This is a genomic window from Pseudomonas sp. AC247 (assembly GCF_979258015.1).
In genome coordinates this window covers 2,501-227,716 of the sequence record NZ_OZ409829.1, presented here as the reverse complement: position 1 = coordinate 227,716, position 225,216 = coordinate 2,501, and the positions used below count along the sequence as shown (strand labels likewise).

The 225,216-nt window shown below is 59.3% G+C and carries 216 protein-coding genes, 4 tRNA genes, 2 rRNA genes and 2 pseudogenes (1 of these 224 running past the window's edge); 86 read left to right on the top strand and 138 right to left on the bottom strand.

The features are described 5' to 3' along the window. The 4 genes from glyA to ACZZ0B_RS01120 form a co-directional block, all read left to right on the top strand. On the top strand, positions 1-398 hold the end of the coding sequence (glyA, locus tag ACZZ0B_RS01135; protein ID WP_129395595.1) for a serine hydroxymethyltransferase. It extends 856 nt beyond the left edge of the window; the window shows 398 of its 1,254 coding nt (coding positions 857-1,254); the start codon falls outside the window, past its left edge; it ends in the stop codon at positions 396-398. 335 nt (positions 399-733) lie between these two features. Continuing rightward, a complete protein-coding gene (locus tag ACZZ0B_RS01130; protein ID WP_008078580.1) occupies positions 734-2,047 on the top strand; it encodes a C4-dicarboxylate transporter DctA in 1,314 nt (437 codons plus the stop codon). A gap of 83 nt (positions 2,048-2,130) precedes the next feature. Beyond that, positions 2,131-2,835 carry a FadR/GntR family transcriptional regulator gene (locus ACZZ0B_RS01125; RefSeq protein WP_008078581.1) on the top strand — a complete coding sequence of 235 codons (705 nt, stop codon included), beginning with the start codon at positions 2,131-2,133 and terminating at the stop codon, positions 2,833-2,835. A gap of 19 nt (positions 2,836-2,854) precedes the next feature. Continuing rightward, on the top strand, positions 2,855-3,565 hold the full coding sequence (locus ACZZ0B_RS01120) for a GntR family transcriptional regulator (protein ID WP_463544200.1): 711 nt from the start codon (positions 2,855-2,857) through the stop codon (positions 3,563-3,565). Between the two features lie 123 nt (positions 3,566-3,688). Here the strand turns inward: ACZZ0B_RS01120 and yjiA are convergent. The 3 genes and pseudogenes from yjiA to ACZZ0B_RS01105 all read right to left on the bottom strand — a co-directional run bounded on the left by yjiA (position 3,689) and on the right by ACZZ0B_RS01105 (position 7,063). After that, positions 3,689-4,659, bottom strand: a pseudogene (gene yjiA / locus ACZZ0B_RS01115) (GTPase). A gap of 124 nt (positions 4,660-4,783) precedes the next feature. Further along, a complete protein-coding gene (locus ACZZ0B_RS01110) occupies positions 4,784-4,981 on the bottom strand; it encodes a YbdD/YjiX family protein (protein ID WP_003228401.1) in 198 nt (65 codons plus the stop codon). 15 nt (positions 4,982-4,996) lie between these two features. Beyond that, positions 4,997-7,063, bottom strand: coding sequence for a carbon starvation CstA family protein (locus ACZZ0B_RS01105; RefSeq protein ID WP_008078589.1), 2,067 nt, complete (start codon positions 7,061-7,063; stop codon positions 4,997-4,999). A gap of 159 nt (positions 7,064-7,222) precedes the next feature. Between ACZZ0B_RS01105 and ACZZ0B_RS01100 the strand changes: the two genes are divergently transcribed. Further along, positions 7,223-7,591 (top strand): PilZ domain-containing protein, encoded by a 369-nt coding sequence (locus ACZZ0B_RS01100; protein ID WP_236428353.1) that lies wholly within the window; start codon positions 7,223-7,225, stop codon positions 7,589-7,591. Between the two features lie 101 nt (positions 7,592-7,692). Here the strand turns inward: ACZZ0B_RS01100 and radA are convergent, their stop codons facing one another. Genes radA through katB form a run of 3 tightly spaced genes read right to left on the bottom strand, consistent with a single transcriptional unit; the run spans position 7,693 to position 11,257 of the window. Further along, a complete protein-coding gene (gene radA / locus ACZZ0B_RS01095; protein WP_008084632.1) occupies positions 7,693-9,060 on the bottom strand; it encodes a DNA repair protein RadA in 1,368 nt (455 codons plus the stop codon). Positions 9,061-9,106: 46 nt separating this feature from the next. Continuing rightward, positions 9,107-9,655: an ankyrin repeat domain-containing protein gene (locus tag ACZZ0B_RS01090; protein WP_463544199.1), complete on the bottom strand. Its 549-nt coding sequence runs from the start codon at positions 9,653-9,655 to the stop codon at positions 9,107-9,109. Positions 9,656-9,715: 60 nt separating this feature from the next. Further along, on the bottom strand, positions 9,716-11,257 hold the full coding sequence (gene katB / locus ACZZ0B_RS01085) for a catalase KatB (protein ID WP_463544198.1): 1,542 nt from the start codon (positions 11,255-11,257) through the stop codon (positions 9,716-9,718). A gap of 286 nt (positions 11,258-11,543) precedes the next feature. On the opposite strand from katB, the gene mscL reads away from it, so the two are divergent. Further along, a complete protein-coding gene (gene mscL / locus ACZZ0B_RS01080) occupies positions 11,544-11,960 on the top strand; it encodes a large-conductance mechanosensitive channel protein MscL (RefSeq protein ID WP_008084629.1) in 417 nt (138 codons plus the stop codon). A 42-nt stretch (positions 11,961-12,002) separates the two neighbouring features. Here mscL and ACZZ0B_RS01075 read toward each other — a convergent pair whose 3' ends face one another. Then, the gene (locus ACZZ0B_RS01075; RefSeq protein WP_008084620.1) at positions 12,003-12,779 is read right to left on the bottom strand and encodes a ferredoxin--NADP reductase; all 777 of its coding nucleotides are present in this window, start codon (positions 12,777-12,779) and stop codon (positions 12,003-12,005) included. A 318-nt stretch (positions 12,780-13,097) separates the two neighbouring features. Here ACZZ0B_RS01075 and ACZZ0B_RS01070 point away from each other — a divergent pair, with 318 nt between their 5' ends. After that, positions 13,098-13,811, top strand: a complete 714-nt coding sequence (locus tag ACZZ0B_RS01070; RefSeq protein WP_463544197.1) for an autoinducer binding domain-containing protein — start codon at positions 13,098-13,100, stop codon at positions 13,809-13,811. Between the two features lie 173 nt (positions 13,812-13,984). Continuing rightward, complete coding sequence (locus ACZZ0B_RS01065; RefSeq protein WP_008084617.1) at positions 13,985-15,109, top strand: methyltransferase; 1,125 nt, start codon at positions 13,985-13,987, stop codon at positions 15,107-15,109. A 73-nt stretch (positions 15,110-15,182) separates the two neighbouring features. Here ACZZ0B_RS01065 and ACZZ0B_RS01060 read toward each other — a convergent pair whose 3' ends face one another. From ACZZ0B_RS01060 to ACZZ0B_RS01050, 3 genes are all read right to left on the bottom strand, one after another. Continuing rightward, positions 15,183-15,350 carry a DUF2474 domain-containing protein gene (locus ACZZ0B_RS01060; protein ID WP_008084615.1) on the bottom strand — a complete coding sequence of 56 codons (168 nt, stop codon included), beginning with the start codon at positions 15,348-15,350 and terminating at the stop codon, positions 15,183-15,185. A gap of 70 nt (positions 15,351-15,420) precedes the next feature. Beyond that, positions 15,421-16,428, bottom strand: coding sequence for a cytochrome d ubiquinol oxidase subunit II (cydB, locus tag ACZZ0B_RS01055; protein WP_008084613.1), 1,008 nt, complete (start codon positions 16,426-16,428; stop codon positions 15,421-15,423). Between the two features lie 3 nt (positions 16,429-16,431). Next, a complete protein-coding gene (locus tag ACZZ0B_RS01050; RefSeq protein WP_008084612.1) occupies positions 16,432-17,877 on the bottom strand; it encodes a cytochrome ubiquinol oxidase subunit I in 1,446 nt (481 codons plus the stop codon). Positions 17,878-18,441: 564 nt separating this feature from the next. Between ACZZ0B_RS01050 and ACZZ0B_RS01045 the strand changes: the two genes are divergently transcribed. Then, a complete protein-coding gene (locus ACZZ0B_RS01045; protein WP_008084610.1) occupies positions 18,442-19,698 on the top strand; it encodes an MFS transporter in 1,257 nt (418 codons plus the stop codon). Further along, a complete protein-coding gene (locus tag ACZZ0B_RS01040; RefSeq protein ID WP_463544196.1) occupies positions 19,698-19,943 on the top strand; it encodes a HigA family addiction module antitoxin in 246 nt (81 codons plus the stop codon). The genes ACZZ0B_RS01045 and ACZZ0B_RS01040 overlap by 1 nt, the downstream gene beginning before the upstream one ends. 8 nt (positions 19,944-19,951) lie before the next feature. Here the strand turns inward: ACZZ0B_RS01040 and ACZZ0B_RS01035 are convergent, their stop codons facing one another. Together ACZZ0B_RS01035 and ACZZ0B_RS01030 are read right to left on the bottom strand one after the other, a co-directional pair. Further along, positions 19,952-20,497 carry a DJ-1 family glyoxalase III gene (locus ACZZ0B_RS01035; RefSeq protein ID WP_463544195.1) on the bottom strand — a complete coding sequence of 182 codons (546 nt, stop codon included), beginning with the start codon at positions 20,495-20,497 and terminating at the stop codon, positions 19,952-19,954. 67 nt (positions 20,498-20,564) lie between these two features. Next, complete coding sequence (locus tag ACZZ0B_RS01030; protein WP_463544194.1) at positions 20,565-21,011, bottom strand: DUF4879 domain-containing protein; 447 nt, start codon at positions 21,009-21,011, stop codon at positions 20,565-20,567. Between the two features lie 223 nt (positions 21,012-21,234). Here ACZZ0B_RS01030 and ACZZ0B_RS01025 point away from each other — a divergent pair, with 223 nt between their 5' ends. The 4 genes from ACZZ0B_RS01025 to ACZZ0B_RS01010 all read left to right on the top strand — a co-directional run bounded on the left by ACZZ0B_RS01025 (position 21,235) and on the right by ACZZ0B_RS01010 (position 25,176). After that, on the top strand, positions 21,235-22,530 hold the full coding sequence (locus ACZZ0B_RS01025) for an NCS2 family permease (protein WP_397482750.1): 1,296 nt from the start codon (positions 21,235-21,237) through the stop codon (positions 22,528-22,530). Further along, positions 22,527-23,606, top strand: a complete 1,080-nt coding sequence (gene trmA / locus ACZZ0B_RS01020) for a tRNA (uridine(54)-C5)-methyltransferase TrmA (RefSeq protein ID WP_463544193.1) — start codon at positions 22,527-22,529, stop codon at positions 23,604-23,606. The genes ACZZ0B_RS01025 and trmA overlap by 4 nt, the downstream gene beginning before the upstream one ends. A 269-nt stretch (positions 23,607-23,875) precedes the next feature. Further along, on the top strand, positions 23,876-24,316 hold the full coding sequence (gene aroQ, locus ACZZ0B_RS01015) for a type II 3-dehydroquinate dehydratase (RefSeq protein WP_008084592.1): 441 nt from the start codon (positions 23,876-23,878) through the stop codon (positions 24,314-24,316). A gap of 5 nt (positions 24,317-24,321) precedes the next feature. Beyond that, on the top strand, positions 24,322-25,176 hold the full coding sequence (locus ACZZ0B_RS01010) for a shikimate dehydrogenase (RefSeq protein WP_008084590.1): 855 nt from the start codon (positions 24,322-24,324) through the stop codon (positions 25,174-25,176). Between the two features lie 78 nt (positions 25,177-25,254). Here the strand turns inward: ACZZ0B_RS01010 and ACZZ0B_RS01005 are convergent, their stop codons facing one another. Both ACZZ0B_RS01005 and quiC read right to left on the bottom strand, forming a co-directional pair. Beyond that, positions 25,255-25,932, bottom strand: a complete 678-nt coding sequence (locus ACZZ0B_RS01005) for a TetR/AcrR family transcriptional regulator (protein WP_008084587.1) — start codon at positions 25,930-25,932, stop codon at positions 25,255-25,257. 101 nt (positions 25,933-26,033) lie between these two features. Beyond that, positions 26,034-27,935 carry a 3-dehydroshikimate dehydratase QuiC gene (quiC, locus tag ACZZ0B_RS01000; RefSeq protein WP_463544192.1) on the bottom strand — a complete coding sequence of 634 codons (1,902 nt, stop codon included), beginning with the start codon at positions 27,933-27,935 and terminating at the stop codon, positions 26,034-26,036. Between the two features lie 351 nt (positions 27,936-28,286). Here quiC and ACZZ0B_RS00995 point away from each other — a divergent pair, with 351 nt between their 5' ends. Further along, entirely contained in the window at positions 28,287-29,624 is a 1,338-nt protein-coding gene (locus ACZZ0B_RS00995) for an MFS transporter (RefSeq protein ID WP_008084584.1), read from the top strand. An 81-nt stretch (positions 29,625-29,705) separates the two neighbouring features. On the opposite strand, the pseudogene ACZZ0B_RS00990 reads toward ACZZ0B_RS00995, so the two are convergent. The 4 genes and pseudogenes from ACZZ0B_RS00990 to ACZZ0B_RS00975 form a co-directional block, all read right to left on the bottom strand. Then, positions 29,706-30,596, bottom strand: a pseudogene (locus tag ACZZ0B_RS00990) (DMT family transporter). A gap of 117 nt (positions 30,597-30,713) precedes the next feature. After that, positions 30,714-31,529: a sugar phosphate isomerase/epimerase family protein gene (locus tag ACZZ0B_RS00985; RefSeq protein ID WP_463544191.1), complete on the bottom strand. Its 816-nt coding sequence runs from the start codon at positions 31,527-31,529 to the stop codon at positions 30,714-30,716. Positions 31,530-31,531: 2 nt separating this feature from the next. Then, entirely contained in the window at positions 31,532-32,593 is a 1,062-nt protein-coding gene (locus tag ACZZ0B_RS00980) for a Gfo/Idh/MocA family protein (RefSeq protein WP_463544190.1), read from the bottom strand. 216 nt (positions 32,594-32,809) lie between these two features. Beyond that, positions 32,810-33,586, bottom strand: coding sequence for an IclR family transcriptional regulator (locus ACZZ0B_RS00975; RefSeq protein ID WP_008082993.1), 777 nt, complete (start codon positions 33,584-33,586; stop codon positions 32,810-32,812). A 177-nt stretch (positions 33,587-33,763) separates the two neighbouring features. On the opposite strand from ACZZ0B_RS00975, the gene ACZZ0B_RS00970 reads away from it, so the two are divergent. The 4 genes from ACZZ0B_RS00970 to ACZZ0B_RS00955 all read left to right on the top strand — a co-directional run bounded on the left by ACZZ0B_RS00970 (position 33,764) and on the right by ACZZ0B_RS00955 (position 38,362). Next, positions 33,764-35,503, top strand: a complete 1,740-nt coding sequence (locus ACZZ0B_RS00970) for an FAD-dependent oxidoreductase (protein ID WP_463544189.1) — start codon at positions 33,764-33,766, stop codon at positions 35,501-35,503. Continuing rightward, complete coding sequence (locus tag ACZZ0B_RS00965) at positions 35,487-36,320, top strand: aldo/keto reductase (RefSeq protein ID WP_463544188.1); 834 nt, start codon at positions 35,487-35,489, stop codon at positions 36,318-36,320. The genes ACZZ0B_RS00970 and ACZZ0B_RS00965 overlap by 17 nt, the downstream gene beginning before the upstream one ends. 203 nt (positions 36,321-36,523) lie before the next feature. Further along, positions 36,524-37,411: a KPN_02809 family neutral zinc metallopeptidase gene (ypfJ, locus tag ACZZ0B_RS00960; RefSeq protein WP_463394816.1), complete on the top strand. Its 888-nt coding sequence runs from the start codon at positions 36,524-36,526 to the stop codon at positions 37,409-37,411. After that, entirely contained in the window at positions 37,412-38,362 is a 951-nt protein-coding gene (locus ACZZ0B_RS00955; protein ID WP_463544187.1) for an alpha/beta hydrolase family protein, read from the top strand. It abuts the gene before it with no gap. A 139-nt stretch (positions 38,363-38,501) separates the two neighbouring features. On the opposite strand, the gene ACZZ0B_RS00950 is transcribed toward ACZZ0B_RS00955, so the two are convergent. The 3 genes from ACZZ0B_RS00950 to ACZZ0B_RS00940 form a co-directional block, all read right to left on the bottom strand. Continuing rightward, entirely contained in the window at positions 38,502-39,095 is a 594-nt protein-coding gene (locus ACZZ0B_RS00950) for an HAD family hydrolase (RefSeq protein WP_440096871.1), read from the bottom strand. Next, positions 39,092-39,961, bottom strand: coding sequence for an acyl-CoA thioesterase II (gene tesB / locus ACZZ0B_RS00945; protein ID WP_008082985.1), 870 nt, complete (start codon positions 39,959-39,961; stop codon positions 39,092-39,094). Before tesB ends, ACZZ0B_RS00950 begins: the two co-directional genes overlap by 4 nt. Before the next feature lie 109 nt (positions 39,962-40,070). Continuing rightward, positions 40,071-40,640, bottom strand: coding sequence for a GNAT family N-acetyltransferase (locus tag ACZZ0B_RS00940; protein ID WP_008082983.1), 570 nt, complete (start codon positions 40,638-40,640; stop codon positions 40,071-40,073). An 82-nt stretch (positions 40,641-40,722) separates the two neighbouring features. On the opposite strand from ACZZ0B_RS00940, the gene ACZZ0B_RS00935 reads away from it, so the two are divergent. Further along, entirely contained in the window at positions 40,723-41,643 is a 921-nt protein-coding gene (locus ACZZ0B_RS00935) for a histone deacetylase family protein (protein ID WP_463544186.1), read from the top strand. A gap of 278 nt (positions 41,644-41,921) precedes the next feature. After that, positions 41,922-43,160 carry a TIGR03862 family flavoprotein gene (locus tag ACZZ0B_RS00930; RefSeq protein ID WP_008082981.1) on the top strand — a complete coding sequence of 413 codons (1,239 nt, stop codon included), beginning with the start codon at positions 41,922-41,924 and terminating at the stop codon, positions 43,158-43,160. A gap of 95 nt (positions 43,161-43,255) precedes the next feature. Here the strand turns inward: ACZZ0B_RS00930 and ACZZ0B_RS00925 are convergent, their stop codons facing one another. Together ACZZ0B_RS00925 and yedA are read right to left on the bottom strand one after the other, a co-directional pair. Next, entirely contained in the window at positions 43,256-44,593 is a 1,338-nt protein-coding gene (locus ACZZ0B_RS00925; RefSeq protein ID WP_463544185.1) for a DEAD/DEAH box helicase, read from the bottom strand. Between the two features lie 52 nt (positions 44,594-44,645). Next, on the bottom strand, positions 44,646-45,581 hold the full coding sequence (gene yedA, locus ACZZ0B_RS00920) for a drug/metabolite exporter YedA (protein ID WP_463544184.1): 936 nt from the start codon (positions 45,579-45,581) through the stop codon (positions 44,646-44,648). A gap of 163 nt (positions 45,582-45,744) precedes the next feature. Here yedA and ACZZ0B_RS00915 point away from each other — a divergent pair, with 163 nt between their 5' ends. Beyond that, positions 45,745-46,197 carry an Lrp/AsnC family transcriptional regulator gene (locus tag ACZZ0B_RS00915; RefSeq protein WP_463544183.1) on the top strand — a complete coding sequence of 151 codons (453 nt, stop codon included), beginning with the start codon at positions 45,745-45,747 and terminating at the stop codon, positions 46,195-46,197. Between the two features lie 330 nt (positions 46,198-46,527). Here ACZZ0B_RS00915 and ACZZ0B_RS00910 read toward each other — a convergent pair whose 3' ends face one another. The 3 genes from ACZZ0B_RS00910 to ACZZ0B_RS00900 form a co-directional block, all read right to left on the bottom strand. After that, positions 46,528-47,133, bottom strand: coding sequence for a 3'-5' exonuclease (locus ACZZ0B_RS00910; protein ID WP_008087369.1), 606 nt, complete (start codon positions 47,131-47,133; stop codon positions 46,528-46,530). Between the two features lie 24 nt (positions 47,134-47,157). Continuing rightward, positions 47,158-47,637 (bottom strand): LabA-like NYN domain-containing protein, encoded by a 480-nt coding sequence (locus tag ACZZ0B_RS00905; protein ID WP_007949802.1) that lies wholly within the window; start codon positions 47,635-47,637, stop codon positions 47,158-47,160. A gap of 274 nt (positions 47,638-47,911) precedes the next feature. Then, positions 47,912-48,658, bottom strand: a complete 747-nt coding sequence (locus ACZZ0B_RS00900) for a DUF2076 domain-containing protein (protein ID WP_463544182.1) — start codon at positions 48,656-48,658, stop codon at positions 47,912-47,914. Positions 48,659-48,836: 178 nt separating this feature from the next. On the opposite strand from ACZZ0B_RS00900, the gene ACZZ0B_RS00895 reads away from it, so the two are divergent. Both ACZZ0B_RS00895 and ACZZ0B_RS00890 read left to right on the top strand, forming a co-directional pair. Beyond that, positions 48,837-49,511 (top strand): YciC family protein, encoded by a 675-nt coding sequence (locus ACZZ0B_RS00895; protein ID WP_440096940.1) that lies wholly within the window; start codon positions 48,837-48,839, stop codon positions 49,509-49,511. A gap of 75 nt (positions 49,512-49,586) precedes the next feature. Beyond that, a complete protein-coding gene (locus ACZZ0B_RS00890; protein WP_463544181.1) occupies positions 49,587-50,666 on the top strand; it encodes an endonuclease/exonuclease/phosphatase family protein in 1,080 nt (359 codons plus the stop codon). A 271-nt stretch (positions 50,667-50,937) separates the two neighbouring features. Here ACZZ0B_RS00890 and ACZZ0B_RS00885 read toward each other — a convergent pair whose 3' ends face one another. From ACZZ0B_RS00885 to ACZZ0B_RS00870, 4 genes are all read right to left on the bottom strand, one after another. Next, positions 50,938-51,774 (bottom strand): ABC transporter ATP-binding protein, encoded by an 837-nt coding sequence (locus tag ACZZ0B_RS00885; protein ID WP_401391814.1) that lies wholly within the window; start codon positions 51,772-51,774, stop codon positions 50,938-50,940. After that, a complete protein-coding gene (locus tag ACZZ0B_RS00880) occupies positions 51,762-52,565 on the bottom strand; it encodes an ABC transporter permease (RefSeq protein WP_008081110.1) in 804 nt (267 codons plus the stop codon). Before ACZZ0B_RS00880 ends, ACZZ0B_RS00885 begins: the two co-directional genes overlap by 13 nt. 10 nt (positions 52,566-52,575) lie before the next feature. Next, on the bottom strand, positions 52,576-53,562 hold the full coding sequence (locus tag ACZZ0B_RS00875) for an ABC transporter substrate-binding protein (protein WP_440096941.1): 987 nt from the start codon (positions 53,560-53,562) through the stop codon (positions 52,576-52,578). A 515-nt stretch (positions 53,563-54,077) separates the two neighbouring features. After that, the gene (locus ACZZ0B_RS00870) at positions 54,078-55,568 is read right to left on the bottom strand and encodes an aldehyde dehydrogenase (protein ID WP_440096942.1); all 1,491 of its coding nucleotides are present in this window, start codon (positions 55,566-55,568) and stop codon (positions 54,078-54,080) included. Between the two features lie 221 nt (positions 55,569-55,789). Here ACZZ0B_RS00870 and ACZZ0B_RS00865 point away from each other — a divergent pair, with 221 nt between their 5' ends. Further along, positions 55,790-56,704 carry a LysR family transcriptional regulator gene (locus tag ACZZ0B_RS00865; RefSeq protein WP_008081103.1) on the top strand — a complete coding sequence of 305 codons (915 nt, stop codon included), beginning with the start codon at positions 55,790-55,792 and terminating at the stop codon, positions 56,702-56,704. A gap of 112 nt (positions 56,705-56,816) precedes the next feature. On the opposite strand, the gene hrpB is transcribed toward ACZZ0B_RS00865, so the two are convergent. Further along, positions 56,817-59,336: an ATP-dependent helicase HrpB gene (gene hrpB, locus ACZZ0B_RS00860; RefSeq protein WP_463544180.1), complete on the bottom strand. Its 2,520-nt coding sequence runs from the start codon at positions 59,334-59,336 to the stop codon at positions 56,817-56,819. A gap of 109 nt (positions 59,337-59,445) precedes the next feature. On the opposite strand from hrpB, the gene ACZZ0B_RS00855 reads away from it, so the two are divergent. Continuing rightward, positions 59,446-59,865: a hypothetical protein gene (locus tag ACZZ0B_RS00855; protein ID WP_008081098.1), complete on the top strand. Its 420-nt coding sequence runs from the start codon at positions 59,446-59,448 to the stop codon at positions 59,863-59,865. A 12-nt stretch (positions 59,866-59,877) separates the two neighbouring features. Then, positions 59,878-60,786: a cation diffusion facilitator family transporter gene (locus ACZZ0B_RS00850; RefSeq protein ID WP_463544179.1), complete on the top strand. Its 909-nt coding sequence runs from the start codon at positions 59,878-59,880 to the stop codon at positions 60,784-60,786. Between the two features lie 27 nt (positions 60,787-60,813). On the opposite strand, the gene ACZZ0B_RS00845 is transcribed toward ACZZ0B_RS00850, so the two are convergent. Then, entirely contained in the window at positions 60,814-61,887 is a 1,074-nt protein-coding gene (locus ACZZ0B_RS00845; RefSeq protein WP_463544178.1) for a DUF6515 family protein, read from the bottom strand. A gap of 451 nt (positions 61,888-62,338) precedes the next feature. Here ACZZ0B_RS00845 and ACZZ0B_RS00840 point away from each other — a divergent pair, with 451 nt between their 5' ends. Both ACZZ0B_RS00840 and ACZZ0B_RS00835 read left to right on the top strand, forming a co-directional pair. Further along, positions 62,339-62,818, top strand: a complete 480-nt coding sequence (locus ACZZ0B_RS00840) for an Lrp/AsnC family transcriptional regulator (protein WP_008081091.1) — start codon at positions 62,339-62,341, stop codon at positions 62,816-62,818. A gap of 263 nt (positions 62,819-63,081) precedes the next feature. Further along, positions 63,082-63,291, top strand: a complete 210-nt coding sequence (locus ACZZ0B_RS00835; RefSeq protein ID WP_007909655.1) for a DUF2788 domain-containing protein — start codon at positions 63,082-63,084, stop codon at positions 63,289-63,291. On the opposite strand, the gene ACZZ0B_RS00830 is transcribed toward ACZZ0B_RS00835, so the two are convergent. From ACZZ0B_RS00830 to ACZZ0B_RS00815, 4 genes are all read right to left on the bottom strand, one after another. After that, a complete protein-coding gene (locus tag ACZZ0B_RS00830; RefSeq protein ID WP_008081087.1) occupies positions 63,286-63,921 on the bottom strand; it encodes a pseudouridine synthase in 636 nt (211 codons plus the stop codon). The genes ACZZ0B_RS00835 and ACZZ0B_RS00830 overlap by 6 nt on opposite strands. Positions 63,922-63,994: 73 nt before the next feature. Further along, positions 63,995-65,494, bottom strand: a complete 1,500-nt coding sequence (amn, locus tag ACZZ0B_RS00825; protein ID WP_162130776.1) for an AMP nucleosidase — start codon at positions 65,492-65,494, stop codon at positions 63,995-63,997. A 149-nt stretch (positions 65,495-65,643) separates the two neighbouring features. Further along, a complete protein-coding gene (locus ACZZ0B_RS00820) occupies positions 65,644-67,314 on the bottom strand; it encodes an acyl-CoA dehydrogenase family protein (protein ID WP_463544177.1) in 1,671 nt (556 codons plus the stop codon). 97 nt (positions 67,315-67,411) lie between these two features. After that, the gene (locus ACZZ0B_RS00815) at positions 67,412-69,766 is read right to left on the bottom strand and encodes a 7TM diverse intracellular signaling domain-containing protein (protein ID WP_463544176.1); all 2,355 of its coding nucleotides are present in this window, start codon (positions 69,764-69,766) and stop codon (positions 67,412-67,414) included. A gap of 476 nt (positions 69,767-70,242) precedes the next feature. Here ACZZ0B_RS00815 and ACZZ0B_RS00810 point away from each other — a divergent pair, with 476 nt between their 5' ends. The 4 genes from ACZZ0B_RS00810 to ACZZ0B_RS00795 all read left to right on the top strand — a co-directional run bounded on the left by ACZZ0B_RS00810 (position 70,243) and on the right by ACZZ0B_RS00795 (position 73,762). Next, complete coding sequence (locus tag ACZZ0B_RS00810) at positions 70,243-71,040, top strand: hydroxymethylpyrimidine/phosphomethylpyrimidine kinase (protein WP_007909650.1); 798 nt, start codon at positions 70,243-70,245, stop codon at positions 71,038-71,040. Positions 71,041-71,058: 18 nt separating this feature from the next. After that, positions 71,059-71,682, top strand: coding sequence for a thiamine phosphate synthase (gene thiE, locus ACZZ0B_RS00805; RefSeq protein WP_008081079.1), 624 nt, complete (start codon positions 71,059-71,061; stop codon positions 71,680-71,682). A 17-nt stretch (positions 71,683-71,699) separates the two neighbouring features. Beyond that, positions 71,700-72,983: a glutamate-1-semialdehyde 2,1-aminomutase gene (gene hemL, locus ACZZ0B_RS00800; protein ID WP_463544175.1), complete on the top strand. Its 1,284-nt coding sequence runs from the start codon at positions 71,700-71,702 to the stop codon at positions 72,981-72,983. A gap of 224 nt (positions 72,984-73,207) precedes the next feature. Then, on the top strand, positions 73,208-73,762 hold the full coding sequence (locus tag ACZZ0B_RS00795) for a tetratricopeptide repeat protein (RefSeq protein ID WP_003228518.1): 555 nt from the start codon (positions 73,208-73,210) through the stop codon (positions 73,760-73,762). 178 nt (positions 73,763-73,940) lie between these two features. Here ACZZ0B_RS00795 and ACZZ0B_RS00790 read toward each other — a convergent pair whose 3' ends face one another. After that, complete coding sequence (locus ACZZ0B_RS00790) at positions 73,941-74,270, bottom strand: DUF1820 family protein (protein WP_003185742.1); 330 nt, start codon at positions 74,268-74,270, stop codon at positions 73,941-73,943. A gap of 133 nt (positions 74,271-74,403) precedes the next feature. Between ACZZ0B_RS00790 and miaB the strand changes: the two genes are divergently transcribed. The 5 genes from miaB (at position 74,404) to lnt (ending at position 79,888) form a co-directional block, all read left to right on the top strand. Further along, a complete protein-coding gene (gene miaB / locus ACZZ0B_RS00785) occupies positions 74,404-75,732 on the top strand; it encodes a tRNA (N6-isopentenyl adenosine(37)-C2)-methylthiotransferase MiaB (protein ID WP_440096950.1) in 1,329 nt (442 codons plus the stop codon). A 284-nt stretch (positions 75,733-76,016) separates the two neighbouring features. Then, positions 76,017-77,015, top strand: a complete 999-nt coding sequence (locus ACZZ0B_RS00780; protein ID WP_008081076.1) for a PhoH family protein — start codon at positions 76,017-76,019, stop codon at positions 77,013-77,015. Next, a complete protein-coding gene (gene ybeY / locus ACZZ0B_RS00775) occupies positions 77,008-77,502 on the top strand; it encodes an rRNA maturation RNase YbeY (protein WP_463544174.1) in 495 nt (164 codons plus the stop codon). The genes ACZZ0B_RS00780 and ybeY overlap by 8 nt, the downstream gene beginning before the upstream one ends. Positions 77,503-77,507: 5 nt before the next feature. Continuing rightward, on the top strand, positions 77,508-78,347 hold the full coding sequence (locus tag ACZZ0B_RS00770; RefSeq protein ID WP_007909641.1) for an HlyC/CorC family transporter: 840 nt from the start codon (positions 77,508-77,510) through the stop codon (positions 78,345-78,347). A gap of 17 nt (positions 78,348-78,364) precedes the next feature. Next, a complete protein-coding gene (lnt, locus tag ACZZ0B_RS00765; RefSeq protein ID WP_463544173.1) occupies positions 78,365-79,888 on the top strand; it encodes an apolipoprotein N-acyltransferase in 1,524 nt (507 codons plus the stop codon). Positions 79,889-79,975: 87 nt separating this feature from the next. Here the strand turns inward: lnt and ACZZ0B_RS00760 are convergent, their stop codons facing one another. Then, positions 79,976-80,737, bottom strand: coding sequence for a YdcF family protein (locus ACZZ0B_RS00760; RefSeq protein ID WP_158834315.1), 762 nt, complete (start codon positions 80,735-80,737; stop codon positions 79,976-79,978). Positions 80,738-80,841: 104 nt separating this feature from the next. Then, positions 80,842-81,165, bottom strand: a complete 324-nt coding sequence (locus tag ACZZ0B_RS00755) for a hypothetical protein (protein WP_008081071.1) — start codon at positions 81,163-81,165, stop codon at positions 80,842-80,844. Between the two features lie 254 nt (positions 81,166-81,419). Between ACZZ0B_RS00755 and leuS the strand changes: the two genes are divergently transcribed. The 3 genes from leuS (at position 81,420) to holA (ending at position 85,797) form a co-directional block, all read left to right on the top strand. Then, on the top strand, positions 81,420-84,026 hold the full coding sequence (gene leuS, locus ACZZ0B_RS00750) for a leucine--tRNA ligase (protein WP_463544172.1): 2,607 nt from the start codon (positions 81,420-81,422) through the stop codon (positions 84,024-84,026). Positions 84,027-84,114: 88 nt separating this feature from the next. Continuing rightward, positions 84,115-84,720, top strand: coding sequence for an LPS-assembly lipoprotein LptE (locus ACZZ0B_RS00745; protein ID WP_008081069.1), 606 nt, complete (start codon positions 84,115-84,117; stop codon positions 84,718-84,720). Between the two features lie 39 nt (positions 84,721-84,759). Beyond that, positions 84,760-85,797: a DNA polymerase III subunit delta gene (gene holA, locus ACZZ0B_RS00740; protein WP_008081068.1), complete on the top strand. Its 1,038-nt coding sequence runs from the start codon at positions 84,760-84,762 to the stop codon at positions 85,795-85,797. A gap of 58 nt (positions 85,798-85,855) precedes the next feature. Here the strand turns inward: holA and ACZZ0B_RS00735 are convergent, their stop codons facing one another. Next, positions 85,856-86,818 (bottom strand): YdgH/BhsA/McbA family protein, encoded by a 963-nt coding sequence (locus ACZZ0B_RS00735; RefSeq protein WP_440096958.1) that lies wholly within the window; start codon positions 86,816-86,818, stop codon positions 85,856-85,858. Positions 86,819-86,986: 168 nt separating this feature from the next. Between ACZZ0B_RS00735 and arfA the strand changes: the two genes are divergently transcribed. Both arfA and ACZZ0B_RS00725 read left to right on the top strand, forming a co-directional pair. Then, on the top strand, positions 86,987-87,139 hold the full coding sequence (gene arfA / locus ACZZ0B_RS00730) for an alternative ribosome rescue factor ArfA (RefSeq protein ID WP_008081065.1): 153 nt from the start codon (positions 86,987-86,989) through the stop codon (positions 87,137-87,139). Between the two features lie 243 nt (positions 87,140-87,382). After that, positions 87,383-88,705, top strand: coding sequence for a lytic murein transglycosylase (locus ACZZ0B_RS00725; protein WP_008081064.1), 1,323 nt, complete (start codon positions 87,383-87,385; stop codon positions 88,703-88,705). A gap of 86 nt (positions 88,706-88,791) precedes the next feature. On the opposite strand, the gene ACZZ0B_RS00720 is transcribed toward ACZZ0B_RS00725, so the two are convergent. The 13 genes from ACZZ0B_RS00720 to ACZZ0B_RS00660 all read right to left on the bottom strand — a co-directional run bounded on the left by ACZZ0B_RS00720 (position 88,792) and on the right by ACZZ0B_RS00660 (position 101,311). Then, complete coding sequence (locus tag ACZZ0B_RS00720; RefSeq protein WP_440096961.1) at positions 88,792-89,739, bottom strand: S66 peptidase family protein; 948 nt, start codon at positions 89,737-89,739, stop codon at positions 88,792-88,794. 107 nt (positions 89,740-89,846) lie between these two features. After that, on the bottom strand, positions 89,847-90,845 hold the full coding sequence (gene lipA, locus ACZZ0B_RS00715) for a lipoyl synthase (protein ID WP_161806657.1): 999 nt from the start codon (positions 90,843-90,845) through the stop codon (positions 89,847-89,849). A gap of 25 nt (positions 90,846-90,870) precedes the next feature. Beyond that, positions 90,871-91,518: a lipoyl(octanoyl) transferase LipB gene (lipB, locus tag ACZZ0B_RS00710; RefSeq protein WP_463544171.1), complete on the bottom strand. Its 648-nt coding sequence runs from the start codon at positions 91,516-91,518 to the stop codon at positions 90,871-90,873. Beyond that, positions 91,518-91,793: a DUF493 domain-containing protein gene (locus ACZZ0B_RS00705; protein ID WP_008087908.1), complete on the bottom strand. Its 276-nt coding sequence runs from the start codon at positions 91,791-91,793 to the stop codon at positions 91,518-91,520. Before ACZZ0B_RS00705 ends, lipB begins: the two co-directional genes overlap by 1 nt. An 85-nt stretch (positions 91,794-91,878) precedes the next feature. Next, on the bottom strand, positions 91,879-93,036 hold the full coding sequence (locus ACZZ0B_RS00700; RefSeq protein ID WP_008087907.1) for a D-alanyl-D-alanine carboxypeptidase family protein: 1,158 nt from the start codon (positions 93,034-93,036) through the stop codon (positions 91,879-91,881). A gap of 189 nt (positions 93,037-93,225) precedes the next feature. Then, the gene (locus ACZZ0B_RS00695) at positions 93,226-94,236 is read right to left on the bottom strand and encodes a septal ring lytic transglycosylase RlpA family protein (RefSeq protein WP_007909599.1); all 1,011 of its coding nucleotides are present in this window, start codon (positions 94,234-94,236) and stop codon (positions 93,226-93,228) included. Then, the gene (mltB, locus tag ACZZ0B_RS00690; RefSeq protein WP_008087906.1) at positions 94,236-95,246 is read right to left on the bottom strand and encodes a lytic murein transglycosylase B; all 1,011 of its coding nucleotides are present in this window, start codon (positions 95,244-95,246) and stop codon (positions 94,236-94,238) included. The genes ACZZ0B_RS00695 and mltB overlap by 1 nt, the downstream gene beginning before the upstream one ends. Positions 95,247-95,263: 17 nt before the next feature. Continuing rightward, a complete protein-coding gene (gene rodA, locus ACZZ0B_RS00685) occupies positions 95,264-96,367 on the bottom strand; it encodes a rod shape-determining protein RodA (protein WP_042704880.1) in 1,104 nt (367 codons plus the stop codon). Positions 96,368-96,398: 31 nt separating this feature from the next. Further along, the gene (gene mrdA, locus ACZZ0B_RS00680; protein ID WP_463544170.1) at positions 96,399-98,294 is read right to left on the bottom strand and encodes a penicillin-binding protein 2; all 1,896 of its coding nucleotides are present in this window, start codon (positions 98,292-98,294) and stop codon (positions 96,399-96,401) included. A 10-nt stretch (positions 98,295-98,304) separates the two neighbouring features. After that, entirely contained in the window at positions 98,305-98,772 is a 468-nt protein-coding gene (rlmH, locus tag ACZZ0B_RS00675) for a 23S rRNA (pseudouridine(1915)-N(3))-methyltransferase RlmH (RefSeq protein WP_003185785.1), read from the bottom strand. A gap of 9 nt (positions 98,773-98,781) precedes the next feature. After that, positions 98,782-99,276, bottom strand: coding sequence for a ribosome silencing factor (rsfS, locus tag ACZZ0B_RS00670; RefSeq protein ID WP_008087903.1), 495 nt, complete (start codon positions 99,274-99,276; stop codon positions 98,782-98,784). Positions 99,277-99,348: 72 nt separating this feature from the next. Next, complete coding sequence (gene nadD, locus ACZZ0B_RS00665) at positions 99,349-100,071, bottom strand: nicotinate-nucleotide adenylyltransferase (protein WP_463544169.1); 723 nt, start codon at positions 100,069-100,071, stop codon at positions 99,349-99,351. Further along, entirely contained in the window at positions 100,040-101,311 is a 1,272-nt protein-coding gene (locus tag ACZZ0B_RS00660) for a glutamate-5-semialdehyde dehydrogenase (RefSeq protein WP_463544168.1), read from the bottom strand. The genes nadD and ACZZ0B_RS00660 overlap by 32 nt, the downstream gene beginning before the upstream one ends. Positions 101,312-101,488: 177 nt before the next feature. Between ACZZ0B_RS00660 and ACZZ0B_RS00655 the strand changes: the two genes are divergently transcribed. Beyond that, a complete protein-coding gene (locus ACZZ0B_RS00655; RefSeq protein WP_463546900.1) occupies positions 101,489-102,184 on the top strand; it encodes a DNA-3-methyladenine glycosylase in 696 nt (231 codons plus the stop codon). 117 nt (positions 102,185-102,301) lie between these two features. Next, positions 102,302-103,618: a bifunctional DedA family/phosphatase PAP2 family protein gene (locus tag ACZZ0B_RS00650; protein WP_008085115.1), complete on the top strand. Its 1,317-nt coding sequence runs from the start codon at positions 102,302-102,304 to the stop codon at positions 103,616-103,618. A gap of 91 nt (positions 103,619-103,709) precedes the next feature. On the opposite strand, the gene ACZZ0B_RS00645 is transcribed toward ACZZ0B_RS00650, so the two are convergent. Genes ACZZ0B_RS00645 through ACZZ0B_RS00635 form a run of 3 tightly spaced genes read right to left on the bottom strand, consistent with a single transcriptional unit; the run spans position 103,710 to position 105,389 of the window. Then, positions 103,710-104,300: an LON peptidase substrate-binding domain-containing protein gene (locus ACZZ0B_RS00645; protein WP_008085113.1), complete on the bottom strand. Its 591-nt coding sequence runs from the start codon at positions 104,298-104,300 to the stop codon at positions 103,710-103,712. Positions 104,301-104,310: 10 nt separating this feature from the next. Continuing rightward, complete coding sequence (locus tag ACZZ0B_RS00640) at positions 104,311-105,027, bottom strand: LrgB family protein (protein ID WP_008085111.1); 717 nt, start codon at positions 105,025-105,027, stop codon at positions 104,311-104,313. Then, entirely contained in the window at positions 105,027-105,389 is a 363-nt protein-coding gene (locus tag ACZZ0B_RS00635; RefSeq protein ID WP_463544167.1) for a CidA/LrgA family protein, read from the bottom strand. Before ACZZ0B_RS00635 ends, ACZZ0B_RS00640 begins: the two co-directional genes overlap by 1 nt. Positions 105,390-105,579: 190 nt before the next feature. On the opposite strand from ACZZ0B_RS00635, the gene ACZZ0B_RS00630 reads away from it, so the two are divergent. The 3 genes from ACZZ0B_RS00630 to ACZZ0B_RS00620 all read left to right on the top strand — a co-directional run bounded on the left by ACZZ0B_RS00630 (position 105,580) and on the right by ACZZ0B_RS00620 (position 108,534). Beyond that, positions 105,580-106,035: a MaoC family dehydratase gene (locus ACZZ0B_RS00630; protein ID WP_007909575.1), complete on the top strand. Its 456-nt coding sequence runs from the start codon at positions 105,580-105,582 to the stop codon at positions 106,033-106,035. Between the two features lie 102 nt (positions 106,036-106,137). Next, positions 106,138-107,865 carry a C13 family peptidase gene (locus tag ACZZ0B_RS00625; RefSeq protein ID WP_463544166.1) on the top strand — a complete coding sequence of 576 codons (1,728 nt, stop codon included), beginning with the start codon at positions 106,138-106,140 and terminating at the stop codon, positions 107,863-107,865. Positions 107,866-107,892: 27 nt separating this feature from the next. Continuing rightward, on the top strand, positions 107,893-108,534 hold the full coding sequence (locus ACZZ0B_RS00620; RefSeq protein WP_008083662.1) for an oxidoreductase: 642 nt from the start codon (positions 107,893-107,895) through the stop codon (positions 108,532-108,534). A 128-nt stretch (positions 108,535-108,662) separates the two neighbouring features. On the opposite strand, the gene ACZZ0B_RS00615 is transcribed toward ACZZ0B_RS00620, so the two are convergent. The 4 genes from ACZZ0B_RS00615 to ACZZ0B_RS00600 all read right to left on the bottom strand — a co-directional run bounded on the left by ACZZ0B_RS00615 (position 108,663) and on the right by ACZZ0B_RS00600 (position 113,029). Continuing rightward, positions 108,663-108,947 carry a YceK/YidQ family lipoprotein gene (locus ACZZ0B_RS00615; RefSeq protein WP_463544165.1) on the bottom strand — a complete coding sequence of 95 codons (285 nt, stop codon included), beginning with the start codon at positions 108,945-108,947 and terminating at the stop codon, positions 108,663-108,665. Further along, positions 108,940-109,587 (bottom strand): flavin prenyltransferase UbiX, encoded by a 648-nt coding sequence (gene ubiX, locus ACZZ0B_RS00610; protein ID WP_158956780.1) that lies wholly within the window; start codon positions 109,585-109,587, stop codon positions 108,940-108,942. Before ubiX ends, ACZZ0B_RS00615 begins: the two co-directional genes overlap by 8 nt. Beyond that, positions 109,584-110,933: a UDP-N-acetylmuramate:L-alanyl-gamma-D-glutamyl-meso-diaminopimelate ligase gene (mpl, locus tag ACZZ0B_RS00605; RefSeq protein WP_008083666.1), complete on the bottom strand. Its 1,350-nt coding sequence runs from the start codon at positions 110,931-110,933 to the stop codon at positions 109,584-109,586. The genes ubiX and mpl overlap by 4 nt, the downstream gene beginning before the upstream one ends. Before the next feature lie 185 nt (positions 110,934-111,118). Further along, entirely contained in the window at positions 111,119-113,029 is a 1,911-nt protein-coding gene (locus tag ACZZ0B_RS00600; RefSeq protein ID WP_463544164.1) for a sigma-54-dependent Fis family transcriptional regulator, read from the bottom strand. Between the two features lie 380 nt (positions 113,030-113,409). Between ACZZ0B_RS00600 and exaC the strand changes: the two genes are divergently transcribed. The 11 genes from exaC to ACZZ0B_RS00545 all read left to right on the top strand — a co-directional run bounded on the left by exaC (position 113,410) and on the right by ACZZ0B_RS00545 (position 125,037). Beyond that, positions 113,410-114,930 carry an acetaldehyde dehydrogenase ExaC gene (gene exaC, locus ACZZ0B_RS00595; RefSeq protein ID WP_463544163.1) on the top strand — a complete coding sequence of 507 codons (1,521 nt, stop codon included), beginning with the start codon at positions 113,410-113,412 and terminating at the stop codon, positions 114,928-114,930. Positions 114,931-115,212: 282 nt separating this feature from the next. Then, a complete protein-coding gene (gene eat, locus ACZZ0B_RS00590) occupies positions 115,213-116,583 on the top strand; it encodes an ethanolamine permease (protein WP_463544161.1) in 1,371 nt (456 codons plus the stop codon). Between the two features lie 164 nt (positions 116,584-116,747). Further along, positions 116,748-118,142 (top strand): ethanolamine ammonia-lyase subunit EutB, encoded by a 1,395-nt coding sequence (locus ACZZ0B_RS00585; protein ID WP_045123145.1) that lies wholly within the window; start codon positions 116,748-116,750, stop codon positions 118,140-118,142. Next, positions 118,139-118,972 carry an ethanolamine ammonia-lyase subunit EutC gene (gene eutC, locus ACZZ0B_RS00580; RefSeq protein ID WP_463544160.1) on the top strand — a complete coding sequence of 278 codons (834 nt, stop codon included), beginning with the start codon at positions 118,139-118,141 and terminating at the stop codon, positions 118,970-118,972. Before ACZZ0B_RS00585 ends, eutC begins: the two co-directional genes overlap by 4 nt. Positions 118,973-119,087: 115 nt before the next feature. Further along, complete coding sequence (locus ACZZ0B_RS00575) at positions 119,088-119,549, top strand: GNAT family N-acetyltransferase (RefSeq protein WP_003228592.1); 462 nt, start codon at positions 119,088-119,090, stop codon at positions 119,547-119,549. 246 nt (positions 119,550-119,795) lie between these two features. Beyond that, complete coding sequence (locus tag ACZZ0B_RS00570) at positions 119,796-120,446, top strand: DedA family protein (protein WP_008081798.1); 651 nt, start codon at positions 119,796-119,798, stop codon at positions 120,444-120,446. Positions 120,447-120,450: 4 nt separating this feature from the next. After that, positions 120,451-121,263 (top strand): M90 family metallopeptidase, encoded by an 813-nt coding sequence (locus tag ACZZ0B_RS00565; RefSeq protein ID WP_463544159.1) that lies wholly within the window; start codon positions 120,451-120,453, stop codon positions 121,261-121,263. Between the two features lie 112 nt (positions 121,264-121,375). Further along, entirely contained in the window at positions 121,376-121,903 is a 528-nt protein-coding gene (gene ppa / locus ACZZ0B_RS00560; RefSeq protein WP_008052339.1) for an inorganic diphosphatase, read from the top strand. 222 nt (positions 121,904-122,125) lie between these two features. Beyond that, positions 122,126-122,872 (top strand): S24 family peptidase, encoded by a 747-nt coding sequence (locus ACZZ0B_RS00555; protein WP_158834283.1) that lies wholly within the window; start codon positions 122,126-122,128, stop codon positions 122,870-122,872. A 486-nt stretch (positions 122,873-123,358) separates the two neighbouring features. After that, entirely contained in the window at positions 123,359-124,528 is a 1,170-nt protein-coding gene (locus ACZZ0B_RS00550) for a GGDEF domain-containing protein (protein ID WP_463544158.1), read from the top strand. Between the two features lie 77 nt (positions 124,529-124,605). Then, entirely contained in the window at positions 124,606-125,037 is a 432-nt protein-coding gene (locus tag ACZZ0B_RS00545) for a hypothetical protein (RefSeq protein ID WP_463544157.1), read from the top strand. A gap of 9 nt (positions 125,038-125,046) precedes the next feature. On the opposite strand, the gene ACZZ0B_RS00540 is transcribed toward ACZZ0B_RS00545, so the two are convergent. Genes ACZZ0B_RS00540 through ACZZ0B_RS00515 form a run of 6 tightly spaced genes read right to left on the bottom strand, consistent with a single transcriptional unit; the run spans position 125,047 to position 135,242 of the window. Next, positions 125,047-125,859, bottom strand: a complete 813-nt coding sequence (locus tag ACZZ0B_RS00540; protein ID WP_253481692.1) for a YfaP family protein — start codon at positions 125,857-125,859, stop codon at positions 125,047-125,049. 3 nt (positions 125,860-125,862) lie between these two features. Next, the gene (locus ACZZ0B_RS00535) at positions 125,863-127,482 is read right to left on the bottom strand and encodes a DUF2300 domain-containing protein (protein ID WP_463544156.1); all 1,620 of its coding nucleotides are present in this window, start codon (positions 127,480-127,482) and stop codon (positions 125,863-125,865) included. A gap of 1 nt (position 127,483) precedes the next feature. Beyond that, a complete protein-coding gene (locus tag ACZZ0B_RS00530; RefSeq protein ID WP_463544155.1) occupies positions 127,484-132,058 on the bottom strand; it encodes an alpha-2-macroglobulin family protein in 4,575 nt (1,524 codons plus the stop codon). Further along, a complete protein-coding gene (locus ACZZ0B_RS00525; RefSeq protein ID WP_008081825.1) occupies positions 132,055-132,705 on the bottom strand; it encodes a DUF1175 domain-containing protein in 651 nt (216 codons plus the stop codon). Before ACZZ0B_RS00525 ends, ACZZ0B_RS00530 begins: the two co-directional genes overlap by 4 nt. Then, complete coding sequence (locus tag ACZZ0B_RS00520) at positions 132,690-134,402, bottom strand: DUF2138 domain-containing protein (protein WP_463544154.1); 1,713 nt, start codon at positions 134,400-134,402, stop codon at positions 132,690-132,692. Before ACZZ0B_RS00520 ends, ACZZ0B_RS00525 begins: the two co-directional genes overlap by 16 nt. A gap of 48 nt (positions 134,403-134,450) precedes the next feature. Beyond that, on the bottom strand, positions 134,451-135,242 hold the full coding sequence (locus ACZZ0B_RS00515) for a YfaP family protein (RefSeq protein WP_463544153.1): 792 nt from the start codon (positions 135,240-135,242) through the stop codon (positions 134,451-134,453). Between the two features lie 565 nt (positions 135,243-135,807). Here ACZZ0B_RS00515 and ACZZ0B_RS00510 point away from each other — a divergent pair. The 4 genes from ACZZ0B_RS00510 (at position 135,808) to ACZZ0B_RS00495 (ending at position 140,952) form a co-directional block, all read left to right on the top strand. Then, positions 135,808-136,050 (top strand): exodeoxyribonuclease VII small subunit, encoded by a 243-nt coding sequence (locus ACZZ0B_RS00510; protein ID WP_003228627.1) that lies wholly within the window; start codon positions 135,808-135,810, stop codon positions 136,048-136,050. Next, complete coding sequence (gene ispA / locus ACZZ0B_RS00505; protein WP_008081830.1) at positions 136,047-136,934, top strand: (2E,6E)-farnesyl diphosphate synthase; 888 nt, start codon at positions 136,047-136,049, stop codon at positions 136,932-136,934. The genes ACZZ0B_RS00510 and ispA overlap by 4 nt, the downstream gene beginning before the upstream one ends. Positions 136,935-137,025: 91 nt before the next feature. After that, positions 137,026-138,924 carry a 1-deoxy-D-xylulose-5-phosphate synthase gene (gene dxs, locus ACZZ0B_RS00500; RefSeq protein WP_440096982.1) on the top strand — a complete coding sequence of 633 codons (1,899 nt, stop codon included), beginning with the start codon at positions 137,026-137,028 and terminating at the stop codon, positions 138,922-138,924. A 141-nt stretch (positions 138,925-139,065) separates the two neighbouring features. Next, positions 139,066-140,952 (top strand): TonB-dependent receptor domain-containing protein, encoded by a 1,887-nt coding sequence (locus tag ACZZ0B_RS00495; RefSeq protein ID WP_463544152.1) that lies wholly within the window; start codon positions 139,066-139,068, stop codon positions 140,950-140,952. Between the two features lie 132 nt (positions 140,953-141,084). Here the strand turns inward: ACZZ0B_RS00495 and ACZZ0B_RS00490 are convergent, their stop codons facing one another. From ACZZ0B_RS00490 to nrdR, 12 genes are all read right to left on the bottom strand, one after another. After that, positions 141,085-141,885: a cobalamin-binding protein gene (locus ACZZ0B_RS00490; RefSeq protein WP_463544151.1), complete on the bottom strand. Its 801-nt coding sequence runs from the start codon at positions 141,883-141,885 to the stop codon at positions 141,085-141,087. Beyond that, complete coding sequence (locus ACZZ0B_RS00485) at positions 141,885-142,304, bottom strand: hypothetical protein (protein WP_008081834.1); 420 nt, start codon at positions 142,302-142,304, stop codon at positions 141,885-141,887. Before ACZZ0B_RS00485 ends, ACZZ0B_RS00490 begins: the two co-directional genes overlap by 1 nt. Then, entirely contained in the window at positions 142,301-142,918 is a 618-nt protein-coding gene (ribA, locus tag ACZZ0B_RS00480; protein WP_008081835.1) for a GTP cyclohydrolase II, read from the bottom strand. The genes ACZZ0B_RS00485 and ribA overlap by 4 nt, the downstream gene beginning before the upstream one ends. A gap of 222 nt (positions 142,919-143,140) precedes the next feature. After that, on the bottom strand, positions 143,141-143,884 hold the full coding sequence (locus tag ACZZ0B_RS00475) for a substrate-binding periplasmic protein (RefSeq protein ID WP_463544150.1): 744 nt from the start codon (positions 143,882-143,884) through the stop codon (positions 143,141-143,143). Positions 143,885-143,921: 37 nt separating this feature from the next. Then, on the bottom strand, positions 143,922-144,425 hold the full coding sequence (locus ACZZ0B_RS00470; RefSeq protein WP_008081837.1) for a phosphatidylglycerophosphatase A family protein: 504 nt from the start codon (positions 144,423-144,425) through the stop codon (positions 143,922-143,924). Then, a complete protein-coding gene (thiL, locus tag ACZZ0B_RS00465) occupies positions 144,422-145,387 on the bottom strand; it encodes a thiamine-phosphate kinase (protein WP_463544149.1) in 966 nt (321 codons plus the stop codon). Before thiL ends, ACZZ0B_RS00470 begins: the two co-directional genes overlap by 4 nt. An 18-nt stretch (positions 145,388-145,405) precedes the next feature. Beyond that, complete coding sequence (nusB, locus tag ACZZ0B_RS00460) at positions 145,406-145,906, bottom strand: transcription antitermination factor NusB (RefSeq protein ID WP_034153728.1); 501 nt, start codon at positions 145,904-145,906, stop codon at positions 145,406-145,408. Beyond that, positions 145,903-146,379: a 6,7-dimethyl-8-ribityllumazine synthase gene (ribH, locus tag ACZZ0B_RS00455; RefSeq protein ID WP_003228649.1), complete on the bottom strand. Its 477-nt coding sequence runs from the start codon at positions 146,377-146,379 to the stop codon at positions 145,903-145,905. Before ribH ends, nusB begins: the two co-directional genes overlap by 4 nt. A 236-nt stretch (positions 146,380-146,615) precedes the next feature. After that, on the bottom strand, positions 146,616-147,707 hold the full coding sequence (gene ribBA / locus ACZZ0B_RS00450) for a bifunctional 3,4-dihydroxy-2-butanone-4-phosphate synthase/GTP cyclohydrolase II (RefSeq protein ID WP_158834239.1): 1,092 nt from the start codon (positions 147,705-147,707) through the stop codon (positions 146,616-146,618). Positions 147,708-147,723: 16 nt separating this feature from the next. Then, positions 147,724-148,401 carry a riboflavin synthase gene (locus ACZZ0B_RS00445; protein ID WP_397483570.1) on the bottom strand — a complete coding sequence of 226 codons (678 nt, stop codon included), beginning with the start codon at positions 148,399-148,401 and terminating at the stop codon, positions 147,724-147,726. Positions 148,402-148,448: 47 nt separating this feature from the next. Then, positions 148,449-149,582, bottom strand: coding sequence for a bifunctional diaminohydroxyphosphoribosylaminopyrimidine deaminase/5-amino-6-(5-phosphoribosylamino)uracil reductase RibD (gene ribD, locus ACZZ0B_RS00440; protein WP_463544148.1), 1,134 nt, complete (start codon positions 149,580-149,582; stop codon positions 148,449-148,451). Further along, positions 149,579-150,043 carry a transcriptional regulator NrdR gene (gene nrdR / locus ACZZ0B_RS00435; protein ID WP_007910946.1) on the bottom strand — a complete coding sequence of 155 codons (465 nt, stop codon included), beginning with the start codon at positions 150,041-150,043 and terminating at the stop codon, positions 149,579-149,581. Before nrdR ends, ribD begins: the two co-directional genes overlap by 4 nt. A gap of 128 nt (positions 150,044-150,171) precedes the next feature. Here nrdR and ACZZ0B_RS00430 point away from each other — a divergent pair, with 128 nt between their 5' ends. From ACZZ0B_RS00430 to trxA, 3 genes are all read left to right on the top strand, one after another. Then, positions 150,172-150,636, top strand: a complete 465-nt coding sequence (locus ACZZ0B_RS00430) for a hypothetical protein (RefSeq protein ID WP_463544147.1) — start codon at positions 150,172-150,174, stop codon at positions 150,634-150,636. Further along, on the top strand, positions 150,633-151,286 hold the full coding sequence (locus tag ACZZ0B_RS00425) for a class I SAM-dependent methyltransferase (protein ID WP_463544146.1): 654 nt from the start codon (positions 150,633-150,635) through the stop codon (positions 151,284-151,286). Before ACZZ0B_RS00430 ends, ACZZ0B_RS00425 begins: the two co-directional genes overlap by 4 nt. Positions 151,287-151,484: 198 nt before the next feature. Beyond that, the gene (trxA, locus tag ACZZ0B_RS00420; protein WP_463544145.1) at positions 151,485-152,357 is read left to right on the top strand and encodes a thioredoxin; all 873 of its coding nucleotides are present in this window, start codon (positions 151,485-151,487) and stop codon (positions 152,355-152,357) included. Between the two features lie 113 nt (positions 152,358-152,470). Here trxA and ACZZ0B_RS00415 read toward each other — a convergent pair whose 3' ends face one another. Next, positions 152,471-152,830, bottom strand: a complete 360-nt coding sequence (locus ACZZ0B_RS00415; RefSeq protein ID WP_440096992.1) for a hypothetical protein — start codon at positions 152,828-152,830, stop codon at positions 152,471-152,473. A gap of 134 nt (positions 152,831-152,964) precedes the next feature. Here ACZZ0B_RS00415 and ACZZ0B_RS00410 point away from each other — a divergent pair, with 134 nt between their 5' ends. The 7 genes from ACZZ0B_RS00410 to ACZZ0B_RS00380 all read left to right on the top strand — a co-directional run bounded on the left by ACZZ0B_RS00410 (position 152,965) and on the right by ACZZ0B_RS00380 (position 159,009). Then, entirely contained in the window at positions 152,965-154,032 is a 1,068-nt protein-coding gene (locus ACZZ0B_RS00410) for a PAAR domain-containing protein (protein ID WP_463544144.1), read from the top strand. Then, a complete protein-coding gene (locus ACZZ0B_RS00405) occupies positions 154,029-154,595 on the top strand; it encodes a hypothetical protein (RefSeq protein ID WP_463544143.1) in 567 nt (188 codons plus the stop codon). Before ACZZ0B_RS00410 ends, ACZZ0B_RS00405 begins: the two co-directional genes overlap by 4 nt. Positions 154,596-154,753: 158 nt before the next feature. Then, positions 154,754-155,353, top strand: coding sequence for a DUF2796 domain-containing protein (locus ACZZ0B_RS00400; protein ID WP_440096995.1), 600 nt, complete (start codon positions 154,754-154,756; stop codon positions 155,351-155,353). Positions 155,354-155,492: 139 nt separating this feature from the next. Further along, positions 155,493-156,203: an ABC transporter ATP-binding protein gene (locus tag ACZZ0B_RS00395; protein ID WP_440096996.1), complete on the top strand. Its 711-nt coding sequence runs from the start codon at positions 155,493-155,495 to the stop codon at positions 156,201-156,203. Between the two features lies 1 nt (position 156,204). Then, complete coding sequence (locus ACZZ0B_RS00390) at positions 156,205-157,470, top strand: ABC transporter permease (RefSeq protein WP_008081862.1); 1,266 nt, start codon at positions 156,205-156,207, stop codon at positions 157,468-157,470. An 11-nt stretch (positions 157,471-157,481) separates the two neighbouring features. Beyond that, positions 157,482-158,000, top strand: coding sequence for a DUF3299 domain-containing protein (locus tag ACZZ0B_RS00385; protein WP_463544142.1), 519 nt, complete (start codon positions 157,482-157,484; stop codon positions 157,998-158,000). A 310-nt stretch (positions 158,001-158,310) separates the two neighbouring features. After that, the gene (locus ACZZ0B_RS00380) at positions 158,311-159,009 is read left to right on the top strand and encodes an OmpW/AlkL family protein (RefSeq protein ID WP_008081866.1); all 699 of its coding nucleotides are present in this window, start codon (positions 158,311-158,313) and stop codon (positions 159,007-159,009) included. Between the two features lie 259 nt (positions 159,010-159,268). Here ACZZ0B_RS00380 and ACZZ0B_RS00375 read toward each other — a convergent pair whose 3' ends face one another. Together ACZZ0B_RS00375 and ACZZ0B_RS00370 are read right to left on the bottom strand one after the other, a co-directional pair. Beyond that, positions 159,269-160,198: an NAD-dependent epimerase/dehydratase family protein gene (locus ACZZ0B_RS00375; protein WP_463544141.1), complete on the bottom strand. Its 930-nt coding sequence runs from the start codon at positions 160,196-160,198 to the stop codon at positions 159,269-159,271. Next, complete coding sequence (locus tag ACZZ0B_RS00370; RefSeq protein ID WP_463544140.1) at positions 160,191-161,075, bottom strand: sugar nucleotide-binding protein; 885 nt, start codon at positions 161,073-161,075, stop codon at positions 160,191-160,193. The genes ACZZ0B_RS00375 and ACZZ0B_RS00370 overlap by 8 nt, the downstream gene beginning before the upstream one ends. Positions 161,076-161,373: 298 nt before the next feature. Between ACZZ0B_RS00370 and ACZZ0B_RS00365 the strand changes: the two genes are divergently transcribed. Next, a complete protein-coding gene (locus ACZZ0B_RS00365) occupies positions 161,374-165,660 on the top strand; it encodes an Lhr family helicase (RefSeq protein ID WP_463544139.1) in 4,287 nt (1,428 codons plus the stop codon). A 143-nt stretch (positions 165,661-165,803) separates the two neighbouring features. Here ACZZ0B_RS00365 and ACZZ0B_RS00360 read toward each other — a convergent pair whose 3' ends face one another. Beyond that, the gene (locus tag ACZZ0B_RS00360) at positions 165,804-167,900 is read right to left on the bottom strand and encodes a mechanosensitive ion channel family protein (protein ID WP_440096999.1); all 2,097 of its coding nucleotides are present in this window, start codon (positions 167,898-167,900) and stop codon (positions 165,804-165,806) included. A gap of 298 nt (positions 167,901-168,198) precedes the next feature. Here ACZZ0B_RS00360 and ACZZ0B_RS00355 point away from each other — a divergent pair, with 298 nt between their 5' ends. The 4 genes from ACZZ0B_RS00355 to ACZZ0B_RS00340 are packed head-to-tail and all read left to right on the top strand — an operon-like array spanning position 168,199 to position 172,176. Then, a complete protein-coding gene (locus ACZZ0B_RS00355) occupies positions 168,199-169,125 on the top strand; it encodes a DUF72 domain-containing protein (protein ID WP_463544138.1) in 927 nt (308 codons plus the stop codon). Beyond that, positions 169,122-169,919, top strand: coding sequence for an endonuclease/exonuclease/phosphatase family protein (locus ACZZ0B_RS00350; protein WP_008081885.1), 798 nt, complete (start codon positions 169,122-169,124; stop codon positions 169,917-169,919). The genes ACZZ0B_RS00355 and ACZZ0B_RS00350 overlap by 4 nt, the downstream gene beginning before the upstream one ends. Next, a complete protein-coding gene (gene clsB, locus ACZZ0B_RS00345; RefSeq protein WP_463544137.1) occupies positions 169,916-171,190 on the top strand; it encodes a cardiolipin synthase ClsB in 1,275 nt (424 codons plus the stop codon). Before ACZZ0B_RS00350 ends, clsB begins: the two co-directional genes overlap by 4 nt. Then, entirely contained in the window at positions 171,187-172,176 is a 990-nt protein-coding gene (locus ACZZ0B_RS00340; RefSeq protein WP_158834206.1) for a lysylphosphatidylglycerol synthase domain-containing protein, read from the top strand. The genes clsB and ACZZ0B_RS00340 overlap by 4 nt, the downstream gene beginning before the upstream one ends. A gap of 77 nt (positions 172,177-172,253) precedes the next feature. On the opposite strand, the gene ACZZ0B_RS00335 is transcribed toward ACZZ0B_RS00340, so the two are convergent. The 3 genes from ACZZ0B_RS00335 to ACZZ0B_RS00325 all read right to left on the bottom strand — a co-directional run bounded on the left by ACZZ0B_RS00335 (position 172,254) and on the right by ACZZ0B_RS00325 (position 175,389). After that, positions 172,254-173,009 carry an alpha/beta hydrolase family protein gene (locus ACZZ0B_RS00335; protein ID WP_158834198.1) on the bottom strand — a complete coding sequence of 252 codons (756 nt, stop codon included), beginning with the start codon at positions 173,007-173,009 and terminating at the stop codon, positions 172,254-172,256. Next, on the bottom strand, positions 172,999-174,108 hold the full coding sequence (locus ACZZ0B_RS00330; RefSeq protein ID WP_463544136.1) for a DUF3182 family protein: 1,110 nt from the start codon (positions 174,106-174,108) through the stop codon (positions 172,999-173,001). Before ACZZ0B_RS00330 ends, ACZZ0B_RS00335 begins: the two co-directional genes overlap by 11 nt. A 279-nt stretch (positions 174,109-174,387) precedes the next feature. Further along, the gene (locus ACZZ0B_RS00325; RefSeq protein WP_463544135.1) at positions 174,388-175,389 is read right to left on the bottom strand and encodes a GlxA family transcriptional regulator; all 1,002 of its coding nucleotides are present in this window, start codon (positions 175,387-175,389) and stop codon (positions 174,388-174,390) included. A gap of 101 nt (positions 175,390-175,490) precedes the next feature. Here ACZZ0B_RS00325 and ACZZ0B_RS00320 point away from each other — a divergent pair, with 101 nt between their 5' ends. The 7 genes from ACZZ0B_RS00320 to ACZZ0B_RS00290 all read left to right on the top strand — a co-directional run bounded on the left by ACZZ0B_RS00320 (position 175,491) and on the right by ACZZ0B_RS00290 (position 180,696). Further along, positions 175,491-176,045, top strand: a complete 555-nt coding sequence (locus ACZZ0B_RS00320; RefSeq protein ID WP_463544134.1) for a cysteine hydrolase family protein — start codon at positions 175,491-175,493, stop codon at positions 176,043-176,045. Between the two features lie 156 nt (positions 176,046-176,201). Then, positions 176,202-176,870 (top strand): YjfI family protein, encoded by a 669-nt coding sequence (locus tag ACZZ0B_RS00315; RefSeq protein WP_463544133.1) that lies wholly within the window; start codon positions 176,202-176,204, stop codon positions 176,868-176,870. A 17-nt stretch (positions 176,871-176,887) separates the two neighbouring features. Beyond that, positions 176,888-177,586: a PspA/IM30 family protein gene (locus tag ACZZ0B_RS00310; protein ID WP_463544132.1), complete on the top strand. Its 699-nt coding sequence runs from the start codon at positions 176,888-176,890 to the stop codon at positions 177,584-177,586. A 164-nt stretch (positions 177,587-177,750) separates the two neighbouring features. Further along, positions 177,751-178,389: a DUF2491 family protein gene (locus ACZZ0B_RS00305; protein ID WP_008081894.1), complete on the top strand. Its 639-nt coding sequence runs from the start codon at positions 177,751-177,753 to the stop codon at positions 178,387-178,389. 14 nt (positions 178,390-178,403) lie between these two features. Then, on the top strand, positions 178,404-178,829 hold the full coding sequence (locus ACZZ0B_RS00300; RefSeq protein WP_158834188.1) for a DUF350 domain-containing protein: 426 nt from the start codon (positions 178,404-178,406) through the stop codon (positions 178,827-178,829). 17 nt (positions 178,830-178,846) lie between these two features. Further along, positions 178,847-179,536: a DUF1190 domain-containing protein gene (locus ACZZ0B_RS00295; RefSeq protein WP_463544131.1), complete on the top strand. Its 690-nt coding sequence runs from the start codon at positions 178,847-178,849 to the stop codon at positions 179,534-179,536. Between the two features lie 2 nt (positions 179,537-179,538). After that, the gene (locus tag ACZZ0B_RS00290; protein WP_463544130.1) at positions 179,539-180,696 is read left to right on the top strand and encodes a glutathionylspermidine synthase family protein; all 1,158 of its coding nucleotides are present in this window, start codon (positions 179,539-179,541) and stop codon (positions 180,694-180,696) included. 171 nt (positions 180,697-180,867) lie between these two features. Here ACZZ0B_RS00290 and ACZZ0B_RS00285 read toward each other — a convergent pair whose 3' ends face one another. Beyond that, positions 180,868-181,392: a single-stranded DNA-binding protein gene (locus tag ACZZ0B_RS00285; protein ID WP_008081898.1), complete on the bottom strand. Its 525-nt coding sequence runs from the start codon at positions 181,390-181,392 to the stop codon at positions 180,868-180,870. A gap of 9 nt (positions 181,393-181,401) precedes the next feature. Beyond that, positions 181,402-182,799 carry an MFS transporter gene (locus ACZZ0B_RS00280; protein ID WP_008081902.1) on the bottom strand — a complete coding sequence of 466 codons (1,398 nt, stop codon included), beginning with the start codon at positions 182,797-182,799 and terminating at the stop codon, positions 181,402-181,404. Between the two features lie 191 nt (positions 182,800-182,990). Here ACZZ0B_RS00280 and uvrA point away from each other — a divergent pair, with 191 nt between their 5' ends. Next, a complete protein-coding gene (gene uvrA, locus ACZZ0B_RS00275; RefSeq protein ID WP_008081903.1) occupies positions 182,991-185,825 on the top strand; it encodes an excinuclease ABC subunit UvrA in 2,835 nt (944 codons plus the stop codon). A gap of 67 nt (positions 185,826-185,892) precedes the next feature. On the opposite strand, the gene bfr is transcribed toward uvrA, so the two are convergent. The 51 genes from bfr to ACZZ0B_RS00020 all read right to left on the bottom strand — a co-directional run bounded on the left by bfr (position 185,893) and on the right by ACZZ0B_RS00020 (position 225,205). Beyond that, complete coding sequence (bfr, locus tag ACZZ0B_RS00270; protein ID WP_007918444.1) at positions 185,893-186,360, bottom strand: bacterioferritin; 468 nt, start codon at positions 186,358-186,360, stop codon at positions 185,893-185,895. 149 nt (positions 186,361-186,509) lie between these two features. After that, positions 186,510-187,964: a catalase gene (locus ACZZ0B_RS00265; protein ID WP_463544129.1), complete on the bottom strand. Its 1,455-nt coding sequence runs from the start codon at positions 187,962-187,964 to the stop codon at positions 186,510-186,512. A 240-nt stretch (positions 187,965-188,204) separates the two neighbouring features. Then, positions 188,205-188,591: a 50S ribosomal protein L17 gene (gene rplQ, locus ACZZ0B_RS00260; RefSeq protein WP_003176402.1), complete on the bottom strand. Its 387-nt coding sequence runs from the start codon at positions 188,589-188,591 to the stop codon at positions 188,205-188,207. Positions 188,592-188,633: 42 nt separating this feature from the next. Then, on the bottom strand, positions 188,634-189,635 hold the full coding sequence (locus ACZZ0B_RS00255; protein ID WP_003186012.1) for a DNA-directed RNA polymerase subunit alpha: 1,002 nt from the start codon (positions 189,633-189,635) through the stop codon (positions 188,634-188,636). Between the two features lie 22 nt (positions 189,636-189,657). Next, positions 189,658-190,278, bottom strand: a complete 621-nt coding sequence (rpsD, locus tag ACZZ0B_RS00250; RefSeq protein ID WP_003176404.1) for a 30S ribosomal protein S4 — start codon at positions 190,276-190,278, stop codon at positions 189,658-189,660. 18 nt (positions 190,279-190,296) lie between these two features. After that, positions 190,297-190,686 (bottom strand): 30S ribosomal protein S11, encoded by a 390-nt coding sequence (gene rpsK / locus ACZZ0B_RS00245; protein ID WP_002555466.1) that lies wholly within the window; start codon positions 190,684-190,686, stop codon positions 190,297-190,299. A 30-nt stretch (positions 190,687-190,716) separates the two neighbouring features. Continuing rightward, positions 190,717-191,073: a 30S ribosomal protein S13 gene (gene rpsM / locus ACZZ0B_RS00240; protein WP_003186020.1), complete on the bottom strand. Its 357-nt coding sequence runs from the start codon at positions 191,071-191,073 to the stop codon at positions 190,717-190,719. A 129-nt stretch (positions 191,074-191,202) separates the two neighbouring features. Beyond that, the gene (gene rpmJ, locus ACZZ0B_RS00235) at positions 191,203-191,319 is read right to left on the bottom strand and encodes a 50S ribosomal protein L36 (RefSeq protein WP_002555468.1); all 117 of its coding nucleotides are present in this window, start codon (positions 191,317-191,319) and stop codon (positions 191,203-191,205) included. A 28-nt stretch (positions 191,320-191,347) separates the two neighbouring features. After that, positions 191,348-192,676: a preprotein translocase subunit SecY gene (gene secY, locus ACZZ0B_RS00230; RefSeq protein ID WP_003228718.1), complete on the bottom strand. Its 1,329-nt coding sequence runs from the start codon at positions 192,674-192,676 to the stop codon at positions 191,348-191,350. Then, a complete protein-coding gene (gene rplO / locus ACZZ0B_RS00225; RefSeq protein WP_003228720.1) occupies positions 192,677-193,114 on the bottom strand; it encodes a 50S ribosomal protein L15 in 438 nt (145 codons plus the stop codon). It abuts the gene before it with no gap. Between the two features lie 3 nt (positions 193,115-193,117). After that, a complete protein-coding gene (rpmD, locus tag ACZZ0B_RS00220) occupies positions 193,118-193,294 on the bottom strand; it encodes a 50S ribosomal protein L30 (protein WP_003176408.1) in 177 nt (58 codons plus the stop codon). Between the two features lie 2 nt (positions 193,295-193,296). Next, positions 193,297-193,797, bottom strand: coding sequence for a 30S ribosomal protein S5 (rpsE, locus tag ACZZ0B_RS00215; RefSeq protein WP_007943782.1), 501 nt, complete (start codon positions 193,795-193,797; stop codon positions 193,297-193,299). A gap of 3 nt (positions 193,798-193,800) precedes the next feature. Further along, the gene (gene rplR / locus ACZZ0B_RS00210; protein WP_003186037.1) at positions 193,801-194,151 is read right to left on the bottom strand and encodes a 50S ribosomal protein L18; all 351 of its coding nucleotides are present in this window, start codon (positions 194,149-194,151) and stop codon (positions 193,801-193,803) included. Between the two features lie 10 nt (positions 194,152-194,161). After that, the gene (gene rplF, locus ACZZ0B_RS00205) at positions 194,162-194,695 is read right to left on the bottom strand and encodes a 50S ribosomal protein L6 (protein ID WP_003176412.1); all 534 of its coding nucleotides are present in this window, start codon (positions 194,693-194,695) and stop codon (positions 194,162-194,164) included. 12 nt (positions 194,696-194,707) lie between these two features. Beyond that, a complete protein-coding gene (gene rpsH / locus ACZZ0B_RS00200) occupies positions 194,708-195,100 on the bottom strand; it encodes a 30S ribosomal protein S8 (protein ID WP_007918458.1) in 393 nt (130 codons plus the stop codon). 209 nt (positions 195,101-195,309) lie between these two features. Continuing rightward, positions 195,310-195,615, bottom strand: a complete 306-nt coding sequence (gene rpsN / locus ACZZ0B_RS00195; RefSeq protein WP_003228726.1) for a 30S ribosomal protein S14 — start codon at positions 195,613-195,615, stop codon at positions 195,310-195,312. Positions 195,616-195,628: 13 nt separating this feature from the next. Next, complete coding sequence (gene rplE, locus ACZZ0B_RS00190; RefSeq protein WP_003176415.1) at positions 195,629-196,168, bottom strand: 50S ribosomal protein L5; 540 nt, start codon at positions 196,166-196,168, stop codon at positions 195,629-195,631. 20 nt (positions 196,169-196,188) lie between these two features. Further along, positions 196,189-196,503: a 50S ribosomal protein L24 gene (rplX, locus tag ACZZ0B_RS00185; RefSeq protein WP_008081905.1), complete on the bottom strand. Its 315-nt coding sequence runs from the start codon at positions 196,501-196,503 to the stop codon at positions 196,189-196,191. Positions 196,504-196,514: 11 nt separating this feature from the next. Next, on the bottom strand, positions 196,515-196,883 hold the full coding sequence (rplN, locus tag ACZZ0B_RS00180) for a 50S ribosomal protein L14 (RefSeq protein WP_002555479.1): 369 nt from the start codon (positions 196,881-196,883) through the stop codon (positions 196,515-196,517). Between the two features lie 23 nt (positions 196,884-196,906). Further along, a complete protein-coding gene (gene rpsQ / locus ACZZ0B_RS00175; protein ID WP_003176419.1) occupies positions 196,907-197,173 on the bottom strand; it encodes a 30S ribosomal protein S17 in 267 nt (88 codons plus the stop codon). 2 nt (positions 197,174-197,175) lie between these two features. Continuing rightward, positions 197,176-197,367 carry a 50S ribosomal protein L29 gene (rpmC, locus tag ACZZ0B_RS00170; RefSeq protein WP_002555481.1) on the bottom strand — a complete coding sequence of 64 codons (192 nt, stop codon included), beginning with the start codon at positions 197,365-197,367 and terminating at the stop codon, positions 197,176-197,178. Then, complete coding sequence (gene rplP, locus ACZZ0B_RS00165) at positions 197,367-197,780, bottom strand: 50S ribosomal protein L16 (RefSeq protein ID WP_007896757.1); 414 nt, start codon at positions 197,778-197,780, stop codon at positions 197,367-197,369. The genes rpmC and rplP overlap by 1 nt, the downstream gene beginning before the upstream one ends. Positions 197,781-197,792: 12 nt before the next feature. Then, complete coding sequence (rpsC, locus tag ACZZ0B_RS00160) at positions 197,793-198,479, bottom strand: 30S ribosomal protein S3 (protein WP_003176422.1); 687 nt, start codon at positions 198,477-198,479, stop codon at positions 197,793-197,795. Between the two features lie 13 nt (positions 198,480-198,492). After that, a complete protein-coding gene (gene rplV / locus ACZZ0B_RS00155; protein WP_003103908.1) occupies positions 198,493-198,825 on the bottom strand; it encodes a 50S ribosomal protein L22 in 333 nt (110 codons plus the stop codon). 11 nt (positions 198,826-198,836) lie between these two features. Continuing rightward, positions 198,837-199,112 carry a 30S ribosomal protein S19 gene (gene rpsS / locus ACZZ0B_RS00150; RefSeq protein ID WP_003228731.1) on the bottom strand — a complete coding sequence of 92 codons (276 nt, stop codon included), beginning with the start codon at positions 199,110-199,112 and terminating at the stop codon, positions 198,837-198,839. Positions 199,113-199,128: 16 nt separating this feature from the next. Then, complete coding sequence (gene rplB, locus ACZZ0B_RS00145) at positions 199,129-199,953, bottom strand: 50S ribosomal protein L2 (RefSeq protein ID WP_003228734.1); 825 nt, start codon at positions 199,951-199,953, stop codon at positions 199,129-199,131. Between the two features lie 14 nt (positions 199,954-199,967). Beyond that, the gene (rplW, locus tag ACZZ0B_RS00140) at positions 199,968-200,267 is read right to left on the bottom strand and encodes a 50S ribosomal protein L23 (protein WP_002555488.1); all 300 of its coding nucleotides are present in this window, start codon (positions 200,265-200,267) and stop codon (positions 199,968-199,970) included. Beyond that, positions 200,264-200,866, bottom strand: a complete 603-nt coding sequence (rplD, locus tag ACZZ0B_RS00135) for a 50S ribosomal protein L4 (protein ID WP_007918468.1) — start codon at positions 200,864-200,866, stop codon at positions 200,264-200,266. The genes rplW and rplD overlap by 4 nt, the downstream gene beginning before the upstream one ends. Before the next feature lie 12 nt (positions 200,867-200,878). Next, entirely contained in the window at positions 200,879-201,514 is a 636-nt protein-coding gene (gene rplC, locus ACZZ0B_RS00130) for a 50S ribosomal protein L3 (protein WP_003228738.1), read from the bottom strand. An 80-nt stretch (positions 201,515-201,594) separates the two neighbouring features. Further along, the gene (gene rpsJ, locus ACZZ0B_RS00125; protein WP_003186070.1) at positions 201,595-201,906 is read right to left on the bottom strand and encodes a 30S ribosomal protein S10; all 312 of its coding nucleotides are present in this window, start codon (positions 201,904-201,906) and stop codon (positions 201,595-201,597) included. A 159-nt stretch (positions 201,907-202,065) separates the two neighbouring features. Beyond that, a complete protein-coding gene (tuf, locus tag ACZZ0B_RS00120; RefSeq protein ID WP_007918472.1) occupies positions 202,066-203,259 on the bottom strand; it encodes an elongation factor Tu in 1,194 nt (397 codons plus the stop codon). A 31-nt stretch (positions 203,260-203,290) separates the two neighbouring features. Then, positions 203,291-205,396: an elongation factor G gene (gene fusA / locus ACZZ0B_RS00115; protein WP_008081907.1), complete on the bottom strand. Its 2,106-nt coding sequence runs from the start codon at positions 205,394-205,396 to the stop codon at positions 203,291-203,293. Between the two features lie 30 nt (positions 205,397-205,426). After that, complete coding sequence (gene rpsG, locus ACZZ0B_RS00110; RefSeq protein ID WP_007916467.1) at positions 205,427-205,900, bottom strand: 30S ribosomal protein S7; 474 nt, start codon at positions 205,898-205,900, stop codon at positions 205,427-205,429. 107 nt (positions 205,901-206,007) lie between these two features. Next, entirely contained in the window at positions 206,008-206,379 is a 372-nt protein-coding gene (rpsL, locus tag ACZZ0B_RS00105) for a 30S ribosomal protein S12 (protein ID WP_003186084.1), read from the bottom strand. A gap of 216 nt (positions 206,380-206,595) precedes the next feature. After that, positions 206,596-210,795: a DNA-directed RNA polymerase subunit beta' gene (gene rpoC, locus ACZZ0B_RS00100; protein WP_007916472.1), complete on the bottom strand. Its 4,200-nt coding sequence runs from the start codon at positions 210,793-210,795 to the stop codon at positions 206,596-206,598. 64 nt (positions 210,796-210,859) lie between these two features. Beyond that, the gene (gene rpoB / locus ACZZ0B_RS00095; RefSeq protein ID WP_008081909.1) at positions 210,860-214,933 is read right to left on the bottom strand and encodes a DNA-directed RNA polymerase subunit beta; all 4,074 of its coding nucleotides are present in this window, start codon (positions 214,931-214,933) and stop codon (positions 210,860-210,862) included. 221 nt (positions 214,934-215,154) lie between these two features. Beyond that, on the bottom strand, positions 215,155-215,520 hold the full coding sequence (gene rplL / locus ACZZ0B_RS00090; protein WP_003228750.1) for a 50S ribosomal protein L7/L12: 366 nt from the start codon (positions 215,518-215,520) through the stop codon (positions 215,155-215,157). Between the two features lie 74 nt (positions 215,521-215,594). After that, the gene (gene rplJ, locus ACZZ0B_RS00085; protein ID WP_008081912.1) at positions 215,595-216,095 is read right to left on the bottom strand and encodes a 50S ribosomal protein L10; all 501 of its coding nucleotides are present in this window, start codon (positions 216,093-216,095) and stop codon (positions 215,595-215,597) included. A 198-nt stretch (positions 216,096-216,293) separates the two neighbouring features. Continuing rightward, positions 216,294-216,989, bottom strand: coding sequence for a 50S ribosomal protein L1 (rplA, locus tag ACZZ0B_RS00080; RefSeq protein ID WP_007916481.1), 696 nt, complete (start codon positions 216,987-216,989; stop codon positions 216,294-216,296). Next, a complete protein-coding gene (gene rplK / locus ACZZ0B_RS00075; RefSeq protein WP_003228756.1) occupies positions 216,989-217,420 on the bottom strand; it encodes a 50S ribosomal protein L11 in 432 nt (143 codons plus the stop codon). Before rplK ends, rplA begins: the two co-directional genes overlap by 1 nt. A 117-nt stretch (positions 217,421-217,537) precedes the next feature. Further along, entirely contained in the window at positions 217,538-218,071 is a 534-nt protein-coding gene (gene nusG, locus ACZZ0B_RS00070) for a transcription termination/antitermination protein NusG (protein WP_007916492.1), read from the bottom strand. 9 nt (positions 218,072-218,080) lie between these two features. Continuing rightward, positions 218,081-218,449 (bottom strand): preprotein translocase subunit SecE, encoded by a 369-nt coding sequence (gene secE / locus ACZZ0B_RS00065; protein WP_007916493.1) that lies wholly within the window; start codon positions 218,447-218,449, stop codon positions 218,081-218,083. A 45-nt stretch (positions 218,450-218,494) separates the two neighbouring features. Further along, a tRNA-Trp gene (locus ACZZ0B_RS00060) sits at positions 218,495-218,570 on the bottom strand. Positions 218,571-218,623: 53 nt separating this feature from the next. After that, positions 218,624-219,817, bottom strand: coding sequence for an elongation factor Tu (gene tuf, locus ACZZ0B_RS00055; RefSeq protein WP_064392265.1), 1,194 nt, complete (start codon positions 219,815-219,817; stop codon positions 218,624-218,626). Between the two features lie 84 nt (positions 219,818-219,901). Next, positions 219,902-219,977 (bottom strand) — tRNA-Thr (locus tag ACZZ0B_RS00050). A gap of 26 nt (positions 219,978-220,003) precedes the next feature. Beyond that, positions 220,004-220,077 (bottom strand) — tRNA-Gly (locus ACZZ0B_RS00045). 25 nt (positions 220,078-220,102) lie between these two features. After that, positions 220,103-220,187, bottom strand: a tRNA-Tyr gene (locus ACZZ0B_RS00040). A 143-nt stretch (positions 220,188-220,330) separates the two neighbouring features. Continuing rightward, positions 220,331-220,768 carry a hypothetical protein gene (locus tag ACZZ0B_RS00035; RefSeq protein ID WP_463544128.1) on the bottom strand — a complete coding sequence of 146 codons (438 nt, stop codon included), beginning with the start codon at positions 220,766-220,768 and terminating at the stop codon, positions 220,331-220,333. 191 nt (positions 220,769-220,959) lie between these two features. Continuing rightward, positions 220,960-221,913: a bifunctional biotin--[acetyl-CoA-carboxylase] ligase/biotin operon repressor BirA gene (gene birA, locus ACZZ0B_RS00030; RefSeq protein WP_463544127.1), complete on the bottom strand. Its 954-nt coding sequence runs from the start codon at positions 221,911-221,913 to the stop codon at positions 220,960-220,962. Positions 221,914-222,045: 132 nt separating this feature from the next. Next, positions 222,046-222,161: ribosomal RNA gene (rrf, locus tag ACZZ0B_RS00025) — 5S ribosomal RNA — on the bottom strand. Between the two features lie 150 nt (positions 222,162-222,311). After that, positions 222,312-225,205: ribosomal RNA gene (locus ACZZ0B_RS00020) — 23S ribosomal RNA — on the bottom strand. Between the last annotated feature and the right edge of the window lie 11 nt (positions 225,206-225,216).

Here is a 225,216-nt window from a genome sequence, read left to right as displayed (position 1 = left end):
ACCAGGAACAAGTGGTGTTGAATGCCCAGGCCATGGCCGAAGTGTTCATCGAGCGCGGTTTCGACGTGGTTTCGGGCGGTACAAAGAACCACCTGTTCCTGCTGTCGCTGATCAAGCAGGACATCTCCGGTAAAGATGCTGACGCCGCTCTGGGCAAAGCGTTCATCACCGTGAACAAGAACTCCGTGCCAAACGATCCACGCTCGCCGTTCGTCACTTCCGGCCTGCGCTTCGGTACCCCGGCTGTGACCACTCGCGGCTTCAAGCAAGCCGAGTGCAAAGAGCTGGCCGGCTGGATCTGCGACATCCTGGCTGACCTGAACAACGAAGCGGTGATCGACGCCGTTCGTGAGAAAGTCAAAGCCATCTGCAAGAAACTGCCGGTGTACGGCGCTTGATGCGACGTTAAACCCGCAGCATGAAAAACCGGCCAAGTGATTGGCCGGTTTTTTTTCGCCTGCGATTTCCCATGTAGGAGCTGCCGCAGGCTGCGATCTTTTGATCTGGATTATAAAAACAAGATCAAAAGATCGCAGCCTTCGGCAGCTCCTACATTTGGTTGGTGCCGCTGGTCAGACCGGTCATGCCAATTTTGTTGTTTTCACTTGTCATCCCGAAAAAACCGAGCGTAGACTGCGCCTGCACTGGACATACCGGTAAGACCACAATAATTAAGTCCTGAATCTGATGCGCCACGCGCACGGCAGCCAGGACACCGACCAGGATTCCTCCCATGCTCAGATGGTGCTCGCGTTCAATCTTCCTCCAAGTGGTTCTCGGACTGGTGCTCGGCATCGTCTGCGGGCTGACCCTTCCTGAATACTCGGCCCAGCTCAAACCGCTCGGCGACGGTTTCATCAAACTGATCAAGATGCTCATCGGCCTCATCGTGTTCTGCGTGGTGGTCAGCGGCATCAGCGGCGCCGGCGATCTGAAGAAGGTCGGGCGCATCGGCCTCAAATCAGTGATCTACTTTGAAGTGCTGACCACCATCGCCCTGGTGATCGGCCTGGTCTTCGCCTTCAGCACCGGCATCGGCAGCGGCGCGAATATTCATCTGGAGCAACTGTCGGCGGCCGACATGGGCGACATCGCCCAGCGTGGCCAGCACATGCACACCACCACGCAATTCTTGATGGACCTGATCCCGACCTCGGTGCTCGGCGCGTTCGCCGACAACAACATCCTGCAAGTGCTGCTGTTCTCGGTGCTGTTCGGCAGCGCGTTGAATCTGGTCGGCGAAGCGGCCTCCGGGATCTCCCGACTGATCAATGAACTGAGCCATGTGATCTTCCGCATCATGGGCATGATCGTGCGTCTGGCGCCGATCGGCGTATTCGGCGCCATCGCCTTCACCACCAGCAAATATGGCCTCGATTCGCTGCAACACCTGGGCAGTCTGGTCGGTTTGTTCTACCTGACCTGCATGGCCTTCGTCAGCGTGATACTCGGTCTGGTGATGCGCGCCTCCGGCCTGCGTATGTGGCCGCTGCTCAAGTACCTGCGTGAAGAACTGCTGATCGTCATGGGCACGGCATCTTCCGATGCGGTGTTGCCACAGATCATGCGCAAACTCGAACACCTCGGCATCGGCAGCTCGACCGTCGGCCTGGTGATCCCCACCGGTTATTCGTTCAACCTCGATGGTTTTTCGATCTACCTGACCCTGGCCATTGTCTTCATCGCCAACGCCACCGGCACGCCACTGGCCATGACCGATTTGCTGACGATTCTGCTGGTGTCACTGATCACCTCCAAAGGTGCCCACGGTATTCCCGGCTCGGCACTGGTGATCCTCGCGGCGACGCTGACCGCCATTCCGGCGATCCCGGTAGTGGGTCTGGTATTGGTGCTGGCCGTGGACTGGTTCATGGGCATCGGTCGGGCACTGACCAACCTCATCGGCAACTGCGTCGCCACCGTCGCCATCGCCCGTTGGGAAAAAGACATCGACGTACAACGCGCCAACAAAGTACTCAGCGGTCAGCAGGGCTACACCTTTCAGCCGCGTAAACCAGCAACTCCCGCGCACCAGCAGGAGTTCTGATTTCAACCCCGTAGGAGCTGCCGCAGGCTGCGATCTTTTGATCTTGCTTGCGGCGCACCCAATGGGCTCACGGAGCAAGACCAGTGATCACCACATCAACCGTCGTCAACTCAGTCGTAGAAAAACTCCGCGCCGCCCTCGCCCGTGGCCAATGGCGCTCCGGCGACATGCTGCCGGGCCAGCGCGAACTGGCCGAACAACTGGGCATCAGCCGGCCGAGCCTGCGCGAGGCGGTGATCGTCCTGGAAACCCTTGGCCTGGTGCGTTCGATGCCGGGCAAGGGCGTGGTCGTGCTCGACGCGCAATTGAGCGACAGCCAAAGCCACGACAGCGCAGTCGCCGGGGCCAGTCTCGAAGATGTCCTGCAACTGCGCTACACCCTGGAACCGTTCATCGTCGGTCTGGTGGCGCAGTCGATCAGCAGCAAGGAAGTCGGGCAGTTGCGCCTGACCCTGATGGACATGCGCGAAGCCCTTGAAGCCGGCGACAGCGAAGCCGGGGTCAGCGCCTACATCGCTTTCCATGAAGAGCTGTTCACCCTGACCTCGAACCCGATCTTCCAGAGCGTCGTGCAGCAGACCAGTAACGCCCTCAAGCAAAGCGCCGAAGTGCTGCGCAACTCGCCGGAGCACCTCGCTGAACGGTTAGAGGAAAACGAAGCCGTGGTGCGGGCGATCCGCAGCAAGAACAGCGCCCAGGCCAGCGCCGAAATGCGCCGGCACATTTTGCGCGAAGGTCAGCGGATGGGCATCGAGCTGAATATTCCGGATGACAACCTGAGTCACTGATTCCTATTGGAGACAGGCCATGAACAGTTTCGCTTCAACCTCGCACGCTCAGCCAACTGCCACGCCCCTGCCCTTCTCTCGGCTGCGTGCGCCGGTAGAGGATCTTTATCCGCGACTGTTCGATGCAATTCTCGAACAGCGCATTGATCCGGACAGCCGTTTCACCGAGGACAGTCTGAAGGAGATGTTTAGCGCCAGTCGTGCGGATGTGCGCCGGGTGCTGACGCAGTTGTCGCTTGAACAGGTCATTGTGCTGCGCGCCAATCATCGGCCGCGTGTCGCCGCACCTGATCGGGAGCAGACGCAGCAAGCTCTGCATGCGCGACGGCTGGCCGAAAACACCTTGGTGCGTCTGGCCTGCCAACGTCCGCAGGCCGAAGACTTGAAACGCCTGCGCGGGTTGATCGAGCGCGAGCGTCAAGCGGTTGAGCAGGACCGGCGCGGGACGGCGATTCGCTTGTCGGGGGAGTTTCATCTGCACTTGGCGCAGATGGCGGGGAATGCACCGTTGGCGCATTTTCTCGGCAGTCTGGTGCCGCTGACGTCGCTGGCGATTGCGCGAAGTGAGTGCCAGACGCATAGCTGTTGCGCATGGCAGGAGCATTTGGCGCTGGTTGAGGCGGTGGAACGAGGCGATGTTTCCAAGGCCGGCATGTTGATGAATCAGCATCTGGATCATCTTGAGCAGACGCTGCTGGAGTCGACCGTCAAGCATTGTGTTGTCGGTTAAATCGCCATCGCGGGCAAGCCCGCTCCCACAGGTTTATTGGTGTCCACACAATCTGTGAACGACAAATAACCCTGTGGGAGCGGGCTTGCCCGCGATGGCGTCAGCCCTGACACCGAAGAACCATCAGGCAGAAGCTACCTTGGCAAACCCCGCCCGAATCTTCTCTTCCGGCAACTCATCGGCAATAAACACGATCACACTTTCCCGCGCCTCTCCCTCGGCCCATTCGGAGTCCCAGTCGAAACCATAAAGCTTCAACACGCCCTGAAACACCAGGCGGCGATCTTCGCCGGCAATGCTCAGCACACCTTTGTAGCGCAGCAATTGTTTGCCGTGCTCTTCCAGCAGTTCATTCATGAATTCACTGAGCTGATCGATATCCAGCGGCTGATCCGTGCGCAGCACCAGACTGGAAATGCGGTCAATCGACGGCGCCTTGCTCACCGGGCGCAGGCTCAAGCCGCCCCCCAGATCGGCGTTGAGATTGAAGCCACGGACATCGAGCAGTTCAGCCAGATCGATGTTGCCGTGATCAACCACTCGAATCGGCGCGCGGCGGTTGATCCGCGTCAGGCGTTCGCTCAGAGCGGTGAACGTGGCCTCGTCGACCAGATCAGTCTTGCTCACCAGCAAGCGGTCGGCAAAACCGATCTGCGCCTGGGCGATGGTCTGGCTCAGATGCACATCCGCGTGCGCGGCATCGACCAGGGTGATGATGCCGTCGAGCAGGTAACGCTCGCGCAGTTCTTCGTCGATGAAAAAGTCTGTGCCACCGGTGCCGGATCGGCCAGACCCGTGCACTCGATGACCAGACGATCAAAGGCGATTTCGCCGCTGTCCAGCCGTTCGAGCAGCAGGTACAGGGCTTTGGTCAGGTCGGTGTGAATGGTGCAGCAGACACAGCCGTTGGCCAGGGTCATGACTTGCACAGGTTCGTCGCCGAGCAATTGAGTGTCGATGCCGGCGTCGCTGAATTCGTTTTCGATCACGGCGATTTTCAGGCCGTGCTCGGCTTTCAAAATGTGGCGCAGCAAGGTGGTCTTGCCGGCACCGAGAAAACCGCTGAGTACCGTGACCGGGATTGGGGCTGACAAATTAAATCTCCCTCACGCAAAAAAACTGTAGGAGCCTGGCTTGCCAGCGAAGGCGTCTTCAAGATCGCCTTCGCCAGCAAGCTGTGCTCCTACAGTGCTTGTGTTGCCTGAACCCTCATGTGCCTCAACAGCACTTCGGCCCACCCTTGCCACCGTAACGGGCTTCCTGACGTTCGCGGAAGAACATCTCGTAGCTCATCACCGGTTTGTCCGGGTGTTTGGTTTGCATATGCTCGACGTAGGTGTCGTAGTCGGGCATGCCGACCATCAGGCGCGCAGCCTGACCGAGGTATTTACCGAGGCGACTCAGGTCATTGAACATGCTGCAATCCTCTGGTTACGCATCCGGCAGGGCCTGGAATGGCGATTCTTTATCCGTACGCTCTTTTTTGCCCCAGGCGGCGATGCCGACCTTGAGCGCATAGAACAGGATGCTGAAGACCACGAACAGGAACAGCGCGGTGAGCGTTGCGTTGGTGTAGGCGTTGAAGATCACGTGCTGCATCTGCTCGACGCTTTTTGCCGGTGCCAGCACCTGACCGTTGGCCAGCGCATCGCTGTATTTCTTCGCCAGCGACAGGAAGCCGATCGCCGGGTTGGCATCGAACAGTTTGATGAAGCCCGCCGTCGTGGTGCAGATCAACAGCCAGGTGGCTGGCAGCAGGGTGACCCAAATGTAGCGCTGGCGCTTCATTTTGATCAGAACCACAGTGCCAAGCATCAGCGCGATACCCGCCAGCATCTGGTTGGAAATACCGAACAGTGGCCACAAGGTGTTGATGCCGCCCAGTGGATCGACCACGCCCTGATACAGCAACCAGCCCCACATCGCCACACAACCGGCGGTGGCGATCAGGTTGGCGGTCCACGATTCAGTGCGCTTCAGCGCCGGCACGAAGGAGCCGAGCAGATCCTGCAGCATGAAACGTCCGGCGCGGGTACCGGCGTCGACTGCGGTCAGAATGAACAGCGCTTCGAACAGGATCGCGAAGTGGTACCAGAACGCCATGGTGTTTTCACCCGGCAGGACACTGTGCAGGATCTGCGCGATACCGACCGCCAGGGTCGGCGCACCACCGGCACGGGCGAGGATGGTGGTTTCACCAATGTCGTGCGCCACGGCTTGCAGCGCTTCCGGCGTGATCGCAAAGCCCCAGCTGGAGACCACTTGCGCAACCGATGCGACATCACTGCCGACCACGGCAGCCGGGCTGTTCATGGCGAAGTACACGCCAGGCTCGATCACCGACGCGGCAACCATGGCCATGATCGCCACGAACGATTCCATCAGCATGCCGCCGTAACCGATGTAACGGGCGTTGGTTTCGTTATCCAGCAGCTTCGGCGTGGTGCCCGAAGAAATCAGCGCGTGGAAACCGGAAACCGCACCGCAGGCGATGGTGATGAACAGGAACGGGAACAGACCGCCCTTCCACACCGGACCGGTGCCGTCGACGAACTGGGTCAGCGCGGGCATTTTCAGCTCGGGCATGGTCACCAGAATGCCGATCGCCAAGGCGACGATGGTGCCGATTTTGAGGAACGTGGAGAGGTAGTCACGCGGGGCCAGAATCAGCCACACCGGCAGCGATGCCGCGACGAAACCGTAACCGACCAGCATCCAGGTAATCTGCACGCCGGTGAAGGTGAACGCCTTGGCCCATACCGGATCAGCGGCAATCTGCCCACCGAGCCAGATCGAACCGAGCAGCAGCAACACGCCGACCACGGAGATCTCGCCGATGCGGCCCGGGCGGATGTAACGCATGTAAATGCCCATGAACATCGCGATCGGGATGGTCGCCATCACGGTGAAGATGCCCCACGGGCTCTCGGCCAATGCTTTGACCACGATCAGCGCCAGCACCGCGAGGATGATGATCATGATCAGGAAGCAGCCGAACAGCGCGATGGTGCCGGGAATACGGCCCATTTCTTCACGCACCATGTCGCCCAGGGAACGGCCGTTGCGACGGGTCGACATGAACAGCACCATGAAGTCCTGCACCGCACCCGCCAGCACCACGCCGGCAATCAGCCACAGCGTGCCGGGCAGATAACCCATCTGCGCCGCCAACACCGGGCCGACCAATGGCCCCGCACCAGCGATGGCTGCGAAGTGGTGACCGAAAAGAATGTGTTTGTTGGTCGGCACGAAGTCCAGACCGTCGTTGTTGAGCACGGCGGGGGTTGCCCGACGCGGGTCCAGTTGCATCACATTGTTAGCGATGAACAGACTGTAGTAACGGTACGCAACCAGATAAATGGCCACAGCGGCGACCACAATCCACAAGGCATTGATCGCCTCGCCGCGACGCAATGCCACTACGCCCAGGGCGCACGCTCCTACGATTGCCAGCACTAGCCAGGGTAAGTGGCGTAGCAGGCTATTATTATTTTTCATTTTATTATTCCAGCCAGGGTGGACAAGAAAGACAGCCACCCCGAGTTTAGCGCTTACGGCGCCAAAGGCCATACCCCGACGTTGGTCTAGACGCTTTAGCGATTGGCTGGCGCCCGCATTCGCGGTCTATAGTCAGCGAACCTTCATGAGGATTGCGCCATGAGCGAGCACCCAGCCAACCGTCGTCGCTTCAAACGTATTGCGTTCGATGCCAGAACCGAGCTGAGTCAGGGCGAGTACATCTGGCCGGTCAAGTTGATCGACCTGTCACTCAAAGGATTGCTGATCGAACGGCCGGAGCCGTGGCTGGGCGATGCACAGAAGGATTTCTTCGTCGACATTCATCTGAGCGATGACGTCGATATCGAGATGGATGTGCACTTGGCCCATGAAGAGAATGGCCAGTTGGGGTTTGTCTGCCGGCATATCAGTCTGGAGTCGATCCAGCGGTTGCGGCGCTTGATCGAGCTGAACCTGGCTGATGAAGCCGAACTGGAACGCGAACTGGGCGCCCTGATCGAAATCTGAACGTTGCCCCTGTAGGAGCTGCCGCAGGCTGCGATCTTTTGATCTTGAAAACCAAAATCAAAAGATCGCAGCCTGCGGCAGCTCCTACAGGGAATCTCTGGTTATTCGAAGAGGGCGTCGAGGGCTTGTTCGAGGCGGGTCACGGCGATGATCTGCAAGCCCGGAGGGGATTCCTTTGGCGCATTGCCCTTGGGCACGATGGCGCGTTTGAAACCGTGCTTCGCGGCTTCCTTCAGGCGCTCCTGGCCACTGGGTACAGGACGCACTTCGCCAGACAGGCCGACTTCACCGAACACCAGCAAATCATGCGGCAATGGTCGGTTGCGCAAGCTCGACATGACCGCCGCCATCAGCGCCAGGTCTGACGCCGTTTCCAACACCTTCACCCCACCGACCACGTTGAGAAACACGTCCTGATCGTGTGTCGGAATTCCACCGTGGCGATGCAAAACCGCGAGCAACATCGCCAAACGGTTCTGATCCAGACCCAACGTCACCCGTCGCGGGTTGGCCAGATGACTGTCATCGACCAGCGCCTGCACTTCCACCAGCATCGGCCGGGTGCCTTCCCACGTCGCCATCACCACACTGCCCGGAACTTCTTCCTGCGCGCGCGTGAGAAAAATCGCCGAAGGGTTGGAGACTTCTTTCAAACCCTTGTCGGTCATGCCGAACACGCCCAGTTCGTTGACCGCGCCGAAACGGTTTTTCACCGCGCGCAGCAAACGCAGACGTCCATCGGATTCGCCTTCGAAATACAGCACGGTGTCGACCATGTGTTCGAGCACGCGGGGGCCGGCCAGTGCGCCTTCCTTGGTCACGTGGCCGACGAGGAAAATCGCCGTACCGCTCTGCTTGGCGTAACGCACCAACAGCGCTGCGCTCTCACGTACCTGAGAGACGCCGCCGGGTGCCGATTGCAACTGTTCGGTGAAGATCGTCTGGATCGAATCGATCACCATCACCTTGGGCTTTTCCTGGCGGGCGGTGGCGATGATGGTTTCGATACAGGTTTCGGTCATTACCCGCAGCTGATCCTGCGGCAAGCCGAGGCGACGGGCGCGCATGGCCACTTGCTGCTGGGATTCTTCGCCGGTGACGTAGAGGGCCGGCATGCTCTTGGCGAGGTTGCACAGGGTCTGCAGCAGGATCGTCGATTTACCGATGCCCGGATCACCGCCAATCAACACCACCGAACCGTCGACGAGACCGCCGCCGAGCACGCGATCCAGTTCACTGGATGCCGTGGAAAAACGCGGAATTTCTTCGACACTGACTTCGGCCAGGGTTTTGATCTGTGCCTGCTGGCCGGTCCAGCCGGTGCGACCGGACGGCGCCGTGGCACCGCCACTTTCGATCATGGTTTCGGTCAGGGTGTTCCAGGCACCACATTCCCCACACTGCCCGGCCCACTTGGGAAAGGTTGCGCCGCACTCGGTGCAGCCGTACATGCGCTTGGCCTTGGCCATCAGAACCCCCGGGGCAAAACCGCGATGATAACGCAGACGCCGCCCGTCAGCGCGGCGCAGCCGTGCGGATTTCGCCGCTGGCCAGACGCGCGGCGCTGTTGCCCAACGGGTCTTCGGCATTCAGGTCGGCGCCCTTGGCTTTCAAGGCATCGAGCAGTTCCAGGCGCTTGAACAGCCCGGCGTACATCGCTGCCGTCTGCCCGGCACCGTTGCGCTGATCAGGGCTGCAATCGGTGGCCATCAAGCGTCGGGCAATCTGCAACTCACCTTTGAAAATGGCACCCATCAGCGCCGTATTGCCGCGCAGATCCTGAGCACAGGCATCGGCACCCGCGGCGAGCAAGCGCTCCACTGCCTGCGCCTGACCGTGATAGGCCGCCAGAATCAATGCGGTGTAGCCCTTGTCGTCATGAGTATCGAGGGCGTATCCGGACTCGATGAACGTGTCGAGCATCGGCACATCACCGCGTCGGGCCGCGTCGAAATAGTAGTCCTGCAGTTGGGCCTTGATCGCGGCCGGATCCTGCTGCTCAAGCGACGCCGCGAACACACCGGGTGACAACAGGCTGAACAGTAAAAAAAGATAAACACGCATGGGCTATGTCCTTTCACAGAAGCGGGGCCTGCCTCAGGCCCCGCCGGTACTCCATGGCTATCAGTCGACCAGTTTGGCGGCCAGGGCCTTGACCCGGCTCAGGTCACCTTTGGCCGCTTTCGTCACGCCGGTGCCGTATTCCGGATCGGCCTTATAAAGGAAGGACAGGATGATGTGCTTGCTCTCGTCATCGGTGGTTGCCAGCGAGCCGCCAAAGCTCTCAATCAGATCGCGGCGTTCCTGTTTGCTGAACGAGCGATACAGATCACCGGCCTGCTTGAAATTCTGCTCTCGAGTAATTTTCGCTTGCTGAGTATTACCAGCCAGGGCTGATTGGCTGTAACGCGCAGTTTGCGTTTCTTCACGCGGTTGCAGTCGGCTCGGCTGATAGTTCACGCCGGAGTTACTCGCGCCGACGTTCATGGCACCGTCCTGATTACCGTTATTGACGGCAACCTTCGGTGCGTTGATTGGCAATTGCAGGGCATTGGCGCCGAGGCGATACATTTGCGTATCGGCGTAGGAGAACACGCGACCTTGCAGCAAACGATCTTCGGAAGGCTCGATTCCGGGCACGACATTGGCCGGTGCCATGGCCACTTGCTCGGTCTCCTGGAACACGTTCGCAGGATTGCGATTGAGCACCATTTGTCCAACTTTTCGCTCAGCAACACCCGGCCAGATCTTGGTGGCGTCCAATGGATCGAAATCAAACTTGGACAAATCCTGCGGATTCAGTACCTGGACGTACAAGTCCCACTTGGGGAAATTACCTTTATTGATATTCGTCACCAAGTCATTGGTCATATGGCTGTAGTCCTGACCTTGAACTTTCGCAACCTCTTTGGGTGACAGGTTTTTTATACCCTGCAAACTCTTCCAGTGAAACTTCACGTAGTGCACTTCGCCTTTGCCATTGACCAACTTGTAGGCGTGCACACCATTACCGTCCATTTCACGATAACTGGCGGGCGTACCGGAGTTGGAATACAACTCGGTTAATGTCCGGGTGGCTTCCGGTACATGCGAGAAGAAATCAAAACGACGCGAATCATCATCGAGGCTAGTTCGCGGATCGGGTTTGAAAGCATGGACCATGTCGGGAAACTTGATCGCATCTCGAATAAAGAACGTCGGAAAGTTATTGCCGACCAGGTCCCAGTTGCCGTCAGCGGTGTAGAACTTGGTGGCGAAACCACGCGGATCCCGCAAGGTTTCCGGCGAGTGGTTGCCGTGGACCACCGCCGAGAAGCGCACGAACACCGGGGTGCTCTGGCCGGCAGCAAATACCTTGGCCTTGCTCAGGTCACTAAGGTCATTGGTCACGGTGAATGTGCCATGGGCACCGGTACCGCGGGCGTGCACCACGCGCTCGGGAATGCGCTCACGGTCGAAGCGCTGCAGCTTCTGAATCAGTTGCACGTCCTGCAACAGCACCGGGCCGTTGGCGCCGGCCGTTTGCGAGTTCTGGTTGTCACCGACCGTTGCGCCGTTATCGCGGGTCAGCGGCGCGGCGTTGACGGAAAAGCTCAGGAGGCTGGCGGTGAGTACGCCAAGGGTGCGGCGATGGGGAAAAGCCCCTAAGCCAAGTGATGAAGTCATATCAGGATCCTCTGGTTGTTTTGGGCGCATCCAGATGCGCCAACCAGAGGCTAGAGGTCCTGCACCGAGAACATAAATAGAATCTTCCCACCCGGGCGATGGAAAAAAATGGCTTCCTGTTCAGCGGGTTAAGGCGTATTTCGCGCGCGATTAGTGGCACTTTGCAAACTAATCGTCGATTCTTGTGTCGATAAAAACGGGCATTGTAAGAAGGTGTTTCGCGCAGGACGCGTTTTGCTGATTTACACTGCGTACACCAAACTCATCTGTAACAAGGAAATAACCTATGGGCGTGCTAAGTGAGTTCAAGGCCTTCGCGGTCAAAGGCAATGTGGTCGACATGGCCGTCGGTATCATCATCGGTGCGGCCTTCGGCAAGATTGTTTCGTCGTTTGTCGGTGACGTCATCATGCCGCCAATCGGCCTGTTGATCGGTGGGGTGGACTTCAGTGACCTTGCCGTCACGCTCAAGGCCGCCGAAGGCTCGGCGCCTGCGGTGGTGCTGGCCTATGGCAAATTCCTCCAGACTATTCTGGACTTCGTGATCGTCGCTTTCGCCATCTTCATGGGCGTCAAAGCCATCAACCGCCTCAAGCGCGAAGAGGCCGTGGCCCCTAGCCTGCCACCGGTTCCGACTAAAGAAGAAGAGCTGCTGGGCGAGATCCGCGACCTGCTCAAGGCGCAGAACAACCGGCCGCAATAAACCGGCCAGTACAAAAAACGGCGCCTGGTGGCGCCGTTTTTTTTACCAGTAGTTTTCCACGGCGACCTGGCCGGGCCGGCGGGTCAGGCTCAAACTCATGTGCCGCTGTTTGAGCAACGCGCGAGTGTCGTCGATCATCTGCGGATTGCCGCACAACATGACCCGCGAATGCTCCGCCGACAGCTCCACGCCTGCCGCGCGCTCCAGCTCGCCGTTTTCGATCAACGTGGTGATCCGGCCATTCAGCGCGCCCGGATGCGCTTCACGGGTCACGGTCGGGATGAACTGCAACTTGTGGGCGTAGTCAGCCAGATAATCCCGCTGCGTCAGCTCGGCAATCAGCTGTTGATAAGCCAGCTCTCGCGCCTCGCGCACGCTGTACACCAGAATGATCCGCTCGAATTTCTCCCACACCTCGAAGTCCTGCAGGATCGACAGAAACGGCGCGACACCGGTGCCTGTGGATAACAACCACAGGTCGCGCCCGTCGACGAAGCGATCAAGGGTCAGATAACCGAAGGCCTGACGCTCCACCAGCAGGGTATCCCCCACCTCGAGACGGCTCAGTTCACTGGTGAACTCGCCCCCCGGCACGACGATGGAAAAGAACTCGAGAAATTCGTCAAACGGTGAAGACACCATCGAGTAGGCACGCCAAACCGTGCTGCCGTCAGCCTTGGTGACGCCGAGCCTGGCGAACTGACCGGCGCGAAATCTGAAGCCCGCGTCGCGAGTGGTACGCAAGGTGAACAGATTTGGCGTCAGGGGCTGTACATCGAGCAGGGTCTGGCGAGTGAACTTGTCTGCGCTGGCAGTCATGTGGGCGCTCCATTTGGCGGTTGTCCTAGTCTCTCGCAAAGAAGTGCAGGTTAAAACCGCCATTTTGTAGTGGTATTACGCAGCGTTTCATCTAACTAGAACAACGCGTACTAATTACACAACTAACCAGAAAGAACATTTGCCTATTAAAATGTCGACCTTCATATAAGCGACAAGTACGCTAATAGCGTTTTATCCAAATACACCCACTTTTAAAGAGCAAAAAAATTCACACCACTCTGTAGGAAGCGTCCTACACTCGATTTCGTGCGTATTGGATCCATCGCACCCCCAAGCAAAATACATGGAGCGTTCGAAATGGAATTGTGGAAGGAATCGCAGTTGAGGCAGTTGTCTTTTGCACGAGGGATAGATACTGCTTACCCGATTTTGGAGAACTTCTCGAAGAACATCGGCTTCAACTTTTGCGCCGTCACGGTTGCCTCAACCCATCATCAACCCCATTTCAAGACGTTGGAAATCAGTAACTACTCCAACGACTGGAAGCGCCAATGCAAAGAGGACAATGACCACGAAGCCGATCCGGTCATCGCCCATTGCAGGAACTCGATGCTGCCGTTGGTATGGAGCAAAAGCGCCTACGCCAATGCGCCCAACCTCTGGCGGGCCTTACAGCAGGAAGGGCTTCGATACGGTTGGTCGCAGTCTTTTCATAATGAGGAACAAGCGGTCCGCAGCACCCTCAGCCTGGCGAGAAAAGATTGCGAGATCAGTCCGCTGGAGCTTTATGAACATGTGGGTTACATGCACTTTGTCACCAGCCATTTGACCGAGCTTTTCATCAGTACCCTGCCCGCCCGGGCCTGCAAACCGAAACCGGCCCATTTGTCGCCGCGAGAGCTGGAGGTGCTGCAACTGTCCGCCTCCGGCAAAACCGCTTGCGAGATCGCCCTGATCCTCAGCCTCAGCGAGCGCACCGTGAACTACCACGTACAGAACATCATCGTGAAGCTCAACGTCTGCAACAAGATTTCTGCGGTGATTGCCGCGGCCCGAGCCGGAATCATCTGATTGCCCGAGCATCCACCCGGCTGAAAACTTGCAAGTATTTACAGTGAAAAAAAAGTACCATTTGTGACCTTCCTGAGTGATAACGCGCGCGTTGCGTGTTGCTGTGCACTCGGTCGGTTCCGCCGCACATCAGGGCTGCGGGACACCCCTCGATTACCCTGAGTCCCCGCCCCATGCCTTTGCTCGATACACCTTTCGCCCAACTCGATCTGATCCGCCAGCCCGAGCAGCAGAACGAACCGCTGCAAGCCTTCGATGCTGCCGACGAATACCTGCTCAATCATCTGGCCGCGCAACAGCCGGCGGCGAGCACGCGTGTACTGGTGCTCAATGACAGCTTCGGCGCACTGGCAGCCAGCCTTCTCGGCAAGGTCGACGTGAGCAGCAGCGGTGACTCGTTTCTGGGCTTTCAAGGCCTGGAAAAAAATCTGCTGCGCAACGGCCAGGCGTTCGACGCGATTCGCCCGACACCTGCCAGCGCGCCGTTGATCGGGCCATTTGACCGGGTATTGATCCGGGTGCCGAAAACCCTCGCACTGCTGGAAGAGCAACTGATTCGCCTGCAGGGGCAACTCGCCCCCGGAGCCGAAGTGGTCGCGGCCGCCATGGTCAAGCACTTGCCACGTGCCGCCGGCGATTTGCTGGAGCGCTACATTGGCCCGGTACAAGCCTCTCTGGCGGTGAAAAAAGCTCGACTGCTGATCGCTACGCCGCAGGCCAAAGCCGCCGCCGTCTCGCCCTACCCGACGCGTTATCGTCTCGACGAGCCGGCGATCGAACTGCTCAACCACGCCAACGTGTTCTGCCGCGAAGGCCTGGACATCGGCACCCGCGCGTTCCTTCCGCACCTGCCGAAAAACCTTGGCCATGCGCGCGTCGCCGATCTTGGCTGCGGCAACGGTGTATTGGCGATTGCCAGTGCCCTGCAAAACCCCGACGCGCAGTACACGCTGGTCGACGAGTCGTTCATGGCGGTGCAATCGGCCGCTGAAAACTGGCAAGCCGCCCTGGGTGATCGCGACGTCATCGTACGGGCCGGCGATGGCCTGGCCGGGCAGGAGGCGCAATCGCTGGACGTGGTGCTGTGCAATCCGCCGTTCCATCAACAGCAAGTGGTCGGCGATTTCCTCGCCTGGCGCATGTTCCAGCAGGCCCGCGAGGCGCTGGTAGTGGGCGGTGCGTTGTACATCGTCGGCAACCGTCATCTGGGTTATCACAGCAAGCTGGCGCGGCTGTTCCGTGGCGTCGAGCAAGTGGCGGCGACACCGAAGTTCGTGATTCTCAAAGCCCGTAAATAATCCTCAAGGCAAAAAAAACCCTCCGTGAGGAGGGTTGCAAAGCCGTACCCGAAGGCGCCGGGACGGGGATGATTCAGTGCGTGGTCAGACCTGCGGCATTCATGAACATGCGCATCAGGCTGGCGACGATGAACAGCGCGCCGACACTGCCGACCCAGATCAGGGCCAGCCAGCCGAGCCGCTGCCACAGCGGTTTTTTTTCGGCTTGTTCAATGTCGTGCAGGGAATGTTTGCCGGTCATTGTTGCGATCCTCAGTCAGATCGATGGCGCCGCTACCGACGCCATCGCGGGCAAGCCCGCTCCCACAGGTTTAGTGATAGCCGTCTTCGTGGGTGACCTTGCCGCGGAACACGTAGTAGCTCCAGAAGGTGTAGCCCAGGATGAACGGGATAATGAACAGCGTGCCCACCAGCATGAAGCCCTGACTTTGCGGCGGTGCGGCGGCGTCCCAGATCGAGATCGACGGCGGCACGATGTTCGGCCACAGGCTGATGCCCAAGCCGCTGTAGCCGAGGAAAATCAGCACCAGCGTCAGCAGGAATGGCGTGTAGTTGGCGTTACGCGCCACCGCGCGGATCAGGCCGTACATCGTCACCAGCACCAGAATCGGCACCGGCATGAACCAGAACAGGTTAGGCATGCTGAACCAGCGCGAGGCAATTTCCGGGTGAGCCAGCGGCGTCCACAGGCTGACGACACCGATCACCGCCAGCAGCACGAACGCCAGAGGCCGGGCCAGATTGTGCATCTGTTCTTGCAGCTTGCCTTCGGTCTTCATGATCAGCCAGGTGCAGCCGAGCAAGGCATACGCCACCACCAGTGCGGCACCGCAGAACAGCGTGAACGGCGTCAGCCAGTCCAGTGAACCGCCGGCAAACTGCCGATTGACCACCGGCAAACCGTCGATGAACGCGCCCAGCGCCACGCCCTGGAAGAACGTCGCCGCCACCGAACCGCCGATGAACGCCTTGTCCCACAGGTGACGCTTGTCGTCCTTGGCTTTGAAGCGGAACTCGAAGGCCACACCGCGGAAGATCAAACCGATCAGCATGAAAATCAGCGGTAGATACAGCGCCGACAACACCACCGAATAAGCCAGCGGGAACGCGCCAAACAACGCCGCGCCACCCAGTACCAGCCAGGTTTCGTTGCCGTCCCAGACCGGGGCGACGGTGTTCATCATCACGTCACGGTCGACCTTGCCGGGGATGAACGGGAAGAGAATCCCGATGCCCAGGTCGAAGCCGTCCATGACCACGTACATCATGATGCCGAAGATGATGATCACGGCCCAGATCAGCGGAAGATCAATACCCATGGCTCAAATCTCCTTGGTCAGGCTGGGGGTGTCGTCGTGATCGGCGTCGGCCGAATCGTCGGCGGCGGACAACGGACGCGCCGGTGTACGCTGCTTGCCTGGCCCACCGTCGGGCGTTTCTGCGCCTTCGCTGATCTTCGGCCCTTTGCGCACCAGGCGCATCATGTAGCCAAGACCGGCACCGAACAGCGCGAAATACACCACCACAAACATGATCAGCGTGATGCTCATCTGCATGAAACTGTGGTTGGAAGACGCATCCGCCGTGCGCATCAGCCCGTAGACCACCCACGGCTGACGGCCGATTTCAGTGGTGAACCAGCCCGCCAGAATCGCGATCAGTCCGGATGGCCCCATCCACAACGCCAGATAGAGGAATGGCCGCGACGTGTAGAGCGTGTCGCGTTTACGCAGCCACAGACTCCACAGACCGGTGAAGATCATCAGGAAGCCGAGGCCGACCATGACCCGGAACGACCAGAACACGATGGTCGAATTCGGCCGGTCTTCCGGTGGGAATTCCTTGAGCGCCGGCACCTGTTTGTCCAGCGAGTGGGTGAGGATCAGGCTGCCGAGGTAGGGGATTTCCACGGCGAACTTGGTCTTCTCTTCTTTCATGTCCGGCCAGCCGAACAGGATCAGCGGCGTTGCTTCGTCACCGTGGTTTTCCCAGTGACCTTCGATCGCAGCGATTTTTGCCGGTTGATGCTTGAGCGTATTCAGACCATGGAAGTCGCCGATGACCGCCTGGATCGGCGCGACAATCAGCGCCATCCACATCGCCATCGAGAGCATGGTGCGAATCGCCGGGTTGTCCTTGCCGCGCAGCAAATGCCAGGCCGCCGAGGAGCCGACGAAGAATGCCGTGGCCACAAACGCCGCCGTCGCCATGTGCATCAGGCGGTACGGGAAAGACGGGTTGAAGATGATCGCCAGCCAATCGGTCGGAATCACCTGGCCGTTGATGATTTCAAAGCCTTGCGGGGTCTGCATCCAGCTGTTGGACGCGAGAATCCAGAAGGTCGAAATCAGCGTGCCGATGGCTACCATGACGGTGGAGAAGAAGTGCAGCCCGCGCCCGACCTTGTTCCAGCCGAACAGCATGACCCCAAGGAAACCGGCCTCGAGGAAGAATGCCGTGAGTACTTCATAGGTCAGCAACGGCCCGGTGACGGCACCGGCGAAGTCCGAGAAACGACTCCAGTTGGTGCCGAACTGATAGGCCATGACCAGCCCCGAAACCACGCCCATGCCGAAGTTGACGGCAAAGATCTTCGACCAGAAATGGTAGAGGTCACGGTAGGTGTCGTTGCGGGTTTTCAGCCACAGGCCTTCGAGTACGGCGAGGTAACTCGCCAGACCGATGGTGATGGCCGGGAACAGGATGTGGAACGAGATGGTGAACGCGAATTGAATTCGGGCGAGATCTAGTGCCTCTAAACCGAACATATGGCTTCCTCTGTCAGGTAATACCGGCGGCGGGGCTTGTGGCCCCTTGCACTACTGCCCCCACGGATATGGAGTGCGGCGAATTCGGATTCGTTCTTTTTGAAACCATCGCAACGCAGGGAGTCTGGCCAACTGGCCGTCTGATCAATTCCGTCTGGGGTCTTGATCTGGATCAAGCAACGTTGAAAGAGTAGTCCCATTTTTGCCGATGAACTGCGTGGTCGTTTGCCGCGTGACAAGTTGCCTCATAACCGTGGGGAAACTTTGCAACAAATCCTCAGAACCATGTGATGGTGGGGCAACAACAAATAAACCCTGTGGCGAGGGGATTTATCCCCGTTGGGCTGCGAAGCGGCTCCGAATCCATCCAACGCGTTTTTTTCAGTTCAATCGCGTCGCCCAATTTGGGGCTGCTGCGCAACCCATCGGGGATAAATCCCCTCGCCACAGGGTTGCTGGGCTAAAGAAATAGATGTCTGGCTAACTAAATTTTTTGTCATAGCAACTTCCTGTTACAGACTGGTGATAATCTCGCGGTCCCCCCCGAACCAGACCTGCCCTCAGATGCCCAGCCAAGAGCCCCTGCTGTTACGTCACCATCGCCCTTTCCTTGCGTTCTGGCTGGCGCGGATTTTCACCGCCAGCGGTTTCCAGATGCTCACCGTGGCAATTGGCTGGAACCTCTATCAACTGACCGGCAACGTCCTCGATCTGGGGCTGGTCGGTCTGGTCGAATTCGCCCCGCGCGTGCTGTTCATGCTGCACACCGGGCATGTCGCCGACCGCTATGACCGACGCAAGGTCGCGGCGATCTGTCAGTCATTGCAGGCGTTGATTGCCTTGGCGCTGGCCATCGGCAGCGCCACCGATCATGTCACTCGCGAGATGATCTTCATCCTCGCCTTCCTGCTCGGCGCGGCGCGCTCCTTCGAAATGCCCACCACTCAGGCGCTGCTGCCGAGCATCGTCCCCAGCGCGCTGTTCCCCCGCGCGGTGGCGGCGGCGCAATCGGCGCAGCAGTCGGCAACCATCGTTGCCCCGGCGCTGGGCGGTTTGCTTTACGCGTTCGGTAGCGTCTGGGTCTATGGCCCGACGGTGCTGCTCTACGTCATTGCCTGCACCTTGATGCTCAACCTGCCCGCGCGGCAAACGCCGTTGAACAAAGGCAAAGCCACGCTGGATTCGTTGCTCGCGGGGATTCGCTTCATTCGCAGCCGCCCGGACATTCTCGGGGCGATTTCGCTGGACCTGTTCGCGGTGCTCCTTGGCGGCGCGACGGCGTTGTTGCCGGTGTTCGCCAAGGACATCCTGCTGACCGGGCCGTGGGGCCTCGGCCTGCTGCGTTCGGCACCGGCGGTCGGCGCGCTGGCGATGTCGCTGTTCCTCGCGCGGTTTGCGGTGGAACGCAATGTCGGTCGGGTGATGTTCACCGCGGTCGGCATTTTCGGCGTGGCGACCATCGCCTTCGGCCTGTCGACCTCGTTCTGGTTCTCGTTGGCGGTGCTGGTGGTGCTCGGCGCGGCGGACATGATCAGCATGGTGATCCGCGCCTCTTTCGTGCAACTGGAAACCCCGGACGAAATGCGCGGCCGGGTCAGCGCGGTGAACGGCTTGTTCATCGGCGCCTCGAACCAGTTGGGCGAATTCGAATCCGGGCTCACCGCCCACTGGTTCGGCACCGTACCGGCGGTGGTCATGGGCGGGATCGGCACGCTGGTGGTGACGGGGACGTGGATCAAGTTGTTTCCGACGCTGGCTAATCGCGATCGGATGCATGTGCCGGTGGAAGAAGTGCGCCGCACCCCGGTGAAACCCTGCTGATGGATATTTTGCCCGAGCCAGGTATCAGCGTTACCGAATTGGCACGGCATCTGGGCTTCGCACGCCCACATCTTTCACGCGTATTGCACGGACATGCCCCGATCAGCCCGGATCTGGCCGTAAGACTTGTGCGTGCCGGCATTGGCAAGGCGCGCGTGTGGCTAGGCGTCCAAACTGACTACGATCTGTGGCAAGCGGAGCATCGAGAACAACCGGTGATTGAACCTATCGCGGCACACGCCTGAGAACGCCCCTACAAATCCCCCGCCACTTTCGCTCGCAAGGCCTTGCCGCCGAGTTGTTCGACCAGCGTCAGGGCAAACTCCAGGGCTGCGCCGGAGCCTTGCGCGGTGATGCAGTTGCCGTCGACAACGACCGGTTGATCAACAAAAGAGCAGCCTGACAGTTGATGGCTGGCGCTGGGCAAACAGGTCATGCGCCGCTGGCGCAATACACCGAAGGCTTGCAGGGCGACGGCCGGGGCTTCGGCGATGGCGGCGAACAGGCGGCCGGCGCTGGCTTGATCCTTGAGCAGTTGTTGCAGAGGTTGATGCGCGGCCAGATGCTGCGCACCGACGGCGCCGCCGGGCAGGACGATCAGATCGAAAGTCTGCGCCAGCACATCGATCAACATGCCGTCGGCGGTCAGGCGCGTACCGCGAGCGCAGGTCAACATGCGCCTTCCCTCGATGCTGGCGGCGACCACTTCGATGCCGGCGCGGCGCAGCACATCCATCAGGGTCACGCTTTGCAGATCATCGATGCCCTCGGCGAGGGTAATCAGGGCTCTAAAGGTCATGGGCGCTGTCCGCTGGGTGATCTTCACAGCGTAGTCAGCTTTGCCCGGCCCTGTTCAGCGACAGCCGTTACTTGATGTAAAGCTGCGTCGACATCCTGTTGCCCGGCGCGTTGATCGACGTGTTGCTGAAAGTAAAGAGGCCATCCTGTTTACCGGCCAGGTCGAGCACATACAGATAGCCCACGGTATTGCGGCCAACCGTGCATTCGGTCAGGTTGCCGTTGTCGTAGGCACAGACCGGCGTTCGCGTGCCGTTGATTTCAAAACCGTCGAGTGCCACATGCGCTTCGCGGCCATAACCGACTTCCAGCACGTAGACCTTGATATTCGGGCCACTGTGATCGCAGCGCGTCTGTTCCTGGCCCTCCGCGATGTCTTCAAAGCCGCACTTGGGCGACTCGACCTTCAACACCTTCAACTGGCTCAAGGGCGCCGCCGACGCAGCCCAGGCACCTGACGCTGCGGTCATCAAAACGGCGATCAGCCCGAAAGCCTTCATCCAGCGCTTGCTCATACGATCCCTATCCCCCGAAAAAACAGCGCGCAGTATGGCGCAGTTGGCCGCGAGGCAAAACTTCGCCGACGATCGACACCAACAACCGCCATATTCCTCACGCTGCTGGTATGATGCGCGGCTTTTTCCGGCCCACCACAATTTTCCAGGCGCTTGCGACGGTCTGTGCTTTGCTGTTGAGGTCGATACATTCACGGCGCCACGCGCGCCACGGGGAGCAGACATGCTGGAAAGGCTGTTTCAACTCAAGGCACACAACACCAACGTGCGCACCGAGATTCTGGCGGGCATCACGACTTTCTTGGCCATGGCCTACATTCTGTTCGTCAACCCGAGCATTCTCGGCGAGACCGGCATGGACAAGGGCGCGGTGTTTGTCGCCACCTGTCTGGCTGCCGCGATCGGTTCGACAATCATGGGCCTGATCGCCAACTACCCGATTGCACTCGCACCGGGCATGGGCCTGAACGCCTTCTTTACCTACACCGTCGTCCTGCACATGGGCCACACCTGGCAAGTCGCGCTGGGTGCGGTGTTTATCTCGGCCGTGTGCTTCTTCCTGCTGTCGATCTTCCGCATCCGTGAATGGATCATCAACAGCATCCCGCTGCCGCTGCGCTCGGCGATTGCCGCCGGTATCGGCCTGTTCCTGGCGCTGATCGCCCTGCACAACGCCGGCATCGTGGTCAGCAACCCGGCAACCATGGTCGGCCTCGGTGACTTGAAAGCCCCGGCACCGATCCTCGCCACCCTCGGCTTCGCCCTGATCGTCGCGCTCGAAGCGCTAAAGGTGCGCGGTGCGGTACTGATCGGCATTCTGGTGGTGACCATCGTCTCCATCGTGATGGGCTTCACCCCGTTCAACGGCGTGACCTCGATGCCACCCTCGCTGGCGCCGACCTTCATGCAACTGGACATCAAAGGCGCACTGGACATCGGTCTGGTCAGCGTGATCTTCGCCTTCCTGTTCGTCGACCTGTTCGACAACTCCGGCACCCTGATCGGCGTCGCCAAGCGCGCCGGTCTGATGGGCAAGGACGGCCACATGCCGAAAATGGGTCGCGCACTGATCGCCGACAGCACCGCGGCCATGGCCGGCTCCCTGCTGGGCACGTCGACTACCACCAGTTACATCGAGTCCGCAGCCGGCGTCAGTGCCGGCGGCCGTACTGGCCTGACGGCCGTGGTTGTCGCAATCCTGTTCCTGCTGGCGCTGTTCTTCTCGCCTCTGGCGGCCAGCGTTCCAGCATTCGCCACCGCGCCAGCGCTGCTGTTCGTCGCCGTGTTGATGACTTCGGGCCTGGCGGAAATAGACTGGGACGACATCACCGTCGCCGCGCCAGTCGTGGTGACCGCGCTGGCCATGCCGTTCACTTACTCGATCGCCAACGGCATCGCCTTCGGCTTCATCTCCTGGACGGTGATCAAGTTGCTGTCCGGTCGCGCCCGTGAGCTGAACCCGGCGCTGGTGATTCTGTCGATCCTGTTCGTGATCAAGTTGGGTTGGTTCAACGCATGACATTCGATTCCCAGGCTTACGCCGAGCAACTTGAAGCCAAGGTCACGCGTTTGCGTGATCTGCTGGCACCGTTCGATGCCCCCGAGCCGACTGTGTTCGACTCGCCGCTGCAGAACTTCCGTCTGCGCGCCGAATTCCGCCTGTGGCGCGAGGGCGGTGATCGGCATTACGCAATGTTCGCTCAAGACGACAAACGCACGCCGATTCTGATCGAAGAATTCCCGATCGCCAGCCTGCGCATCAACCAGTTGATGCCGCAGTTGAAAGCGGCGTGGCAGGCCAGTTCGGCATTGAGCCACAAGCTGTTTCAGGTTGAATTCCTGACCACGCTGTCCGGCGATGCGATGATCACCCTGTGCTATCACCGTCCGCTGGACGCGCACTGGCATGCTGCTGCAACTCAGTTGTCGGCAGATCTGGGCGTCAGCATCATTGGTCGTTCGAAAGGCAAACGCGAAGTGCTTGGCCTCGATTACGTGGTCGAGGAACTTGACGTCGGCGGTCGCACGTTCAGCTATCGCCAGCCGGAAGGCGCGTTCACCCAGCCGAACGGCACCGTGAACCAGAAGATGCTCAACTGGGCGTACGAAGCACTCGGCGATCGCACTGACGACTTGCTGGAGCTGTATTGCGGCAACGGCAACTTCACCCTGCCGCTCGCCACCCGCGTGCGCAAAGTGCTGGCCACCGAAATCAGCAAGACCTCGGTCAACGCTGCACTGAGCAACCTCAGCGAAAACGCTGTGGATAACGTCACCCTGGTGCGTTTGTCCGCCGAAGAACTGACCGAAGCGCTCAACGAAGTGCGCCCGTTCCGTCGCCTGCAAGGCATCGACCTGAAGAGCTACGAGTTCGGCAGCGTCTTCGTCGACCCGCCACGCGCCGGTATGGACCCGGACACCTGCGAGCTGACCCGGCGTTTCGACAACATCCTGTACATCTCCTGCAACCCGGAAACCCTGGCGGCCAACATCGCCCAGTTGCACGACACGCACCGCATCACCCAGTGCGCATTGTTCGACCAGTTCCCGTGGACGCATCACATGGAATCGGGTGTGTTACTGACCCGGCGTTGAGTGCAGTAGCCTGATACAAAAAAGCCGTCGTGATTGACGGCTTTTTTGTGGGTGCTCGAAAAGATCGCAGCCTTCGGCAGCTCCTACAGGGAAATGCATTCCTATGTAGGAGCTGCCGCAGGCTGCGATCTTTTGATTTGTGCGATCACCGAACATAAAACACCACGTGCATTTTTGTTCAATTGACCATGGTAACCATCTAGTACATTTTATCTCCACAGGCCGAAACCTCTGGCCAAAGCCAAAAACAATAAGTGGAGTTACCCCTCATGCCCCCTATCGTTCTGGTGCTCAACGGCCCGAACCTGAACCTGCTCGGCACCCGCGAGCCGGCGACTTACGGTCACGAAACCCTGGCGGATATTTCGGCGTTGTGCGGTCGCGCGGCTGAAGAGTTCGGCCTGGCGGTGGAGTTTCGCCAGACCAATCACGAAGGCGAACTGCTCGACTGGATTCACGCGGCTCGCGGTCGTTGCGCCGGGATCGTGATCAATCCGGCCGCGTGGACGCACACTTCGGTGGCGATTCGCGACGCGCTGGTCGCAAGCGAATTGCCGGTGATCGAAGTGCACTTGTCCAACGTCCATGCCCGCGAACCGTTCCGTCATCACTCGTTTGTCTCGGCGATCGCCACGGCAGTGATGGCCGGCTTTGGCAGCCATGGCTATCGCCTGGCGTTGGAACATTTCAGTCAACGGCTGAAGGGGTGAATCGTATGTCCCGTGGTAACGTAATACTCGCCGGACTGATCGGCGCCGGTATTCAGGCTTCACGCACACCGGCTCTGCATGAACATGAAGGCGACGCGCAAGACATGCGCTACCTGTATCGATTGATCGATCTGGATCAACTGAAAATGGACACCACCGCCCTGCCCGACCTGCTGCTGGCGGCCGAGCGGATGAACTACACCGGGTTGAACATTACCTTTCCGTGCAAGCAGGCAATCATCCCGCTGCTCGATGAACTGTCAGCGGAAGCCCGCTGCATCGGCGCCGTGAACACTGTGGTGTTGAGGGACGGCAAACGTGTCGGGCACAACACCGATTGCCTCGGTTTCGCCGAGGGTTTTCGCCGTGGCTTGCAGGACGCCGCCCGTGAGCGTGTGGTCCAGATGGGCGCCGGCGGCGCAGGCGCGGCAGTGGCCCACGCCCTGTTGAGCGAAGGCGTGCAGCAGTTGAGCATTTTTGATGTCGACACTGCGCGCGCAGAAAGTCTGGCGAACAACCTCAATCAGCATTTCGGCTTCGGTCGTGCGGTGGCCGGGCATGATCTGCCGAGTACGCTGAATCTGGCCGACGGTCTGGTCAATACCACGCCAATGGGCATGGCCAAACTGCCGGGCATGCCGGTGCCGGTCGAGTTGCTGCGCAAGGAATTGTGGGTGGCGGAGATTGTGTATTTCCCGCTGGAAACCGAGCTGCTGCGCAACGCCCGCGCGCTGGGTTGCCGGACGCTGGATGGCGGCAACATGGCGGTGTTTCAGGCGGTGAAGGCGTTTGAATTGTTCAGCGGCGTGGTGCCGGATGCGCAGCGGATGCTCGCGCATTTTCAAAGCATGAACAGCTGAAGATCAAAAGATCGCAGCCTGCGGCAGCTCCTACAGGGATCGGTGTAGGAGCTGCCGAAGGCTGCGATCTTTTGATTGTCAGGCTTGCAGGTAGCGCAGCACCGACTCGCAAATCATCTCGCGATGACGCTGCTTGATGCCTTCATCCGGCAGATCAATCTGGAAGATCTCGCCAAATGTGTGCCGGTTCGACACGCGATAGAAGCAGAACGAGCTGATCAACAAATGCACATCCAGCGCATCGAGCCCCGCACGGAACACACCTTCATCAGCACCGCGACGCAGAATCTCGCCGAGTGAATCGAGGATGGTGTTGTTCATCGCCTTGATCGCATCGGAACGCTTTACGAATTCAGCGTTGTGAATATTTTCGATACTGACAATGCGCACGAAATCGACGTTGCGGTCGTGGTGATCGAAGGTGAATTCGACAAGTCGGCGAATCGCCTCCACCGGCGGCAACTCGGCCAGGTGCAGACGGTTTTCGGTGTTGCGGATATCGCCGTATAGCTTCTCCAGCACCTCGACGTACAGCTGCTCCTTACTGCCGAAGTAGTAATAGATCATGCGCTTGGAGGTGTGAATGCGCTCGGCAATCGCGTCGACGCGGGCACCGGACAAACCCTGCTGGACGAACTCGACGATCGCCTCCTGCAGGATGTTCTCGCGGGTCTTTTCCGGGTTGTTCTTGCGACTCTTGCGCGGCTCTACAGCGGACACTTCAGGAGCTGCGGTAAGTTCTGTATTCATCGTCATTGCGGGCTCACGGCCATCACTGCACAGGCGGCGATTATGGGCCGCGCCGCACAGTGAAGGAAGCCGCGCGAGCCGTGTTTAATCCCGCGTTTACGAATTTCCTACAACTTCGCCTGGCGAACGGCGCCACTGCGTGATTTGGCCATCGCCGCCAGACGCACCGCTACGTTCGCCGCACCGTAACCGGCATAGCCGTTCTTGCGCTGGATAATCTCGAAGAAGAAGCGCCCTTCGAACGGCTCGGTGTAGACGTGAAACAGCTCGCCGCCCTGCGCGTCACGATCGTAGAGCACGTTGTAATACGCCAGCTCGCTGAGGAATTCGTCGTCAAAATCAAAACGTGCGGCGAGATCGTCGTAATAGTTGAGCGGGATATCCAGCAACGGCACGCCGGCTTCTTTGGCGCGACTGACTTCGGCGAAGATGTCGTCACAATCGAAGGCGATGTGATGCACACCTGAACCGCGATAACTCGACAGTGCGTGGGAGATCGCGGTGTTGCGGTTCTCGGAAATGTTCAGCGGCAAGCGGATCGAGCTGTCGCGACTGCGCAATGCGCGGCTCTTCACCAAACCGTACGGGTCGGGCAACACAACTTCGTCGTCCGCCTCGAAATCCAGCAGGCTCTTATAGAACAACACCCAACTGTCGAGACTGTCGGCCGGCAACGCCATGGCCATGTGGTCGATGCGCTTGAGGCCGCCACGGGACGGGGCATCCGCCAGCAGATTGAAATCGGTACCGTAGACATCGGCCTGTTCATCCACCAGATAAATCAGGCTGCCGTCCGGAGCGCGTACTGCCGCCAATTCCAGTTCGTTGGGGCCGACCAGTCCGCGATAGGGCTGACCTTTGTAAGCCACGGCGCGGGCCAAAGCACTGGCGCTGTCCTTGACCCGCACAGCGGTGGCGCACAACGACGGCCCGTGGGCTTCGAAAAAGCTGTGCGCAAACGAATAAGGCTCAGAGTTGAGGATCAGGTTGATGTCGCCCTGACGCAGCAGGCTCACGCTCTTGGAACGATGCTGCCCGGCCTTGACGAACCCGAGGCGCTCCAGCCAGTTCGACAGCTTGGCGCCGAGGCTTTCATCGACGGCAAACTCCAGAAACTCGATGCCGTTATATTCGCTAGCCTTCGGCGTTTCAAAAAGGATTTCACGGTTGGCCACAGGCGTCGCTTCCTGTTCCAGACGCTGGCGAGTCTTCTCTTCCAGATACAGCAGCGAACGCAAACCGTCAGCGGCATTCGCCCGTGGCGGTGCGGCGCGGAAACCGTCGTTGAAGATTTCCAGCGACAGCGGCCCGGTATAACCGCTCTGGATGATCGGCGCGAGGAAACCCGGCAGATCGAATTCGCCCTGCCCGGGGAAGCAGCGGAAATGCCGGCTCCACTCCAGCACGTCCATGGCCAGAATCGGCGCGTCAGCCATTTGCACGAAGAAGATTTTGTCGCCGGGAATGTCGGCGATTGCGCGGGGATCGCCCTTCAACGACAGCGTATGGAAGCTGTCGAGCAAAACCCCTAGGCTTGGGTGATCTGCCTGACGCACGATGTCCCAGACCTGTTGATAAGTGTTCACATGACGGCCCCACGCCAGCGCTTCGTAACCAATGCGCAAGCCACGCGCACCGGCGCGTTCGGCCAGCAGGCGCAGGTCATCGACTAGAATTTGTTGATCGCCGACGCTGTCGGCCGAGGCGTTGCTGCAGACCAGCACCAGGTCGGTGCCGAGTTCCTGCATCAGGTCGAACTTGCGTTCGGCGCGCTCAAGATTGCGCGCCAGGCGATCGCGGCGGCAGCCTTCGAAATCGCGGAACGGCTGGAACAGGGTGATGGCGATACCGAGGTCGGCGCACATCTGTTTAATTTCCCGTGGACTGCCGTCGTAGTACAGGAGGTCGTTTTCGAATATCTCCACCCCGTCGAACCCGGCGGCGGCAATGGCTTCGAGTTTTTCCGGCAGGGTGCCGCTCAAGGAAACGGTGGCAATGGAACGCTGCATGCTTCAACTCCCGGACTGCGCCGCTTTAATGTAGGAGCTGCCGCAGGCTGCGATCTTTTGATGTTGCATTTCAGATCAAGATCAAAAGATCGCAGCCTGCGGCAGCTCCTGCATGGGATGGGTTTTTATAGTAGGGAAATTATTGGCTGCATCGAACGTGGCAGCAATTTAAAGTGTACTACCCGGTTAGTTTTGCGTGCGATTATCGAACACAATGGCGGTTTGGCGAATTGACGATTTTTCGTCCACTGCCCAACATCGACCGCACATTGAGTCCGGATCTGAACCACCGGTCGCAGCGTGCACAGAAAAAAGCACACCAAATAACAAATCCAAAAACGGGTGGAACACATGATTCCTTCACAGACTTCCCGCATGGCCCCGGCCATGAGCACTGCCTCAGGTGGCATCGGCGACAAGATCCGCGGCGCCATGGCCGTCGGCAAGACCCGTTGGGGCATGCTGGCGCTGGTGTTTTTCGCCACCACCCTGAACTACATCGACCGCGCCGCCCTCGGCGTCATGCAGCCAATCCTCGCCAAGGAAATGAGCTGGACGGCGATGGATTACGCCAACATCAACTTCTGGTTTCAGGTCGGCTACGCGATCGGTTTCGTCCTGCAAGGACGGTTGATCGACCGGGTCGGCGTCAAACGCGTGTTCTTCTGCGCCGTGTTGCTGTGGAGCCTGGCCACCGGCGCCCACGGTCTGGCGACATCGGCCGTCGGTTTCATGGTCTGCCGGTTCATCCTCGGCCTGACGGAAGCGGCGAACTACCCGGCCTGCGTGAAAACCACGCGCCTGTGGTTCCCGGCCGGCGAACGTGCAGTCGCCACCGGCATCTTCAACGCCGGTACTAACGTCGGCGCGATGTTCACGCCGATGTTGCTGCCACTGGTCCTGCACGTCTGGGGCTGGCAAGCGGCATTCCTGTGCATGTCGGCACTCGGCGGCATCTGGTTGCTGTTCTGGGGCTTGAAATACTTCAACCCGGAAGATCACCCGACCGTGAAACAGTCCGAACTGGACTACATCCAGCAGGAAGTCGAACCGGAGCAGGCCCGCGTACCGTTCTCAAGAATCCTGAGGATGCGCGGCACCTGGGCCTTCGCCATCGCTTATGCGCTGACCGCGCCGGTGTTCTGGTTCTACCTGTACTGGCTGCCGCCGTTTCTCAATCAGCAATACAACCTGGGTATCAACGTTACCCAGATGGGTATTCCGCTGATCATCATCTACGTCACGGCTGACTTCGGCAGCGTCGGTGGCGGGATTCTGTCTTCGTTCCTGATCGGTCGCGGGATGAACTCGATCAAGGCGCGGCTGCTGTCGATGTTGCTGTTCGCCTGCTGCATCATCGGCGTGATCATGGCGGCTGGCTCGGCCAATCTGTGGGTCGCGGTGGCGGCGATTTCTCTGGCGATCGGCGCGCATCAGGCCTGGACCGCGAACATCTGGAGCCTGGTGATGGACTACACGCCCAAGCACATGATGAGCACGGTGTTCGGTTTCGGCGGCATGTGCGCAGCGATCGGCGGGATGTTCATGACCCAGATCGTCGGCCACATCCTCACCGTCACCAACAACAACTACACCGTGTTGTTCACCCTGATTCCGGCGATGTACTTCATTGCGCTGACCTGGATGTACTTCATGGCCCCGCGCAAAATCCCGACCGTCACCGAATAAACCCATGCAGGAGCTGCGGCACGCTGCGATCTCTTGATCTTGAAGATCAAAAGATCGCAGCCTCGTTTCACTCGTCAGCTCCTACAGGGGTTTGTGTTTTCGGCTTTGCTGCCACGCTGCTGCCAGTCCACTGCAGCAGATCACCGCGATGCCGATGATCGTCAACAGACTCGGCGTGTGATTGAACAGCAGCCAGCCCAACAACCCTGCAAACACGATCTGGCAATAACCGAACGGCGCCAGCAGCGCCGGTGCGGCATGGCGGAACGCCTGGGTCAGGAACAAATGCGCGGTCATCCCGCAACTGCCCAGCGCCAGCATCAGCCCGGCATGGGTCAGCGTCGGCACCTGCCAGAAGAACGGCACCAGCGCACTCATCACCAGCGTGTTGCACAACCCGGCGAAAAAGTTACTGGTGGTCGGGCTGTCCACCTCTGCCAACTTGCGCGTGAGCAACTGATAAAAGCAGAAAAACAGCGCCGAGCAGAACGGCAAAAGCACCGCAGGAGTGAACAGTTCACCGCCCGGATGAACGATGATCAGCACGCCGATAAAGCCGCAGATCACCGCGATCCATTGGCCGCGTGTCACTCGCTCCTTGAGCAGCGGCACTGACAATGCCGTGACCAATACCGGCGCAAGAAAGTTGACCGCCGTGGCTTCCGCCAGCGGGATGTACAGCAGCGCCGTGGTGAAAAACAGGCTGGTGCCGAGTAGGCAAAGTGCCCGAACCAACTGCCATAACGGCTTCTTGGTACGTAGGACGCGCAATCCCGACTGCGGCAGAAAAATCCCCGCCATCAGCAAGGTGTGCACCAGATAGCGCGCCTACACCACCATCACGATCGGATAGAAACCGGAGAGGTATTTCGACAGCGCGTCGTGGCTGGAGAACAGGAAAGTCGCCACGACAATCAGCAGGATCCCTTTGAAGGGTTGATTGACACCGGAGAGCGGGGTGCTGACGGTCATTGGGTTTCCTTGTGATGCCGAAAAAGATCAAAAGCTTCGCGGGCAAGCCTTGCTCCTACAGGGTTGGGTAAACCCCGTAGGAGCAAGGCTTGCCCGCGAACAGGTGCGCAGCACCGCTTACAGGCGCGCCAACAACGCTCGAGTTTTATCAATCGCCATCTGCGCCCGCTGCAATCCGCTCACGCCCTGCTCCAGCAGTTTCACCGTGGGAATTTCCAGGCTCAGTGGAATATTAGTCGGCAGCGCTTTCAACAACCCGAGCAGATCGCAATCGCCCTCGCCGGGAAACCGTCGCTCGTTGCGCGCCTGACGCAAGATCTCGGCCATGTCTGACGGCCTCGGCCCCGCGACATCACATAATTGCGCATAACGCAGGCGCGACGCGGGCACACCTGCCAGATCCTCCAGCCGTGACGCCGAACGATCAAAATGAAACGCGTCGACCAGCACCGCAGCATTTTCCCGATCAGCGTTTTCAACAATGCGCAGCGCTTGCTCAAGATTGCGCGCATCCGTCCAGGGCATGAACTCCAGGTGCGGATGCAATCCGTATGGCGCCGCCAAATCACACAGCGCCGCAAAATTATCGGTAAGTCGTTGCTCGTCAGGATCGTTACCGGCGACCAGCAATTCAGTAGCGCCAAATTCCGCACCGACCGTAAGAAGTTTCTCGAAGTCGGCCACCACGGTTTGCGGTTTCAGACGGAGGATTTCCACGTCGAGCACACGGATACCGCTATCGCGCAACTGCGCCAACGTCCGACGACGCAAGTCGCCATCGGCTACCAATGGAAAGTGATATTCCTCAGGCGTTGCCGGTTCCAGGCGCAAACCGACATGGCTATAACCGGCGCGTGCAGCGACTTCGACCATTTGCGGTGGCGACAACTCCAGCACGGTAAGGCTGGCCAGGGACAGGATGCGTTCGCTCATGTTCAAGCCTCGATCAGTGCAGGGGCGCAAGCACGGCCAGTAGCGGCGGCGGCGCGAATGGCTTCAATCAGTGCAAGGGTGCGGGCGGCGTCGGCCGCACTGACCAGCGGCTCGACTTCACCCCGCACCACGCGTACGAAATGCTCTAACTGCAAACGTAAAGCGTCGTCACCGCTGTAGGACTCTTGCACCACCTGTAACGGTTCATGCCAACCGGCATCCACCTGATCAGCGGCGTAATGCCAGTGCTTGAGCTGCGGAATACTCAATGCGCCGGCGGTCCCGGCCAGCAAGTAACACGGCTGATCGGCCTGACGCGGATACACCGGGTTTTCGCCGGAGTCCAGCTCCCAACTCCACGGCGCGGCGACCGCATCCGAACCGCTCAACGTACCCAATGTGCCGCCCGCGAATTGCAGCAACACCGCTGCGCTGTCTTCCTTGGCAAAACCCCGCACAGCGTTGTCGGTGATCGCTTGCACCGAGCGCACTTCACCGCACAGATGCCGGAGCAGGTCGAGGTCGTGGATCAGGTTGGTCAGCAACATGCCCGCCCCCGGTTCACGACGCCACGGGATCTCGAAATAGCTGTCCGGTTTGCGCAACTGGAACAGCGCGGTGACCGTGGTCAGACGCCCGAGCGCGCCACTTTGCACCAGTTCATGGGCACGCACGATCAGCGGATTGTGCCGTCGGTGATGGCCGACCAATACCGGCACGCCACTGCTTTTGACCGCCGCGACCAACGCGCGCGCTTCATCGAGGTGCACACCCACCGGTTTTTCCAGCAACACCGGTACGCCCGCCGCCAGGCAATCGAGGGCCGTGCTGACATGTTGATTATTCGGATTGGCGACGATCACCGCGTCTGGCCTGATCTGCTCGAGCATCTGACGGTGATCAGCGAAATGCCTTACACCCCACTCAGCCGCCAGGACTGCGGCTTGCGACCCAGGATCAGCCACTGCGCACAGCGTCGCTTCGCTTAGGGTTTGCAGGTGTCGATAATGTTGCTGGCCCATGTTGCCGGCGCCGATCAGGGCGATTCGAAGGGGCGAATTCAAGGCGCGATCCTCTTGTGATTGTTATTGGAATACCACTCCCGCAACAATTTAGAACCGAGTTCCAGAATCAAAAACCCACCAACCCGAAAACCGTGCGAACACCGCACAACTTTTCCCATGTAGGAGCTGCCGCAGGCTGCGATCTTTTGATCCTGTCTTTAAAAACAACATCAAAAGATCGCAGCCTGCGGCAGCTCCTACAGGGGATTGTGGCTATTAGATGAACAGTTCCGAGGCCAGGCTCGCTGCTGATAATTCTTTGGTGAATGTCAGCAACAGCGGCGCCAGTTCATGCAAGCGTGCGCCCGGCATGCGCGCACTGGGGCCGGCGATACTCAGCACGCCGATCACTCGACCATCCGTAGGATGTTTCACCACCGCGGCAATGGCCGAAGTGCCGACCGCCGAGCTTTCTTCAACGCAGGCATAACCCTGTTCACGGGCCAGGCGCAGGCGTTCCAGCAATTCGATATTCGAACGCGGCGCATTCGGCCCGACTCCCGCCGGCACCTCCGCCGCCTGACGTTCGACCATCGACAGCGCCTCGGCGTCGGTCATGCACGCCAGCCACGCATGCCCGGACGCGGTGTAGAACAGCGGCGCATCGCGGCCCATGTCCGGGTCATAGCGCAGACCGGTGCGCGCGCCTTGCGCTTTGGCAATCCAGGTTTGGCGCTCGCCGTCGATCACGCCCAGGCGCACCAGCTCGCCGCTCTCTTGCGCCAGCCGATCAAGCACCGGCTGAACGATGTCGGCACCGCTGCTCGACAAGTATTGAAAGCCCATCGCAACCAGTTTGGTCGACAGGTGATAACGCAGGGTCTCCGGATTCTGCCGCACGTAGCCCAGGCGGATCAGCTCGGCGAGCAAGCGATGCGTTGCGCTCTTGGGGATGTCCAGTTGCTCGGCCAGCGTCTGCATCGGCAGCCCGCGCGGATCACTGGTGAGGCTTTCCAGCACGCTGAAAACCCGTTCGATTTGACTGCCGGCCATGGAGAAATCCAAATGAAATTTCGCCGATTCTAGAAGACATCCTCGGCAAAGCGAAATCTGCAACCGCCCGTTCGATAACCGCCCGCTTTGTCGGCTCAAGACTTGTCGAGCGCTGCCGCCACTGGTTATTTTCTGGAATCAAATTCCAAAAACAATTCAGCGCTGGAGCCTTGTTTGATGTCTGTCGAACTTCCCGAAATCGACTGCGATGTGTTGGTCGTCGGCTCCGGCGCCGCCGGGTTGTCGGCGGCCGTCACTGCGGCGTGGCATGGCCTGAAGGTTATCGTCGTGGAAAAAGATCCGGTCTTCGGTGGTGCCACCGCGTGGTCGGGCGGCTGGGCGTGGGTGCCATGCAATCCACTGGCACGTCGGGCCGGCATCATCGAAGACGTCGAACAACCGCGCACCTATTTACGCCATGAACTGGGCGAGCATTTCGACCCGGCAATGATCGACGCCTTCCTGACCGCCGGGCCGCGCATGGTGGCGTTTTTCGAGCAGCACACCGTCCTGCAATTTGCCGACGGCAACGCCATTGCCGACATTCATGGCGACACGCCGGGCGCTGGCACCGGTGGACGTTCTGTCATCGCCGCCCCTTACGACGGACGCAAAGTTGGGCGCTTGCTCAAGCGTCTTCGTACAACAATGCGCGAAACGTCCTTCATGGGCATGCCGATCATGGCCGGCGCGGATCTTTCGGCGTTCCTCAATTTGACTCGTTCGCTGAAAGCGGCGTGGCATGTGACGCGACGTTTTACCCGGCACCTGCTCGACCTCGCGGTTCACGGCCGGGCAATGCAACTGGTCAACGGCGTGGCGCTGGTCGCGCGACTGGCGAAATCTGCCGAAGACCTCGGCGTATTGCTGTGGCAATCGGCGCCAGTTACCGAATTGCTGCGCGACGACAATCGTGTTTCAGGAGCCTTGATCAACAGCGGTAAAGGCCCGATCCGCATCCGTGCGCGCAAAGCCGTGGTACTCGCGGCGGGAGGTTTCGCCAACGATATCGAACGGCGCAAAGCCCTGTTCCCACGCACGCCAACCGGCCACGAGCATTGGGCGCTGCCACCGCTGGCCGTCAACGGCGATGGCCTGCGCCTGGGGGAAAGCGTCGGCGCGCGGGTCAACACCGATGTCGCTTCACCGGTGGCGTGGGCACCGGTGTCGCAAGTGCCACATTCCGACGGCAGCACCGGCCATTTCCCACACATCATCGAGCGCGGCAAACCCGGAATCATCGGTGTGCTGCGCAACGGTCAGCGCTTCGTCAACGAAGCCAACGGTTACTACGACTATGTCAGCGCGATGGTTGCCGCCGCGCCGGAAGGCGAAGAAGTCGCCTCGTGGCTGATCTGCACCCACGCCTTTCAACGGCGTTATGGCCTTGGCATATCGAGGCCGTTTCCGCTGCCGGTGTCAGAATTTATCCGCAGCGGCTATCTGAAAACCGGTAACAGCGTTGAAGAATTGGCCAGTGCTTGCGGCATCGACCCGGGCGGCTTGCGCCAGACTCTCGACGATTACAACCGCCATGCACGCAACGGCGAAGACCCGCAATTCGGGCGCGGCTCAACACCTTACAACCGCAAACAGGGTGACCCGGCGAACCTGCCCAACCCCTGCGTTGCCCCGATAGACACCGGCCCGTTCTATGCCGTGAAAGTCCAGCCGGGCTGTTTCGGCACCTTCGCCGGCCTCAAGGTCAACCCGCACGCGCAAGTGCTCGACGCCAACGAACACGCCATCACCGGGCTCTACGCGGCTGGCGCCGACATGGCCAGCATCATGGGCGGCCACTACCCGGCAGGTGGGATCAATCTCGGCCCGGCGCTGACGTTCGGTTACATCGCCGCCCGGCACATCGCCAGCATCACTGCTTTCGAACAGGAGATCGACCATGCAGCACATCGTTAATGCCCAGGGTTTGAACATGCCGAAACTCGGCCTCGGCACCTGGCCGATGCTCGGCGACGAATGCACCCGCGCCGTCGAGCAGGCGCTGGAACTCGGTTATCGCCACATCGACACGGCAGCGGCCTACAACAATGAAGATGCGGTCGGACAAGCGCTGGCGAATACGCCGACACCGCGCGAGCAGATCCATGTCACCAGCAAGGTCTGGTGGGATCAGCTGCAACCCGATTCCATGCGCCACTCCATGGCGCGCAGCCTCAAGGCGTTGCGCAGCGACTACGTCGATCTGTTCATGATCCACTGGCCGAGCACTGACTGGGATTTACCCCGTACGCTCGAAACATTGGCGTCATTCAAGGAACAGGGGTTGGCGCGCAACATCGGCGTGGCGAATTTCCCCCTGGCGCTGCTGCGCAAAGTCGTCGAGGAATACGGGATTGGTCTGTCAGCGATTCAGGTCGAGTACCACGTTCTCCTCGGCCAAAACGCCCTGCTCGACTACGCCCGTCAACACGACATGGCACTGACGGCCTACACCCCACTGGCACGCAACAAGGTCTCGGACATCCCGCAGATTCAACAGATAGCCAAAAAGCACGGCGTACTGCCGACGCAGGTCGCACTGAAATGGTTGCTCGATCAGCCCAACGTCGCGGCCATTCCCAAGGCCAGCAGCCAGACCAATCAACTGGCCAACCTGGCCTCGCTGAAGGTCGAGCTCGACGATGAAGACCGCGCATTGATTGCCGCCCTGCCGAAAAATCAACGCCAGGTCAGCCCGGATTTCGCGCCTGAATGGGATGCCTTTGATCGCTGATCGATGACCTGCTGAAAGAAACCCGCCACCGGATTGAATTCGCGGGCCGGGTGATCGTCAATAACAGGCCCGACCTCGTCTGCACGAGGCCGGGCCTGTTTGCGTGTGGCCAATAGACGGACGACCGGACTGGCGCCACACTCACACACCAGCAACACTCATCACCACGTGCTATTCACCCGATACAAACAGAGGATTCCCACATGCTATGGAAAAAAGGCCGACGCAGTGACAACGTCGTCGATGCCCGTGGTGATGATGCCGGCGGTGGCGGCGGCATGCGCTTCGGCGGCGGCAAAGGCCTGAGCCTGGGCGCGATCCTGCTGATCGTCGGGATCGGCTGGATCACCGGGCAGGATCCATTGCAGATCCTCGGCCAGCTCGCCGGGCAATCCACCCAGCAAGCGGCGCCGACCTCGCAAACCCGTCAGGCGCCGCCGGCCAATGATGAGCAAGCCGAATTCGTCCGTTCGATCCTCGGTGATACCGAAGACACCTGGGGCGCGATTTTCCAGCAGGCCGGGCGCCAATACAAAGACCCGACGCTGGTGCTGTTCAGCAATCGGGTGAATTCCGCCTGCGGCCTGGCAACGTCCGCCACCGGCCCGTTCTACTGCCCGGCTGACCAGAAGGTCTATCTGGACATGGCCTTCTTCCAGGAAATGTCGCAACGCTTCAAGGCTGCCGGCGATTTCGCCCAGGCCTACGTGATCGCGCACGAAGTCGGACACCATGTACAGACGCTACTCGGCGTCTCGGCGAAAATTCAGACAGCCCGCCAGCAAGGTCGGCAGATGGAAGGCGACGGCGGTTTGTTGGTGCGTCAGGAATTGCAGGCTGACTGTCTCGCCGGTGTCTGGGCCTACAGCGCGCAGAAGCGCCTGAACTGGCTGGAACCGGGCGACATCGAAGAAGCCTTGAACGCGGCCAACGCCATCGGTGATGATCGCCTGCAGCAACAGGGTCAGGGGCGTGTGGTGCCGGACTCGTTTACCCACGGTACGTCGGCGCAAAGGGTGCGCTGGTTCAAAACCGGATTCGCGCAGGGCCAGGTCGGCCAGTGCGACACCTTCGCGGCGAAAAACCTGTAAATGCATAAATGGCTTTTGGCGTTACTGATTGTTGGCAGCACTGCGCAAGCCGCCGGTGTCGATGCAATCAGCCCCGGTCGCTTGCAACTCAAGGCCGGGGAAATGGCAGTCGGCATCGGTCCCGCGCCGGAGAAGATCGAGCGTGTGCTGATCGTCATTCATGGCCGTTTGCGCAACGCCGAGACCTATCGCAAAAGCGCCGAGAGCGCGGCCGAACTGGCCGGGCAAAGTGCGCACACGCTGGTGATCGCGCCGCAGTATCTCAATGAAAGCGATGTCGCTCTGTACTCGCTACCTGCGACGTTGCTGCGCTGGCAAGGCAACGAATGGATGGGCGGAGGGTTATCCACAGGCCCGAATCCGTTGAGTTCCTACGCGGCACTGGACGAAATCGTCGCGCGGATCAGCGATCGCAAACAGTTTCCCGACGTGAAGCAGATCGTTATTTTCGGTCACTCCGGTGGCGGTCAGGTGGTGCAGCGTTATGCCCTGCTGGCCAAGGATCAGCCCGCGCTGAAGGCCAACGGCATTCGTTTGCGCTACGTGGTCGCCAATCCTTCGTCCTATGCGTACTTCAATGAACAGCGGCCGGTGGCGTTCGATCATGCCAAGTGCGTGGGTTTCAATCGCTGGAAGTACGGTCTGACAGACATGCCGGTGTACGCCGGTGGGCAAACGCCGTTGCAGCTTGAGAGCAGTTACGTCAAACGCGAGATGATTTATCTGCTGGGGCAGCAGGACATCGATCCCAAGCATCCGGCGCTGGACAAGCGATGTGAAGCCGAGGCACAAGGTGCCTATCGTCTGGAGCGTGGGAAGTTGTACTTCGGCTATTTGCTGCGCCGGCATCCGGAAGGGGTGAATCAGCGGCTGGTTGAAGTGCCCGGGGTCGGGCATAACGGCGATGGCATGCTGACCTCGCCGGAGGGGCAGAAGGCGTTGTTTGAATAAGTCCTGTATTGAATGATCTGCCGCCATCGCTGGCAAGCCAGCTCCCACAGTGGGTTGTGTCGCACACATTTTGCATCCACTGAAAATCCCTGTGGGAGCTGGCTTGCCAGCGATGAGGCCATATCAAACAACCGAAATGTCAGGTAAACAACATCCTGCGCAACTCGACACAATCCCTGGCATGCCAATCGGTCAACTCAGGCCATGGGTTATCCGGCAGATTCACCAACACCGTCCGCGCCCCCGCCGCTCGCCCGCAATCCAGATCAAAGCGGTAATCACCGACCATCACCATCTCGCTGGCCGCCACATCCCAGGCCTCTGCCAACTTCAGCAATCCACCCGGGTGCGGCTTCGGTGGCGCTTCGTCGCGGCCCAGCACATCGTCCACCGCAAAGCAGTCAGCCAAACCAATCGCCTCCAGCGTCACATGCGCCAACTCCCGCGCATTGCGGGTGAGGATGCCGAGGCGATAACCGCGCGCGTGCAGTTCACGCACCAATTCCACCGCCCCGGTCGCCGGGGTCGAGCCCAGCGCCAGATCGCGTTCGTGCTCGAGCAACCACGCATGTTTGGCCGCCGCCTCATCCGCCGGCAACGCGGCGAGATGCGTAAGGATGTCGTCCTGCGGCGGAATCGCCAATGCCACGCGAATCGCCGCAAAATCATGCACGGCGACGGTCAGCGTGCCGTCCATGTCGAACACCCAATGGCGAACGTCGCTCAGGCTCATGCCCAATCCTTGCGATGACGAATCAAGCCTTCCTGCGTGACCGACGCCACCAGTTGCCCAGCACGGTTGTACACGCTGCCACGGGAAAAACCACGGGAATTGCCGGCCCACGGACTGTCCATCGCGTAGAGCAACCAGTCATCGGCGCGCAGATCGTTGTGGAACCACAGCGCGTGATCGAGGCTGGCGACCTGCATGTCCTTCTGCCACACCGATTTGCCGTGGGGCAGCATCGAGGTGGTCAGCAGGCCGAAGTCCGAGGCGTAGGCCAGCAAGTATTTGTGCAGCGCCGGGATGTCGGCCAGCGCACCGTCTGCACGGAACCACACGTACTTCACCGGATCGGCCGGTTGCGGGTTGTACGGGTCTTTTTCGGTGACCGGGCGCACTTCGATCGGCTTCGGGCACAGCAGCTTTTCACGCATGTGCTCGGGGATCAGTTGCGCGCGTTGCTGAAACAGCTCCAGCTCCGACGGCAGGTTTTCCGGGCCGACCACGACAGGCATCTGGCTCTGGTGTTCGAAGCCGGCTTCGTCGTACTGGAACGAAGCGCTGCAGGTAAAAATCGGATGGCCCTTCTGGATCGCCGTGACGCGGCGGGTGCTGAAACTGCCGCCATCGCGCACGCGATCAACCGAATAAACCACTGGCAATTTGGCGTCGCCCGGACGCAGGAAATAACCGTGCATCGAGTGCACGTGGCGCGCTTCTTCAACCGTCTGACTGGCCGCCGACAGCGACTGACCGAGCACCTGACCACCGAACAACTGACGGAAACCCAAGTCCTGGCTACGGCCACGAAACAGGTTTTCTTCGATTGGTTCCAGGGTCAGCAGGTCGACCAGATCTTCCAACACTTGGCTCATTCAGACTCTCCTCACACAAAGCTATGCCGCGCAGTCTTGGCTGCGGCGGGCGATTCAGGTTCTGGCACGGGCCAATGATTTGGCGGCCATTGTAAACGTCCGTGTCGGCTTAGCCATGCAAGGTTTGCAGCCATTGTTCCCGGGTGATGCGGTACAGCACATGCCTGCGCAACGGATGATCGGCGGCAAGCTTGGGGTGATCGAAATCATCCTCCGGGGCGTGATGCATGCCGATCGCCTGCATGACCTTCTCCGAAGGCAGATTGGTTTGCGCGGTGAAGGAGACGATTTCCTTCAAGGCCAAGCGGTCAAAGCCGCAACGCAGAGCGGTCCACGCCGCTTCACTGGCATAACCGAGCCCCCAATGTTCCTTGGCCAGACGCCAGCCGATCTCCACCGCCGGGGTGAACGGTGCGTCGAACCCGACCACGCCGAGCCCGGTGAAACCGATGAATTCGCCGCTGTCCTTACGCTCCAGCGCCCACAAGCCGAAACCGTGCTCGGCAAAATGCCCGCGCACGCGGCCGATCATCGACGCGCTTTCCAGTCGGCTCAAGGGTGCTGGAAAGTAGCGCATCACCTGCGGATCGGCGCACATCGCCGCAAATGCCGGCAAATCCTCGTCCTGCCACTGACGCATCACCAGCCGCGCGCTTTGCAGTTCCAGTATCGGCTCCATCGTGCCCCTCCGTTTCCATGCCGCAAGTCTACATCGCTGGTAGGATCCTTCACTCTTTCCTACGTTCCTACATGAAACCGACATGCCATTGCCGCTGATCTACCACGAAGACTACAGCCCCGAGTTTCCGGCGGATCACCGCTTCCCGATGGACAAGTTTCGTCTGCTGCGCGATCACTTGGTCGACAGCGGTCTGACCCGCGATGCTGACCTGCTGCGCCCCGAGATCTGCCCCAACGACATCCTCGCCCTCGCCCATGACCGTGCGTATATCGAACGCTACATGAGCGGCGAGTTGTCCCGCGAAGACCAACGGCGCCTCGGCCTGCCATGGAACGAAGCCTTGGCCCGACGTACGGTGCGCGCGGTCGGCGGTTCGATCCTGGCGGCGGAACAAGCCCTGGAGCATGGCCTGGCCTGTCATCTGGCCGGCGGCACTCACCATGCGCATTACGATTACCCGGCCGGTTTCTGCATCTTCAATGACCTGGCGATCATCAGCCAATACCTGCTGCAAAGCGGTCGAGTGAATCGCGTGCTGATCTTCGATTGCGATGTACACCAGGGTGACGGCACGGCGCGGATTCTTCATGACACGCCGGAGGCGATTACCGTTTCCCTGCACTGCGAGAAGAATTTTCCTGCACGCAAAGCCGAAAGTGACTGGGACATTCCGCTGCCCAAAGGCATGGGCGATGGCGATTATTTGAAGGTGGTCGGCGACACGCTCAACTATTTGCTGCCGCTGTATCAACCGGATCTGGTGCTGTACGACGCCGGTGTTGATGTGCACAAGGACGACGCCCTCGGTTATTTGCAACTGACGGACGAAGGCGTCGCCGCCCGTGATGAAAGTGTGATGCGTCATTGCCTGGGCCGCGACATTCCGGTGATGGGCGTGATCGGCGGCGGCTACAGCAAGGATCGCCACGCCCTCGCCCGCCGCCATGGCATCCTCCATCACAGCGCGCAGCGGGTCTGGCAGTCACACGGTTGTCATTGAGCTGTGCTGCGTTACCCACAATCGCTGTGGAACTGCCTGTGGATAACCTGAGTGAAAGGGCCTACAGCCCATACCGCTTATGGCCTGCAGCGCACTGATCATTTTTCAACCAACATTCTGAGCCAACACTATCCTGTAGGAGTGAGCCTGCTCGCGATAGCGTCAGCACCTTCAACATTAACTTGGCTGACACACCGCTATCGCGAGCAGGCTCACTCCTACAAAAGAGCTGCGCTGTTAGAATGCGCGGCTTATCCCGCCATACCGCAGCGCACGCCATGACTCAGAATTCCGCCTCCTCCCCCGCTCACGTCGCCATCATCGGCGGTGGCCCTGCCGGCCTGATGGCCGCCGAAGTGCTGAGCCAGGCCGGAATCCGCGTCGATCTGTACGACGGCATGCCCTCGGTGGGCCGCAAATTCCTCCTGGCTGGCGTTGGCGGGATGAACATCACCCACTCCGAAGCGTACCCGGCGTTCCTCTCGCGCTACGCCGAACGCGCACCGCAAATCGCCCCGCTGCTGCGCGGCTTCGATGCTGACGCGTTGTGTAAATGGATTCACGATCTCGGTATCGAAACCTTTATCGGCAGCTCCGGCCGCGTATTCCCTACCGACATGAAAGCCGCGCCGCTACTTCGCGCCTGGCTCAAGCGTCTGCGCGACAGCGGCGTAGTTATCCACACCCGCCATCGCTGGCTCGGCTGGGATGAACACGGTGCGCTGCGCATCGACAGCCCGGAAGGTGAAATCACCGTCAAACCCGACGCCACCCTGCTCGCCCTCGGCGGCGGCAGTTGGTCGAGGCTCGGTTCCGACGGAGCCTGGATGCTGCCACTGGAGCAACGCGGTGTAGGACTTGCGCCGCTGCAGCCAAGTAATTGTGGCTTCGAGGTGCAGGCCTGGAGCGAGTTGATGGTCAGCAAATTCGCCGGCGCGCCGCTGAAAAATATCGCCATTGGTTTGAACGATGACATTCCGCGCCTGGGTGAATGCGTGATCACCGCGACCGGGATTGAAGGCAGTCTGATTTACGCGCTGTCAGCGCCGATTCGTGAGGCGATCAATCAGTATGGCGCGGCGGTTGTTCACATCGACCTGCTGCCCGGCCGGCCTGTGGATAAATTGCAGGCGGCGTTGAGCAAGCCAAGGGGTTCGCGTTCGATGGCCAAGCATCTGCACAGCCAGGTCGGGATTGATGGGGTGAAAGCGGCGTTGCTGCGTGAGCTGACCGATGCTGCGACTTTCGCCGATCCGGCGCTGTTGGCCCGGGCGATCAAGGCGTTGCCGCTGACCTTGGTGAAACCGCGGCCGCTGGACGAAGCGATCAGCAGTGCCGGTGGCGTGACGTTTGAGGCGATGGATGAGCGCTTGATGCTCAAGGCCTTGCCGGGGGTATTCTGCGCGGGGGAGATGCTCGATTGGGAAGCGCCGACAGGCGGCTACCTGCTGACAGGCTGTTTCGCCAGCGGCCGGGCGGCAGGGTCGGGGATCCTACAGTGGCTCAAACACCCCTAACCCTGTAGGAGCTGACGAGTGAAACGAGGCTGCGATCTTTTGATCTTCGGCAATCAAGATCAAAAGATCGCAGCGTGCCGCAGCTCCTACAGGCGTTAAGGCTTACGCTTACGAGGGCCGGTGTTAAATACCGGCACTTTGCGCACAGGCTTGATCGAAGGCTCCGGCGCCTGCGTCTCGCCGCTATCCACCCATTTGCCCAGATTACGCTTGCCGCCACCGCCAGAAGCTTTCGGCTTCTTCGGTTTCTTCGGCTTCTTGATCACCTGACCGCTGGCGTCGGTGTCCGGCACGCGGTGCTCAGGTTCGAAGTCCGGCTCGTTCTGACGCTTCAAGGTCTGGCGCGTCAGCATTTCAATCGCCGACAACATGTTCACTTCATCCGCGCACACCAGCGAAATCGCCTCACCGGTTGCACCCGCACGGCCGGTACGGCCGATACGGTGGATGTAGTCTTCGGCCACGATTGGCAGATCAAAGTTGATCACCAAGGGCAAATCTTCAATATCCAGACCACGGGCAGCAACGTCGGTCGCGACCAGAATCTGCACTTCACTGAGCTTGAAACGGTCCAGCGCGCGCTGGCGGGTTGCTTGCGGTTTGTCACCGTGGATACCGTCGGCATTCACACCCAGACCCTGGAGTTTTTCCACCAGCGCATCAACGCCGTTGCGGGTCTTGGCGAACACCAGCACCTGCTTCCACTTGTTCTTGCGCATCAGGTGCACGAACAGTTCGGCCTTGCGCTTTTTGTCGACCGTGACGATCCACTGCTTGACGGTGTTGGCGGCGACGTTGCGCGGGCTGACTTCGATGCTCAGCGGATCGTTGAGCATCTGCCCTGCCAGCAGGCGGATGTCATCGGAGAAGGTCGCGGAGAACAGCAGTGTCTGGCGCTTCTTCGGCAGCATGCGATAAATGTTCGCCAGTTCTTCAGAGAAGCCCAGGTCGAGCATGCGATCGGCTTCATCCAGCACCAGAGTCTGCAACTGATCGAGTTTCAGCGCGTTCTGACGGAACAGGTCAATCAGGCGACCCGGCGTGGCGACCAGCACATCGACGCCGCCGCGCAGCTTCATCATTTGTGGGTTGATGCTGACGCCGCCGTAAACCGCATAAGTGCGCAGCGGCAGGTTATCGGCGTACTGGCGCACAGACTCATGAACCTGCTCGGCCAGCTCGCGGGTCGGCACCAGAATCAGCGCACGCGCCGAGTTGGCAGCGACTTTCGGCCCTTCCATGCTCAACAACTGCAACAGTGGCAAGGCGAAACCGGCGGTTTTGCCGGTGCCCGTCTGGGCGGCGGCCATCAGGTCGCGACCGGCCAGAACGGCCGGGATGGCTTGCGCCTGCACCGGCGTCGGGGTCTGGTAGCCGAGCGTCTCAAGGGAGCGCAGCAAGGGTTCGATCAGGCCAAGGGTGGCGAAAGTCATGGGAGTACCGTAGGAAAAGATGACGCGGGCATGCAATGCCGCGCAGTTTACCCTAATTCGTACGCGTTTCTGTGGGAACGGCTGTCGGCGCCACGACTGGCGGCTGTGCTGGCCGGCGCCACTGCGGCAAGCCAATCAGCACCACGGCGCTGATGATCACCAGCATCGCCAGCGCTTCTTCGATGCCGATGGTCTCGCCAACGAACACGATCCCGAGCAACACCGCGACAGCCGGATTGACGTAGGCATAACTGGTCGCCGCCGCCGGGCGCACGTGCTTGAGCAGGTACATATAAGAGTTGAAGGCGATGATCGAGCCGAAGAAGATCAGGTACGCCAGCGCCAGCCAGCCTTCCATCGGCGGCACTGCTTGCAGGCGTTCGCCGCTCATCGCGCTACCGATCAGCAACACTGCGCCGCCGACCAGCATCTCGACCGCACTAGCCATAGCGCCCGCTGGCAACGGCAGATGTCTGCTCCACACCGAACCGAACGCCCAGGTCGCCGCCGCAAAAATCAGCAGTGCCGCGCCCATCGGGCTCGATTGCAGGTTGGTGCCCATGTTGAGCATGGCAATGCCGATGATTCCCAACGCCACTCCGGCCCACTCCAGCCGGGTATTGCGCGCACCCCAGAAATAACCAAACAGCAAAGTGAACAGCGGCACCGTTGCCACCGCCAAGGCCGCGACACCCGAAGCCACGCCGGTGTGCTCAGCCACGCTCACCGCGCCGTTACCGAAACTGAGCAGCAAAATCCCGATAATCCCCGCCGCTTTCCACTGCGCCCAGGTCGGTGCCGGCGCCCCGCGCCAGCGCAGAAACGCGTACATCAACGTGCCCGCGATCACGAAGCGCACACCACCGAGCATCAGCGGTGGCCAGTACTCGACGCCGATGCGGATCACCAGGTAGGTCGATCCCCAAATCACATACAGCGCGAAAAACGCGGCGATCAGCGGTAGAGAAAAACGGCGCAAGGCAGACATGAGCGGCTCGACTGTCAGGATCAGGGATTGGATTATTCTAGAAAGGCACACGGGCAAAAATAAGCTACAAAACCTGTTTATCAGGCCGGTACACTTTGGAAATAACGGAGATCGAAGGGTTAAACCACGATTTCGAAAGTCTGGCATTTTCAGGAGTACGGCCTTGGACAAATACGACCGCATGCTGCTCAGCGCCCTGCTCGAAAATGGCCGTGCGTCTTACGCCGATCTGGCGCGCAAGGTGAACCTGTCAGCGCCCGCGGTGGCCGAACGCGTGGCCAAGCTTGAGGCATCCGGAGTAATCACCGGCTATGAGGCAAAAATCGACCTGTCGAAAATCGGCCTGCCAATCCAGTGCATGATCGAGTTGCGTCTGCACCAGAACGGCAGTCAGAAGGTCTACGACGAACTGGTGAAGATCCCGCAACTGACCGAGTGCTTTCGAGTGACGGGCGATCCGTGCGTGATGATGAAAGGCGCGGTGGGTTCAATGCCGGAGCTGGAAGAGCTGATCAACCGCGTGGCGAAATTCGGCTTCAGCAAGACATCGATCGTGCTGTCGAGCGCCATCGAAAAGCGCGTGCCGTTAAGCCATATCGAAAACAACGGAAAGTGAATAAATCGCGTGACCGCCCCTCTCCCTGCACAGAAACAATCTTCCCTCCCTGTAGGAGCTGACGAGTGAAACGAGGCTGCGATCTTTTGATCTTTCACCTCTAGATCAAAAGATCGCAGCCTTCGGCAGCTCCTACAGAGGATCGGGTGGCGTCAGCGATAGCGTTGCAGGTGTTCGCTGAAAGGTTGGCCGCCATATCTCCCTGCACAGGAACACTCTTCAATCCCCTGTAGGAGCTGACGAGTGAAACGAGGCTGCGATCTTTTGATCTTTCACCTTTAGATCAAAAGATCGCAGCCTTCGGCAGCTCCTACAGGGGATCGGGTGGCGTCAGCGGTAGCGTTGCAGGTGTTCGCTGACTTTCGCGGCGGGGACTTTCTGCAGTTTGCACAGCAGGTCGTGCGACAGCTCGCGCACGCCGTGCTTGTGGCGCAACTCTTCGGCCAGATGCGCCATCAGGTTGGCCGCCATCTCGGCGTCAGCCATGGCCCGGTGAGCCTGGCCGGTGTGCGGCAGGCGCGCGAATGTGGTGAGGGTGCCGAGCTTGTGATTCGGCGCTGCCGGCATCAAGCGTCGGGCCAGCAGTAACGAGCAGGCAAAATTCTGCAACCGCGTGCGCTTGATGCGGCCCAGTTCAAAGTCCCAGAACTTCTGGTCAAACGATGCGTTATGCGCCACCAGCGGCGTGCAGCCGACGAACTCGTTGACCTCGTTCATCACCTGCTCGGCCGGTGGCGCGGTGCGCAGCATAGCGTTGCTGATGCCGGTCAGTTGTTCGATGAACGCGGGGACGCGGACGCCGGCATTCATCAGGCTCTGGTAACGCTCGACGATGCGGCCGTTTTCCAGCATGACCACGGCGATTTCCGTGGCGCGACAGCTGCTGTTCGGCGAGAGGCCGGTGGTTTCAAAGTCGATGACTGCAATGCGTTCCAAACCGGGTTCAACTCCGTACAAAAATCAATTCTTGAGCAACAGCGCGCCTTCGATCGGCACGTAACGGCTGGCCGCGCGAATCAGCGAGTTGGCAGTCAGTCCCGGTACGCCATAGGCGACCGCTTGCACGCCGTGCTTGCTAATGATGCGTTCGAGCAGCATGTCGAAATCACCGTCACCGGAGGCCAGGACGATTTCGTCGACATGGTCGGCGGCGTCCATGATGTCGAGGGTGATGCCGACGTCCCAGTCGCCCTTGGCCGAGCCGTCACTGCGCTGGATGTACGGCTTGAGCTTCACGGTGAAGCCGAGGTTGCGCAGGATCTGCTGGAACTGCTGCTGCTTGCTGTCGCCACGGTCGATCGCGTAGGCGTAGGCCTCGACGATCTGCCCGTCCTTGCTGATATCCGCCCACAGCGCGGCATAGTTGAAATGGCAACCATAGGCCTGACGTACGGTGTAGTAGAGGTTCTGCACGTCGGCGAACACTGCGATTTTTTTCACCGGAGTTCCTGTGGGCGCGCAAGCGCACGAAGCGGGATCGGGCGCGTGGCCCGAAAAAGGCGCTCAGTATGCCAGCCATGAGGAAGGTTCAGCGAATAATCACCGGCAGGCGCCGAGGTGCTACTGACGAGTGGTGAATGTGGTGAGGGGATTAAGCGAAACGTCGCACCGCCCCGATGGGCTGCGGAGCGGCCCCAGTTTTTTGGGGACTGCTGCGCAGTCCGACGGGGATAAATCCCCTCGCCACAAGGTTAGCGTGAAGTTTAGAGATGGGTCAGACGAAGGAGTCGTCGTCATCGAAGAACGATGAGCTGTCGTCGCTGCTGTAATCGGTGTCGGTGAACCCGCCCTGATCGTTGCCGGCCATGCGCTGATCATCGCCCCAGCCGTTGTTGCTCTGGTCGGCCACCTGCGCCGGTTCTTCCTTGATCACTTCAACGATTTCTTCCGGCTGCTGGTTGTGGTGGAACAGGCTGCTGATGCCCTGCGCCAGCATCACGCCACCGGCGACACCGGCGGCGGTTTTCAAGGCGCCGCCAAGGAAGCTGCCGCCCGCTGCCGGAGCCGCTTGTTGCGCATAGTTAGGCGGCGCTGCGCCGAAGCTCTGTTGTGGCGCGGGCCCGCCGAAACTCTGCTGCGGGGCCGGTTCACGCCAGCCGCCAGTGGACGACGGGGCAGCACTTTGGGTCGGCGCCGGACGCGGGCTGCCACCGAAAATACTCGAGAGAAAACCGCCACCACCGCTCGGGGCAGGTGCGGCACTCTGCGCTTTTGCCGACTGTAATTCAGCCTGCAAACGCTGGACTTGCTGGGTCAGTTGTTTGTTCTGCTCATCGAGGCTCTTCAGCGCAGCCTCTTGCACCAGAATCGCCTGGGTCATGAAATAGCCTGCCGCCGGCTGGCGGGTCAGGTGTTCCTTGATCCGCGTTTCAGCCTGGGCGTCGCGCGGGGCTGCCTCCGTTTCGGCCTGTTGCAGCCGGGAAAACAGTCCATCGATCAGGGTTTGCTCTTCGCTGTTCATGGCGACCTCGTAGATTGCCGGGGATAACGTTGCCCTCGCCCACTTTGAGTGAGGTGCTCTCCTGTAATGGAGACAGTGACAAAACGTTTCAATGACCTTTACCGAATGTTTACGTTTGTGCCGCCGCGCGCATCATCGGTTAAAGTGAGCCACTGTTTTCGACCTGCGATACCGACTGATGAATGCCCTCGAAGTACTGCGCGACTCTTTGTATTTTTTCAAACGCCATTTGGGCAGCATCGTGCAGTTGTGTCTGCCGCTGGTGATTTTTGAAGCGTTGTTGCAGCAAGTGGTCGATCACAACACCGACCCGGACAGTTTTTCCTCGGTCAGTGTGGTCGTCGGCCTGTTGGTCTATCCGCTCTACACCGCTGCACTGATCCTGTTTCTCGACGCCCGCACCCGTGGCGAGTCGCCGCGCACCCTTGATCTGCTGGCGATGTCGGCCCGCCTGTGGCCGCGTTTCGCCCTGCTGACCGCGCTCAACACGTTGTTGATCTTGCTCGGCCTGTCGCTGTACTTCCTGCCGGGCCTGATACTGATGGTCATGCTCGCGTTCGGTGAGTACCTGCTGGTGCTGCGCGGCCTCGCCCCGTTGCAGGCAATGAAAGAAAGCCTGCGCCTGACCCGCGGGCATTTCTGGCGAATTCTGCTGTGCATTCTGTGTGTGATGACGCCACTGTGGCTGCTCAAGGGCGCGACGCTGGCGGTCTATCCCGAGCCGCAGAACCCGGCGATTGCCGTGCTGATCGAAAGCGCCCACAGCTTCCTGCAACTGTTCACCAGCGTGGTGTTGTTTCGCCTGTTCATGCTCATCAGCGAATTGCCTGACAAACGTGGCGGAGCGGTCTGACAGCGCAGCGCTTGGGCATGGCGACCGCCCTCAGGTATGCTCGGGGCCACTTTCTGTAACGCTATAAGCCGAGCCATGACCCGTCTACTGCGCTACACCCTGTTGCTTGTTGTGCTCGCCATCGCCCTGATCGGCGGGCTGATCTTCAGCCTGACCTGGCGCCCCGATGCCCGCGAAACCCTGCCGGTCAGTTGTACCGGGAAACCGCCGACGCTGGTGCCGGGGCAAGCGCTGAAAGTCATGACCTGGAACGTGCAGTTTCTTGCCGGCAAGCGCTACGTGTTCTGGAATGACCTGGCCCAGGGCGACGACGAATCGCCGACACCGGAAGACATGGCCTTCAGCCTTGATGAAGTGACGCGGGTGATCCGTGATGAGCAGCCCGATGTGCTGCTGTTGCAGGAGCTGGATGACGGCGCCAAGGCCAGCGATTATCAGGATCAGCTCAAACTGCTGCAGGAAAGGGTTGCCGACCTGTATCCGTGCAGCGTCAGCGCTTTTGACTGGAAGGCTGACTTCGTTCCTGATCGGCATATCTTCGGCAGTGTCGGCCGGCAACTGGCGACCCTCAGCCGCTACCGCATCGAACACGCCGAACGCCTGCAATTGCCGGTGGCCTCGGCGAACTTCATCAGCCGTCAGTTTCAGCCCAAAGATGCCTTGCTCGCGACCAAGCTGCCGCTCAGCGATGGCGGACAATTGACCGTATTCAATACGCATCTGGAACTTGCCAGCCAGCCGGACAGCACCTTGCAGGCGCAAGTGAGCGCCGTGGCCAAGGTCCTCGACAAATATGAAAGCCAGGGCCTGCCATGGCTGATCGGCGGTGACTTCAACCTGTTGCCGCTCGGGCAATACCGCCGCTTGCCGGTCGAACGGCGTACGCCCTACTCCACCGACAGCGAACTGCATCTGCTGTGGGACAAGTACCCGATGATCCCGACCAACAACGAGGCCGGCGGCATTGATCGTGCGCAGTGGCTGACGCACTACCCCAACGACCCCGGCCTGAATGGCCCGGATCGCACGGTGGACTACCTGTTCTACAGCCCGAAAATCAAACGGATCGAAGCGACGGTGCGCCAGGACGATACCTTGCGCATTTCCGACCACCTGCCGGTCATCGCCCGCTTCCTCCTCCCCGCCGCCCCATAAACAACACCCCCCTGTAGGAGCTGCCGCAGGCTGCGATCTTTTGATCTTCAAGAACAACAGCAAAAGATCGCAGCCTGCGGCAGCTCCTACATTTGGCGTTGGATCAGCCAGCACACAGGCCGGCAGACACACCGGTTTCGCGAGCAAGCTCGGCTCCTGCAGGGTTACTCGGCAGCAGATTAATCAAGGTAGGAGCTGCCGCAGGCTGCGATCCTTTGATCTTCAAAAACAACATCAAAAGATCGCAGCCTGCGGCAGCTCCTACAGCGGATCAATGCACTTCTTCGAGGTCGTCGTGCAGCAGGCCGAAGATCTGCCGTTTCATGTCAATGAACGAGCGCTCCATGACCATGTCCAGCGAGCGCGGGCGTTCGATCGGCACGTCGAGAATCTGTTTGATCCGCCCCGGTTTCGCGCCCATCACATAGACCCGGTCGCCGAGCAAGATAGCTTCGTCGATGTCATGGGTGACAAACAACACGGTCTTCTTGCTGTTGCCCCACACCCGCAGCAACAGTTGCTGCATCTGCAAACGCGTCTGGCTGTCCAGCGCGCCGAACGGTTCGTCCATCAACAGAATCTGCGGATCATTGGCCAGCGCCCGGGCAATCGCCACGCGCTGCATCATCCCGCCCGACAACTGTTTGGCGTAGTTGTCGGCGAACCCGGCGAGGCCGACTTCGTTGACGTAGTAATCGACAATCTCCTTGCGCCGCGCCGCCGGCATGCCGCGCCGTTTCAACCCGAACTCGACGTTCTGGCGCACCGTCAGCCACGGGAACAGTGTGTAGCTCTGAAAGACCATGCCGCGATCCGCGCCCGGCCCCTGCACTTGCTGGCCACCGACATAGATTTCGCCGGAGGTCGGCTCGGCCAAGCCTGCGGTCAAATAAAGCAGGCTGGATTTACCGCAACCCGAAGGCCCGACCAGCACCGCAAACTGCTGATCCGGCACCTCGAACGAGACCTCTTCTAGCGCGGTAAACGTGCCGCCGTCGGGCTTCTTGTAACGCAGGCTGACCTTGTCCACCTGCAAGCGCGGCGCCGCTTGCGCAGGCGCGGCAACGGGTTCGATAAAACGATGATTGGCAGCAGTCACTGAGCCCATGCGGCAACCCTCAGGCGAAGAAAGCGGAACAGTTGATCGGTGACCAGACCGAGCAGGCCGATGATCGCGATGGCGAGGAAAATCACATCCACCTGAAAACCGCGCATGGCTTTCAGGCTCAGGTAACCCAAACCGCTGGACGCGGCGACCAGTTCCGCCACCACCAGATACGTCCAGGCCCAGCCCATGGTCACGCGCAAAGTGTCGAGCACGCCCGGCACCGAGGCCGGCGCGATCACATGCAACACCGCATCGCGGCGGCTGGAGCCCAAGGTGTAGGACGCGTTGATCAAATCCTTGGAAATGCCTTTCGATACGTCGGCGATCATCACCAGTTGCTGGAAGAACACGCCGAAGATAATCACCGAAACGCGCTGCTCCAGACCGATGCCGATCCACAAAATAAACAGCGGCACGAACGAGGTCACCGGCAGGTAACGAATGAAGTTCACCAGCGGTTCAAGGAATGCCTGAACGATGCGGAAGCTGCCCATCAGCAACCCCAACGGCACCGCCACCAGCGATGACACAATGAAGCCGACCATCACTACTTCGACACTGGCCCACACATGTGTGCCGAGCGTGCCGTCGCGGCTCAGGCGCACGGCGGCTTCAACCACCGCGCCCGGCGTCGGCAAAAACATTCCGGGCACGATGCCGCCATAAGAAAGTCCGGCCCACAGACCGACCAACAACACCCAGGCCAGAGCGCTGGCGCTCCACACCACTTGCACCGGCAACGCGGTTTTCGGCGTGAGGCTGCGGCTCAGCCACGAATTGCGCTTGAACATTGCAGGCCTCCTAAAGCGGGCTGACGAAACGGTTGTCGACCAGCTCGTCGTTGCTGACGTTGTACGGTTTGCCCTGCAATTCGCTGGCGGTTTCGTTGGCCAGTTTGATCAGCGGCGCGCTGTCGCCCGGTTTGCCCGGTGAGCCCAGCAGTTTCTCGCTCATCGCCTGATCGTAAAAACGCACGCCCTGCGCAGCGGCGGCCAGTTCCTTCGGATCGGAGAGGTAGCCGCCGACGCCTTTGGCCATGATTTTGTAAGCGTCTTCCGGATGATCCTTGGTGTACTGCACGGCTTTGTACAAACCGGCGACCAGCGCTTTGACGTCTTCCGGTTGCTTGTCGATGACGCTGCAATTGAGCGCGACCACATCGACGATCACGCCGGGGGTGCTGCTGCTGTCGATCAGCACTTTGCCTTGCTGTTTGTCGCGGACCATCGACAGGTGCGGTTCCCAGGTCACGGCAGCGGGCACGCGACCGGCGATGAACGCGGTGGCGGCATCGTCAGCGGTCATGTTCTGCACGGTGATGTCGCTCATGCTCATGCCGTTCTTTTTCAGCAGGTACGAGAGCCAGAATTGCGAGGTCGAACCCTCGTTGACTGCCACGGATTTGCCCTTGAGTTCTTGCAGGCTCTTCACGTCCTTGCCGACCAGCACGCCGTCGCCGCCATGGCTGTCATCCAGCGCCGCGACCGCTTTGAAGCAGAACTGCGGACGGTACTTGAGCACTTCATCGATGGTCGACGCCGAGCCGGACAATTGCCCGGACGCCTGCGCGGCCATGTACATCGACGCCTCTTCGACCACCGGCAATTCGACGGTCAAACCATTTTCCTTGAAGTAGCCCAGATCCTGAGCCAGATAAAGCGTGCCGTAACCGACCCACGTGGTGTGGCCGATGGACAGGGTGCCGGCCTGGGCGCTGGTCGCGACCGTGGCGGCCAGAGCGGTAATTGCCAGAGGGTGAGTGAGACGGAGACACAAGGACTTGATCATGGAGCACTCCCGACGCTGTTGATTTAGTTTTGTCATGGGCAGTACGGTCGCCGGCCGTTGTGCAGTTGCTGCCGTTGGTCTCTCGCGGACGCTTGGGCGGACAACATTCGGCTGGCGGGCAAGATCGATGGTGGGCCATGTGCGCGGCGAGGAAAATCAGGAAATTGTTGGCTGCAAATGATGAAAAAACTGGGTAGTGCGCACTGCTATAGGGCGGGGATTGCAGGGGTGCGCGAGGTGAGTGCAGATTGGGGGTTTTCGACGAGTGGAAGAATGTCATCGCTGGCAAGCCAGCTCCCACAGTGATACCCGGTGTACTTCGGATTTTTGGGCAACATTGAACCTGTAGGAGTGAGCCTGCTCGCGATAGCGTCAGGTCAGTCGATAATTTGTTGACAGACCCACCGCTATCGCGAGCAGGCTCACTCCTACAGGGATCTCGGGTGTGGCTGGATTTCATGCACACCGCGAAAACCTGTGGGAGCTGGCTTGCCAGCGATGGCGGCGACTCGGTCTCAGCGCAACTGGAACCAGGTGGTTTTCAGTTGGGTGTATTTATCGAACGAATGCAGCGACAGATCACGGCCAAAACCGGACTGCTTGCCGCCGCCAAACGGCACCGTCACATCCAGCGCATCCACCGTGTTGACCGACACCGTGCCCGCGCGCAACCGACGCGCCACGCGATGGGCGCGGTTCAGGTCATCGGTCCACAGCGACGCCGCCAGACCGTACACACTGTCATTGGCCAACCTGATCGCCTCTTCCTCACTGTCGAACGGCATCACCGCCAGCACCGGCCCGAACACCTCTTCCCAAAACAACGGCATGTCGGCTGTTACGTCGGTAAAAATCGTCGGTTCAATAAAATTATCCGACCCGTTAAAGCATCGCTGCTGACCACCACACACCCGCGTAGCGCCCGACTGCTCGGCGCTGCGAATGAAGCGCATGATGCCGGCCGTCTGCTTACCGTCGACGATCGCACCCGCACTGCTCTGCGGATCCAGCGGATCGCCCGGCAACCAACGCTCGGCGTGCGCTTTCAACCGTTCAACAAACTCATCATGAATCGAACGCTCCACCAGCAAGCGCGAATTGGCCGAACAGACTTCACCCTGATTGAAGAAGATCCCGAACGCGGCTTTTTCCGCCGCCAGATCGAGATCCTGGCAATCGGCGAACACCAGATTGGCACTCTTGCCGCCGCACTCCAGCCACACCTGCTTGAGGTTCGACTGCGCGGAATACTCCATAAAATATTTGCCGACCTGCGTCGAGCCGGTGAACACCAGACAATCGACATCAGAGTGCAAACCCAACGCCTTGCCAGCCTGCTCGCCGAGCCCCGGTAACACGTTGAGCACACCCGCCGGCAACCCGGCTTCCAGCGCCAGTTCAGCCAGGCGCAACGCCGAAAACGGCGACTGCTCGGCCGGTTTTAGAATCACCGAATTACCCGCCGCCAGCGCTGGTGCGAGCTTCCATGCGGCCATGTCCAAGGGGAAATTCCACGGCACTACAGCCGCTACCACACCGAGCGCTTCACGAGTAATGGTCGCCAACACATTCGGCGCACTGGGCGCGACTTGATCGTAGAGTTTGTCGATGGCTTCGGCGTACCAACGGAACACCCCGGCGGCGCCCGGCACGTCGATGTTGTAGGCATCCATCACCGGTTTGCCCATGTTCAGCGAATCGAGCAAGGCCAGTTCTTCGCGATGCGTCATCAGCAAATCCGCCAAGCGCAGCAACACTTGCTTGCGCTCGGCAGGCGGACGCTGCGACCAAGTGCCCGCCTCAAACACTTGCCGCGCATTACGCACTGCCACATCGACATCTTCCTCGCCACATGCAGCGACATTCGCCAGGCATTGCCCAGTCGCCGGATTGATCGCAGCAAAGGTCTGCCCCGATTGCGCGGCGCAATGTTTGCCGTCGATCACGGCTTGATCGGGAAATTTCAATGCAACGGCACGGCGCTGCCACTCTGCAAGCTCGAACACGACGGATGCTCCTGAGACATTATTGTGCCTCGATGGTCGCTCACGCCCGCGCGGGCTAAAAATAGTAAAAATATCTTCGCAGGCAATAAAAACACTGGGCAATGACTTCCCCCAATCGCTGCGCAGGTGGCTATGGTTGAAGGATAAAAACATCGTCGTGCAACGGACGTGGCGGCGCACAAATTGCTTTGAAGTCGAGTCCGCTCGTCCTGAGGTTTGCCGTGGCCGCCTACAATTTGCGTCAGTTGAAATACTTCATCACCACCGTCGAATGTGGCAGCGTTGCCGAAGCCTCGCGCAAGCTGTACATCGCGCAACCAGCGATTTCCACCGCGATCAAAGGTCTGGAAGACAGCTTCGGCGTGCAACTGCTGATCCGTCATCACGCCCAAGGCGTGTCGCTGACGCCCAGCGGTGCGCGGTTCTTTCGCAAGTCTCAAGAATTGCTACGCATGGCCAAGGAGTTCGAGCAGAACGCCCTCGCCGACAACGACGTGGTCGCTGGGCAAATCGATATTGGCTGTTTCGAAACGGTTGCGCCGTTATACCTGCCGCAGTTGATCGCCGGGTTTTCGGCGCTGTATCCGGGAGTGAAAATCCGCATCCGCGACGGCGAGCAGCAGGAACTGGTGCAAGGCCTGACGTCAGGCACGTTTGATCTGGTCATTCTCTATGAACATGAACTCGACGCGACCATTCAGACCGAACCGCTGATGCCCGCGCAACGACCCTATGCGCTATTGCCGGCGGATCATCGCTTTGCTCAGTACAAGCAGGTTTCGCTGCGCGATCTGTGTCTGGAACCGATGATCCTGCTCGACGTGCAACCGAGCCGAACCTACTTCGTCAGCCTGTTCGAAGAGCTGGGGCTGACCCCACGCATCGAGTTCAGCTCGCCATCGATCGAGATGGTGCGCGGGATGGTCGGCCAGGGTTTCGGGTTTTCGATTCTGGTGACCAAACCGCATTCGGAATGCACCTACGACGGCAAGAAAGTCGTGTGCGTGGACATCGTCGAGGACGTCACCGGTTCAGGCTTGGTGGCGGCATGGCTCAAGCGAGGGCAGTTGACCAAACCGGCGCAGTTGTTCGCTGATTATTGCCGCGAACAACTGACGGCCAAGACGCACCCTTGACAGCAAAAGATCGCAGCCTTCGGCAGCTCCTACAGTAGATCGATGTCGCAGCATTATTTTGTGCCCGACTCCAATCCTGTAGGAGCTGCCGCAGGCTGCGATCTTTTGACCTTCACGTACCACGCGGTTTGGCCCGCGCAGTCGCCTCCGCCACCAACGGATCATCCGGCCAATAATGCTTCGGATAGCGTCCCTTCAAATCCTTCTTCACCTCGGCATAAGTGCTGCGCCAGAAGTTGGCCAGATCCTGCGTCACCTGCACCGGTCGCCGCGCTGGCGATAGCAGATGCAACTTGACCACCTGGCGCCCGCCGGCAATCCGTGGCGTATCGGCCAGCCCGAACAGCTCCTGCAAACGGACCGCAAGAATCGGCGGAAACTCGCTGTAGTCCAGACGAATAGATGACCCGGACGGCACACTCAGATGATTTGGCGCCAGCTCATCAAGCTTTTGCGGCAAAGGCCACGGCAGCAAGTTACGCACAATGCTCGACAGGTCGAGATTGGCAAAATGGCTGAGCCGCGAGACCTTGCCCAGATAAGGCATCAGCCAATCTTCGAGGGTGTTGAGTAACGTCGCGTCGCTGACGTCCGGCCACTGACTTTCATCCTGCGAATTCAGATCAAGCTGCCGCAACAGCGCCACCCGCGCCTGCCACTGACGCAACTCCGGCGTCCACGGCAGCAGTTCCAGACCTTTGCGCCGCACCAGATTGACCAGCGCCTGACTGCGCGCATTTTCATCGAGACCGGTCAACGGTTCGCGGCTGAGAATCAGCTCGCCGACCTTGCGTTGACGCTCGGCGCGCAGCACGCCTTCGCGCTCGTCCCAGTCGAGTTGATCGACGTTACGCACTTGTTCGGCGAGCACTGAATCGAACAGCGCCGGATCGAAATCCGCCGCCAGATAAATCCTCTCTTCGCGCTGGCCCTGACGGCTGCCGAGGTCGGCGATGACGATCCACGGTTCTTTCATCAGACTGTCGGCGTCGGCGAACAGCGCCGCACGACCGTTGGCCAGACGGTATTCAGCGCCACCGGCACGCCGCTGTTGCGCGACGCGATCGGGATAGGCCAGTGCCAACAAAGCGCCGAGCCAGCGTGGATGATCGGGATCGCTGACCGGCTCGCTCGCCTTGCCGCGCAAATATCCGCGATATTGCCGCGCCAGTTGCCGGGCGCGTTGCACACCGCCCTGCGCACCACGGGCGGCGCGTTCTTCGCCGGACAGCAGCACCAGGCGACTGTGCAAATCCGCGCCGGCGCCGCGCAAGATATCGCGCTCGCCGAGCAACGCGGCAACATCGCACGCCATGTTGGCCAAACCCAACGCCTGACCGCGCAACAATAAATGACCGATGCGCGGATGCGCGGGCAACTCAGCCATGGCCTGACCGTGAGAAGTCAGCGCCTCGCCTTCCAGCGCTCCGAGTCGTTGCAGCAAATCCTGCGCCTGGGCGTAAGCCGCCGCTGGCGGAACGTCGAGCCAGACCAGTTCGCCCGGCGTCACGCCCCAACGTCCCAATTGCAGCGCAAGACTGGCGAGATCCGCCGAAAGAATTTCCGCACTGCCATACGCCGCCAATTGCTCGTGCTGATCCTGCGACCACAAGCGATAACAAACGCCCGGCTCCAGGCGCCCCGCACGGCCCGCACGCTGAGTGGCGCTGGCCTTGGAAATCCGCTGAGTGTCGAGGCGCGTCATGCCGCTGCCGGGATCGAAACGCGGCACCCGCGCCAACCCGGCATCGATCACCACGCGCACGCCGTTGATGGTCAAACTGGTTTCGGCAATGTTGGTCGCCAGCACCACTTTGCGCTGACCGGGCGGCGCCGGATCGATCGCCGCGCGTTGCGCATTGAGGTCGAGTTCGCCGTGCAACGGGCAGAGCAACACATCGCTGCGCTCACCCATCGCGTCGACCAATTGTTGATGCACGCGACGGATTTCCGCCTGCCCCGGCAGAAACACCAAGACGCTGCCGGTTTCATCGTGCAGCGCTTCGAGCACGGTTTGCGTAACGCGTTGATCAATATATTCGCCGGGCTGAAACTGCCGGCCCCAGCGCATCGTCACCGGGTACATCCGCCCTTCGCTGCGCAGGATCGGCGCGTCATCCAGCAATCCTGCCAGACGCTCACCTTCGAGGGTGGCCGACATCAGCAGAATCTTCAGCGGCTGTTCAGCTCGAAACAGCTCACGACCGTTCAGACTCAAGGCCAGCGCCAGATCGGCATCAAGACTGCGTTCGTGGAATTCGTCGAAGATCAGCAGGCCGACGCCTTCGAGCGCCGGATCATCCTGCAAACGCCGGGTGAGAATGCCTTCGGTGACCACTTCGATGCGTGTGTTGGGGCCAACCTTGCTGTCGAGTCGAATGCGATATCCGACGGTTTCCCCGACCTTCTCGCCCAACTCGCTGGCCAGCCGTTCAGCGGCTGCCCGCGCGGCGAGGCGGCGCGGTTCGAGCATCAGAATGGTCTGCCCGGCCAGCCACGCTTCATTGAGCAACGCCAACGGCACGCGGGTGGTTTTACCGGCGCCAGGCGGTGCTTCGAGCACGGCTTCGTGGCGCGTCGCCAAGGCTTCACGCAGGGCGGGTAAAACTTCATCGATCGGCAAAGAATTCATGCTGGCTCCCAAACAGAGGCGCGAGTATAACGGCGAACTGCAAGGCGTTCGTCAGGGTCTTAACTTCACTCGACGACTCTTCGTTCTTAGATCAATCAGGAGATTTCCCATGCGCTTACCTTTTCGCCTGATCGGCGGTGTACTGGTCGCCACCCTGCTCACGCAAATCACGGCGTGCGGTTCGATTTTCTATCCGGATCGTCGCGGTCAGATTGACGGCAAAGTCGACCCGGCGATTGCCGTGCTCGATGCCGTGGGCCTGCTGTTCTACATCATTCCCGGGCTGATCGCGTTTGCCGTCGACTTCGCCACCGGTGCGATCTATTTCGAACCAGGCCACACCGCGCAGATCGACCCGGCCAAACTCAAGCAAGCCATCGGCCCGGACGGTCAGGTCGATAACCACAAGTTGCAGGCTATTCTCGAAAGCGAGCTGGGCAAGGACTTCCCTCTGGATGACCCGCGCCTGATTCAACACAAGGGCAGCACGCAACAACTGGCGATGTTCGGCCTGCAACCGGCCGCTTAAAAAGGAACCGCAATGACCTCCAGCCCCGAACACGCTCGCCTGCTACGGCTGGCGACCCGCGCCTCGGTGGCGGTCGCCTGCACGCTGATCGTCGCCAAAGCCATCGCCTGGTGGCTGAGCGGTTCGGTGAGCATGCTCGCCGGGCTCACCGACTCGGCGCTGGATGGCATCACCTCGATGCTCAATCTGCTCGCGGTGCATTACGCACTGCGTCCGGCGGATGACGATCATCGTTATGGTCACGGCAAGGCGGAATCGCTGGCGGGCATGGCGCAGGCGTTGTTCATCGGTGGCAGTGCGGTGTTGATCGCGTTTCAGGCGTACGAACGACTGCACGATCCGCAACCGCTTGGCGCGCCATGGCTGAGCATCGGTGTGATCGTGTTTTCGCTGCTGCTGACGGCGGCGCTGCTGGTGTTACAGCATCGGGTGATCAAGCAGACCGGCTCCAACGCCGTGCGCGCGGACTCGCTGCACTATCGCTCGGACATGTTGCTCAACGGCAGCATTCTGATTGCGCTGATTTTGGCTGGTTTTGGTTTTGATCAACTGGATGCGTGGTTCGGTCTGGGGATTGCTGCGTACATTCTGTGGAGCGCGATCCAGATCGCCCGGGAAAGTTTTTCGGTGTTGATGGATGAAGAACTGCCGACGGACGTCAGTCAGCACATGCTGGAACTGGCCTGCAGCGTGCCGGGCGTATTGGGCGCGCATGACTTGCGCACGCGGATCTCCGGCAACCACTGGTTCGTGCAGTTGCACCTGGAATTGCCAGGAGAATTGACCCTGTCAGTGGCGCACGGCATCAGCGATCAAGCCGCCGATGCCATTCACAAAGCCTACCCGCGCGCCGAAGTGCTGGTGCACGCCGACCCGATAAAAGCAGCTACAAGTCGCGAGCCGCAAGTTTCAAGCTTGTAGCTCGACACTTGCAGCTCGCAGTTGCTTCTACTGGACCTGATAACCGCGACTGCTCAGGCAATTGCCCTGAGCCTGTCGATAGGCCTGAACCACTTCGGGCGCCGGTTGATAAGTCGCGGTGCGCGGGTCGAAACCGCTTTGCTGCACGGCGTACTGATAGCACTGATAACCATCCTGCTGCACTTGCTCCGGCGACTGACCGTTGGCCGGATAGGCCTCGACGTCATAGCCCTGGGGTTGCGGCTGCGGCTGTTGCTGCACGGGCGGCTCGACGACTACGTAATCCTGCGTCGCTTCCTGATACGCGTAGTAGGAACCGGCGGCAAGGAACAACAGCGAACCACCGATCCACACTTCACGGGCGTAATCCGGCAAATACTGGATGCGAATCCCGCGCGGCGGTTGCACGACGATGTAGCGTGGGCCTTGCGGGCGATACCAGTAGCCGCCGGAGAAGAAGTAATCCTGGCCACGATACGGCACGCGGTAATCGCGATCCGGGAAGCGGTCGATCACATGCCCCGGCCGGTATTGCGGGCCTGGGCCCCAACCGTTGCCATGCCCGTCGGGACGACCCGGCCAGCGATTGTCATTGGGCCGGTTGTTGGTCTGCCAATGCTGATTGTTGTAGCCGTTTTGCGGACGCTCGTCGCGGTAGTAACCCTGGCGCGGTTCCTGGGTCTGGCGCACCGCGTCGGGCCGTGGCTGGATCGGCAGGCTGTTGGCCGGCAATTGCGGCGGTGGTGGCGGTTGACGCACCGGGTTGGGGTTGTAGGCCGGGCGGTTCTGGTCGTGGTTTTGCCATTGACCATTGTTATTGTGCTGCTGGCCGTTGTGCTCGAACTGGCGGCTGTTGTCGCCACGAATGATTTCGTTGTTCTGCGGGCGCGGTTGATTCTGCTGCGGCGGTTGATTGTTCTGCGGACGCGGCTGCTGATTATTGCCGCCATGCCCCTGATTGTTGCCCTGATGTTCCGGCCCGCGTCCGCCGTTACCGTTGCCATTCGGACTGCGGCTCTCGGGATCATCGGCAAGTGCTTGCGCACTGACGCTCACACACAGCAAACCAACACCGGCCAGACGCCAGATGCGCGACTTCATGCTTTTTTTCACTGCGGGGCCTGTAAATGTAAGAGGACTTGTAGCTAAGACCGGGAATACACACACCGGGTTCTGCAACAGGTTATCAGTCGCGCAACTTATTTATTGAGCGCCGCCACATGAAATCGCAGGCAAGAAAAAAGGGAGACCCGTCGGCCTCCCTTTAGAGAACTTCGTCCTGGCTCGACGCTTTTGACGTCGGCTCACCTCACGCCGTCTTCTGGACAGTGTGTAGCTCGGGGGCCGGCACAACCCCGGTGGGGGTGGCGGCCGCGGCAGGCCGGATAGGGCGGGCCGCGTGGACTGTGTTACCGAGCAGTGATTCTGGTGATAAGAATAGGCCTGAGGCGGCGACAGAGGATTGCGAAGATTGCTGAAATAAACACCACTTGCGCAATTTTTAACCCTGGATAGATAATCCGCCGCAATAGTTACAACCAAGGACAGATTGATGAGCAAACTCGACCGTTACGACCTGAGCATTTTGGCGGAATTGCAGCGCGACGCCCGCATCTCCAACCAGGAATTGGCCGAGCGCATCGGTCTGTCGCCCTCGCCTTGTTCGCGTCGGGTCAAACAACTGGAAGACGACGGCTATATTTCGCGCCAGGTCGCGTTGCTTGATCGCAAGATGCTCGGGCTGAGCCTGACAGCGTACGTGCTGATCGGCATGGATCGGCACACGCCGGAGCGCTTCGAGAATTTCGAGGCGGCGATTCGCACGTTGCCGCAGGTGTTGGAGTGCAGCCTGGTCACGGGTGTGGATGCCGATTACCAGTTGAAAGTGGTGGTGCCGGACATGGATCACTATCAGAAGCTGTTGCTGGGGCACCTCACCCGCATCGAAGGCGTGACCAGCGTGCGCTCAAGTTTTGTGCTGAACCAAGTCCTCAACAGCACCGAACTGCCCCTCACCCACCTGCGCAACTGAACACCTCCCTGTAGGAGCTGACGAGTGAAACGAGGCTGCGATCTTTTGATCTTTCAAAGCCAGATCAAAAGATCGCAGCCTTCGGCAGCTCCTACAGAGCGCTTTTGTGGCGAGGGGATTTATCCCCGCTCCAGTGCGCAGCACTGGCAGGATTGGTTGCAGATGAATGACCGCGGCACACCGACACAGGTCAATGCCCCGCCATCCGCCCTTGGCGTATACTCGCCGCGCCCTTTTAGCCGCGTGCGCGTCGGAGATGCCCAATGGATCCAGCCTTATTAGAAGAGTGGATGATGACCGGACTGGTCAGCATCCTGATCATTTTCATGGGTTTCATCGTCTGGGATCTGGCGAAGAAGTCCAAGGCCGGGCGCTTTGGCTCGTTCATTCTGTTTTTCGTGCTGGGCCTGGGCGTGGCCGCGTTCATCATTAAAAGTGTGGTGATCGGCCTGATCGAATCTGGCGCTTTATAAGCGCGCCGGCACTTCCTTCCACTGGCCCTGATCGAGCCCTTCGATCGACCAGTCGCCAATCTTCACCCGCACCAGGCGCAACGTCGGCAACCCGACCGCTGCGGTCATGCGCCGTACCTGACGGTTGCGCCCTTCGCGAATCACCAGTTCCAGCCACGACGTCGGTATGGTCGCGCGAAAGCGCACCGGCGGGTTGCGCGGCCACAGCTCAGGTTCATCCAGTTGCCGCGCTTCGGCGGGCAAGGTCATGCCGTCATTCAACTCGACGCCGTCACGCAGACGCTGCAACTGCTCGGCCGTCGGTACGCCTTCGACCTGCACCCAATACGTCTTCGCCAATTTGTGTTTCGGATCGGCGATGCGCGCCTGCAACTGGCCGTCATTGGTCAGCAGCAACAAGCCTTCGCTGTCACGATCAAGGCGTCCGGCCGGGTAGATGCCGGGCACATCGATGAAATCCTTGAGCGTCGCCCGCCCTTCGCCGTCGCTGAATTGCGTCAGCACATCGAACGGCTTGTTGAACAGAATCAGTTTCGGCTCGGCCGGTGGCGCCTTGGCAACACGGCGCGGCGAAGACGACTGAGGCTTCGCGCCAGGGCGGCGGGAAGGTGGACGCGGGGGACGAGACATAGGGAGAGCAAACATTTAGCGATCAGGGCTGACAATGCTAGTGCCCCGACCGCCAAATGACCACGACTAACCGTTAACGGAACGGCGGTTCGTCGAAGCTGCGCAGTTTGCGCGAGTGCAGCGAGTTGAGTTCAGTGCGCAGCAGATCGACCGCTTCGATGCCGATCTTCAAGTGCTGGCTGACCGCGCGCTCGTAAAACGCGTTGGCCGAACCCGGCAGTTTGATTTCACTGTGCAGCGGTTTGTCGGAAACGCAGAGCAACGTGCCGTACGGTACGCGCAAGCGGTAACCCTGCGCGGCAATCGTGCCGCTTTCCATGTCCACCGCGACGGCGCGAGATAGGTTGATCAACGGTCGTTCCTGCGCCCAACGCAATTCCCAGTTACGGTCGTCGTAGGTCAGCACGGTGCCGGTGCGCAGGCGTTTTTTCAGATCGTCGCCCTTCTCGCCAGTGACATTCGCCGCTGCCTGTTGCAGCGCCATCTGCACTTCGGCCAGTGCCGGGATCGGAATGTTCGGCGGCACCACACGATCAAGAATGCCGTCGCGACGCATGTAAGCGTGGGCCAGCACGTAGTCGCCAATGGTCTGCGACTGACGCAGGCCACCGCAGTGACCGATCATTAGCCAGCAGTGCGGACGCAGCACGGCCAAGTGGTCGGTGATGTTCTTGGCGTTAGACGGGCCGACGCCGATGTTGACCAGCGTCACGCCGTGGCCATCGTTGGCGATCAGGTGATACGCCGGCATCTGGTAACGGTGCCAGACCACACCCGCCGCGATTGCCGAGGCTTCGCCGTGATCCATGCTCTTTTCGATGATCACGTTCCCGGGCAAGACCATGCGCACGAAACGCGGGTCGCTGCGTAATTGCTCCAGACCATGGACGATGAACTGGTCGACGTAGCGGTGATAGTTGGTCAGCAGGATCCACGGCTGCACATGACGCCAGTCGCTGCCGGTGTAGTGCACCAAGCGACGCAGGGAGAAATCCACGCGCGCCGCGTCGAACAGCGCCAGCGGCAGTGGATCGGTGTTTTCCCAATCGTACAGGCCGTCGGCGATGCCATCGGTGGCGGCGGACAGGTCGGTGCTCGGAAACACCCGCGCCAGCACGGCAGCGGTGACGCCGGAGCCGGCGAGTTCATCGCCCTGCTCGACCACGTACGGATACGGAATGTTTTGCTGGCTGACGCCGACTTCCACGGTCACCGTGAAGTCGTGCATCAACGGGACCAATTGTTCAAGCAGATATTTGCGGAACGCCGCCGGGTGGGTGACGGTGACGCTGTAAGTGCCCGGCAGTTGCACCTTGGCGTAAGCGCGGGTGGTCTGCGGGACTTCGCCCTGGCAGTGATAGGTCAGACGCAGTTCGGGATAACGAAACAGAGCACGCTGCGCGGCGTCGGGCTCGACGCGATCTTTCAGGTAACGCTTGAGCGCCGAGTTCAGCGCCGTGGTGGCCCGCTCATGCAGCTCGGCCAGACGATCCACGGCTTGTTCGGCGGTTTGAACAACAATAAACGCTTCGGTCACGATCAGCTTCCTGTGTTCTGACTTGCAGAGCTTCATCTTGCCTGCATCGTGGCGTCACGGGAACAGTGGCATGTTGGCAACCGCACAATATATGGGCCACCCCAATCCTTGTAGGAGCTGCCGAAGGCTGCGATCTTTTGATCTTGCTGTTTATAGGATCAAAAGATCGCAGCCTTCGGCAGCTCCTACAGGGGATTTGTGGGGGGGCAGAGGATGTGGGGGGTTGAGCGGGCGACAAGGGCTTCGATGTCGAGGCCGCGTGGCAAGGCGCCGTAGACGCGGCCGCCAGCGCTCAGGCGACTGGCGATGAAGGCATCGCTGACGGCTGAGTTTCCGGCCTCCAACAGGAGCTTGGCCTGCAAACCGAGCGCGATGTCTTCGGTCAGTTGCCGCGCCCGATACTGAATGTCACCGGTGTCCTTGAACTGCGCCTGCAACTGCTGAATATGCGCAGCCAGCCGCTTGTCGCCGTGGCCATCTCCGAGTTCGCTGAACAACACATCCAGCACGCCCGGTTCTTTCGACAACGCGCGCAGCACATCCAGACACTGCACATTCCCCGAACCTTCCCACGTCGAGTTCACCGGCGCTTCGCGGTACAGACGCGGCAGGATGCTCTCTTCGACATACCCGGCGCCGCCCATGCATTCCGCCGCTTCGTTGATCATCCCCGGCGCGCGTTTGCAGATCCAATATTTGCCCACCGCCGTTACCAGCCGCGCGAATTGCGCTTCGTGGCGATCGTCCAGATGATCCAGCGCCTTGCCCATGCGCAAGCTCAGGGCCAGTGCAGCTTCACTTTCCAGCGCCAGATCGGCCAGCACGTTTTGCATCAGTGGCTGCTCGCTGAGCAGTTTGCCGCCGACCTTGCGGTGCGCGCAGTGATGACTGGCCTGGGTCAGCGCCTGGCGCATCAGCGAGCTGGAACCGACCATGCAATCGAAACGGGTCATCGCGACCATCTCGATAATGGTCGGCACACCGCGCCCTTCTTCGCCGACCATCCACGCCAGCGCGCCACGAAATTCCACTTCGCTGGAGGCGTTGGACTGGTTGCCGAGTTTGTTTTTCAGGCGCTGAATGTAGAACTGATTGCGCGTGTCGTCCGGACGATGGCGCGGCAGCAGGAAACAGCTCAAACCTTTGTCGGTCTGCGCCAGCGTCAGGAATGCATCGCACATCGGTGCCGAGCAGAACCACTTGTGCCCGACCAGTTCATACGCCTCGCCCGGGCCACTGGCGCCGACCGGATAAGCCTTGGTGGTGTTGGCGCGCACGTCGGTGCCGCCCTGTTTTTCGGTCATCGCCATGCCAATGGTCACGCCGGCCTTGTGCGCCATGCCGACGTTGCGCGGATCGTATTCGGTGGCGAGGACTTTCGGCAGCCATTGCTCAGCCAGGTTCGGCTGCAAACGCAGGGCCGGCACGCTGGCGAAGGTCATGGTCAATGGGCAACCGCTGCCCGCCTCAGCCTGGCTGTGCAGATAGCTCATCGAGGCGCGGGCAACATGCGCGCCGTCCTGGGGATGGGTCCATGGCAGCGAGGTCAAACCATGCTCGATCGCCGTGCGCATGAGCTCGTGATAAGCCGGATGAAACTCCACCAGATCGATGCGATGGCCGTAACGATCGTGGCTGACAAATACGGGTTTGTTCTGATTGGCGAGGAACCCGGCTTCCATCAACGGCCCACCGGCCAATGCGCCGTAGGCATCGATCCGCGACTCGGCCCAACCGGCGCCAAACCTGCGCGACCACTCCTGCAACGGCAGGTCGATGCGGTACAGGTTGGTGCCGTCCAGCGACGGCGGCTGGTTGGTCACTTCGTGGGTTTCGGCGAACTGATGCAGGTTCATGACGGGGCTCCTTGAATCAACCGGAAAGGTCAGTTAAGCACCGCCCCAAGGTTGATCAAAGTGTCATAAGCGCCGAATTGGCGGCGCTTTTACCCTGTCAGCAGCACAACACACGCCGTTCAAGTGCGGCCTGCAGCTCTTCGAATTTCACCGGTTTGTTCAGGTAATCGATCACCGTACCGGTTGCGCAAAGCTCTCGATCCACGTTCAACGCCAACATGAACACCGGCAAGTTGGCACACCCCGGCAGCGCATGGATCTGGCAGCACAGTGATGCACCTTCATGGCTCGGCATCTGGCAATCAATCAGCACCGCATCGACGGTCTCACGTTGCAGGCAATCGAGCGCCGCCGCGCCATTGTCGGCGGTGCGCACGCGGAAACCGAGCTTGAGCAACATGCCGCGCATGACCAGTTGGTTGACACTGTTATCGTCCACCAGCAGCACCGTGCAGTCCTGCGGCGCGCGAACGCAATCACGGCCAGACACCAGCGTTGGCGCTGGCTCAACCACCGGCAATTCAAACTCGACATCCAGCTGGAAGCGGCTGCCGCTGCCGGGCTCGGAACGGTGGGTGAGCTTGCCGCCGAGCAACTCCACCAGTTGTCGGCAGATCGCCAGCCCCACACCGAGGCCGCCGTATTCGCGAGTCATCGAACCGTCGAGCTGGAAGAAGCGCTGGTACATCGTCGCCTCGCCCAGATCGGTGAAACCGATGCCGGTGTCGATCACCGCAAACGACAGCGCCAGACGATTACCGGTCGACGGTTTGCCGGTGACGCGCAATGCCAGACCGCCGACGCGGGTGAACTTGATCGCGTTATCCAGCAGGCATTCCAGGCATTGCGCGAGTTTTGCGCTGTCGCCGTGCAGGCGATCCGGCAAGGTCGGCAACACGTCGACTTTGAAGTCCAGCGACTTGCTCGAGGCATTGCCGTCGAATTGCACACGCAACGATTCGACCACGCCACGCAGGCTGAAACTGCCCGGCGCGGCCTTGAGTTTGCCGGCCTGCAACTCGGTGAGGGTGAGGATGCCGTTGACCATGCGCATCATGTCGCGGGCGGAACCGGCGGCAGTCTGCTGGTATTGCTCAAGCTCCGGGTCCATCGCGACCGTCTGCATCAGTTCCAGCGAACCGATCACGCCGTTCATCGGCGTGCGCAGCTCATGAGTCAGGGTCGCGAGGAATTCATCCTTGAGCTTGTTGCTGTGGGCCAGTTGCTGGTTGAGCACTTCGAGTTTCTGCCCGGCGTCGTACAGCGTCTGCGCCTGCTGCTCGCGCATCGCGTTGATGCGGTCGGCCAGCGCCAGCGACAGCAGCGCCACTTCGATGGCCGAACCGATCTGGCTGGCGTACATGGTCAGGAATACGTTGGGCAGCAGGCCCAGCACCATCAGCGTATTGATGATGCCGCCCAGCAGGAAGGCCGACCAGGCGATGATGAAGTAGCGCGCCACGCGCAGCCCCCGCCACCAGGCCATGATCCCGGCGGCGAAAATCACCACGGTGAAGGTCAGCGCCAGCGTCGTCGCCAGACGCAAGGCCAGGGCGTAACTGGTCATCAGCGACAGGCCGATGACCAGCGCACCAAACGCAATCAGTCCGATCAGCAATCGGTCCAGCCCGCGACTGTGGGTTTTGGTCTGCAGGAAGCTGCGCGCGAACTGGCTGCCGAACAGGCCAGCGCAACCGATAAAGAATGGCGTGGAGGCGTTGGTCCACCACGGATTGTCCGGCCAGAAATACTCGGCCGCCGCGCCGTTCACCGACAGCTGATACAGGCCGAACGAGGCGATGTAGAAGATGTAATAGAGATAGCTGGTGTCGCGCACGCTGAGGTAGATGAACAGGTTGTAGACCAGCATCCCCAGCAACACGCCGTAAATGATGCCCAGCACATACAGGCGCACCGGCTGATCTTCGAGATACGCAGTGCTCGACCACAAGGTGACCGGTGCCTGGATCGAGCCTTCGCTGGCCAGTCGCAGGTAAACGGTTTGTTGCTGATCGGGCTCGAAGGCCAGATCGAACAGGTAATTGTTCTGGCGAATCTCGCGACTGGCGAACGGCAAGGCGTCGCCGGTCTGGCGGGCCAGGCGATAGTTGCCAGTGGCGTCGGGCAGGTACAAGTCGAGGTGGTCGAGCGGTGGATACGCCAGCTCCAGCAGCCAGGTGCGCTGGGCCTCGGGATTGCTCGGGCGGTAATGCAGGTCGATCTTCAGCCAGAACGCCGAGCGCGAGTAACCGGCATTGAGCGTGGCTTTATCGTGGGCTTTGAAATTACCGGCAGCGGCCTGCGCGCGGACATCGGCAATGCTCGCCTGACCGCTTGGGTCTTCGAACACTTGCAGCGATCGGCCCAGAGGGAGGCTCTGGGTAAATTCGTCGAATTCGACGGCGCTCGCCATGAGGGGCAAGCAGAACAGCAACATCAGCAAATAGCGCATTGAAGCCCCAGCGTGGCTCGTCCGGTTGTGTCAGGAAGCCCCCCATTCCCTTTGAGTAGACGTAAAACCGGTATTACCTGTTATTGGTTTGGATCCAGACTAGCATAGCCGTTGATGGCCATTGAGCACCATTGAAATTTTTCCTACAAAGGCTCTAGCACGGGCGTTCCAGAGCAAAGCAGCGGGCTAGAGCTGTTGGGTTGGTCAGCTCACTACAACAACCTCTTTGATAGGTGATCAATTGTGGCGAGGGGATTTATCCCCGTTGGGCTGCGAAGCGGCCCCAAACCCTGCAATCCGGTTCTTTCTGACACACCTCGCGGGATGGACTTGCGACTGCTTCGCAGCCGAACGGGGATAAATCCCCTCGCCACAGTTATGGGTTCATCCGGTGCTGCAGTGTTGTCCGACAATCTGCTCGCAAACACCGTCAGGACTGAACCCGAAAATCAGCTTTGGTGGTAAGCTCGCGCACCATGAATATCTACAGCTCCCGCCCCGTTGTCCTCTGTCTCTCCGGCCACGACCCAAGTGGTGGCGCCGGCTTGCAGGCAGATATCGAAGCCCTGCTCGCGCAGGGTTGCCATGCGGCTCCGGCCGTCACCGCGCTGACCGTGCAAGACACCGTCAACGTCACTGACTTCCGCGTCCTCGACCGTGAGTGGGTGTTGGCCCAGGCCAATGCCGTGCTCAACGACTCCGAAGTCGCCGCGGTCAAACTGGGCATGCTCGGTTCGCTGGAAATGGTCGACACCGTTGTCGAACTGCTCTCGGCACACCCGCACTTGCCGGTGGTCTGCGACCCGGTGCTGCGCGCCGGTGGCGGCGGACGCCTGGGCAAGGACGAGGTCGGCTATGCGATGCGCGAGCGTTTGCTGCCGCTGTCGATCATTGCCACCCCTAACCTCCCTGAAGCGCGCATCCTCGCCGAACTGCCCGAAGGCACCGCGGACGAGTGCGCTGAAAAACTCCTGCCGTTCGTCAAAAACCTGCTGATCACCGGCGGCCACGGCGACGAAACTGAAATCCATAACCGCGTGTACAGCCGCGACGGCCTGCGTGAAACCTTTATCTGCCAGCGTCTGCCGGGCAGCTATCACGGTTCCGGATGCACATTGGCCAGCGCATTGGCCGGTCGACTGGCGCAAGGCGAACACCTCGCCAGCGCTGTGCGCAGTGCACTGGATTACACCTGGCGCACCCTGCGCGATGCCGAACAACTGGGCAAAGGCCAGTTCGTCCCGCGTCGCCTGCCGCTGGATTTCTGCTCGTAACGTCGTGAGGTCTGCCCGATGAAACTACGTGGCCTGTATGCCATTACCGACAGCGAATTGCTGGCCGGCAAGTTTCTCTCTTATGTGGAGGCGGCGCTGGAAGGCGGCGTCACCCTGCTGCAATACCGCGACAAGAGCAACGACGAGGCTCGCCGTCTGCGCGAGGCCGAAGCGTTGCGCGATCTGTGCGAGCGCTACAAGACGCAACTGATCATCAACGATGACGCCGAACTGGCCGCACGCCTCAACGTCGGCGTGCACCTCGGTCAGACCGACGGCCCGTTGTCGCCGACCCGCGCCCTGCTCGGTTCAAAAGCGATCATCGGCTCGACCTGCCACGCGCAAATCGCGCTGGCCGAACAAGCCGCCAAAGAAGGTGCGAGTTACGTCGCCTTTGGTCGCTTCTTCAATTCCAACACCAAGCCCGGCGCACCGACCTGCAGCCTCGATCTGCTCGACGAAGCCAAACGCACGCTGCACCTGCCGATCTGCGCGATTGGCGGCATCAGCCTCGACAACGCAGCGCCGCTGGTGGCCCACGGGGTCGACCTGCTCGCCGTGGTTCACGGTTTGTTCGGTGCTGAGAGCACCGCCGAAGTGACCCGCCGCGCCCGCGCATTCAACGAATTGTTCAAATCCTGAAGATTGAGAGCCCGATCATGTCTCGTTCCGAAACCCTGTTTGCCAACGCCCAGAAACACATTCCCGGTGGCGTGAACTCGCCAGTCCGCGCATTCAAGAGCGTTGGCGGCACCCCGCTGTTCTTCAAACACGCTGAAGGCGCTTACGTCACTGACGAAGACGACAAGCGTTATGTCGATTACGTCGGTTCGTGGGGCCCGATGATCCTCGGCCACAGCCACCCGGACGTGCTCGACGCGGTGCGCAATCAGCTGCAACACGGCTTGTCGTACGGCGCGCCAACCGCGATGGAAACCGAGATGGCCGATCTGGTCTGCTCGCTGGTGCCGTCGATGGACATGGTGCGCATGGTCAGCTCCGGCACCGAAGCGACCATGAGCGCAATCCGTCTGGCCCGTGGTTACACCGGCCGCGACAGCATCATCAAGTTCGAAGGCTGCTACCACGGCCACTCCGACAGCCTGCTGGTCAAGGCCGGTTCCGGCGCCCTGACCCAAGGCGTACCGAGCTCGGCCGGCGTGCCGGCGGCGTTCGCCAAACATACCCTGACCCTGCCGTTCAACGACATTGACGCGGTTGAGCAGATGCTCGCTGAAGTCGGCGAGGAAGTGGCGTGCATCATCGTCGAGCCGGTGGCCGGTAACATGAACTGCGTACCACCGGCGCCGGGTTTCCTCGAAGGCCTGCGTTCGCTGTGCGACAAGCACGGTGTGGTACTGATTTTCGACGAAGTGATGACCGGTTTCCGCGTTGCCCTCGGCGGTGCTCAGGCGTACTACGGGGTCAATCCTGACCTGACTACTTTCGGCAAGATCATCGGCGGCGGCATGCCGGTCGGTTGCTTCGGCGGCAAGCGCGAAATCATGGAGCGCATCGCGCCGCTGGGCCCGGTGTACCAGGCCGGCACGCTGTCGGGTAACCCGCTGGCCATGGCCGCCGGTTTGACCACTTTGCGTTTGATCAGCCGTCCGGGTTTCCACGCCGAGCTGACCGACTACACCACGCGCTTGCTCGACGGTCTGCAACAACGTGCCGATGCCGCTGGCATTCCGTTCGTGACCACTCAGGCCGGCGGCATGTTTGGTCTGTACTTCAGCGGTGCCGACGACATCGTCACCTTTGAAGACGTGATGGCCAGCGACGCGGCCCTGTTCGGGCGCTTCTTCCACCTGATGCTGGCGGGTGGCGTGTACCTGGCACCGAGCGCGTTCGAAGCCGGTTTCACTTCGATCGCTCACGGCGACGCCGAGTTGCAACTGACGCTGGACGCTGCCGAACGCGCCTTCGCTGCACTGAAGTAATTGCCGTACCGCTGACGTTGGCTATGACCAGCGTCAGCTTTCACCTACATCCCCATGGTTTTTCCGACGCTCTGCTAAAAATCTTCCATAAAGTGGGCGATATATTCCCCGCGCAGCAGAAAAACGAGTAAAGACTTTGTAAGGTTGGCCCTGCTTATTTCATAATGCGCGCTTATTGGATCCCTCGATGGGTCCGCGTGCCCTTCAGAGGTAAGTCGATTCCCATGAACCGCACCGGCCGCACCCTTGCCTTGGGCTGCCTGTTGCTCCTTCAGCCCCTGCTCGCGCATGCACAAGCAGGCGGCAACTCGTTGTTGATCCCGGCGATGGGTCGTTGCACCCTCAATACTCAGCCGCAAGACGTCACGCAGGCACTGGCCGCCTGCCAGAAAGCGGCGGACGAAGGGGATGCGCAAGCGCAATACGAGTTGGGTGAGTTCTACTACGACGGCAAAAATGCGCCGCGCGACCTCAATCAAGCTCTGAGCTATTTCGAAAAAGCCTCGTTGCAAGGCCACGCTCAGGCGCAATTCAAACTCGGCACGATGTTCTTCCACGGTGAAGGCGTGCAGGCCAACAATATTCAGGCGTACATCGTATTGAAGATGGCTGCGGTCAACGGCGCTGAAGACGCGCTGGATACGGCTGACGAAGTGTCTGAAAAAATGTCTCGCGAAGACCTTGAGACCGCCACGCAGGTGCTCGGGCAAATTTTCCGTAAATACCTGATGGAACTGCAGAGCGCCGATGGGCGTACGCCTTTCTCACCATTGCCTTGATGGGTGCGGTGACTAACTTGTGGTGAGGGGATTTATCCCCGTTGGGCTGCGAAGCGGCCCCAAACTTGCAATCCGGTTCTGTCTGACACACCTCGCTGAATGGACTTGCGACTGCTTCGCAGCCGAACGGGGATGAATCCCCTCGCCACAAAAATCCCTTCAGCTGTAAATCTCGGTTTTACTTCTCAGGCATCGGCATCGGGAACGGCATCACATTGCCGACCGCACCGCGGGCTTCGCTGATTTTCGGGGTACCCAGACGTTCCACTTCGTCGATGCGTACGATCGAATGCATCGGCACAAAGCTGCGCACCACGCCTTCGAACTGCGCCTTGAGCTTTTCTTCGCTCGGGTCGACGACCACTTGCGTGCGCTCGCCAAAGACGAACTCTTCCACTTCCAGAAAACCCCACAGATCACTTTGATAGATCTGCTTGGCGTACATTTCGAACACCTGGCCCTGGTTGAGGAAAATCACCTTATAGATTGGAGCTTCGCGTTTGGTCATGGCGGGGGGATAACGTCGGGGATAAAAATGAGGGCGCAAACTATAGCATAGCCGCTGGACGCGCAGCGGTAGGAACCTGCGGGCTTGTTCCCTATAATGCCGGGTTCTTTGAATCACGTGATGACCCTAATCCATGGCCAAGAAGCTTTACATCGAAACCCACGGTTGCCAGATGAACGAGTACGACAGCTCGCGCATGGTCGATCTGCTGGGTGAACATCAGGCCCTGGAAGTCACCGCGCGCGCGGAAGACGCCGACGTGATTCTGCTCAACACCTGCTCGATCCGCGAGCGCGCGCAAGATCGCGTGTACTCGCAACTCGGCCGCTGGCGCGAACTGAAACTGGCCAACCCGGAGATGGTGATCGCCGTCGGCGGTTGCGTGGCCAGCCAGGAAGGCGCGGCGATCCGTGATCGCGCGCCGTACGTCGACGTGGTCTTCGGCCCGCAGACCCTGCACCGCCTGCCGGAAATGATCGACGCTGCACGCATCACCAAGCTGCCGCAGGTCGACGTGTCGTTCCCGGAAATCGAAAAATTCGACCACTTGCCCGAGCCGCGCATCGATGGCCCGAGCGCTTACGTGTCAGTAATGGAAGGTTGCAGCAAGTACTGCACGTTCTGCGTGGTGCCTTACACCCGTGGCGAAGAAGTCAGCCGGCCGTTCGACGACGTCATCGCTGAGGTCATCCACCTCGCCGAAAACGGCGTGCGTGAAGTGACCCTGCTGGGGCAGAACGTCAATGGCTATCGCGGCACCACCCATGACGGTCGTCTGGCCGATCTTGCCGAGCTGATTCGTGTAGTCGCGGCGATTGATGGCATTGACCGCATTCGCTACACCACTTCGCACCCGCTGGAATTCTCCGACAGCCTGATCCAGGCCCACGCCGACGTGCCGGAGCTGGTCAAGCACCTGCACTTGCCGGTGCAATCGGGCTCCGACCGGATTCTGGCGGCGATGAAGCGCAACCACACGGCGCTTGAGTACAAATCCAAGCTGCGCAAACTGCGCGCGGCGGTGCCGGGCATCTGCATCAGCTCGGATTTCATCGTCGGGTTCCCCGGCGAGACCGAGAAAGATTTCGAACAGACCATGAAGCTGATTGCCGACGTCGGTTTCGACTTTTCCTACTCGTTCGTTTACAGCCAGCGCCCGGGCACTCCGGCTGCCGATCTGGCCGACGAGACCCCGGAAGAGTTGAAAAAGGAGCGCTTGAACGCGCTGCAACATCGCCTGAATCAGCAAGGTTTCGAGATCAGCCGACAGATGGTTGGTTCGACCCAACGGATTCTGGTGACCGATTACTCGAAGAAAGACCCGGGCGAGCTGCAAGGGCGCACCGAGAATAATCGTATCGTCAACTTCCGCTGCGACAATCCAACCCTGATCGGCCAGTTCGCCGACGTACACATCGACGCGGCCCAACCGCACTCGCTGCGCGGCTCGCTGATCCAATAACGCCATCGCATTGTGGATGGGGCTTCTGTGGTGAGGGGATTTATCCCCGATGGTTGGCGCAGCCGACCCAAAACCTGCAATCCCGGTGAGTCTGACACACCACGGGTCATGGTTTCAGGGCCGCTTCGCGCCCCATCGGGGATAAATCCCCTCACCACAAAAGACCCCGACAGCCATAGACAATGGGTTCGAAAGCAGCATCCATATTTAAGAGCTTTCGCACCCAGGCCTCTGGCGTTATCCTTGATTTCATCCTAATTGCCCCAGGGCGGCTAAATACGACCTTGAACGCACCCATAGAACCACATCGTTTTATCCTCGAGCCCTTTGAGGCTCGCCGCTTCGCCAATCTGTGCGGGCAATTCGACGAGCATCTGCGCTTGATCGAACAGCGCCTGACCATCGAGATCCGCAACCGCGGAAACCAGTTCGAGCTGATCGGCGACCCCAAGCACACCACGTCTGCGGAAAATCTGATTCGTCGCCTGTACCGGGAAACCAAAGGTTCAGAGCTGTCGCCAGATACGGTGCACCTGTTCCTGCAGGAATCGGCCGTGGTCGAGCTGGACAACCACGCCCCCGCCGAAGCTTCCGTTGCCCTGCGCACCAAGAAAGGCATGATTCGCCCGCGCGGCTTGAATCAGTTGCGCTACGTCAAGGAAGTCCTCGGCAACGACATCAACTTCGGCATCGGTCCGGCCGGTACCGGCAAGACTTATCTGGCCGTGGCCTGCGCTGTCGATGCACTGGAACGCGAGCAGATCCGCCGCATCCTGCTGGTGCGTCCGGCGGTTGAAGCGGGTGAGAAACTCGGCTTCCTGCCCGGCGACCTGTCGCAGAAGATCGACCCGTACCTGCGCCCCCTCTACGACGCGCTCTACGAGATGCTCGGCTTTGAATACGTGGCCAAGCTGATCGAACGTCAGGTGATCGAAGTTGCGCCGCTGGCCTACATGCGCGGTCGCACGCTGAACAACAGCTTCATCATTCTCGACGAGAGTCAGAACACCACCGTCGAACAGATGAAAATGTTCCTCACGCGGATCGGCTTCGGCTCTACAGCGGTCATCACCGGTGACATCACCCAGGTCGACTTGCCGAAAGGCACCAAGTCGGGCCTGCATCATGTGATTGAAGTGCTCAAAGACGTGCCGGGCATCAGCTTCACGCACTTCCAGCCGAAAGACGTCGTGCGCCATCCTTTGGTCCAGCGGATCGTCGAAGCCTACGAGCGCTTCGAAAACCGTGACGAAGCACCCAAGGACACCTCGCGAAATGCTTGAGCTAGACCTGCAAATCGCGACTGAAGCGAACGCGCCGAGTGAAGCCGACTTCCGCCTGTGGTGCGAACTCGCCCTGCGCCAGCGCACCGCTGACTCGGAAATGACCATTCGTCTGGTCGACGAGGCAGAAGGCCGCGAGCTGAATCACACCTGGCGCCACAAGGATTACGCGACCAACGTCCTGTCATTCCCTGCCGAAGTGCCCGACGAGTTTCTCGACATCCCATTGCTCGGCGATCTGGTGATCTGCGTGGCGGTGGTTGAGCGCGAAGCCGCCGAACAAGGCAAGGAACTAAAGGCCCACTGGGCGCATCTGGTCATTCACGGCTGCTTGCATCTGCTTGGTTACGACCATATAGATGACGAGGAAGCCGAAGAAATGGAAGCACTGGAACGCGAGTTGCTTGCCGAATTGGACTATCCCGATCCGTACGCGGACGACGAACCCGAAACATCCCCTATCGTTACAACAAAGGATTCAGAGTAATCGCTATGAGCGAAGATCGATCGAGCAACGGGCAGAAGTCATGGCTGGGTAAACTGACCCAGGCTTTTGCCCACGAGCCGAAGAACCGTCAGGAGCTTCTCGAGCTGCTGCGTGATGCACATCAGAACAAACTGCTGGACAGCGAAGCGCTGGCCATCGTCGAAGGCGCCATTCAGGTGGCTGACCTGCAAGTACGCGACATCATGGTGCCGCGCTCGCAGATGATCAGCATCAAGGCGACCCAGACACCCCGTGAATTCCTCCCGGCCGTGGTCGACTCGGCCCACTCGCGTTATCCGGTCATCGGCGAAAGCCATGACGATGTGATGGGCGTGCTGCTGGCCAAGGATCTGCTGCCGCTGATCCTCAAGGAAAACGGCGACAGCTTCAACATCAAGGATCTGCTGCGCCCGGCCACGTTCGTGCCGGAGTCCAAGCGTCTGAATGTGTTGCTGCGTGAATTCCGCGCCAACCACAACCACATGGCCATCGTCATCGACGAATACGGCGGTGTGGCGGGCCTGGTGACCATCGAAGACGTGCTGGAACAGATCGTCGGCGACATCGAAGACGAGCACGACGTCGAAGAAGACAGCTACATCAAGCCCCTGCCAAGCGGCGACTTCCTGATCAAGGCCCTGACGCCGATCGAGAACTTCAACGAGTTCTTCGACAGCGAATTCTCCGACGACGAGTTCGACACCGTCGGTGGGCTGGTGATGAGCGCGTTCGGGCACTTGCCAAAACGCAACGAAATCACTGAAATCGGCGCCTATCGTTTCCGCATCCTGAACGCCGACAGCCGTCGGATTCATTTGCTGCGACTCACGCCAATCGCCCGGTAATACATCTAAGGATTGAAATGCGCTGGACAACCCGCCCCGGCTGGCCCGGTAACCTGCTGGCCGTGGCGGCCGGTGCAATCACCACCTTCGCTCTGGCACCGTTCAACATCTGGCCGCTGGCTTTGCTGGCAGTCGGTTTGTTCTATGCCGGCATGCGCGAGCTGAGCCCGCGTCAGGCGCTGGGCCGTGGCTGGTGTTTCGGTTTCGGCCTGTTCGGCGCCGGCACCAGTTGGATCTATTACAGCATTCACCATTTCGGCGGTGCTTCGGTGCTGTTGGCCGGGTTCCTGATGCTGCTGTTCACGGCGGCGATTGCCTGGTTCTTCGCCCTGCCCGCCTGGATTTGGGCGCGCTGGCTGCGCCGTAACGAAGCGCCGCTCGCTGATGCGTTGGCGTTCGCCGCTCTGTGGGTCGCTCAGGAAATGTTTCGTGGCTGGTTCCTCACCGGTTTCCCGTGGTTGTACTCGGGTTACAGCCAGCTCGATGGTCCGTTGGCCGGGCTTGCGCCGGTCGGTGGCATGTGGCTCGTGGGGTTCGTGCTGGCACTGACCGCTGCGTTGATCTACAACGCACCGCGCTTGCTGCAAACCGGACGCAAAGGTTTTGTCGTTGCCGGTCTGGTGTTGCTGATCGCGCCGTGGGCTGCCGGTATCGCGCTCAAGGGCCACGCCTGGACCAGTCCATCCGGCGCGCCGCTGAGCGTTGCCGCGATTCAGGGCAACGTCGCACAAAGCATGAAATGGGACCCGGCCGAGCTCAACGCGCAACTGGCCCTGTACCGCGATCTGAGTTTCCGTTCGAAACCGGTGGATCTGCTGATCTGGCCGGAAACCGCCGTGCCGGTGCTCAAAGAGTCCGCCGAGGGCTACCTGAGCATGATGGGTAACTTCGCCGCCGAGCGTAAATCAGCGCTGATCACCGGCGTGCCGATTCGCGAAACGGTCCGTCACGAACGCCGCTTCTTCAACGGCATCACCGTGGTCGGCGAAGGCGACGGCACTTATCTGAAGCAGAAACTGGTGCCGTTCGGCGAGTACGTGCCGCTGCAGGACATCCTGCGTGGCTTGATCGCGTTCTTTGATTTGCCGATGTCCGACTTCGCCCGTGGCCCGGCCGATCAGGCGTTGCTGCAAGCTAAGGGTTATCAGATTGCCCCGTTCATCTGCTATGAAGTGGTGTACCCGGACTTTGCTGCCGGTCTGTCGGCGCGCAGTGATTTGTTGCTGACGATCAGTAACGACACCTGGTTCGGCACCTCGATCGGCCCGCTGCAACATTTGCAGATGGCGCAGATGCGGGCGCTGGAAGCCGGGCGCTGGATGATCCGCGCGACCAACAACGGCGTGACCGGTCTGATCAACCCGTTCGGGCAGATCACCGAGCAGATTCCGCAGTTCGAACAGGGTGTGCTGTATGGCGAAGTGGTGCCGATGCACAACCTGACGCCTTATCTGCAATATCGCTCGTGGCCGCTGATGATCGTGTGCTTGCTGTTGTTTGGCTGGGCACTGATGGCCAGCCGGATGTCGAAAACCCTTTAAAGCAAAAGATCGCAGCCTGCGGCAGCTCCTACATGGGAAAGCACAAATCCCATGTAGGAGCTGCCGCAGGCTGCGATCTTTTGATCCTCAACGGTAAAACAGCGAATACCCCACCTGCCCCACCGCTTCATTCAGCAACTGCCCGCTCTGCCAGATCGATTTGAATTCCGGCAGCCAACCACCGAAGGGTCGGGCGTTATCAGTGCCTAAAAAGCCCACCGGCGCCGCAACCACTTCAAACCCGGCCTGCTCGAAGCACCATACCGCACGTGGCATGTGCCAGGCCTGCGTCACCACGACTACGCGTTTGATGCCCTGCGGCAGCAACAGGTCGGCGCTGAATTTGGCGTTTTCCCACGTGGTGCGGCTGTCGCCTTCCTGCCAACGCACCGTCACGCCAAAGTCATCGAGCAATGAATCTGCCATCAGCTTTGCCTCGGTCGGCGGCGTACCGTAGTGCAGACCGCCGCTGGTCAGAATCGGCAGACCCGACGCCTTTGCCAGTCGCGCCGCATATCGCTGACGCTCAAGCCCGACGCCGGTCGGCTGATCCTCACCCCACGCCAGATCACCACGCTCGCGCCCGGAACCCAGCACCACAATCGCATCGGCCCGTTGCGCCAGTGTCGCCCATTCGGCACGGGCCAACGGTGGCTCGCGCTCCAGCGCCTTGGCGCCCCATTGCACGACCACCGGCAGGCTCATCAACCACAACCCGCCAAGCCCCAGGGCAAAACACACTCCGGCCAGGCGCGGCCGCGAACGGCGCAGCCACCACGCAACCAGCAACAACAGCAGCAGAATGCCGGGCGGCAACAAGAGTTGTTTGATCAAATAGCGAAAAGGCATCGGGCATCTCCAAAGATGCCCGAAGCCTAAAAGTGTTGATGAAGCGTTACAACCGATAGGTGGGATCCTGTTGAAAAAGATCCGGTTCTTGACCTGCCATGCGCTTACTTGGCCTGCAGAGCACGTACTTTGACGGTGTCTCTGCCGGGCGCCTTGTCCTTGAGCCAGATGACCTTGGCCGAATGTGCTGCATCGAGCTGCTTCACTGCTTGTGACAGGCATCCATGCGTTTCACGTTCACTGCGATCCAGATAGGCCTTGACCAGTTTGAACTCGGCGGGACTCAAGCCACGCAATTCCAGTTCCAGGGGGCGCTCGTCGCGCAGCCGGTCAGCGGTTTTTACTGCGTCCAGGGCCATACCCAGACGGTCGATCAACCTCTCGTACAACTCGGGTTTAGTCACGTTTTTTTGCCGTTGCTCCACCATCCCTCACCTCATTGAAGATAAGACTCACTCCCCAGTTAGAGCTTAGCTTCGCTGCACAAACCGGCTGTACGCCGCGACCAACGGCCCCGACGCAAGTATTGCGGGACATGTAGCTGTAATCAGGGTTTCCCTAGGCCAAGCGCGGTCATGTATGCTACGGCGCTTCCTGTAATTCCACTTCCAGCTCGTCCGGGCCAACCCCGGAACCTGCGTTGAAGAGGATTAGGCCACCCCTATCCAGTACAAAAGTAGCCATGCACGAACAATATCAGCCCCGTGAAATTGAAGCCGCCGCCCAGTCATTCTGGGATGAGCAAAAGTCCTTTGAAGTCAGTGAACAGCCAGGCAAGGAGACTTTCTACTGCCTGTCGATGTTCCCTTACCCCAGCGGCAAGCTACACATGGGGCACGTGCGCAACTACACCATCGGCGACGTGATCTCCCGCTATCAGCGCATGCAAGGCAAGAACGTTCTGCAACCGATGGGTTGGGACGCCTTCGGCATGCCGGCAGAAAACGCCGCGATGAAGAACAACGTAGCGCCGGCAAAATGGACCTACGAAAACATCGCCTACATGAAGTCGCAGCTGCGCAGCCTCGGGCTGGCGGTCGACTGGTCGCGTGAAGTGACCACCTGCAAGCCGGATTACTACCGCTGGGAACAATGGCTGTTCACTCGCCTGTTCGAAAAAGGTGTGATCTACCGTAAAAACGGCACCGTGAACTGGGACCCGGTCGACCAGACCGTTCTGGCTAACGAGCAGGTCATCGACGGTCGCGGCTGGCGTTCCGGCGCGCTGATCGAAAAGCGCGAAATCCCGATGTACTACTTCAAGATCACCGCCTACGCGGATGAGCTGCTGGAGAGCCTCGACGAACTGACTGGCTGGCCTGAACAGGTCAAGACCATGCAGCGCAACTGGATCGGCAAATCCCGCGGCATGGAAGTGCAGTTCCCGTACAACGTCGACTCGATCGGCGAAGCCGGCACGCTCAAAGTCTTCACCACCCGTCCAGACACCCTGATGGGCGCGACCTATGTTGCCGTGGCTGCCGAGCACCCACTGGCCACCCTGGCCGCGAAAAACAACCCTGAGCTGCAAGCGTTCATCGCTGAATGCAAGGGCGGCAGCGTTGCCGAAGCCGACGTCGCCACGCAAGAGAAAAAAGGCCTGCCGACCGGCCTCTTCGTCGAGCATCCACTGACTGGCGAAAAACTGCCGGTATGGGTCGCCAACTACGTATTGATGCACTACGGCGACGGCGCTGTCATGGCGGTACCGGCGCACGACGAGCGCGATTTCGAATTCGCCCACAAGTACAACCTGCCGGTTAAATCGGTAGTCCGTACCAGCTCTGGCGACACCAACCCTGCCCCGTGGCAAGACGCCTACGGCGAGCACGGCACGCTGATCAACTCCGGCGAGTTCGACGGTCTCGACTTCGCCGGCGCGTTCGATGCCATGGAAGTGGCCCTGATCAAGAAAGAACTGGGCGCCTCGCGCACTCAGTTCCGCCTGCGCGACTGGGGCATCAGCCGTCAGCGCTACTGGGGCTGCCCGATCCCGATCATCCACTGCGAAACTTGCGGTGACGTGCCGGTGCCGGAAGACCAACTGCCTGTCGTTCTGCCGGAAGACGTGGTGCCGGACGGCGCCGGTTCGCCGCTGGCACGCATGCCTGAGTTTTACGAATGCAGCTGCCCGAAATGCGGCCAGCCTGCCAAACGTGAAACCGACACCATGGACACCTTCGTCGAGTCGTCGTGGTACTACGCCCGTTACGCCTCGCCGCACTTTGAAGGTGGCTTGGTAGAGAAATCCGCCGCTGATCACTGGCTGCCGGTCGATCAGTACATCGGCGGTATCGAACACGCGATTCTGCACCTGCTCTACGCGCGCTTCTTCCATAAACTGATGCGTGACGAAGGTCTGGTCAGCTCCAACGAGCCGTTCAAGAACCTGCTGACCCAAGGCATGGTGATCGCCGAAACTTACTACCGTCGCGAAGCCAATGGTGCCTACACCTGGTTCAACCCGGCGGACGTAGAACTTGAGCGTGACAGCAAAGCCAAGGTCATCAGCGCCAAGCTGAAGTCCGACGGCCTGCCGGTGGAAATCGGCGGCACCGAGAAGATGGCCAAGTCGAAGAACAACGGCGTCGACCCACAGTCGATGATCGATCAGTTCGGCGCCGACACCTGCCGCCTGTTCATGATGTTCGCTTCGCCGCCTGACATGAGCGCCGAATGGTCGGACTCCGGCGTTGAAGGTTCGCACCGTTTCCTCAAGCGCGTCTGGCGCCTGGCGCAAGCCCACGTGACTCAGGGCTTGCCGGGCAAACTCGACGTTGCCGCGCTGACCGACGAACAGAAAATCGTGCGCCGCTCGATCCACCTGGCCATCAAGCAGGCCAGCCATGATGTCGGCCAGAACCACAAATTCAACACCGCCATCGCTCAGGTGATGACGCTGATGAACGTGCTGGAAAAAGCCGCACAAGGCACCGAACAGGATCGCGCGCTGGTTCACGAAGGCCTCGAAGCCGTGACCTTGCTGCTGGCACCCATCACGCCGCACATCAGCCACGAACTGTGGAACCAGCTGGGCCACACTGGCGCAGTCATCGACGCCGGCTGGCCGGCTGTGGACGAAAGCGCATTGGTGCAGGACAGCCTGACGCTGGTTATCCAGGTCAACGGCAAACTGCGTGGTCAGATCGAAATGCCGGCCAGCGCAACCCGTGAAGAAGTGGAAGCCGCCGCGCGCATCAACGAAAACGTGCTGCGTTTCGTCGACGGTCTGACTATTCGCAAAGTGATCGTGGTACCAGGGAAACTGGTCAACATCGTCGCCAGCTAAATTGGATTGGGCGTCAGGTCCGCCTGACGCACTGTAAAACCTTTCGGGCCGCAGGGTCGGCCCACATGGTTTCAAGGGGAGCAACACAATGATCAAACGCAATCTGCTGGTGATGGGCCTCGCTGTGCTGCTGAGCGCCTGCGGTTTCCAGCTGCGTGGCACTGGCACTACCGAACTGACGATCAAGGAACTCGACCTGAGCGCCCGCAACGCCTACGGCGAGACGGTAACCGAACTGCGTCAAGTGCTCGAGTCCAGTGGCGTCAAGGTCTACAGCGGCGCGCCGTACAAGCTGTATCTGGCTGACGAGCAGGAAAACCAGCGCATTCTCAGCTACGCCGGTGCCGGCCGTACTGGCGAATACCAGGTCAATACCGTTCTGAACTACGACATCGTCGGCGAACACAACCTGAACCTGCTGAGCGACAAGCTTGAAGTGCAGAAAGTGTTCATTCACGACGGCAACAACTTGGTCGGCTCCGATCAGGAAGCCAACGACGCCCGTCGCGAGACCCGCCGTGAGCTGGTTCAACGCATGATGTTGCGCCTGCAACAGCTGACCCCAGGTCAACTGCAGCAGCTGCAACAAGCGGCCAATGACCGCGCCAAGGCTGAAGCCGACGCGCTGCAAGCGGCGCAAAAGGCTGAAGCGGAAACCCCGCGTCAGTCGCCGCTCGAAGTACCGCAGCAGTAAGACGTTCGGGGCGCTCAGGCGCCCCGTTCGGTATTTCTTATGAAGCTCGCTCCCGCCCAACTCGGTAAACACCTGCAAGGTGCCCTCGCGCCGGTCTACATCATCAGCGGCGATGACCCGCTGCTATGCCAGGAGGCCGCCGACGCCATCCGCCGTGCTGCCCGTGAACAAGGGTTCGACGAACGCCAGGTCTTTGCTGCCGACGCCAATTTCGATTGGGGCACGTTGCTGCAGGCCGGCGCGAGCATGTCGTTGTTCGCTGAAAAACGCCTGTTGGAACTGCGCCTGCCTTCAGGCAAGCCCGGTGACAAGGGCGCCGCAGCGTTCATCGAATACTGCTCGCGCCCCGCTGAAGACACGGTGCTGCTGATCAGCTTGCCCAAGCTCGATGGCAGTGCGCAGAAGACCAAGTGGGGCAAGGCGCTGGTCGAAGGCCAGCAGACCCAGTTCATCCAGATCTGGCCGGTGGATGCCAATCAACTGCCGAGCTGGATTCGTCAGCGTCTGTCGCAGGCCGGTTTGTCGGCCAGCCAGGACGCGGTCGAATTGATTGCTGCACGTGTCGAGGGCAACCTGCTCGCCGCCGCGCAGGAAATCGAGAAGCTCAAGCTGATGGCCGAAGGTGGCCAGATCACCGTTGAAACCGTGCAGGCCGCAGTGGCGGACAGTGCGCGCTTTGACGTGTTTGGCTTGACCGATGCGGTGCTCAACGGCGAACCGGCGCACGCATTGCGCATGCTGGAAGGCTTGCGCGGTGAAGGGGTCGAGCCACCGGTGATTCTCTGGGCGCTGGCGCGGGAGTTGCGCCTGCTGGCCAATATCTCGCTGCAGTACAGCCAGGGCACGCCACTGGACAAGTGTTTCAGTCAGGCGAAACCGCCAGTCTGGGACAAGCGCAAACCCCTGATGAGCAAAGCCCTGCAACGCTACTCGGCGCAACGCTGGGCGCAGTTGTTGCTGGAAGCCCAGCGCATCGATGCGCAGATCAAGGGTCAGGCTGCGGGTTCGCCGTGGATGAGTCTGAGCCGACTGGCATTGTTGATGGCAGGCCAGCGGTTGACGCTACCTGCCGAGTAAGGCCAACCGAAGCGGCGCCAATGCCCAAGCCCGCTCTGCATCCTTGATTGAACAGCCCTCACGGGTAAATCTGATCACTACCCGAGTAGGTAAAGGAAGCCGCCCAGGTTGACTTGTTGATCGTCAACATTACGACAGGCACAACCTTGCCACCACTTTGACTGTAATAAGCACTCTGATTCTGCCTTGCCTGAGTCCAGCCTGGCGTTGAGCCGCTGGTGTAGAAAAACGCCTTGATGGGCATATTGGCAGCCGCTTGTTTGGCCCAGACACGAACAACCAGTTCGTTTTCGTCATTGACGCCATTCTTCGGAATTTTTGGCATCGCCAGCAACGCTTCTCGAAACAACACTGCCGTCTGATCAGGCGATGTGTCTCGAACATCGAAACTGCATTGTTTCTGCTCGCGCACTGTTGCACCGGCCAAGTAGTGCGTCAAAAATTTAGTCGACGTGGTGATCGCCTGCGAAGCGCAGGAAGCACTGCGATTGCCATGCAGACTGTGTGGCCCACAACCGTAGTCCGACCGCCACTCTGTCGCGCCATCTATGGGAAAGAAGCATAGATACTGAAACTTCAACTGACCGGCAAGCTCAGAGACCGGCGTGACTATATAGCCGTTGTTGGCATGGCTATAGAGGGCTGGAAACCGAGAATCCTGGCGCATGTAAGAAAACGCAACGAAGCCTTTTTTCACGTTGGCCGGGCTTGGATCCCAGATATTGAAGCCCGGTCCGTTGGTCGTCCCCCTGATCACAACGCCTGAGCACAAAAAACTCGGTGCAGTTTCACTATTGAAACAATTGCGCGACGTTTGATTCCATTTCGCATTGAGATCAGCAACCACCGCCGGACCATTGTTGCGAGGTTGTGAGAAAGCACCGAATTGCTGGTCACCTGGCACGCTCTGAGTTGAAATCTGTTCTTCACTCGGTACCGGTGGGGCGGGGGCCGGTTGTTCCTGAGTAGCGGAGCAGGCGATCAACAAAAAGGCCCAGACCAACAAGATTATTTTTTTCACGATCGATATCCCTTGTGCATCGTGGTGATGAAATCTGCCGTAATGCATAAACGGTCGATAGGCGTACTTGCGTTCAAATGCCTGACCTGAGTGATCAGCAGAGCAGGATTACCGGCTACGTTACTGAAACAACGCTGTATACTGGCCCGGTCTAAAAGGAGACCCACCATGAGCAAAAAGCGCCCCAACAAGGCCAAATCCATCGTCGCCCAACCCTTGTTTCGCAGTCGTCAAGAGCGACCAACCAAGGGCAAAGGCAGCTACCGCCGCGAAGCCTTCCAGTCTAAAAGCTGGGAGGCTTCTTGCTTTCTGGCGGCATGAATGACGCTGGAACTCGCTTCGTCTGATGACCTCTCCCCTCTTCTCTGTACCATTTGAGCACTCATTTAGCGCCGCTTTGGCAAAGCGCGTAACTGTCAAACCTGACAGTTGATCAATGCAGAATTCGGAGTTTTACTGGCCGGATAAACATTAAATCCCGAGCAAAATCTGCCCCCTCGCAAGTCGCTTGGCACGGCTGTCGTGTTAAGGTCTGCACCTGATTCGTTTCCCCTGGAACTGTGCATGCCCCTAAGTCTTTCCCGTCGTTGGCCTGTTCGCCATTCGATCGCTGCAGCAAGCTTCGTTCTGCTTGTCGCCTGTGCGGAAAAACCCACCGCCGCCGACGCGCAACCTCTTCAAGCCGCCCCTGTCGCCACGGCCCCAGCGATTATCCCGCCGGTAGTGCCGTCCGCCGACCCTCTCGATCTTCAGCCGACCCAGACCTTTGCCGAATGGCAGGCAGGCTTCCGCAAGGACGCGCTCGCCGCCGGGATCAGCCCTGAGTTGTTTGATCGCGCCTTTGCCGATGTCAGTTTCGACGCCAGCGTGATTCGTGCCGACCGCAGCCAGCCGGAATTCTCCCGCCCGGTGTGGGAATACCTCGACGGCGCGCTGTCGCCGCTGCGCGTGCGCAAGGGTCAGGCGCTGCTCAACCAGTACGCCGACATTCTGCAAAGCATCGAACAGCGTTATGGGGTCGACCGTCAGGCGCTCGTTTCGGTGTGGGGTATGGAGAGTAATTTCGGTCAGTTCCAGGGCAGCAAATCGGTGATCAACTCACTGGCCACCCTCGCCTACGAAGGCCGCCGCCCGGGCTTTGCCCATGCGCAATTGATTGCTGCCCTGCAGATCCTGCAACAGGGCGATATCACGCCAGAGAAGATGCTCGGTTCCTGGGCCGGGGCGATGGGCCAGACCCAGTTCATTCCGACCACCTACAACACCCACGCCGTGGATTTCGACGGTGATGGCCGCCGCGACATCTGGGGCAGCCCGGCCGATGCCCTGGCTTCGACCGCGCACTACCTGCAAAGCTCCGGCTGGCAGCGTGGGCAGCCGTGGGGTTTCGAGGTGCAACTGCCGAGCAGTTTCAACTACACGCTGGCGGATGGGGCGATTCGCAAGAGCGTCGCCGAGTGGCGTCAGCTGGGTGTGAACTTGCCTAATGGCGCTCAGGTACCTGCGGGCTCCGAGCAACTGTCCGCGGCCCTGCTGTTGCCGGCCGGTTATCGTGGCCCGGCGTTCCTGATCCTCGATAACTTCCGGGCGATCCTCAAGTACAACAATTCCTCGTCGTATGCCTTGGCGGTGAGCCTGTTGTCCGAGCGTTTCAGTGGCGCAGGCTTGATCAATGGCAACTGGCCGAAAGACGACTTGCCGTTGAGCCGCACCGAGCGCATCGAGTTGCAGACCCTTCTGAGCGCGCGCAATTACGATGCGGGCACGGCGGACGGGATTATCGGCGCCAATACGCGCAAGGCGATTCGCAGCGCACAGCAGTCGTTTGGCTGGCCGGCGGATGGCTATCCCACGCACAAGTTGCTTGAGAGCCTGCGGGGCCAATAAGCAAGATCAAAAGATCGCAGCCTGCGGCAGCTCCTACAGGGATCGTATTCCAATGTAGGAGCTGCCGCAGGCTGCGATCTTTTGCTTTATCGGGTCACCACATCCTGCTCCAGCATCAATTCCTTCTTCCCGGCATCCAGCCGTACCAGCGCGCCCATCGGCAGCGTCAGGTTCGGGTCGCAATGCCCACTACGCCACCCCGACAACACCGGTATCCGCAAAGGCTCGAACGTCTGCTTGAGCAAACGATTCAGCGCCTCGACATCTACCCCGGCAATGTCCCCGACCAACACCCCGCGCAACTTGGCCAACTTGCCGGCCAGACGCATCTGGGTCAGTAACCGGTCGATCCGATACAGCGGTTCGTTGATGTCTTCGATCAGTAGAATTACCCCTTCGACATCGATTTCGTAAGGCGTGCCTAGTGTTGAAGCGATCATTGCCAGATTGCCGCCAAGCAAACGCCCGTGTGCAACGCCGGGCTCAACGGTGGTCAACGGATACGCCACCGGATGGCTCAGCACACTCCCCGCTTTCACCTGACCACGCAGCATGGCGAAGAACGACGTCACGGTCGGCGGTTCCTTGTCACCCAACAGGTCGGCGTTGAGCAGTGGCCCGTGGAAGGTCACAAACCCGGCGTAACGGCTTATCGCCAGGTGCAGCGCGGTGATATCGCTGTAACCGACGAAAGGCTTGGCGTGGCGGCTGAGCAGGTCGTAGTCGATGCGATCCAGCAGGCGCGGCGTGCCGTAGCCGCCGCGCAGGCAGATGATCGCGTCGACGTCAGGGTCGGCAAACGCAGCGTGCAGGTCATTGAGGCGCACGTCATCGCTGCCGGCCAGATAACCATCTTTCTCGTAGACGCCGGGAAACACCTTCAGCGCATAACCGCGAGCGCGCATCCACTGCACAGCCTTGTCGGTGTCCAGCGCACCCGGCCCGGCAGGCGCGATAACGCCGATCACGCCCTCTGACGGCAACGCCGGCACGGGTTTATGCGGAAAAAGGCTGTGGGTCGGTCGAACGGTCATCCATGGGGCTCCCAGTGTGAAGTCATGCGCACACAGTAGTCAGGAAAGCAGGCAAAAAAAAGCCCGCCGGACTTAAAGCCACGGCGGGCATTTTATTCAGCGCTGAATCAGGAACCCATCAACTCAGCCTTGACCAGCTTCGCTTGCTCGTCAGCGTGGTACGAAGAACGCACCAGCGGGCCGGAAGCGACGTTTTTGAAGCCCATCTTGTAACCTTCCTCGGCGAACCAGGCGAAGGTGTCCGGGTGCACGAAACGCTGCACCGGCAAGTGGCTGCGCGACGGTTGCAGGTACTGACCGAGGGTCAGCATGTCGATGTCGTGTTCGCGCATGCGCTTCATGACTTCGATGACTTCCTCGTCGGTCTCGCCCAGACCCAGCATCAGGCCGGATTTGGTCGGAATGTGCGGCATCATCTGCTTGAAGCGTTGCAGCAGAGTCAGCGACCACTGGTAATCCGAACCCGGACGCGCAGCCTTGTACAGGCGCGGCACGGTTTCCAGGTTGTGGTTGAACACATCCGGCGGCTCGGCGGCGGTGATTTCCAGCGCGACGTCCATGCGGCCACGGTAGTCCGGGACCAGGGTCTCGAGCTGCACGTTCGGCGACAGTTTGCGGATTTCGCGGATGCAGTCAGCAAAGTGCTGGGCACCACCGTCGCGCAGGTCGTCGCGGTCAACCGAAGTAATCACCACGTACTTGAGCTTGAGGTCGGCGATGGCGATGGCCAGGCTTTCCGGCTCGTTGACGTCCAGTGGCTTCGGACGCCCGTGGCCAACGTCGCAGAACGGGCAGCGACGGGTGCAGATGTCGCCCATGATCATGAAGGTCGCGGTGCCGCCGGAGAAGCACTCACCCAGATTCGGGCAGGACGCTTCTTCGCAGACGCTGTGCAGCTTGTGTTTACGCAGCAGGCTCTTGATACGGTCGACTTCCGGCGAAACCGGGATGCGCACACGAATCCAGTCAGGCTTCTTCGGCAGTTCGGTGGTCGGAATGATCTTTACCGGGATGCGTGCAACCTTCTCGGCGCCGCGCAGCTTGACGCCGGCTTCTACCTTGGGACGCGGGGCCGGGCGCTCGGTCACGTCGAGCGTCGGGATCATGGTTTGCACTGCATCAGTAGTCATATCAGTCGATTCCGCCCGTCAGGGTCGTCTGCTCAGCATAGTCGAGGTGTTTGACGAGCTGCGCACGCAGCCGGGCACTTACCTCGGCAAATTCAATCGATCCTGCGTGATCGCTCAGCTGGGTCATCGCCAGCCCGGCATAGCCGCAGGGATTAATCCGTCGAAACGGTTCCAGGTTCATATCCACGTTCAGGGCCAGGCCATGAAAGGAACAACCGTGGCGAATCCGCAAACCCAGAGAAGCGATTTTTGCTCCATCGACATAGACGCCGGGAGCATCTGGCTTGGCTGCAGCGGTAACGCCGTAGCTGGCCAGCAGTTCAATCAGGCAAAGCTCCATGCGGCTGACCAGATCGCGCACGCCGAAACCCAGCTTGCGCACATCCAGTAACAGGTAAGCCACCAATTGGCCGGGGCCATGATAAGTCACCTGGCCGCCACGATCGACCTGCACCACCGGGATATCTCCCGGCAGCAGCAAGTGTTCGGCCTTGCCGGCCTGGCCCTGAGTGAACACCGGCGGGTGTTCGACGAGCCAGATTTCGTCGGCGGCATAGCTGCCGCGTTCGTTGGTAAAGCGTTGCATGGCATGCCAGACCGGCTCGTAAGCCATCTGGCCGAGCTCACGAAAGCCCAGCGTGCCCTGCATCACAACACCATGTGCACGAAACCGGTTGCCCGCAGTTCGCTGTTGATGTTGTACAGCTGATCCTGATCGGTCGCGACGATGTGCAACTGGATGGTGGTGTATTTGCCGTTGCTGCTCGAACGCTCGTCGACACGCTCATCGTTAATCTTCGCGAATTTCTTCACGATTTCGATGATCTTGTCTTTGTGGCCAACCCCCGTGTCGCTGATCACCTTAACCGGATAATCAACCTGGGGAAATTCGATCTTTGGCGCCTTTACTTCGGTATCGGTCATGGCGTAACGGCCTCTTGAGCGCAAGCCGTGATAACGCGCATGGCCCCGCACCGGATCGGGGCGGGGCCATGCAGGTCAACACAAATCAGTTGAACAAGCCGTAGAAGAATAGACGGATGCTATCCCACATGCGGCGGAAGATACCACCCTCCTCGACGCCATCCAGAGCGATCAGGTCAGCGCTGTGCACGACCTTGTCTTCCAGTTTGACTTCGACTTTACCGATCACGTCGCCCTTGGCGATTGGCGCGGTCAGTTGCGGGTTCATGGTCATGCTGGCAGCGAGCTTCTTCAGCTGGCCTTTTGGCAGGGTCATGGTCAGGTCTTCAGCCAGGCCGGCCTTGACTTGATTGGTGGTGCCTTTCCACACCGGAGCCTGAGCCAGTTCGGTGCCCTTCTGATAGAAGGTCTGGGTTTCGAAGAAGCGGAAACCGTAAGTCAGCAGCTTCTGGGTTTCAGCGGCGCGAGCCACTTCGCTGTTTGTACCGAACACCACCGCGATCAGGCGCTGGCCGTCACGTACCGCCGAGGACACCATGCAGTAGCCGGCTTCGTCGGTGTGACCGGTTTTCAGACCGTCAACGGTCTTGTCGCGCCATAGCAGCAGGTTACGGTTAGGTTGCTTGATGCCGTTCCAGAAGAACTCTTTCTGCGAGTAGATCGCGTAGTGAGCCGGGTCTTCGTGGATGATTGCACGGGCCAGGATTGCCATGTCGTGAGCCGACGAGTAGTGCTCAGGGTTTGGCAGGCCGGTCGGGTTCATGAAGTGGGTGTTGCTCATGCCCAGATCAGTCACCGTCTTGTTCATCAGGTCGGCGAACGCATCTTCGCTACCGGCGATGTGCTCGGACAGGGCGACGCTGGCGTCGTTGCCGGACTGGATGATGATGCCGTGCAGCAAGTCGCTGACAGTCACCTGCGAGCCGACTTTGATGAACATCCGCGAACCGCCGGTGCGCCAGGCGTTTTCGCTGACGGTCACCGGATCGTTTTCACCAATCTGGCCACGACGGATTTCCAGGGTCGCGATGTACGCGGTCATCAGCTTGGTCAGGCTGGCCGGCGGCAGACGCTGGTCGCCATTGTTCTCGACCAGCACGTTGCCGCTGCTGGCATCCATCAGAACGTAGGCTTTAGCGGCCAGTTGTGGTGGCGACGGCATCATCTCGGCCGCGAAGGCGGCTGGCGAGAGGAGCAGCGGGACTAGCAGACACAGGCGTTTGGCAAAGGTGGTGATGTTCATCCGTCTCTCGAAATCGCTAATGGAAACTGTCCTTGCGGACAAAATTTAATCAGATGGCTTTCTAACGAGCCATCGCGTGTTCAGTTGCTCACTCCAGTCACCCTTGCCGGGCTTTTGTTCTTCGACGAGCCAACAACCTGATTCACCCCCCAATCGCTGGTGAACCGTCAATCAAGATCTACGTTTTGCTTACTCGGTGACCACGCTTGGCGAACCAAGGTTGGCCAGGCGCACGCTGTTCTGCACCTGGGCAATTTCACCCGGCGAGCCGATCGGCCCCAGACGTACCCGATGCAGGGTCTGCTGATTGCGCACGATCGAACTGATGAACACCGGAGCGCTCACCATCCCGCTGAGCTTCGACCTCAGGAGTTCTGCAGCGTCCGGGTTGGCGAACGCGCCCACCTGCAGATACTGGCCAGTTGCTGTTGCAGAAGCGTTTTTTTTTGCACTCATCGGCACCGGTACGGTGTCAGAGGCGTGTTGTTGCGGTGGCGGCGTCCACTGCTCGACGGTGCCGGCCGAGGCCGTAATCACCGGCGCGCTGTTCTGCGCGACCTGCGGCTCGTTGAGCATCAACGGTGCCGGACGGCCCTTGGCAGCCCAGTATTGCTGCGGATCGATGCCTTCAACCTTGACCCGCGCAGTGCCGGTTTCGGCGTAACCGAGTTTTTTCGCGGCCGCGTAAGACAAGTCGATGATGCGATCGGAATAGAACGGCCCACGGTCGTTGACCCGCAGGATCACCGTGCGGTTGTTGTCCAGGTTGGTCACCCGAACGTAACTTGGCAGTGGCAATGTCTTGTGGGCGGCACTCATGCCGTACAGGTCGTAAACCTCGCCATTGGCGGTGTTCTGACCGTGAAACTTGGTGCCGTACCAGGACGCCGTGCCGGAGGCGACGTAGGTCTTGGATTCCTGCAACGGGAAGTAGGTTTTGCCCAGTACGGTGTAAGGGTTGGCCTTGTACGGGCCGGTGTGCAGGGTCGGCGTGGCATCAGGGATGCGCGAAACATCGACGTCCCACCACGGCGCGCCATCTTTGTGCGCGCGATTGATGTCCAGGCCCGGCTGCGCTCGCACAGCGGTATTGGAGGTTTTCGGCGTCGGGGAACGGCTGGTCGTGCAGCTGGCGACCAGTACCGCCAACGCAGCAAATGCCACCAGCTTCAGGGGTTTATTATTAGGCAATGCCCGCATTACTTGACGCCCCGTGCTTGTACCAGCTGTTCAGACAGTTGATGTACGGCCATGGCGTACATCACGCTGCGGTTATAACGCGTGATCGCGTAGAAATTCTTCAGGCCCATCCAGTATTCAGGGCCGTTGTCGCCTTCGAGGCGAAATGCAGTCACCGGCATATCATCGCGCAGCGCATCATGACTTGACCAGCCCAGCGCCCGCAACTCTCCAACCGTCTTCGTCGGCTCGATGCCGGTGGTCAGGCCTTCATCGACCTGCTCGCCACGGACATCGGCGCGGCTGACCACCGGCTCACCGGCGACCCAGCCGTGACGCTTGAAATAGCTGGCAACGCTGCCGATCGCATCGTCCGGGTTGTTCCAGATATTGATGTGGCCGTCACCGTCGAAATCCACCGCATAGGCGCGAAAGCTGCTCGGCATGAACTGCGGCAGGCCCATGGCCCCGGCGTACGAACCTTTGAGGGTCAATGGATCGACCTGCTCTTCGCGCGCCAGCAGGAGGAACTCACGCAGTTCCTTGCGGAAAAATTCGGCACGGGGAGGATAGTCGAAACCGAGCGTCGACAAGGCATCGATCACCCGGTAATTACCGGTATTACGTCCGAAAAACGTTTCAACGCCGATGATCGACACGATGACTTGCGCCGGCACGCCATATTCCTGCTCGGCGCGAGCCAGCGTTGCCTCGTGCTGACGCCAGAAGTCGACACCGCGGGCAATGCGCGCGTCGGTGATGAACATCGGGCGGTATTCTTTCCACTGCTTGACCCGTTCGGCAGGTCGGGAGATCGCATCGAGAATCGCCTGCTTGCGTTGAGCCTCGCGGAACACCGCCATCAGTTGCTCACCGGCGAAACCGTAGTCGCGGGTCATTTCACCGACGAACTCGGCCACCTGAGGTGAGCCTTCGTACTCGCCGGCCAGCGCTTCCTGCATGCTGCCCAGGAGGCCCATCAGGCCTACCACTGGCGCGCATCGAGTCGCCCAGCCACGCATTACTTGCATTGAACTCTTCACCTTATTCAAACCTGTGCGATCCACTTGCGATGGGTATGGATCGACATCAAAACCCCAAACGCTGACAGCAGCGTCACCAGCGAAGTTCCTCCGTAGCTAATGAACGGCAACGGTACCCCTACGACCGGCAACAGGCCACTGACCATACCGATGTTGACGAAAACGTAAACAAAAAACGTCATGGTCAACGCACCGGCGAGCAATTTGCCGAACAGCGTCTGTGCCTGAGCGGTGATCACCAGCCCTCGGCCAATCAGCAACAGGTAAATCAGCAGCAGCGCACAAATACCCACCAGGCCGAACTCTTCGCCGAGTACCGCGATGATGAAGTCGGTGTGGCTTTCCGGGAGGAAGTCGAGGTGCGACTGGGTGCCGAGCAGCCAGCCTTTGCCGAACACGCCGCCGGAACCGATCGCGGCTTTCGACTGAATGATGTTCCAGCCGGTGCCGAGCGGGTCGCTTTCCGGATCGAGGAAGGTCAGGATTCGCTGCTTCTGGTAGTCGTGCATGATGAAAAACCACATCGCCACCGACACCGGGATCGCCGCCGCCAGCACACTGAGAATCCAGCGCCAGCGCAGCCCGCCCATGAACAGCACGAATGCACCGCCCGCGAGAATCAGCAGCGAAGTGCCGAGGTCAGGCTGGCGGACGATCAGGATGAACGGCACACCGATCAGCATCAGGCTGATGCCGACGTGCTTGAGTTGCGGCGGCAACGTGCGCTTGGACAGGTACCAGGCGATGGTCGCCGGCATCAGGATCTTCATGAATTCCGAGGGCTGGAAGCGGATCACCCCGGGAATGTTGATCCAGCGCGTGGCGCCCATGGCGTTGTGGCCCATGATGTCCACCACCAACAGCAACACCACGCCGATGACATAACCGAGCGGCACCCAGCGCGCCATGAAACGCGGCTCGAACTGGGCGATGACGATCATCGACACCAGGCCGATGCCGAACGAGGTAGCCTGTTTGGCCAGCAGGTCCCAGCTCTTGCCGCTGGCCGAATACAGCACGAACAGGCTGCCGGCGGCGAGAATCAGCAGCAGGATCAGCAACGGACCATCGATATGCAGTCTTTGCAGCAGCGTCGCGCGGCGACGCATCACATCCTCACTGGAGAGCATGCGATCAAAGTTATTCATCACGGGCCGTAGCCTCCGCACTGATTGGGCTGGCGTATTCGGCCTTCAAACGTCCGTCCTGATCGAGCAGCCAGGCGTCCATGACCTGACGCACCACGGGCGCGGCGACACCGGAGCCGGATTCACCGTTCTCGACCATCACCGACACGACGATGCGTGGGTCATCGGCCGGGGCAAAGCCGACGAACAAGGCGTGGTCGCGATGACGCTCCTGAACCTTGGAGCGGTCGTATTTCTCGCCCTGCTTGATCGCGACGACCTGAGCCGTACCCGATTTGCCGGCGATACGGTACTGCGCGCCGATGGCCGCTTTGCGCGCGGTACCACGAGCGCCGTGCATCACTTGCTGCATGCCGTGGTTGACCTTGGTCCAGTCCGACGGATCACGCAGGATAATGTCCGGCATCGGGTTTTCATCCACCGGCTTCACCCCTTCGAGGGATTTCGCCAGGTGCGGACGGTTCCAGATGCCTTTGTTGGCGACCAGCGCCGTGGCCTGGGCCAGTTGCAGCGGAGTCGATTGCATGTAGCCCTGGCCGATCCCGAGGATCAGGGTTTCGCCAGGGAACCACGCCTGTTTGCGCGTCGCTCGCTTCCATTCGCGGGACGGCATCAGGCCGGGGGATTCTTCGAACATGTCCAGCGAGACCTTCTGGCCGATGCCGAACTTGTTCATGTAAGCCGACAGCCGATCGATGCCCAGCTTGTGCGCCAGGTCATAGAAGTAGGTGTCGTTGGACCGCATGATCGCCGTGTCGAGGTCGACGAAACCGTCGCCCGTACGGTTCCAGTTACGGTATTTGTGATCGTAGTTGGGCAGCATGTAGTAGCCCGGGTCGAACACTCGGCTCGACGCCGTCACCACACCGGAATCAAGACCGGCAATCGCTACCGCCGGTTTGATCGTTGAACCCGGCGGATACAGACCGCGCAATACACGGTTGAACAACGGCCGGTCGATCGAATCACGCAACTCGGCGTACGCCTTAAAGCTGATCCCGGTGACGAACAGGTTCGGGTCGAAGCTCGGCTGACTGACCATCGCCAGCACCTCGCCGGTCTTCGGATCGAGCGCAACCACCGCGCCACGACGCCCGCCCAATGCCGCCTCGGCCGCTTCCTGCAATTTGATGTCCAGACTGAGGACGATGTCCTTGCCGGGAATCGGGTCGGTGCGCTTGAGCACCCGCAACACGCGGCCGCGAGCGTTGGTCTCGACTTCTTCGTAACCGACCTGACCGTGCAATTCCGGCTCGTAGAAACGCTCGATGCCGGTTTTGCCGATGTGATGGGTGCCACTGTAGTTGACCGGATCGAGGGTTTTCAGCTCTTTCTCGTTGATCCGCCCCATGTAGCCCACCGAGTGCGCAAAATGCGCGCCTTGCGGGTAGTGACGAACCAGCTGTGCGACCACTTCCACGCCTGGCAGGCGGAATTGGTTAACAGCGATGCGGGCGATCTGCTCCTCGGTCAGCTCGAACAGGATCGGCACCGGTTCGAACGGCCGGCGCCCCTGACGCATGCGTTTCTCGAAGATAACCCGGTCCTCGGGCGTCAGCTCCAGCACTTCGACGATGACGTCGAGCACCTGCGGCCAGTCGCCGGAGCGCTCGCGGGTCATGCTCAGGCTGAAGCTTGGACGGTTGTCCGCCACCACCACGCCGTTGCGGTCGAAAATCAGCCCGCGCGTCGGCGGAATCGGCTGCACATGGACGCGGTTGTTTTCCGACAGTGTCGAGTGGTACTCGTACTGGATCACCTGCAAGTAATACAGCCGCGCAATCAGCACGCCGATCAGCAACATGATCGCAATGGCCCCGAACACGACGCGGCTACGCACCAGGCGTGCGTCCTTTTCGTGGTCCTTGATGCGGATCGGCTGAGACATGAGGGCAGGCTTACTTGTGGTAAGGGTGACCGGACAGCACGGTCCAGGCACGATACAACTGTTCGCCGATCAGGATCCGCACCAACGGGTGCGGCAACGTCAGCGGCGACAACGACCAGCGCTGATCGGCGCGGGCGCAGACTTCAGGCGCCAGCCCTTCCGGGCCACCGACCATGAAATTGACCGTGCGCGAATCCAGCCGCCAGCGATCGAGTTCGACCGCCAGCTGTTCGGTGCTCCAGGGTTTGCCGTGGACTTCCAGCGTGACGATCCGCTCGTTCGGCCCGACCTTGGCCAGCATGGCTTCGCCTTCCTGGCGGATGAAACGGGCCACGTCGGCATTCTTGCCACGGGTATTGAGCGGTATTTCCACCAGTTCGAGCGCCAGCTCGGATGGAAGACGCTTGGCATATTCATGCCAGCCTTCTTCCACCCATTTGGGCATGCGTGAACCGACGGCGATCAGGCGCAGTCGCACAGCAATCCCTTACAGCTGGTCTTTGTTGAGCTTGGTGAAATGCTCGTGGGTGTTTTCCGGGCTGTGGTGCTTGGCGTCGGCCGCGCGGCTTTGCTCGGCACCGGCCCACAGGCGTTCCAGGTCGTAGAACTGACGCGCCGAGGCAGTCATCATGTGCACGATCACCAGGTCCAGGTCCAACAGCACCCAGTCGCTGTCGCCCTTGCCTTCTTCGCCCAGCGGCTTGGCGCCCTGCTTTTTGACTTCTTCGCGAACCTTGTCGAGCATCGCGTTGATCTGGCGGTTGGACGTACCGGTGGCGATGATCATGTAGTCGGTGATGCTCTGCTTGTCGCGAACATCGATGATCTGAATGTCTTGCGCCTTGACGTCTTCCAGGGCTGCAACGGCAATCTTGACCAGTTCGTCGCCTTTGAGCGGCTCATTGGTGTTGACCGGCTCTGGCAGCGGGGCGCTCTTGAATGTGCCTTTGCGCTTTACTTTGGTTTGGTCTTTGTCAGTCATATAAAACTCGTTTTGCTCATATATTCGGCGGCTTGGCGATACGTGGATTCGTATCAGTGAAGCACGCCTTGCTCAGTTCGACGCACGGTAAAGACCGTGCGCATCGATGTAGGCCAGGACCGCGTCGGGCACCAGGAAACGTACCGACTTACCGCTGGCCAGCAGTTGACGGATCTGGGTGGCGGAAACCGCGAGCGGCGTCTGCCAGACGAATGCAATCTGTCCGCTCGGCCCTTTCAGGGCCAGCGGGTCGCTCACCGAACGCGCTGCCAGCAGGTTGCGCAAGGCATCCGGCGGTTCGCTGTCGGCGTCCGGGCGCTGTAGCACCAGGATGTGGCAATGCTGGAGCAACTCTTCCCAGCGATGCCAAGTGGGCAGGCCGCAAAATGCGTCCCAGCCCAAAAGCAGAAAAACCTGGGTCTCGGCGGGCATTTCAGCACGCATCAACTCCAGGGTATCAATGGTGTAAGACGGCTTGTCCCGCTGCAATTCGCGGGCGTCTACCACCAGTGGCGGCACTCCGGCCACCGCGCACTCGACCATCGCCAGCCGATCCTGCGCCGACACTTGCGGCGTATTGCGATGCGGCGGCCGTGCACTCGGCGTCAGCCGCAACTCATCGAGCGCCAGCGCTTCGGCGACTTCCAGGCCACCGCGCAAATGGCCGATGTGCACCGGGTCGAACGTACCGCCCAGCACGCCAATGCGCCGTGGGCGGGACTCGCTGCCGGGCTGCGGCGCTGTCAGGTCGAGGTCGGACAAGTCAGACCATCGCCTGGCCGCGCAACTGGCCATCACCGACCACGATGTACTTCTCGCAGGTCAGTCCTTCGAGGCCCACCGGGCCGCGGGCGTGCAGCTTATCAGTAGAAATGCCGATCTCGGCACCCAATCCGTATTCAAATCCATCGGCGAAGCACGTCGGGGTGTTGATCATCACCGACGCCGAGTCGACTTCCGCGACAAAACGACGGGTGTCGGCAAGGTTTTCGCTGACGATCGAGTCGGTGTGATGGGAGCCGTAATGGTTGATGTGCTTGATCGCCTGGTCCAGCCCGTCGACCACGCGGATCGACAAAATCGGCGCCAGATATTCAGTGTTCCAGTCTTCTTCGCTGGCCGCGACCGCTTCGATGATCGCCCGGGTGCGCTCGCAGCCGCGCAGTTCGACGCCTCTTTCGCGGAACTGGGCAGCCATCGACGGCAGGAAATCCTTGGCGACTGTTTGATCGACCAGCAGCGTCTCCATCGCACCGCAAATACCGTAACGGTAAGTCTTGGCATTGAAGGCGATGCGCTGGGCTTTCGGCAGATCGGCGTGGGCACTGACGTAAACGTGGCAGATGCCGTCCAGATGCTTGATCACCGGCACGCGGGCATCGCGGCTGATGCGCTCGATCAGGCCACGGCCACCGCGCGGCACGATCACGTCGACGTACTCGGGCATGGTGATCATCGCGCCAACGGCGGCACGGTCGGTGGTTTCGACCACTTGCACCACGGCGGCAGGCAATTCAGCCTCGGCCAGACCGCGCTGAATGCACGCGGCAATCGCCCGGTTAGAGTGAATCGCTTCGGAGCCGCCACGCAGGATTGTGGCGTTGCCGGACTTCAGGCACAGGCTGGCGGCATCGATGGTCACGTTCGGCCGGGATTCGTAGATGATCCCGATCACGCCCAGCGGCACGCGCATCTTGCCGACCTGAATGCCCGACGGACGGAAGCTCATGTCACGGATCGCACCGACCGGGTCCGGCAGTGCCGCCACCTGACGCAGGCCGACGATCATGCCGTCGATACGCGCCGGGGTCAGCTCCAGACGTTCCAGCAGTGCCGGCTCCAGGCCGTTGGCGCGACCGGCGGCCAGATCCTGTTCATTGGCTGCAGCAAGCTCGGCGCGCGCAGCGTCGAGGGCATTGGCAGCAGCCTGCAAGGCGCGGTTTTTCTGCGCGGTGCTGGCACGGCCGATGACCCGGGAAGCTTCGCGGGCGGCGCGACCCAATCGGGTCATGTAGTCAAGAACGGACTCAGTCATGGTCTGCTGGGGTCTTGGCAAAGAGGAAAGCGGCAGATTATAGCTGTCGCGTCCCGGGACTAACAGCGGTGACGGGCGGATGGTCAAAATGAGCCGCGAATCGCCGACGTTCAGGCGTAATTAAGCCGCGCATTGTTATCATTACGACCTCTTCAGCCTGGATAAACCTTGCCTGCCATGTCCAACCTGACCGCTCGCTCCCACGCCGAACGCCTGCCGCTGGGGCTCCCGGACACTTTTTTTGACCGGGACGCCCAAGTGCTGGCCAAGGAATTGCTCGGCAAAGTCATCCGCCATCGCGTCGGCGATCTGTGGCTCAGCGCGCGGATCATCGAAACCGAAGCCTATTACTGCGCGGAAAAAGGCAGCCACGCGTCCCTCGGCTACACGGAAAAGCGTAAGGCTTTGTTTCTGGATGGCGGGCACATCTATATGTATTACGCCCGTGGCGGCGATTCGCTGAACTTCAGCGCGCAAGGACCGGGCAACGCGGTATTGATCAAATCCGCCTATCCATGGGTCGATGAAATCAGCGGCCCGGCCAGTCTGGCGCAGATGCTCTTGAACAACCCCGATGCGCAGGGCCGTGCGCGACCGTCGCAGAAGCTCTGCGCCGGGCAAACGTTACTGTGCAAGGCGCTGGGACTGAAAGTGCCGGTGTGGGACGCCAAACGTTTCGATCATGAAGTTCTTCTGGTAGAAGACACCGGGCCTGCACCCTCGCACATCATTCAGACCACCCGACTGGGCATCCCCCATGGCCGGGACGAACACCTGATGTACCGCTTCGTCGACGCGACTTACGCGCAATGGTGCACGCGGAACCCGCTGCGACGCGGCCAGGTCGAAGGCCGCGACTATTTCCTGCTGTAAACACACACTCAGGTAGGAGCTGCCGAAGGCTGCGATCTCTTGATCTTTTGAAAAGCAAAGATCGCAGCCTTCGGCAGCTCCTACAGGGGGAAAATCAATGGTTTGGAGTTTTTTGGTATGGGCCCATGGCTCGATAGCGTAACCGGTTGGCTGGCGGCCAACCCGCAGTGGCTGGCCGCCGCGGTGTTCATCGTCGCGTGTGTGGAATGCCTGGCGATTGCCGGTTTGATCGTGCCCGGCACGGTGTTGTTGTTTGCCGTGGCCGTGCTGGCCGGCAGCGGCGCGCTGTCATTGAGCGAAACCTTGCTGCTGGGTTTCCTCGGCGGGATTCTCGGTGATTTGATCTCGTACTTCCTCGGCCGCCACTTCCACCAGAACATCCGCCGTCTGCCGGGGCTGCGCCATCACCCGGAGTGGATGGCCGGTGCCGAAAGCTACTTCCAGCGTTACGGCATCGCCAGCCTGCTGGTCGGGCGCTTTATCGGCCCGTTGCGGCCGATGCTGCCAATGGTTGCCGGCATGTGCGACATGCCCTTCCCGCGTTTCGCCGCTGTCAGCCTGCTGGCCGCCGCTGGCTGGAGCCTTGCTTACCTGCTGCCCGGCTGGGCCACGGGCGCGGCCATTCGCCTGCCCCTGCCGGAAGGTTTCTGGCTGCAAGCCGGGATTGTCGCGGCCAGCATTGCCGTGATGGTCGGCCTCAGCGTCAACAGCAGCCTGCGCCGCCATCGCCGCGCGACGATCTGGATCAGCAGCATGAGCCTGTTGATCCTGATTGGCCTGTTCATCGGTTATCCCTACCTGACGGCCCTCGATCAAGGCGTGATGACGCTGGTGCAAGAACATCGCCAGCCGATGCTCGATGAAATCGCCGTGACGTTCACCCTGATCGGCGAATTCCGCAACATGCTGATGTTCAGTGCCCTGCTCACCGGCCTGTTGCTGCTGTGCCGACAGTGGCGCCAGGCAATCTTTGCTGGCGGCGTGTTGCTCTGCACCGCGTTGCTGAATACCGGCACTAAAATGTTTTTCGCTCGGGTGCGCCCGGAAGTGCTGAGCGATCCGCTGACCAGTTACAGCATGCCCAGCGGCCACGCTTCCGGCGCGTTTGCGCTGTTTCTGGTGCTGGCCGTTCTGGCAGGTCGGGGACAACCACCGCGCATGCGCCTGACCTGGCTGTTTGTCGGCTGCATTCCGGCCCTGTCGATTGCCTTGTCGCGGGTTTATCTGGGGGCGCATTGGCCGACGGACATCCTCGCCGGGGCGATGTTGGCGGCGTGCGTGTGTGCGGCGGGGTTGTGGCTGAGCCAGCGTAAACAGCCACTGAATGCCATGCCGTTCAAGGTCTGGTGGCTGATTTTGCCGGCGCTGGTGGTGTTGTTCAGTCTGTTTGTGTTTCGGCATTTGCCAAACACGATGTTGCGTTACGCTTATTGAAGGTCAAAAGATCGCAGCCTTCGGCAGCTCCTACATGAGTTCAGTGTTCGTCATGTAGGAGTTGCCGCAGGCTGCGATCTTTTGCGGTCGATCAGGCAAACAGTTCGCCCTGCAACTCATCAAGCAGCGCCTGGATCGCATCCAGTCGCTGCTGCGGATCGTCGAGTTGCAACAGGTCGATCTTGTCTTCCTCGGCAAACGGCAACAGATAGGCCAACTGATTGGCCAATGACTGCTGACCGAGCGCTTCGATGCCCATGTTCAAGGCTTCGACCATCGGGTGTTCTGCCAGCGCCTTGAGCAGCGCAACCAGGTCGGCGTCTTCGTCCTGCAGCGGTTGCTCGGGCTCGTCATCCAGCCACTCGACGTCGGCAAGAATCAACTGATCGCGCTGCACTTCAGTGCGCAACACATTGAACCGGCGCCCGCCCTGCACGCGAATCCCCAGCAAACCGTTGTCCTGCTGCTGGAAATCGGTGATGCGCGCCTCGCAGCCGACCAGCGCATAGCCCTCCGGCGCCAGCCCGACTTCACTGCCCTGCAGAATGCACACCACACCGAAACCACCGCCCTGTTTCATGCAGCGGCCGATCATGTCCAGGTAGCGCGCTTCGAAGATCTGCAAGTCGAGATTGCAACCAGGAAACAGCACTGTGTTCAGCGGGAAAAGCGGCAGACTCATAGACATTTCCTTACACCACCATCGACACCGCCAACGGCAGGAACACCGCCGTGGCCACGCCCATCAGACTCATCGCCAGCGCCGCGAAGGCACCGCATTCATCGCTCTCCTGCAACGCCACCGAGGTGCCGACGGCGTGCGCGGTCATGCCCAGCGCCATGCCGCGCGCCTCGGGGCTGTGCACGCCAAGTCGGGTCAACAGCGCCGGGCCGAAGATCGCGCCGATCACTCCGGTGATCAACACGAATACCGCTGCCAGCGCCGCGACGCCACCGATCTGTTCGGCCACCAGCATCGCAATCGGCGAGGTTACCGACTTCGGCGCCATGGTCATCAGGATCATGTGCTCGGCGCCAAACCACCAGCCCAAAAGCACGCCCATGCCGGTCGCCACCACGCCGCCTATCACCAGCGTAGTAAAAATCGGCCAGAACAATTGGCGGATGCGTTTGAGGTTGAGATACAGCGGCACTGCCAGCGCCACCGTGGCCGGGCCGAGCAGAATACTGAGGATCTCGGTGCTCTTGCGGTATTCGGCATAGGTCAGGCCGCAGCCGAGCAATACGCCGATCACCAACAGCATGGAGACCAGCACTGGTTGCAGAAAGATCCAGCGGGTTTTCTCGAACGCCGCCAGCACCAGTTGATAGGCGCCGAGAGTGATGCCGATGCCGAACAATGGATGATGGATTACCGAGGCCCAGGCACCTTGCCAGTCGAAGAGCATCAGGACTCCTCCGACCGGTTCGCGTGACGCTTGACCATGCGCTGCATCAGCACGCCGGCAAACGCCATCGAAAGGATCAGCGACAGCACCAACGCGCCGACAATCGCCCAGAAATCGGCGGCAATCGCCGTGGCATACACCATCACGCCAACCGCCGGCGGCACCAGCAGCAATGGCAGATAACGCAGCAAACTGCCGGCCGCGAGGTTCAGCGGCTCGCCGACTTCACCGCGAATAATCAGGAAGATCAGCAACAGCAGCAGGCCGATGATCGGCCCCGGCAGCACCGGCAACAGCAAATGATTGAGCGCCGTGCCGAGCAATTGAAACAGCACCAGCAGGGTCAGGCCACGTAACAACATCCGACTTCTCTCCCGTCTCTCTCCCGTTCATCGCCCGCATTATAAGCACGCCTGCGCTATGGATCGGCATTCGCCAAAAGCATGGTCGGTTGACCGGAGCAAATCGCCATGATGATCTACAGTGGTTCGCAGGGCGGTCAAATCCCCCACCTGAAAAACTATAAAACCGATGAACCCAAGGAGAGTCTCAATGCCCTATGTTCCCGTTGCAGAGCTCAAAGATTATGTCGGCAAGGAACTCGGACGTTCCGAATGGCTCACCATCGATCAGGAGCGTATCAACCTGTTCGCCGAAGCCACCGGGGATTATCAGTTCATTCACGTCGACCCGGTCAAAGCCGCGCAAACGCCATTTGGCAGCACCATTGCCCACGGTTTCCTGTCGTTGTCGCTGATCCCGAAATTGATGGAAGACATCCTCATCCTGCCGCAAGGCGTGAAGATGGTGGTCAACTATGGTCTGGACAGTGTGCGTTTCATCCAGCCGGTCAAGGTCAATTCGAAAGTTCGCCTGAAGGTCGACCTGGGCGAAGTGACCGAGAAAAAACCTGGCCAGTGGCTGCTCAAAGCCACCGCAACGCTGGAGATAGAAGGTTCGGACAAACCGGCCTACATCGCCGAGCCGCTGTCGCTCTGCTTCGTGTAAACGTTCCGGATGCGAAGCAGCGCACGCTGTTTCGCGTCACGTCTCTATTTATGCGACGCATAGCTGCGGCATACTCGGTCGCCTAATTGCCCGGATCCCGCTATGCGCTCACTTGCACGTCTTGCACCCCTTGCCTTGACCCTGATGCTCACCGCGTGCGGCGACGGCGAATCGCTGTTGCCGCCGGATGCGCGCCTGCCCGACGGCGGACGCTATCGCGGTGAACTGGTCGATGGCTTGCTGCAAGGTCAGGGACGCGTCGACTACCCCAATGGCAGCTGGTACGCCGGGCAGTTCGACAAGGGCCAATGGCATGGCCAGGGCGAATGGCACGGCAGCAACGGCGAGGTCTATCGCGGGCAGTTCCAGCTTGGGCTGTTCGACGGTCAGGGCAGCCTGACGACCAACGCCAGCAGTTACACCGGCGGTTTCAAGCAAGGTCGGCGTGACGGCGAAGGCACCCTGAAAGAAAACGCCATGACCTACCGGGGCGAATTCAAGGCTGATCAATATTCCGGGCTCGGCCGTCTGGAAATGGACGACGGCAGCTCCTATCAAGGTCAGTTCGCCCACGGCAAGCCCAACGGCGAAGGTCAGCGTGGCGACTCCAGCGGCAACACGTTCAGCGGACATTTCGTCAACGGTCAGTTGGAAGGCAACGGCACCTTCAACAGCGCTGACGGCGACATCTACGTCGGCGGCTTCAAGAACAATCAATTGCACGGCAAGGGCCGCTACGAAAACGCTGACGGCGATGTCTGGCTGGGCCAGTTCAAGGAAGGCGCGCTGACCGGCAAGGGCGAACTGATCGGCGCCGACGGCAGCCACTACATCGGCTCGTTCAGCGACTGGCGTTTCAGTGGGCCGGGCCGTTTGAATCTGTCTGATGGCAGTTTCTACATCGGCGGTTTCGACAACGACAGTTACTCGGGGCGCGGCACTTTAGTGCTCACCGATGGCAGCGTCATGAGCGGCACCTGGATCAACGGCCAGCGCGTGCGCGATGCCGATGGCAAGTTGCTGCCCGATACACTTGAGCTCGGTTTGCTTGCTCAGGGCCGCCTGCTCGAAGACGCCTTGGCCGCCATTCCCGCCTCGACCCCGGCGGTCGAGCTGTACACGCTGACCCTCGGCGGCGACGGCAAGCAGAGTGTGTTCCTGCGCGAATCCGATTATGTCGCCAACATGCTCAATACGCGCTTCGGCGCCTACAGCCAGATCCGTCTGGTCAACCACCGCGACCACCTCGGCGACCGGCCGATGGCCACCCGCGAGAACCTGCGCCGCGCCGCGCAAACCCTCGCTGAACGCAGCGGCCCGGAAGATTTGCTGTTTATCTACCTGACCAGCCACGGCACCGCCGAACATGAACTGGTGCTCGACCAGCCGCGCATGGAGCTGGCCGACCTGCCCGCCGACGAACTCGCTGCTGTGCTCGCGCCGCTGAAAAACCGCGACAAGATCATCGTCATTTCATCCTGCTACTCCGGCGGTTTCATCCCGGCGCTGAAAGACGAACGCACGCTGATCATGACTGCCTCGCGCGCCGATCGCGTGTCCTTCGGCTGCTCGGAAGAAGCCAATTTCACCTACTTCGGCGACGCGCTGTTCGCCCAGGCGCTGAACCAGACCGATGACCTGGAGCAAGCCTTCAAACTGGCCAAGGCCACCGTCGCCGAACGCGAACTGGCGGACAATTTCGAAGCCTCGGAGCCGCAGATCTGGGCGCCGAAAACCGTGTTGGCGCACTGGCAACTGCTGCGTAAACAGCAAGCAAGAAAAGCTTTGCAAAGTGCTGCATTGAACGACGGAGCGATAAAGAGCAACTAAGCTGAACAGTATCAAGGGAGAGACACTATGTACTTGACGCCTCAGCACGTATTGCTTGCCGGAGCCACCGGTTTGACCGGTGAACATCTACTCGACCGTTTGCTCAACGAGCCAACGATTTCTCGCGTGCTCGCCCCATCGCGTCGGCCGTTGGCGGAACATCCGCACCTGGAAAACCCGGTCGGCGATCCGCAGGTGTTTCTGCCGCAGCTCAGCGGCCGCGTCGATATCGCCTATTGCTGCCTCGGCACCACAATCAAACAGGCCGGTTCCGAAGCGGCGTTTCGCGCGGTCGATCTGGACATGGTCGTGGCGTTCGCCAAGCGTGCACGGGAGATGGGTGCGCGGCATCTGATTGTCATCAGCGCGATTGGCGCCGATCCGAAGTCGTCGGTTTTCTACAACCGGGTCAAAGGCGAAATGGAGCAGGCCTTGCGCGCGCAGGACTGGCCGCAACTGACCATTTGCCGACCTTCGCTGTTGTTGGGTGAACGCACGGAGCCACGTCTGGCCGAGCAGTTGGCCGGGCCGTTGTCGAAGCTGATTCCGGGCAAGTATCGTGGCATCGAGGCGTGCCAATTGGCGCGGGCGATGTGGCGATTGGCGCTGGAAGAGCAGGATGGGGTGCGGGTGATCGAGTCGGATGATTTGCGCAAACTCGGCAAATAGTTCCAGGACTTTGTGGTGAGGGGATTTATCCCCGTTCGGCTGCGCAGCAGTGGTCGCTGTTAAAATTTGGGGGTGCTTCGCACCCCAACGGGGATAAATCCCCTCGCCACAGGGGGTTGTGTTCGCTTCTACAATCCGCCTGTTGCCTGAAAACTCACGCCGATCACGGTAAGAAGCGACAACGGCAACAACAGCGTATCCAACAACGCACTGCCCGGCAGGTCCACCCCCGGATAGCTCGGCGCCTCAGCCCCGAAACGATCCATCGCGCAGCACCCGCCATTCAACGCATACAAGTCCAGCCGCGTCCCGGAGTACACCACTGGCGCTCCCGGTTTCGCCGCATCCAACGTGCGCGCCGTGGCGCACCCGTTCAGCAACAACGCCAGCCCGATGACCAGCAGCTTATTCATCGCTGCTCAAGTGATGCTCACCCCAACGCGGCAGCATGTCCTGCGGAATGCCCAGCAGATTGAGAATCCGCGCCACGACGAAATCGATCAAATCATCGATGGTCTGCGGCTGGTGATAGAAACCCGGCGACGCCGGCAGAATGGTCACGCCCATGTTCGACAGCTTGAGCATGTGTTCGAGATGAATGCTCGAATACGGCGCTTCACGCGGCACCAGAATCAACTGGCGGCGCTCCTTCAACGTCACATCAGCAGCGCGTTCGATCAGGTTGTTGCAAGCGCCCGTGGCAATCGCCGACAACGTTCCGGTGGAACATGGCACCACGACCATCGCCGCCGGTGCGCCGGAGCCCGAAGCCACCGGCGACATCCAGTCTTCCTTGCCGTACACGCGGATCTGCCCGGCGGCAGCCCCGGTGTATTCGGTGAGGAACGCCTGCATCGTCTGCGGTTTGGGCGGCAGCGTGACGTCGGTCTCGGTGGCCATGACCAATTGCGCAGCCTTGGAGATCAGAAAGTGCACTTCGCGATCTTCGCGCACCAGACAATCGAGCAGGCGCAAACCATACTGCGCGCCGGACGCACCGGTCATCGCCAGCGTGATGCGTTCCGGGCCATTGCTCTCAAAACGAGTGTTCATTGCAGCGCCTCGGCGAGTTTGCCGTGCAGGCCGCCGAAGCCGCCGTTGCTCATGATCACCACGTGAGTGCCGGGCTGGGCCTGGCTCTTCACGCGTTCGATGATGCCTTCCAGCGAATCGCTGACAATCGACGGCACGGTGCACAACGCAGCGGTGCCAGCCAAATCCCAACCGAGGTTGGCCGGGGCGTACCAGATCACCTGATCGGCATCGACCACGCTGGCCGGCAAGCCGTCACGGTGGGCGCCGAGCTTCATCGAGTTGGAGCGCGGTTCGATGATCGCGATCAGCGGCGCGTCGCCGATGCGTTTGCGCAGGCCATCGAGGGTGGTGGCAATGGCGGTCGGGTGGTGGGCGAAGTCGTCGTAAATGGTGATGCCGCGCACTTCGGCGACTTTCTCCATCCGGCGTTTGACGTTCTTGAACGCGCTCAACCCGGCGATACCCATCGATGGCACCACGCCAACATGCCGCGCCGCTGCCAAAGCTGCCAAGGCGTTGGCAACGTTGTGCTGACCGGTCAGCTCCCACTCGACGGTGCCTTGCGACACGCCTTCGAACATCACTTCGAACGCCGAGCCGTCTTCGCTCAGCAGTTTGACCTGCCACTGACCGCCGGCACCGGTGGTTTGCACCGGGGTCCAGCAGCCCATTTCGATCACACGCTGCAAGGCCGGCTCGGTGGTCGGATGGATGACCAGGCCTTCGCTCGGAATGGTGCGTACCAAGTGATGGAATTGCCGCTCGATCGCCGGCAGATCCGGGAAGATGTCGGCGTGATCGAACTCAAGATTGTTGAGGATCGCGGTGCGCGGACGGTAGTGAACGAACTTCGAGCGTTTGTCGAAGAAGGCGCTGTCGTATTCGTCGGCCTCGATCACGAAGAACGGCGTGCCGCCCAGTCGCGCCGACACCGAGAAATTCTGCGGCACGCCACCAATCAGGAAGCCCGGGCTCATGCCAGCGTGTTCCAGCACCCAGGCGAGCATGCTGCTGGTGGTGGTTTTGCCGTGAGTGCCGGCAACCGCCAGCACCCAGCGACCTTGCAGCACGTGGTCGGCCAGCCACTGCGGGCCGGAAACGTACGGCAGGCCTTTGTTCAGCACATATTCCACCGCCGGATTGCCGCGCGACATGGCATTGCCGATCACCACCAGATCCGGTGCCGGATCGAGCTGCGCCGGGTCGTAGCCTTGCGTCAGTTGAATGCCTTGGGCTTCAAGCTGCGTGCTCATTGGCGGATAGACGTTGGCGTCGGAGCCGGTCACGTGATGGCCCAACTCTTTGGCCAACACCGCCATCGAGCCCATGAAAGTCCCGCAGATACCCAGAATATGAATGTGCATAGTCGACCTCGTAAAACATGGCCGCAGGTTAGCGTAGGGAGGGGGAAATCGCACTCTTTAGCTGATGCCCCCACCTACACCACCACACAGGTAGGAGCTGACGAGTGCAACGAGGCTGCGATCTTTTGACCTTAAAAAAAACAAGATCAAAAGATCGCAGCGTGCCGCAGCTCCTACGGGGGGATTCAGGCGGTTCGGGCGATGCCGTGTTTGCGCAGCTTTCTGTAGAGGGTGTTGCGGCTCACGCCGAGTTGCTCAGCGGTGTGGGTCATGTGCCAGCGCGTGCGCTCCAGTGTATTGAGCAACGCCAATCGTTCGGCATCCTCGAGAGGTTGCTCGCAGGGAATGGATTCCACCGCTGCCGGGCGCACTTGCCGAATCATTGCCGGTAAATCCTCGATGCCGATCCGCCCTTCATCACACAATGCCGCCAAAGTGCGCAGCACATTGCGCAACTGCCGCACATTGCCCGGCCAGTTGAACGCCAGCAACGCCTGACGCGCCGACTCTTCGATGATGATCGTATCGCCGCCCGCCTCTTCGGCCAGCAAAAAATCCAGCAACTGCGACTTATCACTGCGCTCGCGTAATGCAGGCAACGCCACCTCCAGCCCATTCAAGCGGTAATACAGATCCTCACGGAAGCTGCCGTCGGCAACCCGCTCCAGCAGATTGCGGTGCGTGGCGCTGATGATCCGCACGTTGACCGACTCCGGCTCACCGCCGATCGGCACCACTTGCCGATCCTCCAGCACCCGCAACAAGCGCGTCTGCAAAGCCAACGGCATGTCGCCGATTTCATCGAGGAACAACGTACCGCCATCGGCCTGCTGCAACTTGCCGCGCATGCCGTCCTTGCGTGCGCCGGTGAAACTGCCGCCGCGATACCCGAACAGTTCGCTCTCGATCAAGCTCTCCGGGATCGCCGCGCAGTTGAGGGCGACGAAGGCTTTACTCGAACGCTGACTGGCCTGATGCACGGCCTTGGCGAAAGCTTCTTTGCCGGAGCCGGTTTCGCCGTTGATCAGCAGCGGCACATCACGCTCAAAAACACGCAGCGATTTGCGAAAGTCCGCCTGCAACGCCTCATCACCGAGACAGATGCCCGACAGCCGCGGAGCCTCAGCCACCATTGGCGCGGGCATGCTCGGCGTCGGTTTACGCGACTCACCGCGCAGCACCGCAAACAGATGGCGACCATCACGGGTGCGCAGCGGCCAACTGGCGCTGGCATTCGCGCTGGCGCGGCCGAGCAACTCATCCAGTGAACAATCGAAGAACGCCTCGACAGGTTTCCCCAATAGCCCGACGCGAATATGCCCGAGCAGGTTCAGTGCGCTCTGATTGACCGCACTGATCCGCCCTTCGCCGTCAAACGCCAGCAGCCCCTCGCTGAACAACCCGACAGACTCGGCCTGCAAGTGGAAACGCAGCAACCATTGGTTATCGAAACAGCGCAGGAAATAGCAGCTCTCAATCATCTTCGCCGACAGATTGACCAGCGCCATGGTGTGGAACTGGCTCTGCCGCGAGACATCGTGGCGGGCCGAGGACACGTCGAGTACCGCCAGCAATTCACCATGCGGGTCGAACACCGGGCTGGCCGAACAGGTCAGGCCGGTGTGACGCCCGCGAAAGTGTTCGTCCTGATGAATGGTCAGCGCCTGACGTTCGACCAGGCAGGTGCCGATGCCGTTGGTGCCTTCGCAGGCTTCGCTCCAGTCCGCCCCGAGCCAGAGGCCGGCGCGTTCGAAAATCTTGCGTTCGGCGGGCGCGGTGACGCAGTTGAGGATCACCCCGCGCGCATCGGTCAGCAGCACTGCGTGGCCGGCGCCGGACAGCTGTTGATGGAGGCTGCTCATTTCATTGCCGGCGATCTGCAGCACTTGTTGCAGACGTTCGCGGCTTTCGAGGACGCGGCCATGTTCGAGCACGGTCGGCGCCATGCTCAGCGCCGGGTCGAGGTGATAGTCCTCAAGACAGCGCAGCCACGAGCGGGCAATCGACGGATCGGCGCCGGGACCGTGCAGGTGCGGTTTGCCCTGACTGACGGTGAGGACCTGCCGGGCATGGCGACTCAAATGGTTGTCGTGCATTTCTTATTGTTCTCCATATTCCCCGTGTAGGAGCTGCCGCAGGCTGCGATCTTTTGATCTTGTATTTTTGAAGATCAAGATCAAAAGATCGCAGCCTGCGGCAGCTCCTACAGGGGTTGCTGTTGGCTGAGCATCCTCCAGCTCAAGCACCATTGCAATGCTGGCAAGACTGCCCGGTCACAGGCTGTGCCGAAAGCGGTACAAACTGTCACCCCACCTGTACCGAAACCGTCACAGGCACAATCCGCTCGTCCGACAAAAACCACGCAACACCTTGATTTGCCTGACCTGCACGGCAGTGGCCCGACCTTTGCTCTACGCTTATAGCAAGCGCACTTGCGCGTTTCTCTAATAAGTACAAAGCCAAGGAGAACATCATCATGCGTTACGCTCACCCCGGTACTGAAGGCGCCAAAGTCTCGTTCAAGAGCAAGTACGGTAACTACATCGGCGGCGAGTTCGTCGCACCTGTCAAAGGTCAGTACTTCACCAACACCTCGCCAGTGAATGGCCAGCCGATTGCCGAATTCCCGCGCTCCACTGCCGAAGACATCGACAAGGCACTGGACGCTGCTCACGCCGCTGCCGATGCCTGGGGTTCCACCTCCGTGCAGGCGCGCTCGCTGATCCTGCTGAAAATCGCCGACCGCATCGAACAGAACCTCGAACTGCTGGCGATCACCGAAACCTGGGACAACGGCAAAGCCATGCGCGAAACCCTCAACGCCGACATCCCGCTGGCTGCCGACCATTTCCGCTACTTCGCTGGCTGCCTGCGCGCCCAGGAAGGCAGCGCGGCCGAAATCGACGGCAACACTGTGGCCTATCACATTCATGAACCGCTGGGCGTGGTCGGCCAGATCATCCCGTGGAACTTCCCGATTCTGATGGCCGCGTGGAAACTTGCGCCAGCCTTGGCAGCAGGTAACTGCGTCGTGCTCAAACCAGCTGAGCAAACCCCGCTGGGCATCACCGTGCTGCTGGAACTGATTGGCGACCTGCTGCCACCGGGCGTGCTGAACATTGTTCAGGGCTATGGCAAAGAAGCCGGCGAAGCGCTGGCCACCAGCAAGCGTATCGCCAAGATCGCCTTCACCGGCTCGACCCCGGTGGGCTCGCACATCATGAAATGTGCGGCCGAGAACATCATTCCGTCTACCGTAGAGCTGGGCGGCAAATCGCCGAACATCTTCTTCGAAGACATCATGCAGGCCGAGCCGACCTTCATTGAGAAAGCCGCTGAAGGTCTGGTGCTGGCGTTCTTCAACCAGGGCGAAGTCTGCACTTGCCCATCGCGCGCACTGGTACAGGAATCGATCTACGACGAGTTCATGGCCGTCGTCATGAAGAAAGTCCTGCAAATCAAACGCGGCGATCCGCTGGACACCGACACCATGGTCGGCGCGCAGGCGTCCGAGCAGCAATTCGACAAGATTCTTTCATATCTGGAAATTGCCAAGGGCGAAGGCGCCGAGCTGTTGACCGGCGGCAAGGTGGAAAAACTCGAGGGCAATCTGTCGACCGGCTATTACATCCAGCCGACCCTGCTCAAGGGCACCAACAAAATGCGCGTGTTCCAGGAAGAGATCTTCGGGCCGGTGGTGAGTATCACCACGTTCAAGGATGAAGCCGAAGCGCTGGCGATCGCCAACGACACCGAGTTCGGCCTCGGCGCCGGCCTGTGGACCCGCGACATCAACCGCGCCTACCGCATGGGCCGTGCGATCAAGGCCGGTCGCGTGTGGACCAACTGCTACCACCTGTACCCGGCGCATGCTGCGTTTGGCGGTTACAAGAAGTCCGGCGTGGGACGTGAGACGCACAAGATGATGCTCGATCACTATCAGCAAACGAAAAACCTGCTGGTGAGCTACGACATCAATCCGTTGGGCTTCTTCTAAAACCTGAGGGCGACACGGATATTCCTGTGTCGCCCTCTCAATTGCTATCGCGAACAGGCTCACTCCTACATTTGCACCGCATTCCTACTGTAGGAGTGAGCCTGCTCGCGATCAGCATCCTGAATGACACAACACAAAAGATCTGGCCGCTCTGGCACGGCCCTTGCGTACCCGTCATTCAGGTTTTGCACTGAAATTGCCGCTGCGTGAACAGCACCCATCCACCCAACCGCCACACCCGCAAGTCCAAAAAATCGAACAATAAAAAGACAGCGAGGACTTATGACTTCAACCACACAGCTCAAACCCACACTCGGCACCCTGCACCTCTGGGGCATTGCCGTCGGCCTGGTGATTTCCGGCGAGTACTTCGGCTGGAGTTACGGCTGGGGCACCGCCGGCACTCTGGGTTTTCTGGTCACGGCGTTGATGGTCGCGACGATGTACACCTGCTTCATCTTTAGCTTTACCGAATTGACCACCGCCATCCCACACGCCGGCGGGCCATTTGCCTACAGCCGTCGGGCGTTCGGCGAGAAAGGCGGATTGATCGCCGGCATCGCCACGCTGATCGAGTTCGTCTTCGCGCCACCGGCCATTGCCATGGCCATCGGCGCTTACCTAAATGTGCAGTATCCGGAGCTTGATCCGAAGATCGCCACCGTCGGTGCGTATTTCGTCTTCATGACCTTGAACATCCTCGGCGTCAGCATCGCCGCGACTTTCGAACTGGTGGTCACTGTGCTCGCTGTCGCCGAGTTGCTGGTGTTCATGGGCGTGGTCGCGCCGGGTTTCAGCTTCAGCAATTTCGTTCTGAATGGCTGGTCGGGCTCCAATGAGTTCACCGTGGCCTCAATCCCGGGCATTTTTGCCGCGATACCCTTTGCGATCTGGTTCTTCCTCGCCATCGAAGGTGCAGCCATGGCGGCCGAAGAAGCCAAAGACCCGAAACGCACGATTCCCAAGGCTTACGTCAGCGGCATTCTGACCCTGGTGTTTCTGGCCATCGGCGTGATGGTCATGGCTGGCGGCGTTGGCGACTGGCGTCAGCTGTCGAACATCAACGATCCGCTGCCGCAGGCGATGAAAGCCGTGGTCGGCAATAACTCGACGTGGATGCACATGCTGGTGTGGATCGGCCTGTTCGGGCTGGTGGCGAGTTTCCACGGGATCATCCTCGGTTACTCGCGTCAGTTCTTCGCCCTCGCCCGCGCAGGTTATCTGCCTAAGGGGCTGGCCAAACTCTCGCGCTTCCAGACCCCGCACCGGGCGATTCTGGCCGGTGGCGTGATCGGCATTGCGGCAATCTACAGCGATGGTTTGGTTAACCTGCAAGGCATGACCTTGACCGCCGCGATGATCACCATGTCGGTGTTCGGCGCCATCGTGATGTACATCATCAGCATGCTCAGCCTGTTCAAACTGCGCAAAACCGAGCCGAACCTGGAACGCACCTTCCGCGCGCCGGGCTATCCGGTGGTGCCGGCGATCGCGCTGTTTCTGGCGGTGGTGTGTCTGGTGGCGATGGCGTGGTTCAACACGCTGATCGGCTGTGTATTCCTCGGTTTCATGGCCGCCGGTTACTTGTATTTCCAGCTGACCGCCAAGCAACGCGCCGATGCGCCGGCAGACGCTATGCTCGAAGGTATCTGACTGCCATATAAAAGTGCACAGCGCCCATCCAGGCACTGTGCTGGAACCCTGTAGGAGCTGCCGAAGGCTGCGATCTTTTGATTTTGCTGTTAAGAAGATCAAGGTCAAAAGATCGCAGCCTGCGGCAGCTCCTACAGGGGGTTTATCGTTTACAGGAGGATATTGTGGCCGCATTCGCCCATTCCGTCGGCGCCCAGACCTATCGCTTCGACAGCCTCAAAGAGGTCATGGCCAAGGCCAGCCCCGCCCGTTCCGGGGATTTTCTCGCCGGCGTCGCTGCGCTCAACGACGGCGAGCGCGTTGCTGCGCAAATGGCGCTGGCCGACATCCCGCTCACGCACTTCCTGCAGGAAGCGCTGATCCCCTACGAGTCCGATGAAGTCACTCGACTGATCATCGACACCCACGACAAACAAGCCTTTGCCGTGGTCAGCCACCTCACCGTCGGCGGTTTCCGTGACTGGCTGCTCAGCGACGCCGCCGATGAAACCAGCCTGCGCAACCTCGCCCCCGGCCTGACCCCGGAAATGGTCGCCGCCGTGTCGAAGATCATGCGCGTACAGGATCTGGTCCTGGTGGCACAGAAGATTCGCGTCGTCACCAAGTTCCGCGGCACCCTCGGCCTGCGCGGGCGCCTGTCGACGCGCCTGCAACCGAATCACCCGACTGACGAACCGTCCGGCATCGCCGCGAGCATTCTCGACGGCCTGCTCTACGGCAATGGCGACGCAATGATCGGCATCAACCCGGCCACCGACAGCATCGCTTCGATCTGCGCGATGCTGGAGATGCTCGACGCGATCATCCAGCGCTACGACATTCCGACCCAGGCCTGCGTGTTGACCCACGTCACCACCTCCATCGAGGCGATCAACCGTGGCGTGCCACTGGATCTGGTATTCCAGTCGATTGCCGGCACCGAGGCGGCCAACGCCAGTTTCGGTATCAACCTGAATGTTTTGCAGGAAGGTTACGACGCCGGCCTGAGCCTGAATCGCGGCACCCTAGGGCAAAATCTGATGTATTTCGAAACCGGCCAAGGCAGCGCCCTGTCGGCCAACGCCCACCACGGCGTCGACCAACAGACCTGCGAGACCCGAGCCTACGCCGTGGCACGGCATTTCAAGCCGTTTCTGGTGAACACCGTCGTAGGATTTATCGGCCCGGAATACCTCTACAACGGCAAACAGATTATCCGTGCCGGCCTCGAAGACCACTTCTGCGGCAAGCTGCTCGGCGTGCCGATGGGCTGTGACATCTGCTACACCAACCACGCCGAAGCCGATCAGGACGACATGGACACCCTGCTGACCCTCTTGGGTGTCGCCGGGATCAACTTCATCATGGGCATCCCCGGCTCCGACGACATCATGCTCAATTACCAGACCACCTCGTTCCACGATGCGCTCTACGCCCGGCAGACCCTGGGGCTGAAACCGGCACCGGAGTTCGAACAGTGGCTGGCCAACATGGGCATCTTCACGCAAGCGGATGGCAAGGTTCGCTTTGGCAACAACCTGCCGCCGGCCTTCCGCCAAGCGCTGGCACAACTGGGATGAGTAACATGGAAAAACCGCCCATCGACCCGCAAAACCCATGGCTGGAACTGCGCCGCCTGACCCCGGCGCGGATCGCCCTCGGCCGCACCGGCACCAGCCTGCCAACCAGCGCCCAACTGGACTTTCAGTTTGCCCACGCCCAGGCGCGCGATGCGGTGCATCTGCCCTTCGATCATGCCGGGCTCGGTGCGCAACTGAGTGACCGTGGGCGCGAGAGCTTGCTGCTGCACAGCGCCGCCGTGGATCGAAACAGCTACCTGCAACGCCCGGATCTGGGACGCAAACTGAGCGATGACTCGGCGCAAAGCCTGCGTGATTACGCGGCGGCGCATCCGGGTGGCGTTGATCTGGCAATTGTCGTGGCGGATGGTTTATCGGCGCTGGCGGTGCATCGCCACACGTTGCCGTTTCTCACCCGCCTGGAGGAGCAGATGAGCGGCGATGACTGGTCGATCGCGCCCGTCGTGCTGGTGGAACAGGGCCGCGTTGCCGTCGGCGATGAAATCGGCCAATTGCTCGGTGCAAAAATGCTGGTGATGCTGATTGGCGAGCGTCCAGGCCTGAGTTCACCGGACAGTCTGGGGTTATATTTCACCTACAATCCAAAGATCGGGCTGACCGATGCCTATCGCAACTGCATTTCCAATGTGCGGCTGGAAGGTTTGAGCTACGGCATGGCCGCGCATCGTTTGTTGTACCTGATGCGCGAAGCCTGTCGGCGTCAGCTGTCGGGGGTCAATCTGAAGGACGAAGCACAGGTGCAGACACTGGAGTCGGACACAGGAAAGGATATAAAAGGAAACTTCCTACTCGATCCGCCCACAACCTGAACCGTTTCCGCATTGCGTTTCTGCGCCGGTTTCAGGCAGGATCGATGCACGGCCGCCAGGGTTTCCCATCGCCGTCAGAGCAGTTGAAGACAGCCACTTGAAGACGAGACCTATCATGCGGATTATTCAAGCGACCCTCGAACATCTGGATTTGTTGACTCCGTTGTTCGTCAAATATCGCGAGTTCTACGGTTCCCTGCCTTACCCGGATTCCTCCCGCGCGTTTCTCGAAAAACGCCTGCGCCGCAAGGAGTCTGTGATCTATCTGGCCCTGGCCGACGATGACGACAAGAAACTGATGGGTTTCTGTCAGCTTTATCCGAGCTTCTCCTCGCTGTCACTCAAGCGCGTCTGGATCCTCAACGACATCTATGTCGCCGAAGACGCCCGCCGCCAACTGGTCGCCGACAACCTGATCCGCACCGCGAAGAAAATGGCCAAGGAAACCCAGGCCGTGCGCATGCGCGTCTCCACCAGCAGCAACAACGAAGTCGCGCAGAAAACCTACGAATCCATCGGGTTCAAGGAAGACACCGAGTTCAAGAACTACGTATTGCCGATCAGCGACGAACTCTGACAGCAAAAGATCGCAGCCTGCAGGAGTTGTTGAAGGCTGCGATCTTTTCGCCTTACCCATCCGCCCTGCCTTCCTGACAAATATTCACGCCCGACATCCCTCGCTACAAAACCAACACGCTTTTCAACTCTCAGACCGTATAATCGCGATCTTTCCGGCTTGTAAGAAAAACTACACCTCACTGTAGGCTTACACCCGATTCACCCGCACAGACCCGCTGAGTCGGGCCGACACACAGGTGCCTCCATGGATTTCAACCCGCTCGACCTTATCCTGCATCTCGATGTTTACCTCGACATGCTGGTAACCAACTACGGGCCATGGATCTACGCCATTCTGTTTTTGGTGATCTTCTGCGAAACCGGACTGGTGGTGATGCCGTTCCTGCCGGGTGATTCGCTGTTGTTCATCGCCGGCGCCGTAGCGGCGGGTGGCGGAATGGACCCGGTACTACTCGGTGGTCTGCTGATGCTAGCGGCGATACTCGGTGACAGCACCAACTACGTGATCGGACGAACGGCCGGGGAAAAACTCTTCAGTAACCCGAACTCGAAAATCTTCCGCCGCGATTACCTGCAGAAGACTCACGATTTCTATGACAAGCACGGTGGCAAGACCGTGACCTTGGCGCGCTTCCTGCCGATCATTCGTACCTTCGCACCGTTCGTCGCTGGTGTAGCAAGAATGCCGTACCCGCGCTTCTTCGGTTTCAGCGTGCTCGGCACCATTCTCTGGGTCGGCGGCCTGGTGACGTTGGGCTACTTCTTCGGCAACGTTCCGTTCATCAAGAAAAACCTGTCGTTGCTGGTTGTGGCGATCATCCTGCTGTCGCTGGTGCCGATGATCCTTGGCGTGGTTCGCAGCCGTTTCAGCGGCAGCAAAGCCGAATCGCACTAAGCCCATGTGGTCGCTGAGAGCCTGGCGACGCCGGCGCATTCTGGCGAAGCACCCGATTGCCGACGATATGTGGCAACGGGTGCGCGATCACCTGAGCTTTCTTGACGGCATCACCGACGCGCAAGACCAATGGCTGCGCGAAGCGTGCGTGCTGTTCCTCGAAGAAAAACATCTGACCGCCCTGCCCGGCGTCGAGCTGCATCAGGAGCAACGCCTGTTGCTCGCCGCTCAGGCGCAATTGCCACTGCTCAACCTCGGTGATTTGAACTGGTATCAGGGTTTCCACGAAATCGTCCTCTACCCCGATGACTTCCTCAGCCCGCAGCGTCACCGCGACGCCAGCGGTGTCGAGCATGAGTGGGATGGCGAGCACAGTGGCGAGGCCTGGCAACAAGGGCCGATCATCCTCGCCTGGCCGGGCGTGATGGCCAGTGGTGGCTGGGAAGGTTACAACCTGGTGATCCACGAACTGGCGCACAAGCTCGACATGCTCAACGGCGACGCCAACGGCCTGCCGCCGCTGCACGCCGACATGCGCGTCAGCGACTGGGCCGAGGTCATGCAGGCTGCTTATGACGATCTTGATGGCCAGCTTGAGCGTAACCCCGATGCCGAAACGGCCATCGATCCTTACGCCGCCGAAAACCCGGCGGAATTCTTTGCGGTCACCAGCGAATACTTCTTCAGCGCTCCGGATCTGCTGCACGAGGCTTATCCACAGGTCTATGCGCAACTGCAGCTTTTCTACCGTCAGGATCCGTTGGGCAGGTTGCGGCAACTTCAGGCCAGCGACCCGGTCTATCAGGCGCACGACTAAGCGCTGCACGACTTCTGGTACGTGGCGTCGGCGTAGGAATATGCCTATAATCGCCGCCACTTTTTGGTCAATCCGGCCAAGTGTTTTTGGTCAACTACGGGGGCAACGCCCAATGAGCTACAGCAAGATTCCGGCTGGCAAAGACCTGCCGAACGACATCTACGTCGCGATCGAGATCCCGGCCAACCACGCGCCGATCAAATACGAAATCGACAAAGACAGCGATTGCCTGTTCGTTGACCGTTTCATGGCCACCCCAATGTTCTACCCGGCCAACTACGGTTACATCCCGAACACCCTGGCTGACGACGGTGATCCCCTCGACGTGCTGGTTGTAACCCCTTACCCGGTTGCGCCAGGCTCGGTGATCCGCGCGCGTCCAGTCGGCATCCTGAACATGACCGACGACGGCGGCGGCGATGCCAAAGTCATCGCAGTCCCACACGACAAGCTGTCCCAGCTGTACGTCGACGTGAAGGAATACACTGACCTGCCGCCACTGCTGATCCAGCAGATCGAGCACTTCTTCGCGAACTACAAAGATCTCGAAAAAGGCAAATGGGTCAAGATCGAAGGCTGGGCCGGTGCTGACGCCGCCCGCGACGCGATCACCAAGTCGGTTGCTGCCTACAAGGGTTAATTACTCTGAGCCGCAGTCCGCTTGAAGAAAACCCCGGTCGATCCGGGGTTTTTTATGCTCGGGAAAGGTCGTCTTAAACAAGGTGTTTACGACGGACTACAGAAAAGTTTTAACCTGTGTAATTTCCCACAAGAACGTCTTACATCCCGTCGCAAAATTCAGCCCGTTTTTGAACGCCCGGTTTATTCAAACCGCTCTGGCACGGCCGTAGACTCCGTGTTTATGAGAAAGAACACTAGCGGTCCAAGATTCAGGGCACTCCTGGAAGCAGCGAACATCTCGACCACGGGTTTCGCAAAGTTCTGGGGCACGGAAGCCCAAAATGTCCACAACTGGTACACCCGGGGCGTCCCGGCGTATCGCATGGAAGAAGTCTCACGCCTGCTGTCCGTCAACAGCGAATGGCTGAAAACCGGCGAAGGCAACAAAGAAGCGCCGAGCCTGAACGCGCCTGCCAGCAACGGCGACACCTTCGACGCCCACGCCATCCGTGGCGTCTACACCGTCATCGATCCCAACGACATCAATCTGCTGTTCTTCAAGGAAACGCCGCTCACCGACGGCTCCGGCAAAACCCACGTCATCCAGGACCCGGACCAATCCATCCGCCTGCTGCGCAACCACCTCGATCAACTCGAAGTCAGACACACCGACGCCATCTGCGCGCACATGATCGGCAACAGCATGGCCGAACGCATCGAAGACGGCTCCGTCGTCGCCATCGACCGTGGCCTGACCCAAGTCGTCGACGGCGAAATCTACGCCATCGAACACGACGGCATGCTGCGCATCAAATACCTGCACCGCATGCCCGGCAACGGCTTACGGCTGCGCAGCCACAACAATGCCGAATACCCGGACGAAGTATTCCGCCCGGCGCAGATCGAGGAGCAAAGGATTCACATATTGGGCTGGGTGTTCTGGTGGTCGACCGCGGGCAAACGCCGGCCGGTGGTGCCGTTCCTCTGATCTGACGGCCAGCACCTCCCCCTGTAGGAGTGAGCCTGCTCGCGATGAGGCCCTGAAAAACAGTACAAATCCCCAATTTCTACTGCAGCAGTCGCTCTAAACCGCACTTCAGACTGGGAATTCACAGCAAAACTCAGTATCCTGCGCCCCACATTTGCGCATCGACCCGCCCCGCGGCTCAGAGAGCGCCCGACGCGGCAGACCAACGTCTGACCAAGTCCCACAGCCGGACGCAGATCCGGATGTACGTTTTGAAGGCTGGCAAGGCTTACCAAAAATAGGCCAAGCCAGTCCCCGAGAAGCCGGCCACAAGCCGGCTTTTTAATGCCTGCAAAAAAACACGTTTACCTTGGCGAGCTTGACTCAACACTTGCCAACCCTAACCCCCTCAGTGCTAAATCCTGCCCAACACCCAACCCCTCTGTTTTTACCCGCATCCCCGACCCCGGCCGGATTCCGGTATTGAGCCTCACGGGAATCCATGGAATGGCCCTGCATATCCCGACCCTGCTGGTCGTTTCCGTCTTCGTCTTCTTTTTGATGGGGCTGTTGACGCTGCACGCCTGGTATCGCGAAACCCGCGAGCCGCCGCTGGCCTACCTCGGCAGCATGATGCTGTTGGGCGCGCTGGGGGTGGTGCTGGTGAGTTGGCGGGATCGCGGGGTGGATTTCGTTCCGATCATCTTCGGCAACATTGTGCTGTTACTCAGCGCCGCGATGAACTGGACGGCCATGCGCACGCTGACCGGTCGCAAACCGTATCTGCCGGGCATTTTGGCGGGTTCTGTGGTCTGGCTGCTGTTGTGCCTGATACCCGCCTTTTACCACTCGATGGCGAATCGAGTACTGATCTACTCTCTCCTGGCATTCGGTTATGGCGTGCTGACGACATTGGAACTCTGGCGCAACCGTCACAGCCTGGACGTCGCGTTCATGCCGGCGCTGGTGCTGACCGTTTTGCACACGATTTTTTATGCGGTGCGCAGCGCGACTGATGACGGGCTGCCGGTGACCAAGGCGTTGCTGGGCAGTGGCGAAGGCGTGCCGTTTTTCTCATTCATGCTGTTCGAGTCGATGTTGTATGTCATCGGCATTGCCTACATCACCTTGGCGATGGTCAAGGAACGCGCCGAACTCAAGCTCAAGGCCGCGGCATTCAGCGATCCGTTGACCGGCATCGGCAATCGTCGCGCGTTCATGCAGCACGCCAGTCACTTGCTGGACGGCTGTCAGCAGCGGGCCGAACCGGCGGCGTTGCTCCTTTGCGATCTGGATCACTTCAAGCGTTTTAACGACACCTACGGCCATCCTGTCGGCGATCAAGCGTTGATCGCGTTCAGCGAAGTCCTGACGGAAAGCGTGCGTAAAGAGGATGTATTCGGGCGCATCGGTGGCGAGGAGTTTGCCTGCTTGCTCTGCGCATGCGATGAGCCGACGGCACTGGAGATTGCCGAGCGAATCCGTATCTCCTTCGCCCGACTCTCCATTCTGGAACCGGGGCTGCTCAGCGTCAGTATCGGCGTGGTCACCACCCGTGAGTCGGGTTACGACCTGTCGCGCCTGCTGTCGGAGGCGGATCAGGCGCTGTACGGCGCCAAGCATCAGGGACGCAACCGGGTGCAGACGTTGCGCTCGTTGTATCTGGGGCTGGCGTAAAAACCCTTTTGAAGTAGCCGTCCGACGCAGTTGGCCGGGCTGTAAATCCGAGAAACGCTCCACAAGGAAGTTAGACATTGATTCCCCGCACGCTGAACTCACAGCTGAAATCCGTTGCCGCAACAACCCTGTGCCTCTGCTTGATCGGGTGTGTCGGAGTAGGTATCTCCCTGCCCGAAAAAGTCACACTGAAAACCGACGCCTACAGAGCGCAAAGTTACCGCTCAATCACCCCACAAATCACCCGAACAGCAACATCGGCACCCACCCGCGAATGGTGCGGAATCACTGTCTGGGCGCTGGTGATTCCGGTGCCGTTGAAACTGCCGGTCTGCCACTCGTACTCCGAGCAATCCTTCGGCAGTGACGAGTTCGGGAGGGAGACCGTTCTGCTCAACACCCGACAATCAGTGCCATCCCCGCTCTACGCCTGTGGCCCACTCATGGTGCTGGGGCCGATCGTTCACGGTTACGAAGGTAATGCGCTGTGCGGTGTTTTTCCTGACTGATCCATTGATTCACGGATAACTGAACGACTTCACCAGTGTCAGTTCGCCGACCGCGCGCATCGGGATCAGAAACGTCTCCATTTTTTCGTTCGGCGTGCCCTCTTCTGTAATCACCGTCACCTGCGCGGTGGTCAGCGCCTGCACCGGTTCATCGCCACCCTCGTCATCCCCGCGATAGCCACCCCCAAAGTAGTTCACGTACACCAGGTACTGGCCTTTGATCGGCGCCGGCATGGCGAAAATTTCCGGGCCGTAGCCGGTGGTGACGTCGACGTCGAGCGCGGCACCGTTGGCGGCGGTGCGGTTGCCGTACCAGATGTGTGCGCCGTCGGGGGTGACGAGGTGCAGGTCAAGGTCGGTGCCGTCGCTGTCCCAGGCCAGCAGCACGCGCAGCTTGGCCGGGGTGGCGCCGCCACTGGTGTTGAGAAATTGCGTGCGATGGCGTTGTTGGCCGTCAGGGCTGCGCACTTCGACGCTGTTGCTGCCGTTGGGGAAGGAGAACGGGCGATCAAAGTGGCCGCTGTCGTCGATTTTCAGCGGCATGCTGACGCCGTTGACGATCAGCCGCCCGGGCTCATTGTTCTTTGGTGTGGCTTTGATTTCGCCGCTGATGCGTGCGGTGTTGGCTTGACCGACCGGGGTGTTAACCGACGAGGCTGGGTAGTTGACGGTCTGGCGGAAGCTTTCGCCCTCGCCTTCAGGTGCGCCGCTGCGCCAGCCGCCGACCGGGGTGTCGAGTTTGACGCTGTCGGCGGCCATCGCCGGCGATAACGCGGTCAACGTGCAGAGCAGCAGCAAGACCTGTGGATAACGAAGTGTCATGGTCTATTCCAGCAAAAGGTGACGGGCGAGCCCTTCGATGTAGGTTTCATCCTGGCCGTTGGGGTGTGCTTCAAAGGCCAGGTGCAGATATTCGTGGGTCAGGTCGAGGCGATCCTGCAGGGTCAGCACGCCACGTACGTAAATACGTTGGCGTTCGCGGTCGACGAAGGGACGGCCGAAGGCCAGTTTGCACACGGCGAATGTGCTGACTTCGTTGTAGCCGGTTTCGCTTTCCAGCTTCGGGCGCCAGCCGCGACGCTGTTTTTGCAACCAGTCTTGCGCGGCGGGCAATGCTTCGCAGGAAGCGACCGGGTTGTCCCAACGGCTGAGACTGGCGCGCGGGTAGGCGTGCAGCAGAATCGCGTCATAGCGCTGACCGGCATTGGCTTGCTCGACGGCTTGTTGCCAGGCGAGCTTGTCCGGGCCGGGTTGATCGGAGTGATAGGTGACGGTGCTGCCGGCCAACACCAGGTCTGCCGTCCATGCAGCGATGTTGCGCGATTCAGCGGAGGCCGGGCGCGGTGCGACGCGTTGGCGAGTGCTGCTGTCGTCGATGCTCAGGCAATCGCCGTTGCGTGTGGCGTTTTGCAGCAGATAAGTGCGGATCGCTACGGCCAGCGCCTTGGCCGCTTCGGCGGGTTCAGGTTTGGCTTCACGCTCCAGCACGCGGGCGACGTATTCTTCGCGATCAAGCCTTGCGACGAGTTTGTCGTTGAGCAGAAACAGTTCGCCGTCGCTGTGGATATCCAGCGCGTTGCCGTTGGCGAATTCGACGCGATAATCGCCACGCAAAGGGCCGGAACGCATGACCCGCTCACCAGTCAGAACCTGTGTAACCGGATAACGCGAAAACAACCCGACTTCAACACAACGCCCCGCCTCTGCCGGCCACGCCGCTGGCAGCACGGTCGCAAGCGCCTGCCCGTAATGGCGCAAAACCATCTGGCTGGTGCCGCGACCGCCTGCCCAAACTGGCGAGCCATCGACCGTCCAGCCGGCGAATCCACCCTGACGCGATTGCGCATCCTGGTCGCCGAGCCAGCTCCAGGTTTTCACCCGCAGACGCCCGCCCAACTCGCCGACGACATTGCCGTCCGCCGCGTTCAGCACCACGTCGAGCAGCACTCGACGCGCCTGATCCTGCGCCGGCAAAGTCGCCAGGACCTTCAGCAGTTCAACCACGGAAACCCGTTGCGCCGGTTGCACCGACGGCAAATCCAGCAACCACGATGGCGCCTGCCGCGCCTGCCAATACGTTCGCCAATCCGTCGCCGCAATGCCCAATCGCGCAGGCTCGAAATACAAGCCGCAGGATTTCACCAACGCCTGATCACGCTCGATCTTGCCGCCCGCCGAGCAGCAATAGACTTCTTCCTTGGACTGCCCGCGACACTCATACGCCGGTTCCCGAGCACCTGTATCGACCAGCCACGCGTAGACAAACAACTTCCACAGGCTGCCCAACGGCGTATCCAGTGATGACGGCAACGGTTCACGCTTGATCAGTTGCGTCTGACTCAACGATAACAACTCGCCCTTAAAGGCCACGCGCAACGGCTCGTCCTGCGCCGTCGCCAGCGCAGGTATCACACACATCAGCAGCCACAGCAGCGGCCGGCTCATGTCAGTTGACCGTGACCTGACCGAGGGCGGCTTTCGCTTCCTGGGCCTGATGCTGCGGCGCGTAAATCTGGGTGAAGCGCACCGGCGGCAGGTTGAACTGGCCCTTCTGCGAGAAACGCACCAGATGGCGCAGGCGCAACTCGCCGCTCAACGCATCGACCGGCACCGCGTAAGCCAGTTGACCCGGTTCGAAACGCGCCTTCTCCAGCGCGGTCGGCTCGGTGCCATCCTTACCCTGCAACTTGATGCCCCACGTCGTGCGCTCGACATCGGCGCCCGGCGGCAACGGCACTTCGAGCATGCCGTAGCGCAGTGGTTTCGGCGCTTTACTGGTGAGGATCACTTCGTCCAGATACAGGCTGTCACTGGACAGCGGCTTGGTCCCGACCGGCTCCAGTTTGAAGGTGAACGCTTCATCGCCCGGCACCAGTCGCGACAAGCGACGGGTGATGGTTACGGCCATTGGATCGACTGCCGGTTGCTGAGTCTGGAAGCTCAACGCCGCGCGCAGCGGACGCTCTTGTGTGCCAGACACAGTCAACACACTTGGCACTGGCGTCGCGCCTTGCCAAGTCCAATACATTTCGCCGCTGGCGCCGTAGTTTTTCTTCCAGCCTTCACCCGGCGTCAGTGCAATGGTCGGCGAAGCCTGGGCGATGCTGCGTTGCAGCCAGGTCAGCGCCAGCGCGCGTTCCAAGGTCGATTGTTGCGGCAGCAGACGTTGCAGCAGCGCTTGCGCACGCGCTTGATCGAACGGCTGCAACGACAGGTTCAAGGCTTCGGCAAACGGCTGCGAACTGACGGACAGACGCTGTTGCGCAGCGCCCACCTGACGATTGAATGCATCCGGCAAGGCCACTTTCGACTGCGTGGCCAGCGCTGAGGTCAGCACCCGCGCCGCCGCCAGACCGAGCGCCGAATCCGGATCGCTCATCACCAGACTGTCTTCGCCATCGTCCATCAGCGTCTGCACATTGCCTTCACCGGCCTTGGCCAGATCGTCCATCAAACCGCTGAGCAGCGTGTTCACCGGCAGATGCATCTGCTTGGCAAACGACAGAATCAGCGCCCGTTGCAGCAACGGCGTGTTCGGCGCTTGCTTGGCGTAAACCTCCAGCACGCGCTGCCAATGCTCCGGCGGCAAGCTCAGTTCCAGCACATGGCTGGCGTTAAAGTCGGCGTAATAGGCATAGGCCGTGAGGAACGCATCCGGCTCACCGTCGTAACCCCACCAGGTGAAACTCGCCGATGGCCCGGCCATTTGCACCAGACGCAGACGGCTGTTTTGCATGATCAGGCGCAAGCGATCGCGGATCTGCGGGCTCGACGCCAGCGATGGATAAGCGATGCTCAACGGCAGTAAACGGCTGGCCGTCTGCTCGACGCCGCCATACGGATAGCTGAGCAGATCATCGAGTGCCGAACGGAACAGCGCTTGCGGGCTGTCATCCAGGCGCAGGCGAATATCCGTGGCGTCGGCCGGCAGACTCAACGGCGTGTCACCACTGGCGACATCAAGGCTCTGCGTCTGCGTCACTTGCCAGCCGTCACCGGTCGCACTCAGGCGCACAGCGAGGGAGTCGGCGGTCTTGCCGTCCTGCACCAACTCCGCTGTCCATTCGCCTGAAGCCAAGGCGAACGCCGGCAGCGGCAGGTAATTGATGCCGTTGTTGAGGGTCACCGGCAGGCGTTGTTCGGCGCCAGCATAGTGAGTGACCAGTTCAGCCTTGACTGGTTTTTCGGCCTGACTGAAGGCGAACACACCGAGTTGCGGCTGATCGCCCTTGCGGAATTTGCTCGGGCCGCTCCACTTCAGGTACAGCGGTTTTTCCGAACGGACGAACTGTTTCTTCTGCCCGACCTGACCGTCATCGGCGATGGCGCGGGCGGTGATGCGCCAGCGGGTCAGCGAGTCCGGCATCTTGAAGGTGAAGCGGGTTTTGCCGTCGACACCGGTCAACAACTCCGGCTGCCACGCGGCGGTGTCGACGTCTTCACGACGCGGACGCTCCAGCACTTTCACCCCACGTTCGCTGCGGTTGGCTTTGCCCGGTGCGCCAGGGCTGCCCGGCAACGCGACGTCGTAACTGATGAACGACAAGCTGGCGCTGGTGCGCACATTGTTACGGCGCGGGTGATAGAAGAACTGGTCGATGGTCGGTGCGACTTCCGGTTGCAGCGCATAAACCATCTCGTCAACGACGCTAACGGTCAGATGCGCCGGAACCGCTTTGCCGGCGAACTGCGTGGTCAGGTCAACCGTGACCGTGTCGCCCGGCAGGTACACCGCTTTGTCAGTACTGATCGCTACGTCGATTTGCGGCGCGACCACTTTGATCCCGGCGTTCTGGAAGCTGTACTGACCGCCCTTGGTGTAGAGCACGGAGAAGGTCAGGTTCGGCGCAAAGTTATCCTTCACCGGGATGCGCGCGCGGTATTGGGTGTCGCTGAGTTTTTCCAGTTTCAGCCAGTCGCCGCCCTTGGCCAGCAGCGCAGTGGCTTCGACCTTGTCACGCTCCAGCGAGAGCAATGCATCACTGACCGGTTCCGGGAACGTGATCAAAGCCAGCGCTTCATCGCCGGCCTTGTATTCAGGCTTGTCGAGGACGATTTCCACGGTACCTGGTACCGCTTTGACGCCATCGCCAGTGACCGCATGCCCGGTAGCACCGAGAACGCGACCGTGTTGATCTTTCAAGGTCAGGTTGTAGGTGCCCGGACGCTCGAAAGCGAGGCTGAAGCCTTTATCCTTCGCGGCAAGTTTGCCTTCGCCGGTGCTCTGGTCTTCCAGACGCACCCAGCCATACGTGCTCGGCGTCACTGCTTTGCTTTGCTCGGTGCCGCCCTCGTTGGCGTAGCTGAACGCAACCTTGTCGCCGACCGCACTGAAGCGTTGCGGCGCGCTCAAGCGGAAGCTCGCGGCACCGCGGTCGATGAGGATTTCCTTGGTGGTCTTGACCCGATACGCCGCGCCATCGCTGGCAAAAACGGTGAGCATGTAACGGCTCGGTTTGTCGGCGGCCGGCAGATCGAGGGTCGCGTTGCCTTTGCTGTCGGTGGTCAGTTCGGTGCTGGTCAGCTCCACCGGGAATTGCCCGAGGTATTGCAATTCGTTGTCGACCATCGACAGTTGCTGGGCACGCAGGCTCAGGGTCAGTTTGGCGTTGGCCACCGGTTTGCCGTCCGGGTAGAGCAACACCAGACTGCCTTTGACCGGCTCGCCGGTGCGGTAATCCTGTTTGGCCAGATTCAGCGAAATCTCGAAGTGCGGCTTGATGTATTCCGCCACTCGGAACGCGCTGCTGTAGGCCTGATCCTTGTAGTTGAAACGAATCTCGTAACCGCCCGCCACAGCGTTGTCCGGCAACTGGAAGCGGCCCTGAGTACCGGCCTTCGAATCAAGTTTCAAATCGAGGTGCTGCAACTCGGTACCCGTAGCATCCAGCACGCTGACGTTGACGTCCGCCGCCCCCGGCAACACTGAATCCCGCGCATTCTTGAACTCGCGGCCAACGATCTTCAACGACACCCAATCACCCGGGCGATACAGCGGCCGGTCGGTGAAGGCATACAGTTTGGTGTCGTAGATTTCGCTGTCGTAATAGAAGTTTTCCGAGACGAAGACGCCGCCCTCTTCATCCTCGCCGATCACGAACGAACGCTCCGGGCTGACGTGTTTCAGGCGCAGCAAACCATCGGTATCGGTGGCGCCGCTGCTCATCACGCCGAGGCCATCGGTCCACAGCACATTGACCTTCGGCACCGAACTGCCTTCGTGTTTGCGCGCAGCCCAGACCAGCAACTCATCGCCGGCAATCTTGCTCACCGCGACGGTGTTGGAGACGAAGACCATGGTGGTCGCGCGGTACTTGCCGATCAACGCTTCGACCAGATACAGACCGGGTTTCAGATTGCCCAACGGGATGTAAACGTTGCCCGGTGCGACGCTGACGAAATCACTGGAAGAGCCGGCCAGATTCACCCCTTCCGGCGGCTGGATCGGCTTGGCCTGCCACAGCGGATAACGGAACTGGCTGACCACCGGCAGGCCCGGAATCAACGCAAATTGCGGCTGCGCGTCGTACGGTGTCGGTGCGGCGATGGCATTGCCCATCTTCAGTTCCGGCACTTCTTCGGTGACCTGTTTGCGCGATTCATAAGAGAACGCGCGCTGCATCACCCGACGGGATTTGCGGTACCAGTTATCCCACAGGTACGCGAGGGTGTTGGACAGGCCTTCGCCCTTGAACTGGCCGTCGCTGACCACACGATGCAGATTCTTCTGGCGCTTGAGGAAATCCAGCGGCTTGTCGATGCGATACACGCGAATGTCGGCGCCGCCATACGGTTCCATGCGGAAACGACGGTAATCACGGCCCGGCGCTTCGAGGCGCACCATCGCCTGTTCGTCGGCAGCAAAGCTGCTGTCGGCGAGCAGGAAAAAGCTTTCACCGGAGACCGGCGTGTAGCCGCTCGGCTCGACCGAATCTTCGGCGTTGACGCTGGCCAATGGCAGCAACAGCGCCAGCAGCAAAGGAATTCGGGAGCAGAGTCGCAACATGCGGGCACCGGTCATTGGGAGAGAAAGTTCAGTCGATAGACGCCGATGAAGTTGGGGTTGGCTGCGTCGGGTATCCATCGGGTGTCCTTCCATGTCATGAGTTGCTGCAGGCTTGCCGAACGCATGCCGTTGTCAGTCGGGGTGGTGGTGCCGGTGTGATAGGCGATGTAGCGGCCCATCCAGATCATCAGGTGCTGGTCGTCGCCCTGATCGAAAAACATCAAGTCACCGGGCCGCGCCTGCGACACGTCGCGGCTGACCAGATGGCTGTTGAACTGAATCAGTTTGATCGCATTGACGTACGGCCCAACCTTGCCGCCGCCCTGCTGCCATTGCTGGGCGAGCTTGCGCTGCTCGTCGCTGAGCGCCAGTTCCGGCGGCAGATAACGATTGGACAGGCCATTGCTGCGCAGCCATTTGTCGTCATGGACTTTCAGTGCTTCGTTGGCGGCAAAACGCACCAGCCCGGCGCAGTCCTGCTGATACCAGCGCGGGCTCGGCCCCTGGCTCAATTGCTCCTGGGCGATGCGCACGAACCAGGCGCGAAACACCTGGGATTGCGCCGGATCCAGTGCAGGTGCTTCAACGGCTCGGGCGCCCGCGCTGAGTAACAGCGCGAGCAGGCCGAGGCTGCGGATCAGTGCGGTCACAGCGCTTTCCATTCCAGCGGCAGCCATTGCCAGTGGCCGTCAGGCTCGCTGCCTTCAGGCAGGGTCAGGGCATATTTGCCGTAGCCGCCGAGGGTGCGCAGTTTCGGGATCAGGTAGGTTTGCGCGGCGTTGTAGAACACCGGTTCCATGTCCTGCGGCAGGCTGTCGAGGGTTTCCTGCTGCATCAGCTGCGCCATCGAATCCGGGCCGAAGTAGATTGGCATCAGCACATCTTTGGGCAGCACGTCGGCCATTGGCGGGAAGCGCTTGTCGAGGGTGCCGAGGGCTTTGTCGACGAGTTTGTCGTCGAGGGAAAACAGCAGCGTCGAGCCATGACGGGCCAGGCTTACTTTCATGAACGCCTTGCCGGAAATCGCGTCCGGGTTCTCCGCAGTCTTCGCCGCATACGGGCCGAAGTTGGAGCTGACCTGACGCTGCCAGACGTGGTTCTGGCCTTCCTGTTTCTCGACCACAGGGAAGACGTTTTCTTCGACGTTGGACTCGAACGCACCGACCATCGAACCGAACAGCTTGCCGAGGTCGCCATCGAGTTTACTGCTGTCCTCGTCTTTCAGACTGGCCACCAGCAACGGCGTGTACAAACGCGAATCGGCGTACCAGCACAGGCCTGCCGCGCCGGCCACGTGGTCGGTGAGGGTCTGCGCCACCGCGTCTTCAGCGCCGAGCTTCACCAGCAGCGGTTTTTGCGGCTCGGCGGCGACCGGCAGGGTCACGCAGGCACTGGCGCCCAGCGGCATCGCTTGCCACACCGGTTTGAAGTCGAAGTCGGGTTGGTTTTCCAGTTCGTCCATGGCGAGGTAGCTGTGCCAGCCCTTGTCGTCCATGTCGAACCGCAGCCCGGCGAAATTCGGGATGAAGCGCTGATAACCCATGGCGAGGACGCTGGAATTCACCGACAGACGCTGTTTGGTTTCCGGGGTTTTCGCCGGCAGACCGAACGCCTCAGGGAACAGTTTTTCGCCATTGAGCAACGCCGCCAGCGCTTGTGGTGAAACGTGGCCCGACTCTTCGGAGGCGCCGCTTTCCGGGTCGTAATACTTGGCCGGGTTGGACAGCACCACCAACTTGTCGCCGTGGGAGGCGAACAACAGGGCTTTGTTGGCGTTGTAGGTCAGTTGGTACAGCGGCACGCTATCGCCGCCGACTTTCAGTTCGCCCATCTGACTGAGCTGCGTGTCATCCAGTGCGACTTTCGCCAGCGGTTCGAGCAGTTTCGCCAGACCGCCGCGATCCATCACCAACAGGAAATCCTTCAAGCGACCATCCGCGCCACGCCACAGCGCGACGTCAGCCGGCTGATCGAAAAGCTGCTCGATCAGGCTGTCCTGCAACTTCAGGTCGTGCTCGTAGATGATCCGGCGCAGGCTGCCGATCAGCCCGAGGCGGTCGGCGTGGGTTTCGTAATAGAAGACGAAATCTTCGGTGAGCGTGGCCTTGAGGAACGGCACCGTCAGCAGGTCCTTGGGCAACTGGCTCAACGAGCGGGTTTCCAGCAAGGCATCCGGACGACTCAGGCCGAGCTTGTCACTCGCCAGCTCCGCCGGCGGCGCCTTGGGCTTGAGCAGCAGCCAGCCAAAACCACCCGCCACGCCGGCCACCAGGCACAACCCGGCCAGCAGCAACGGCCAGCGTCGCGAAGGTTTGGCCGCTGGCGTTTCGACAGCCGAAGTCACAGTGTTATCGCTCATCTTCTCGCTCATTTCCCAAAGCTCAGGATTTCATCCGTGGCGGAATGCTTAATAGTTGAAAGTCTTGACCAGCAGCAGATCACCGATCGCCCGCAGGGGCACGATGAACGTTTCGCGTTTTTCGTCGACGGTGTTTTCGTTGACCACCAGCGTGATTTGCGAGGTGATCACCTCATTCTGGTTGCTGGTCTCATCGAAGTTATAGCCGCCGTTGCCGAAGTTGCCCCAATAGTTGACGTAAACCAGATAGGTGCCATGCAGCGGCGCGGTCATGGTGAACATTTCCGGGCCGGGGCCATCGACACCATCCGGGTCCAGACCGCCGCCATTGCTCAGCGCCGGCTGCGCCCAGAACGCATGCTGACCGTCGGGCGTGACAATGTGCAGATCGAGTTCGGCTTTTGGATCGTCCCATCCCAAGACAAGACGAATTCGCGCCGGCGTGCGCAAATTGTTTGCTTCATAAAATTGCACACGCTTGAGCGACTGGCCTTCGGCGCTGATCACCTCGACGCTGTTGGAACCGGCGCCGAACGCATACGGCCGGGCGAAACGCCCTTGGTCGTCGGTGTACAGATTCAGTGGATTGCCATTCACGGCGAGGCTGTGCGGCGGGCGCATGTGTCCGATGGACTTGAGTTGGCCCTGGATCATCGTGCGATTACGCTGGATGCCGCGATCGATCGGCGGCGTCGGATAGGCGACTTGCGGGTTTTCCGTGCGATCGAGCAGGCCGTGGTAGCGCCAGCCGCCCACCGGTTCCGACAACTCGGCACTCGGCGCGGCCAGCAGCGCGGGCGCGCAGGCCAACCCGATCAGCAGCAAAAGAAATGAACGCATGTGATGCCTCCTGCCATGCCTGAACGAAACCTTGCACCCGATCCTCGGTACTTCACAGCGGTGAAACTGCGTTTCGTCTGAAAGACCCGTGACTATCGGGTCGTAGAAGGCGCGAAGATTAGCCATTTGGTGGCTTTTTAACAATCGGATACAGGTGCGATAGCTGTAGGAAACGTGCCTTTTGAGGGATGTGAGCCGAATAGAGCGGTTATTCGGCTCACAAAATGAGCCGAATAAGCCTGAATCACCACAAATCCTGTGGCGAGGGGATTTATCCCCGATCGGCTGCGTAGCAGTCGCAATGTGAGCTGACCTGATAGACCTGAAGATACACATATATAGGTTTAGGGCTGCTACGCAGCCCATCGGGGATAAATCCCCTCGCCACAGGGATCTTTGTTCTCACACGAGATCTTTGGTCTCACAGGAGATCCTTGTATTCAGATGGGATTCTTGTTCTGCACCAGGGATCACTCGTTGTCGCTGGCATCGCCCCGCTCATTTGCCCATAAACCCCCTATCTGCTAGTGTCGCGCCGGTTTAACGTCAACCGGAAATCGCCGCCATGGCCCGCAAAAAAGCTGCACTGGATTTCGAACAGTCCCTCGCCGACCTGCAAACATTGGTCGAGCGTCTGGAGAACGGTGAATTGTCGCTGGAAGACTCGCTGACCGCTTTCGAGCAGGGCATCGGTCTGACCCGTGATTGCCAGGCAGCGCTGGCGCAAGCCGAGCAGAAGGTGCAAGTGCTGCTGGAGCGCGATGGCGAACTCGCCGAGGAACCCTTCGACGCGGAACAGCCAGAATGATTGCAGCGTACACGGCGACCAGCCAGGGCCGGGTCAACGCGGCGCTGGAAACCCTGTTCAATGCGCCGCTGCCGGAACTGGCGCGGCTTTACGAAGCCATGCGCTACAGCGTGATGAACGGCGGCAAACGCGTGCGTCCGCTGCTCGCCTATGCGGCGTGCGAAGCGCTCGGCGGCAAGGCTGAGCAAGCCAACGGCGCCGCTTGCGCGGTCGAGTTGATCCACGCTTATTCGCTGGTGCACGACGATTTGCCGGCGATGGACGACGACGATTTGCGTCGTGGTCAGCCGACTACTCACAAAAAATTCGATGAAGCCTGCGCGATTCTTGCCGGTGATGGTTTGCAGAGCCTGGCGTTCAGCGCCCTGCTCGATCCGCGCCTGAGCGATTGCAGCAGCGATATCCGCCTGCAAATGGTCACCGCGCTTGCGCAGGCTGCGGGGCCGGCAGGCATGGTTGGCGGCCAGGCCATCGACCTGGGTTCGGTCGGCCTCAAGCTCGATCAAAAAGCCCTCGAACAGATGCACCGGCACAAGACCGGCGCGCTGATCGAAGTCAGCGTCAAACTCGGCGCCCTGGCCAGCGGCCGTGCCGAGCCGGACGAACTGCGCGCCTTGCAGACTTATGCACAGGCCATCGGCCTGGCTTTTCAGGTGCAGGACGACATCCTCGACGTCGAAAGCGATACCGCAACCCTCGGCAAACGCCAGGGCGCCGACATTGCCCGGGACAAGCCGACCTACCCGGCCCTGCTCGGTCTCGATGCGGCAAAAGCCTACGCGCTGGAACTGCGCGATCAGGCCCTGCATGCCCTGCGACCGTTTGACGCGGCAGCCGAGCCCTTGCGCGAGCTGGCCCGGTATATCGTCGAGCGCCGCAGCTGACGGCGAATCCGCCAAAAAAGACCAACGCGTGGGCAGGGGGCGATGCATCAGGTAAACTGCCGCATCTTCTATACCTATAACGATTCGCCTGATGCCCACGACGTTTCATGAGATTCCCCGCAAGCGCCCGACCACGCCCCTGCTCGACCGCGCGAATACGCCGGACGGCCTGCGCCGGTTAGGCGAAGCCGAGCTGGAAACCCTGGCCGATGAGTTGCGCCTGGAATTGCTCTACACGGTCGGTCAGACCGGTGGGCATTTCGGTGCCGGCCTGGGCGTGATCGAGCTGACCATCGCGCTGCATTACGTCTTCGACACGCCGGATGACCGGCTGGTGTGGGACGTTGGTCATCAGGCGTATCCGCACAAGATCCTTACCGGTCGCCGTGAGCGCATGGAATCGCTGCGCCAGAAGGACGGCATCGCTGCCTTCCCGCGTCGCGCCGAGAGCGAGTACGACACCTTTGGCGTCGGCCACTCCAGCACCTCGATCAGCGCTGCGCTGGGCATGGCGATTGCCGCCCGCCTGCAAAACAGTGATCGCAAGGCGATTGCCGTGATCGGTGATGGCGCGTTGACCGCCGGCATGGCCTTCGAGGCGCTGAACCACGCGCCGGAAGTGAACGCCAACATGCTGGTGATCCTCAACGACAACGACATGTCGATCTCGCGCAACGTCGGCGGCCTGTCGAATTATCTGGCGAAGATCCTTTCCAGCCGCACTTACGCGAGCATGCGTGAAGGCAGCAAAAAGGTCCTGTCGCGCCTGCCCGGCGCGTGGGAAATCGCCCGTCGCACCGAAGAATACGCCAAAGGCATGCTGGTTCCCGGCACCCTGTTCGAAGAGCTCGGCTGGAACTACATCGGCCCGATCGACGGCCACGACCTGCCGACCCTGATCGCCACGCTGCGCAACATGCGTGACCTCAAAGGCCCGCAGTTTCTGCACATCGTCACCAAAAAGGGCAAAGGCTTCGCCCCGGCAGAAGTCGACCCGATCGGTTACCACGCCATCACCAAACTTGAACCCCTGGACGCTCCAGCCGCTGCGCCGAAGCCTGCCAGCGGGCCGAAATATTCGGCAGTGTTCGGCGAGTGGCTGTGCGACATGGCCGCAGCAGATCCGCGCCTGGTCGGGATCACCCCGGCAATGAAGGAAGGCTCGGACCTGGTGGCGTTCAGCGAACGCTTCCCGCTGCGCTACTTCGACGTGGCGATTGCCGAGCAACACGCGGTGACGTTCGCCGCCGGCATGGCCTGCGAAGGCGCGAAACCGGTGGTGGCGATCTACTCGACGTTCCTGCAGCGTGGTTACGACCAGTTGGTGCATGACGTCGCGGTGCAGAACCTTGACGTGCTGTTCGCCATCGACCGTGCCGGTCTGGTCGGCGAAGACGGCCCGACCCACGCCGGCAGCTTCGACCTGTCGTACCTGCGCTGCATTCCGGGCATGGTCATCATGACCCCGAGCGATGAAAACGAACTGCGCAAAATGCTCACCACTGGCCACCTCTACAACGGCCCGGCGGCGGTGCGTTATCCGCGCGGCAGCGGCCCGAATGCGACCATCGAGAAGGATCTCGAGCCGATCGAAATCGGCAAGGGCATCGTCCGTCGTCAGGGCAGCAAAGTCGCCCTGCTGGTGTTTGGCGTGCAATTGGCCGAAGCGCTGAAAGTCGCCGAGACGCTCGATGCCACGGTGGTCGACATGCGTTTCGTCAAACCGCTGGATGAAGCCTTGGTGCGCGAGATTGCCGGCAGCCACGAGTTGCTGGTGACGATTGAAGAGAACGCGATCATGGGCGGCGCCGGTGGCGCGGTCAGCGAGTTTCTCGCCCGCGAGAACATCCTCAAGTCGATGCTGCACCTGGGCTTGCCGGATATCTACGTCGAGCACGCCAAACCTGCGCAGATGCTGGCCGAGTGCGGGCTGGATGAGGCCGGGATCGAAGCGTCGATTCGTCAGCGCCTGGAATTGCTCAACCGCTAAGCGTTCCCCCTGTAGGAGCTGCCGAAGGCTGCGATCTTTTGATCCTGCTTCTCGGCGGCTCCAGACCTTCCTAAAAAGCAAAATCAAAAGATCGCAGCCTTCGGCAGCTCCTACCGGGTTTTGCATAAGCCATGGATTGCCATGAAACTCTCGCGCCTCGCCCTGCCTTTCTTCCTGCTGCCGTCCGCCAATGCCCTCGCCGACACCTTCGAGCGCGATCAGGCGCTGAAGCTGCCGGATGTGCTGATCTCCGCCAACCGTCAGGTTGAAGCGCGCAATGACAGCAGCGCCGCCAACACCGTATTCACCCGCGAAGACATCGACCGTCTGCAACCGAGCGACGTGCCGGACTTGCTGCGTCGCGTGCCGGGTGGGCAAGTGGCGCAAACCGGTGGGCGCGGCAGTCTGCCGGGCGTTTACATTCGTGGCACGCAGTCGGCGCAAAGCCTGGTGCTGGTCGACGGCCAGCGCATCGGCAACTCGACGTCCGGCGACAGCAATCTGCAACACCTGAACATCGAACAGATCGAGCGCGTCGAAGTGCTGCGCGGTTCGCGTTCGGTGATTTATGGCAGCGATGCGATTGGCGGGGTGATTCAGATTTTCACCCGACGCGGCACCGAGCAAGGTCTTCAGCCACGCATGCACGTCGGTTTCGGCAGCAACCAGACCTGGGAGCGTAGCCTCGGTTTGTCCGGCGGCGATGAAAAAACCCGTTTCAACCTCGGCGCCAGCCTCGATGAAACTGCCGGGATTGATCGCACGCACGATTCGTATCCAAGCGATGGTGATCACGATGCCTATCGCAACAAATCCGTCAGCCTGAGCCTCAGCCATGCGTTGACCGACGACATTGAGATCGGCGCCAATCTGCTCGATAACCGTGGCAAGAGCGAGTTTGACAGCCCGTTCGGTAGATATGACGTCGTGACGGATCAGTCCTACCAACAGCAACCCTACAGCGATTTCAACGTCAGCAGCATCAGCAGCTACTTCGACGCACGGGTCAACGACCTGTGGAAAACCCGCGTCGAGTTCGGCCATACCGAGAACCGCGAGAAGACCCTGGATAAACTCAGCGACGAGCGCACGGTGTTCAACACCTATTTCGACTCGGTGAACTGGCAGAACGACCTCACCTTGAACGCGCGCAACAGCCTGATCCTCGGTGGCGACTGGTACGAAGATCGCGTCAACAGCAGCACCGCGTTCGACGAGGACAGCCGCTGGAATCGCGCCGCCTTCATCCAGCATCGTTATCAGGCCGACAGCTTCTCCACCGAGCTGGGTCTGCGTCACGATGACAATCAGCAATTCGGCAGCCAGAACACCTGGAGCGGCACGTTCACGTTGCCGTTGAACCCGGATAACGATCTGCTGCTCAGCTACAGCGAAGGCTTCCGCGCGCCAACGTTCAACGACTTGTATTACCCGGATTTCAGCAACCCCGATCTGAAACCGGAAACCTCGAAAAGCTATGAGCTGCAATGGCGCAGCCAGTTGAGCGACAGCAGCCGTCTGGAAGCGTCGATTTACCGTACGGATCTGCAAGACGCGATCATCTTCGGCAGCAATTCACGTCCGGAGAACGTCGCTTCAGCGCGAATCAACGGTTTCGAAGCGGCGCTGAAACAGGAACTGTTCGATTGGCAGAGCAACCTTGGCGTGTCGATCATCGACCCCCGCGATCGTGATAGCGGGCATACCTTGGCACGACGTGCGCGGCGGACGTTGAGCTGGGATCTGGATCGCCAGTTTGACCAGATCGGCGTCGGTGCAAGTTGGCAGGCGGTGAGCAGCAGTTATGACGATCTGAAAAACGAAAACCCGCTGGGTGGTTATGCGTTATTCGGATTGCGCAGCAGTTGGGCGTTGAACCGCGAGATCAAGCTGGATCTGAAAGTGGATAACGTTTTCGACAAGGGTTACAGCCGGGCGAATTACAGCTACGACGGCGGCCAATACGGTTATCGCGAGGAAGGTCGTGTGTGGATGTTTGGTGTCACCTGGACCCCCGAAATCCGCTAAGACCCCGCATCTGGGTATCCCCCGACACCCCGTAGGAGCTGCCGCAGGCTGCGATCTTTTGATCTTCGGCAATCCCGACTCAGCCACAAAGCAAAGTCAAAAGATCGCAGCCTTCGGCAGCTCCTACAGGGGTTATTGGTGTGTTGCGATGAGTTGGCAGAGCTTGGCGGTGGCGTCGATCATCTGGCCGCTTGGGCGTTCGAGGCCTTTGTCGGTGATCAGCAGTAATTGCTGCTGTTTTACAGCGGCGACCTGCGGCCAGTTGTTCCAGGCGTTGAGCTGGGACTGGTCGCTGGCCAGAATCACTTCGGGATCACGCTGCAACACTGATTCGATGCTGACTTGCGGCGCAGGCAAGGTCAGATCGCTGAACACATTGCGCGCCCCGCACACCTCAAGCGCATCGCTGATAATCTGCCCGCCACCGACGGTATACAGCGGCTTGTCCCATACCTGATAAAACACCCGCAACGGCACTTCCCGGTGAAAGCGCTGGCGCAGCTCGGCGAGTTTTTGCCGCAGATCAGCCGCCAGCTTCAGCCCACGTTCAGGTCGACCCAATTGCGTGGCAATGGCTTCAATCTGCACAGAAAGCTGATCAAGGGAATGCGGTTCGGCGATGAAAGTCGGAATGCCCAGGCGCTTCAACTGATCACGCTGCGCCGGGCCGACGCTGCCGGGCCAGAGCAACAACAAATCAGGTTTGAGGCTCAGCAACCGTTCCACGTCGAGCTGGCCATAACGACCGACCGATGCAACGTTGGCAATTTCAGCCGGGCGTTCACCGGCATCCAGCACACCGACCAACAGGTCTGCAGAATCCAGTTCAACAACGATTTCAGAAAGCGACGGCGCCAGGCTGACCACCCGCAGGTTTGCCAGCACCGGGCCGCTGACGGCCAGCAGCAGAACCGCCAGCCAGAGACGGCGCATCAGCCGAGTTGACGCGGGATACGGTAGAGGTAAAACAGCACGGCGGTGGACAGCGCCAGCAGCATCAACGGCACCGCTTCGAGACCGACGAATACCGCCAGTGCGCCGATCCAGGCCGGCAATGCTGCCGCGAGAAACGCCGAACGACGGTTCGCCGCGAGGGCAATCCATGCGTCGGGCTCTTCAGGAGTATCAAGGGCTTTTTGCGTGGCGATCAGGGCATGCTTGTAGCGGCCGAAAAACTTCAGGCTGACAAACATCGACGCCACGCCGGCAATAAACAGCGGCATCGCCAACACCGGTAAAATCCCCTCGTCCTGCCCGAACAGCGCATTGAGGACGAACAGCGGCACCAACGCCAGCGCCAAGTATTTCCACCAGGCGACTGACAATCGGCGTCGCACCTGACCACGGGTCACGCGCGATCAACCTCGCCCTGATGCTCGTTGCCCATCATGTGGTCGAGCTTGCTGGCCTTGGTCGCCAGGTACAGTTTGTTGTGCGGGTTGTGGCCGGTGTGCAGCGGCACGCGCTCGGCGACGGTGATGCCCATGTCGGTCAAGGCTTTGACTTTGCGCGGGTTGTTGGTCATCAGGCGCAGGGATTTCACACCCAGATGCTCAAGCATCGGCAGGCACATGGCGTAATCGCGCTGGTCGGCGGCGAAACCCAGACGCTCGTTGGCTTCAACGGTGTCGGCACCGCCGTCCTGCAATTCGTAGGCGCGGATCTTGTTCAACAGACCAATGCCACGACCTTCCTGACGCAGGTAGAGCAACACACCACGGCCTTCACGGGCAATGGCTTTTAGCGCGCCTTCGAGTTGCGAGCCGCAGTCGCAACGCTGGCTGAACAAGGCGTCGCCGGTCAGGCATTCGGAGTGCAAACGGCCGAGAACCGGGGCACCGTCGGCAAACTCACCCAGGCTCAGCACGACGTGCTCGCGGCCAGTGGCTTCATCGAGAAAACCGTGCATGGTGAATTGCGCAAAAGGCGTTGGCAGCTTGGAAGCGGCGACAAAGACGACAGGCACCGGTGTGCTCCTGATCTAAAGAGTCTGAAAATTCGCAGGCCGGCATTGTAACAGCAGGTTCCTACCGGCGCTTAGGCTGAATTATCGGGCATAACGATCAAAAAGTTTGATAACTACCCGGACAACATGGATCCCTGTAGGAGCTGTCGAGTGAAACGAGGCTGCGATCTTTTGATCTGTTTTTTAGAATCAAGATCAAAAGATCGCAGCGTGCCGCAGCTCCTACAGGGGATTTGTGGCGAAGGGGTAGGGTTGCTTCCACTTCTCGAAGATCGGCTTCAATTCGCCGCTGTTAACCAATTGCTGCATGCGCTGGTCGTACAGCGCCATCAGCGCACGGGCCTGCGGAGTGTCGGCAAACCCGAGAAACAGTGGCAACTCGGCCAGGTGCGAATAGCGATACTGCGTCGGATCCGTCGCCGTTTTCACCACCGCTTCAATCTCGGTCAGCGCATCGATGTAGTAATCCGCCCGCCCCTGCTTGAGCATCGAGAGAATGCCGGTGCGGCGCTCGATCTGGTTGTAGCGCTTGATGTTCGGCAGGTAATTTTCGTAACGATAGCCACGCACCCACGCCAGTCGATACTTGCCCAGCGTCGCCTGGGTGGGCGATGGGTTGTTCGCCAGGCCCAATGCGTAGATATGGTCGGAATCGAAATTCCACTGCGGATACAGCACTTGCTCGGCTTCGTCGCGGTAGGAGCCGACCAGCGCGTCGACTTCCTTCAACTGCACCAGCCCCACCGAACGGGTGTACGGCACCGTGCGAATGTCCAGCTTGACCCCCGCCGGCTCGAACACCTTGCGCAGTACATCCCAACCCAGACCATGGCCATCGGCGGCGGTGTAGTCTTCCCAGTCTTCGCTGGCCAGATGGATGACTGCAGGCGTCGGCGCGGCTTCCTGCGCACCGGCCACGGTGCTCAGCAAAGCCAAAACCACTAACGCCAACCAGCGTCGAGTCATCCCTAGTCCCCTCACTTGACCCTGATATCCCTTGGAATCAGGCGAAAATCCACACCAGGCCCTGCATGGCCAGCCAGGCGAACACACCGGCCAGCACATCGTCGAGCATGATGCCGAAGCCGCCATGCACATGCCGGTCGACCCAGCGGATCGGCCAAGGCTTGAGAATGTCGAAGAAACGGAACACCAGGAAACCCGCAAGTAACCAGTACCAGCCTTCCGGCACCAGCCACAGGGTGATCCACATGCCGACCATTTCGTCCCAGACGATGCCTTCGTGGTCGTGTACCCGCAGGTCGTCGGCCACTTTGCCGCACAGCCAGAAGCCGAACAGCATGGTGATCCCGAGCATCAGCCAGTAACCCCAGTCGGGCAACATCTGCCACAACGGGATAAAGGGTAGCGCAACTAACGAGCCCCACGTGCCCGGTGCTTTCGGCAAGGTGCCGGAACCGAAACCGAAGGCAATGAAATGCCAGGGATTGCGCCACACCGACGGCGGTACGAATTCGCCCGGAACCTGTTTCGGGTGGTCTGTCACGGTGACTCCTGAAAATGTTGATAACCCCGGATTTGCGGGGTGATGTCGCGCCCGTCACGATCCAGCAGCGCCACGCCCTGCCCCTCTGCCACACGACCGATCACGTGGATCGGCCAGCCATTGGCCAGCAACGCTGGCAACTCGACGGACGGCAGGGTGAAGGCCAACACATAATCATCGCCGCCGCTGAGCGCTGCACGTTCGGCGCCACGCTGGCCGAGAAACGCCACTAAAGCATCCGACAGCGGTACACGCTCGCGTTCAATCTCAAGCCGAACCTTCGACGCCAGTGCGATGTGCCCGCAATCGGCGAGCAGGCCATCGGAGATGTCCAGCGCCGACGTGGCTTTGCCGCGCAAGGCCTGACCGAGCGCGAGTTGCGGTTGTGGCGACCAGTAATGATCGAGCAGCGGCTGGCCGATTTCTGGCTCGGCCTCACGCTGGCCCAACACCAGTGGCAAGGCACCGGCAGCATTGCCCAGCTCTCCGCCGACACACAGCAAGTCACCCGGCTGCGCGCCGCTGCGGGTCAAGGCCTGACCGGCAGGAATACGACCGAACACGGTGACAGTCAGGCTCAACGGCCCGCGCGTGGTATCGCCGCCGACCAGCGCGACGCCGCAGCTCTGCGCCATGCGGTTCAAACCGCGAGCATAGGCTTGCAGCCAATCGGCGGTCACCGTCGGCACAGTCAGGGCAAGGGTAAAGGCAACGGGCGTGGCACCCATGGCGGCCAGATCGCTGACCGCAACGGCCAGCGAGCGCTGACCGAGCAGAAACGGATCGCAGGGGTCGGCGAAATGCACACCGGCCACCAGCGTATCGGTGGAAATCGCCAGCTGTTCCCCGGAAGGAACAGCGAGCAAGGCGCAGTCATCGCCGATCCCCAGCGCAACGCCGTCGCCGCCCTGCGCACAAGGCGCGGCGGCGAAGAAGTTGCGGATCAGCTCAAACTCGCCCATAGCCGATTCAAACGCCAATCAGCGCTTGAACGCCTTCACTTCAGCTTCACGCAGGCGCGGGGCCAGTTTGTCGAGCACGCCGTTGACGAACTTGTGACCGTCGGTGGAACCGTAGACTTTCGCCAGTTCGATCCCTTCGTTGATCACAACGCGATACGGCACGTCGACGCGCTTGAGCAGTTCCCAGGTCGACAGGCGCAGTACGCACAGTTCAACCGGATCCAGCTCTTCGATGGTCAGGTCCAGGCACGGCGCCAGCGCAGTGTCGATCTCGGTCAGACTGGCCGGAACACCGTGCAGGATGTCGTGGAAGTAGCTGGCATCGGCGAAGGTGAAATCGTTGTCGACGCGAAACTGCGCTTCGATTTCGTTCAGCGAAGTACTGGCCATGTGGCGCTGGTACAGCGCTTGCGTCGCCAACTGACGGGCAGCGCGGCGCTTTTCACTTTTCGAAGGCTTGCCGGCGTCGGTTGGACGCGGCTCGCGCGGGTTGAAACGATCGCTTTCGTCGCTAATCACTTGGCCTCCAACTGTGCCAGCAGGCTGACCATTTCCAGAGCGGACAGGGCAGCTTCAGCACCTTTGTTACCGGCCTTGGTGCCGGAACGTTCGATGGCTTGCTCGATGGAATCAACGGTCAGAACGCCGAAAGCGACCGGCACGCCGAACTCCATGGACACCTGGGCCAGACCCTTGGTGCATTCGCCGGCCACGTATTCGAAGTGCGGAGTACCGCCACGAATGACCGCGCCCAGGGCGATGATTGCTGCGAACTCGCCTTTCTGGGCGACTTTCTGCGCAACCAGCGGGATTTCGAAGGCGCCAGGTGCGCGGATGATGGTGATGTCGCTTTCGCTCACGCCGTGGCGAACCAGGGCATCAACTGCACCGCTGACCAGGCTTTCAACGACGAAGCTGTTGAAGCGGCCCACTACCAAAGCGTAGCGGCCTTTAGGGGCGATGAAGGTACCTTCGATGGTCTTCAGGGTCATTCGTCAGTTCTCTTAAAGAGCCGGGACGCGTTTCGTACGCATCCCTCAGTGATATTAGCCACGAACACATGGCCGGAAAAATCCGCATTACTACTGGATAGCACCCTTGTGGCGAGGGGATTCATCCCCGATGGACTGCGCAGCAGTCCCAAAAACAGGGGCCGCTGCGCAGCCCGTCGGGGATGAATCCCCTCACCACAAGAATCCATGTCAACAATGCCGGAAACGACCGGTCATTATTCGGAGGGCACGTATTCTACAACTTCCAGATCGAAACCGGATATCGCATTAAATTTCATTGGCGCAGACATCAGGCGCATTTTGCGCACACCGAGGTCACGCAGGATCTGCGAACCGGCACCGACGATGCTGTAGGTGGTCGGTTTTTTCGGCGCTGGCTGATCAGCGGTTTCACGGATATGCGCCAGCAGCACGTCGCCATCGAGCGGGTGACCGAGCAGCAACACCACACCGCTGCCCGCCTCGGCAACCGCAGCCATCGCGGCGCGCAGGCTCCAGCGGCCCGGTTGCTTGACCATCAACAGGTCGCGCAGCGGATCCATGTTGTGCACGCGAACCAGCGTTGGCTCTTCGGCGCAAACAGTGCCTAGGGTCAGCGCCATGTGCACGTCGCCTTCCACCGAATCACGATAGGTCACCAGGTTGAATTGGCCCAGTTCGCTGTCGAGTGGCTGCTCGGCAATCCGCTGAACGGTACGTTCGTGGATCATCCGGTAGTGAATCAGGTCGGCGATGGTGCCGATCTTGATGTTGTGTTCAGCGGCGAAGGCTTCCAGCTCAGCGCGACGGGACATGGTGCCGTCGTCGTTCATCACTTCGCAGATCACCCCGCTCGGCTCGAAACCGGCCATGCGCGCGAGGTCGCAAGCGGCTTCGGTGTGGCCAGCGCGAGCGAGGGTGCCGCCGGCCTGAGCCATCAGCGGGAAGATGTGGCCGGGGCTGACGATGTCTTCAGCCTTGGCGTCTTTGGCGGCCGCAGCTTGCACGGTGCGCGCACGGTCGGCGGCGGAGATGCCGGTGGTGACGCCTTCGGCGGCTTCGATCGAAACGGTGAACTTGGTGCCGAAACCGGAACCGTTGCGCGGCGCCATCAGCGGCAACTTCAACAGTTCGCAGCGCTCGCGGCTCATCGGCATGCAGATCAGGCCACGGGCGTGCTTGGCCATGAAGTTGATGTGTTCGGCCTGGCAGCATTCGGCGGCCATGATCAGGTCGCCTTCGTTCTCGCGGTCTTCGTCATCCATGAGGATGACCATCTTGCCTTGGCGGATGTCTTCAACCAGTTCTTCGATGCTATTGAGCGCCACAAGGCACCCCCTTCAGTCAGGATTTGAGATAGCCATTGGCGGCCAGAAAGCTTTCAGTGATCGTGCCACCAGGCTTTTGTGAAGAGCCGGACTCCGCAGCCTTGTCACCCAAGAGCAGACGCTCCAGATAACGCGCCAGCAAATCGACTTCCAGATTCACCCGGCGACCTGGCGTGTACGACGCCATGATGGTTTCGCTCAGGGTGTGCGGAATGATCGTCAGCATGAATTCGGCGCCATCGACTTCGTTCACGGTCAGGCTGGTGCCGTCGACGGTGATCGAACCTTTATGGGCGATGTACTTGGCCAGCTCTTTCGGCGCGCGGATGCGAAATTCCACGGCGCGGGCATTGTCGCTGCGCGAGACGATTTCGCCGACGCCGTCGACGTGGCCGCTGACCAGATGCCCGCCGAGACGAGTGGTCGGGGTCAGGGCTTTTTCCAGATTGACCGGGCTGCCGCTTTTCAGGTCATTCATGGCGGTGCAGTCGAGGGTTTCACGGCTGACGTCGGCGGCAAAGCCGTCGCCCGGCAGCTCGACCGCCGTCAGGCACACGCCGTTGACCGCGATGCTGTCGCCGAGTTTGACGTCGCTCAGGTCGAGCTTGCCGGTTGCGACGTGTACCCGCACATCACCGCCCTTTGGGGTCAGTGCGCGGATACTGCCGATGGATTCGATGATGCCGGTAAACATGGGGTTCTCCTTGAGAACTAAGCCAGCGTAATAACGATGGCCGGGAATTATACGCTCGCCGAACGGACAGGGATGGCAGTGACTCGCCAGTCATCGCCGACCGCACGAATTTCAGTGATTTTCAGCTCCGGCGCATCCTTCATATGGGCCAGCGGCCAGTCCAGCAATGGACGCGCCGTGGAGCCGAGGAACTTGCCGGCGATGAAGATAACGAATTCATCCACCAGACCGAGCTGAGCGAAAGCGCCGGCCAGACGTGGGCCAGCCTCGACCAGCACTTCGTTGGTGCCGCGATTGGCCAGCTCGATCAGCAATTGATGCAGATCGACCTGACCGTCATCGCCCGGCACGATCAGGCATTCCGGGCCGTGGGCGTATTGCTCTTCGATCGCGACGCAGGTGGCGACCAACGCCGGGCCAGCCTTGAAGAATGGTGCATCGAGTGGCACCCGCAGGCGGCCGTCGATCAACACGCGCAGCGGCGGTCGGCTCATGGCCAGCGCGGTTTGCTCGCGGTCCAGACCGAGTTCGTCAGCGCGAACGGTCAAACGCGCGCCATCCGCCAGCACCGTGTCAGCGCCGGTCAGCACCACGGCCGCCTGAGCGCGCAAACGCTGGACCGCCGAACGCGCCGCCGGGCCGGTGATCCATTGGCTCTCGCCGTTTTCCATCGCCGTGCGCCCGTCGAGGCTCATCGCCAACTTGACCCGCACGAACGGCAAGCCGTGTTCCATGCGTTTCAGAAAGCCTTGATTGAGCTGGCGCGCTTGAGCTTCGAGCACACCGCTTTCAGTGGCGATGCCGGCATCGGCCAGGCGTTGCAAACCACGTCCGGCAACTTGCGGATTCGGATCACGCATCGCCGCTACGACTCGGGCGACACCGGCATTCACTAGCGCATCGGCACACGGCGGCGTGCGGCCATGATGGCTGCACGGTTCGAGGGTCACATACGCGGTAGCGCCCCGAGCCAGTTCACCGGCAGCGCGCAGCGCATGGACTTCAGCGTGCGGTTCGCCGGCGCGTTCGTGCCAGCCTTCGCCGACAATCTGCCCGTCGCGCACCACCACACAGCCGACCCGAGGATTGGGATGGGTGGTGTAGTGACCTTTGCGCGCCAGTTCCAGCGCACGCGCCATAAAGCGCGCGTCGAGGATGGCCTGCTCGGCGACGGTGGTCATTCCTTCACCGGTTCGCGGGCGAGGCGGTCGATTTCTTCGCGGAATTCGTTGAGGTCCTGGAAGCGCTTGTACACCGAAGCGAAGCGGATGTAGGCGACTTCATCAAGCTTCTGCAATTCAGCCATGACCAGTTCGCCGACCACGAGGGACTTGACCTCGCGCTCGCCGGTGGCGCGCAGCTTGTGCTTGATGTGAACCAGAGAGGATTCGAGGCGCTCGACGCTCACCGGACGTTTCTCCAGGGCGCGTTGCATGCCGGCGCGGAGTTTTTCTTCGTCGAACGGTTGGCGGCTGCCGTCGGTTTTGATCAGGCGCGGCAACACCAGTTCGGCCGTCTCGAACGTCGTGAAACGCTCGCCGCAGGCCAGGCATTCACGCCGGCGGCGCACCTGTTCGCCCTCGGCGACCAGACGCGAGTCGATGACCTTGGTGTCGTTGGCACCGCAGAAGGGACAGTGCATGGTGGCTGGCAACAAAAAAAGGGAGGGCCATGGTAGCGCATCCCGGTGGCAAGACAAGCCATAGGCTTTGCGGTATACAGAACGGCATGATCGTTTGATCCATGGATTTCATTTTGCCGGAGCATCCAATGCCGTTACGTCCGCTCGTTTTGCTCAGTCTTTTCAGCCTGCTGGTGGCCTGTGGCAGCGATGCACCCAAGCCCCAGCCGCCGACGCCAGGCCCGGCACCGCAACAAGCGCAGAAAAAAGCCAAGGAAGCCGCCGAGCTTGGCCCGCTACCGCCTTATCAACGCGAACTGAGCGGCACCCTGCAAGGCGTGCCGGCCGGTGCCGAAGTCGAATTGGCGTTGCTGGTGATCGATGAAAAGGATCGCCCGCAACAATTGCTCGCCAGTTCCAGCCTGATCGGCAACAACCAGATCCTGCCGTTCCATGTGCGCTTCAACCCCGAGGCCTTTCCGGTCGGTGCGCGAGTTGAATTGCGTGGCCGCGCCAGCCAGTCCGGCCAGTTGATCCTGCATCTGCCGTCGCAAACCATCACCCAGCCGACCACTCAGGCGTTGGGCCAACTGCAATTTGTCAAAGCACCATGACGGCACCGCTCGACCTGCAACAGGCGTTAGGTGAATTGCTCGGCGACGCCAGACTCAAGGTCTGCGCGTTGCCGGACACTGATTTACAGCTATGGCTGATCGATGGCGACAACATGGATCGCCAATTCAGTCAGGAAGAAATTCAGCGAATTCTGCACGAGCCACCCTATTGGGGTTTCTGCTGGGCCAGCGGTCTGGCGGTGGCGCGTTATCTGGCGGAGTTTCCCCAGTGGGTGCGCGGCAAACGCGTGCTGGATTTCGGCGCAGGTTCGGGGATTGCCGGGATTGCGGCGGTGAAGGCCGGGGCGCTGGAGGTGGTGGCCTGCGATCTCGATCCGCTGGCGATTGCCGCGTGCCGGGCGAATGCCGCACTGAATAATGTAGAGATGAGTTATTCGACGGATTTCTTTGCCGAAGCAGATCGCTTTGATCTGATTCTGGTGGCGGACGTGTTGTATGACCGGGCGAACCTGCCGTTGCTCGATGCATTTTTGAGCCGCGGCCGCGAGGCGTTGGTCGCGGATTCGCGGGTTCGGGATTTTCGCCATCCGTTGTATGAACGCATTGAAATGCTTGAGGCGATGACGTTGCCGGATCTGGCCGAGCCTGAGGAATTTCGGCATGTCAGCCTGTACCACGCGCGGCGCTAACCAAAAGCATCGCGGGCAAGCCCGCTCCCACAGTGACCGAGTCGAACCAACATTTCGTATACGACACAGAACCCTGTGGGAGCTGGCTTGCCAGCGATGGCGTCCTGCCTAGCGGTACACCTCTCAAATCTGCCCCGCTTCCGGCCACACCCCGCCAAGCCGTATAGTTGCCCTATCCACGCTTTGACGAGATCCCCCATGAGTGAGCAAACGCCGTACATCTTCGACGCCACGACTGCCGATTTCGACCAGTCGGTGATCGAGGCTTCTTTTAACAAACCGGTGCTGGTGGATTTCTGGGCCGAATGGTGCGCGCCGTGCAAGGCGCTGATGCCAATGCTGCAAGGCATTGCCGAGAGCTATCAGGGCGAATTGCTGCTGGCCAAGGTCAACTGCGACATCGAGCAGGACATCGTCGCCCGTTTCGGCATTCGCAGCCTGCCGACCGTAGTGCTGTTCAAGGACGGTCAACCGGTCGACGGCTTTGCCGGCGCGCAACCGGAATCCGCTGTGCGCGCCCTGCTAGAGCCGCATGTGCAGATGCCGCCGCCGGCCGCTGCCGATCCGTTCGAACAGGCCCAGGCGTTGTTCGATGATGGTCGCTATGCCGATGCCGAAGCGGCGCTGGTGGTGATGCTCAATGAAGACAACACCAACGCCAAGGCGCTGATCCTCTACGCGCGCTGCCTGACTGAACGCGGCGAGCTGGACGAAGCGCAAACCGTGCTTGATGCGGTCAAGAGCGATGAGCACAAGGCTGCTTTGGCTGGGGCCAAGGCGCAGATCAAGTTCCTCGGTCTGGCACGTGACCTGCCGGATGCCGCCGACCTGAAAGCGCGTTTGGCGAAAGATCCGCAGGATGATGAGGCGGTGTATCAACTGGCGATTCAGCAGCTCGCTCGCCAGCAGTACGAGGCGGCGCTTGAGGCAATGCTCAAGCTGTTTATCCGCAATCGCAATTATGCCGAAGGCTTGCCACACAAAACCTTGCTGCAGGTGTTCGAGTTGCTGGGCAATGATCATCCGCTGGTGACGGTGTACCGCCGCAAGATGTTTGCTGCGCTTTATTAAGATCAACAGATCGCAGCCTGCGGCAGCTCCTACAGGTTCAGCGTTCATCCGCAAAATGCGCGGTGAACACGATCCCAATGTAGGAGCTGCCGCAGGCTGCGATCTTTAGCGGCTCACTCGATCCAGCTGTAGAGCGGCGTATCCCCGCCGCTCACCACTTTCACGTCCGCGCTATGGCGCAAGCGCACCAGCAAGCGCTTGCCCGCCACCGCGCTGCCGGTCAGCCCTTCAAGCTGTTCAAGCAGATCCGGCCCGCTGAGCTGCCCGGCCTTGCGCAACAGATCCTTGGCCAGCTGCCACAACGCATCGTCCTGATTCAGCGGTTTCGCCGCAGGCGCCGACGCCACCGCTTCAGACTGGCCGATCGGCGCCTGCGTATTCAGCGCCGAACCCAGCTTGACCCAGTCACTGTCATCCAGCTCAACAGTCAAATCCACCGGCACTTCGCCGACGGTTCCACGTATCCGCAACATTGCGTTCGCTCCCGCACATTTCTGACCTGCATGCTCCCACGGGACTTGTGCAACGCCAAGTAAAGGCGCCAAACGCATCTGGTAATTCTTGGGTAATCGACTACATTGATCTCTTTTTCGCGGGAAGGATCCCAATGTCTTCAGGACGAAAACTGGCCTCAAAGGGAGGCCCGACCTCTACGGGAGGTGTGGTACTTGAGGGAAATGAAAACCTCAATATCGAAGGAAAAATAATCGCCTCCATCGGACAACTCGCCAGTTGTCCGGTTTGCGGCCCCGGCAAAGGTCCGATCCAGCCACCAAAAGGCATCAAGTTTCAGATGCTGGTGGATGGATCGATCATCGACGACAACATTATTCAGAACGATGACAAGCCTCGCATTTACTCGCTCATCTCTGACAAGGGGCAAACCGGCATCACACTCTCGGGTTCAAAGACATTACCCTCGGTAAAAACCCGCGATAGCCACGAAGTTACTATTCAGATCGTCGGCTCATCGGGAGCGACGAAGGCGATGCACACAGCCACGCTGACCGAAGGCAAGTCCCTGTCGATCGTCGCCGTTTCACCGTGGGTGAAGGTGCCTTTGTCCACCAGCGGTGCCGTTTCCAATGACACCTTTTACGAGGTGGAGTACGGGGTCAAACGCAAAAACGAGACCCGCACCGTGAAAGTGGTCATCCAGGATATGCCGCGCCGCATATTGATGGAGGCGCTTTCACACCGAGGTTCGACCGTATGGGCCGGTAACAACGTTAAACACTCTTTACCGCATCCAACACTTAAGAAAAGCGTGGAATTCCGGGCGGAATCAAACAAGTGCAATGTGTTCGTCTATGACGTATTGACCGCAATCGGTGTCAATGTGGCGATGATCGAACATGGCTCTTCAAAATACATTCCGGGTTATTCCAAAGTGAGTTCGCCGACCGCAGGAGAATGGGCAGACGAAACCCGACTGCTTAATAGCTGGAACGCCGAGAAATCACCGCTTCCCGGAGACGTCGGTGCTTATGCTGTCAATTACACGGATGCCAGCGGCCACGTAGGTTTTGTTCTGACCCAGGGTGTCTGCATTTCTGCAGGCTGGGACAAAATAGAAGTCAACGATGTCGGTTTTCGAATCGCATCGGGCAATGCCGCTCGCGGTGACCACGACTTCACCATCTTCCGACGCTACAAATACAGCAAACCACAATGAAACGTCTTTTCTGGATAATCCTGACTGCTTCACTTTTACTGATTGTGGCATGGCGATTTTGGTCGCCCGCCAACCTTTCAGCCTGTACCTACGAAAACATAGCGCCGGGTTCGCTGACCGCCGTGGTCCGCAATTATTTTGAGGGCAATAGCCGCATCGACTGGCGGGATATGGACGACCGTTTCGACATACTTTCTACTCCTGAAGGCCAAAAAATCGCTGGCCAACCAAAGCCGTACACCTGCGAAGCACTGCAGATACTACAAAGCCCGGCGTTCAGTCAGAGTGAAAAAATCTTCACCACTGCGTTGATGTTCCAGTTGCCGATAGGCCAATACATGGCCTTCATGGATCGCACCCATCAACTCTATGCAGAGGGCAAAATAGATCAGGAGGTCATGAAAGTGGTAATACGTCCACGCGGAACAGCCATCAATTACTGGTGGCTGCCAGCATGGCGCCAGCGCTTCACTCGCGATGCCGCGAGCGTGCTTGAGGCAAATCTGATCAAGTATGTGCTATCGGGCCATTACTGGTTCGACTATCCCGGCGCAGGCTTCTGACTCTACAAGCATGACCTCCAATCTATGTACCGCCCCGGAATCTGTCCCGGGCGGTGCTCAGTCATGCCTTGCGCAAAGCGGAACGCACGGGCAAACTCTGCGGACTTTCGTTATAAGATTACATAACAAACTCTTCACTTTACTTCCCGGAGACCGCCATGCGTCGTCTGTTGCTCGCTTTGCCGTTTGCCCTGTTGCCGCTGGCCATCGCCCACGCGGCCGATGAGCATGACCACGATCACGACCATGAACACGGCAGCCTCGGCGCGCACGAACACGGCGTTGGCCGTCTGAACGCTGCGCTGGACGGTCAGACTCTGGAACTGGAGCTGGAAAGCCCGGCGATGAACCTGGTGGGTTTTGAACACGTCGCCACCAGCGATGCCGACAAGGCCAAGGTCGCCGCCGCCCGTGCGCAGTTGGAAAAACCGCTGGCACTGTTCAGCCTGCCAGCCGCTGCTGGCTGCAAAGTGGTCAGTCAGGAGCTGGAGAGCCCGCTGTTCGGCGACAAACCGGATGCCGACGATCATGACGCCGATGAAGCGGACAAGGACGGTCATGAGCATCACCACGACCACAGCGAAATCCACGCGCATTATCAATTCAACTGCGCGGCACCGGGCGCGTTGAAGACGCTGGACCTGGCCAACGTGTTCAAGACCTTCCCGGCGACGCAGAAAATTCAGGTACAACTGATCAGCACCAGCGGCCAGCAAGGGACCGAAGTGACGGCCAAGGCTGCTTCACTGAAATTCTGATAACACCGGAACACGTATTCCAATGTAGGAGCTGCCGCAGGCTGCGATCTTTTGATCTTGCTTTAAGAAGATCAGGAGCAAAAGATCGCAGCCTTCGGCAGCTCCTACAGGGGCTATGAAAACTCATGAAATTGGTGTCATGACCCAAGCACTCATCGAACTGTCCGACCTGGGCTTTAACTGGCCCGGTCACCCGCCGTTGCTGGACATCCCGGCGTTTCGCCTGGAAGCCGGCGAAACCCTGTTCCTCAAAGGCCCCAGCGGCAGCGGCAAGACCACCCTGCTCGGCCTGCTCGGCGGTGTGCAGAAACCCGGTCGTGGCAGCATTCGTCTGCTCGGCCAGGAGCTGACTCAACTCTCGGCCGGCGCCCGCGATACCTTTCGTGTCGATCACACCGGCTACATTTTCCAGCAGTTCAACTTGCTGCCGTTTCTCTCGGTGCGCGAGAACGTTGAGCTGCCGTGTCACTTTTCCAAGCTTCGCGCACAACGGGCGAAACAGCGTCACGGCAGCGTCGACCAGGCCGCCGCCACCCTGCTCGCGCACTTGGGTTTGAAGGATGAAAGCATTCTCAGCCGTCGCGCCGATTCGCTGTCGATCGGTCAGCAGCAACGGGTCGCCGCCGCACGCGCGTTGATCGGTCAGCCAGAGTTGGTGATCGCTGACGAGCCAACCTCGGCGCTGGATTACGACGCCCGGGAAAACTTCATTCGCCTGCTGTTCGCCGAATGCCGCGAGGCCGGATCGAGTCTGTTGTTCGTCAGCCACGACCAGAGTCTGGCGCCGCTGTTCGACCGTCATCTATCCCTGGCCGAACTCAATCGCGCCGCCACGTCTGCCGAGGTCTGAGATGTATCTGTTTCGTCTGGCCATGGCCAGCCTGGCCAACCGCCGCTTCACCGCCCTCCTCACCGCGTTCGCGATTGCCTTGTCAGTGTGCCTGCTGCTCGCCGTTGAACGGGTGCGCACCGAAGCCAAAGCCAGTTTCGCCAGCACCATCAGCGGCACCGACCTGATTGTCGGCGCCCGCTCCGGTTCGGTGAACCTGCTGCTGTACTCGGTGTTCCGCATCGGCAACGCCACCAACAACATTCGCTGGGACAGCTTCGAACATTTCGCCAACAACCCGAAAGTGAAGTGGGCGATCCCGATGTCCCTCGGCGACTCCCATCGCGGGTACCGGGTGATGGGCACCACTGAGGCCTATTTCGAGCATTACCAGTACGGTCGCCAGCAGCATCTGCAACTGGCCGACGGTCGTGCATTTGCCACCGATCCGTTTGAAGTGGTGCTCGGCGCTGAAGTGGCCGATGCGCTGCATTACAAGCTCGGCGACAAACTGGTGCTGGCCCACGGCGTGGCGGCGATCAGTCTGGTCAAACACGATGACAAACCGTTCACCGTGGTCGGCATTCTCAAGCGCACCGGCACCCCGGTCGATCGCACGTTGCACATCAGCCTCGGTGGCATGGAGGCGATTCACATCGACTGGCACAACGGCGTGCCGGCCCGAGGCAATGGGCGGATCAGCGCTGATCAGGCGCGCAATATGGACCTGACGCCACAAGCGATCACCGCATTCATGCTCGGTCTCAACAGCAAGATTTCCACCTTTGCGCTGCAACGCGAGATCAACGAATTCCGTGGCGAGCCGATGCTGGCGATCCTGCCGGGCGTGGCGTTGCAGGAATTGTGGAGCCTGATGAGCACCGCTGAAAAAGCGTTGTTCGTGGTGTCGTTGTTCGTCGTGCTGACCGGATTGATCGGCATGCTCACGGCGATTCTCACCAGCCTCAACGAACGCCGCCGCGAGATGGCGATTCTGCGTTCGGTCGGCGCAAGGCCGTGGCACATCGCGAGTCTGCTGGTGCTGGAGGCCTTCGCGCTGGCACTGACCGGCGTCATCGCAGGTCTGGCATTGCTGTACATCGGCATCGCCGCTGCGCAGGGTTACGTGCAAGCCAATTACGGTTTGTTCCTGCCGCTGGCATGGCCGAGCGAGTATGAATGGACGCTGCTCGGTGGCATTCTGGCGGCCGCGCTGCTGATGGGCAGCGTGCCGGCCTGGCGTGCGTATCGCCAATCCCTGGCCGATGGCCTGTCGATCCGTTTATGAGGATGTTCACCATGCCCCGCGCCTTGCTTGCGCTACTGTTGCTGGTCGCCTTGCCCGTATGGGCCGCGGCGACGAAAGACCTGACGTGGTCGGAAATGATCCCGCCGGACGCCGCCCCGGAAGTGCCGAACATGACCCCGCTGCACGACCTGTCGAAGATGGGCGATGCGCTGTCGGCGGAGTCGGCGCCAGCGGCGAAGCAGGATCTGCCGAATGCGCCGGTGGTGCAGAGTCTCGATGGCCAGAACATTCGGTTGCCGGGCTATATCGTGCCGCTGGAAGTCAACGAAGAGGGGCGCACCACGGACTTCTTGCTGGTGCCGTATTTCGGCGCGTGCATTCATGTGCCGCCACCGCCGTCGAACCAGATCGTGCATGTGAAAAGCGAGTTGGGCGTGAAGCTCGACGAGCTGTATCAGCCGTACTGGATCGAGGGGCCGTTGCAGGTCAAGGCGTCGAGCAGCGAGCTGGCGGATGCCGGGTATCAGATGGAGGCGGACAAGATTTATGTGTATGAGCTGCCGGAGTAAACGCCGGTAGTTTCAAGATCAAAAGATCGCAGCCTTCGGCAGCTCCTACAGGTGAACGCATTCCAATGTAGGAGTGAGCCTGCTCGCGATGGGGCCGCAAAGGTTGCTGCCGGAGTAAATCCCGGTAGTTCAAGATCAAAAGATCGCAGCCTTCGGCAGCTCCTACCGGGGATCATGTTTCTCTGTAGGAGCTGCCGAAGGCTGCGATCTTTTGCGGACTTCACTGTTTCATTGAGCTGAGTCAAAAGACCGTATCAGTTGGCTTCGTACCATAGGACATCAGAAATTTTTAACGTCCTTTGGAGCCCCCATGAACAAGTCCTTGCTCAGCGCTTCGCTGTTTGCCCTCGCGCTCGCAGCCCCGCTCGCCCACGCCCACGATGCCGGTGACATCATCGTTCGCGCCGGTGCAATCACCGTCAATCCGAAGGCCGACAGTTCCAGCGTCAAGGTCGATCAGGGTCCGTTGAGCGGCACCAATCTGGGCGGCAAGGCGACCATGAGCAGCGACACCCAACTGGGTCTGAACTTCGCCTACATGGTCACCAACAACATCGGTATCGAGTTGCTGGCGGCCTCGCCGTTCGAACACGACGTGAAGCTCAAAGGCACCGCCCTGCCAGCGGCCAACGGCAAACTCGGCACCCTGAAACACCTGCCGCCAACCCTCAGCGTCGTCTACTACCCGCTGGATTCGAAGTCGGCCTTTCAGCCGTACGTCGGCGGCGGCATCAACTACACCTGGATCTACGACGAACACGTCGGCAGCGAAGCGCAGTCGAACGGTTTCAGCAACTTCAAGGCGAAAAACTCCTGGGGTCTGGCGTGGCAGGTCGGTGCTGACTACATGCTGACCGACAACATCATGCTCAACGCCCAAGTGCGTTACATCGACATCGATACTCGTGCGACTGTGGAGAACAACGCGGTGGCACCGGGCACTCGCGCCAAGGTGAATGTTGATGTCGATCCGTTTGTGTACATGGTGGGTCTGGGCTACAAGTTTTAAGGAACATTCGCGTGGTGGTGAATGCGGGCTAATGTGGTGAGGGAGCTTGCTCCCGCTGGGTTGCGAAGCGACCCCGAAATCGGCAAAAAGTGGAGCTTCAGAAAAACCGCATTGAATGGATTGGCGACTGCTCTGCAGTCGAGCGGGACGGTACGACGATTCGACAAGCTCCCTCGCCACAGGGATTGCACACGGTTTTAAAGCAATACCCCGCCCACAAAAAAGGCGCCTATGAAGGCGCCTTTTTTTTATCTTCGATTCAGCGACCGAGCAACCGCGCCAAGCCGACGCTCATCGGCGTCTGCGCTGGCAGTTTGAAACGCTGCAGCAACCGTTGATTGTTCGCCCGCGAATGGCGGATGTCGCCGGAGCGCGCCGGGCCGTAGCTGATCGGTGGCAATTCACCAACCACTGCTTCAAGAGCCTGGAGCATCTGCTTGAGGCTCATCGACTGACTCCAGCCAACGTTCACGGCACCGACTTCCACTTCCGGCTTTTCGATTGCCTGGACCAGCAGGAAGACCAGATCTTCGACATAGAGGAAATCACGCGTCTGCTCGCCATCGCCGAACACAGTAATAGGTAAGCCTTTCTGTGCGCGTTCGCTGAAAATACTGATGACCCCGGAGTACGGCGAGGACGGATCCTGGCGTGGGCCAAAGATATTGAAGAAACGAAACACAACCGGTTCCAGCGCATGCTGGCGGCGATAGAAATCGAAATAATACTCGCCCGCCAGTTTGTCCGAAGCGTAAGGTGTCAATGGGGCTTTGGGCGTGTCTTCATCGATCGAAGCACCCTCGCCATTGTTGCCGTACACCGCTGCACTGGAGGCATACACCACGCGGTTGATGCCGGCCAGACGCATGGCCTCGCAGACGTTCAGCGTGCCGATGAAGTTACTCTGATGCGTCTTCACCGGATCGTCCACCGAAGCCTGTACCGAGGCAACTGCGGCGAGGTGGGCGACAGCGCTGCAACCTTGCATCGCCCGGGCAACCAGCGCGGCGTCGGCCACATCACCGATAATCAGTTCAACCCTGGGATTATCCAGCGGCAGATTGCTGCGCTTGCCCGTCGACAAATCATCGAGCACTCGCACCGAATGTCCCTTCGCAAGCAAGGCATCAGTCAGGTGCGAACCGATGAAGCCGGCGCCCCCGGTAATTAAAACAGTCTTTTCAGCCATGACGGTAGAACCTATCCAATAATCCAGGGAGTGCGGCACGCCAGGCGCGCGGCTTGATCCCGAAAGTGTGCAGAATTTTCTTGCAGGCCAGCACCGCGTGTTGCGGTTCCTCGGCAGCGTCCGGACGCGCGGCGTGAGCCTGGGCGGTCGGCGCTTCGATGGCCAGGGCGTGCAGGCTGCGCGCTTCGGTCAGAATTGCCTGCCCCAGCGCCAGCGGCGTGGTCGCCTCGTGTCCGGCGTAATGATAAGTGCCCCACAGCGGTGCCGCGCAATCGAGTTGCTTGAGCACCGAAATGATCACCCGCGCAGCGTCGTCGACCGGGGTCGGGTTGCCGCGGCGGTCATCGGCCAAGAGCAATGCTTCCGGTTGCTCGGCACGGGCGAGGAAACGCCCGAGGGTGCCGTCGGCGCTGTCATCGAGCAGCCAGCCAAAACGCAGCAACACATGCTGCGGGCAGGTCGCGCGAACGCTCTGTTCGATACGCCACAATGCCTGACCGCGCAGGCCCAATGGCACCGGTTCGTCTTTTTCGCTGTAGGCGGTAGCACGCGAGCCATCGAACACTCGATAGCTGGAGGGCTGCACGAGAACGATGTTGTGATGCTGGCACAGTTCGGCCAGACGCTCGATCGCGCGCTCTTGCCCGGCCATCCGGGTTTCGCTGACGGCCTCGGCCTGGAACCAGTCGAAATAGTAGGCGAGGTTGATCAACGCATCGGGACGGGTGTCGTCGAGCAATTGGGTCAGGCTCGCGGCATCCCAGCCATTTTCGGGCGGGCGGGGGGCGAGGAAACCGATGTCTTCCTCTGCACCGAGGCGAATCAGCGCCTGCCCAAGGGCATTTCCGCCGCCCAGTAACATAAGGCGCATTCGCATAGAGTCAGCAGGCCCAGTCTGGTTGGAACGATGGCTTTAGCGACGGGTCTTGTGGAACCGTTGCCGATAATTGCCGGAATCGTTGCATTTTGCGGGTTTAGTGCGCAACCGTCATCCGTAAAGTGTACATCCCGCAGATTTGTAGCGTCTCGACTGGCGCCATCGCGAGCAGGCTCACTCCTACAAATGAAATGCATTCCCCTTTAGGAGCGAGCCTGCTCGCGATGAGGCCCTGGCAGACGCTGAAGATCCTGAGCGGTACTTGCATCTTCCCCCTTGCGACCGCATAACTTAAACCATGAATCTGCCCCTCCCCGCCGACAGCGCTCTGGCAGGCTTTCACCCTGCCGTCAGCGCCTGGTTCCGCAAGACCTTCCCGACGGTCACGGCCGCCCAGGCCCGCGCCTGGCCGTTGATCCGTCAGCGCCGCTCGACTTTGATCGCCGCGCCCACCGGCTCGGGCAAAACCCTCACAGCCTTTCTCGCCGTGCTCGACGACCTCGTCCACCGTGGCCTGGAAAACCCCGACGGTTTGCCCGACGAAACGCTCGTCGTGTATGTCTCGCCGCTGAAAGCGCTGTCCAACGACATTCGCATCAACCTGCAAAACCCATTGGCGGGGATCACCGAACAGCTGCGGCAGATGAACCTGCCGGAAGTCCACATCACCACCGCCGTGCGCACCGGCGACACCCCGCAAAAAGACCGCGCCGCCATGCGCAAGACCGCGCCGCACATTCTGGTGACCACGCCGGAGTCGCTCTACGTGCTGCTCGGCTCGGAATCCGGACGAAAAATGCTCGGCACCTCGCGCACGGTGATCATCGATGAAATCCACGCCATCGCCGCTGGCAAACGCGGCAGTCACCTGGCCTTGAGCCTTGAGCGCCTGCAAGCGCTGTGCGCCGAACCACTGACCCGCATCGGCCTCTCCGCCACCCAGAAACCGGTCGAAGCCGTAGCGCAATTCCTCGTCGGCCATGACCGCCCCTGCGAAATCATCGACATCGGCCACGCCCGGCCACGGGATCTGGGTATCGAAGTGCCGCCCGTGCCGTTGTCGGCCGTCATGGCCAATGATGTCTGGGAATTGGTCTACGACCGCCTCGCCGAACTGGCCCGTGAGCACCGCACCACGCTGATTTTCGTCAACACCCGACGCCAGGCCGAACGCCTGAGCCGACACCTCAGCGAACGCCTCGGCAAGCACGCAGTGGCAGCGCACCACGGCAGTCTGGCCAAGGAGTTTCGCCTCGACGCCGAACAACGCCTCAAGCGGGGCGAGTTGCAGGTGCTGATCGCCACCGCCTCGCTGGAACTGGGTATCGATATCGGTGAAGTCGATCTGGTCTGTCAGATCGCTTCACCGCGCTCCATCGCCGGGTTTCTGCAAAGAGTCGGCCGTTCCGGACACCAGGTCGGCGGCACGCCCAAGGGCCGTTTGTTCGCCACCACCCGCGATGACTTGATTGAATGCGCCGCCCTGCTCGACTGCGTGCGCCGTGGCGAACTCGATACCCTGCACATCCCGGTCGCGCCGCTGGATGTTTTGGCGCAGCAGATCATCGCCGAGGTCAGCTGTCAGGAATGGTCAGAAGACGCCTTGCTGGCGATATTCCGCCAAGCCTCGCCCTATCGCGATCTCGACGAAAAACACTATCAGGCCCTGCTGAGCATGCTCGCCGAAGGCTACAACGGTCGTCAGGGCATCCGCAGCGCCTACCTGCACCGCGACGCCGTCAGCCGCACCTTGCGTGGCCGCCGTGGTGCGAAACTCGCTGCCGTGACCAGCGGCGGCACCATCCCCGACAACGCCGATTACAGCGTGATGCTCGAGCCTCAGGGCATGAACATCGGCAGCGTCAACGAAGACTTCGCCGTGGAAAGCATTGCCGGCGATGTGTTCCAGCTCGGCAATACCTCCTACCGCATCCTCCGTGTGGAAACCGGCAAAGTACGGGTCGAGGATGCCCACGGCCAGCCACCGACCATACCGTTCTGGCTCGGCGAAGCACCGGGGCGCAGCGATGAATTGTCGTTCGCCGTGGCGCGCCTGCAAGCGCAGCTCGACGCGTTGCTTGGCGCCAGCCCCGGAGACTTGCAACCAGCCCTCGACTGGCTGACGCAAACTCTCGGCCTCAACCGCGCCAGCGCCGAACAACTGGTCGAATACCTCGCCCGCGCGCGGCAAACCCTCGGCGCCCTGCCCTCGCAGGACACGCTGTTGATGGAGCGATTTTTCGACGAGTCCGGCGGCACGCAACTGATCATCCATTCGCCATTCGGCAGCCGCATCAACCGCGCCTGGGGTTTGGCCCTGCGCAAGCGCTTCTGCCGCACCTTCAACTTCGAATTGCAGGCTGCCGCCAGCGAGGACGCCATCGTGTTGTCGCTGTCCACCAGCCACAGCTTTGAACTGGATGAGATCTGGCGCTACCTGCACAGCAACAACGCCGAGCACACGCTGATTCAAGCGGTGCTCGATGCGCCGCTGTTCGGCGTGCGCTGGCGCTGGAATGCCGGCGTGGCGCTGGCATTGCCGCGTTTTACCGGTGGCCGCAAAGTCGCGCCGCAGTTGCAGCGGATGAAAAGTGAAGACCTGATTGCCAGCGTGTTTCCCGATCAGATCGCCTGTCTGGAAAATCTCGCTGGCGAACGGGAAATTCCCGAGCATCCGCTGATTGAGCAAACCCTCGACGACTGCCTGCACGAGGCGATGGACAGCGAAGGCTGGCTCAATCTGCTGCGACGCATGGAGCGTGGCGAGGTGCGTTTGATCAGCCGCGATTTGCCGGCGCCCTCACCGCTCGCGGCGGAAATTCTCAGTGCGCGGCCGTACGCCTTTCTCGACGATGCACCGCTGGAAGAACGTCGCACCCAAGCGGTGATCAACCGGCGCTGGAGCGATCCGCAATCGACTGATGATCTCGGTGCGCTGGATGCGGACGCGATTAACGCTGTACGCGAAGAAGCCTGGCCGTCGCCAAACGCTGTCGATGAAATGCACGAGGCGTTGATGAGTCTGGCGTGCATCAGCGAGGCTGAAGTGCGAGCGAACGAAGGCTGGCGTGGATGGCTGGAAACGTTGGCCGGCAGCGGTCGCGCCTGCCGATTGCAGGTCGATCCCGAACATTGTTTGTGGCTGGCCCGCGAACGCCTGACCTCCCTGCAAGCTCTTTATCCACAGGCCAAAGTGCAACCTGAGCTGGAGGCGTTGCCGGGATTCGATGAGGTCTGGACATTCGATGAGGCGCTGGTCGAAGTAATCCGCGCGCGCCTCGGTGGGTTCGGCCCACTGCCGTTACCCGCCATAGCTGAACCGCTCGCGCTGCCAACCGCTCAAGTCAATCAGGCCCTCGCCCAACTGGAGCGTGAAGGCTACGTGCTGCGCGGCCAGTTCACGCCGAAACTGAACATCGAGGAATGGTGCGAACGGCATCTGCTCGCACGTATTCATCGCTACACGGTCAAGCGTCTGCGCCGGGAAATCGAACCGGTGGCGTTGCAGGATTTCATGCGCTTTCTGTTCGACTGGCAGCATCTTTCGCCCTCGACTCGTGGCCAAGGCAGTGCGGTGTTGCCGTCGATTGTCGGTCAGTTCGAAGGCTACGCAGCAGCGGCCTCGGCGTGGGACAGCGATATTCTTCCGGCGCGTCTCAAGGATTATTCGCCGAGCTGGCTGGATGACCTGTGCCGCAACGGCAAACTGGTGTGGACACGCCTCAGCGCCCGGCAAAAAGTCAGCGGCACGGCGTTGCGTAGCACGCCGATCGTGTTGCTGCCGCGCAGTCAGGTCGGCCTTTGGAGTGCGCTGGCGGAACAGACGCCGGTGAGCGAACTCTCGCCGAAAACCCAGAAAGTGTTTGAAGCCTTGAGTCAGCACGGTGCGCTGTTTTTCGATGAGCTGATTCATGAAGCGCACCTGCTGCGCACCGAGCTGGAAATCGCCTTGCAGGAGCTGGTCGGTGCCGGCCTGGTAAACGCCGACAGCTTCGCCGGCCTGCGTGCGCTGATTACACCGGCGAGCAAGCGCCAGCAGCGCAGCAGTCGGCGTGGACGCGGCGCGTTTGTCGGTGGCATGGACGATGCCGGGCGTTGGGCGTTGTTGCGGCGCGGGACGGCGATGGATAACAGCGAGACGCTGGAGCATGTCGCGATGACGTTGTTGCGACGTTACGGCGTAGTGTTCTGGCGCCTGCTCGAACGTGAGGCGGATTGGTTGCCGAGTTGGCGGGAATTGCTGCGCACCTTTCATCGACTGGAAGCACGCGGCGAGATTCGCGGCGGGCGGTTTGTCAGTGGTTTGGCGGGAGAACAGTTTGCCTTGCCGGAGGCGATTCCGTTGTTGCGCGAAGTGCGGCGGCGGCCACATGACGGCAGTCTGGTGGCGGTGTGCGGAGTGGATCCGTTGAACCTGGGCGGGACGTTGTTGCCGGGGGTGAAGGTGCCGGCGTTGGTGAGTAATCGGTTGGTGTATCGGGATGGGTTGCCGGCGGCGGCGGAGATTGCCGGCAAGCAGCAGTTTTGGCTGGAGCTGGATCAGATTGCCATGGAGCAGGTGCGCGGCAAGCTGATCCGGCATTGAGGTTTGGCTGCCTCGGCCTCATCGCTGGCAAGCCAGCTCCCACAGGGTTTTGGGTGACGCTGGAATAGAAGGCACACCCCAAATCACTGTGGGAGCTGGCTTGCCAGCGATGAGGCCAGCACTAACACCAAAAAATCAACCGGTTAAGTCCGCGACTCCTGCGGCACCTCAGTCGCAACCACCTCTCCCTCGTGCACCTGCCGCTTCGGCAACAAAACCTGCTGTGGATAAGTCTGCGCAAAATGCACCGTTTCGGTGTTATCCACAAGCTTCTTCAAACGCTGATTGAACGCTCGGCTCACCGCATACTGCCCGCCCGACACCGTGCGGAATTGCGCCGTCAGCACCACGCCATTCAAATCCATCCGGTCCACGCCAAACACATCCAGCGGCCCTTGCAGGTTGTACTTGAGGAACGGATCTTCACGGATCGAATCGCCGGTCTCGCGGATCAGCTCGATGGCTTTATCGACATCCGTGTCATAGGTGAACTGCACCGAGAAAAACGCATAAGCGAATTGCCGCGATTGGTTGGTCACCGCTTTGATCTGGCCGAACGGCACCGAGTGCACAAAGCCCTTGCCGTCACGCAGCCGCAGCGTGCGAATGGTCAGCCCTTCGACCGTGCCGGCATGCCCGGAATCAAGCACCACCCAATCGCCAATCGACAAGGTGTCTTCGATGATGATGAACAGCCCGGTGATCACGTCCTGCACCAATTGCTGCGAACCGAAACCGATGGCCAGACCGACCACACCGGCACCCGCCAGCAGCGGCGCCACATTGATCCCCAGATTGGCCATGGTGGTGATCGCGCAGATCACCACGAGGATGATTTTGATCGCGTTGCGCAGCAGCGGCAGGATGGTTTTCACCCGCGTGCTCGGTTGGCGCGCCGCGCGTTTGCTGACCGGTGGCTTCAGCGCTTCCTGAATCGCCGTGTCGAGCACCACCCACAGCAGCCACGTCACCAGGAAGATCAGGCCAATGCTGCTCAGCGCGTTACTGATTGCTCGCCCGACCGTGCTGCTCTGGGCGAAATCGAGCAGCGACACACCCCAGATCCGCCCGAGAATATCGATGAAGGCAATCGCAATGACGATCCGCAGCAACGCATGCAACAGGCTCAGGAAGCGTTCCTTATAAGCACTGCTGCGCTGGATCGCCTCGGCTTTTCGCGACTTGAACACGTGCTGCAAGATCGTGCTGAGAAACACCGTGCCGATCAGCAACACCGTAGTGAACAACGCGCAGCGCAGGGCTTTTTGATTGTCCTCGCCGATGCCGATCAGGTTCACTGCCGAGACCAGCACCATCAGCACAATCGGCCAATACCACAGCCCGGAAAAAATCCGCAGCGACTCCTGCATTGAGGGTTGTTTCAGCCGTTGGCTCAGCGGGCGATTACGGATCAGATGCGCCACCGGGCGACGCAGGCGAATCACCAGCAGACCGAAAATCACCGAAGCAATCAGCCCGGTAAACACCGCGACACTGCTGGTGATATTGCCGCCCAGTTGACGGGCAATCTGCGGACTGGTCAGCGCATCGCTGAGGGCCGCGAGAAAGCCGATCAGGAACAATGGCTTCGGGCAGTAATCACGGATGATGCGCGCGGCCGGGCGCTTGTGGCCGACGTTGAACATCACCACTACGCACAACAACATCGACGTGGAAAAGATGCCGCTGCTGGTGGCGTAGGCCAGGCACAGCGCCAGCGCGCGCCCCACCGAGGCCTGCAGAAAGTGGCTGACGTAAAGGGTCAGCGGCAGGCAGATCAGCGCCGGTACCGTGTACGGCAGCAGGTAGCCGATCAGGTCCTGGCTGCGCTGCCGGGTGCGTAGCCAGCGGCCTTGGCGCAAGCGGTTGGCCAGCAGACCGCCGAGTACAGTCAGCAGCGCAAAACTGCCGAGCCAGACGCCGGACAAGGTGAGGAAATCCCCAGCGACGCTCCAACCCGAGCGGTTTGACGGCTGGTTGACCAGCCTGTCGACTTCATCGGCCGCACGGTCGGCGCGCAGGCGCCAGGCGTCGACCAGATGTTCGTTGATGTCGAGTTTGTCTTGGACGTCGTCGATGCTCGAACTGATCGCACCGAGCAGACCGCCCTGCACGATGGGCTCAGGCTTTGCCGCCTCCTCGGTGGCGGCGGGAACGCCCGGCAGTGCGGCGGCCTCCAGTTCGTTGGTGCCTAGAAACAGCAGTGCTCCCAGCAGAATGGCGATCCTGAACTTGCTCAAAACTCCGATCTCCCGTGGCTGAACCTGTAAGGAGCTGATCGATTTTTGTGCGGCAAGTTCAAGAGCCCCCTCACAGAGCACCGCCTCGGGCACTGATCGTTCCCACGCTCTGCGTGGGAATGCAGCCCGGGACGCTACGCGTCCCAACAGCGGACGCGGAGCGTCCATTGAGGCGTACCCACGCGGAGCGTGGGTACGATCAAGGAGCGACCGTCGGTAATGCCATCGAAACTTTCCCGAACCGTGCGCAGTCATCAAAAGACAGCGGCAATACGAGGGCTTTCAACGGGAGGGTGGCATGGCGACGATTCACATCGGTATTTCCGGCTGGCGCTACGAACCGTGGCGCGGGGACTTCTACCCAAAGGGACTGGCGCAAAAGCGCGAATTGCAATTCGCGTCGAGGGCGGTCAACAGCATCGAAATCAATGGTTCGTTCTACGCCCTGCAACGGCCCGAACGCTATGCGCAGTGGTACGCCGAAACACCCGACGACTTCGTCTTCAGCGTCAAAGCGCCGCGCTTCATCACCCATATCCGCCGTCTGCGCGATATCGAAAAACCCTTGGCGAATTTCTTTGCCTCGGGGCTTCTGCAACTCAAAGAGAAACTCGGGCCGATCCTTTGGCAATTTCCGCCGAACTTCAAATTCGAGCCTGAGCGCTTCGAGCACTTCCTCGCGCTATTGCCCCATGACACCGAAGCGGCCGCCGCCCTCGCCCACCAACACGATTCCCACCTGCACGGCCACGCGAGCATGAAAGCCTGGCGCAAAAAGCCGCTGCGCCATGCGGTGGAAATCCGCAACGACAGCTTCCTTGATCCCGATTTCGTACGGCTGTTGAAGCGCTACAACACCGCACTGGTGATCGCCGACACTGCCGATAAATGGCCGTATCGCGAAGACCTGACCAGCGACTTCGTCTATCTGCGCCTGCACGGTGCCGAAGCGCTTTACGCCAGCGGCTACACCGCGCCGGCCCTCAAGCGTTGGGCCGAACGCATCGACGCTTGGCACCACGGCGAGCAACCAAAAGATGCCCACCTGATCGCGCCACGCTTGAAGCCACGCGCACGCAAATCCCGCGAAGTGTTCTGCTATTTCGACAACGACATCAAAGTCCGCGCGCCGTACGACGCCCGCGATCTGTTGCATCGTTTCGAGCTGGATAAAGACCTCGCCACCACCCCCGGCGAACCCGCTGGCGAAGGAGTGCTGGCATGAGTATTCCAGAACCGGTCGGCTTCACCGATGAAGGCTCGGTCGCCGCGCCGTCGGTGCGCACATTCACCGTGCTGACGGTCAACACCCACAAGGGTTTTACCGCACTGAATCGGCGCTTCATTCTTCCGGAATTGCGCGAAGCGGTGCGCAGCGTGGCGGCCGACGTGGTGTTCCTGCAGGAAGTCCACGGCACTCACGAACACCATCCCAAGCGTTACAGCAACTGGCCGACGATGCCACAGTACGAATTCCTCGCCGACAGCCTCTGGCCGCAGTTCGCCTACGGGCGCAACGCGGTGTACCCGGAAGGCGATCACGGCAATGCGCTGCTGTCGAAATTCCAGATCATCCGCCACGACAACCTTGATGTGTCGATCAGCGGCCACGAGAACCGCGGCCTGTTGCACTGCGTACTGCGCCTGCCCGGCGACGGTGTCGAGATCCATGCGATCTGCGTGCACCTGGGCCTGCGTGAAAGTCATCGCAACGCTCAGCTGAAGCTGCTCGGCGAACGCCTTGCCGAACTGCCAGATGACGCCCCGGTGATCGTCGCCGGCGACTTCAATGACTGGCGCCAACGCGCCGATGCGTTGCTCAAACCTTGTGGCCTGCGCGAAGTCTTTGCCGAGCACCATGGCAAACCGGCGCGCAGTTTCCCCGCACGCCTGCCGACGCTGCGCCTCGACCGAATTTATGTACGCAACCTCAAAACCAGCCAGCCGAAAGTCCTCGCCAACCGGCCCTGGTCTCACCTTTCCGACCACGCACCGTTATCGGTGGAGATCGAACTATGAACAGCGCGCCGCTGGAGAAATCCGCCGTGGAACCCATCAGCATCAACCCGCCGATACGCGAGCCCGGCCAGGTCCACGTCGAGTACCGCTGGCAGGGTGGCAACCGTGTGCAATTGCTGGAGAACGGCGAGGAATATTTCCCCCGCGTGTTCGAGGCGATGCGCGCGGCGAAAAGCGAAATCCTGCTGGAGACTTTCATCGTCTTCGAAGACAAGGTCGGCGCTGAACTGCAGGAGATTCTGATTGATGCGGCGAAGCGCGGCGTGCGCACCACCGTCAGCCTCGATGGCTTCGGCTGCGGCGAGTTGAGCACCGGCTACCTCGCCGCGCTGAGCGAGGCCGGTGTGCATTTGCAGATCTTCGATCCGGCGCCCAAGCACTTGGGCATCCGGACTAACTGGTTTCGTCGCCTGCACCGCAAGATCGTCGTGGTCGATGGCCTGATTGCGTTCATTGGCGGGATCAACTTTTCCGGTGATCACCTCGCCGATTTCGGCCCTGAGGCCAAGCAGGATTATTCGGTGGAAGTTCAAGGCCCGGTGGTCGCCGACATCCATCATTTCGCCCTGCTGCAAAGTGGTCGGCCGGGCCGTGCGCGGTTCTGGTGGCAACGCCGGCGCCAGCGGCGCGCGGAGATGGCGTTCGAAGACCACGACGGCCAGGTGCGTCTGGTATTCCGCGACAACGATCAACACAGCACCGATATCGAAGACGTCTATTTGCAGGTGTTGCGCCGCGCCAAACGTCGGGTGGTGATCGCCAACGCCTACTTCTTCCCCGGTTACCGCTTGCTGCGCGAAATACGCAACGCCGCGCGGCGTGGTGTCGATGTGCGGCTGATCCTGCAAGGCCAGCCGGACATGCTGGTGGCCAAACTTGCCGCGCGCATGACCTACGATTATTTGCTCAAGGCTGGCGTGCAGATTCACGAATATTGCCAGCGCCCGCTGCACGGCAAAGTCGCGCTGGTCGATGACGAATGGAGCACCGTCGGTTCGAGCAATCTCGACCCGCTGAGCCTGTCGCTGAACCTTGAAGCCAACGTGCTGATTCGCGACCGCGCGTTCAACCAGCACTTGTTCGAGCGCCTTGAAGACCTCAGCCAGAACCACTGCAAAGCCATGGACGCGAGCAAGTCGCCACGCGGGCGTATCTGGCACATGACCGTCGGCTTTCTGGTGTTCCACTTTCTGCGGCATTTCCCGGCGATGGCCGGTTGGCTGCCAGCGCACAAACCACGACTGAAGCCGTTTCGAGGTGACCGCTCATGAGCCATACCGAAGCGCACCCGAGCGGCCATTCAGCGCCCGCGACCCACTCGAAATGGAGCCGATGGAAACGCCCGCTGACCGTGTTGTTTTTCCTCGCACTGATCGTGTTGCTGACGATGTTCGCCACGCGAATCGAATGGGCCGAAGTGCTGCAAACCCTTGCTGACTTCAAAGTGCGCACGCTGATCATCGCCGCCAGCCTGACGTTGCTGAGTTTTCTGGTGTACGCCAGTTTCGACCTGATCGGCCGCACCTACATTCGCCAGGATCTGACCTGGAAACAGATCCTGCCGGTGGGCATCATCAGTTATGCGTTCAACCTCAACCTCAGCGCGTGGGTCGGCGGCATTGCCATGCGTTACAGACTGTACTCGCGGCTGGGCGTGAGCAAAGGCAACATCGCCAAGATTCTCGGGCTGAGCCTGGCGACCAACTGGTTTGGCTACATGACCATTGCCGGAGTGGTGTTCAGCAGTGGTCTGGTGAGCATGCCGCCGGGGTGGAAAGTCAGCAGCGGCGCGTTGCAGGGCATCGGGATTTTGTTGCTGCTGGTCAGCGCGGGTTATCTCGCCGCGTGCCAGTTTTCGAAACGGCGTGAGTGGTCGATTCGTGGCGTGGAAATCAATCTGCCGTCGCTGCGTATGGCGGTGCTGCAACTGTTGCTGGGGGCGTTGAACTGGTCGCTGATGGCGGCGGTGATTTTCACCTTGTTGCCGGGCAAGCTCGACTATCCGTTGGTGCTGGGGGTGTTGTTGATCAGTGCGATTGCCGGGGTGATCACGCATATTCCGGCGGGGCTTGGGGTGTTGGAGGCGGTGTTTGTCGCGCTGCTGCAACATGAGGTTTCGCGGGGCAGTCTGGTGGCGGGTTTGTTGGCGTATCGGGCGATTTATTTTCTGTTGCCGTTGTTGATCACGCTGGTGATGTATTTGCTGGTTGAGGCAAAGGCCAAGGCGCTGCGAATAGAGAAGAAACCGAGGCATTAAGATCAAAAGATCGCAGCCTTCGGCAGCTCCTACCGAGATGGATGTAGGAGCTGCCGAAGGCTGCGATCCTTTGATCTTCAAGATTGAATAATGCTCAATCGCTCACCCACCACCATCTCGGTAATCCAGTCCACCAGAATCGAGGTGTAAGCCTGCTGCGACACCGGCTCGCTCAACGCGTGATCGGCACCATCAATGATCCGGTGCGTCAACGAATGCGTCTGCTGGCACGCCGCGCGGTAACTCATGATCGCTGCGTGCGGTACGTAGTCGTCAGTTTCCGATTCCACCAGCAACACATCCCCGGTGAACTGCGCACACGCATGCAGCGCTCGGTTGCTGTCGGCGCGCACCAGCGTACTTCGATAATCGCGCAAATCCGCTTTATCCAGCTCCCGCTTGGGCGTGTGCCACTGCTCGTCGCGATACAGCGCCGGCACCCGCAGCGCCAGCCAGCGCACCGGGCGCAAAGACGTCAAGATTGCCGCCAGATAACCGCCGTAACTGGTGCCCACCACGGCGATTGCCGACGTGTCGAGTGCCGGATGCGCAAGCAAGCGGTCGTAGGCTGCGAGCAAATCGCGCAAATTATCTTCGCGGGTGACACGGGTCAGCGGAATCCCGGTACCGCCAGTGTGCCCGCGCAAGTCGAAAGTCAAACACACACAACCGAGCCCGGCGATGCCTTTGGCTCGCTCAAGGTCACGCTCCTGACTACCGCCCCATCCGTGAACAAACAACACCCCTGGGACTTTCGATTTGGGACTGAGAAATGTCCCGCTCATCTGTTCATCATCAATGTCGATTTGAATGCTTTCGCTTCTAGCCGTCATAGGATTTGACCGTTACGTATTTGAGGAGAAATTCACTGTTCTCGGCCGGGCCGCGATACACCTCGATGGCGTCTGCCGGCAGCGGCTGATCGATATAGGTTTCCACCGACGACACACGAATCGCGCGCATCCCCGGGTCGTTGATGAAGCTTTGCAGCGCCGCGACCTCAGCGCTGCTGGCGCCGCCCATGCGCCAGGATTGTTCGAGCACCCCGCTGCGGGTTTTGCCGTTGCTGTCCAGTCCTTGGGCGATGTCGTAATTGCGGCGCGAGGCGTAAAAGCGTGGATAGGCTTCATCGGCGGCGCGGTCGAAAACCTGTGCCTGCTCGATGGCCAGCCGCACATCATCGGGCAGCTCAAGCGCCAGCAAATCATCGTAACCGCCCTGCACGACCAACAAATTAGAGCCGCCGTAAACGTCTTCGCCGTGAGCGTCCTTGGTCAAGTATTGATCACCGCAGTAACTCAGCACTTTATCGCCGATGAACGTCTGTCCGACGCTGTGAGTGATGACGTCGCTCAAGTCCTGTTCCAGCACTACGCCGTCGCTGAACTGTTCTGCGCTGTCGGGGCGAGCGAGGATTTCGTCGAAAGCATCGAGGCTTTGGATCACTTCCTGACCACGGCCGGCACAGGCGTGAATCGGTTTCAAACGGATCGGCCCGTTGTACAACAGGTGTTCGGCGGCTGGCCGGGCATCCACCAGGGAAAACACACTGAGCCCATCGAGCACCACGTTACGCACTCGCTCGGAAAACAGCGGAGACCATCCTTGCGGCGCATGGGCCAGATGACTGCGCAGGCCGTGACTGATGGCTTTGGTGCAGATGAAATCGTGCTCGACAAAACCGCCCCACAAATCCTCCGGCCCCCTGATGCCCAATTCATGAGCGTGGGTAGCGCCGACGATGGTTTGTGTGGGCAACAGGTAGAGGTCCCGACCGCGGTGTTTTTCCGGGTCGTAACTACCACCGAATTTAAGCCCGAGGATCTGCGCCAGCCAACGGGCCAGGGCCTTGTTGGTCTGCACTTCGTGTTTCGGCGCGTCGGACCGCACGGAGTGGGCGACGACGATTTTCCTGCGGGGTGTCGGGGTCATGCGTCCCCCTTCCATCGGTTCGATGACTGTAGCGGTGAACGGTGCAGAGATCAGGCCAACGGCCGCTCTGCGAAAATCTGTGGCTAATCAAAAACTTGGCAAAATCATACTGGCACCACGCCTGCTTCAATCTGCACGACGCTCGATAAAACCTCGGCAATTTGCACGATCTTGAGCGTTGCGCAATCCCTGTAGGAGTGAGCCTGCTCGCGATAGCGGTGGATCAGTCGCCCTGTTCATGGCTGACAAATCGCAATCGCGAGCAGGCTCACTCCTACATTAGATATTCGTTGCTTTCGAGATTGGAGTCACCCCGAATCGCGCCCGGTAATCACTCGGCGCCAGCCCGGTGATCTTCTTGAAGATCGCCCGGAACGCGCCAGGGTCCTGATACCCGACCGTCCACGCAATATGGTCGATGGTGCCATTGCTGAATTCGAGCATCTCGCGGGCCTTGCCGACGCGCAAATGCTGGCAATACTCGGTCGGTTTCAACCCGCTCGCCGCGCGAAACCTGCGCAGGAACGTACGTTCCTCAAGCCCCGCCCGCTGCGCCATCGCCGTCAATGAAACATCCGTCGCGCCAGTGCTTTGCAACCAGTGCTGGACCTTGAGAATAGCCGCATCGCCATGATTCAGAATCGGCGCAAAATTGCTCCCGCACTCACTGGCGCTGTCGCTGTGTTCGATCACCAGAAACCGTGCCGTGCCGGAGGCAATGCTCGGCCCGAGCAACCTGTCGACCAGACGCAAACCCAGCTCCGACCAAGCCATCAAGCCAGCGGTGGCAATCAGGTCGCCGTCATCGACGATTGGCGTATCGGCTTTCAATTTGATCTTCGGGTATTGCTCGGCGAACGCCTTGGCTGATGTCCAGTGGGTGGTGGCGCTCCGGCCATCGAGCAAACCGCTTTCCGCCAACATCAGCGAACCGACGCAGACGCCACCCAGCGTCGCGCCACGGGCATGTTGATCGCGCAACCATTGCGCGAGGCTGGCCGGCATTTGCGCGGCGTTGAAGCCGGCAATTGACGGCGGAATCAACACCGCCAGCAGCTCACTTTCGGTATCGGGATGACTGTCAAAGACCCGCGCCGGCGGTTGATCACCGTCGACCTGCCAATGGCTGACCCGCAGTACCGGCAATTGCGCCGCCTGATGTTCAGCGGCAATCCGGTTGGCCACCCCGAACAGATCGGTCAAGCCATGCACCGCCGCCATCTGCGCACCGGGATAAATCAGCACGCCGAGTTCCGCGATGGCGGCTTTTTCTGCGCCCATTGTCAGTTTTCCCCTGTCTATTGTCGGTGCGGCCAATCCCCGAGTCGCTGACCAGCGCCAATACTGAAGCCACTTCCAGCCAACCTGTCGAGGACACCACCATGGCCAAGCAAGCGCTCATCGTAGTCGATATCCAGAATGACTACTTCCCTCAAGGCAAATGGCCGCTGGCCGGCGCCGACGCCGCTGCGTGCAACGCCGCACGACTGATCGAAACGTTCCGCACAGCAGGCGATTCAGTGGTCCATATCCGCCACGAATTCACCTCGCCCGATGCGCCGTTTTTCACCCCGGAGTCGGAGGGTGCCAAGCTGCACCCGAAAGTGCTCAATCGCGCCGACGAACCGGTAGTGCTCAAGCATTTCGTCAATTCGTTTCGCGAAACCGAACTGCAAGCGATCCTTGATGAACAAGGCATCAAGGAGCTGGTGGTGGTCGGCAGCATGAGCCACATGTGCGTCGACGGCATCACCCGCGCAGCGGCCGATCTGGGCTACAGCGTGACGGTGATTCACGATGCCTGCGCCAGCCGCGACCTGCAGTTCAACGGCCTGACCGTGCCGGCGGCGCACGTCCATGCGGCGTTCATGTCGGCACTTGGTTTTGCCTACGCCAGCGTAGTCTCCACCGATGAATTCATCAGCGCCCAGAGCTGATTGAGCGCACGGCAATACCTCGTAAACACTCAGGCCCGCCTCGCTGCGGGCCTTCTTTTTGGCTGTCATGAAAATCTCACGCGTGAGTCATTGATGGCCATTTGATTTGGTTGTAGTGTGGCTCACGCGTGAGAGGGTCATAACGGAGTCAGTGCCATGAAAAGCCGCTCGCCCACAACGAAGTCAGAGCGTCCAAAGGGAGAGCACTCGAAAGCGTCCGCGAAAAAACCGTCGAGCTTCTATATGAAGCAGATGCGCGCGGGCCTGGCGGCCGCCGGTTATGTGAAACACGAAACTTGGGTGCTTCCGGAAAACCGAAGCTTGCTCAAGCAGATGGAGCAACAGCTACGCCAACCGATTCTGGCTGGCTCATTCATGTCGGAGAATTACATGAGCGCAGGCAACAACTGGAACATCGATAGCCTCTTCAACGCCCTCAAGGCCCTGGACGAGGTGGCTTCGCAAGAGATCACGCTGTCGCTGATCCAGAGCTCCGAACCCAGCATCAAGCTGAAAATGAACGAATTCGGCGGCCTGCCGATTCACATCGCCCTGGCCGGCGCGCAGATCATCGTCGACACCGTGCTGGTGGACATCGACTCGATCTCTGACGTGCACGCCTTCAACGAAGCCGTGCTGCGCAGCCGGGAAATGTTCCCACTGTCGTCGATCGGTATCGAGTCGATGCCGAACGGCCAGACCGTTTACAACATGTTTGGCGCCCTCAGTGCCGACTCGAGCCTGACCAACGTGGTCACCGAGGTGAAAACCCTGGTCGACAACGTGCAGCGCGCGAGCGAAGCCTTCGAACACTTCTTCAAGTAATCCACAGGGAAAATCCAATGACTCAGTCCATCTGGAGCAAATTGTTCACCGCACTGCGCGGCGGTGCCAATGAAGTCGGCGAAGCCATCGTCGACCAGCAAGCCCTGCGTATTCTCGATCAGGAAATCCGCGACGCCGACACCGCGCTGTCGAACGCCCGTCGTGAGCTGGTCACCATCATGGCCAAGCACAAACTGGCCGCCGACCGCGTGAGCGAGTACGACGCCAAGATCAAGGATCTCGAAGCCAAGGCTGTCGCGGCCCTCAACGCCGGCCGTGAAGACCTGGCGCTGGAAGTGGCGGAAGCGATTTCGACCCTGACCAACGATCTGGACACCGAGAAAAAACAAAGCGACGAGTTCGGCACCTACGCCGACAACATGCGCAAGGACATCAACAAGGCGGAAGCGCGGATCAAGAGCCTGCGCCAGCAAGTGGACATGGCCAAGGCCCGTGAAAGCGTGCAGAAAGCGCAGGTCAGCGCCTCGATCGCCAGCGGCGGTGCCAACGGCAAACTGGAAACCGCAGTGGGCACGCTGAACCGTCTGCAAGCCAAGCAGCAGCAACGCGCTGCCGAGCTGAGCGCGGCGGACGAACTGGCCGACGCCTCGAGCGGCAACGATCTGGATCGCAAACTGCGCGAGGCCGGCATCACCCCGAACGCAGGCAGCGCCAACGCGATTCTTGAGCGCCTGAAGCAAAAGTCCGCCCAATAACACCCATGTAGGAGCTGCCGCAGGCTGCGATCTTTTGATCTTGATCTCAAAAGACAAAATCAAAAGATCGCAGCCTGCGGCAGCTCCTACATGAGGGCTGGGCCGGTACACTAGCCGCGCTTTTTTGCCGACGAATACCTCCACCCGCTTCAAGGAATGTACCCATGGGATGGTTCAAAGATTTGCTGGGCAGCCACGCGGCGCCAACGCCAACCGTTGCCATCGGCCCGCTCGGGATGGCCCAGGGCAAAGGCCTCAGGTTCGATTCGACCTTGGCGCTGTTGCTCGACGGTTCGAGCTCGGTAAGGGTGCCTGTCGATCAGGCAATCTGGAGCGCCGGCTGGGTCGACCTCGGCCAGTCCAACAAATTGCACCGCTATTACACCAACGACGAGGATTTCTGGGTACAGATCCACGTCACCGGTGACGATCAGATCGAATCGGTGATCCTGTTCAATTACCTCAGCTACGTCACCGTCAACAGCGACGCTGAACTGCAGCGCCTGGCCGGCGCCAACAGCGCAATCGGCCTGCCGACGTATACCCACGAAGGTGTCGAGTACACCCGCGAATGGGGCACTGAACAAGGCCAGACCGAACTGGTACCGCTGACCGAGCACGTGGCCAATCCCGACGAGAGCTACACCGTCGAACATCGCTCGATGCTCTATGCGCGTGAAACCGGCTTGACCGATCGCCGTGAATTGCTGCTGTTCTCCGTCGAACAGGACGAAGAAGGCACCGTCAGCCTGAGCACTTCGCTGGGCATTTCGCTGTACACCACTGACTTGAGCACCATCTAAAAAGGAAGTTCTTCATGCTGGAAGTGCTGGCCGTTTCCCTGAACAAGACCGCTTTGGTCGGCTTCATCGTCTACCTGTTCGGCGCCGTAGTGCTGTTCATGCTGTTCCAATTCGTCTACACCCGCCTGACCCCGCACAAGGAGTTCGAGCTGATTCGCTCGGGCAACAACGCTGCGGCCATTGCGCTGTCTGGCGCAATCATCGGTTTCGCGATTCCGGCGAGCAATGTCATCGCCTTTTCGGCCAACGTCCTCGATTTCGTGCTCTGGGCCGTGATTGCTGCTGTCGTGCAATTGCTGGCGTTCCTCGCGACCGGGCTGGTGCTCAAAGGCACGTCCCAGCGCATCGCCAACGGTGAAGTCGCTTCCGGCATCTACGTTGCAGCGGTGGCGATCAGCGTCGGCATGCTCAATGCCGCGTGCATGACACCGTCCAACTGATCGGCAGGAAGCCTTAGATGAAACGAAGCAAATACGTTCAGTTGTCCCTCGCCGCATCGGTGGCCTTGGCCATCTCCGGCGAAGTGGCCGCCGCTGATCAGCCGCGCAGTTTCCAGAGCGTGGAACAGTGCATCGATGCCGAAGTGGCCGCCGATGCCTGCTCGAACGCCTACGTCGCCGCCCTGACCGAACACCGGCGCATTGCCCCGGCGTACGACGACAAGGACAAATGCGATGCGGACTTCGCCGCCGGCTGGTGTCAGAAAAATTCCGCCGGCCGTTTCGTGCCCAAGCTTGGCGGCTTCAAGGTTGCGCAAAACGCTGAAGCAACGCAGGACCTCGATACCCTCGCCGATGCGCAAATGCCCGCAGGCGACGCGGTCGCGGCGCAAAATGTGCAAAGCACCTCGCACAGCTCCAGCGGCTCGAACAATGGTTTGCTCACCGGTTGGCTGATCGGCAACGCGATGAGCAACAACGCCAATCGCACGGTTTACCGCGATCGCGACACCCGGCAAACCTACGACACCTCGGCGCAGTACCGCAAAATCGAAAGCGCACCACGCAGTCAGCCGGATTACGAGAGCACGAAAAGCAAACCGGTGAATGTCGCAGCGTCGACCTCCCGTGGCGGCTTCGGCAGCCAGTCCACTGCACGCAGTGGCTGGGGTGGCTGGGGCAGCAGTTCCGGTCGTTCGAGCAGCTGACCATGAAAAAGGTCCATTGCGCCGAGCGCCCCGACTGGAAACAGACTGCCGAGAGCCTCGGTTTCATGTTTCACACCATCGACGACGAGCCTTACTGGGACGAAAGCGCGTATTACCAGTTCACGCTCGCGCAGATCGAAAACGATCTGGAAGACCCGACCACCGAACTGCACGAGATGTGCATGGATCTGGTCGACCGCGTGGTCAATAGCGAGGAACTGCTGGATCGCCTGAGCATCCCGGCGCCGTACTACGACATGATCCGAACCTCCTGGCGCGAAGGTCATCCGCATCTGTATGGGCGCATGGACTTTTCCTACAGCGGCAACGGCCCGGCGAAATTGCTCGAGCTCAACTACGACACACCTACCAGTCTTTACGAAGCGGCGGCGTTTCAATGGGGCTGGCTGGAACAATGCATCGAACGCGGAACCCTGCCGCCTCACGCCGACCAGTTCAACAGCATAGATACCCAACTGCATCAGGCGTTTGCCGAGTTGCAATTGAAGCGGCCGTTCTACTTTGCCTCGATGAAAGATTCGGTCGAAGACAAAGGCACCACGGATTACCTGCGGCTGATCGCGGAAAAGGTCGGCATCGAATCGCGGCACATCGATATTGAAGACATAGGTCTGACGAGCGAGGGTCGTTTTGTGGATCTGCAAGATCGCTGGATCCCGCACCTGTTCAAGCTGCATGCCTGGGAGTTCATCTTCCACGAACCGTTTGGCGCTGCGATTGCCGAGTGTGATACGCAGTTTTTCGAACCGGCGTGGAAGGCGATCCTGTCGAACAAAGGCGCATTGCCGTTGCTGTGGGAAATGCACAAGGGCCATCCGAATCTGCTGGCGGCGCATCTCGATCCGAACCCGGCCAGTGCGGTGCCCAAGGGCTGGGTGCGCAAGCCGTACTTTTCCCGCGAAGGTGCGAACATTGAGTTGCAGACGGCTGAAGGCCTGATCGTCAAAGAGGACGGGCCCTACACCGATGCGCCCTTTATCCTGCAAGAATTCGCGCCGTTGCCGAAGTTTGGCGACAGCTACACGCTGATTGGCTCCTGGGTGATTGGCGACCAGGCGGCGGGGATTGGCGTGCGCGAAGACAACAGCCTGATCACCAAAGACTCCAGCCGCTTTCTCCCCCACCTGATCCTCGACTGAACCACGCGCCCTGTAGGAGCTGCGGCACGCTGCGATCTTTTGCCTTTGTTTTTAAGATCAAAAGATCGCAGCGTGCCGCAGCTCCTACAGGGATAGCGTGTTCTGCAGGCACAAAAAAGGCCCGTCGTATAAGCGACGGGCCTTTTTATTTGCAGCGGTTACAACAGCAAATCAGAACGGAATGTCGTCATCAAAGCTGTCGAAATCCGGAGCCGGTTGCGGTGCGGCCTGCTGTGGAGCCGGGGCCGAACGCTGTTGCGGAGCCGACTGCTGCGGACGCGGCGCCTGCTGGCGTGGAGCCGGAGCGGACTGCTGGTAGTTGTTGCCACCGCCTTGTTGGTCGCCCTGTTGTGGACGGCCGCCGAGCAGTTGCATGGTGCCTTGCATGTCGACCACGATTTCGGTGGTGTAACGCTTGATACCGTCTTTTTCCCACTCACGGGTCTGCAACTTGCCTTCGATGTAAACCTGCGAACCCTTGCGCAGGTATTCACCGGCGATTTCGGCGACTTTGCCGAACATCGAAACACGGTGCCACTCGGTCTTCTCGACCTTCTGACCGGTTTGCTTGTCGGTCCACTGTTCGCTGGTTGCCAGACTCAGGTTGGTCACGGCGTTACCGTTAGGCAGGTAGCGAACTTCGGGATCCTGGCCGCAAGTGCCGACCAATATGACTTTGTTAACCCCACGGGCCATAACGTTCTCCTAAGCGCCGCAAGCAGCCTCGGCCGGGTTGTTCACCAGGCGTTCGAGGGTGTCGCGATCCACTAATTCTTTGTCCAGTTTGATGTAAACAGCCGCTTCGTCAGCAACTATCACTGCATCGGTTACCCCTACGAGGGCCTTGAGGCGCTCGACCAGACCCGCTTCGCGGATCGCCTCGGGCGACAACGGCAAGCGCAGGCTCGTCACGTAGGGAGGTTCGCGCATGGTAACAGCAAAGGCCAGCCAAAGTGCAGCCAGCCCGGCACATCCAAGGAACACAACCGACAGACCGCCATGCTGAAACAACCAGCCGCCGAGTATCCCGCCGAGAGCCGAACCGAGGAACTGACTGGTGGAATACACGCCCATGGCCGTGCCCTTCCCGCCCGCCGGTGAAACCTTGCTGATCAGCGACGGCAATGAAGCCTCCAGCAGATTGAACGCGGTGAAAAACACCACCGTACCGATCACCAGAGCCCGCAAGCTGTCACCGAACTGCCAGAAGAATAGCTCAGTGAGCATCAACGTCATGACGGCGCCGAGCAAAACTCGTTTCATTTTGCGTTTCTTCTCGCCATAGATGATGAACGGGATCATGGCGAAGAACGAAATCAGCAGCGCCGTGAGGTAGACCCACCAGTGCTGCTCCTTAGGTAGCCCGGCTTTTTCCACCAGCGCCAGAGGCAGCGCGACGAAGCTCGACATCAACATGGCATGTAACACAAAGATGCCCAGATCGAGGCGCAACAAGTCAGGATGCTTGAGCGTCGGCATCAGAGCCTGACGTGCCACACCGGACTCGCGGTGCGTCAGCGGACCAGTGGACTTGGGCACCATGAACATCACGATGACGATACCCACCAGCGCCATGCCACCGGTGGCCAGGAACAACCCGGACAAGCCGAACGCGCGGGTCAGTAAAGGCCCGACGACCATGGCCACGGCGAACGACAGGCCAATGGTCATGCCGATCATCGCCATGGCTTTGGTGCGGTGTTGCTCGCGGGTGAGGTCCGACAGTAATGCCATGACCGCCGCCGAAATCGCGCCGGCACCTTGCAGGATCCGGCCGGCAATCACGCCCCAGATCGAATCGGCTTGCGAGGCCAGCACACTGCCGAGGGCGAAGACGATCAGCCCGAGGTAAATCACCGGGCGACGGCCGATACGGTCGGAAATGACCCCGAACGGGATCTGGAAAATCGCCTGGGTCAGGCCGTAAGCGCCGATGGCCAACCCGATCAGGGCCGGGGTCGCTCCCGCCAGATCCATGCCATAGGTTGCCAGGACCGGCAACACCATGAACATGCCCAGCATACGGAAGGCGAACACCAGGGCCAGACCGCTCGCTGCGCGGGTCTCGCTGCCACTCATGCGTTCGCTGTGGGGATCATGCATGGAAAAACCTCGTGTGAACCGGCGGCGATTCTACCAGTCCCATCGAAAGACGGGGTAGATCGCGACGCTTTGACGCGTACAGATGAAACACTCTTCATTCAGGGCAAACAACGCTACGCTTGATAGTGTGCATCCATCCAGTATTTGCCCGTATACTCTTACGCTTTCGACGCCCGCCGAGCGAGGCCACTTTGGACAAGATCCTGATACGTGGGGCCCGTACCCACAACCTGAAGAACATCGACCTGACCCTGCCACGGGACAAACTGATCGTCATCACCGGCCTGTCCGGATCCGGCAAGTCGTCACTGGCGTTCGACACACTGTACGCCGAAGGTCAGCGCCGCTATGTCGAATCGCTGTCGGCCTATGCCCGCCAGTTCCTGTCGATGATGGAAAAACCCGACGTCGACACTATCGAAGGCCTGTCGCCGGCGATCTCCATCGAACAAAAGTCGACCTCGCACAACCCGCGATCCACGGTCGGCACCATCACCGAAATCTACGACTACCTGCGCCTGCTCTATGCACGCGTGGGTACGCCGCGCTGCCCGGATCACGATATTCCGCTGGAAGCGCAGACCGTCAGCCAGATGGTCGACCTGGTGCTGGCGCAGCCCGAAGGCAGCAAACTGATGCTGCTGGCGCCGGTGATCCGCGAGCGCAAAGGCGAACACCTTTCAGTTTTCGAAGAGCTGCGTGCGCAAGGTTTCGTCCGCGCCCGGGTCAATGGCCGGATCTGCGAGCTCGACGAGCTGCCGAAACTGGATAAACAGAAGAAGCACTCGATCGACGTGATCGTCGACCGCTTCAAGGTTCGCGCCGATCTGCAACAGCGTCTGGCCGAATCGTTCGAAACCGCGCTGAAACTGGCGGACGGCATCGCACTGGTTGCGCCGATGGACGACGAGCCAGGCGAAGAGATGATTTTCTCCGCGCGCTTCGCCTGCCCGATCTGCGGCCACGCGATCAGCGAGCTGGAACCGAAGCTGTTCTCCTTCAACAACCCGGCCGGTGCCTGCCCGACGTGCGATGGTCTGGGGGTGAAGCAGTTCTTCGACATCAAGCGACTGGTCAATGGCGAACTGACGCTGGCCGAAGGCGCGATACGCGGCTGGGACCGGCGCAACGTCTATTACTTCCAGATGCTCGGCTCACTGGCTTCGCACTATAAGTTCAGTCTGGAAAAACCGTTCAACGAACTGACCGCCGAGCAGCAGAAACAAATTCTGCACGGCAGCGGCTCGCAGAACGTCGACTTCAAATACCTGAACGACCGTGGCGATATCGTCAAACGATCGCACCCGTTCGAAGGCATCGTGCCAAACCTGGAGCGTCGCTACCGCGAGACCGAGTCGGCCAGCGTGCGCGAAGAGCTGGCCAAGTTCCTCAGCACTCAGTCGTGCCCGGATTGCCGTGGTACGCGTTTGCGTCGTGAAGCGCGACATGTATGGGTAGGCGAGAAGACCCTGCCTGCGGTAACCAACCTGCCGATCGGCGATGCCTGCGTTTACTTCGGCGAGCTGAAGATGACTGGTCGTCGCGGTGAAATTGCCGACAAGATCCTCAAGGAAATCCGTGAGCGTCTGCAGTTCCTCGTCAACGTCGGTCTCGATTACCTATCGCTGGATCGCAGCGCCGACACGCTGTCCGGTGGTGAAGCACAACGTATTCGTCTGGCCAGCCAGATTGGTGCGGGCCTCGTCGGTGTTTTGTACATCCTCGATGAACCGTCCATTGGCTTGCACCAGCGCGATAACGATCGGCTGCTTGGCACGCTCAAGCACCTGCGCGACATCGGTAATACGGTGATCGTGGTCGAGCACGACGAGGACGCGATTCGCCTTGCCGACTATGTCGTCGATATCGGCCCGGGTGCCGGTGTGCACGGCGGGCAGATTGTTGCCGAAGGTACGCCGGCCGAAGTCATGGCGCATCCGGATTCCCTGACCGGTAAATACCTGTCGGGCCGAGTGAAGATTGAAGTGCCGGCCAAACGTACGCCACGCAACAAAAAGCTGACCCTGTCGCTCAAGGGCGCACGCGGTAACAACCTGCGCAATGTCGATCTCGAAATCCCGATCGGCCTGCTGACCTGCGTGACTGGCGTGTCCGGCTCGGGCAAGTCGACGCTGATCAACAACACCCTGTTTCCGCTGAGCGCCACGGCCCTCAATGGCGCGACGACGCTGGAAGCCGCCGCGCACGACAGCATCAAAGGTCTGGAACATCTCGACAAAGTCGTCGACATCGACCAGAGCCCGATCGGTCGTACGCCTCGTTCCAACCCGGCGACGTATACCGGGCTGTTCACGCCAATCCGCGAATTGTTCGCCGGCGTACCCGAGTCGCGCTCCCGTGGTTACGGCCCGGGGCGGTTCTCGTTCAACGTCAAGGGCGGTCGTTGCGAAGCGTGCCAGGGCGATGGTTTGATCAAGGTCGAGATGCACTTTCTGCCAGACATCTACGTGCCGTGCGACGTGTGCAAGAGCAAGCGCTACAACCGCGAAACCCTTGAGATCAAATACAAGGGCAAGAACATCCACGAAACTCTCGAAATGACGATCGAGGAAGCCCGGGTGTTCTTCGACGCGGTGCCGGCGCTCGCGCGCAAGCTGCAAACCTTAATGGATGTAGGTTTGTCGTACATCAAGCTCGGACAGTCGGCGACCACGTTGTCCGGTGGTGAAGCGCAGCGGGTCAAGTTGTCCCGCGAACTGTCCAAGCGCGATACCGGCAAGACCCTGTACATCCTCGATGAGCCGACGACTGGCCTGCACTTTGCGGATATCCAGCAATTGCTCGACGTGCTGCATCGCCTGCGCGATCACGGCAACACCGTGGTGGTGATCGAACACAACCTCGACGTGATCAAGACGGCCGACTGGCTGGTGGATCTCGGGCCGGAGGGTGGTTCCAAGGGTGGGCAGATCATTGCCGTGGGTACGCCGGAGCAAGTGGCCGAGATGAAACAGTCTCACACCGGCCATTACCTCAAGCCGTTGCTGATCCGCGATCGGGCGTAAACGCCTGGCATGAAAAAGCCCCTGTCACTTCAACAGTGACAGGGGCTATTTTTTGTCTCTACAGCAATCAGGACGTGTGCGATTGCAGGTAGTTTTCGAGACCGATCAGCTTGATCAGGCCTAGCTGCTTTTCGAGCCAGTAGGTGTGATCTTCTTCGGTGTCATTCAACTGAACCCGCAGGATCTCACGGCTGACGTAGTCTTTGTGCTGCTCGCAAAGTTCGATGCCTTTGCACAGCGCAGCGCGAACCTTGTACTCAAGGCGCAGATCCGCTTCGAGCATCTCCGGCACGGTGGTGCCGACATCCAGGTCATCCGGACGCATGCGCGGCGTGCCTTCGAGCATCAGAATCCGGCGCATCAATGCATCAGCGTGACCGGCTTCTTCTTCCATCTCGTGGTTGATTCGCTCGTAGAGCTTGGTGAACCCCCAGTCCTCATACATCCGCGAATGAACGAAATATTGATCACGCGCGGCCAGTTCGCCGGTCAGCAACGTGTTGAGGTAATCGATTACGTCTGGGTGGCCTTGCATCGCCCTACATCTCCCTACTTGAAAGTCTGTAGTTTGAACCAACCTGACTGGAAGGTCACCCGCTTAGCGCAATAAAAGCGAAGATATTCTGAGAAAAGCAGCCTAAATAACGCAAAAACCGCCCAAATGAGGGCGGTTCTGCTTCTCGTTTAGACTTCGTTAAGCTGTACGTTGAGCAGCTTTGCGATTGCTTCTCCATACGCCGGGTCGGCTTTGTAGAAATGCTGCAGTTGGCGATCGACCACATCAGTCGAAACACCGCCCATCGCACCGGCGATGTTGCTGACGAGCAAGGCTTTCTGCTCGTCGCTCATCAGACGGAACAGCGCGCCGGCGTGGCTGTAGTAATCGGTGTCTTCGCGATGATCGTACCGATCAGCCGCACCGCTCAGGGCCAACGCCGGCTCAGCGTAATGCGGAGCCTGTTTCGGCGATTCGATGTAGCTGTTCGGCTCGTAATTCGGTGCTGCGCCGCCATTGCTGCCGAACGCCATCGAACCGTCGCGCTGGTAAGTATTCACCGGGCTGCGTGGCGCGTTCACCGGCAGTTGCTGGTGATTGGTGCCTACGCGGTAACGGTGAGCGTCGGCGTAGGCGAATACGCGACCTTGCAGCATGCGATCCGGCGAAAGACCAACGCCTGGCACCATGTTGCTTGGGCCGAACGCGGCTTGCTCAACTTCAGCGAAATAGTTCTGCGGGTTGCGGTTCAATTCCAGTTCGCCCACCTCGATCAGCGGGAATTCCTTCTGCGACCAGGTCTTGGTCACGTCGAACGGATTCTCGTAATGCGCTGCCGCCTGGGCTTCAGTCATGATCTGAATGCATACGCGCCATTTCGGGAAGTCACCGCGCTCGATTGCCTCGAACAAATCGCGCTGGGCGTAATCCGGATCGGTCCCGGCAAGACGGGCTGCATCCGCAGGCGCGAGGTTCTTGATCCCTTGCTTGGTCTTGTAGTGCCACTTCACCCAGTGACGCTCGCCTTGAGCGCTGATCAGGCTGTAAGTGTGGCTGCCGAAGCCGTGCATGTGACGGTAGCCGTCTGGAATACCGCGATCGGAGAAGAGGATGGTCACCTGGTGCAGCGCTTCAGGCGAATGCGACCAGAAGTCCCACATCATCTGCGCGCTTTTCAGGTTGCTTTGCGGCAGACGTTTTTGCGTGTGGATGAAATCAGGGAATTTCAGTGGATCGCGAATAAAGAATACCGGCGTGTTGTTGCCAACAATGTCCCAGTTACCTTCTTCGGTGTAGAACTTCAGCGCAAAGCCGCGCGGATCACGCTCAGTGTCGGCAGAGCCGCGCTCGCCACCCACTGTGGAGAAGCGCAGGAAAGTCGGAGTTTGTTTGCCGACCGTTTCGAACAGCTTGGCGCTGGTGTACTCGGTAATGTCACGAGTCACTGTAAACGTGCCGTATGCGCCCGAGCCCTTGGCGTGCACGCGACGCTCAGGGATGTTTTCACGGTTGAAATGGGCGAGCTTCTCGATCAGGTGAAAATCGTCGAGCAGCAGCGGGCCACGTGGGCCGGCGGAGCGAGAATTCTGGTTATCAGCGACAGGTGCGCCACTGGCGGTCGTAAGCGTTTTGATCTGGCTCATACTGTCTTCTTCCTCTGTCAGTCTTGAAACTGCCGGCTAATCGGCTTGCTGGGAAGTATTGATCATCCATGTGACAGCCACAAATTCATTAACTTGCAGACATCGATAGATAATTACTAATTATGATTCCCAGCGCATAGTGACAACAGAACAGGGTCAGATACTTGTACGAACAGCGCATTTTCTTGCGGACACAAAAAACCGGGCACTAGGCCCGGTTCTTCGTTTCAGACTGACGTCTTACTCGGCGGATACAGCTTCGCCAGCAGTAGCACGATCAACCAACTCGACGTACGCCATAGGCGCGTTGTCGCCAGCGCGGAAACCGCACTTGAGGATGCGCAGGTAGCCACCCTCACGGGTAGCGTAACGCTTGCCCAGGTCGTTGAAGAGCTTACCAACGATAGCTTTCGAACGAGTACGGTCGAATGCCAGACGGCGGTTAGCCAGGCTGTCTGTCTTGGCCAGAGTGATCAGCGGCTCAGCAACGCGACGCAGTTCTTTGGCTTTCGGCAGTGTAGTTTTGATCAGCTCGTGCTCGAACAGCGACACCGCCATGTTTTGGAACATGGCCTTGCGGTGCGAGCTGGTGCGGCTCAGGTGACGACCACTTTTACGATGACGCATGGTTCATTCCTTACCAAACACTACGTTCGGTGATTACGACGATCAGGCAGTCGCCTTGTCGTCCTTCTTAAGACTTGCAGGCGGCCAGTTGTCGAGGCGCATGCCGAGGGACAGACCGCGGGAGGCCAGAACGTCCTTGATTTCAGTCAAGGATTTCTTGCCCAGGTTCGGAGTCTTCAACAGCTCTACTTCGGTACGCTGAATCAGGTCACCGATGTAGTAGATGTTTTCCGCCTTAAGGCAGTTAGCCGAACGTACAGTCAGTTCCAGATCGTCAACCGGGCGAAGCAGGATCGGATCGATCTCGTCTTCCTGCTCGACAACCACCGGCTCACTGTCACCTTTGAGGTCGACGAACGCAGCCAACTGCTGTTGCAGGATGGTTGCAGCGCGGCGAATAGCCTCTTCAGGATCCAGAGTACCGTTGGTTTCCAGATCAATAACCAGCTTGTCCAGGTTGGTACGCTGCTCGACACGGGCGTTTTCCACCACGTATGCGATACGGCGAACCGGGCTGAACGAAGAGTCAAGCTGCAAGCGACCGATGCTGCGGCTTTCGTCTTCATCGCTCTGACGCGAGTCGGCTGGTTCATAACCACGACCACGAGCTACGGTGAGCTTCATGTTCAGGGCGCCGTTAGACGCCAGGTTAGCGATTACGTGATCGGGATTAACGATCTCGACATCATGATCCAGCTGAATATCGGCAGCGGTAACCACCCCCGAACCCTTCTTCGACAAGGTCAGCGTAACTTCGTCACGACCGTGCAGCTTGATGGCCAGACCTTTAAGGTTCAACAGGATTTCAATTACGTCTTCCTGTACACCTTCGATGGCGCTGTACTCGTGGAGCACACCGTCAATCTCGGCCTCGACTACTGCGCAGCCGGGCATTGAGGACAACAGGATGCGTCGCAGCGCGTTGCCCAGGGTGTGGCCAAAACCACGCTCGAGAGGCTCGAGAGTGATCTTGGCGCGGGTTGGACTGACAACCTGCACATCAATATGGCGGGGTGTCAGGAACTCATTTACCGAAATCTGCATGGATGCACCTATTTTCTAGCCCTTACTTGGAGTAGAGCTCGACAATCAGGCTTTCGTTGATGTCGGCGGACAGATCACTGCGAGCAGGAACGTTCTTGAAAACGCCCGACTTCTTCTCAGTGTCTACTTCTACCCATTCTACGCGGCCACGTTGGGCACACAGATCGAGAGCTTGGACAATGCGAAGTTGGTTTTTTGCTTTCTCGCGAACTGCAACCACGTCACCAGCACGAACCTGATACGACGGAACGTTTACGGTCTGACCGTTAACGCTGATCGACTTGTGCGATACCAGCTGACGGGATTCGGCACGAGTCGAACCAAAGCCCATACGGTATACAACGTTGTCCAGACGGCATTCGAGCAGTTGCAGCAGGTTTTCACCGGTTGCACCTTTCTTGCCAGCAGCTTCTTTGTAGTAGCCGCTGAATTGACGCTCGAGAACGCCGTAGATACGACGGACCTTCTGCTTTTCACGCAGTTGGGTGCCGTAATCGGACTGGCGACCGCGGCGTTGGCCGTGGATACCAGGTGCTGCTTCAATGTTGCACTTCGATTCGATCGCGCGCACGCCGCTCTTCAGGAAGAGATCGGTGCCCTCGCGACGAGCGAGTTTGCATTTTGGACCAATGTAACGAGCCATTCTTTACAATCTCCTGGATTACACGCGGCGCTTCTTCGGCGGACGGCACCCGTTGTGCGGGATTGGCGTCACGTCGGTGATGCTGGCGATCTTATAGCCACAGCCGTTCAATGCACGGACAGCAGACTCACGACCTGGACCTGGACCTTTGACGTTAACGTCGAGGTTTTTCAGGCCATATTCCAGCGCAGCTTGACCAGCACGTTCAGCAGCTACTTGAGCAGCAAACGGGGTGGACTTGCGGGAACCGCGGAAACCCGAACCACCGGAGGTAGCCCAAGAAAGCGCGTTACCTTGACGGTCGGTGATGGTCACGATGGTGTTGTTAAAAGAAGCATGGATGTGGGCGATGCCATCAACCACTGTCTTTTTAACTTTTTTACGAGGACGAGCAGCAGGTTTTGCCATGATTAATTTCCTGTCGATTCGCGTGGGCGATTACTTGCGGATCGGCTTACGCGGACCTTTACGGGTACGCGCGTTAGTCTTGGTACGCTGACCGCGTACTGGAAGACCACGACGATGACGCAGACCACGGTAGCAACCGAGGTCCATCAAACGCTTGATTTTCATGTTGATTTCGCGACGCAGGTCACCTTCAGTGGTGAACTTCGCCACTTCGCCACGCAACTGCTCAATCTGCTCGTCGCTCAGATCTTTGATCTTTGCGGCTGGGTTTACCCCAGTCACTGCGCAAATTTTCTGCGCAGTAGTGCGACCAACACCATAGATGTAGGTCAGCGAGATAACAGTGTGCTTGTTATCTGGAATGTTAACGCCTGCAATACGGGCCATTCAGTGGGACTCCAATTGACAGCTACCTACGCCCCGGAAGCCAAGAAATAGGGCGCGAGATAATATCGCTGTAATAACAAATAATCAACCCGGCAGCGCACTAGCTGCCGGGCTTCAAGCGGATCACACTCAGCCTTGGCGCTGTTTGTGACGCGGTTCCGCGCTGCAAATTACTCGAACAACACCTTCGCGGCGAATAATCTTGCAGTTACGGCACAGCTTTTTCACCGATGCACGAACTTTCATCACCAACTCCTCGAACCTTATGGGGTACTCAGCGCAACATGCCGCTGCCGTAGCCCTTCAGGTTGGCTTTCTTCATCAGGGATTCGTACTGGTGCGAAACGAGGTGCGATTGTACTTGGGACATGAAGTCCATCACAACCACGACCACGATCAGCAACGAGGTCCCGCCAAGGTAGAACGGTACGTTTGCTGCGACCACCAGGAACTGGGGAAGCAGACACACGGCCGTCATGTAAAGAGCACCGAACATGGTCAAGCGAGTCAGAACGCCATCAATGTAGCGCGCAGACTGCTCACCTGGACGGATGCCCGGAATAAAGGCACCGGACTTCTTCAGGTTTTCCGCTACGTCTTTCGGATTGAACATCAACGCCGTATAGAAGAAGCAGAAGAAAATAATCCCTGCACTAAACAGCAGAATATTCAACGGCTGACCAGGAGCGATCGACTGCGAGATGTCCTGCAACCAGCCCATACCTTCAGACTGACCAAACCAGGCACCCAGCGAAGCCGGGAACAGCAAAATGCTGCTCGCGAAAATAGCCGGAATAACACCAGCCATGTTCACTTTCAGCGGCAAGTGGCTTGTCTGCGCAGCAAAAACCTTGCGGCCCTGCTGACGCTTGGCGTAGTGAACAGCGATACGACGCTGACCACGCTCAATGAACACCACAAAACCGATAATCGCTACTGCCAGCAAACCGATGGCAACCAGGGCGAAGATGTTGATATCACCCTGACGCGCAGACTCGAAAGACTGCCCGATTGCTCTCGGAAGACCGGCGACGATACCCGAAAAAATCAACATCGAGATACCGTTACCTACACCGCGCTCAGTAATCTGCTCACCCAGCCACATCATGAACATCGCGCCAGCCACAAACGTGGATACCGCAACGAAATGGAAGCCAAAGTCACCAGTGAACGCAACGCCCTGCCCCGCCAGACCAATGGACATGCCAATAGCCTGAACGAGAGCGAGAACGACGGTGCCGTAGCGGGTGTACTGGCTGATCTTGCGACGGCCAGCTTCACCTTCCTTCTTCAACTGCTCCAGCTGCGGGCTGACGGCGGTCATCAGTTGCATGATGATCGATGCCGAAATGTACGGCATGATCCCCAGTGCAAAGATGCTCATCCGTTCCAGCGCGCCGCCGGAGAACATGTTGAACAAGCTAAGAATGGTCCCCTCATTCTGTCGAAACAGGTCTGCGAGTCGGTCCGGGTTGATACCTGGAACCGGGATGTGTGCGCCTATTCGGTAGACGATAATCGCCAGGAACAGAAAACGCAGACGAGCCCAGAGTTCAGACATACCGCCTTTGCCGAGCGCAGAGAGAGCACCTTGCTTAGCCATTTATTCCTCGAACTTGCCGCCAGCTGCTTCGATAGCCGCACGCGCACCTTTGGTGGCGCCGATTCCCTTGCCGATAGTGACAGCGCGAGTCACTTCACCGGACAGCATGATTTTCACACGCTGTACGTTGACGTTGATCACGTTGGCATCTTTCAGGGACTGCACGGTGACGATGTCGCCTTCCACTTTAGCCAGCTCGGACAGACGCACTTCTGCGCGGTCCATGGCTTTCAGGGAAACGAAACCGAACTTCGGCAGGCGACGATGCAGCGGCTGTTGACCGCCTTCAAAGCCTGGAGCAATGGTGCCACCGGAGCGGGAGGTTTGACCTTTGTGGCCACGGCCACCAGTCTTACCCAAACCGCTACCGATACCACGGCCCGGACGATGCTTTTCGCGACGGGAACCCGGCGCTGGACTCAGATCATTGAGTTTCATCGATTAACCCTCGACACGCAGCATGTAGTAAGCCTTGTTGATCATCCCGCGATTCTCGGGAGTATCCTGGACTTCTACAGTGTGACCGATGCGACGCAGACCCAGACCCTTAACGCACAGTTTGTGGTTAGGGATGCGGCCGGTCATGCTTTTGATCAGCGTTACTTTAACGGTAGCCATGATCAGAAGATCTCCTTGACGCTTTTGCCACGCTTGGCGGCAATGGATTCAGGAGATTGCATAGCTTTCAAACCTTTGAACGTGGCGTGAACCACGTTTACCGGGTTAGTCGAGCCATAGCACTTGGCCAGAACGTTCTGAACGCCAGCAACTTCGAGGACAGCACGCATAGCGCCGCCAGCGATGATACCGGTACCTTCAGAAGCAGGCTGCATGTACACCTTCGAAGCGCCGTGACCGGACTTCATTGCGTACTGCAGAGTGGTGCCGTTCAGGTCAACTTGGATCATGTTGCGGCGAGCAGCTTCCATTGCCTTCTGGATCGCAGCAGGCACTTCACGCGACTTGCCACGGCCGAAGCCAACACGCCCTTTACCATCACCAACCACGGTCAACGCGGTGAAAGTGAAGATACGGCCGCCTTTAACGGTTTTGGCTACGCGGTTAACTTGAACCAGCTTCTCAATGTAGCCTTCGTCGCGCTTTTGGTCGTTATTTGACATAACTTAGAACTCCAGCCCAGCTTCACGAGCAGCATCAGCCAGCGCTTTAACGCGGCCGTGGTACTTGAAGCCAGAGCGGTCGAAAGCCACTTGCGAGACGCCAGCGGCCTTAGCACGCGTAGCGACCAGCTGGCCAACCTTTGTGGCCGCGTCGATGTTGCCAGTGGCGCCATCACGCAGTTCTTTATCCAAAGTCGAGGCAGATGCCAGGACTTTGTTGCCGTCGGCCGAGATGACCTGGGCGTAGATGTGCTGCGACGAGCGGAACACGCAGAGACGCACGACTTCTAGTTCGTGCATTTTCAGGCGTGCTTTGCGAGCGCGACGCAGTCGAGTAACTTTTTTGTCGGTCATTTGCTATGCCCTACTTCTTCTTGGCTTCTTTACGACGGACGACTTCGTCCGCGTAGCGCACACCTTTGCCTTTGTACGGCTCTGGTGGACGGAAGTCGCGGATCTCAGCGGCCACTTGACCTACCAGCTGCTTATCGATGCCCTTGATCAGGATATCGGTCTGGCTAGGAGTCTCAGCGGTGATGCCTTCCGGCAGTTCGTAATCCACTGGGTGCGAGAAGCCAAGGGCAAGGTTCAGAACCGTGCCTTTTGCTTGCGCTTTGTAACCAACACCGACCAGCTGGAGCTTGCGCTCGAAGCCTTGGCTTACGCCTTGGACCATGTTGTTTACCAACGCACGCGTGGTACCGGCCATTGCGCGAGTTTGTTGATCGCCATTGCGAGCAGCGAAACGCAGCTCACCAGCTTCTTCAACAATCTCAACGGACGAATGGATGTTCAGTTCGAGAGTGCCCTTGGCACCCTTCACCGAAAGCTGTTGGCCTGCGAATTTTACTTCGACACCGGCTGGCAGCTTAACGGGGTTCTTAGCGACGCGAGACATGCTTATCCCCCCTTAGAACACAGTGCAAAGAACTTCGCCGCCGACACCGGCAGCGCGCGCAGCACGATCCGTCATCACACCTTTGTTGGTGGAGACGATAGACACGCCAAGACCGCCACGAACTTTCGGCAGATCTTCAACGGACTTGTACTGACGCAGGCCTGGACGACTAACGCGCTTCACTTCTTCGATAACCGGACGGCCTTCGAAGTACTTCAGCTCGATGGACAACGACGGCTTAGCGTCGGTGGTGATCTGAAAATCCGCGATGTAACCTTCGTCCTTTAGGACTTTTGCTACAGCCACCTTCAACGTGGAAGACGGCATGCTTACGACAGACTTTTCAGCCATCTGGGCATTACGGATTCGAGTTAGCATGTCCGCTAACGGGTCCTGCATACTCATGGGCTAGACGCTCCTAATACAGAAAAATTAGCCTTGCGGCTACTACTTGTCGCCGAGAACTTCCGGGCATGAAAAACACGGGCTCAGGCGAGCCGGTCATTCTAGACACACCCCAGAAATGAATCAAGCCCCAAAAGGGGCTTGATTCAGATTCAAGGCCACCGATGGTCAGGTTCTTGCGAACCCGAGCATCGAGACTTTGACAGCAATTACCAGCTGGCTTTAACCAGACCTGGCACGTCACCACGCATTGCAGCTTCACGCAGCTTGTTACGGCCAAGGCCGAACTTGCGGTAAACGCCGTGCGGACGACCAGTCAGGCGGCAACGGTTACGCATGCGCGAAGCGCTTGCGTCACGTGGTTGCTTCTGCAGAGCTACGGTAGCTTCCCAACGTGCTTCTGGACTTGCGTTCAGATCAACGATGATAGCTTTCAGCGCTGCACGCTTGGTGGCGTACTTGGCAACAGTGAGCTGACGCTTCAGCTCACGGTTTTTCATGCTCTTCTTGGCCATTTTCCTACTCCAATCAGTTGCGGAACGGGAATTTGAAAGCACGCAGCAGAGCGCGGCCTTCATCATCGTTCTTGGCAGTGGTGGTCAGGGTAATGTCCAGACCGCGGAGAGCATCGATCTTGTCGTAGTCGATTTCCGGGAAAATGATCTGCTCTTTCACGCCCATGCTGTAGTTACCACGACCATCGAAGGACTTGGCATTCAGGCCGCGGAAGTCGCGAACCCGAGGCAGGGAGATCGACAGCAGACGATCCAGGAACTCGTACATACGCTCACGGCGCAGAGTCACTTTGACGCCGATCGGCCATCCCTCACGGACTTTAAAGCCAGCGATGGATTTACGAGCGTAAGTCACAACGACTTTTTGGCCGGTGATCTTTTCCAGGTCAGCAACAGCGTGCTCGATGACTTTCTTGTCACCAACAGCTTCGCCCAGACCCATGTTCAGGGTGATCTTTGTAACGCGTGGAACTTCCATCACGTTCGAAAGCTTAAGTTCTTCCTTAAGCTTCGGTGCGATTTCCTTCCAGTAAATCTCTTTTAGTCGTGCCATGGTCTTCTACCTAGCAGTGTTCAAGCATCAACCGCTTTTTGGGTCGACTTGAAGACACGAATTTTCTTGCCGTCTTCTACTTTGAAACCAACGCGGTCAGCCTTGTTGGTTTCGCCGTTGAAAATGGCGACGTTAGAAGCGTCCAGTGGAGCTTCTTTTTCGACGATACCGCCTTGCACGCCCGACATCGGGTTAGGCTTGGTATGACGCTTTACCAGGTTCAGACCGCTGATAACCAGACGGTTATTAGCAAGAACCTTAAGCACCTTACCGCGCTTACCTTTGTCTTTGCCGGCGATCACGATGATCTCGTCGTCACGACGAATCTTTTGCATGTCGGATCTCCTTACAGCACTTCTGGGGCGAGCGAGACGATCTTCATGAACTTCTCAGTACGAAGTTCACGGGTCACTGGCCCAAAGATACGGGTGCCGATCGGCTCTTGCTTGTTGTTCAGAAGAACAGCAGCGTTGCCATCAAAGCGGATAATGGAGCCATCAGCACGACGTACGCCGTGACGAGTGCGGACTACAACAGCAGTCATCACTTGGCCTTTTTTCACTTTACCGCGAGGAATTGCTTCCTTGACGGTAACTTTGATGATGTCACCGATACCAGCGTAACGACGATGGGAGCCACCCAGCACCTTGATGCACATAACACGGCGAGCGCCGCTGTTATCGGCCACATCGAGCATGGATTGAGTCTGAATCATATAATTTCTCCGACCCCTAGTCCTTAGACTTCCACAGCGCGTTCGAGAACATCAACCAGCGCCCAAGACTTGGTCTTGGCCAAAGGACGAGTTTCACGAATAGTGACTTTGTCGCCGATGTGGCACTGATTGGTTTCGTCGTGCGCGTGCAGCTTAGTCGAACGCTTAACGTATTTACCGTAGATCGGGTGCTTAACGCGACGCTCGATCAGAACGGTGATGGTTTTGTCCATCTTGTCGCTGACAACACGGCCAGTCAGCGTACGGACAGTTTTTTCGGCTTCAGCCATGATCACTTACCTGCCTGCTGGTTGAGCACAGTCTTCACGCGAGCGATGTCACGCTTAACTTGCGAGAGCAGATGAGACTGCCCCAACTGGCCAGTTGCTTTCTGCATACGCAGATTGAACTGGTCGCGCAGCAAGCCGAGCAGTTGCTCGTTCAGCTGCTGTGCGGATTTTTCACGAAGTTCATTCGCTTTCATCACATCACCGTCCGTTTAACAAAGGCGGTGGCGAGCGGCAGCTTTGCAGCAGCCAGGGCAAAAGCCTCACGCGCCAGCTCTTCAGAAACACCCTCGATTTCATACAGGACTTTGCCTGGCTGAATCTGGGCAACCCAGTACTCCACACTACCCTTACCTTTACCCATACGAACTTCGAGGGGCTTTTTGGAAATAGGCTTGTCCGGGAATACACGGATCCAGATCTTGCCGCCACGTTTAACGTGACGGGTCAGTGCACGACGCGCTGACTCGATCTGACGAGCGGTGAGACGACCACGAGCTACAGACTTCAGCGCGAACTCGCCGAAGCTGACTTTGCTACCGCGCTGAGCCAGACCACGGTTGTGGCCTGTCATCTGCTTGCGGAACTTCGTACGCTTAGGTTGCAACATTTGGCGTACCCCTTACTTAGCAGCTTTTTTACGAGGCGCTGGTGCTTGTGGTTTCAGCTCTTCTTGGCGACCACCAATTACTTCGCCTTTGAAGATCCAAACCTTTACACCGATCACACCGTAAGTGGTGTGAGCTTCGTAGTTGGCATAGTCGATGTCGGCACGCAGGGTGTGCAATGGCACACGACCTTCGCGATACCATTCAGTACGTGCGATTTCAGCACCGCCGAGACGACCGCTCACTTGGATTTTGATGCCCTTGGCACCAATGCGCATGGCGTTCTGTACTGCGCGCTTCATCGCGCGACGGAACATTACACGACGCTCCAGCTGCTGAGCTACGCTCTGCGCAACCAGCATACCGTCGAGTTCCGGCTTGCGGATCTCTTCGATATTGATGTGCACAGGCACACCCATTTGCTTGGTCAGGTCCTGACGCAGTTTCTCAACATCTTCACCTTTCTTCCCGATAACGATACCTGGACGAGCGGTGTGGATGGTGATACGTGCAGTTTGGGCCGGACGATGGATATCGATACGGCTTACGGACGCGCTTTTTAGTTTGTCTTGGAGATACTCACGCACTTTCAGATCTGCGAACAAGTAGTCCGCATAAGTCCGACCGTCTGCGTACCAGACGGAGGTGTGCTCCTTGACGATTCCCAGGCGAATGCCAATGGGATGTACTTTCTGACCCATCTCTTCGACTCCGTTACTTGTCAGCAACCTTGACAGTGATATGGCAAGACCGCTTGACGATGCGATCAGCACGGCCTTTGGCACGTGGCATGATGCGCTTCAGCGAACGCCCTTCGTTGACGAAAACGGTGCTGACCTTCAGGTCATCAACGTCTGCGCCTTCGTTATGCTCGGCGTTGGCTACGGCCGACTCCAGCACTTTCTTCATGATCTCGGCGGCTTTCTTACTGCTGAAAGCCAACAAGTTGAGCGCTTCGCCCACCTTCTTCCCGCGGATCTGGTCGGCGACCAAGCGGGCTTTCTGGGCGGAGATTCGAGCGCCCGACAACTTAGCGGCTACTTCCATTTCCTAACCCCTTAACGCTTGGCTTTCTTGTCAGCCACGTGCCCACGATAAGTGCGGGTACCGGCGAACTCGCCCAGTTTATGGCCGACCATGTCTTCGTTCACGAGAACTGGGACGTGCTGACGACCGTTATGTACGGCGATGGTCAGACCGACCATCTGTGGCAGGATCATCGAACGACGCGACCAAGTCTTAATTGGTTTGCGATCGTTCTTTTCCGCCGCCACTTCGATCTTCTTCAGTAGGTGAAGATCAATAAAAGGACCTTTTTTCAGAGAACGTGGCACTGTCGTATCCCTCTATTTACTTGCGACGACGGACGATCATTTTGTCGGTACGCTTATTACCACGAGTCTTCGCGCCCTTAGTCGGGAAGCCCCATGGCGATACCGGATGACGACCACCAGAGGTACGACCTTCACCACCACCATGTGGGTGGTCAACCGGGTTCATGGCAACACCACGAACGGTTGGGCGAACGCCACGCCAGCGTTTGGCACCAGCTTTACCCAGCGAACGCAGGCTGTGCTCGGAGTTCGAGACTTCGCCCAGGGTCGCACGGCATTCAGCCAGGACTTTACGCATTTCACCGGACCGCAGACGCAGGGTAACGTACACACCTTCACGAGCGATCAGCTGCGCCGAAGCACCAGCGGAACGAGCGATCTGTGCGCCTTTACCTGGCTTCAGTTCGATGCCGTGTACAGTAGAACCCACTGGAATGTTGCGCAGTTGCAGAGCGTTGCCTGGCTTGATTGGAGCCAGAGCGCCTGCGATCAGCTGGTCGCCAGCACTCACGCCTTTAGGGGCGATGATGTAGCGGCGCTCGCCGTCTGCGTAGCAGAGCAGTGCGATGTGAGCAGTACGGTTTGGATCGTATTCGATACGCTCGACAGTAGCGACGATGCCATCTTTGTCGTTGCGACGGAAATCGACCATACGATAATGCTGCTTATGACCACCACCGATGTGACGCGTGGTAATACGGCCATTGTTGTTACGACCACCAGTCTTCGATTTTTTCTCGAGCAGCGGTGCGTGAGGAGCGCCTTTATGCAGCTCCTGGTTGACCACCTTGACCACAAAACGGCGGCCAGGGGAAGTCGGTTTGCATTTAACGATTGCCATGATGCACCCCTTCCTTACTCAGCACTGCTGCTGAAATCGAGATCTTGGCCTGGCTGAAGGGAGATAACTGCCTTCTTCCAGTCATTACGCTTGCCCAGACCGCGAGCTGTGCGCTTGCTCTTACCCAGAACGTTCAGGGTAGTAACACGCTCAACTTTCACGCTGAACAGGCTTTCGACGGCCTTCTTGATTTCCAGCTTGGTTGCGTCAGTTGCAACCTTGAAAACGAACTGGCCTTTCTTGTCAGCCAGAACCGTAGCCTTCTCGGAAACGTGCGGGCCAAGCAGAACTTTAAATACGCGTTCCTGGTTCATCCCAGCAGCTCCTCGAATTTCTTCACGGCCGACACGGTGATCAACACCTTGTCGTATGCGATCAGACTAACTGGATCGGAACCTTGAACGTCACGTACATCTACGTGCGGCAGGTTACGAGCAGCCAGGTACAGGTTCTGATCAACAGCGTCCGACACGATCAAAACGTCGGTCAGGCTCATGTTGTTCAGCTTGCCCAGCAGATCTTTGGTTTTCGGAGTTTCAACAGCGAAATCCTGAACCACGACCAGACGATCAGTACGCACCAGCTCAGCAAGGATGGAACGCATTGCTGCGCGATACATCTTCTTGTTCAGCTTCTGGGAGTGATCCTGTGGACGTGCTGCAAAAGTGGTACCGCCGCCACGCCAGATTGGGCTACGGATAGTACCGGCACGAGCACGGCCAGTACCTTTCTGACGCCATGGGCGCTTACCGCCACCACGAACGTCGGAACGGGTCTTTTGCTGCTTGGTACCTTGACGGCCGCCGGCCATGTAGGCCACGACTGCTTGGTGAACCAGCGTCTCGTTGAATTCGCCGCCAAATGTCAGTTCGGAAACTTCGATCGCTTGAGCGTCATTTACATTTAATTGCATGTCAGCTTCCCCTTAACCGCGAGCCTTGGCTGCTGGACGTACAACCAGGTTGCCGCCAGTAGCGCCAGGAACAGCACCCTTGACCAACAACAGATTGCGTTCAGCGTCCACGCGCACTACTTCCAGGGACTGCACGGTCACGCGCTCAGCGCCCATATGACCGGACATTTTTTTGCCCTTGAATACACGACCAGGAGTCTGGCACTGGCCGATAGAGCCTGGGACGCGGTGGGATACGGAGTTACCGTGGGTGTTATCTTGCCCGCGGAAATTCCAACGCTTGATCGTACCCTGGAAGCCTTTACCCTTGGACTGACCGGTTACATCAACCAGTTGACCAGCGGCGAAGATTTCAGCGTTGATCAGATCGCCAGCCTGGTACTCGCCTTCTTCAAGACGGAATTCCATGGTGGTGCGACCAGCGGCAACGTTCGCTTTAGCGAAGTGGCCAGCTTGAGCTGCTGTTACACGCGAAGCACGACGCTCGCCGACAGTGACTTGCACTGCACGATAGCCATCGGTCTCTTCAGTTTTGAACTGGGTGACGCGATTCGGTTCGATCTCAATGACCGTGACCGGAATGGAGACACCTTCTTCGGTGAAAATACGGGTCATACCGCATTTACGACCGACTACACCAATAGTCATGTTGTAAACCTCATGAGTGTACGGGGCTTTCACCCGCTATGGCCGCCCATTTCAGAGCGTTACACGACTAAGACCGAGTCTTAGCCGAGGCTGATCTGCACTTCCACACCGGCCGCAAGATCAAGCTTCATAAGAGCATCAACGGTTTTATCCGTTGGCTGGACGATGTCCAGAACGCGCTTATGAGTGCGGATTTCGTACTGGTCGCGCGCGTCTTTGTTGACGTGCGGAGAAACCAGAACGGTGAACCGCTCTTTACGGGTAGGCAGTGGAATTGGACCACGCACTTGAGCACCAGTACGTTTCGCGGTTTCCACGATTTCCTGGGTTGATTGGTCGATCAGGCGATGGTCAAAAGCCTTCAACCTGATACGGATTTGCTGATTTTGCATTGGATTTCAGACTCCGGCTGCTATTCCCACCGAGCGCAATACGCCCGTTAAAAGGAGGCGCAATTCTATAGACGCCCCATATAGGTGTCAACCCAATAAAAAAAGCCCCCGCTGAGCGGGGGCTTTTTCAAAGCATCAAGCAATCTCTATAAAAGAGAATTACGCGATGATTTTGGCTACGACGCCAGCGCCGACGGTACGACCGCCTTCACGGATAGCGAAACGCAGACCGTCTTCCATTGCGATGGTTTTGATCAGGGTAACAGTCATCTGAATGTTGTCACCTGGCATTACCATTTCAACGCCTTCTGGCAGCTCGCAGTTACCAGTCACGTCAGTAGTACGGAAGTAGAACTGTGGACGGTAGCCTTTGAAGAACGGAGTGTGACGACCGCCTTCTTCCTTGCTCAGAACGTAAACTTCTGCGGTGAAAGTGGTGTGCGGCTTAACCGAACCCGGCTTAACCAGAACCTGGCCACGCTCAACGTCGTCACGCTTGGTACCACGCAGCAGAACGCCGCAGTTCTCGCCAGCACGACCTTCGTCGAGCAGCTTGCGGAACATTTCAACACCGGTGCAAGTAGTAACGGTGGTGTCACGCAGACCAACGATTTCCAGCGGATCTTGAACGCGAACGATACCGCGCTCGATACGACCAGTTACAACAGTACCGCGACCGGAGATCGAGAATACGTCTTCGATTGGCATCAGGAACGGCTTGTCAGTCACACGAACTGGTTCTGGGATGTAGCTGTCCAGAGTCTCAACCAGTTTCTTGACGGCAGTGGTGCCCATCTCGTTGTCGTCTTTGCCTTCCAGAGCCATACGAGCCGAACCGATGATGATTGGAGTGTCATCGCCCGGGAAGTCGTAGGTGGACAGCAGGTCGCGAACTTCCATCTCAACCAGTTCCAGCAGCTCAGCGTCGTCTACCAGGTCAGCCTTGTTCAGGAAAACCACGATGTACGGAACGCCTACCTGACGGGACAGCAGGATGTGCTCACGGGTTTGTGGCATCGGACCATCAGCGGCCGAGCAAACCAGAATAGCGCCGTCCATTTGAGCAGCACCGGTGATCATGTTCTTCACATAGTCAGCGTGACCTGGGCAGTCAACGTGAGCGTAGTGACGGATCTTCGAGTTGTACTCAACGTGTGCGGTGTTGATGGTGATACCGCGAGCTTTCTCTTCTGGTGCGCTGTCGATCTTGTCGAAGTCAACGATTGCCGAACCGAAAACTTCGGAGCAAACGCGAGTCAGAGCAGCAGTCAGAGTGGTTTTACCGTGGTCAACGTGACCGATGGTGCCAACGTTGACGTGCGGTAGGGAACGATCAAATTTTTCTTTAGCCACGACAATTAACTCCTAGCCTAAAGGGGCTGAATCAGCCTTGTTTTTTGGTTACGGATTCGACGATGTGCGACGGAGCCGTATCGTATTTTTTGAATTCCATAGAGTAGCTTGCGCGACCCTGGGACATGGAACGAACGTCGGTCGCATAACCGAACATCTCACCCAGTGGAACCTCGGCACGGATAACCTTGCCGGACACTGTGTCTTCCATACCCTGGATCATGCCGCGACGACGGTTAAGGTCGCCCATCACATCACCCATATAGTCTTCAGGCGTAACAACCTCTACAGCCATGATCGGCTCAAGCAACTCACCACCGCCCTTCTGGGCCAGTTGCTTGGTCGCCATGGAGGCAGCCACTTTAAACGCCATCTCGTTGGAGTCGACGTCGTGGTAAGAACCATCGAACACGGTAGCCTTCAGGCCGATCAGCGGATAGCCGGCAACAACGCCGTTCTTCATCTGCTCTTCGATACCCTTCTGGATAGCCGGGATGTATTCCTTAGGAACCACACCACCTACAACTTCGTTCACGAATTGCAGACCTTCCTGACCTTCGTCAGCAGGAGCAAAACGGATCCAGCAGTGACCGAACTGGCCACGACCGCCGGACTGACGAACGAACTTGCCTTCGATTTCACAGTTCTTCGTGATGCGCTCACGATACGAAACCTGAGGCTTGCCGATGTTGGCTTCGACGTTGAACTCACGGCGCATCCGGTCAACCAGGATGTCCAGGTGCAGCTCGCCCATGCCGGAGATGATCGTCTGACCAGTCTCTTCATCAGTTTTTACGCGGAAAGACGGGTCTTCCTGAGCAAGTTTGCCCAGAGCGATACCCATTTTTTCCTGGTCATCCTTGGTCTTAGGCTCTACGGCAACCGAAATAACCGGCTCCGGGAAGTCCATACGAACCAGAATGATTGGCTTGTCAGCGTTGCAGAGGGTTTCACCAGTGGTGACGTCCTTCATGCCGATCAGGGCCGCGATGTCACCAGCGCGTACTTCCTTGATCTCTTCACGGGCGTTTGCGTGCATTTGCACCATACGACCCACGCGCTCTTTCTTGCCTTTAACCGAGTTGATTACGCCGTCGCCGGAGTTCAACACGCCCGAGTAAACGCGAACGAAGGTCAAAGTACCCACGAATGGGTCGGTAGCGATCTTGAACGCCAGAGCCGAGAACGGCTCCGCATCGTCTGCATGACGCTCCAGCTCGACTTCTTCGTTATCCGGGTCAGTACCCTTGATAGCTGGAATGTCGGTTGGTGCAGGCAGGAAGTCGATAACGGCGTCGAGAACCAGGGGAACACCCTTGTTCTTGAAAGACGAACCGCAAACAGCCAGAACGATTTCGCCGGCGATAGTACGCTGACGCAAAGCAGCTTTGATCTCTTCGATCGACAGCTCTTCGCCTTCCAGGTACTTGTTCATCAGCTCTTCGTTGGCTTCGGCAGCAGCCTCAACCATGTTGTTGCGCCACTCGTCAGCCAGCTCTTTCAGCTCGGCAGGAATGTCCTTGCGAACAGGGACCATACCTTTGTCAGAGTCGTTCCAGTACACAGCTTGCATGTTGATCAGATCGATCTGACCCTGGAAGTTGTCTTCCGAACCGATAGCCAACTGGATCGGCACCGGAGTGTGACCCAGACGCTGTTTGATCTGAGCGATCACGCGCAGGAAGTTGGCGCCAGCACGGTCCATCTTGTTTACGTAAACAAGACGGGGAACACCGTATTTGTTGGCTTGACGCCATACGGTTTCCGACTGAGGCTCAACACCCGAAGTACCGCAGAACACAACGACAGCGCCGTCGAGTACGCGCAGGGAACGTTCAACTTCAATAGTGAAGTCAACGTGGCCCGGGGTATCGATTACGTTGAAACGGTGCTCGTGCGAGTACTGCTTCTCGGAACCTTTCCAGAAGGCGGTGATAGCAGCAGAAGTAATGGTAATACCACGCTCCTGCTCCTGCACCATCCAGTCTGTGGTCGCGGCGCCGTCATGCACCTCGCCCATTTTGTGACTTTTGCCGGTGTAAAAAAGGACGCGCTCGGTGGTGGTGGTTTTACCAGCATCCACGTGAGCGACGATACCGATGTTACGGTAGCGACTAATCGGAGTAGTACGAGCCATAAAGCCCTCGCAAAATTAGTGAAGCTAAAATTAGAAGCGGTAGTGCGAGAAAGCTTTGTTGGCTTCGGCCATACGGTGCACGTCTTCACGCTTCTTAACAGCAGCACCTTTACCTTCAGCAGCATCCAGCAGTTCGCCAGCCAAACGCAGAGCCATAGACTTCTCGCCACGCTTACGTGCGAAGTCTACCAACCAGCGCATTGCCAGAGCGTTACGACGGGAAGGACGAACCTCGACCGGAACCTGGTAAGTAGCACCACCAACGCGGCGCGACTTCACTTCGACCAGCGGAGCGATGGCGTCGAGTGCTTTTTCGAAGAGTTCCAGGGGATCGGTGCCAGCCTTACGGGTCGCAACGGTTTCCAGGGCACCATAAACAATACGCTCGGCAACGGCTTTCTTGCCGCTCTCCATAACGTGGTTCATGAATTTGGCGAGGATCTGGCTTCCGTATTTCGGATCGTCCAGAATCTCACGCTTTGCTGCTACGCGACGTCTTGGCATGATAAGCCCTCAAGCGGTCTTCAGGTTAGCTCGGGACAGATCCAATGGATGCGTGCCCGACCTTACTCTTATCGACTCAATAAAATGAAAATCTGCAAAACGGCCGATTACTTCGGACGCTTGGTACCGTACTTCGAACGACCCTGGTTACGACCTTTAACGCCGGAAGTATCCAAAGAACCGCGAACGGTGTGGTAACGAACACCTGGCAAGTCTTTTACACGACCGCCGCGGATCAGTACCACGCTGTGCTCTTGCAGGTTGTGACCTTCACCACCGATGTACGAAGAAACTTCGAAACCGTTGGTCAGGCGCACACGGCATACTTTACGCAGTGCCGAGTTAGGTTTTTTCGGCGTAGTGGTGTACACACGGGTGCACACGCCACGACGTTGCGGGCAGTTCTGCAGCGCAGGTACGTCGGATTTCTCGACGATACGCTTACGCGGCTGACGTACCAGCTGGTTGATAGTTGCCATCTACTAGCTCCACTGTTGTCTTGCGACGCTATTGTCTTGCAAGAAAAGCAAAATGGCAGGAACGAATTCCCGCCAAATTTAGGGGATCAAGAGTCTAAAGAGGATCTTGTCCCCAGTCAAGGCAAGGCCCCGACCTCCCCGCCCCTCGAACCTCGACAAAATGTCTCGATTCGACGAACGGGGTGATCAGGGCCTTACGCTCATTTATCGCAGAACTCAGTTACCGCTCGAGTTCAGCGCTTCGGTCAGTGCAGCTTCCACTTCACTGGCGCTTACGCGCAACGGCTTGTCTGCTTCACGACGACGCTTGCGCTCGCTGTGATATGCCAGGCCGGTACCTGCCGGGATCAGACGACCCACGACAACGTTTTCTTTCAGGCCGCGCAGGTAATCGCGCTTGCCGGTGACTGCCGCTTCGGTCAGTACGCGGGTGGTTTCCTGGAAGGAAGCCGCCGAGATGAACGATTCGGTGGACAACGACGCCTTGGTGATACCGAGCAGAACGCGAGTGTACTTGGAGACGAACTTGTCTTCGCCGCCCAGACGCTCGTTCTCTACCAGTACGTGAGTCAGTTCCATCTGGTCGCCCTTGATGAAACTCGAATCGCCGGATTCAGCGATTTCAACTTTACGCAGCATCTGACGCAGGATGGTCTCGATGTGCTTGTCGTTGATCTTCACGCCTTGCAGACGGTAAACGTCCTGGATCTCGTTCACGATGTACTTGGCCAGCGCGCTCACACCCAGCAGACGCAGGATGTCGTGCGGATCGCTTGGACCGTCGGAGATAACTTCGCCGCGGTTTACCTGTTCGCCTTCGAACACGTTCAGGTGACGCCACTTCGGAATCAGCTCTTCGTACGGATCGGTACCGTCGTTCGGGGTAATAACCAGACGGCGCTTGCCTTTGGTTTCTTTACCGAACGCGATGGTGCCGCTGACTTCAGCCAGAATCGACGCTTCTTTCGGACGACGAGCTTCGAACAAGTCGGCAACACGCGGCAGACCACCGGTGATGTCGCGGGTCTTCGAAGTTTCTTGCGGGATACGCGCGATAACATCACCGATCGCGATCTTCGCACCGTCCGCTACACCGACCAGGGCGTTGGCTGGCAGGAAGTACTGAGCGATAACGTCAGTGCCTGGCAGCAACAGATCCTTGCCGTTGTCGTCGACCATCTTCACTGCTGGACGGATTTCTTTGCCCGCAGCTGGACGATCTTTCGCGTCGAGGACTTCAATGTTGGTCATACCGGTCAATTCGTCGGTCTGACGCTTGATCGTGATGCCTTCTTCCATGCCCACGTAGGTCACGGTACCTTTCATTTCGGTAACGATTGGGTGAGTGTGCGGATCCCACTTGGCCACGATTGCGCCAGCGTCGACCTTGTCACCTTCTTTAACCGAAATCACAGCACCGTACGGCAGCTTGTAACGCTCACGCTCACGACCGAAGTCATCAGCGATGGCCAGCTCACCGGAACGGGAAACAGCAACCAAGTGACCATCCACTCGCTCAACATGCTTCAAATTGTGCAGACGAACGGTACCGCCATTCTTCACCTGAACGCTGTCCGCAGCGGAAGTCCGGCTAGCCGCACCACCGATGTGGAACGTACGCATCGTCAGCTGGGTACCCGGCTCACCGATGGACTGGGCAGCGATAACGCCGACCGCTTCACCGATGTTCACCTGGTGACCACGAGCCAAGTCACGGCCGTAGCACTTGGCGCAAATGCCATAGCGGGTTTCGCAGCTGATCGGCGAACGCACGATCACTTCGTCGATGCTGTTCAGCTCGATGAACTCAACCCACTTCTCGTCGACCAGAGTACCGGCCGGAACGATAACGTCCTCGGTGCCTGGCTTGAATACGTCACGGGCAATAACACGACCCAATACGCGCTCACCCAACGGCTCTACAACGTCACCGCCTTCAATGTGCGGAGTCATCAGCAGACCGTGTTCGGTGCCGCAATCGATCTCGGTTACAACCAGATCCTGCGCCACGTCTACCAGACGACGAGTCAGGTAACCGGAGTTCGCAGTTTTCAACGCGGTATCCGCCAGACCTTTACGAGCACCGTGAGTCGAGATGAAGTACTGAAGTACGCTCAAACCTTCACGGAAGTTCGCAGTAATCGGCGTTTCAATGATGGAACCGTCCGGCTTGGCCATCAGACCACGCATACCGGCCAGCTGACGAATCTGTGCTGCGGAACCCCGCGCACCCGAGTCAGCCATCATGTACATCGAGTTGAAAGACTCTTGATCGACTTCAACGCCGTGACGGTCGATAACCTTCTCTTTCGAGAGGTTGGCCATCATTGCCTTGGAAACTTCGTCGTTCGCTTTCGACCAAAGGTCGATCACTTTGTTGTACTTCTCGCCCTGAGTTACTAGGCCGGAGGCGTACTGGCTCTCGATCTCTTTCACTTCGTCGGTGGCGGCACCGATGATGCGGGCTTTCTCGTCCGGGATAACGAAGTCGTTAACACCGATGGAAACGCCGGAGATGGTCGAGTAAGCGAAACCGGTGTACATCAACTGGTCAGCGAAGATAACGGTCTCTTTCAAACCAACCACGCGGTAGCACTGGTTGATCAGCTTGGAGATCGCCTTTTTCTTCATCGGCAGGTTGACGACGTCGTACGACAGACCTTTTGGCACAACCTGGAACAGCAGCGCACGGCCGACAGTGGTGTCGACGATACGGGTGCCGCTCACGCTGTTGCCGTCACGGTCGTTAACGGTTTCGTTGATACGGACTTTAACCTTGGCGTGCAGTGCGGCTTCGCCGGCACGGAACACACGGTCAACTTCCTGCAGATCCGCGAATACACGACCTTCGCCTTTGGCGTTGATCGCTTCACGAGTCATGTAGTACAGACCCAATACAACGTCCTGCGACGGAACGATGATTGGCTCACCGTTGGCTGGCGACAGAATGTTGTTGGTCGACATCATCAACGCACGCGCTTCGAGCTGGGCTTCCAGCGTCAGCGGTACGTGAACGGCCATTTGGTCGCCGTCGAAGTCGGCGTTGTACGCGGCGCAGACCAGAGGGTGCAGCTGGATAGCCTTACCTTCGATCAGTACCGGTTCAAACGCCTGGATACCCAGACGGTGAAGGGTCGGTGCACGGTTAAGAAGAACCGGGTGTTCGCGAATCACTTCAGCGAGAACGTCCCAAACCTCTGGCAGTTCGCGCTCGACCATTTTCTTGGCGGCTTTGATGGTGGTCGCGAGACCACGCATTTCCAGCTTGCCGAAAATGAACGGTTTGAACAGCTCAAGAGCCATTTTCTTCGGCAGACCGCACTGGTGCAGACGCAGGGTCGGGCCTACGGTAATTACCGAACGACCGGAGTAGTCAACACGCTTACCGAGCAAGTTCTGACGGAAACGACCTTGCTTACCCTTGATCATGTCAGCCAGGGATTTCAGAGGACGCTTGTTCGAACCGGTGATAGCGCGGCCACGACGACCGTTGTCGAGCAGCGCATCGACAGCTTCCTGCAACATACGCTTTTCGTTGCGCACGATGATGTCCGGAGCGGACAGATCCAGCAGGCGCTTCAAACGGTTGTTACGGTTGATCACTCGACGATACAGATCGTTGAGGTCGGAAGTCGCGAAACGACCGCCATCCAGCGGGACCAGTGGACGCAGATCTGGCGGCAGAACCGGCAGAACGGTCAGCACCATCCACTCTGGCAGGTTGCCGGAACCCTGGAAGGCTTCCATCAACTTCAGACGCTTGGACAGCTTCTTGATCTTGGTTTCGGAGTTGGTTTGCGGAATTTCTTCGCGCAGACGGCCAATCTCGTGCTCCAGGTCGATAGCGTGCAGCAGTTCACGGACAGCTTCAGCACCCATACGGGCGTCGAAGTCGTCACCGAACTCTTCCAGCGCTTCGAAGTACTGCTCGTCGTTCAGCAGCTGACCTTTCTCAAGGGTGGTCATGCCTGGGTCGATAACGACATAGCTCTCGAAGTAGAGAACGCGTTCGATATCACGCAGGGTCATGTCCATCAGCAAGCCGATACGGGACGGCAGCGATTTCAGGAACCAGATGTGGGCAACCGGCGAAGCCAGTTCGATGTGCGCCATGCGCTCACGACGAACCTTGGCCAGTGCAACTTCAACGCCGCACTTCTCGCAGATCACACCACGGTGCTTCAAGCGCTTGTACTTACCGCACAGGCACTCGTAATCCTTTACCGGGCCAAAGATCTTGGCGCAGAACAGGCCGTCACGCTCAGGTTTGAACGTACGGTAGTTGATGGTTTCCGGCTTTTTAACTTCACCGAACGACCATGAGCGGATCATCTCAGGCGAGGCCAATCCGATACGGATGGCGTCGAACTCTTCGACTTGACCCTGGTTTTTCAGCAAATTCAGTAGGTCTTTCAAGGCCTTTCCTCCTGGCGGAGCAGAGAGCGGGCAATCCTGCCCCGCTCTCGATTCGCGTCACGTGTTATTCGGTTTCCAGATCGATATCGATGCCGAGGGAACGAATTTCCTTGATCAACACGTTGAAGGACTCGGGCATGCCCGGCTCCATACGGTGATCGCCATCCACGATGTTTTTGTACATCTTGGTACGGCCGTTCACATCGTCCGACTTCACTGTGAGCATTTCTTGCAGAGTGTAAGCAGCACCGTATGCTTCCAGTGCCCAGACCTCCATCTCCCCGAAACGCTGACCACCGAACTGCGCCTTACCACCCAGCGGCTGCTGGGTAACCAGGCTGTACGAACCGGTAGAACGCGCGTGCATCTTATCGTCTACCAAGTGGTTCAGCTTCAGCATGTACATGTAGCCAACGGTAACTGGACGCTCGAACTTGTTGCCGGTACGGCCGTCAGTCAGCTGCATCTGGCCGCTTTCCGGCAGGTCTGCCAGTTTCAGCATGGCCTTGATTTCGCTTTCCTTGGCGCCGTCGAACACTGGAGTGGCCATTGGAACGCCGCCACGCAGGTTCTTCGCCAGATCCAGGATTTCCTGATCGGAGAAGCTGTCCAGATCTTCGTTACGACCGCCGATCTGGTTGTAGATCTCGTCCAGGAAGGTACGCAGTTCAGCGACTTTACGCTGCTCTTCGATCATCCGGTTGATCTTCTCGCCCAGACCTTTGGCCGCGAGGCCCAGGTGGGTTTCAAGGATCTGACCAACGTTCATACGCGAAGGTACGCCCAGTGGGTTGAGGACGACGTCGACCGGGGTGCCATTGGCATCGTGCGGCATGTCTTCAACCGGCATGATCACGGAGACCACACCTTTGTTACCGTGACGACCGGCCATCTTGTCGCCCGGCTGGATGCGACGACGGATTGCCAGGTAAACCTTGACGATTTTCAGCACGCCTGGAGCCAGGTCATCGCCCTGCTGCAGTTTGCGCTTCTTGTCTTCGAACTTGTCGTCCAGCAGACGGCGACGATCAACGATGTAGGCCTGAGCCTTCTCGAGCTGCTCGTTCAGAGCATCTTCAGCCATGCGCAGTTTGAACCACTGACCATGCTCAAGACCGTCGAGTACTTCGTCGGTGATGTCCTGACCTTTCTTCAGACCTGCGCCGCCTTCAGCCTTGTGGCCTACCAGAGCGGAACGCAGACGTTCGAAAGTCGCGCCTTCAACGATACGGAACTCTTCGTTCAGATCCTTGCGGATCTCGTCGAGCTGAGTCTTCTCGATCGACAGCGCACGAGCATCACGCTCAACGCCGTCACGGGTGAAGACCTGTACGTCGATGACAGTACCTTTGGTACCGGTAGGTACGCGCAGGGAAGTGTCTTTAACGTCGCTGGCTTTTTCACCGAAGATTGCACGCAGCAGTTTTTCTTCCGGAGTCAGTTGGGTCTCGCCTTTCGGAGTGACCTTACCCACCAGGATGTCGCCTGCGCCAACTTCAGCACCAACATAAACGATACCGGCTTCGTCCAGTTTGTTCAGTGCAGCTTCACCCACGTTAGGGATGTCCGCAGTGATCTCTTCAGGCCCAAGCTTGGTGTCACGGGCCACACAGGTCAGTTCCTGAATGTGGATCGTGGTGAAACGATCTTCCTGAACTACACGCTCGGACAGGCAGATGGAGTCTTCGAAGTTGAAGCCGTTCCATGCCATGAACGCGATGCGCATGTTCTGACCCAGCGCCAGTTCACCCATGTCGGTGGACGGGCCGTCGGCCATGATGTCGCTGCGCTGAACGCGATCACCCTTACGCACCAGCGGACGCTGGTTGATGCAGGTGTTCTGGTTCGAGCGGGTGTATTTGGTCAGGTTGTAGATGTCGACACCAGCTTCGCCGGTTTCAACTTCGTCATCAGCAACACGAACCACGATACGGCTGGCGTCGACGGAATCGATCACGCCGCCACGACGAGCCACGACGCAAACGCCGGAGTCACGGGCTACGTTACGCTCCATGCCAGTACCTACCAGCGGCTTGTCAGCGCGCAGGGTTGGTACAGCTTGACGCTGCATGTTCGAACCCATCAACGCACGGTTGGCGTCGTCGTGCTCGAGGAACGGAATCAGCGACGCTGCAACCGAAACTACCTGCTTCGGCGAAACGTCCATCAAGGTGACTTCTTCAGGCGCCTTAACGGTGAATTCGTTCAAGTGACGTACGGCTACCAGTTCGTCGATCAGGACTTTCTGGTCGTTCATGGTCGCCGAAGCCTGCGCGATCACGTGATCGGCTTCTTCAATAGCGGACAGGAACACGATCTCGTCGGTGACCACACCCTCTTTCACCACGCGGTACGGGCTTTCCAGGAAGCCGTACTGGTTGGTGCGAGCGTACGCAGCCAGGGAGTTGATCAGACCGATGTTCGGACCTTCCGGCGTTTCAATCGGGCATACACGACCGTAGTGAGTCGGGTGTACGTCACGAACTTCAAAGCCTGCGCGCTCACGAGTCAGACCGCCAGGGCCGAGTGCAGAGACACGACGCTTGTGGGTGATCTCGGACAGCGGGTTGTTCTGGTCCATGAACTGCGAGAGCTGGCTGGAACCGAAGAACTCTTTCACCGCTGCAGCCACAGGCTTGGCGTTGATCAGGTCTTGCGGCATCAGGCCTTCGCTTTCAGCCATCGACAGACGCTCTTTGACCGCACGCTCAACACGTACCAGGCCAACGCGGAACTGGTTCTCGGCCATTTCGCCTACGCAGCGAACACGACGGTTACCCAGGTGGTCGATGTCATCGACGATGCCTTTACCGTTACGGATGTCGACCAGAGTCTTCAGTACCGCGACGATGTCTTCCTTGCACAGCACGCCCGAACCTTCGATCTCGGTACGACCGATACGACGGTTGAACTTCATCCGGCCGACCGCAGACAGGTCATAGCGCTCAGGGCTGAAGAACAGGTTGTTGAACAGGGTTTCGGCAGCGTCTTTGGTTGGCGGCTCGCCTGGACGCATCATGCGATAGATCTCGACCAGCGCTTCCAATTGGTTGCTGGTGGAGTCGATCTTCAGCGTGTCGGAGACGAACGGACCGCAGTCGATGTCGTTGGTGTACAGAGTTTCGATGCGAACAACGCCGGACTTGGCAATTTTTGCCAGGACTTCAGTGTTCAGCTCGGTGTTGCACTCTGCCAGGATTTCGCCGGTAGCCGGGTGCACGATGACCTTGGCGGTAGTGCGACCGAGGACGTAGTCCAGAGGCACTTCCAGGGTCTTGATGCCGGCTTTTTCGATCTGGTTGATGTGGCGCGCGGTAATACGGCGGCCCGCTTCAACGATGACCTTGCCCTTCTCGTCCTGAATATCCAGAACCGCAATTTCACCACGCAGACGCGAAGCAATCAGTTCCAGGCTGAGGGTTTCGCCGCTCAGGTGGAAAACGTTGGTGGTGTAGAAAGCGTCCAGCACTTCTTCAGTGGTATAGCCGAGCGCACGCAGCAGTACCGATGCCGGCAGCTTGCGACGACGGTCGATACGCACGAACACGCAGTCTTTCGGGTCGAACTCGAAGTCCAGCCACGAACCGCGGTAAGGAATGATGCGCGCGGAGTACAGCAGTTTGCCGGAGCTATGCGTCTTGCCGCGGTCGTGGTCGAAGAACACGCCCGGGGAACGGTGCAGCTGGGAAACGATTACACGCTCGGTACCGTTGATTACGAAGGTACCGTTCTCAGTCATCAGGGGGATTTCACCCATGTAGACTTCTTGCTCTTTGATGTCCTTGATCGCTTTGTTCGACGATTCTTTGTCGAAAATGATCAGGCGCACTTTTACCCGCAAAGGTACGGCGAAAGTTACACCGCGCAATACGCATTCTTTGACATCAAATGCCGGTTCGCCCAGGCGATAACCGACGTACTCCAGCGCAGCATTGCCGGAGTAGCTGATGATCGGGAAAACGGATTTGAAGGCCGCATGCAGGCCCACGTCGCGGAACTGATCTTTAGTCGCTCCCGCTTGCAAGAATTCACGATACGAATCCAGCTGGATGGCCAGGAGGTACGGCACATCCATGACGTCCGGCAACTTGCTAAAGTCCTTGCGGATACGTTTTTTCTCAGTATATGAGTAAGCCATCAGCGTTCCCCAGCTTGGTCACCTGCTTGTTTGGCCCCTCCCGACGGGAGCAGCCAGAAAATCGTGCAAACCCCATGGTTTGCGCCACCGCATCGGGTGGTTACAGCGCCTTTATCAGCACCGACCCAGTCGGCTGCCAATAACGGAAAAAGGCCGGTGGCAAGAGCCACCAGCCATCAGCCTGTCGCTTGACGCTCGGGCTGGAGGAGCAAAGTCGATGCTTATTTCAGCTCGACTTTAGCGCCTGCTTCTTCCAGCTTCTTCTTGGCGTCTTCAGCCGCTTCTTTCGAAACGCCTTCAGCTACAACCTGAGGAGCGCCGTCTACTTTCTCTTTGGCTTCTTTCAGGCCCAGACCAGTCAGTTCACGAACTGCCTTGATCACGTTAACCTTCTTCTCGCCAGCTTCCAGCAGAACAACGTTGAACTCGGTTTGCTCTTCAACAACAGCGGCAGCAGCAGCTGGACCAGCCGAAGCAGCAGCAGCGGTAACGCCGAAGGTTTCTTCCATCGCTTTGATCAGCTCAACGATTTCCACTACGGATTTCTGGCCGATTGCTTCGATGATTTGTTCGTTAGTCAGAGACATGACTCAATTCCTGAATTGGGGGACGGCCTACGCGACCATCGAAATAAACAAAAAACGCGAGAAGTTGACGAGCCTTAGGCTGCAGCAGCTTCTTTCTGGTCGCGAATTGCCGCCAGAGTACGAGCCAATTTGCTGGTAGCGCCTTGAATCACGCTCATCAGCTGAGAAATTGCTTCGTCACGGGTCGGCAGAGTTGCCAGTACGTCGATCTGATTAGCTGCGAGGAACTTGCCCTCGAACGCAGCTGCCTTGATCTCGAACTTGTCCTGACCCTTGGCAAACTCTTTGAAGATACGGGCAGCAGCGCCCGGATGTTCGTTCGAGAATGCAATCAGGGTCGGGCCGGTGAACACGTCGTTGAGGACACTGTATTGAGTGTCAGCAACAGCGCGCTTGAGCAGGGTGTTACGTACAACGCGTACGTAAACGCCAGCTTCACGAGCCTCTTTACGGAGTCCGGTCATTGCGCCTACTGTTACGCCACGTGCATCAACCACGACAGCGGACAGAGCGACTTTGGCAGCCTCGTTGACTTCAGCGACGATGGCCTTCTTGTCTTCGAGATTAATTGCCACGGGTTTAACTCCTGCTTGTTACCGTTTCATTCGATCGAAACCGAATGTCGTTTTGGTGTCTGATTCGGTAAGGAACCGGGAGCACCATCTGCGTAGGCTGATGGTTTAAGACTTGCGCCGCCTACGGTCTTGGATAGCCCCCGCCAGGCAGGGACCCCAATCTTTCAATTGGTGCGATTACTCGCACCAATTTTTGTCTTACGCGTCCAGCGAGCTCTGGTCGATAACCAGACCTGGGCCCATAGTGGTGCTCAGGGTAACGCGCTTGACGTAGATACCTTTCGAGGAAGCTGGCTTGATACGCTTCAGATCAGCGATCAGGGCTTCAACGTTTTCCTTCAGCTTGACGGCATCGAAGCCCATCTTGCCAACGGAAGTGTGAATGATGCCGTTTTTGTCGGTGCGATAACGAACCTGACCAGCTTTAGCGTTCTTGACCGCGGTAGCTACGTCTGGAGTTACAGTACCAACCTTAGGGTTAGGCATCAGACCACGTGGACCGAGGATCTGACCCAACTGACCTACAACGCGCATTGCATCCGGGGATGCGATCACTACGTCATAGTTCAGGTCGCCGCCTTTCATTTCGGCAGCCAGGTCGTCCATACCTACACGGTCAGCGCCGGCAGCCAAAGCGGCCTCAGCAGCTGGACCCTGGGTGAACACAGCAACGCGAACAGTCTTGCCAGTGCCGTGTGGCAGCACAGTAGCGCTACGAACAACCTGGTCGGATTTACGCGGGTCAACACCCAGGTTTACAGCAACGTCGAACGACTCGCTGAACTTGACAGTCGACAGCTCAGCCAGCAGAGCGGCGGCATCTACAATGTTGTAGGCCTTGCCTGCTTCGATTTTGCCGGCGATAGCCTTTTGACGCTTGGTCAGCTTAGCCATTACACACCCTCCACGTTAAGGCCCATGCTACGAGCAGAACCGGCGATAGTACGCACGGCTGCATCCATATCAGCTGCAGTCAGATCCGCGTTTTTGGTTTTCGCGATTTCTTCCAGCTGAGCACGGGTAACGGTGCCAACCTTAACGGTGTTCGGACGAGCGGAACCGCTGGTCAGACCGGCCGCTTTCTTCAGCAGAACCGAAGCAGGGGTGGATTTTGTTTCGAAAGTGAAGCTACGGTCGCTGTAGACAGTGATGATCACTGGAGTCGGCAGACCAGCTTCCAGACCCTGGGTACGGGCGTTGAAAGCTTTGCAGAATTCCATGATGTTCACGCCGTGCTGACCCAGTGCAGGACCAACAGGTGGGCTTGGGTTAGCCTGAGCGGCCTTCACTTGCAGCTTGATGTAAGCGGTAATCTTCTTGGCCATGAGGCACTCCAATTACGGGTTCGAACGCCTCGAAAGGCTCCCCGGTTACTTGCGCGTTTATCCCAGTGACGACAAAACCCCACAGCCTATGGCTGTGGGGTTGGGATGCTTTTTCAGCTAGACCTTTTCGACCTGACTGAACTCCAACTCTACCGGAGTAGAGCGACCGAAAATGAGCACTGCCACTTGGATCCGGCTCTTTTCGTAGTTAACTTCTTCAACAACGCCATTGAAATCAGCGAATGGACCGTCATTGACTCGCACCGTCTCGCCTGGCTCGAAGAGAGTCTTCGGCTTCGGCTTGTCGCTACCATCAGCAACACGACGCAGAATTGCTTCCGCTTCTTTATCGGTGATTGGCGCTGGCTTATCAGCAGTACCGCCGATAAAACCCATCACCCGAGGAGTGTCCTTGACCAAGTGCCAAGTACCCTCATTCATATCCATCTGAACCAGCACGTAGCCTGGAAAGAATTTGCGCTCGCTTTTGCGCTTCTGGCCATTACGCATTTCAACCACTTCTTCAGTGGGAACCAGAATCTCGCCGAAGCCATCTTCCATGCCAGCCAGCTTTACGCGCTCGACCAGCGAGCGCATCACATGCTTCTCGTAACCCGAGTAAGCATGCACAACATACCAACGCTTAGCCACGGGACACCCTTAGCCGACAATCAAGGAAACAAGCCAGCCGAGCAGGGAATCAAGCCCCCACAACAGCAACGCCATAACCAAAACAACAGCCACCACAATAAGGGTGGTCTGCGTGGTTTCTTGGCGAGTTGGCCAAACGACTTTACGAATCTCGGTGCGAGCTTCCTTAACCAGTACAAAGAAAGACTTGCCCTTCGCAGTCTGCAAGCCTACAAAGGCAGCTACAGCAGCAATGACAAGCAAAGCGAGTACACGGTACAGGATCGGCGAAGCAGAGTAATACTGATTGCCAACAACGCCAACAACCACCAAAGCGACAACTACAAGCCACTTGAGCAGATCGAAGCGAGAGCCTTGAGCTTCAGCTTTAGGAGTCATCTATGAAGATCCTGTGAAAAGAAAGCCAGACACACCAAGTGAATCTGGCAGGTCAGGAGGGAATCGAACCCCCAACCTACGGTTTTGGAGACCGTCGCTCTGCCAATTGAGCTACTGACCTAAAACAAAATCAGGCCGACCATTATGCCGGCCCGAAAAATACATTACAACCACTTACTCGATGATTTTGGCTACGACACCAGCGCCGACGGTACGACCGCCTTCACGGATAGCGAAACGCAAACCATCTTCCATTGCGATGGTTTTGATCAGGGTAACAGTCATCTGAATGTTGTCACCCGGCATTACCATTTCAACGCCTTCTGGCAGCTCGCAGTTACCAGTCACGTCAGTAGTACGGAAGTAGAACTGCGGACGGTAGCCCTTGAAGAACGGAGTGTGACGACCGCCTTCTTCCTTGCTCAGAACGTAAACTTCTGCAGTAAACTTGGTGTGCGGCTTAACAGTACCTGGCTTAACCAGAACCTGACCACGCTCAACGTCGTCACGCTTGGTGCCACGCAGCAACACGCCGCAGTTCTCACCAGCACGACCTTCGTCGAGCAGCTTGCGGAACATTTCAACACCGGTGCAAGTAGTAACGGTGGTGTCACGCAGACCAACGATTTCCAGCGGATCTTGAACACGAACAATACCGCGCTCGATACGACCAGTCACAACAGTACCGCGACCCGAGATCGAGAACACGTCTTCGATTGGCATCAGGAATGGCTTGTCGGTCAGACGTACTGGCTCTGGAATGTAGCTGTCCAGAGTCTCAACCAGCTTTTTGACGGCAGTGGTGCCCATCTCGTTGTCGTCTTTGCCTTCCAGAGCCATACGAGCCGAACCGATGATGATTGGAGTGTCATCGCCCGGGAAGTCGTAGGTGGACAGCAGGTCGCGAACTTCCATCTCAACCAGTTCCAGCAGCTCAGCGTCGTCTACCAGGTCAGCCTTGTTCAGGAAAACCACGATGTACGGAACGCCTACCTGACGGGACAGCAGGATGTGCTCACGGGTTTGCGGCATCGGACCATCAGCAGCCGAGCAAACCAGAATAGCGCCGTCCATTTGAGCAGCACCGGTGATCATGTTCTTCACATAGTCAGCGTGACCTGGGCAGTCGACGTGAGCGTAGTGACGGATCTTCGAGTTGTACTCAACGTGAGCGGTATTGATGGTAATGCCGCGTGCTTTTTCTTCCGGGGCGCTGTCGATCTTGTCGAAGTCAACGATTGCCGAACCAAAAACTTCGGAGCAAACGCGAGTCAGAGCAGCAGTCAAAGTGGTTTTACCGTGGTCAACGTGACCAATGGTCCCAACGTTGACGTGCGGCAGGGAACGATCAAATTTTTCCTTAGCCATCGATATCACCCTTAACAGAAGAATTGAGCAAACGACACAAGCCATTAAAACAAAGGCAGATATTTTCATATCTGCCTTGTTATATGGAGCTCTTGAGCGGATTTGAACCGCTGACCTCACCCTTACCAAGGGTGTGCTCTACCAACTGAGCTACAAGAGCAAAACACTTTGCACAACCTGCAAACTTGGAGCGGGTAGCGGGAATCGAACCCGCATCATCAGCTTGGAAGGCTGAGGTTCTACCACTAAACTATACCCGCGGAGCCTGCAGCTCACGCTTAAATCTGGTGGAGGGAGAAGGATTCGAACCTTCGAAGTCGTAGACGTCAGATTTACAGTCTGATCCCTTTGGCCGCTCGGGAACCCCTCCTAATCAGGCCGGCATTCTACACTATGCCAAACCCCTGTCAAGCATTTTCTCATTTAAAAACCTGAGGTTAGCTGCATTGACATCACTTCACTTTGATTCCCTGTTCAGGTCTTCGCTGTGGAGCGGGCGCCATTCTATGCAAACTATTCAGTAGGTGCAACCCCCTCACACAGCATTATTTTATGTTTTAACTCATTGAATTCCTTGGAAAGGTTCTGCAGCTGGACATCCCCCAGCAAACGCTCGCTCGAAGGCGCTATCCGCAACCAGTAGTCCGCATCATGAAGATCCTTCGATGCAGGCTGTGCACTTATCCCCATACCAGCCAAACGCCGTTCAAGGCCTTCAATCAGCTCCTGGCGAGAGAACCCTCCCAGGAAAAGGCATTCATTCCCCGCTGTAGAGCCGCTCGTCCTTTCTCGCGATGCAGCTCCGCTCTCGCTGAGCAAACGAATATCTTGCTGCGAACCTCGATACAGATTGAGCGGAGTCACATCTTTCGCACGCAAAGGGGCCTCCTGCTGATGCCAGACGTAATAAAACACATTGAGTACTAACAGCAGCAGGAACATCCAACGCATACAAACCTCAAGTAAAAGGACATGCCATAGCCAGACTTACAAAAAAACCCACCAGGAGCGATCCATGCCAAGCAACTGCACGCAGGCCCTTGTTCAGCAACTAATCCGATTCAACGATCGCCTACACAATCAAATCCGTCGCTTCATTGGCTAACACGCGCCGTTTTATGAAGCCATTACCTTATTCGAGCTCAAGAATCGTCTCGCAGCCTCAGGCTAAGCTCACCACCACTGAAAACCTTTTCAACACCATCCACCGCCAACCGCAGAGCACCTTGATTATCGATACCTTGCACCACGCCATCTATTTGACTGACGCCGGCAATCAGTGAGACAGATCGACCATGCCACAAATGGTTTTCTTCCCACTCCGCTTGCAAAACCGTAAAGCCACCAGCCTGGTGACGTTCTATATAAGCCTGTAATTGCTCACTCAATTCAGCCACAAGAACATTACGATCGCAGGCCTTCCCAGACTCGAGCCGTATTGATGTCCATTTTTGATCCACTTCTGTTGCGACCTGCATGTTTGCATTGATGCCAATGCCTAACACCACATGGCAAACATCTGCAGGGTCGCCGACGAGTTCGAGTAAAATGCCAGCAATTTTCTTGTCACCGACAAGGACATCGTTAGGCCACTTCAACCCTGCCCCACCAACGCCGGATTTCCGCAAGGCCCGCATCACCGCCAAGCCAACAACCAGACTCAACCCTTCGAGCTGGCGCATTCCACCATCGATGCGAAGAACAAGACTGTAATAAAGATTTTCGGCAAATGGGCTAACCCATTTGCGCCCTCTACGCCCACGACCGGAAGTCTGCCTCTCAGCAACGACTAAAAATGGTGCGGCCTGCCCACGACCAATAGCGCGCAAAGCTTCAGCATTCGTCGAGTCGATAGTGTCGAACACTGCGAGAGGCCATTGCGGCATCATTTCTGAGATTTTTATAGAGTCGAGTAACGTCAACGGCGCTGCCAACTGATAGCCACGCCCTCGAACCTTGTGAATGGACAATCCAAGCTCAGACTCAAGGTGCTGAAGCTGCTTCCATACTGCACTTCGGCTAACTCCGAGCGCTACGCCCAGGGCCTCACCAGAATGAAAGCGCCCATCCTTCAGAAGATTCAACAACGTCAGCATGCAGGTCTCGCCTCGTAATGAGGCCCGAATAATATCTATGCTCAGGACAGTTGCATAGAAATCAAGCGAGCACATTTCCTGCGGGCAAAACAAAACCCCAACTGCTTTCGCAATTGGGGTTTCGGAATTTAATCTTGACGATGACCTACTCTCACATGGGGAAACCCCACACTACCATCGGCGATGCATCGTTTCACTGCTGAGTTCGGGATGGGATCAGGTGGTTCCAACGCTCTATGGTCGTCAAGAAATTCGGGTACTGAGTCGTGGCCAGATGGCCTCGCTTCAGCAAATTGGGTATGTGACAGCTTTCGGTGTTTGTGAACATCGAACTTTCGGTTCGTTTCGTCTTCACACACCGCAATCTGGCCTTTCGACTCAAATTGCTTGGGTGTTATATGGTCAAGCCTCACGGGCAATTAGTATTGGTTAGCTCAACGCCTCACAGCGCTTACACACCCAACCTATCAACGTCGTAGTCTTCGACGGCCCTTCAGGGAACTCAAGGTTCCAGTGAGATCTCATCTTGAGGCTAGTTTCCCGCTTAGATGCTTTCAGCGGTTATCTATTCCGAACATAGCTACCCGGCAATGCCACTGGCGTGACAACCGGAACACCAGAGGTTCGTCCACTCCGGTCCTCTCGTACTAGGAGCAGCCCCTCTCAAATCTCAAACGTCCACGGCAGATAGGGACCGAACTGTCTCACGACGTTCTAAACCCAGCTCGCGTACCACTTTAAATGGCGAACAGCCATACCCTTGGGACCGGCTTCAGCCCCAGGATGTGATGAGCCGACATCGAGGTGCCAAACACCGCCGTCGATATGAACTCTTGGGCGGTATCAGCCTGTTATCCCCGGAGTACCTTTTATCCGTTGAGCGATGGCCCTTCCATACAGAACCACCGGATCACTAAGACCTACTTTCGTACCTGCTCGACGTGTCTGTCTCGCAGTCAAGCGCGCTTTTGCCTTTATACTCTACGACCGATTTCCGACCGGTCTGAGCGCACCTTCGTACTCCTCCGTTACTCTTTAGGAGGAGACCGCCCCAGTCAAACTACCCACCATACACTGTCCTCGATCCGGATAACGGACCTGAGTTAGAACCTCAAAGTTGCCAGGGTGGTATTTCAAGGTTGGCTCCACGCAGACTGGCGTCCACGCTTCAAAGCCTCCCACCTATCCTACACAAGCAAATTCAAAGTCCAGTGCAAAGCTATAGTAAAGGTTCACGGGGTCTTTCCGTCTAGCCGCGGATACACTGCATCTTCACAGCGATTTCAATTTCACTGAGTCTCGGGTGGAGACAGCGCCGCCATCGTTACGCCATTCGTGCAGGTCGGAACTTACCCGACAAGGAATTTCGCTACCTTAGGACCGTTATAGTTACGGCCGCCGTTTACCGGGGCTTCGATCAAGAGCTTCGCGTTAGCTAACCCCATCAATTAACCTTCCGGCACCGGGCAGGCGTCACACCCTATACGTCCACTTTCGTGTTTGCAGAGTGCTGTGTTTTTAATAAACAGTCGCAGCGGCCTGGTATCTTCGACCGGCATGAGCTTACGGAGCAAGTCCTTCACCCTCACCGGCGCACCTTCTCCCGAAGTTACGGTGCCATTTTGCCTAGTTCCTTCACCCGAGTTCTCTCAAGCGCCTTGGTATTCTCTACCCAACCACCTGTGTCGGTTTGGGGTACGGTTCCTGGTTACCTGAAGCTTAGAAGCTTTTCTTGGAAGCATGGCATCAACCACTTCGTGTTCTAAAAGAACACTCGTCATCAGCTCTCGGCCTTAAGATCCCGGATTTACCTAAGATCTCAGCCTACCACCTTAAACTTGGACAACCAACGCCAAGCTGGCCTAGCCTTCTCCGTCCCTCCATCGCAATAACCAGAAGTACAGGAATATTAACCTGTTTTCCATCGACTACGCTTTTCAGCCTCGCCTTAGGGACCGACTAACCCTGCGTCGATTAACGTTGCGCAGGAAACCTTGGTCTTTCGGCGTGGGTGTTTTTCACACCCATTGTCGTTACTCATGTCAGCATTCGCACTTCTGATACCTCCAGCAAGCTTCTCAACTCACCTTCACAGGCTTACAGAACGCTCCTCTACCGCATCACCCGAAGGTGATACCCGTAGCTTCGGTGTATGGTTTGAGCCCCGTTACATCTTCCGCGCAGGCCGACTCGACTAGTGAGCTATTACGCTTTCTTTAAAGGGTGGCTGCTTCTAAGCCAACCTCCTAGCTGTCTAAGCCTTCCCACATCGTTTCCCACTTAACCATAACTTTGGGACCTTAGCTGACGGTCTGGGTTGTTTCCCTTTTCACGACGGACGTTAGCACCCGCCGTGTGTCTCCCATGCTCGGCACTTGTAGGTATTCGGAGTTTGCATCGGTTTGGTAAGTCGGGATGACCCCCTAGCCGAAACAGTGCTCTACCCCCTACAGTGATACATGAGGCGCTACCTAAATAGCTTTCGAGGAGAACCAGCTATCTCCGAGCTTGATTAGCCTTTCACTCCGATCCACAGGTCATCCGCTAACTTTTCAACGGTAGTCGGTTCGGTCCTCCAGTTAGTGTTACCCAACCTTCAACCTGCCCATGGATAGATCGCCCGGTTTCGGGTCTATTCCCAGCGACTAGACGCCCTATTAAGACTCGCTTTCGCTACGCCTCCCCTATTCGGTTAAGCTCGCCACTGAAAATAAGTCGCTGACCCATTATACAAAAGGTACGCAGTCACAGAACGAAGTCTGCTCCCACTGCTTGTACGCATACGGTTTCAGGATCTATTTCACTCCCCTCTCCGGGGTTCTTTTCGCCTTTCCCTCACGGTACTAGTTCACTATCGGTCAGTCAGTAGTATTTAGCCTTGGAGGATGGTCCCCCCATATTCAGACAAAGTTTCTCGTGCTCCGTCCTACTCGATTTCATGACTAAGAGATTTTCGCGTACAGGGCTATCACCCACTATGGCCGCACTTTCCAGAGCGTTCCGCTAATCTCAAAGCCACTTAAGGGCTAGTCCCCGTTCGCTCGCCACTACTAAGGGAATCTCGGTTGATTTCTTTTCCTCAGGGTACTTAGATGTTTCAGTTCCCCTGGTTCGCCTCTTGCACCTATGTATTCAGTACAAGATAACCATCTTATGATGGCTGGGTTCCCCCATTCAGACATCTCCGGATCAAAGTCTGTTTGCCGACTCCCCGAAGCTTTTCGCAGGCTACCACGTCTTTCATCGCCTCTGACTGCCAAGGCATCCACCGTATGCGCTTCTTCACTTGACCATATAACCCCA

What these genes read in the sequence shown, in the direction of transcription:
- ACZZ0B_RS01130 (WP_008078580.1), top strand. Translation starts at nt 734, where the DNA reads ATGCTCAGATGGTGCTCGCGTTCAATCTTCCTCCAAGTGGTTCTCGGA.
- ACZZ0B_RS01120 (WP_463544200.1), top strand. Translation starts at nt 2,855, where the DNA reads ATGAACAGTTTCGCTTCAACCTCGCACGCTCAGCCAACTGCCACGCCC.
- ACZZ0B_RS01110 (WP_003228401.1), bottom strand. Translation starts at nt 4,981, where the DNA reads ATGTTCAATGACCTGAGTCGCCTCGGTAAATACCTCGGTCAGGCTGCG.
- ACZZ0B_RS01105 (WP_008078589.1), bottom strand. Translation starts at nt 7,063, where the DNA reads ATGAAAAATAATAATAGCCTGCTACGCCACTTACCCTGGCTAGTGCTG.
- ACZZ0B_RS01100 (WP_236428353.1), top strand. Translation starts at nt 7,223, where the DNA reads ATGAGCGAGCACCCAGCCAACCGTCGTCGCTTCAAACGTATTGCGTTC.
- radA (WP_008084632.1), bottom strand. Translation starts at nt 9,060, where the DNA reads ATGGCCAAGGCCAAGCGCATGTACGGCTGCACCGAGTGCGGCGCAACC.
- ACZZ0B_RS01090 (WP_463544199.1), bottom strand. Translation starts at nt 9,655, where the DNA reads ATGCGTGTTTATCTTTTTTTACTGTTCAGCCTGTTGTCACCCGGTGTG.
- katB (WP_463544198.1), bottom strand. Translation starts at nt 11,257, where the DNA reads ATGACTTCATCACTTGGCTTAGGGGCTTTTCCCCATCGCCGCACCCTT.
- mscL (WP_008084629.1), top strand. Translation starts at nt 11,544, where the DNA reads ATGGGCGTGCTAAGTGAGTTCAAGGCCTTCGCGGTCAAAGGCAATGTG.
- ACZZ0B_RS01075 (WP_008084620.1), bottom strand. Translation starts at nt 12,779, where the DNA reads ATGACTGCCAGCGCAGACAAGTTCACTCGCCAGACCCTGCTCGATGTA.
- ACZZ0B_RS01070 (WP_463544197.1), top strand. Translation starts at nt 13,098, where the DNA reads ATGGAATTGTGGAAGGAATCGCAGTTGAGGCAGTTGTCTTTTGCACGA.
- ACZZ0B_RS01065 (WP_008084617.1), top strand. Translation starts at nt 13,985, where the DNA reads ATGCCTTTGCTCGATACACCTTTCGCCCAACTCGATCTGATCCGCCAG.
- ACZZ0B_RS01060 (WP_008084615.1), bottom strand. Translation starts at nt 15,350, where the DNA reads ATGACCGGCAAACATTCCCTGCACGACATTGAACAAGCCGAAAAAAAA.
- cydB (WP_008084613.1), bottom strand. Translation starts at nt 16,428, where the DNA reads ATGGGTATTGATCTTCCGCTGATCTGGGCCGTGATCATCATCTTCGGC.
- ACZZ0B_RS01050 (WP_008084612.1), bottom strand. Translation starts at nt 17,877, where the DNA reads ATGTTCGGTTTAGAGGCACTAGATCTCGCCCGAATTCAATTCGCGTTC.
- ACZZ0B_RS01045 (WP_008084610.1), top strand. Translation starts at nt 18,442, where the DNA reads ATGCCCAGCCAAGAGCCCCTGCTGTTACGTCACCATCGCCCTTTCCTT.
- ACZZ0B_RS01040 (WP_463544196.1), top strand. Translation starts at nt 19,698, where the DNA reads ATGGATATTTTGCCCGAGCCAGGTATCAGCGTTACCGAATTGGCACGG.
- ACZZ0B_RS01035 (WP_463544195.1), bottom strand. Translation starts at nt 20,497, where the DNA reads ATGACCTTTAGAGCCCTGATTACCCTCGCCGAGGGCATCGATGATCTG.
- ACZZ0B_RS01030 (WP_463544194.1), bottom strand. Translation starts at nt 21,011, where the DNA reads ATGAGCAAGCGCTGGATGAAGGCTTTCGGGCTGATCGCCGTTTTGATG.
- ACZZ0B_RS01025 (WP_397482750.1), top strand. Translation starts at nt 21,235, where the DNA reads ATGCTGGAAAGGCTGTTTCAACTCAAGGCACACAACACCAACGTGCGC.
- trmA (WP_463544193.1), top strand. Translation starts at nt 22,527, where the DNA reads ATGACATTCGATTCCCAGGCTTACGCCGAGCAACTTGAAGCCAAGGTC.
- aroQ (WP_008084592.1), top strand. Translation starts at nt 23,876, where the DNA reads ATGCCCCCTATCGTTCTGGTGCTCAACGGCCCGAACCTGAACCTGCTC.
- ACZZ0B_RS01010 (WP_008084590.1), top strand. Translation starts at nt 24,322, where the DNA reads ATGTCCCGTGGTAACGTAATACTCGCCGGACTGATCGGCGCCGGTATT.
- ACZZ0B_RS01005 (WP_008084587.1), bottom strand. Translation starts at nt 25,932, where the DNA reads ATGACGATGAATACAGAACTTACCGCAGCTCCTGAAGTGTCCGCTGTA.
- quiC (WP_463544192.1), bottom strand. Translation starts at nt 27,935, where the DNA reads ATGCAGCGTTCCATTGCCACCGTTTCCTTGAGCGGCACCCTGCCGGAA.
- ACZZ0B_RS00995 (WP_008084584.1), top strand. Translation starts at nt 28,287, where the DNA reads ATGATTCCTTCACAGACTTCCCGCATGGCCCCGGCCATGAGCACTGCC.
- ACZZ0B_RS00985 (WP_463544191.1), bottom strand. Translation starts at nt 31,529, where the DNA reads ATGAGCGAACGCATCCTGTCCCTGGCCAGCCTTACCGTGCTGGAGTTG.
- ACZZ0B_RS00975 (WP_008082993.1), bottom strand. Translation starts at nt 33,586, where the DNA reads ATGGCCGGCAGTCAAATCGAACGGGTTTTCAGCGTGCTGGAAAGCCTC.
- ACZZ0B_RS00970 (WP_463544189.1), top strand. Translation starts at nt 33,764, where the DNA reads ATGTCTGTCGAACTTCCCGAAATCGACTGCGATGTGTTGGTCGTCGGC.
- ACZZ0B_RS00965 (WP_463544188.1), top strand. Translation starts at nt 35,487, where the DNA reads ATGCAGCACATCGTTAATGCCCAGGGTTTGAACATGCCGAAACTCGGC.
- ypfJ (WP_463394816.1), top strand. Translation starts at nt 36,524, where the DNA reads ATGCTATGGAAAAAAGGCCGACGCAGTGACAACGTCGTCGATGCCCGT.
- ACZZ0B_RS00955 (WP_463544187.1), top strand. Translation starts at nt 37,412, where the DNA reads ATGCATAAATGGCTTTTGGCGTTACTGATTGTTGGCAGCACTGCGCAA.
- ACZZ0B_RS00950 (WP_440096871.1), bottom strand. Translation starts at nt 39,095, where the DNA reads ATGAGCCTGAGCGACGTTCGCCATTGGGTGTTCGACATGGACGGCACG.
- tesB (WP_008082985.1), bottom strand. Translation starts at nt 39,961, where the DNA reads ATGAGCCAAGTGTTGGAAGATCTGGTCGACCTGCTGACCCTGGAACCA.
- ACZZ0B_RS00940 (WP_008082983.1), bottom strand. Translation starts at nt 40,640, where the DNA reads ATGGAGCCGATACTGGAACTGCAAAGCGCGCGGCTGGTGATGCGTCAG.
- ACZZ0B_RS00935 (WP_463544186.1), top strand. Translation starts at nt 40,723, where the DNA reads ATGCCATTGCCGCTGATCTACCACGAAGACTACAGCCCCGAGTTTCCG.
- ACZZ0B_RS00930 (WP_008082981.1), top strand. Translation starts at nt 41,922, where the DNA reads ATGACTCAGAATTCCGCCTCCTCCCCCGCTCACGTCGCCATCATCGGC.
- ACZZ0B_RS00925 (WP_463544185.1), bottom strand. Translation starts at nt 44,593, where the DNA reads ATGACTTTCGCCACCCTTGGCCTGATCGAACCCTTGCTGCGCTCCCTT.
- yedA (WP_463544184.1), bottom strand. Translation starts at nt 45,581, where the DNA reads ATGTCTGCCTTGCGCCGTTTTTCTCTACCGCTGATCGCCGCGTTTTTC.
- ACZZ0B_RS00900 (WP_463544182.1), bottom strand. Translation starts at nt 48,658, where the DNA reads ATGAACAGCGAAGAGCAAACCCTGATCGATGGACTGTTTTCCCGGCTG.
- ACZZ0B_RS00895 (WP_440096940.1), top strand. Translation starts at nt 48,837, where the DNA reads ATGAATGCCCTCGAAGTACTGCGCGACTCTTTGTATTTTTTCAAACGC.
- ACZZ0B_RS00890 (WP_463544181.1), top strand. Translation starts at nt 49,587, where the DNA reads ATGACCCGTCTACTGCGCTACACCCTGTTGCTTGTTGTGCTCGCCATC.
- ACZZ0B_RS00885 (WP_401391814.1), bottom strand. Translation starts at nt 51,774, where the DNA reads ATGGGCTCAGTGACTGCTGCCAATCATCGTTTTATCGAACCCGTTGCC.
- ACZZ0B_RS00880 (WP_008081110.1), bottom strand. Translation starts at nt 52,565, where the DNA reads ATGTTCAAGCGCAATTCGTGGCTGAGCCGCAGCCTCACGCCGAAAACC.
- ACZZ0B_RS00875 (WP_440096941.1), bottom strand. Translation starts at nt 53,562, where the DNA reads ATGATCAAGTCCTTGTGTCTCCGTCTCACTCACCCTCTGGCAATTACC.
- hrpB (WP_463544180.1), bottom strand. Translation starts at nt 59,336, where the DNA reads ATGAATTCTTTGCCGATCGATGAAGTTTTACCCGCCCTGCGTGAAGCC.
- ACZZ0B_RS00855 (WP_008081098.1), top strand. Translation starts at nt 59,446, where the DNA reads ATGCGCTTACCTTTTCGCCTGATCGGCGGTGTACTGGTCGCCACCCTG.
- ACZZ0B_RS00850 (WP_463544179.1), top strand. Translation starts at nt 59,878, where the DNA reads ATGACCTCCAGCCCCGAACACGCTCGCCTGCTACGGCTGGCGACCCGC.
- ACZZ0B_RS00845 (WP_463544178.1), bottom strand. Translation starts at nt 61,887, where the DNA reads ATGAAGTCGCGCATCTGGCGTCTGGCCGGTGTTGGTTTGCTGTGTGTG.
- ACZZ0B_RS00840 (WP_008081091.1), top strand. Translation starts at nt 62,339, where the DNA reads ATGAGCAAACTCGACCGTTACGACCTGAGCATTTTGGCGGAATTGCAG.
- ACZZ0B_RS00835 (WP_007909655.1), top strand. Translation starts at nt 63,082, where the DNA reads ATGGATCCAGCCTTATTAGAAGAGTGGATGATGACCGGACTGGTCAGC.
- ACZZ0B_RS00830 (WP_008081087.1), bottom strand. Translation starts at nt 63,921, where the DNA reads ATGTCTCGTCCCCCGCGTCCACCTTCCCGCCGCCCTGGCGCGAAGCCT.
- amn (WP_162130776.1), bottom strand. Translation starts at nt 65,494, where the DNA reads ATGAAGCTCTGCAAGTCAGAACACAGGAAGCTGATCGTGACCGAAGCG.
- ACZZ0B_RS00820 (WP_463544177.1), bottom strand. Translation starts at nt 67,314, where the DNA reads ATGAACCTGCATCAGTTCGCCGAAACCCACGAAGTGACCAACCAGCCG.
- ACZZ0B_RS00815 (WP_463544176.1), bottom strand. Translation starts at nt 69,766, where the DNA reads ATGCGCTATTTGCTGATGTTGCTGTTCTGCTTGCCCCTCATGGCGAGC.
- ACZZ0B_RS00810 (WP_007909650.1), top strand. Translation starts at nt 70,243, where the DNA reads ATGAATATCTACAGCTCCCGCCCCGTTGTCCTCTGTCTCTCCGGCCAC.
- thiE (WP_008081079.1), top strand. Translation starts at nt 71,059, where the DNA reads ATGAAACTACGTGGCCTGTATGCCATTACCGACAGCGAATTGCTGGCC.
- hemL (WP_463544175.1), top strand. Translation starts at nt 71,700, where the DNA reads ATGTCTCGTTCCGAAACCCTGTTTGCCAACGCCCAGAAACACATTCCC.
- ACZZ0B_RS00795 (WP_003228518.1), top strand. Translation starts at nt 73,208, where the DNA reads ATGAACCGCACCGGCCGCACCCTTGCCTTGGGCTGCCTGTTGCTCCTT.
- ACZZ0B_RS00790 (WP_003185742.1), bottom strand. Translation starts at nt 74,270, where the DNA reads ATGACCAAACGCGAAGCTCCAATCTATAAGGTGATTTTCCTCAACCAG.
- miaB (WP_440096950.1), top strand. Translation starts at nt 74,404, where the DNA reads ATGGCCAAGAAGCTTTACATCGAAACCCACGGTTGCCAGATGAACGAG.
- ybeY (WP_463544174.1), top strand. Translation starts at nt 77,008, where the DNA reads ATGCTTGAGCTAGACCTGCAAATCGCGACTGAAGCGAACGCGCCGAGT.
- ACZZ0B_RS00770 (WP_007909641.1), top strand. Translation starts at nt 77,508, where the DNA reads ATGAGCGAAGATCGATCGAGCAACGGGCAGAAGTCATGGCTGGGTAAA.
- lnt (WP_463544173.1), top strand. Translation starts at nt 78,365, where the DNA reads ATGCGCTGGACAACCCGCCCCGGCTGGCCCGGTAACCTGCTGGCCGTG.
- ACZZ0B_RS00760 (WP_158834315.1), bottom strand. Translation starts at nt 80,737, where the DNA reads ATGCCTTTTCGCTATTTGATCAAACAACTCTTGTTGCCGCCCGGCATT.
- ACZZ0B_RS00755 (WP_008081071.1), bottom strand. Translation starts at nt 81,165, where the DNA reads ATGGTGGAGCAACGGCAAAAAAACGTGACTAAACCCGAGTTGTACGAG.
- leuS (WP_463544172.1), top strand. Translation starts at nt 81,420, where the DNA reads ATGCACGAACAATATCAGCCCCGTGAAATTGAAGCCGCCGCCCAGTCA.
- ACZZ0B_RS00745 (WP_008081069.1), top strand. Translation starts at nt 84,115, where the DNA reads ATGATCAAACGCAATCTGCTGGTGATGGGCCTCGCTGTGCTGCTGAGC.
- holA (WP_008081068.1), top strand. Translation starts at nt 84,760, where the DNA reads ATGAAGCTCGCTCCCGCCCAACTCGGTAAACACCTGCAAGGTGCCCTC.
- arfA (WP_008081065.1), top strand. Translation starts at nt 86,987, where the DNA reads ATGAGCAAAAAGCGCCCCAACAAGGCCAAATCCATCGTCGCCCAACCC.
- ACZZ0B_RS00725 (WP_008081064.1), top strand. Translation starts at nt 87,383, where the DNA reads ATGCCCCTAAGTCTTTCCCGTCGTTGGCCTGTTCGCCATTCGATCGCT.
- ACZZ0B_RS00720 (WP_440096961.1), bottom strand. Translation starts at nt 89,739, where the DNA reads ATGACCGTTCGACCGACCCACAGCCTTTTTCCGCATAAACCCGTGCCG.
- lipA (WP_161806657.1), bottom strand. Translation starts at nt 90,845, where the DNA reads ATGATCCCGACGCTCGACGTGACCGAGCGCCCGGCCCCGCGTCCCAAG.
- lipB (WP_463544171.1), bottom strand. Translation starts at nt 91,518, where the DNA reads ATGCAGGGCACGCTGGGCTTTCGTGAGCTCGGCCAGATGGCTTACGAG.
- ACZZ0B_RS00705 (WP_008087908.1), bottom strand. Translation starts at nt 91,793, where the DNA reads ATGACCGATACCGAAGTAAAGGCGCCAAAGATCGAATTTCCCCAGGTT.
- ACZZ0B_RS00700 (WP_008087907.1), bottom strand. Translation starts at nt 93,036, where the DNA reads ATGAACATCACCACCTTTGCCAAACGCCTGTGTCTGCTAGTCCCGCTG.
- ACZZ0B_RS00695 (WP_007909599.1), bottom strand. Translation starts at nt 94,236, where the DNA reads ATGCGGGCATTGCCTAATAATAAACCCCTGAAGCTGGTGGCATTTGCT.
- mltB (WP_008087906.1), bottom strand. Translation starts at nt 95,246, where the DNA reads ATGCAAGTAATGCGTGGCTGGGCGACTCGATGCGCGCCAGTGGTAGGC.
- rodA (WP_042704880.1), bottom strand. Translation starts at nt 96,367, where the DNA reads ATGCGTCGCCGCGCGACGCTGCTGCAAAGACTGCATATCGATGGTCCG.
- mrdA (WP_463544170.1), bottom strand. Translation starts at nt 98,294, where the DNA reads ATGTCTCAGCCGATCCGCATCAAGGACCACGAAAAGGACGCACGCCTG.
- rsfS (WP_008087903.1), bottom strand. Translation starts at nt 99,276, where the DNA reads ATGACTGACAAAGACCAAACCAAAGTAAAGCGCAAAGGCACATTCAAG.
- nadD (WP_463544169.1), bottom strand. Translation starts at nt 100,071, where the DNA reads ATGGCCAGTTGCGCGGCCAGGCGATGGTCTGACTTGTCCGACCTCGAC.
- ACZZ0B_RS00660 (WP_463544168.1), bottom strand. Translation starts at nt 101,311, where the DNA reads ATGACTGAGTCCGTTCTTGACTACATGACCCGATTGGGTCGCGCCGCC.
- ACZZ0B_RS00655 (WP_463546900.1), top strand. Translation starts at nt 101,489, where the DNA reads ATGTCCAACCTGACCGCTCGCTCCCACGCCGAACGCCTGCCGCTGGGG.
- ACZZ0B_RS00650 (WP_008085115.1), top strand. Translation starts at nt 102,302, where the DNA reads ATGGGCCCATGGCTCGATAGCGTAACCGGTTGGCTGGCGGCCAACCCG.
- ACZZ0B_RS00645 (WP_008085113.1), bottom strand. Translation starts at nt 104,300, where the DNA reads ATGAGTCTGCCGCTTTTCCCGCTGAACACAGTGCTGTTTCCTGGTTGC.
- ACZZ0B_RS00640 (WP_008085111.1), bottom strand. Translation starts at nt 105,027, where the DNA reads ATGCTCTTCGACTGGCAAGGTGCCTGGGCCTCGGTAATCCATCATCCA.
- ACZZ0B_RS00635 (WP_463544167.1), bottom strand. Translation starts at nt 105,389, where the DNA reads ATGTTGTTACGTGGCCTGACCCTGCTGGTGCTGTTTCAATTGCTCGGC.
- ACZZ0B_RS00630 (WP_007909575.1), top strand. Translation starts at nt 105,580, where the DNA reads ATGCCCTATGTTCCCGTTGCAGAGCTCAAAGATTATGTCGGCAAGGAA.
- ACZZ0B_RS00625 (WP_463544166.1), top strand. Translation starts at nt 106,138, where the DNA reads ATGCGCTCACTTGCACGTCTTGCACCCCTTGCCTTGACCCTGATGCTC.
- ACZZ0B_RS00620 (WP_008083662.1), top strand. Translation starts at nt 107,893, where the DNA reads ATGTACTTGACGCCTCAGCACGTATTGCTTGCCGGAGCCACCGGTTTG.
- ACZZ0B_RS00615 (WP_463544165.1), bottom strand. Translation starts at nt 108,947, where the DNA reads ATGAATAAGCTGCTGGTCATCGGGCTGGCGTTGTTGCTGAACGGGTGC.
- ubiX (WP_158956780.1), bottom strand. Translation starts at nt 109,587, where the DNA reads ATGAACACTCGTTTTGAGAGCAATGGCCCGGAACGCATCACGCTGGCG.
- mpl (WP_008083666.1), bottom strand. Translation starts at nt 110,933, where the DNA reads ATGCACATTCATATTCTGGGTATCTGCGGGACTTTCATGGGCTCGATG.
- ACZZ0B_RS00600 (WP_463544164.1), bottom strand. Translation starts at nt 113,029, where the DNA reads ATGCACGACAACCATTTGAGTCGCCATGCCCGGCAGGTCCTCACCGTC.
- exaC (WP_463544163.1), top strand. Translation starts at nt 113,410, where the DNA reads ATGCGTTACGCTCACCCCGGTACTGAAGGCGCCAAAGTCTCGTTCAAG.
- eat (WP_463544161.1), top strand. Translation starts at nt 115,213, where the DNA reads ATGACTTCAACCACACAGCTCAAACCCACACTCGGCACCCTGCACCTC.
- eutC (WP_463544160.1), top strand. Translation starts at nt 118,139, where the DNA reads ATGAGTAACATGGAAAAACCGCCCATCGACCCGCAAAACCCATGGCTG.
- ACZZ0B_RS00575 (WP_003228592.1), top strand. Translation starts at nt 119,088, where the DNA reads ATGCGGATTATTCAAGCGACCCTCGAACATCTGGATTTGTTGACTCCG.
- ACZZ0B_RS00570 (WP_008081798.1), top strand. Translation starts at nt 119,796, where the DNA reads ATGGATTTCAACCCGCTCGACCTTATCCTGCATCTCGATGTTTACCTC.
- ACZZ0B_RS00565 (WP_463544159.1), top strand. Translation starts at nt 120,451, where the DNA reads ATGTGGTCGCTGAGAGCCTGGCGACGCCGGCGCATTCTGGCGAAGCAC.
- ppa (WP_008052339.1), top strand. Translation starts at nt 121,376, where the DNA reads ATGAGCTACAGCAAGATTCCGGCTGGCAAAGACCTGCCGAACGACATC.
- ACZZ0B_RS00555 (WP_158834283.1), top strand. Translation starts at nt 122,126, where the DNA reads ATGAGAAAGAACACTAGCGGTCCAAGATTCAGGGCACTCCTGGAAGCA.
- ACZZ0B_RS00550 (WP_463544158.1), top strand. Translation starts at nt 123,359, where the DNA reads ATGGCCCTGCATATCCCGACCCTGCTGGTCGTTTCCGTCTTCGTCTTC.
- ACZZ0B_RS00540 (WP_253481692.1), bottom strand. Translation starts at nt 125,859, where the DNA reads ATGACACTTCGTTATCCACAGGTCTTGCTGCTGCTCTGCACGTTGACC.
- ACZZ0B_RS00535 (WP_463544156.1), bottom strand. Translation starts at nt 127,482, where the DNA reads ATGAGCCGGCCGCTGCTGTGGCTGCTGATGTGTGTGATACCTGCGCTG.
- ACZZ0B_RS00530 (WP_463544155.1), bottom strand. Translation starts at nt 132,058, where the DNA reads ATGACCGGTGCCCGCATGTTGCGACTCTGCTCCCGAATTCCTTTGCTG.
- ACZZ0B_RS00525 (WP_008081825.1), bottom strand. Translation starts at nt 132,705, where the DNA reads ATGGAAAGCGCTGTGACCGCACTGATCCGCAGCCTCGGCCTGCTCGCG.
- ACZZ0B_RS00520 (WP_463544154.1), bottom strand. Translation starts at nt 134,402, where the DNA reads ATGAGCGATAACACTGTGACTTCGGCTGTCGAAACGCCAGCGGCCAAA.
- ACZZ0B_RS00515 (WP_463544153.1), bottom strand. Translation starts at nt 135,242, where the DNA reads ATGCGTTCATTTCTTTTGCTGCTGATCGGGTTGGCCTGCGCGCCCGCG.
- ACZZ0B_RS00510 (WP_003228627.1), top strand. Translation starts at nt 135,808, where the DNA reads ATGGCCCGCAAAAAAGCTGCACTGGATTTCGAACAGTCCCTCGCCGAC.
- ispA (WP_008081830.1), top strand. Translation starts at nt 136,047, where the DNA reads ATGATTGCAGCGTACACGGCGACCAGCCAGGGCCGGGTCAACGCGGCG.
- dxs (WP_440096982.1), top strand. Translation starts at nt 137,026, where the DNA reads ATGCCCACGACGTTTCATGAGATTCCCCGCAAGCGCCCGACCACGCCC.
- ACZZ0B_RS00495 (WP_463544152.1), top strand. Translation starts at nt 139,066, where the DNA reads ATGAAACTCTCGCGCCTCGCCCTGCCTTTCTTCCTGCTGCCGTCCGCC.
- ACZZ0B_RS00490 (WP_463544151.1), bottom strand. Translation starts at nt 141,885, where the DNA reads ATGCGCCGTCTCTGGCTGGCGGTTCTGCTGCTGGCCGTCAGCGGCCCG.
- ACZZ0B_RS00475 (WP_463544150.1), bottom strand. Translation starts at nt 143,884, where the DNA reads ATGACTCGACGCTGGTTGGCGTTAGTGGTTTTGGCTTTGCTGAGCACC.
- thiL (WP_463544149.1), bottom strand. Translation starts at nt 145,387, where the DNA reads ATGGGCGAGTTTGAGCTGATCCGCAACTTCTTCGCCGCCGCGCCTTGT.
- ribH (WP_003228649.1), bottom strand. Translation starts at nt 146,379, where the DNA reads ATGACCCTGAAGACCATCGAAGGTACCTTCATCGCCCCTAAAGGCCGC.
- ACZZ0B_RS00445 (WP_397483570.1), bottom strand. Translation starts at nt 148,401, where the DNA reads ATGTTTACCGGCATCATCGAATCCATCGGCAGTATCCGCGCACTGACC.
- ribD (WP_463544148.1), bottom strand. Translation starts at nt 149,582, where the DNA reads ATGACCACCGTCGCCGAGCAGGCCATCCTCGACGCGCGCTTTATGGCG.
- nrdR (WP_007910946.1), bottom strand. Translation starts at nt 150,043, where the DNA reads ATGCACTGTCCCTTCTGCGGTGCCAACGACACCAAGGTCATCGACTCG.
- ACZZ0B_RS00430 (WP_463544147.1), top strand. Translation starts at nt 150,172, where the DNA reads ATGCCGTTACGTCCGCTCGTTTTGCTCAGTCTTTTCAGCCTGCTGGTG.
- ACZZ0B_RS00425 (WP_463544146.1), top strand. Translation starts at nt 150,633, where the DNA reads ATGACGGCACCGCTCGACCTGCAACAGGCGTTAGGTGAATTGCTCGGC.
- trxA (WP_463544145.1), top strand. Translation starts at nt 151,485, where the DNA reads ATGAGTGAGCAAACGCCGTACATCTTCGACGCCACGACTGCCGATTTC.
- ACZZ0B_RS00415 (WP_440096992.1), bottom strand. Translation starts at nt 152,830, where the DNA reads ATGTTGCGGATACGTGGAACCGTCGGCGAAGTGCCGGTGGATTTGACT.
- ACZZ0B_RS00410 (WP_463544144.1), top strand. Translation starts at nt 152,965, where the DNA reads ATGTCTTCAGGACGAAAACTGGCCTCAAAGGGAGGCCCGACCTCTACG.
- ACZZ0B_RS00405 (WP_463544143.1), top strand. Translation starts at nt 154,029, where the DNA reads ATGAAACGTCTTTTCTGGATAATCCTGACTGCTTCACTTTTACTGATT.
- ACZZ0B_RS00400 (WP_440096995.1), top strand. Translation starts at nt 154,754, where the DNA reads ATGCGTCGTCTGTTGCTCGCTTTGCCGTTTGCCCTGTTGCCGCTGGCC.
- ACZZ0B_RS00395 (WP_440096996.1), top strand. Translation starts at nt 155,493, where the DNA reads ATGACCCAAGCACTCATCGAACTGTCCGACCTGGGCTTTAACTGGCCC.
- ACZZ0B_RS00390 (WP_008081862.1), top strand. Translation starts at nt 156,205, where the DNA reads ATGTATCTGTTTCGTCTGGCCATGGCCAGCCTGGCCAACCGCCGCTTC.
- ACZZ0B_RS00385 (WP_463544142.1), top strand. Translation starts at nt 157,482, where the DNA reads ATGCCCCGCGCCTTGCTTGCGCTACTGTTGCTGGTCGCCTTGCCCGTA.
- ACZZ0B_RS00380 (WP_008081866.1), top strand. Translation starts at nt 158,311, where the DNA reads ATGAACAAGTCCTTGCTCAGCGCTTCGCTGTTTGCCCTCGCGCTCGCA.
- ACZZ0B_RS00375 (WP_463544141.1), bottom strand. Translation starts at nt 160,198, where the DNA reads ATGGCTGAAAAGACTGTTTTAATTACCGGGGGCGCCGGCTTCATCGGT.
- ACZZ0B_RS00370 (WP_463544140.1), bottom strand. Translation starts at nt 161,075, where the DNA reads ATGCGAATGCGCCTTATGTTACTGGGCGGCGGAAATGCCCTTGGGCAG.
- ACZZ0B_RS00365 (WP_463544139.1), top strand. Translation starts at nt 161,374, where the DNA reads ATGAATCTGCCCCTCCCCGCCGACAGCGCTCTGGCAGGCTTTCACCCT.
- ACZZ0B_RS00355 (WP_463544138.1), top strand. Translation starts at nt 168,199, where the DNA reads ATGGCGACGATTCACATCGGTATTTCCGGCTGGCGCTACGAACCGTGG.
- ACZZ0B_RS00350 (WP_008081885.1), top strand. Translation starts at nt 169,122, where the DNA reads ATGAGTATTCCAGAACCGGTCGGCTTCACCGATGAAGGCTCGGTCGCC.
- clsB (WP_463544137.1), top strand. Translation starts at nt 169,916, where the DNA reads ATGAACAGCGCGCCGCTGGAGAAATCCGCCGTGGAACCCATCAGCATC.
- ACZZ0B_RS00340 (WP_158834206.1), top strand. Translation starts at nt 171,187, where the DNA reads ATGAGCCATACCGAAGCGCACCCGAGCGGCCATTCAGCGCCCGCGACC.
- ACZZ0B_RS00335 (WP_158834198.1), bottom strand. Translation starts at nt 173,009, where the DNA reads ATGACGGCTAGAAGCGAAAGCATTCAAATCGACATTGATGATGAACAG.
- ACZZ0B_RS00330 (WP_463544136.1), bottom strand. Translation starts at nt 174,108, where the DNA reads ATGACCCCGACACCCCGCAGGAAAATCGTCGTCGCCCACTCCGTGCGG.
- ACZZ0B_RS00325 (WP_463544135.1), bottom strand. Translation starts at nt 175,389, where the DNA reads ATGGGCGCAGAAAAAGCCGCCATCGCGGAACTCGGCGTGCTGATTTAT.
- ACZZ0B_RS00320 (WP_463544134.1), top strand. Translation starts at nt 175,491, where the DNA reads ATGGCCAAGCAAGCGCTCATCGTAGTCGATATCCAGAATGACTACTTC.
- ACZZ0B_RS00315 (WP_463544133.1), top strand. Translation starts at nt 176,202, where the DNA reads ATGAAAAGCCGCTCGCCCACAACGAAGTCAGAGCGTCCAAAGGGAGAG.
- ACZZ0B_RS00310 (WP_463544132.1), top strand. Translation starts at nt 176,888, where the DNA reads ATGACTCAGTCCATCTGGAGCAAATTGTTCACCGCACTGCGCGGCGGT.
- ACZZ0B_RS00305 (WP_008081894.1), top strand. Translation starts at nt 177,751, where the DNA reads ATGGGATGGTTCAAAGATTTGCTGGGCAGCCACGCGGCGCCAACGCCA.
- ACZZ0B_RS00300 (WP_158834188.1), top strand. Translation starts at nt 178,404, where the DNA reads ATGCTGGAAGTGCTGGCCGTTTCCCTGAACAAGACCGCTTTGGTCGGC.
- ACZZ0B_RS00295 (WP_463544131.1), top strand. Translation starts at nt 178,847, where the DNA reads ATGAAACGAAGCAAATACGTTCAGTTGTCCCTCGCCGCATCGGTGGCC.
- ACZZ0B_RS00290 (WP_463544130.1), top strand. Translation starts at nt 179,539, where the DNA reads ATGAAAAAGGTCCATTGCGCCGAGCGCCCCGACTGGAAACAGACTGCC.
- ACZZ0B_RS00285 (WP_008081898.1), bottom strand. Translation starts at nt 181,392, where the DNA reads ATGGCCCGTGGGGTTAACAAAGTCATATTGGTCGGCACTTGCGGCCAG.
- ACZZ0B_RS00280 (WP_008081902.1), bottom strand. Translation starts at nt 182,799, where the DNA reads ATGCATGATCCCCACAGCGAACGCATGAGTGGCAGCGAGACCCGCGCA.
- bfr (WP_007918444.1), bottom strand. Translation starts at nt 186,360, where the DNA reads ATGCAAGGCCACCCAGACGTAATCGATTACCTCAACACGTTGCTGACC.
- ACZZ0B_RS00265 (WP_463544129.1), bottom strand. Translation starts at nt 187,964, where the DNA reads ATGAGCCAGATCAAAACGCTTACGACCGCCAGTGGCGCACCTGTCGCT.
- rplQ (WP_003176402.1), bottom strand. Translation starts at nt 188,591, where the DNA reads ATGCGTCATCGTAAAAGTGGTCGTCACCTGAGCCGCACCAGCTCGCAC.
- ACZZ0B_RS00255 (WP_003186012.1), bottom strand. Translation starts at nt 189,635, where the DNA reads ATGCAGATTTCGGTAAATGAGTTCCTGACACCCCGCCATATTGATGTG.
- rpsD (WP_003176404.1), bottom strand. Translation starts at nt 190,278, where the DNA reads ATGGCTCGTTACATTGGTCCAAAATGCAAACTCGCTCGTCGCGAGGGC.
- rpsK (WP_002555466.1), bottom strand. Translation starts at nt 190,686, where the DNA reads ATGGCAAAACCTGCTGCTCGTCCTCGTAAAAAAGTTAAAAAGACAGTG.
- rpsM (WP_003186020.1), bottom strand. Translation starts at nt 191,073, where the DNA reads ATGGCCCGTATTGCAGGCGTTAACATTCCAGATAACAAGCACACTGTT.
- rpmJ (WP_002555468.1), bottom strand. Translation starts at nt 191,319, where the DNA reads ATGAAAGTTCGTGCATCGGTGAAAAAGCTGTGCCGTAACTGCAAGATT.
- secY (WP_003228718.1), bottom strand. Translation starts at nt 192,676, where the DNA reads ATGGCTAAGCAAGGTGCTCTCTCTGCGCTCGGCAAAGGCGGTATGTCT.
- rplO (WP_003228720.1), bottom strand. Translation starts at nt 193,114, where the DNA reads ATGAAACTCAATGATCTGAGTCCAGCGCCGGGTTCCCGTCGCGAAAAG.
- rpmD (WP_003176408.1), bottom strand. Translation starts at nt 193,294, where the DNA reads ATGGCTACCGTTAAAGTAACGCTGATCAAAAGCATGACCGGCCGCATC.
- rpsE (WP_007943782.1), bottom strand. Translation starts at nt 193,797, where the DNA reads ATGTCAAATAACGACCAAAAGCGCGACGAAGGCTACATTGAGAAGCTG.
- rplR (WP_003186037.1), bottom strand. Translation starts at nt 194,151, where the DNA reads ATGACCGACAAAAAAGTTACTCGACTGCGTCGCGCTCGCAAAGCACGC.
- rplF (WP_003176412.1), bottom strand. Translation starts at nt 194,695, where the DNA reads ATGTCTCGCGTCGCTAAGAACCCCGTTAAGCTGCCAGCCGGTGTCGAA.
- rpsH (WP_007918458.1), bottom strand. Translation starts at nt 195,100, where the DNA reads ATGAGTATGCAGGACCCGTTAGCGGACATGCTAACTCGAATCCGTAAT.
- rpsN (WP_003228726.1), bottom strand. Translation starts at nt 195,615, where the DNA reads ATGGCCAAGAAGAGCATGAAAAACCGTGAGCTGAAGCGTCAGCTCACT.
- rplE (WP_003176415.1), bottom strand. Translation starts at nt 196,168, where the DNA reads ATGGCACGACTAAAAGAGATTTACTGGAAGGAAATCGCACCGAAGCTT.
- rplX (WP_008081905.1), bottom strand. Translation starts at nt 196,503, where the DNA reads ATGCAAAAGATTCGTCGTGACGACGAGATCATCGTGATCGCCGGCAAA.
- rplN (WP_002555479.1), bottom strand. Translation starts at nt 196,883, where the DNA reads ATGATTCAGACTCAATCCATGCTCGATGTGGCCGATAACAGCGGCGCT.
- rpsQ (WP_003176419.1), bottom strand. Translation starts at nt 197,173, where the DNA reads ATGGCTGAAGCCGAAAAAACTGTCCGTACGCTGACTGGCCGTGTTGTC.
- rpmC (WP_002555481.1), bottom strand. Translation starts at nt 197,367, where the DNA reads ATGAAAGCGAATGAACTTCGTGAAAAATCCGCACAGCAGCTGAACGAG.
- rplP (WP_007896757.1), bottom strand. Translation starts at nt 197,780, where the DNA reads ATGTTGCAACCTAAGCGTACGAAGTTCCGCAAGCAGATGACAGGCCAC.
- rpsC (WP_003176422.1), bottom strand. Translation starts at nt 198,479, where the DNA reads ATGGGTCAGAAAGTACATCCCATTGGCATTCGCCTGGGAATCGTCAAG.
- rplV (WP_003103908.1), bottom strand. Translation starts at nt 198,825, where the DNA reads ATGGAAGTAGCCGCTAAGTTGTCGGGCGCTCGAATCTCCGCCCAGAAA.
- rplB (WP_003228734.1), bottom strand. Translation starts at nt 199,953, where the DNA reads ATGGCAATCGTTAAATGCAAACCGACTTCCCCTGGCCGCCGTTTTGTG.
- rplW (WP_002555488.1), bottom strand. Translation starts at nt 200,267, where the DNA reads ATGAACCAGGAACGCGTATTTAAAGTTCTGCTTGGCCCGCACGTTTCC.
- rplD (WP_007918468.1), bottom strand. Translation starts at nt 200,866, where the DNA reads ATGCAATTAAATGTAAATGACGCTCAAGCGATCGAAGTTTCCGAACTG.
- rplC (WP_003228738.1), bottom strand. Translation starts at nt 201,514, where the DNA reads ATGACTATTGGTGTAGTCGGTCGTAAATGCGGTATGACCCGTATTTTC.
- rpsJ (WP_003186070.1), bottom strand. Translation starts at nt 201,906, where the DNA reads ATGCAAAATCAGCAAATCCGTATCAGGTTGAAGGCTTTTGACCATCGC.
- fusA (WP_008081907.1), bottom strand. Translation starts at nt 205,396, where the DNA reads ATGGCTCGTACTACTCCGATTAGTCGCTACCGTAACATCGGTATCGTC.
- rpsG (WP_007916467.1), bottom strand. Translation starts at nt 205,900, where the DNA reads ATGCCAAGACGTCGCGTAGCAGCAAAGCGTGAGATTCTGGACGATCCG.
- rpsL (WP_003186084.1), bottom strand. Translation starts at nt 206,379, where the DNA reads ATGGCAACTATCAACCAGCTGGTACGTCAGCCGCGTAAGCGTATCGTC.
- rpoB (WP_008081909.1), bottom strand. Translation starts at nt 214,933, where the DNA reads ATGGCTTACTCATATACTGAGAAAAAACGTATCCGCAAGGACTTTAGC.
- rplL (WP_003228750.1), bottom strand. Translation starts at nt 215,520, where the DNA reads ATGTCTCTGACTAACGAACAAATCATCGAAGCAATCGGCCAGAAATCC.
- rplA (WP_007916481.1), bottom strand. Translation starts at nt 216,989, where the DNA reads ATGGCTAAGCTGACCAAGCGTCAAAAGGCTATCGCCGGCAAAATCGAA.
- rplK (WP_003228756.1), bottom strand. Translation starts at nt 217,420, where the DNA reads ATGGCCAAGAAGATTACCGCTTACATCAAGCTGCAAGTGAAGGCCGCT.
- secE (WP_007916493.1), bottom strand. Translation starts at nt 218,449, where the DNA reads ATGACTCCTAAAGCTGAAGCTCAAGGCTCTCGCTTCGATCTGCTCAAG.
- tuf (WP_064392265.1), bottom strand. Translation starts at nt 219,817, where the DNA reads ATGGCTAAGGAAAAATTTGATCGTTCCCTGCCGCACGTCAACGTTGGG.
- ACZZ0B_RS00035 (WP_463544128.1), bottom strand. Translation starts at nt 220,768, where the DNA reads ATGCGTTGGATGTTCCTGCTGCTGTTAGTACTCAATGTGTTTTATTAC.
- birA (WP_463544127.1), bottom strand. Translation starts at nt 221,913, where the DNA reads ATGCTGACGTTGTTGAATCTTCTGAAGGATGGGCGCTTTCATTCTGGT.